This is a genomic window from Roseibium sp., assembly GCF_048260565.1.
GTDB lineage: Bacteria > Pseudomonadota > Alphaproteobacteria > Rhizobiales > Stappiaceae > Roseibium.
In genome coordinates this window covers 1-230686 of record NZ_JBLXGP010000001.1, presented here as the reverse complement: position 1 = coordinate 230686, position 230686 = coordinate 1, and the positions used below count along the sequence as shown (strand labels likewise).

General features: G+C 61.3%; 211 protein-coding genes and 1 tRNA gene (1 of these 212 cut by a window edge). 110 read left to right on the top strand and 102 right to left on the bottom strand.

Features of this window, described 5'->3' with window-relative positions; translation table 11 throughout:
• The 5 genes from ACN0SO_RS01060 to pobA form a co-directional block, all read left to right on the top strand.
• Positions 1-520, top strand: the 3' portion of a protein-coding gene (locus tag ACN0SO_RS01060) for a CoA transferase subunit A (protein WP_417673623.1). 338 nt of this gene lie to the left of the window's left edge; 520 of the gene's 858 nt are visible here — the last part of the coding sequence; its start codon lies beyond the left edge, outside the window; it ends in the stop codon at positions 518-520.
• Positions 521-531: 11 nt separating this feature from the next.
• Positions 532-1302, top strand: a complete 771-nt coding sequence (locus ACN0SO_RS01055) for a CoA-transferase subunit beta (RefSeq protein WP_417673621.1) — start codon at positions 532-534, stop codon at positions 1300-1302.
• 1 nt (position 1303) lies between these two features.
• Positions 1304-2509: a 3-oxoadipyl-CoA thiolase gene (gene pcaF / locus ACN0SO_RS01050; protein ID WP_417673619.1), complete on the top strand. Its 1206-nt coding sequence runs from the start codon at positions 1304-1306 to the stop codon at positions 2507-2509.
• 155 nt (positions 2510-2664) lie between these two features.
• Positions 2665-3309, top strand: a complete 645-nt coding sequence (locus tag ACN0SO_RS01045; RefSeq protein WP_417673616.1) for a cytochrome c oxidase assembly factor Coa1 family protein — start codon at positions 2665-2667, stop codon at positions 3307-3309.
• Between the two features lie 251 nt (positions 3310-3560).
• Positions 3561-4733, top strand: coding sequence for a 4-hydroxybenzoate 3-monooxygenase (pobA, locus tag ACN0SO_RS01040; RefSeq protein WP_417673614.1), 1173 nt, complete (start codon positions 3561-3563; stop codon positions 4731-4733).
• A gap of 44 nt (positions 4734-4777) precedes the next feature.
• On the opposite strand, the gene ACN0SO_RS01035 is transcribed toward pobA, so the two are convergent.
• The 4 genes from ACN0SO_RS01035 to puuE all read right to left on the bottom strand — a co-directional run bounded on the left by ACN0SO_RS01035 (position 4778) and on the right by puuE (position 7631).
• Complete coding sequence (locus ACN0SO_RS01035) at positions 4778-5020, bottom strand: hypothetical protein (protein ID WP_417673612.1); 243 nt, start codon at positions 5018-5020, stop codon at positions 4778-4780.
• 224 nt (positions 5021-5244) lie between these two features.
• Complete coding sequence (locus tag ACN0SO_RS01030) at positions 5245-5487, bottom strand: hypothetical protein (RefSeq protein WP_417673610.1); 243 nt, start codon at positions 5485-5487, stop codon at positions 5245-5247.
• A 254-nt stretch (positions 5488-5741) separates the two neighbouring features.
• Positions 5742-6611: a helix-turn-helix domain-containing protein gene (locus ACN0SO_RS01025; protein ID WP_417673608.1), complete on the bottom strand. Its 870-nt coding sequence runs from the start codon at positions 6609-6611 to the stop codon at positions 5742-5744.
• Between the two features lie 102 nt (positions 6612-6713).
• On the bottom strand, positions 6714-7631 hold the full coding sequence (gene puuE / locus ACN0SO_RS01020) for an allantoinase PuuE (RefSeq protein ID WP_417673606.1): 918 nt from the start codon (positions 7629-7631) through the stop codon (positions 6714-6716).
• Between the two features lie 185 nt (positions 7632-7816).
• On the opposite strand from puuE, the gene ACN0SO_RS01015 reads away from it, so the two are divergent.
• The gene (locus tag ACN0SO_RS01015) at positions 7817-7969 is read left to right on the top strand and encodes a hypothetical protein (protein WP_417673604.1); all 153 of its coding nucleotides are present in this window, start codon (positions 7817-7819) and stop codon (positions 7967-7969) included.
• A gap of 21 nt (positions 7970-7990) precedes the next feature.
• Here ACN0SO_RS01015 and ACN0SO_RS01010 read toward each other — a convergent pair whose 3' ends face one another.
• Complete coding sequence (locus ACN0SO_RS01010; protein WP_417673602.1) at positions 7991-8368, bottom strand: hypothetical protein; 378 nt, start codon at positions 8366-8368, stop codon at positions 7991-7993.
• A 284-nt stretch (positions 8369-8652) separates the two neighbouring features.
• On the opposite strand from ACN0SO_RS01010, the gene ACN0SO_RS01005 reads away from it, so the two are divergent.
• The 4 genes from ACN0SO_RS01005 to ACN0SO_RS00990 all read left to right on the top strand — a co-directional run bounded on the left by ACN0SO_RS01005 (position 8653) and on the right by ACN0SO_RS00990 (position 15054).
• Positions 8653-9210, top strand: a complete 558-nt coding sequence (locus tag ACN0SO_RS01005) for a helix-turn-helix transcriptional regulator (RefSeq protein WP_417673600.1) — start codon at positions 8653-8655, stop codon at positions 9208-9210.
• Between the two features lie 22 nt (positions 9211-9232).
• Complete coding sequence (locus tag ACN0SO_RS01000; RefSeq protein ID WP_417673598.1) at positions 9233-10336, top strand: efflux RND transporter periplasmic adaptor subunit; 1104 nt, start codon at positions 9233-9235, stop codon at positions 10334-10336.
• Positions 10333-13965, top strand: a complete 3633-nt coding sequence (locus tag ACN0SO_RS00995) for an efflux RND transporter permease subunit (RefSeq protein ID WP_417673596.1) — start codon at positions 10333-10335, stop codon at positions 13963-13965. The genes ACN0SO_RS01000 and ACN0SO_RS00995 overlap by 4 nt, the downstream gene beginning before the upstream one ends.
• A gap of 123 nt (positions 13966-14088) precedes the next feature.
• A complete protein-coding gene (locus tag ACN0SO_RS00990; protein ID WP_417673594.1) occupies positions 14089-15054 on the top strand; it encodes a GNAT family N-acetyltransferase in 966 nt (321 codons plus the stop codon).
• 137 nt (positions 15055-15191) lie between these two features.
• Here ACN0SO_RS00990 and ACN0SO_RS00985 read toward each other — a convergent pair whose 3' ends face one another.
• From ACN0SO_RS00985 to ACN0SO_RS00975, 3 genes are all read right to left on the bottom strand, one after another.
• The gene (locus tag ACN0SO_RS00985; RefSeq protein ID WP_417675011.1) at positions 15192-16004 is read right to left on the bottom strand and encodes a CDP-alcohol phosphatidyltransferase family protein; all 813 of its coding nucleotides are present in this window, start codon (positions 16002-16004) and stop codon (positions 15192-15194) included.
• A gap of 82 nt (positions 16005-16086) precedes the next feature.
• Complete coding sequence (locus ACN0SO_RS00980; protein ID WP_417673592.1) at positions 16087-16791, bottom strand: phosphatidylserine decarboxylase; 705 nt, start codon at positions 16789-16791, stop codon at positions 16087-16089.
• A gap of 188 nt (positions 16792-16979) precedes the next feature.
• A complete protein-coding gene (locus ACN0SO_RS00975) occupies positions 16980-17888 on the bottom strand; it encodes a LysR family transcriptional regulator (protein ID WP_417673590.1) in 909 nt (302 codons plus the stop codon).
• Between the two features lie 93 nt (positions 17889-17981).
• Here ACN0SO_RS00975 and ACN0SO_RS00970 point away from each other — a divergent pair, with 93 nt between their 5' ends.
• Positions 17982-18146 (top strand): hypothetical protein, encoded by a 165-nt coding sequence (locus ACN0SO_RS00970; protein ID WP_417673588.1) that lies wholly within the window; start codon positions 17982-17984, stop codon positions 18144-18146.
• A gap of 21 nt (positions 18147-18167) precedes the next feature.
• Here the strand turns inward: ACN0SO_RS00970 and ACN0SO_RS00965 are convergent, their stop codons facing one another.
• The 3 genes from ACN0SO_RS00965 to ACN0SO_RS00955 all read right to left on the bottom strand — a co-directional run bounded on the left by ACN0SO_RS00965 (position 18168) and on the right by ACN0SO_RS00955 (position 22297).
• Positions 18168-20123, bottom strand: coding sequence for an ABCB family ABC transporter ATP-binding protein/permease (locus tag ACN0SO_RS00965; RefSeq protein WP_417673586.1), 1956 nt, complete (start codon positions 20121-20123; stop codon positions 18168-18170).
• Entirely contained in the window at positions 20095-20532 is a 438-nt protein-coding gene (locus tag ACN0SO_RS00960; protein WP_417673584.1) for an ArsR/SmtB family transcription factor, read from the bottom strand. Before ACN0SO_RS00960 ends, ACN0SO_RS00965 begins: the two co-directional genes overlap by 29 nt.
• 229 nt (positions 20533-20761) lie before the next feature.
• Positions 20762-22297, bottom strand: coding sequence for an Ig-like domain-containing protein (locus ACN0SO_RS00955; RefSeq protein WP_417673582.1), 1536 nt, complete (start codon positions 22295-22297; stop codon positions 20762-20764).
• Positions 22298-22546: 249 nt separating this feature from the next.
• Between ACN0SO_RS00955 and ACN0SO_RS00950 the strand changes: the two genes are divergently transcribed.
• Positions 22547-23152: a TIGR00730 family Rossman fold protein gene (locus ACN0SO_RS00950; RefSeq protein WP_417673580.1), complete on the top strand. Its 606-nt coding sequence runs from the start codon at positions 22547-22549 to the stop codon at positions 23150-23152.
• Between the two features lie 31 nt (positions 23153-23183).
• On the opposite strand, the gene rarD is transcribed toward ACN0SO_RS00950, so the two are convergent.
• From rarD to cysS, 4 genes are all read right to left on the bottom strand, one after another.
• Positions 23184-24119, bottom strand: a complete 936-nt coding sequence (gene rarD, locus ACN0SO_RS00945) for an EamA family transporter RarD (protein ID WP_417673578.1) — start codon at positions 24117-24119, stop codon at positions 23184-23186.
• A gap of 67 nt (positions 24120-24186) precedes the next feature.
• A complete protein-coding gene (gene cimA / locus ACN0SO_RS00940; RefSeq protein ID WP_417673576.1) occupies positions 24187-25782 on the bottom strand; it encodes a citramalate synthase in 1596 nt (531 codons plus the stop codon).
• A gap of 4 nt (positions 25783-25786) precedes the next feature.
• Complete coding sequence (locus tag ACN0SO_RS00935) at positions 25787-26284, bottom strand: GFA family protein (protein WP_417673574.1); 498 nt, start codon at positions 26282-26284, stop codon at positions 25787-25789.
• The gene (cysS, locus tag ACN0SO_RS00930) at positions 26281-27702 is read right to left on the bottom strand and encodes a cysteine--tRNA ligase (RefSeq protein ID WP_417673572.1); all 1422 of its coding nucleotides are present in this window, start codon (positions 27700-27702) and stop codon (positions 26281-26283) included. The genes ACN0SO_RS00935 and cysS overlap by 4 nt, the downstream gene beginning before the upstream one ends.
• Positions 27703-28042: 340 nt before the next feature.
• Between cysS and ACN0SO_RS00925 the strand changes: the two genes are divergently transcribed.
• Positions 28043-29701 (top strand): L,D-transpeptidase family protein, encoded by a 1659-nt coding sequence (locus ACN0SO_RS00925; protein WP_417673570.1) that lies wholly within the window; start codon positions 28043-28045, stop codon positions 29699-29701.
• Positions 29702-30055: 354 nt separating this feature from the next.
• Positions 30056-30436 carry an ArsR/SmtB family transcription factor gene (locus ACN0SO_RS00920; protein ID WP_417673568.1) on the top strand — a complete coding sequence of 127 codons (381 nt, stop codon included), beginning with the start codon at positions 30056-30058 and terminating at the stop codon, positions 30434-30436.
• A gap of 129 nt (positions 30437-30565) precedes the next feature.
• On the opposite strand, the gene ACN0SO_RS00915 is transcribed toward ACN0SO_RS00920, so the two are convergent.
• Positions 30566-31075 (bottom strand): CreA family protein, encoded by a 510-nt coding sequence (locus ACN0SO_RS00915; RefSeq protein WP_417673566.1) that lies wholly within the window; start codon positions 31073-31075, stop codon positions 30566-30568.
• A gap of 105 nt (positions 31076-31180) precedes the next feature.
• Entirely contained in the window at positions 31181-32323 is a 1143-nt protein-coding gene (locus ACN0SO_RS00910) for an MBL fold metallo-hydrolase (protein ID WP_417673564.1), read from the bottom strand.
• Between the two features lie 483 nt (positions 32324-32806).
• Between ACN0SO_RS00910 and ACN0SO_RS00905 the strand changes: the two genes are divergently transcribed.
• Together ACN0SO_RS00905 and ACN0SO_RS00900 are read left to right on the top strand one after the other, a co-directional pair.
• Positions 32807-33307, top strand: coding sequence for a MarR family winged helix-turn-helix transcriptional regulator (locus ACN0SO_RS00905; protein WP_417673562.1), 501 nt, complete (start codon positions 32807-32809; stop codon positions 33305-33307).
• 138 nt (positions 33308-33445) lie between these two features.
• Positions 33446-34828 carry a DUF2865 domain-containing protein gene (locus ACN0SO_RS00900; protein ID WP_417673560.1) on the top strand — a complete coding sequence of 461 codons (1383 nt, stop codon included), beginning with the start codon at positions 33446-33448 and terminating at the stop codon, positions 34826-34828.
• Here the strand turns inward: ACN0SO_RS00900 and gltX are convergent.
• The 5 genes from gltX to ACN0SO_RS00875 form a co-directional block, all read right to left on the bottom strand.
• Entirely contained in the window at positions 34791-36152 is a 1362-nt protein-coding gene (gene gltX, locus ACN0SO_RS00895; protein WP_417673558.1) for a glutamate--tRNA ligase, read from the bottom strand. The genes ACN0SO_RS00900 and gltX overlap by 38 nt on opposite strands.
• A gap of 49 nt (positions 36153-36201) precedes the next feature.
• Positions 36202-37428, bottom strand: a complete 1227-nt coding sequence (locus tag ACN0SO_RS00890; RefSeq protein WP_417673556.1) for an MFS transporter — start codon at positions 37426-37428, stop codon at positions 36202-36204.
• A 95-nt stretch (positions 37429-37523) separates the two neighbouring features.
• The gene (locus tag ACN0SO_RS00885; protein ID WP_417673554.1) at positions 37524-39212 is read right to left on the bottom strand and encodes an NAD+ synthase; all 1689 of its coding nucleotides are present in this window, start codon (positions 39210-39212) and stop codon (positions 37524-37526) included.
• 48 nt (positions 39213-39260) lie between these two features.
• Positions 39261-39803, bottom strand: a complete 543-nt coding sequence (locus ACN0SO_RS00880) for a response regulator (protein WP_417673552.1) — start codon at positions 39801-39803, stop codon at positions 39261-39263.
• Between the two features lie 154 nt (positions 39804-39957).
• Positions 39958-41340, bottom strand: coding sequence for a class II 3-deoxy-7-phosphoheptulonate synthase (locus ACN0SO_RS00875; RefSeq protein WP_417673550.1), 1383 nt, complete (start codon positions 41338-41340; stop codon positions 39958-39960).
• Positions 41341-41536: 196 nt separating this feature from the next.
• Between ACN0SO_RS00875 and ACN0SO_RS00870 the strand changes: the two genes are divergently transcribed.
• Together ACN0SO_RS00870 and ACN0SO_RS00865 are read left to right on the top strand one after the other, a co-directional pair.
• Positions 41537-42259: a VIT1/CCC1 transporter family protein gene (locus ACN0SO_RS00870; protein WP_417673548.1), complete on the top strand. Its 723-nt coding sequence runs from the start codon at positions 41537-41539 to the stop codon at positions 42257-42259.
• 38 nt (positions 42260-42297) lie between these two features.
• Entirely contained in the window at positions 42298-43464 is a 1167-nt protein-coding gene (locus ACN0SO_RS00865) for a carboxylate-amine ligase (RefSeq protein ID WP_417673546.1), read from the top strand.
• A gap of 3 nt (positions 43465-43467) precedes the next feature.
• Here the strand turns inward: ACN0SO_RS00865 and ACN0SO_RS00860 are convergent, their stop codons facing one another.
• Positions 43468-44061, bottom strand: a complete 594-nt coding sequence (locus tag ACN0SO_RS00860) for a gamma-glutamylcyclotransferase family protein (RefSeq protein WP_417673544.1) — start codon at positions 44059-44061, stop codon at positions 43468-43470.
• 68 nt (positions 44062-44129) lie between these two features.
• On the opposite strand from ACN0SO_RS00860, the gene ACN0SO_RS00855 reads away from it, so the two are divergent.
• From ACN0SO_RS00855 to ACN0SO_RS00840, 4 genes are all read left to right on the top strand, one after another.
• Positions 44130-45317: an aminotransferase class V-fold PLP-dependent enzyme gene (locus ACN0SO_RS00855; protein WP_417673542.1), complete on the top strand. Its 1188-nt coding sequence runs from the start codon at positions 44130-44132 to the stop codon at positions 45315-45317.
• A 164-nt stretch (positions 45318-45481) separates the two neighbouring features.
• Complete coding sequence (locus ACN0SO_RS00850) at positions 45482-47002, top strand: diguanylate cyclase domain-containing protein (protein WP_417673540.1); 1521 nt, start codon at positions 45482-45484, stop codon at positions 47000-47002.
• A 61-nt stretch (positions 47003-47063) separates the two neighbouring features.
• A complete protein-coding gene (locus ACN0SO_RS00845) occupies positions 47064-48344 on the top strand; it encodes a flavin monoamine oxidase family protein (protein WP_417675009.1) in 1281 nt (426 codons plus the stop codon).
• A gap of 268 nt (positions 48345-48612) precedes the next feature.
• On the top strand, positions 48613-50127 hold the full coding sequence (locus ACN0SO_RS00840) for a diguanylate cyclase domain-containing protein (protein ID WP_417675007.1): 1515 nt from the start codon (positions 48613-48615) through the stop codon (positions 50125-50127).
• 45 nt (positions 50128-50172) lie between these two features.
• On the opposite strand, the gene gor is transcribed toward ACN0SO_RS00840, so the two are convergent.
• The 3 genes from gor to rpiA form a co-directional block, all read right to left on the bottom strand.
• The gene (gene gor / locus ACN0SO_RS00835) at positions 50173-51549 is read right to left on the bottom strand and encodes a glutathione-disulfide reductase (protein ID WP_417673538.1); all 1377 of its coding nucleotides are present in this window, start codon (positions 51547-51549) and stop codon (positions 50173-50175) included.
• Positions 51550-51713: 164 nt separating this feature from the next.
• On the bottom strand, positions 51714-52274 hold the full coding sequence (locus ACN0SO_RS00830) for a DUF2059 domain-containing protein (RefSeq protein ID WP_417673536.1): 561 nt from the start codon (positions 52272-52274) through the stop codon (positions 51714-51716).
• Between the two features lie 60 nt (positions 52275-52334).
• Entirely contained in the window at positions 52335-53030 is a 696-nt protein-coding gene (gene rpiA, locus ACN0SO_RS00825) for a ribose-5-phosphate isomerase RpiA (RefSeq protein ID WP_417673534.1), read from the bottom strand.
• A 258-nt stretch (positions 53031-53288) separates the two neighbouring features.
• Here rpiA and ACN0SO_RS00820 point away from each other — a divergent pair, with 258 nt between their 5' ends.
• The 5 genes from ACN0SO_RS00820 (at position 53289) to ACN0SO_RS00800 (ending at position 58688) form a co-directional block, all read left to right on the top strand.
• A complete protein-coding gene (locus ACN0SO_RS00820) occupies positions 53289-55055 on the top strand; it encodes a methyl-accepting chemotaxis protein (RefSeq protein ID WP_417673532.1) in 1767 nt (588 codons plus the stop codon).
• A 90-nt stretch (positions 55056-55145) separates the two neighbouring features.
• Positions 55146-55814: an HAD-IA family hydrolase gene (locus ACN0SO_RS00815; RefSeq protein ID WP_417673530.1), complete on the top strand. Its 669-nt coding sequence runs from the start codon at positions 55146-55148 to the stop codon at positions 55812-55814.
• 130 nt (positions 55815-55944) lie between these two features.
• Positions 55945-56019, top strand: a tRNA-Val gene (locus ACN0SO_RS00810).
• Positions 56020-56212: 193 nt separating this feature from the next.
• Complete coding sequence (locus tag ACN0SO_RS00805; protein WP_417673528.1) at positions 56213-56680, top strand: TspO/MBR family protein; 468 nt, start codon at positions 56213-56215, stop codon at positions 56678-56680.
• 139 nt (positions 56681-56819) lie between these two features.
• A complete protein-coding gene (locus ACN0SO_RS00800; RefSeq protein WP_417673526.1) occupies positions 56820-58688 on the top strand; it encodes a tetratricopeptide repeat protein in 1869 nt (622 codons plus the stop codon).
• Between the two features lie 9 nt (positions 58689-58697).
• Here the strand turns inward: ACN0SO_RS00800 and ACN0SO_RS00795 are convergent, their stop codons facing one another.
• On the bottom strand, positions 58698-59573 hold the full coding sequence (locus tag ACN0SO_RS00795) for a class I SAM-dependent methyltransferase (protein WP_417673524.1): 876 nt from the start codon (positions 59571-59573) through the stop codon (positions 58698-58700).
• 222 nt (positions 59574-59795) lie between these two features.
• Complete coding sequence (locus ACN0SO_RS00790) at positions 59796-60608, bottom strand: ferredoxin--NADP reductase (RefSeq protein ID WP_417673522.1); 813 nt, start codon at positions 60606-60608, stop codon at positions 59796-59798.
• Between the two features lie 330 nt (positions 60609-60938).
• Here ACN0SO_RS00790 and ACN0SO_RS00785 point away from each other — a divergent pair, with 330 nt between their 5' ends.
• Positions 60939-61973, top strand: coding sequence for a GlxA family transcriptional regulator (locus tag ACN0SO_RS00785; RefSeq protein WP_417673520.1), 1035 nt, complete (start codon positions 60939-60941; stop codon positions 61971-61973).
• Between the two features lie 31 nt (positions 61974-62004).
• Here the strand turns inward: ACN0SO_RS00785 and ACN0SO_RS00780 are convergent, their stop codons facing one another.
• Positions 62005-62751, bottom strand: coding sequence for a sulfite exporter TauE/SafE family protein (locus ACN0SO_RS00780; RefSeq protein ID WP_417673518.1), 747 nt, complete (start codon positions 62749-62751; stop codon positions 62005-62007).
• A 132-nt stretch (positions 62752-62883) separates the two neighbouring features.
• On the opposite strand from ACN0SO_RS00780, the gene ACN0SO_RS00775 reads away from it, so the two are divergent.
• Together ACN0SO_RS00775 and ACN0SO_RS00770 are read left to right on the top strand one after the other, a co-directional pair.
• Positions 62884-64107, top strand: a complete 1224-nt coding sequence (locus ACN0SO_RS00775) for a winged helix-turn-helix domain-containing protein (protein ID WP_417673516.1) — start codon at positions 62884-62886, stop codon at positions 64105-64107.
• 108 nt (positions 64108-64215) lie between these two features.
• Positions 64216-64419: a DUF2892 domain-containing protein gene (locus tag ACN0SO_RS00770; RefSeq protein ID WP_346912686.1), complete on the top strand. Its 204-nt coding sequence runs from the start codon at positions 64216-64218 to the stop codon at positions 64417-64419.
• A gap of 134 nt (positions 64420-64553) precedes the next feature.
• On the opposite strand, the gene ACN0SO_RS00765 is transcribed toward ACN0SO_RS00770, so the two are convergent.
• The 5 genes from ACN0SO_RS00765 to ACN0SO_RS00745 form a co-directional block, all read right to left on the bottom strand.
• On the bottom strand, positions 64554-64868 hold the full coding sequence (locus ACN0SO_RS00765) for a hypothetical protein (RefSeq protein WP_417673514.1): 315 nt from the start codon (positions 64866-64868) through the stop codon (positions 64554-64556).
• A gap of 170 nt (positions 64869-65038) precedes the next feature.
• Positions 65039-65362 (bottom strand): YciI family protein, encoded by a 324-nt coding sequence (locus ACN0SO_RS00760; RefSeq protein WP_417673512.1) that lies wholly within the window; start codon positions 65360-65362, stop codon positions 65039-65041.
• A gap of 11 nt (positions 65363-65373) precedes the next feature.
• Positions 65374-66216 (bottom strand): class III extradiol dioxygenase family protein, encoded by an 843-nt coding sequence (locus ACN0SO_RS00755; protein WP_417673510.1) that lies wholly within the window; start codon positions 66214-66216, stop codon positions 65374-65376.
• Positions 66209-66565, bottom strand: a complete 357-nt coding sequence (locus ACN0SO_RS00750) for an extradiol ring-cleavage dioxygenase (RefSeq protein WP_417673508.1) — start codon at positions 66563-66565, stop codon at positions 66209-66211. The genes ACN0SO_RS00755 and ACN0SO_RS00750 overlap by 8 nt, the downstream gene beginning before the upstream one ends.
• On the bottom strand, positions 66558-67271 hold the full coding sequence (locus tag ACN0SO_RS00745) for an alpha/beta fold hydrolase (RefSeq protein ID WP_417673506.1): 714 nt from the start codon (positions 67269-67271) through the stop codon (positions 66558-66560). Before ACN0SO_RS00745 ends, ACN0SO_RS00750 begins: the two co-directional genes overlap by 8 nt.
• Positions 67272-67650: 379 nt before the next feature.
• On the opposite strand from ACN0SO_RS00745, the gene ACN0SO_RS00740 reads away from it, so the two are divergent.
• Entirely contained in the window at positions 67651-69321 is a 1671-nt protein-coding gene (locus ACN0SO_RS00740) for a formate--tetrahydrofolate ligase (protein ID WP_417673504.1), read from the top strand.
• A gap of 272 nt (positions 69322-69593) precedes the next feature.
• Here the strand turns inward: ACN0SO_RS00740 and ACN0SO_RS00735 are convergent, their stop codons facing one another.
• Positions 69594-69944, bottom strand: coding sequence for a hypothetical protein (locus ACN0SO_RS00735; protein WP_417673502.1), 351 nt, complete (start codon positions 69942-69944; stop codon positions 69594-69596).
• Between the two features lie 180 nt (positions 69945-70124).
• Here ACN0SO_RS00735 and ACN0SO_RS00730 point away from each other — a divergent pair, with 180 nt between their 5' ends.
• The 5 genes from ACN0SO_RS00730 to ACN0SO_RS00710 all read left to right on the top strand — a co-directional run bounded on the left by ACN0SO_RS00730 (position 70125) and on the right by ACN0SO_RS00710 (position 75181).
• Entirely contained in the window at positions 70125-70826 is a 702-nt protein-coding gene (locus ACN0SO_RS00730) for a corrinoid protein (RefSeq protein WP_417673500.1), read from the top strand.
• Positions 70827-70848: 22 nt separating this feature from the next.
• A complete protein-coding gene (locus ACN0SO_RS00725; RefSeq protein ID WP_417673498.1) occupies positions 70849-71496 on the top strand; it encodes a DUF1638 domain-containing protein in 648 nt (215 codons plus the stop codon).
• A 345-nt stretch (positions 71497-71841) separates the two neighbouring features.
• Positions 71842-72162: a virulence factor gene (locus ACN0SO_RS00720; protein WP_417673496.1), complete on the top strand. Its 321-nt coding sequence runs from the start codon at positions 71842-71844 to the stop codon at positions 72160-72162.
• 16 nt (positions 72163-72178) lie between these two features.
• Entirely contained in the window at positions 72179-73135 is a 957-nt protein-coding gene (locus ACN0SO_RS00715; RefSeq protein WP_417673494.1) for a methyltetrahydrofolate cobalamin methyltransferase, read from the top strand.
• A gap of 18 nt (positions 73136-73153) precedes the next feature.
• Positions 73154-75181, top strand: a complete 2028-nt coding sequence (locus ACN0SO_RS00710) for an ASKHA domain-containing protein (protein WP_417673492.1) — start codon at positions 73154-73156, stop codon at positions 75179-75181.
• 9 nt (positions 75182-75190) lie between these two features.
• Here ACN0SO_RS00710 and ACN0SO_RS00705 read toward each other — a convergent pair whose 3' ends face one another.
• From ACN0SO_RS00705 to ACN0SO_RS00695, 3 genes are read right to left on the bottom strand one after another with little or no spacing between them, the layout of a single operon-like run.
• Entirely contained in the window at positions 75191-76423 is a 1233-nt protein-coding gene (locus ACN0SO_RS00705; RefSeq protein WP_417673490.1) for an APC family permease, read from the bottom strand.
• Positions 76424-76465: 42 nt separating this feature from the next.
• Positions 76466-77293, bottom strand: a complete 828-nt coding sequence (locus ACN0SO_RS00700; protein WP_417673488.1) for a DUF1194 domain-containing protein — start codon at positions 77291-77293, stop codon at positions 76466-76468.
• 32 nt (positions 77294-77325) lie between these two features.
• Positions 77326-77766 carry a hypothetical protein gene (locus ACN0SO_RS00695; protein ID WP_417673486.1) on the bottom strand — a complete coding sequence of 147 codons (441 nt, stop codon included), beginning with the start codon at positions 77764-77766 and terminating at the stop codon, positions 77326-77328.
• Between the two features lie 379 nt (positions 77767-78145).
• Between ACN0SO_RS00695 and ACN0SO_RS00690 the strand changes: the two genes are divergently transcribed.
• The 4 genes from ACN0SO_RS00690 (at position 78146) to ACN0SO_RS00675 (ending at position 79482) form a co-directional block, all read left to right on the top strand.
• On the top strand, positions 78146-78292 hold the full coding sequence (locus ACN0SO_RS00690) for a hypothetical protein (RefSeq protein WP_417673484.1): 147 nt from the start codon (positions 78146-78148) through the stop codon (positions 78290-78292).
• A 137-nt stretch (positions 78293-78429) separates the two neighbouring features.
• Positions 78430-78594, top strand: a complete 165-nt coding sequence (locus ACN0SO_RS00685) for a DUF3309 family protein (protein ID WP_417673482.1) — start codon at positions 78430-78432, stop codon at positions 78592-78594.
• A gap of 122 nt (positions 78595-78716) precedes the next feature.
• Positions 78717-78863: a DUF389 domain-containing protein gene (locus ACN0SO_RS00680; RefSeq protein ID WP_417675005.1), complete on the top strand. Its 147-nt coding sequence runs from the start codon at positions 78717-78719 to the stop codon at positions 78861-78863.
• Between the two features lie 148 nt (positions 78864-79011).
• Entirely contained in the window at positions 79012-79482 is a 471-nt protein-coding gene (locus ACN0SO_RS00675) for a DUF2147 domain-containing protein (RefSeq protein ID WP_417673480.1), read from the top strand.
• A 259-nt stretch (positions 79483-79741) separates the two neighbouring features.
• Here the strand turns inward: ACN0SO_RS00675 and bmt are convergent, their stop codons facing one another.
• Both bmt and ACN0SO_RS00665 read right to left on the bottom strand, forming a co-directional pair.
• Complete coding sequence (bmt, locus tag ACN0SO_RS00670; protein ID WP_417673478.1) at positions 79742-80770, bottom strand: betaine--homocysteine S-methyltransferase; 1029 nt, start codon at positions 80768-80770, stop codon at positions 79742-79744.
• A gap of 262 nt (positions 80771-81032) precedes the next feature.
• Complete coding sequence (locus tag ACN0SO_RS00665) at positions 81033-83594, bottom strand: GcvT family protein (RefSeq protein WP_417673476.1); 2562 nt, start codon at positions 83592-83594, stop codon at positions 81033-81035.
• 332 nt (positions 83595-83926) lie between these two features.
• Here ACN0SO_RS00665 and ACN0SO_RS00660 point away from each other — a divergent pair, with 332 nt between their 5' ends.
• From ACN0SO_RS00660 to ACN0SO_RS00650, 3 genes are all read left to right on the top strand, one after another.
• A complete protein-coding gene (locus ACN0SO_RS00660; protein WP_417673474.1) occupies positions 83927-85468 on the top strand; it encodes a trimethylamine methyltransferase family protein in 1542 nt (513 codons plus the stop codon).
• A gap of 304 nt (positions 85469-85772) precedes the next feature.
• Positions 85773-93365, top strand: coding sequence for an SDR family NAD(P)-dependent oxidoreductase (locus ACN0SO_RS00655; protein WP_417673472.1), 7593 nt, complete (start codon positions 85773-85775; stop codon positions 93363-93365).
• Positions 93362-94735, top strand: coding sequence for an aminotransferase class I/II-fold pyridoxal phosphate-dependent enzyme (locus ACN0SO_RS00650; protein ID WP_417673470.1), 1374 nt, complete (start codon positions 93362-93364; stop codon positions 94733-94735). Before ACN0SO_RS00655 ends, ACN0SO_RS00650 begins: the two co-directional genes overlap by 4 nt.
• Before the next feature lies 1 nt (position 94736).
• Here the strand turns inward: ACN0SO_RS00650 and ACN0SO_RS00645 are convergent, their stop codons facing one another.
• The 5 genes from ACN0SO_RS00645 to ACN0SO_RS00625 all read right to left on the bottom strand — a co-directional run bounded on the left by ACN0SO_RS00645 (position 94737) and on the right by ACN0SO_RS00625 (position 101093).
• A complete protein-coding gene (locus tag ACN0SO_RS00645; RefSeq protein ID WP_417673468.1) occupies positions 94737-95552 on the bottom strand; it encodes an SDR family NAD(P)-dependent oxidoreductase in 816 nt (271 codons plus the stop codon).
• A gap of 60 nt (positions 95553-95612) precedes the next feature.
• A complete protein-coding gene (locus tag ACN0SO_RS00640) occupies positions 95613-97313 on the bottom strand; it encodes a hypothetical protein (protein WP_417675004.1) in 1701 nt (566 codons plus the stop codon).
• Positions 97314-97315: 2 nt separating this feature from the next.
• Positions 97316-98620: a capsule biosynthesis protein gene (locus ACN0SO_RS00635; RefSeq protein ID WP_417673466.1), complete on the bottom strand. Its 1305-nt coding sequence runs from the start codon at positions 98618-98620 to the stop codon at positions 97316-97318.
• Positions 98604-99962 carry a capsule biosynthesis protein gene (locus tag ACN0SO_RS00630; RefSeq protein WP_417673464.1) on the bottom strand — a complete coding sequence of 453 codons (1359 nt, stop codon included), beginning with the start codon at positions 99960-99962 and terminating at the stop codon, positions 98604-98606. The genes ACN0SO_RS00635 and ACN0SO_RS00630 overlap by 17 nt, the downstream gene beginning before the upstream one ends.
• 69 nt (positions 99963-100031) lie before the next feature.
• Positions 100032-101093 (bottom strand): polysaccharide biosynthesis/export family protein, encoded by a 1062-nt coding sequence (locus ACN0SO_RS00625; protein WP_417673461.1) that lies wholly within the window; start codon positions 101091-101093, stop codon positions 100032-100034.
• A 355-nt stretch (positions 101094-101448) separates the two neighbouring features.
• Here ACN0SO_RS00625 and ACN0SO_RS00620 point away from each other — a divergent pair, with 355 nt between their 5' ends.
• The 3 genes from ACN0SO_RS00620 to ACN0SO_RS00610 all read left to right on the top strand — a co-directional run bounded on the left by ACN0SO_RS00620 (position 101449) and on the right by ACN0SO_RS00610 (position 104263).
• The gene (locus ACN0SO_RS00620) at positions 101449-102630 is read left to right on the top strand and encodes an AGE family epimerase/isomerase (RefSeq protein WP_417673459.1); all 1182 of its coding nucleotides are present in this window, start codon (positions 101449-101451) and stop codon (positions 102628-102630) included.
• Between the two features lie 165 nt (positions 102631-102795).
• Entirely contained in the window at positions 102796-103707 is a 912-nt protein-coding gene (gene folD, locus ACN0SO_RS00615; RefSeq protein WP_417673457.1) for a bifunctional methylenetetrahydrofolate dehydrogenase/methenyltetrahydrofolate cyclohydrolase FolD, read from the top strand.
• A gap of 160 nt (positions 103708-103867) precedes the next feature.
• Positions 103868-104263, top strand: a complete 396-nt coding sequence (locus ACN0SO_RS00610) for a helix-turn-helix domain-containing protein (RefSeq protein WP_417673455.1) — start codon at positions 103868-103870, stop codon at positions 104261-104263.
• Here ACN0SO_RS00610 and ACN0SO_RS00605 read toward each other — a convergent pair.
• Positions 104256-105275, bottom strand: coding sequence for an Ldh family oxidoreductase (locus tag ACN0SO_RS00605; protein WP_417673453.1), 1020 nt, complete (start codon positions 105273-105275; stop codon positions 104256-104258). The two genes, ACN0SO_RS00610 and ACN0SO_RS00605, sit on opposite strands and share 8 nt — an antisense overlap.
• Before the next feature lie 255 nt (positions 105276-105530).
• Between ACN0SO_RS00605 and ACN0SO_RS00600 the strand changes: the two genes are divergently transcribed.
• Positions 105531-106988, top strand: a complete 1458-nt coding sequence (locus ACN0SO_RS00600; protein WP_417673451.1) for an NAD-dependent succinate-semialdehyde dehydrogenase — start codon at positions 105531-105533, stop codon at positions 106986-106988.
• 80 nt (positions 106989-107068) lie between these two features.
• Here the strand turns inward: ACN0SO_RS00600 and ACN0SO_RS00595 are convergent, their stop codons facing one another.
• The 3 genes from ACN0SO_RS00595 to ACN0SO_RS00585 form a co-directional block, all read right to left on the bottom strand.
• Positions 107069-109882 carry an EAL domain-containing protein gene (locus ACN0SO_RS00595; RefSeq protein ID WP_417673449.1) on the bottom strand — a complete coding sequence of 938 codons (2814 nt, stop codon included), beginning with the start codon at positions 109880-109882 and terminating at the stop codon, positions 107069-107071.
• Positions 109883-109888: 6 nt separating this feature from the next.
• The gene (locus ACN0SO_RS00590) at positions 109889-110962 is read right to left on the bottom strand and encodes a FecR family protein (RefSeq protein WP_417673447.1); all 1074 of its coding nucleotides are present in this window, start codon (positions 110960-110962) and stop codon (positions 109889-109891) included.
• A 248-nt stretch (positions 110963-111210) separates the two neighbouring features.
• Complete coding sequence (locus ACN0SO_RS00585; protein WP_417673445.1) at positions 111211-111933, bottom strand: glycerophosphodiester phosphodiesterase; 723 nt, start codon at positions 111931-111933, stop codon at positions 111211-111213.
• Between the two features lie 380 nt (positions 111934-112313).
• On the opposite strand from ACN0SO_RS00585, the gene ACN0SO_RS00580 reads away from it, so the two are divergent.
• From ACN0SO_RS00580 to ACN0SO_RS00565, 4 genes are all read left to right on the top strand, one after another.
• Positions 112314-112898 carry a YceI family protein gene (locus ACN0SO_RS00580; RefSeq protein WP_417673443.1) on the top strand — a complete coding sequence of 195 codons (585 nt, stop codon included), beginning with the start codon at positions 112314-112316 and terminating at the stop codon, positions 112896-112898.
• Positions 112899-112979: 81 nt separating this feature from the next.
• The gene (locus tag ACN0SO_RS00575) at positions 112980-113564 is read left to right on the top strand and encodes a cytochrome b (RefSeq protein ID WP_417673441.1); all 585 of its coding nucleotides are present in this window, start codon (positions 112980-112982) and stop codon (positions 113562-113564) included.
• A gap of 21 nt (positions 113565-113585) precedes the next feature.
• Positions 113586-114143: a YceI family protein gene (locus ACN0SO_RS00570; RefSeq protein ID WP_417673439.1), complete on the top strand. Its 558-nt coding sequence runs from the start codon at positions 113586-113588 to the stop codon at positions 114141-114143.
• A gap of 142 nt (positions 114144-114285) precedes the next feature.
• Entirely contained in the window at positions 114286-115923 is a 1638-nt protein-coding gene (locus ACN0SO_RS00565) for a fumarate hydratase (protein WP_417673437.1), read from the top strand.
• A gap of 102 nt (positions 115924-116025) precedes the next feature.
• Here the strand turns inward: ACN0SO_RS00565 and ACN0SO_RS00560 are convergent, their stop codons facing one another.
• Entirely contained in the window at positions 116026-116979 is a 954-nt protein-coding gene (locus ACN0SO_RS00560; RefSeq protein WP_417673435.1) for a DUF3616 domain-containing protein, read from the bottom strand.
• Between the two features lie 336 nt (positions 116980-117315).
• Here ACN0SO_RS00560 and ACN0SO_RS00555 point away from each other — a divergent pair, with 336 nt between their 5' ends.
• A complete protein-coding gene (locus ACN0SO_RS00555) occupies positions 117316-117912 on the top strand; it encodes a L,D-transpeptidase (protein WP_417673433.1) in 597 nt (198 codons plus the stop codon).
• 126 nt (positions 117913-118038) lie between these two features.
• Entirely contained in the window at positions 118039-118485 is a 447-nt protein-coding gene (locus ACN0SO_RS00550) for a hypothetical protein (RefSeq protein ID WP_417673431.1), read from the top strand.
• Here the strand turns inward: ACN0SO_RS00550 and ACN0SO_RS00545 are convergent.
• Together ACN0SO_RS00545 and ACN0SO_RS00540 are read right to left on the bottom strand one after the other, a co-directional pair.
• Positions 118482-118850: a gamma-butyrobetaine hydroxylase-like domain-containing protein gene (locus ACN0SO_RS00545; protein WP_417673429.1), complete on the bottom strand. Its 369-nt coding sequence runs from the start codon at positions 118848-118850 to the stop codon at positions 118482-118484. The two genes, ACN0SO_RS00550 and ACN0SO_RS00545, sit on opposite strands and share 4 nt — an antisense overlap.
• A gap of 49 nt (positions 118851-118899) precedes the next feature.
• The gene (locus tag ACN0SO_RS00540) at positions 118900-120324 is read right to left on the bottom strand and encodes a cryptochrome/photolyase family protein (protein ID WP_417673427.1); all 1425 of its coding nucleotides are present in this window, start codon (positions 120322-120324) and stop codon (positions 118900-118902) included.
• Between the two features lie 367 nt (positions 120325-120691).
• On the opposite strand from ACN0SO_RS00540, the gene moaA reads away from it, so the two are divergent.
• Both moaA and ACN0SO_RS00530 read left to right on the top strand, forming a co-directional pair.
• On the top strand, positions 120692-121681 hold the full coding sequence (moaA, locus tag ACN0SO_RS00535) for a GTP 3',8-cyclase MoaA (protein ID WP_417675002.1): 990 nt from the start codon (positions 120692-120694) through the stop codon (positions 121679-121681).
• A gap of 4 nt (positions 121682-121685) precedes the next feature.
• Positions 121686-122009: a hypothetical protein gene (locus ACN0SO_RS00530; protein WP_417673425.1), complete on the top strand. Its 324-nt coding sequence runs from the start codon at positions 121686-121688 to the stop codon at positions 122007-122009.
• A 30-nt stretch (positions 122010-122039) separates the two neighbouring features.
• Here the strand turns inward: ACN0SO_RS00530 and ACN0SO_RS00525 are convergent, their stop codons facing one another.
• Complete coding sequence (locus tag ACN0SO_RS00525; protein WP_417673423.1) at positions 122040-122732, bottom strand: DUF3306 domain-containing protein; 693 nt, start codon at positions 122730-122732, stop codon at positions 122040-122042.
• The gene (locus tag ACN0SO_RS00520) at positions 122729-123262 is read right to left on the bottom strand and encodes a DUF3305 domain-containing protein (protein ID WP_417673421.1); all 534 of its coding nucleotides are present in this window, start codon (positions 123260-123262) and stop codon (positions 122729-122731) included. Before ACN0SO_RS00520 ends, ACN0SO_RS00525 begins: the two co-directional genes overlap by 4 nt.
• Positions 123263-123452: 190 nt before the next feature.
• Between ACN0SO_RS00520 and ACN0SO_RS00515 the strand changes: the two genes are divergently transcribed.
• Positions 123453-125504, top strand: a complete 2052-nt coding sequence (locus tag ACN0SO_RS00515) for a 4Fe-4S dicluster domain-containing protein (protein WP_417673419.1) — start codon at positions 123453-123455, stop codon at positions 125502-125504.
• Positions 125505-125527: 23 nt separating this feature from the next.
• Here the strand turns inward: ACN0SO_RS00515 and ACN0SO_RS00510 are convergent, their stop codons facing one another.
• Together ACN0SO_RS00510 and ACN0SO_RS00505 are read right to left on the bottom strand one after the other, a co-directional pair.
• A complete protein-coding gene (locus ACN0SO_RS00510) occupies positions 125528-126712 on the bottom strand; it encodes a multidrug effflux MFS transporter (protein ID WP_417673417.1) in 1185 nt (394 codons plus the stop codon).
• Between the two features lie 149 nt (positions 126713-126861).
• Complete coding sequence (locus ACN0SO_RS00505; protein WP_417673415.1) at positions 126862-127746, bottom strand: DMT family transporter; 885 nt, start codon at positions 127744-127746, stop codon at positions 126862-126864.
• Positions 127747-128434: 688 nt separating this feature from the next.
• On the opposite strand from ACN0SO_RS00505, the gene ACN0SO_RS00500 reads away from it, so the two are divergent.
• Positions 128435-128893 (top strand): hypothetical protein, encoded by a 459-nt coding sequence (locus ACN0SO_RS00500; protein ID WP_417673413.1) that lies wholly within the window; start codon positions 128435-128437, stop codon positions 128891-128893.
• A 19-nt stretch (positions 128894-128912) separates the two neighbouring features.
• On the opposite strand, the gene ACN0SO_RS00495 is transcribed toward ACN0SO_RS00500, so the two are convergent.
• Positions 128913-130385 (bottom strand): methyl-accepting chemotaxis protein, encoded by a 1473-nt coding sequence (locus tag ACN0SO_RS00495; RefSeq protein WP_417673411.1) that lies wholly within the window; start codon positions 130383-130385, stop codon positions 128913-128915.
• A gap of 710 nt (positions 130386-131095) precedes the next feature.
• Between ACN0SO_RS00495 and ACN0SO_RS00490 the strand changes: the two genes are divergently transcribed.
• Together ACN0SO_RS00490 and ACN0SO_RS00485 are read left to right on the top strand one after the other, a co-directional pair.
• Positions 131096-131596 carry a DUF4279 domain-containing protein gene (locus ACN0SO_RS00490; protein ID WP_417673409.1) on the top strand — a complete coding sequence of 167 codons (501 nt, stop codon included), beginning with the start codon at positions 131096-131098 and terminating at the stop codon, positions 131594-131596.
• 99 nt (positions 131597-131695) lie between these two features.
• Complete coding sequence (locus tag ACN0SO_RS00485; protein WP_417673407.1) at positions 131696-132061, top strand: hypothetical protein; 366 nt, start codon at positions 131696-131698, stop codon at positions 132059-132061.
• Positions 132062-132129: 68 nt separating this feature from the next.
• Here the strand turns inward: ACN0SO_RS00485 and ACN0SO_RS00480 are convergent, their stop codons facing one another.
• From ACN0SO_RS00480 to apbC, 13 genes are all read right to left on the bottom strand, one after another.
• Positions 132130-133143, bottom strand: coding sequence for a DUF6352 family protein (locus ACN0SO_RS00480; protein ID WP_417673405.1), 1014 nt, complete (start codon positions 133141-133143; stop codon positions 132130-132132).
• The gene (locus ACN0SO_RS00475) at positions 133143-133637 is read right to left on the bottom strand and encodes a DUF6505 family protein (RefSeq protein WP_417673403.1); all 495 of its coding nucleotides are present in this window, start codon (positions 133635-133637) and stop codon (positions 133143-133145) included. The genes ACN0SO_RS00480 and ACN0SO_RS00475 overlap by 1 nt, the downstream gene beginning before the upstream one ends.
• Position 133638: 1 nt before the next feature.
• Positions 133639-134424, bottom strand: coding sequence for a biotin/lipoate--protein ligase family protein (locus tag ACN0SO_RS00470; protein ID WP_417673401.1), 786 nt, complete (start codon positions 134422-134424; stop codon positions 133639-133641).
• A 21-nt stretch (positions 134425-134445) separates the two neighbouring features.
• On the bottom strand, positions 134446-134637 hold the full coding sequence (locus ACN0SO_RS00465) for a DUF6494 family protein (RefSeq protein WP_417673399.1): 192 nt from the start codon (positions 134635-134637) through the stop codon (positions 134446-134448).
• Between the two features lie 134 nt (positions 134638-134771).
• Complete coding sequence (locus ACN0SO_RS00460; protein ID WP_417673397.1) at positions 134772-134939, bottom strand: hypothetical protein; 168 nt, start codon at positions 134937-134939, stop codon at positions 134772-134774.
• Entirely contained in the window at positions 134936-136321 is a 1386-nt protein-coding gene (locus ACN0SO_RS00455; RefSeq protein ID WP_417673395.1) for a c-type cytochrome, read from the bottom strand. The genes ACN0SO_RS00460 and ACN0SO_RS00455 overlap by 4 nt, the downstream gene beginning before the upstream one ends.
• 9 nt (positions 136322-136330) lie before the next feature.
• Positions 136331-137476 (bottom strand): formate dehydrogenase subunit gamma, encoded by a 1146-nt coding sequence (locus tag ACN0SO_RS00450; protein WP_417673393.1) that lies wholly within the window; start codon positions 137474-137476, stop codon positions 136331-136333.
• Between the two features lie 78 nt (positions 137477-137554).
• Positions 137555-137761 (bottom strand): hypothetical protein, encoded by a 207-nt coding sequence (locus ACN0SO_RS00445; RefSeq protein WP_417673391.1) that lies wholly within the window; start codon positions 137759-137761, stop codon positions 137555-137557.
• Positions 137762-137876: 115 nt separating this feature from the next.
• Positions 137877-138476, bottom strand: a complete 600-nt coding sequence (gene fdh3B / locus ACN0SO_RS00440) for a formate dehydrogenase FDH3 subunit beta (protein ID WP_417673389.1) — start codon at positions 138474-138476, stop codon at positions 137877-137879.
• A 14-nt stretch (positions 138477-138490) separates the two neighbouring features.
• Positions 138491-141388 carry a formate dehydrogenase subunit alpha gene (locus ACN0SO_RS00435; RefSeq protein WP_417673387.1) on the bottom strand — a complete coding sequence of 966 codons (2898 nt, stop codon included), beginning with the start codon at positions 141386-141388 and terminating at the stop codon, positions 138491-138493.
• A gap of 89 nt (positions 141389-141477) precedes the next feature.
• On the bottom strand, positions 141478-141669 hold the full coding sequence (locus tag ACN0SO_RS00430; protein WP_417673385.1) for a twin-arginine translocation signal domain-containing protein: 192 nt from the start codon (positions 141667-141669) through the stop codon (positions 141478-141480).
• Between the two features lie 89 nt (positions 141670-141758).
• Positions 141759-142367 carry a TorD/DmsD family molecular chaperone gene (locus tag ACN0SO_RS00425; RefSeq protein ID WP_417673383.1) on the bottom strand — a complete coding sequence of 203 codons (609 nt, stop codon included), beginning with the start codon at positions 142365-142367 and terminating at the stop codon, positions 141759-141761.
• Positions 142368-142955: 588 nt separating this feature from the next.
• Positions 142956-144137, bottom strand: a complete 1182-nt coding sequence (gene apbC, locus ACN0SO_RS00420; RefSeq protein ID WP_417673381.1) for an iron-sulfur cluster carrier protein ApbC — start codon at positions 144135-144137, stop codon at positions 142956-142958.
• Between the two features lie 211 nt (positions 144138-144348).
• On the opposite strand from apbC, the gene ACN0SO_RS00415 reads away from it, so the two are divergent.
• The 7 genes from ACN0SO_RS00415 (at position 144349) to glp (ending at position 150411) form a co-directional block, all read left to right on the top strand.
• Complete coding sequence (locus ACN0SO_RS00415; RefSeq protein WP_417673379.1) at positions 144349-145029, top strand: SDR family NAD(P)-dependent oxidoreductase; 681 nt, start codon at positions 144349-144351, stop codon at positions 145027-145029.
• A 206-nt stretch (positions 145030-145235) separates the two neighbouring features.
• On the top strand, positions 145236-145694 hold the full coding sequence (locus tag ACN0SO_RS00410; protein ID WP_417673377.1) for a BLUF domain-containing protein: 459 nt from the start codon (positions 145236-145238) through the stop codon (positions 145692-145694).
• A gap of 180 nt (positions 145695-145874) precedes the next feature.
• Positions 145875-147047: a benzoate/H(+) symporter BenE family transporter gene (locus tag ACN0SO_RS00405; RefSeq protein WP_417673375.1), complete on the top strand. Its 1173-nt coding sequence runs from the start codon at positions 145875-145877 to the stop codon at positions 147045-147047.
• 41 nt (positions 147048-147088) lie between these two features.
• Positions 147089-147985: a formate dehydrogenase accessory sulfurtransferase FdhD gene (fdhD, locus tag ACN0SO_RS00400; RefSeq protein WP_417673373.1), complete on the top strand. Its 897-nt coding sequence runs from the start codon at positions 147089-147091 to the stop codon at positions 147983-147985.
• Positions 147982-148635: a molybdenum cofactor guanylyltransferase MobA gene (mobA, locus tag ACN0SO_RS00395; protein ID WP_417673371.1), complete on the top strand. Its 654-nt coding sequence runs from the start codon at positions 147982-147984 to the stop codon at positions 148633-148635. The genes fdhD and mobA overlap by 4 nt, the downstream gene beginning before the upstream one ends.
• Entirely contained in the window at positions 148632-149159 is a 528-nt protein-coding gene (gene mobB / locus ACN0SO_RS00390) for a molybdopterin-guanine dinucleotide biosynthesis protein B (RefSeq protein WP_417673369.1), read from the top strand. Before mobA ends, mobB begins: the two co-directional genes overlap by 4 nt.
• Positions 149149-150411: a gephyrin-like molybdotransferase Glp gene (gene glp, locus ACN0SO_RS00385; RefSeq protein ID WP_417673367.1), complete on the top strand. Its 1263-nt coding sequence runs from the start codon at positions 149149-149151 to the stop codon at positions 150409-150411. The genes mobB and glp overlap by 11 nt, the downstream gene beginning before the upstream one ends.
• A gap of 36 nt (positions 150412-150447) precedes the next feature.
• Here the strand turns inward: glp and ACN0SO_RS00380 are convergent, their stop codons facing one another.
• Complete coding sequence (locus tag ACN0SO_RS00380) at positions 150448-151095, bottom strand: glutathione S-transferase family protein (RefSeq protein ID WP_417673365.1); 648 nt, start codon at positions 151093-151095, stop codon at positions 150448-150450.
• A 264-nt stretch (positions 151096-151359) separates the two neighbouring features.
• Between ACN0SO_RS00380 and ACN0SO_RS00375 the strand changes: the two genes are divergently transcribed.
• The 3 genes from ACN0SO_RS00375 (at position 151360) to ACN0SO_RS00365 (ending at position 153780) form a co-directional block, all read left to right on the top strand.
• Positions 151360-152136 (top strand): ABC transporter substrate-binding protein, encoded by a 777-nt coding sequence (locus tag ACN0SO_RS00375; RefSeq protein WP_417673363.1) that lies wholly within the window; start codon positions 151360-151362, stop codon positions 152134-152136.
• 97 nt (positions 152137-152233) lie between these two features.
• On the top strand, positions 152234-152947 hold the full coding sequence (locus ACN0SO_RS00370; RefSeq protein ID WP_417673361.1) for an ABC transporter permease: 714 nt from the start codon (positions 152234-152236) through the stop codon (positions 152945-152947).
• On the top strand, positions 152947-153780 hold the full coding sequence (locus ACN0SO_RS00365) for an ABC transporter permease (RefSeq protein ID WP_417673359.1): 834 nt from the start codon (positions 152947-152949) through the stop codon (positions 153778-153780). Before ACN0SO_RS00370 ends, ACN0SO_RS00365 begins: the two co-directional genes overlap by 1 nt.
• Before the next feature lie 10 nt (positions 153781-153790).
• Here ACN0SO_RS00365 and ACN0SO_RS00360 read toward each other — a convergent pair whose 3' ends face one another.
• Entirely contained in the window at positions 153791-154687 is an 897-nt protein-coding gene (locus tag ACN0SO_RS00360; protein WP_417673357.1) for a LysR family transcriptional regulator, read from the bottom strand.
• 625 nt (positions 154688-155312) lie between these two features.
• Here ACN0SO_RS00360 and ACN0SO_RS00355 point away from each other — a divergent pair.
• Positions 155313-156194 carry an NAD(P)-dependent oxidoreductase gene (locus ACN0SO_RS00355; RefSeq protein WP_417673355.1) on the top strand — a complete coding sequence of 294 codons (882 nt, stop codon included), beginning with the start codon at positions 155313-155315 and terminating at the stop codon, positions 156192-156194.
• A gap of 10 nt (positions 156195-156204) precedes the next feature.
• Complete coding sequence (locus ACN0SO_RS00350; protein ID WP_417673353.1) at positions 156205-156939, top strand: DNA alkylation repair protein; 735 nt, start codon at positions 156205-156207, stop codon at positions 156937-156939.
• Positions 156940-157023: 84 nt separating this feature from the next.
• On the opposite strand, the gene ACN0SO_RS00345 is transcribed toward ACN0SO_RS00350, so the two are convergent.
• Positions 157024-157515: a DUF302 domain-containing protein gene (locus ACN0SO_RS00345; RefSeq protein WP_417673351.1), complete on the bottom strand. Its 492-nt coding sequence runs from the start codon at positions 157513-157515 to the stop codon at positions 157024-157026.
• A gap of 150 nt (positions 157516-157665) precedes the next feature.
• Positions 157666-158148, bottom strand: coding sequence for an Lrp/AsnC family transcriptional regulator (locus ACN0SO_RS00340; protein WP_417675000.1), 483 nt, complete (start codon positions 158146-158148; stop codon positions 157666-157668).
• A gap of 247 nt (positions 158149-158395) precedes the next feature.
• Here ACN0SO_RS00340 and ACN0SO_RS00335 point away from each other — a divergent pair, with 247 nt between their 5' ends.
• Positions 158396-159358, top strand: a complete 963-nt coding sequence (locus ACN0SO_RS00335) for a sulfurtransferase (RefSeq protein WP_417673349.1) — start codon at positions 158396-158398, stop codon at positions 159356-159358.
• Positions 159359-159392: 34 nt separating this feature from the next.
• On the opposite strand, the gene ACN0SO_RS00330 is transcribed toward ACN0SO_RS00335, so the two are convergent.
• Complete coding sequence (locus ACN0SO_RS00330; protein WP_417673347.1) at positions 159393-160010, bottom strand: uracil-DNA glycosylase family protein; 618 nt, start codon at positions 160008-160010, stop codon at positions 159393-159395.
• 148 nt (positions 160011-160158) lie between these two features.
• On the opposite strand from ACN0SO_RS00330, the gene ACN0SO_RS00325 reads away from it, so the two are divergent.
• Entirely contained in the window at positions 160159-161727 is a 1569-nt protein-coding gene (locus ACN0SO_RS00325; RefSeq protein ID WP_417673345.1) for a sensor histidine kinase, read from the top strand.
• Positions 161728-161768: 41 nt separating this feature from the next.
• On the opposite strand, the gene cobT is transcribed toward ACN0SO_RS00325, so the two are convergent.
• Positions 161769-162797, bottom strand: coding sequence for a nicotinate-nucleotide--dimethylbenzimidazole phosphoribosyltransferase (cobT, locus tag ACN0SO_RS00320; RefSeq protein WP_417673343.1), 1029 nt, complete (start codon positions 162795-162797; stop codon positions 161769-161771).
• A gap of 179 nt (positions 162798-162976) precedes the next feature.
• On the opposite strand from cobT, the gene cobS reads away from it, so the two are divergent.
• The 4 genes from cobS (at position 162977) to ACN0SO_RS00300 (ending at position 166009) form a co-directional block, all read left to right on the top strand.
• Positions 162977-163768, top strand: coding sequence for an adenosylcobinamide-GDP ribazoletransferase (gene cobS / locus ACN0SO_RS00315; protein ID WP_417673341.1), 792 nt, complete (start codon positions 162977-162979; stop codon positions 163766-163768).
• Between the two features lie 87 nt (positions 163769-163855).
• A complete protein-coding gene (locus ACN0SO_RS00310) occupies positions 163856-165055 on the top strand; it encodes an alpha/beta hydrolase (protein WP_417673339.1) in 1200 nt (399 codons plus the stop codon).
• Positions 165056-165125: 70 nt separating this feature from the next.
• Complete coding sequence (locus ACN0SO_RS00305; RefSeq protein WP_417673337.1) at positions 165126-165296, top strand: DUF1289 domain-containing protein; 171 nt, start codon at positions 165126-165128, stop codon at positions 165294-165296.
• Positions 165297-165298: 2 nt separating this feature from the next.
• The gene (locus tag ACN0SO_RS00300) at positions 165299-166009 is read left to right on the top strand and encodes a retropepsin-like aspartic protease family protein (protein ID WP_417673335.1); all 711 of its coding nucleotides are present in this window, start codon (positions 165299-165301) and stop codon (positions 166007-166009) included.
• 11 nt (positions 166010-166020) lie between these two features.
• Here the strand turns inward: ACN0SO_RS00300 and ACN0SO_RS00295 are convergent, their stop codons facing one another.
• The 4 genes from ACN0SO_RS00295 to ACN0SO_RS00280 all read right to left on the bottom strand — a co-directional run bounded on the left by ACN0SO_RS00295 (position 166021) and on the right by ACN0SO_RS00280 (position 170827).
• Positions 166021-166854, bottom strand: coding sequence for a sulfite exporter TauE/SafE family protein (locus ACN0SO_RS00295; protein WP_417673333.1), 834 nt, complete (start codon positions 166852-166854; stop codon positions 166021-166023).
• A 43-nt stretch (positions 166855-166897) separates the two neighbouring features.
• Positions 166898-167917 carry a tRNA dihydrouridine(20/20a) synthase DusA gene (dusA, locus tag ACN0SO_RS00290; protein ID WP_417673331.1) on the bottom strand — a complete coding sequence of 340 codons (1020 nt, stop codon included), beginning with the start codon at positions 167915-167917 and terminating at the stop codon, positions 166898-166900.
• Positions 167918-168206: 289 nt separating this feature from the next.
• Positions 168207-168347, bottom strand: a complete 141-nt coding sequence (locus ACN0SO_RS00285; protein ID WP_417673329.1) for a hypothetical protein — start codon at positions 168345-168347, stop codon at positions 168207-168209.
• Positions 168348-168433: 86 nt separating this feature from the next.
• A complete protein-coding gene (locus ACN0SO_RS00280; protein WP_417674998.1) occupies positions 168434-170827 on the bottom strand; it encodes a transketolase in 2394 nt (797 codons plus the stop codon).
• Between the two features lie 95 nt (positions 170828-170922).
• Between ACN0SO_RS00280 and ACN0SO_RS00275 the strand changes: the two genes are divergently transcribed.
• The 12 genes from ACN0SO_RS00275 (at position 170923) to ACN0SO_RS00220 (ending at position 182815) form a co-directional block, all read left to right on the top strand.
• On the top strand, positions 170923-171057 hold the full coding sequence (locus tag ACN0SO_RS00275) for a hypothetical protein (protein WP_417673327.1): 135 nt from the start codon (positions 170923-170925) through the stop codon (positions 171055-171057).
• Positions 171058-171236: 179 nt separating this feature from the next.
• Positions 171237-172070: a universal stress protein gene (locus ACN0SO_RS00270; protein ID WP_417673325.1), complete on the top strand. Its 834-nt coding sequence runs from the start codon at positions 171237-171239 to the stop codon at positions 172068-172070.
• Positions 172071-172137: 67 nt separating this feature from the next.
• Positions 172138-174858, top strand: a complete 2721-nt coding sequence (locus ACN0SO_RS00265) for a cation-transporting P-type ATPase (RefSeq protein WP_417673323.1) — start codon at positions 172138-172140, stop codon at positions 174856-174858.
• Positions 174859-175020: 162 nt separating this feature from the next.
• On the top strand, positions 175021-175659 hold the full coding sequence (locus tag ACN0SO_RS00260) for a response regulator (RefSeq protein WP_417673321.1): 639 nt from the start codon (positions 175021-175023) through the stop codon (positions 175657-175659).
• Positions 175656-176981 carry an ATP-binding protein gene (locus ACN0SO_RS00255; RefSeq protein ID WP_417673319.1) on the top strand — a complete coding sequence of 442 codons (1326 nt, stop codon included), beginning with the start codon at positions 175656-175658 and terminating at the stop codon, positions 176979-176981. The genes ACN0SO_RS00260 and ACN0SO_RS00255 overlap by 4 nt, the downstream gene beginning before the upstream one ends.
• An 87-nt stretch (positions 176982-177068) precedes the next feature.
• Positions 177069-178019: an AAA family ATPase gene (locus tag ACN0SO_RS00250; RefSeq protein ID WP_417673317.1), complete on the top strand. Its 951-nt coding sequence runs from the start codon at positions 177069-177071 to the stop codon at positions 178017-178019.
• Positions 178013-178855: a DUF58 domain-containing protein gene (locus ACN0SO_RS00245; protein WP_417673315.1), complete on the top strand. Its 843-nt coding sequence runs from the start codon at positions 178013-178015 to the stop codon at positions 178853-178855. The genes ACN0SO_RS00250 and ACN0SO_RS00245 overlap by 7 nt, the downstream gene beginning before the upstream one ends.
• Positions 178842-179198, top strand: a complete 357-nt coding sequence (locus ACN0SO_RS00240) for a hypothetical protein (RefSeq protein ID WP_417673313.1) — start codon at positions 178842-178844, stop codon at positions 179196-179198. The genes ACN0SO_RS00245 and ACN0SO_RS00240 overlap by 14 nt, the downstream gene beginning before the upstream one ends.
• On the top strand, positions 179195-180136 hold the full coding sequence (locus tag ACN0SO_RS00235) for a VWA domain-containing protein (RefSeq protein WP_417673311.1): 942 nt from the start codon (positions 179195-179197) through the stop codon (positions 180134-180136). The genes ACN0SO_RS00240 and ACN0SO_RS00235 overlap by 4 nt, the downstream gene beginning before the upstream one ends.
• Entirely contained in the window at positions 180133-181026 is an 894-nt protein-coding gene (locus ACN0SO_RS00230; RefSeq protein ID WP_417673309.1) for a VWA domain-containing protein, read from the top strand. The genes ACN0SO_RS00235 and ACN0SO_RS00230 overlap by 4 nt, the downstream gene beginning before the upstream one ends.
• Positions 181023-181640: a hypothetical protein gene (locus ACN0SO_RS00225; RefSeq protein ID WP_417673307.1), complete on the top strand. Its 618-nt coding sequence runs from the start codon at positions 181023-181025 to the stop codon at positions 181638-181640. Before ACN0SO_RS00230 ends, ACN0SO_RS00225 begins: the two co-directional genes overlap by 4 nt.
• The gene (locus ACN0SO_RS00220) at positions 181634-182815 is read left to right on the top strand and encodes a hypothetical protein (RefSeq protein WP_417673305.1); all 1182 of its coding nucleotides are present in this window, start codon (positions 181634-181636) and stop codon (positions 182813-182815) included. Before ACN0SO_RS00225 ends, ACN0SO_RS00220 begins: the two co-directional genes overlap by 7 nt.
• Before the next feature lie 235 nt (positions 182816-183050).
• On the opposite strand, the gene ACN0SO_RS00215 is transcribed toward ACN0SO_RS00220, so the two are convergent.
• Positions 183051-183263, bottom strand: a complete 213-nt coding sequence (locus tag ACN0SO_RS00215) for a hypothetical protein (protein WP_417673303.1) — start codon at positions 183261-183263, stop codon at positions 183051-183053.
• A 220-nt stretch (positions 183264-183483) separates the two neighbouring features.
• On the opposite strand from ACN0SO_RS00215, the gene ACN0SO_RS00210 reads away from it, so the two are divergent.
• Both ACN0SO_RS00210 and ACN0SO_RS00205 read left to right on the top strand, forming a co-directional pair.
• On the top strand, positions 183484-183945 hold the full coding sequence (locus tag ACN0SO_RS00210) for an Hsp20 family protein (RefSeq protein WP_417673301.1): 462 nt from the start codon (positions 183484-183486) through the stop codon (positions 183943-183945).
• A 98-nt stretch (positions 183946-184043) separates the two neighbouring features.
• The gene (locus ACN0SO_RS00205) at positions 184044-184553 is read left to right on the top strand and encodes an Hsp20/alpha crystallin family protein (protein WP_417673299.1); all 510 of its coding nucleotides are present in this window, start codon (positions 184044-184046) and stop codon (positions 184551-184553) included.
• Between the two features lie 237 nt (positions 184554-184790).
• Here the strand turns inward: ACN0SO_RS00205 and ACN0SO_RS00200 are convergent, their stop codons facing one another.
• Genes ACN0SO_RS00200 through ACN0SO_RS00185 form a run of 4 tightly spaced genes read right to left on the bottom strand, consistent with a single transcriptional unit; the run spans position 184791 to position 192234 of the window.
• On the bottom strand, positions 184791-186500 hold the full coding sequence (locus ACN0SO_RS00200) for a hydantoinase B/oxoprolinase family protein (protein ID WP_417673297.1): 1710 nt from the start codon (positions 186498-186500) through the stop codon (positions 184791-184793).
• Positions 186497-188593: a hydantoinase/oxoprolinase family protein gene (locus tag ACN0SO_RS00195; RefSeq protein ID WP_417673295.1), complete on the bottom strand. Its 2097-nt coding sequence runs from the start codon at positions 188591-188593 to the stop codon at positions 186497-186499. Before ACN0SO_RS00195 ends, ACN0SO_RS00200 begins: the two co-directional genes overlap by 4 nt.
• Positions 188594-188650: 57 nt before the next feature.
• The gene (locus ACN0SO_RS00190; protein ID WP_417673293.1) at positions 188651-191389 is read right to left on the bottom strand and encodes a molybdopterin-dependent oxidoreductase; all 2739 of its coding nucleotides are present in this window, start codon (positions 191387-191389) and stop codon (positions 188651-188653) included.
• 2 nt (positions 191390-191391) lie between these two features.
• A complete protein-coding gene (locus tag ACN0SO_RS00185) occupies positions 191392-192234 on the bottom strand; it encodes an FAD binding domain-containing protein (RefSeq protein WP_417673291.1) in 843 nt (280 codons plus the stop codon).
• 197 nt (positions 192235-192431) lie between these two features.
• Here ACN0SO_RS00185 and ACN0SO_RS00180 point away from each other — a divergent pair, with 197 nt between their 5' ends.
• The 13 genes from ACN0SO_RS00180 to ACN0SO_RS00120 all read left to right on the top strand — a co-directional run bounded on the left by ACN0SO_RS00180 (position 192432) and on the right by ACN0SO_RS00120 (position 205650).
• Positions 192432-193265: a ferredoxin--NADP reductase gene (locus ACN0SO_RS00180; protein ID WP_417673289.1), complete on the top strand. Its 834-nt coding sequence runs from the start codon at positions 192432-192434 to the stop codon at positions 193263-193265.
• 187 nt (positions 193266-193452) lie between these two features.
• On the top strand, positions 193453-194910 hold the full coding sequence (locus ACN0SO_RS00175) for a 6-hydroxynicotinate reductase (protein ID WP_417674996.1): 1458 nt from the start codon (positions 193453-193455) through the stop codon (positions 194908-194910).
• Positions 194907-195809 carry a UPF0280 family protein gene (locus tag ACN0SO_RS00170; protein WP_417673287.1) on the top strand — a complete coding sequence of 301 codons (903 nt, stop codon included), beginning with the start codon at positions 194907-194909 and terminating at the stop codon, positions 195807-195809. Before ACN0SO_RS00175 ends, ACN0SO_RS00170 begins: the two co-directional genes overlap by 4 nt.
• Positions 195802-196386 (top strand): amino acid synthesis family protein, encoded by a 585-nt coding sequence (locus ACN0SO_RS00165; protein WP_417673285.1) that lies wholly within the window; start codon positions 195802-195804, stop codon positions 196384-196386. The genes ACN0SO_RS00170 and ACN0SO_RS00165 overlap by 8 nt, the downstream gene beginning before the upstream one ends.
• Entirely contained in the window at positions 196383-196967 is a 585-nt protein-coding gene (locus ACN0SO_RS00160; RefSeq protein ID WP_417673283.1) for an amino acid synthesis family protein, read from the top strand. Before ACN0SO_RS00165 ends, ACN0SO_RS00160 begins: the two co-directional genes overlap by 4 nt.
• A 24-nt stretch (positions 196968-196991) precedes the next feature.
• A complete protein-coding gene (locus tag ACN0SO_RS00155; RefSeq protein WP_417673281.1) occupies positions 196992-198059 on the top strand; it encodes a Rieske 2Fe-2S domain-containing protein in 1068 nt (355 codons plus the stop codon).
• Between the two features lie 101 nt (positions 198060-198160).
• Positions 198161-199363: an ABC transporter substrate-binding protein gene (locus tag ACN0SO_RS00150; protein WP_417673279.1), complete on the top strand. Its 1203-nt coding sequence runs from the start codon at positions 198161-198163 to the stop codon at positions 199361-199363.
• Between the two features lie 101 nt (positions 199364-199464).
• Positions 199465-201327, top strand: coding sequence for an ABC transporter permease (locus ACN0SO_RS00145; protein ID WP_417673277.1), 1863 nt, complete (start codon positions 199465-199467; stop codon positions 201325-201327).
• A complete protein-coding gene (locus tag ACN0SO_RS00140; protein ID WP_417673275.1) occupies positions 201324-202097 on the top strand; it encodes an ABC transporter ATP-binding protein in 774 nt (257 codons plus the stop codon). Before ACN0SO_RS00145 ends, ACN0SO_RS00140 begins: the two co-directional genes overlap by 4 nt.
• Complete coding sequence (locus ACN0SO_RS00135; protein WP_417673273.1) at positions 202090-202791, top strand: ABC transporter ATP-binding protein; 702 nt, start codon at positions 202090-202092, stop codon at positions 202789-202791. The genes ACN0SO_RS00140 and ACN0SO_RS00135 overlap by 8 nt, the downstream gene beginning before the upstream one ends.
• 25 nt (positions 202792-202816) lie before the next feature.
• The gene (locus tag ACN0SO_RS00130) at positions 202817-203308 is read left to right on the top strand and encodes a MarR family winged helix-turn-helix transcriptional regulator (RefSeq protein ID WP_417673271.1); all 492 of its coding nucleotides are present in this window, start codon (positions 202817-202819) and stop codon (positions 203306-203308) included.
• Positions 203309-203437: 129 nt separating this feature from the next.
• A complete protein-coding gene (locus tag ACN0SO_RS00125) occupies positions 203438-204328 on the top strand; it encodes a MurR/RpiR family transcriptional regulator (RefSeq protein ID WP_417674994.1) in 891 nt (296 codons plus the stop codon).
• The gene (locus ACN0SO_RS00120; protein WP_417673269.1) at positions 204325-205650 is read left to right on the top strand and encodes an aspartate aminotransferase family protein; all 1326 of its coding nucleotides are present in this window, start codon (positions 204325-204327) and stop codon (positions 205648-205650) included. The genes ACN0SO_RS00125 and ACN0SO_RS00120 overlap by 4 nt, the downstream gene beginning before the upstream one ends.
• Before the next feature lie 27 nt (positions 205651-205677).
• Here the strand turns inward: ACN0SO_RS00120 and ACN0SO_RS00115 are convergent, their stop codons facing one another.
• Positions 205678-206646 carry an AraC family transcriptional regulator gene (locus ACN0SO_RS00115; RefSeq protein ID WP_417673267.1) on the bottom strand — a complete coding sequence of 323 codons (969 nt, stop codon included), beginning with the start codon at positions 206644-206646 and terminating at the stop codon, positions 205678-205680.
• 115 nt (positions 206647-206761) lie between these two features.
• On the opposite strand from ACN0SO_RS00115, the gene dctP reads away from it, so the two are divergent.
• Genes dctP through ACN0SO_RS00095 form a run of 4 tightly spaced genes read left to right on the top strand, consistent with a single transcriptional unit; the run spans position 206762 to position 211884 of the window.
• Complete coding sequence (gene dctP / locus ACN0SO_RS00110) at positions 206762-207769, top strand: TRAP transporter substrate-binding protein DctP (protein WP_417673265.1); 1008 nt, start codon at positions 206762-206764, stop codon at positions 207767-207769.
• The gene (locus tag ACN0SO_RS00105; RefSeq protein ID WP_417673263.1) at positions 207769-209787 is read left to right on the top strand and encodes a TRAP transporter large permease subunit; all 2019 of its coding nucleotides are present in this window, start codon (positions 207769-207771) and stop codon (positions 209785-209787) included. The genes dctP and ACN0SO_RS00105 overlap by 1 nt, the downstream gene beginning before the upstream one ends.
• Complete coding sequence (locus ACN0SO_RS00100; RefSeq protein ID WP_417673262.1) at positions 209784-210953, top strand: serine hydrolase domain-containing protein; 1170 nt, start codon at positions 209784-209786, stop codon at positions 210951-210953. Before ACN0SO_RS00105 ends, ACN0SO_RS00100 begins: the two co-directional genes overlap by 4 nt.
• Positions 210954-210957: 4 nt before the next feature.
• On the top strand, positions 210958-211884 hold the full coding sequence (locus ACN0SO_RS00095) for a 3-hydroxyacyl-CoA dehydrogenase family protein (protein ID WP_417673261.1): 927 nt from the start codon (positions 210958-210960) through the stop codon (positions 211882-211884).
• A 4-nt stretch (positions 211885-211888) separates the two neighbouring features.
• On the opposite strand, the gene ACN0SO_RS00090 is transcribed toward ACN0SO_RS00095, so the two are convergent.
• The 8 genes from ACN0SO_RS00090 to ACN0SO_RS00055 all read right to left on the bottom strand — a co-directional run bounded on the left by ACN0SO_RS00090 (position 211889) and on the right by ACN0SO_RS00055 (position 219501).
• Positions 211889-212857, bottom strand: coding sequence for a PDR/VanB family oxidoreductase (locus ACN0SO_RS00090; RefSeq protein WP_417673259.1), 969 nt, complete (start codon positions 212855-212857; stop codon positions 211889-211891).
• 24 nt (positions 212858-212881) lie between these two features.
• The gene (locus tag ACN0SO_RS00085) at positions 212882-213928 is read right to left on the bottom strand and encodes a Rieske 2Fe-2S domain-containing protein (RefSeq protein ID WP_417673257.1); all 1047 of its coding nucleotides are present in this window, start codon (positions 213926-213928) and stop codon (positions 212882-212884) included.
• 315 nt (positions 213929-214243) lie between these two features.
• Entirely contained in the window at positions 214244-215548 is a 1305-nt protein-coding gene (locus ACN0SO_RS00080; protein ID WP_417673255.1) for a TRAP transporter large permease, read from the bottom strand.
• Positions 215545-216039 (bottom strand): TRAP transporter small permease, encoded by a 495-nt coding sequence (locus ACN0SO_RS00075; RefSeq protein ID WP_417673253.1) that lies wholly within the window; start codon positions 216037-216039, stop codon positions 215545-215547. Before ACN0SO_RS00075 ends, ACN0SO_RS00080 begins: the two co-directional genes overlap by 4 nt.
• 87 nt (positions 216040-216126) lie before the next feature.
• On the bottom strand, positions 216127-217248 hold the full coding sequence (locus ACN0SO_RS00070) for a C4-dicarboxylate TRAP transporter substrate-binding protein (RefSeq protein ID WP_417673251.1): 1122 nt from the start codon (positions 217246-217248) through the stop codon (positions 216127-216129).
• A 71-nt stretch (positions 217249-217319) separates the two neighbouring features.
• Positions 217320-218195: an amidohydrolase family protein gene (locus tag ACN0SO_RS00065; protein WP_417673249.1), complete on the bottom strand. Its 876-nt coding sequence runs from the start codon at positions 218193-218195 to the stop codon at positions 217320-217322.
• Positions 218192-218704 carry a MarR family winged helix-turn-helix transcriptional regulator gene (locus ACN0SO_RS00060; protein ID WP_417674992.1) on the bottom strand — a complete coding sequence of 171 codons (513 nt, stop codon included), beginning with the start codon at positions 218702-218704 and terminating at the stop codon, positions 218192-218194. Before ACN0SO_RS00060 ends, ACN0SO_RS00065 begins: the two co-directional genes overlap by 4 nt.
• A gap of 20 nt (positions 218705-218724) precedes the next feature.
• Positions 218725-219501, bottom strand: a complete 777-nt coding sequence (locus tag ACN0SO_RS00055) for a crotonase/enoyl-CoA hydratase family protein (RefSeq protein WP_417673247.1) — start codon at positions 219499-219501, stop codon at positions 218725-218727.
• A gap of 155 nt (positions 219502-219656) precedes the next feature.
• Between ACN0SO_RS00055 and ACN0SO_RS00050 the strand changes: the two genes are divergently transcribed.
• Both ACN0SO_RS00050 and ACN0SO_RS00045 read left to right on the top strand, forming a co-directional pair.
• Positions 219657-221516 (top strand): feruloyl-CoA synthase, encoded by a 1860-nt coding sequence (locus ACN0SO_RS00050; protein ID WP_417673245.1) that lies wholly within the window; start codon positions 219657-219659, stop codon positions 221514-221516.
• A 27-nt stretch (positions 221517-221543) separates the two neighbouring features.
• Complete coding sequence (locus ACN0SO_RS00045; RefSeq protein ID WP_417673243.1) at positions 221544-222305, top strand: 3-hydroxyacyl-CoA dehydrogenase; 762 nt, start codon at positions 221544-221546, stop codon at positions 222303-222305.
• Positions 222306-222371: 66 nt separating this feature from the next.
• Here the strand turns inward: ACN0SO_RS00045 and ACN0SO_RS00040 are convergent, their stop codons facing one another.
• The 8 genes from ACN0SO_RS00040 to ACN0SO_RS00005 form a co-directional block, all read right to left on the bottom strand.
• Positions 222372-222749: a hypothetical protein gene (locus ACN0SO_RS00040; protein ID WP_417673241.1), complete on the bottom strand. Its 378-nt coding sequence runs from the start codon at positions 222747-222749 to the stop codon at positions 222372-222374.
• A gap of 86 nt (positions 222750-222835) precedes the next feature.
• Positions 222836-224539, bottom strand: a complete 1704-nt coding sequence (locus ACN0SO_RS00035; protein WP_417673239.1) for an acyl-CoA dehydrogenase family protein — start codon at positions 224537-224539, stop codon at positions 222836-222838.
• Between the two features lie 385 nt (positions 224540-224924).
• The gene (locus tag ACN0SO_RS00030) at positions 224925-226190 is read right to left on the bottom strand and encodes a LysR substrate-binding domain-containing protein (RefSeq protein WP_417673237.1); all 1266 of its coding nucleotides are present in this window, start codon (positions 226188-226190) and stop codon (positions 224925-224927) included.
• Between the two features lie 36 nt (positions 226191-226226).
• On the bottom strand, positions 226227-227084 hold the full coding sequence (locus ACN0SO_RS00025; protein WP_417673235.1) for a methylenetetrahydrofolate reductase: 858 nt from the start codon (positions 227082-227084) through the stop codon (positions 226227-226229).
• 462 nt (positions 227085-227546) lie between these two features.
• The gene (locus ACN0SO_RS00020) at positions 227547-228419 is read right to left on the bottom strand and encodes a DUF1932 domain-containing protein (protein ID WP_417673233.1); all 873 of its coding nucleotides are present in this window, start codon (positions 228417-228419) and stop codon (positions 227547-227549) included.
• The gene (gene purU, locus ACN0SO_RS00015) at positions 228419-229261 is read right to left on the bottom strand and encodes a formyltetrahydrofolate deformylase (RefSeq protein WP_417673231.1); all 843 of its coding nucleotides are present in this window, start codon (positions 229259-229261) and stop codon (positions 228419-228421) included. Before purU ends, ACN0SO_RS00020 begins: the two co-directional genes overlap by 1 nt.
• 43 nt (positions 229262-229304) lie before the next feature.
• Positions 229305-230360: a 4-oxalomesaconate tautomerase gene (locus tag ACN0SO_RS00010; protein ID WP_417674990.1), complete on the bottom strand. Its 1056-nt coding sequence runs from the start codon at positions 230358-230360 to the stop codon at positions 229305-229307.
• Between the two features lie 4 nt (positions 230361-230364).
• The coding region (locus ACN0SO_RS00005; protein ID WP_417673229.1) for a 4-carboxy-4-hydroxy-2-oxoadipate aldolase/oxaloacetate decarboxylase at positions 230365-230686 on the bottom strand (322 nt) is incomplete at its 5' end.

Sequence of the window (230686 nt, the reverse complement as noted above, 5' to 3'; positions counted from 1 at the left end):
CGGCGCCGCCGGCTTGCCCTGCGCCGTCTTTCGCGGCTACCGCGGTGCAGAGCTGACCCGGGTCAACCCGAACATCAAGTTCATCAAGTGCCCCTTCACGGGGGAGGAGCTCGCCGCCGTCCCTTCGCTTCGGCCCGATGTCGCCGTCATCCACGCGCAAAAGGCAAATGCCAAGGGAGATGTGTTCATGGAAGGCATCACCGGTGTTCAGAAGGAAGCGGTGCTGGCAGCCAAACGGTCGATCGTGACCGTGGAGGAAGTGGTCGACGACTTCGGCGCCATTTCGCCGAATGCGACCGTGCTGCCGTCGTGGACCGTCACCTCGGTGGTGAAAGTTCCTGGCGGCGCGCATCCGTCCTACACGCAGAGCTACTATGGCCGCGACAACGCAGCCTATATCGAGTGGGACAAAGTCTCCTCGGACCGCGACAGCTTTACCGCCTGGATGGAGGAAAACGTCCTGAAACAGGGCCCGGAGGTCTTTGCAACCCGCGTCGCCCACCTGAAAAACGCAGGCTGAGGAAAGCGGACATGACAGATTTTACGCCAAGCGAAATGATGACCGTAGCCGCGGCCCGCGCCCTCAAGAACGACGATGTGTGTTTCGTCGGCATCGGCGCACCGTCGGCGGCCTGCAACCTGGCACGCCTCACTCATGCACCGGATATCACCCTCATCTATGAAAGCGGAACAATCGGCACCGCGCCGGACGTGTTGCCGCTTTCCATCGGCGACGGCGAATTGTGCAAGACGGCACTGACCACCGTCTCCGTGCCGGAGATGTTCCGCTACTGGCTTCAGGGCGGGCGGATTACCGTCGGATTTCTCGGCGGCGCCCAGCTCGACCGGTTCGGCAATATCAACACCACGGTGGTCGGCGACTACGACAAACCGAAGGTCCGACTGCCCGGCGGCGGCGGAGCTCCCGAAATCGCCATTTCCTGCGGTGAAATCTTCATCACCATGAAGCAGTCACTGCGGGGCTTCGTTGAAAAGCTTGACTTTGTCACCTCCCTCGGCCACGGCAAGGGCGGCAACGACCGCGCGGCCCATGGTGTCACCACCAAGGGCCCGACCCGACTGATTACGGATCTGGCAATGTGGGAGCCGGATCCGGAAACGAAGGAGTTCACGGTTACGTCCCTGCATCCGGGCGTGACACGCGACCGGATTCGGGAAACCGTCGGTTGGAAAGCCAAATTCGCCGAAGACGTCGGGGAAACCCCTGCGCCTGACGCTTTAGAACTGGAGGTTCTCCGGGACCTCCATGCCCGTACCAAGGCAGCCCACGAAGGAAAATAGAATGCAACGCGCCTTTATCTGCGATTATGTCCGCACCCCGATCGGCCGCTATGGCGGCGCCCTGTCCGGCGTTCGCGCCGACGATCTCGGCGCCATCCCGATCGAAGCCCTGATGGAACGCAACGCCGATGTGGACTGGGCCGCAGTCGACGATGTCTATTACGGCTGCGCCAACCAGGCCGGCGAGGACAACCGCAACGTCGCCCGCATGTCCGCTCTGCTCGCCGGCCTTCCCGACGCCGTGCCGGGTGCGACCATCAACCGGCTGTGCGGTTCCGGCATGGATGCGATCATCACCGCGGCGCGCGCCATTGCCGCCGGCCAGGCGGACCTCATCATTGCCGGTGGCGTGGAAAGCATGTCCCGCGCGCCTTTCGTCATGCCGAAGGCGGAAACCGCGTTCAGCCGCTCCAATGCGGTCTATGACACGACCATCGGCTGGCGCTTCGTCAATCCGCTGATGAAGAAGCAGTACGGCATCGATTCCATGCCGGAAACGGCGGAAAACGTCGCCGAGGATTTCAAGATCTCGCGCGAGGACCAGGACGCCTTTGCCGTGCGCAGCCAGCAGCGCGCCGCCAGGGCGCAGGCCGAAGGCCGGTTTGCCAAGGAGATCGTGCCGGTCACGATCCCTCAGCGGAAAGGCGACCCGATCATTGTCGATCAGGATGAACACATCCGCGACGATACCACGATCGAAGCGCTCGCGAAGCTCCGGGCGCCGTTCCGCGAAGGCGGGTCGGTGACAGCCGGCAACGCGTCGGGTGTCAACGACGGCTCCGCCGCCCTGATCATTGCCTCCGAGGCGGCCATCGAGAAATACGGCCTCAACCCGATTGCCCGGGTTATCGGCGGCGCGACCGCCGGTGTCGCTCCGCGCATCATGGGCATGGGCCCGGCTCCTGCGACCCGCAAGCTGTGTGCCCGCCTCGGGATCGCGCCGAAGGATTTCGACGTCATCGAACTCAACGAAGCCTTTGCCGCCCAGGGCCTTGCGGTTCTGCGCGATCTCGGCCTTGCCGATGACGGCGAACACGTCAACCCGAACGGCGGCGCGATTGCGCTCGGCCATCCGCTTGGCGCATCGGGCGCCCGGATTGCCGGCACCGCGGCCATGGAAATGAAGATGCGCGGCGGCAAGCTTGCGCTTGCGACCATGTGCATCGGCGTCGGCCAGGGCATCGCGATCGCCCTGGAAGCCGTCTGACCGATAGCCATCGTCCTTCTCGACGGCGGGCTTGACCCGCCGTCGATACTGCCCCTGCCCCGGCAGATAGAACTACCCGTCCGCGCCAGCACTTGCCGGGCCGGCAATTAGAGCCCAAGCTGCGCTCTTTCCATCAGAAGCAGCGGACCCATTGCATGACCAGCCAGCCTCTCAACCAGCCGCCCGAGATCCCGCCGGAGCTGGACCGGTGGAACTGGGGCGCGTTTCTGCTCAACTGGATCTGGGGAATCGGCAACAGCGTCTTCATCGCGCTGCTGATGTTTATCCCGCTGGTCAACCTGGCGATGATTTTCGTCCTCGGCGCTCGCGGAAGCCGCTGGGCCTGGCGAAACCGCGCCTGGCGGGACTCGGAGCATTTCCGCAGCACCCAGAGAAAATGGGCGATTGCCGGCGTGATCATTTGGATCGCCACGATCGGACTCGGCGGCGGTATAGTCGCAGGTCTTCCCGCGATCATGAAAAGCAGCGACGCCTATGCAATGACAATGGCGGCCGTCCGCAACGATTCTGCGGTCGAAGGCGCGCTTGGCAGCGATATCGAATCCGGCTTCTGGATTAACGGCAACGTCAACGTACAGAGCGGCGGAACCGGATCGGCCTACCTCAACTTTTCACTTACCGGCAGCAAGGGGTCCGGGCGGGCCATCTCCCATTCCAAGCGCATCAACGGCATCTGGGATCTGCGTGTGCTCGTGGTCTATCCGGAAGGAACGACCGTTCCCATTGTCCTGGAAAACAAGGACCATGTCTCGATCCCCGGCGCGCCGGAGGATCTGTAACTTCCCTCCTGATAAACCGGAGTCGGATCAAGGGTCTGGGCCACATTCCTGAGATCCTGATTCCGCAGCTTCAGAAACTGATTCAAGACGCACAGCGCAATCGGAGCGCCATACCTCCGGGACAAACGGCAATAGGCCCGTGATGAAAATGTCCAAGCATTCGTTCGGATCGTCCATTTCGTTGCTCTTCGTCATGCGTAGAATCCGCGGCAATCAAAATAGGCTGATGATGTACTTAAGGAGGGAACATCATGCGCACCCAGGTTGCCATTATCGGAGCCGGTCCGTCCGGGCTGCTTCTGTCCCAGCTTCTTCACCTTGCCGGCATCGATTGCGTCGTCCTCGAACAGCGTTCGGCGGACTACGTCCTGTCGCGGATTCGCGCGGGCGTGCTGGAACAGGGCATGGTCGACATGCTCGACAAGGCCGGCGTTTCGGAACGCATGTTCAAGGAAGGCCTGCCCCACGACGGGGTCAACATGTCGGTCGGCGACACCCGGCTGCGCATCGACCTGAAAGGCCTGACCGGTGGCAAGACCGTGATGGTCTATGGCCAGACGGAAGTCACCAAGGACCTGATGGACGCCCATACGGCCCGCGATGCCAAGGTGATCTACGAGGCCGAGGACGTCACCCCGATCGACTTCGATACCGACACGCCGCGCGTCACCTACGAGAAGGATGGCGTCACCCGCGAAATCGCTTGCGATTTCATCTGCGGCTGCGACGGCTATCACGGTATCTCCCGCGCCTCCGTGCCCCGGGACGCCATCACGGAATTCGAAAAGGTCTATCCGATCGGCTGGCTCGGCATCCTGTCCTACGTCAAGCCGGTGAACCACGAGCTCATCTACGCCAACCATGACAACGGCTTTGCGCTCGCCTCCATGCGTTCGCACACCCTGAGCCGTTATTACATCCAGGTGCCCGTCGACACGGACATCAACGCCTGGCCCGACGATGCGATCTGGGACGAACTGAAAATCCGGCTCGGCGAAGAGGCCGCCGCCAACATGGAAACCGGGCCGTCCATCGAAAAGAGCATCGCGCCCTTGCGCAGCTTCGTCGCCGAACCGCTGCGCTTCGGCCGGCTGATGCTGGCGGGCGACGCAGGCCACATCGTGCCGCCCACCGGTGCCAAGGGTCTCAACCTGGCAGCTTCCGACATCTACTACCTGTCGAATGCACTGATCGAATTCTACGGCGAGAAGTCCATGGCCGGCGTGGACGACTACTCTCAGAAGGCGCTGGCGCGCATCTGGAAGGCGGAGCGCTTCTCCTGGTGGATGACCATGCTCCTGCACAAGTTCCCGGATCTGGGCGCGTTCAACGCGAAGATGCAGCAGACCGACATGGATTACCTGGCAAGCTCCCACGCCGCCCAGGTGAGCCTGGCGGAAAACTACGTCGGCCTGCCCTTCTGACCTTTAGGAAACAAACTTCCCGGCTGCCGCACACCGGCAGCCGGCTAGTCGCCCAGCTCCGGCCGGCCTGCCAGACCGCAGTAGCCGTGATGCTCGAATGCCTCGTCCCCGCCCTTTACATGGGAATAGATGAAAGGACGCCAGGCCATGCATTTCGACCCGATGCAATGCTGGTAGAGATGTTCCGCGTCAAAACCCGATGATTTGGTATTGAACAGACGGTTGTTGCCCTCAACCCGTACGAACGGGCACCACATCTTTTTCGCTTCTTCTTCCGTAACCCGCATGTCCGCTCCTTGTGCTGCAGACCTCCGCGGGTCTGCGCCAATAGGCCAGAGTTCAAGCGGAATAATTGACGGCAATTATATAATTTTTCTTTGCTTCATATCCGCGCAAGGTCAATAAAGAAGCTGTCTCTATTTCTCATCGGTATTATTGCCAATGTTTACGACCAACATCGAGTAATCCTTGCCGTTCAACGGTTCGAATACAGATTGGACGAAACGCGACATCAGGCCCGCGGCGCTTCCGATGCGTTTGTTCTTGCCGGCGCGGACGGCTCTTCCTGCACACGAACGTGCCGGTCCCGTCTTTTCCTGGCGTTTTCCATAGCGTCACTGACTTTTTCCAGGAGTGTGGTCGGCAGACGGACCGACTTCACGAACAGGTCGACCGTTTCATCGGCCATCGTCCGAAGGCGGGAGTTGTGCACGTAGTCTTCCAAGGCCTCATTTACCGCAACCAGATCGCGCACAGCAGGCCGGAGCTTCCTTTCGAACGCCACGGGGTCATTGGCGACAGAAACTGCGAAACCTATAAAAAAGGCCGCAAATACATAGACATGAAAATAAGCCCCTGGAAACCGCATCGCTCTTCACCTCAACCCTTAACAGGAAGTTAACATATCTGAGGTTGTATTTTCAGCAGCAGGCGGACTCAACCCTAAATAGCCAATTCAATTAAATTCCCTGATAGTAACGTTAATTGCGCGCCCTGCTCGGGACCACCTCAGGTCTTTTGCCGGTTACGGAATTCCTGAGGACTTTCGCCGGCTTCCTTGCGAAATACCCGCGAGAAATAGGCCGGGTCATCGAAACCCAGATCATAGGCGATCTCGGAAACCGGCAGGGATGAGAATGCGAGCTGGCGCTTGGCCTCGAGAACGATCCGGTCCCTGATCGACTGGGCGGCGGTGCGGTCGGTAAACAGGCGGCAATACCGGTTCAAGCGAGCCACCGGCATACCCATTTCCGATGCGTAGAATTCCGGCGTCCGTTCGCTGCGGAAATGAGCGTCGACCAGGGCTCTGAAGCGGAATAGCGAAAAGCCGGGCGCCGCATCAATCTCGCCACCTTCCGCGATGCCGGCAAACATGCGCGCCAGCATCAGGGTCATCAGCGGTCGGAAAACCAGGCGCCGGCGTTTCCCGCTTTCGAATTCTTCCGCCATTTCCCGCAGATAGCTGCAGATTTTCAGGCGATCTTCACCCGACGGCACGACCAGATGATTGCTTTCGCCCTGGCCGGCCAGAAGCCGGTCGAGATCGCGGCCGTCGTCGGACCCTGTCAGATAATCGTGGGTAAAGGACACCACGTAGCCCTGGGTGTCGGGCGTGAATTCCCAGCCATGCACCACGCCAGGCGGCGTAAAGACGATCGTGTCCGGTGCGATGCGACGCTCTCCCGCTTCATCGGTCAACCGTCCTTCGCCGGAGGTGATCATCAGACACTGGAACAGATGGATGTGACTGTGGGCATCGAGCGACCAGCCAAGCGGGGCCGAACGAGCCCGGATCGTCTCGATGTGAAAGAAATCGAAGTCGTCGGCCTGGTCGTTTTCACCGTAGAGGTGATAACGCGGAACGGGTGCTGTCTGCATATGTCATTGTCGCAAACAGCACCCTGTCAAGGCAACTGTCTGCCGCTCCTTTCGGGGCCGCATTTGCCGGATTTCGACAAGTCGCGGGTCCAAAACCGTCCCTTATCCGCGTGCGTGATGGGCGTGCCAATGCCAGGCGATGTCGATCCGCCGTGGGAGCCAGACCTTGTCATGGGAGGTGACATAGTCGAGGAACCGCGCCAGCGCGGCCGCCCTGCCCGGCCGGCCGACCAGACGACAATGCAGGCCGATGTTCAGCATCTTCGGGGTCCCGGCCTCTCCTTCCGCATAAAGCACGTCAAAGGCATCCTTGAGATAGGCGAAGAACTGGTCGCCGGAATTGAAGCCCTGTGCGGCAGCAAAGCGCATGTCGTTCGAATCGAGCGTATAGGGAATGACCAGATGATCGCCTTCCGGGCCATCCACCCAATAGGGGAGATCATCGGCGTAGCTGTCGGAATCATAGAGGAAGCCGCCCTCCTCCATCACAAGCTTCTGGGTCTGCATCGAGCAGCGACCCGTATACCAGCCAAGCGGACGCGACCCGGTCACTTCCTCATGGATGCGGATCGCCTCGCGCATATGTTCGCGCTCAAGCTCTTCCGGCAGATCGGCATATTCGATCCATTTCAGGCCGTGGGAGGCGATTTCCCAGTCGGCTTCCTTCATCGCCGCCACGGCTTCGGGATTTCGTGCAAGGGCGGTCGCGACCCCATAGACAGTGACCGGGATGGAGCGGCCGGTGAACATACGCCAAAGCCGCCAGAAACCGGCGCGTGAGCCGTATTCGTAGATGGATTCCATGTTCCAGTGGCGTTTGCCGGGCCACGGCTGGGCGCCGACGATTTCCGAGAGAAAAGCCTCGGAGGCGGCGTCTCCGTGGAGAATGTTGTTCTCCCCCCCTTCTTCGTAGTTGATCACGAACTGAACCGCGACATTCGCGCCACCGGGCCATTTCGGGTCCGGCGTGGTGCGCCCGTAGCCGATCATGTCGCGCGGATAGGAGGAGGAGGAGGTCATATCCTTGAAATCCCTATTGAAACCTTCTGCGCACCAAACCTCAAGCGATACGCCCGTGCAAGAGGGAGATTTAAAATCCTCGTGATTCCTGCCGATAGCTCAAATTTTACCTGTCCGGTTTGCCTCGGTTTAGAACCTTGACTGGTAAGTCGGCGACCGAAGTACAGATATCGAGGATTTTACGTATGCAGCTCGCTTCCGCCGGTTTTCTCTGCCTGTTCGCGGCAGCGGCCATGACGCTGTTGATCAATCAGAAAGTCATCGATGCGGAAGCCGCCGAAGGGCATTTCGCAAAACCTGTTGTGGAATATCCCGTCCAGCCGGAACGGGCCGGCTGACCACCCGGTCTTCGCCCCCGGTTAACGGTTCGGCCGGACCGGAACGGAAACAGGGGTCAGGTTTTCGCGCGGAGCCAACAACGCGCTGACGGCCTTGAACTTCGGCCCCTTCCGATTGCGGTCGTCATCCTGCGGTTTCAGCATCATGACCGCCGAGCCCATGACCACCGAACACAAGGTAATGATCAGGCCGCATGCCAGCATGACGATCGGAAGAACCGGGTTGTCCGAAGCCATGACCAGGGTTCGCAGGTTTCCGATGTTCGCCCAGAACAGGCCCGCCAGCACCAGGGCGGAGATGCCCAGCCCGATCACGCCATTGATCGCAAGCAGGCGAAACAGCGGGTTTTCCGGCAGATAACCGGACAGGATCGAACCCCGGGTTTTCTTGCTGGCCATCGACGCGCCTCCTCTACAGGACCTGCCGGGCAGTTTCCGGCGGTAATTCGCTTGATCCGGGCATCAAAAACCAGTTTCCATTCCCAGTAAAGCTGACAAGTTTTCGCACCCACCATATTTTTCCTGTCAAAAGCTTGCCATATATCCGCCCAATATATAGATCCGATATATATCGGGCTTGAATAAGCGTTTTTGCGTCCCATGTTCAGGCCATCGGCAATTCTCTCAAGTTAGACCGCGCGTTTCAGCCGGCGTCTTCGGAAGACAGGAAGGACCAGTTCACCATGAGCGTTCGCAGCCTTTGCCTTGCGATCCTCAGTTTCGGCGATGCGACCGGCTATGAAATCCGCAAGGAAGCCACGGAAGGCCGGTTCTGCTATTTCGACGATGCGAGTTTCGGTTCCATCTATCCGGCCCTGGCGAAACTGACCAGTGACGGCATGGTAACCGTGCAGGAGGAAACCCAGCCCGGCAAACCCGCCCGCAAGGTTTATTCGATCACCGACGCCGGCCGCGAGGAATTCATCACTTCCTTGTGCGAACCCCAGGCCGCGGACACATTCAAGTCTCCTTTCCTGCTGGTGGCCCTTTATGCCGAACAGGTCGGACCCGACGTCATCCGTCGCGCGATCGAACGGCGCAAGGAACAGGTTCGCGCGGAGCTCAAGCATCTGACCGAACACAACGACACCTGCCCGCATAAGGGGTCCAACTGGGCACAATCCTACGGCATCGCTTGTATGAGCTTCACCCTCAACTACCTAGAGACCCATGGCGACGAGCTGATCCGAATTGCAGAAGGCGGAGCCGCATTGCCCCCCTCCCGGGCCGCGGCCGAATAGACATCGATTTTGGAGCAATCCTATGCGTTTGAAATTTTCATATGTGCTTGCCGCCGGTCTTGCCGCCGGAATTGGCCTATGGATGTATTCCGGCACCTACGTCATCGGCGGACGCGGAGACAGTGCGGATGCCACACCGCCTCCTTCCGAACGGCAGGAAAAGTCCGGAGATGCCCCGTTCCGCGTGCAGGTCGCAACGCTGACCGCCACGGAGCGCCAGCCGGTTCTGGAAATCCGCGGACGAACGGAGGCCGAAGCCAAGGTGGAGGTCCGTGCCGAAACCGCGGCGCGTGTCATCGAACGCCCGGCGGTCGAAGGCAACCCTGTCTCGAAGGGCGATGTCCTTTGCGTACTGGACAAGGGAACCCGCGAAGCCAAGGTGCTTGAAGCCAAGGCAGGCCTCGCCCAGGCCAGGCTCGATCATTCGGCGGCCACTCAACTCAGTTCCAAAGGCTTCACGGCAGAGACCCGGGTCGCAGCCCTGCAAGCCGCACTCGACGCCGCTCAGGCCCGAGTGGAAGAAGCGAATATGGAGCTCGACCGCACGGTCATTCATTCGCCGATCGACGGCATCATCCAGAGCCCGATGGCGAATGTCGGCGCGCGCCTCAATGTCGGTGATGTCTGCGCCACCGTCGTCGAAACCGATCCCATGATCGCCATCGGCCAGGTCTCGGAAGCGGATATCGGCCTGATTTCGAAAGGCATGGACGCGGAAGTCCGGCTGATTTCCGGTCAATCGATGTCCGGCACCGTGCGCTACATCTCGCCTGCGGCCGACCCCGAAACGCGAACCTTCCGGATCGAAGTCGAACTGCCGAACAAGAAAGGGATCGCCCGGGATGGAACCACGGCGCTGACCCGGCTCAAACTGCCGACCCAAAGAGCCCACATGATCTCGCCGGCAATCCTGACACTGAACGATGACGGCGAGCTCGGCCTGCGGGGCGTGAACGACGATCAAATCACCGTCTTCTACCCGGTGAAGGTTCTGGGTGGCGGCGATGACGGCATCTGGGTCGGCGGGCTTCCGGATTCCGTCCGCATCATCACCGTCGGCCAGGACTACGTTACCGACGGCCAGAAAGTGGAACCTGTCCTCAAAACGGCCGAGGTTAGCCAATGATCGATGCTCTTGAAGCCATCCTGAGGCGGCCCAAAACCGTTTTCGTCCTGATGCTGGCGCTGATCGTTGCCGGCACCTACACGTACATGACAATCCCCAAGGAAGACAGTCCGGACATCGATGTGCCGGTCTTCTACGTCTCCATTGCCCAACAGGGCATCTCCCCGGAAGACGCGGACAGATTGCTGGTCCGCCCGATGGAGACGGAACTGCGCGGTCTCGACGGGCTGAAGGAAATCACCGCGATCGCTGCCGAAGGTCACGCGTCCATCGTGCTGGAATTCGACATTTCCTTCGACAAGGACGAAGCGCTCGCGGATGTGCGCGACAAGGTCGATCAGGCAAAGGGCGAGCTCCCGGCAGAGGCCGAGGAGCCGACCATCCACGAGACCAACTTCGCGCTCCTGCCGACCATAACCGTTGCCCTCTCCGGCAATGTGCCCGAGCGAACGCTCTACAATCTGGCTCGGCGGCTGAAGGACCAGATCGAGGCGATCGATACGGTGCGCTCGGCGGATCTCACCGGGCACCGGGAAGAGCTTCTGGAAGTCGTGATCGACAGCCAGAAACTGGAAGCCTATTCGGTCACCCAGCAGGAACTGCTCAACACGCTGACACTGAACAACCAGCTTGTCCCGGCCGGTTTCATCGACGGCGGCAACGGCCGGTTCAACGTCAAGGTTCCCGGCTTGATCGAGACGGCGGACGATGTCTATTCGCTGCCGATCAAGCAGAACGGCGAGGCCGTGGTGACGCTGGCCGACGTTGCGGATATCCGGCGGACTTTCAAGGATGCCACGTCCTACACCCGGGTGAACGGCAAACCCGCGATCGCTCTTGAGGTCACCAAACGGATCGGGACAAACCTGATTGAGAACAACGCCGCGGTCAGGGCCGTTGTCGAGGCAGCCTCAAAGGACTGGCCGGAAACGGTCAAGGTGAACCTGCTGCTCGACCAGTCTTCAAAAACCTTCGAGGTCCTCGGCTCGCTGCAATCGTCGATCCTCACGGCGATTTTCCTCGTGATGATCCTGGTTGTGGCGGCACTCGGCCTTCGGTCCGCGCTGCTCGTCGGCCTGGCGATCCCGACCTCCTTCATGATCGGGTTCCTGATCCTGGGCGGCATGGGCTACACGGTGTCCAACATGGTGATGTTCGGCCTCGTGCTGACGGTCGGCATGCTGGTCGACGGCGCCATCGTCATGACCGAATATGCCGACCGCAAGATCTCCGAAGGCATGGAGGACAAGGAAGCCTATATCCGCGCCGCGCGGCTGATGTTCTGGCCGATCGTGTCGTCCACGGCGACCACGCTCGCCGCTTTCCTGCCCATGCTGATGTGGCCGGGCGTCGCCGGCGAGTTCATGAGCTACCTGCCGATCATGGTGATCATCGTTCTGTCGGCATCCCTGCTGACGGCCATGGTGTTCATCCCCGTGACCGGCGCCATCTTTGCGCAAGTGTCCCATTTCATGGGCCGGCATGCGAACGGGCTTCTGTCGCTGACATCGGCAGTTGTCGTTTATTTTCTGCTTTCACAGTCCAGAGCTGCGTTCGTGCCGGAATCCGTGCCCTATCCGCATGGTTTCGAATTCCTGGGCCTGTTGAAGTTCTTTTTGTCCGCATCGGTTTTCGTCATCAATGGCGCCGATGGTTCGACGGTATTTTCTCTTGATGTCATTGCCTTGGTATTGGCAGTCGCCAGCTTTTTCCTGCTGCGGTCCGCTTTCCGTCCGTTCGTTCGCTGGTCCAAGGCCCGGGCGGAACGGATCCAGGCGGCGGAACGCGCTGAGGCTGAAGCGGTTTCAGGCTCCACCGTCTTCGACGTCAACAAGGTCGGCGGCATGGCGGGTGTCTATGTCCGCTTCCTGAAGCTTCTGGCGGGCAACCCGATCGGCAACATCGTCATGTTGGTCGTGATGATCGGCGGCAGCGTCATGATCTTCGGCGCCTTCGCCGGCAATCCGACCGGTGTGGAATTCTTCGTCGACGAAGAGCCCGACCAGGCGGTCGTCCTCGTTTCCGGGCGCGGCAACCTGTCCGCACGGGAATCGCTGCAACTGGTCGAGGCGGTCGAGCGCGAAGTGTTGCAGATCCCGGGCATCAAGAATGTCGTGACCTCGGCCAAGGCGCCAGGAGGTTCCGGCGGAGGCCAGGTTCTCGGCGGTGTCCAGGACAAGCCGGCTGACGTGATCGGCGAACTCCAGCTCGAGTTGGCCGACTTCTGCTGCCGGCGGGAGGCGAAACAGATCTTCGCCGAAATCCGCGAACGGACGGCCCCACTTCCGGGCATCAAGGTGGAAACCCGCAAGATCGAAGGCGGCCCGCCGACGGGCAAGGACCTTCAACTGGAGATCAAGTCCACCGAATACGACACGTTGGTTGAAAACGTCGCCAGAGTCCGCGCCCATGTGGACCAGATGGAAGGCCTGCTCGACCAGGAAGACGACCGGCCGCTGCCGGGCATCGAATGGGAAATGTCCATCGACCGGGAACAGGCCGGTCGCTACAAGGCCGACATTGCCTCGGTAGGATCGATGGTCCAGCTGGTCACCAACGGCGTGCTGGTCGGCAAGTACCGTCCGTCCGACAGCGAGGACGAGGTCGATATCCGCGTCCGCCTGCCGGAAGACCAGCGCACGCTCGACCGGTTCGACCAGTTGCGCCTGCAAACGCAGCTTGGACTGGTTCCCCTGTCGAACTTCGTGACCCGGTCGGCCTCGCCCAAGGTGTCGTCGATCACCCGGCGTGACGGGCTCTATTCGATGATGGTGAAAGCCACCGTCGACCCGGCCTCCGGCGCGTTGCCCGACGACAAGGTGCGCGAACTCGATCAGTGGCTGAAGACCCAGACCTGGCCGGACAACATCTATCTGAAGTTCCGCGGAGCTGACGAGGATCAGAAGGAATCGGGCGAGTTCCTGATGAAGGCGATGGTCGCATCGCTGTTCCTGATGTTCATCATCCTGCTCACCCAGTTCAATTCCTTCTACCAGACGGCCCTCACCCTCTCCACGGTGATCATGTCGGTGGTCGGCGTGCTTCTGGGGCTGATCATAACGGGTCAGAAGTTCTCGATCATCATGACCGGGACGGGCGTCGTGGCGCTAGCCGGGATCGTGGTCAACAACGCCATCGTGCTGATCGACACCTATAACCGCTTCCGGGACGACGGGATGGAGCCGCTCGATGCGATTCTGAAGACGTCGGTACAGCGGATCAGGCCGATCCTGCTGACCACGATCACTACGATCGCCGGGCTGATCCCGATGGCAACCGCGATCAATCTGGATTTCTTAAACCAGGTGACCGCCTATGGCGGCATCACCGCCGTGTGGTGGGTGCAGCTTTCGACAGCGGTGATTTCCGGGCTTGCCTTCTCCACTCTGCTGACGCTGATCATGATCCCCGTGATGATTGCGTTGCCGAGCGTGTGGATGCAGTCCGGGCAGCGCGCCGCCGCCTGGTGGCGTGGCCAACCGGCAGCGGCAGTCGCTGTTTCAGGACCGGATACTTCCGCCGAACCGGAAGAACCGGCCGAGCCGGCACCCCCTGCCCGCGTCATTCGGATGGAGAAACCGAAACCGCCGAAAGAACCGCCACAGGATCTTCCCAACGCCGCCGAATAGGCACCCTGCCAATGCGAAACCGCCGGGATCCCGTCCCGGCGGTTTTTGTTTGTCCGGCGGCTTGCCAAATCCTGACAAGCGAAGCATATTAGTTGCATTATACAACTACATCACCGAAACAAGATGCAAACGATCTCAGCTGAAGTGATCTCGACAATCCGGAGCGCCGCCCGGGTGCTGGTCCGCGAGCATGGCTATATGGAACGCACGCTTGCGGGTACGGACCTGTCCCCCTCCGCAGTCCACACCATCGTCGAGCTCGGCGAGAGCGGCAGCCTGACATCGAAAGACCTCGCGGATCGCCTGAACCTGGAGAAATCCACGATCAGCCGGTTGGTGCAGGCGCTCGAAAAACGAGGGGAGATTACCAGCGAACGGCTGGAGACGGACGGCCGCTCCTTCCGTATCACTTTGACCGAACAGGGCCGCAAGACACTGGCCGTCCTGGCCGCCTATGGCGAGAACAAGGTGTCCGGCGCCCTTCCCCATATGGGCGGACAGTCGTCACCGGAAGGTGTCGCCCGCGCGCTCGATGCCTTTGCGACCGCTCTGACGGTTTCAAGGACCGGCAACGGCACTCACGCCGCTCCCGCGGCGCCGGAGATCGTCGAAGGCTATCAGACCGGCATGATCGGCGATCTATCGGGCCTGCACGGCCGCACGCACGGGCCGATTGTCGGCTTCGGACCGGCCTTTGAAAGCGTGGTTGCCGCCGCCATGGCCGAATTCATGCCGAGGCTTTCAAATCCGGTAAACAACTCCTGGAGTGTTGTCGAAAACGGCCGGGTCGTGGCCTCCATCACCATCGACGGCGAGGACCTTGGCAACAACATCGCCCACCTGCGCTGGTTCATTATGGAAGAGCACCTGAGAGGTCTCGGCCTCGGCCGCAGGCTTCTGGAGAAGGCCCTCGACCACTGCGAACGCCACGGCTTCGTCGAGATCCACCTGTGGACCCTGAAAGGCCTGGACGCCGCCCGCGCGCTCTATGAACGCAACGGGTTTGAGCTGGCGGACGAATACCAGGGCGACCAATGGGGCAAGATGGTCATGGAACAGAAATTCGTGCGCAGACGGGCTGCCGGGTAGCGCGCGCCAGTCCGTCATGCCATGGCTCGACCATCGCATCCATGCCGTGACATCTCGCCTTGAAACCGCTTTGCCGTATGGCAACGGATCGGAATGAATGCCCGGATCAAGCCAGGCAGGTCCGCAGAGACTGCGGGCTAACTCGCGTCGCCCTTGTGCTTGTCCCCGAGGTGGTCGAGGTCCGTGTCCTCGCAATCGCCGTCGTCATCGGATGCAAGGTTCCTGTCGGCCAGCAGCAACTTGCGATGGGACTGCCAGGCAAACGGAATCGAGACGAGGTAGAGCGCGGAGACCAGTGCCACGACCTGGAACGGATAACTCACCGTCAGGGCGACGAGCAGCACCGCGACCACGAACAGCGGCAACACGTAGTCGCGGCGGATCCGCGTGCCGACGGTCTTGCCGGAATAGGTCGGCAGGCGGCTGATCATCAGGAAGGCGATACCGATGGTGAAAAGGGCAACGCCGGGCGCGAACTCCGGCCATTGCGGCAGAACGCCCAGAAAGCCCCAGTAGATCGGGATCAGCACCGTCAATGCGCCCGCGGGTGCGGGAACCCCAGTAAAGAACTGCACCGCCCAGGCGGGCTTGTCCGGATCATCGAGGGCCACATTGAAGCGGGCCAGGCGCAGAGCAGCGGAGATGGCGAAGGCAAGAGCTGCGATCCAGCCGATGGAACCGGCTTCCTTCAGGATCCAGAGATAGAGCATCAGGGCCGGGGTGACCCCGAAATTGACGAAATCGGCGAGCGAATCCAGCTCCGCCCCGAATCTGGACGTTCCCTTCAAAAGTCGGGCGACCCGGCCATCGAGCGCATCGAGCACGGCAGCGATCAGGACCGCGCCGACCGCGAATTCCCAACGGCCTTCATAGGCCATGCGAACCGCCGTCAGGCCCGAGCACAAGGCAAGCAGGGTCACCATATTGGGCAGGATCAGCCGCAGGGGCACGCGGCGGAATCTGGGCTGGCGGCTTTGTCGGGCGTCTTGTCTGGCAGACGATTTGTCGTGTTCGGTCGTCACTATTCTGCCTCTAGCTGACCCGGGTCAGCGGCTGCGCGGTGGGGTTGGTTTCACGCAGATCCGCCAGGACGGTTTCGCCGGCAATCATGGTCTGGCCCAGGGCGACCTTCGGCACCGTTCCTTCGGGGAAATAGACATCGAGGCGCGAACCGAAGCGGATCAGTCCGAAGCGTTCGCCGCCTGCAACCGTCTCGCCTTCACGCACGAAACAGACGATACGCCGCGCAACCAGGCCGGCGATCTGAACGACGCCGATACGGGTATCGCCGTTCTCGATGACCAGACCGTTGCGTTCATTGTCCTCGCTCGCCTTGTCCAATTCCGCATTCAGGAACTTGCCCGCGCGATAGGCGACACGGGTGACCTTGCCGCTCATTGGCGCGCGGTTCACATGGCAATTGAACACGTTCATGAAGATGGAAACGCGCAGAAGCGGCTCGCCGCCAAGCTCCAGTTCCGCCGGCGGACGTGCCGGACCCACATGGCTGACGACGCCGTCGGCCGGGGATATCACGAGCCCCTCGGTGACCGGGGTGACACGTGGCGGATCACGGAAAAAGTAGCAGACCCAGGCGGTCACGATGAGGCCGATCCAGAACAACGGATCCGCGAACCAGCCGATCACCAGCGTTGCAACCAGGCTGATGGCTATGAACGGCCAGCCTTCGCGATGGATGGGAACAAAGGCCTTGGTTACGGAATCGACAAGTGACATGCGGGTTCCTGCCCTTCGGGACGTTCTGCCTATTGGCACGGCAACGCATCTCCTCGCCGTGGCCTTGCAGAAATCTTGTTTAGCGCACCACCCGACGTCCAGTCACGGCAGCACATGGAATTTGGCCTCTTCTAAACCCATTCGATCCGCAATTGAACCGGAAAACCACTTCCGAAGATGCCGAGTGTTCAGGCCGTGCGGTAGTCCGTCTCCCAGTATGGCGGACGGCCGTATTTCGATAGCAGGAAATCGACAAAGACGGTGACCTTGGGCGGAGTGAACTTGCCCGGAGGATAGACTGCCCAGATGGCCCCTTCCCGAACCACCGGATAATCCTGCATCACCTCCACGAGCCGGCCATCTCTCAGATCCTCCCAGATATGAGCGATGGACTTGAGGCTGACGCCAAGACCGCACATCGCGGCGTCGTAGGAAAAATCGCTGGTATCGCCGGTGATGAAGGCTGCGACCTGATGGGTGATCTCCCCGTCCGGTCCGTTGAAATACCACACCGGCATCGAGGAAATGCCGATACAGTCGTGATTGACGAGATCAGACGGGCAGCTGGGGGCGCCTCTACGGTCAATATAGTCTGGAGACGCGCACAGAACCCGCTTGTTGCTACCGAGCTTTCGGGCCTTGAGCGTGGAATCGGCAAGCGGCGCACCACGGATGGCCATGTCGTAGCCTTCGGCAACGATGTCGACCAGCCGGTCGGTGAAGTCCATATCGATGCGAATGTCCGGATAGAGTGCCCGAAATTCCACCAGGTAAGGCAGCACGTGCTTACGGCCGAAGTACATATTTGTCGAGATTTTCAGCTTGCCGCGTGGCGCTTCGTTGCTGGCTTCCAATTGGTCCAGCGCCGCGTCCATTTCACGAAGGGCTGCCACGGCATGGTCCAGCAGGATCTGGCCGGCTTCCGTCAGGGTCAAGCGCCTTGTGGTGCGGGCGAATAATTGCGCCCCCACCTCCCGTTCCAGCGCCGTCAAACGGCTGCTTGCTGCCGAAGGCGACAGGCCGAACTCCCGGCCGGCCGCAGACAGGTTCCCCAGTGCGGCAACGCGGGAAAAGAAACGCAGATCATCCAGACGCATTATTCGAAAACTTCGAAAAGAGTTACAAAAACAAGCCTGATTATATCATTACATTGAAAATGAGACAGTCCCTACAGCAGAAAGGAGACTGCCATGATACATACCGGCGATCACTACGAGCATCTCGCACGCATGCATCGCGCCTGCGAAATCCGGCGGGTCTTCCGGAACCTGTTTCAGCTTCCTGCCCGTCTTGTTTACCCGCCCAAAGCCGCGCATTGCCTTTCGCCGTCCGATAACGGCTTCCGGCCTGCCTGACCCGGCAGCCCGAACGATCCGCTATTCGACGGTTTCGCCTGCGCGCGGCCCTCGAAGAACGATGCCCAAATCATCTTCTTCCCGGGCTGCCCGCAGGCGTTCCTCCGCCTCGCTCGCTTCGCGCTGACGCGCCCACATGGAGGCATAGAGCCCGTTCTTCGCCAGAAGGTCCGCGTGCGTGCCGCGCTCGACGATCCGGCCGGCCTCGAGCACGAGGATCTGGTCGGCACCGACCACCGTCGACAGCCGGTGGGCGATGACAAGCGTGGTGCGGTTTTTCGAGACCTGATCGAGGGCTGCCTGGATTTCCTGTTCCGTATGGGTATCGAGGGCGGAAGTCGCCTCGTCGAGGATCAGGATCGGCGGGGATTTCAGGATGGTCCGGGCGATAGCCACGCGCTGCTTTTCACCGCCTGACAGCTTCAGACCGCGCTCACCGACCTCGGATGCATAGCCCTTCGGCAGGCGTTCGATGAAGTCGTGGATCTGCGCCATCCGGGCCGCTTCCCGGACTTCCTCATCCGTTGCATCCGGACGGCCATAGCGGATGTTGTAGGCGATCGTATCGTTGAAGAGCACCGTGTCCTGCGGCACCATGCCGATGGCATGGCGCACGCTTTCCTGGGTCACGTCACGCACGTCCTGACCGTCGATCAGAATCCGTCCGTCGGTCACGTCGTAAAAACGGAACAGAAGCCGGGAAATGGTCGATTTGCCCGCGCCGGACGGTCCGACGATGGCAACTGTCTTTCCAGCCGGCACATCGAAATCGATGCCCTTGAGGATCGGCCTGTCCGCATCGTAGTGGAAATGCACGTTCTCGAAGGCAATCGTGCCTTCTACGGCCTTCAACGGCTCCGCGCCCGGCTTGTCGGTGATCTCTTCCGGCACACCGAGCAGATCGAACATGGATTCGATATCCGCCAGCCCCTGCCGGATTTCCCGGTAGATGAAGCCGATGAAATTGAGCGGAATGGAGATCTGCATCAAAAGCGCGTTGATCAGCACGAAATCGCCGATGGTCTGCTCGCCCGCCATGACGGCCTGGGCGGACAGCACCATACATGCGGCCATTCCGATGCCGAGAATGACCGTCTGTCCGAGGTTCAGCCAGGCGAGCGACGTCCAGGTCTTGGTCGCCGCCTTTTCGTATTTGGCCATAGAGACGTCGAAGCGCTCGGACTCCATCCGTTCATTGCCGAAATACTTGACCGTCTCGAAATTCAACAGGCTGTCGATCGCCTTTGAATTGGCGTCCGTGTCGCTGTCGTTCATTTCGCGGCGGATGGAAATCCGCCAATTCGACGCCTTGATGGTGAACCAGACGTAGGCGACGATCATAACCGCGACGATAGCCAGGTAGCTCATGCCGAACTGGTAGGAAATCACCGCCGCCATGATGGCGAATTCCAGGATCGTCGGGATCCCGTTCAGGATCGTGAAGCGGACGATCGCCTCGATGCCCTTCACGCCGCGTTCGATCACACGGCTGAGGCCGCCGGTACGCCGCGCCAGATGGAAACGCAGGGAAAGCTGGTGAAGGTGGCGGAAGGTGAGATTGGCAAGCTGGCGCACCGCGTGCTGGCCCACCCGGGCAAAGAGCGCGTCGCGTAGCTGGTTGAAGGCCACGGCCAGGACGCGCGCGGCATTATACGCAAGCACCAACATCACCGGCGCAATCAGAAATGCCGGCAGATTGTTCGTCTCGCCGGTCAGGGCGTCGGACGCCCAGGCAAAGAAATAAGGCGAGAGGACGGTTACGCCTTTGGCAATCACCAGGGCGACAATGGCCAGCAACACCCGTGCCTTCAGGTCCGGACGATGGGCCGGCCAGATATACGGCCAGAGGTTGATCAGGGTGTTGAGGGTTGAGCCTTCATCCGCACTGACTGCCGCCTGCTTGTGTGCGCTCTCGGTCCCCTTGTCAGCCGCATTCTTTACAGCCCGATTACTCAACGGCCTTCTCCCTGGGGTCATTCCCGGTTTTTGTGTTTTTTTGGTCTTCATCGGCGCACCCGCCCACCTTCAGGCAGGCGCTGTGTTGCTCGGAGACCCGATTGAAAAAGGTCCCGGAAGCCACCGCGGCCCTGGACAGCATCTCGGTGTTCAGGAAATACCGGCAGTTCCGGCCCATCGTTTCACAGGTCAGAAGACCGGTTTCCTTGAGCACCTGCAGATGCTGGGAGACCGTGGATTGCGCCAGGGGCATGCAATCGACGATTTCGCCGCAACAGGCGGCGTTCCGCTTTGCCAGCGTTTCAATGATTGCCAGGCGTGCCGGATGGCCGAGGGCCCGATAGACCTTCGCAAGTTCGCATTGCTCGACCGGCGCGCAGGCAGCGTCCGATCCGCCGTCCGACCGGAAGCCTGCAGATTTCTCTGCCATATGGATGGCTCTCCCTCGCGAATTTCAAAACGGGCGGTCGGTCCGCGGTCGACGCCCGGCCTTTCATCGTAGATATGCGATGAATCACCGAAATAACAAGCCGCGCGCGCACTTGCCGCACCATTTCAGGCACTCAAGCCGTCGATGTTCGGCATTTTCCGCGATGAACACGAGCAAACGGCGCGGAACGAGCCGCGCCGTCGATGCCGGCCAGTTCGAGCCGGCGAACTCAGTTCGATTCAGTCTTCCAGTTCAGATCGCCTTCCGGCGTCAGAAAGACCTGCCCGGGATAGATCAGGTCCGGATTGCGGATCTGTCCCTTGTTGGCCTGATAGATCGTCGTGTACCGCGTGCCCTCGCCATAGAGACGCCGGGAGATGGTCCAAAGGTTGTCGCCCTTGCGGATGATCACATTCGGCAACGGTTTGGTCACAGAGGCCCCTGCCCCGCCGGCATCTGTTGCGGTTTCACCGGAAGCGATCACCTTGGTCAGGACGATCTGTTCGGCCGCCTTTTCAAATTCCACGGCAGCGCGAGCGACAACCGTGCCCTTGGCGTCGCCGATCATGTCGGCGCGGACTTCCACGGTTCCAGGTTGAAGGGTCTTGCCGCCCTGCAGCAGCCAGCGCCCGTTGGCACCAACCGTGGCTTCACCGACGAATTCTCCCCCAACATAAACGCGCACTTTCAGGCCCGGCTCGCCGGTCCCAGCCACGTAAAGCTTGCCGCCTTCCGCTTCGACGGCTTCGACCGTCGTTTTCAAGGCGCTTCCGGCAACCGGCTCTCCTGCGGGAGAGGAGACTGTGCGGGTCGTTGGTGCCGTTTCGGCCTGATCGGTTGCATTCCCCCCGGTCGCCACAGCGGTGACTTCGACCGCAGGCGCGGTTTCCTTGGCCTTGGGCGCCTCTGCATCCGACGCAGGCGCTTCGGATGAAGCGGGGGTTTCAGACGAGGCCTTCGCGGCTTCGGTTGTCTTTTCCGGCTCGGCCGTTGCAGGGGTCTCGGTCATTTCCGGCTTTGCCGTTTCGCCGGCCGGCGTTTCAGGCTCGGCTACCGACGGCTCACCGGACGACGTTGTTTCCGGTTCAGGCTTGGTTTCCACGACCGGTTCGGCCGGTTCCTCATCCTGGGCGGACGCAACGACGGTTTCCTTGGCCGGCTCGTCCTGCCCAGCGGTTTCAACCGGCTCGGGTTTCTGCAGAATATCGGACGGGCCTTCCGGCTTGTTCAGCACCACCAGCGGCTGGCTCTTGCGGTCTTCGGGAACAGACACGGCAAGGCGTTCGGTCGATTCATGGGTGACGTTGCCGGCATCATCCGTGATCTGAAGGCCGACGTCGTAATCGCCCGCCTCAAGCGGCTTTTCCAGAATGATGGTCCATTCACCCTTTTCGTTGGCAACGCCCTTGCCGACGACTTTTCCGTTCGCGGTCAGTGCGACGATGGAGCCGGGGTCCGATCGGCCAGCAACGACGGTTTCGCCCGTCGGCTCCACACCGACCGCATCAAACGTGAGCTTGTCCGCCTTGGCGCTCACATCGGGCCCGCTTTCCTTTTGCGATCCCGCATCGGCGGCTTCCGGCTGCGATGCACTTGGCTCCGCCGTTCCGGAATTGGAGGCAACCTCGGTGGTTACTTCCGTGGAGGAAGCGGGTGCTTCTGCGCTTTTCTCCTGCCGATCCATATAGATGATACCGGTCGTCAGCGCTGCACCGCCCACGACGACGGCGGCTATCAGGCTCCAGATCACGCTCAGCTTCGTCATTGCCATCCCATCCGGGTTCTTCCCGGGCCAATTACCCGGCTTAGATCCGTCAATCTCCCGACCATTCAAATGTTCCGTCCGAGGACTGCCTGCGGCAGATCCTGCAAGGCTCACATCCTGTCGGCCAACCCCTGTCTAAAGCCATGAATATACGTCTTTTTAGGTGTCGGCAAGAAAACCGCCAGAATCTCCGCTGCCATGCACAATCGAGTGCTTGACCGGTTCGGCCGGGAATGCCACACATTCCCCATGACAATATTTTCCAGCGTCTGCGTCTACTGTGGCTCCAGCTTCGGCACCGATCCGGTCTATGAAGCAGCGGCGACACGCACCGGTCAGTTGATCGCCGAAAACGGCCTGCGCCTCGTCTATGGCGGCGGTTCGGTCGGCCTCATGGGTACGACCGCCAAGGCGGCCCTCGATGCGGGCGGCCTGGTTACCGGGATTATCCCGCATTTCCTGGAAAAACGCGAGGCGATGCTCACGTCCCTCGATGAACTGATCGTGACCAAGGACATGCATGAGCGCAAACAGCTCATGTTCCAGAAATCCGACGCTTTCATCGCACTGCCGGGAGGCATCGGTACGCTGGAAGAAGCGGTTGAAATGATGACCTGGGCACAGCTCGGCCAGCACAGGAAGCCGGTCGTACTGGTCAACATCAACGGCTTCTGGTCGCCCTTGCTCAAGCTTCTCGACCATATGCGGCATCAGGGCTTCATCCGCCCGGATACGGAAGTTCCCTATCTGGTGGCCCGGAGCGCAGAAGATGCGTTGCCGATGATCCAGGATGTTCTTTCCGACAAGGAAGTTGACGGCGACGCCTCCGGTTACGCACCGATCGAGAACCTTTAAGAGACAAGACCACCGGCAACCGCCGCGTCACCTACCCGGCAATTGCTGCATTTTTCCGGGCATTTGCCTTCCAGCGCCGCCAGGAATCGAAGCTGAACACGCCGAGCGCGAGCCAGATGAACCCGAAGGTTGTCAGGGTCGCGGGATGAAGCGGTTCGTGCCAGATGAACACGGCCGTGACGAAATGCAGGGACGGCGCGATATATTGCATCAGGCCGATCAGGACCATCGGCAAGCGCCGGGCGGCGGCCGAAAACAGGATCAGCGGCAGAGCCGTCACGATACCCAGCCCGGCGAGCGCCACGAATACGCTCGGCGTACCGAGCCTCAGAACATCGACGCCCGACATGCCCTGCAGCAGCAGATAGCCTCCGGCGAGCGGCAGCAAAAGCACCGTCTCCATCCATAACCCCGGCGTGGCCCGCACCGGCGTGATCTTGCGGAAATAGCCGTATCCGGCAAAGCTGAAGGCAAGCAAGAGCGACACCCACGGCAACCCGCCCAGAAGAACCGCCTGCAAGGCGACGCCGGCGGCCGCCAGACCCACTGCAACGCCTTGCAGTGGCGACAGTTTTTCGCGCAGGACAACGAGCCCGACCAGAATGCTGACCAGCGGATTGATGAAATAGCCGAGACTGACGTCGAGCACCTTTTCATGCTCGACGGCCCAGACGAAGACGAGCCAGTTCACGGCGATCAAGCCGGCGGAAATACAAAGAAGGCCGACGAGACGCGGTTCGCGGGCAATTTCACCGATCTCACGGGTCCGGCGCATCAGCATCAGGAACAAGCCCACGAAAAGCACGGACCAGACGATGCGCTGGGCAACCACGGTCTCGGGCGCGACCGCATCGATCAGCTTGAAATAACCGGGTAGAATGCCCCAGAGCCCGTAGGCGCCGAGGGCGAACAAAATCCCGGTGCGGGTTTCGTCCGGCGCCGTTCCGGCCGGTGCCGCCTGTGTCATGGACTTGTACCAATCATGTTTGATTGCGCTTCGCGTAAAGGCACAGCCTGTTCGCCGAAGTGGCGGATCAGGCCGCTTCGGCTTTCAGAAGCGCATAGGTAATGGAATCGACCAGAGCCTGGAACGATGCATCTACAATATTGCTGGATACGCCGATTGTGAACCAGCGCCGATGACGTCCGGTATCGTGGCTTTCGATCAGCACACGCGTGACCGCCCCGGTGCCGCCGTTCAGGATGCGGACCTTGTAATCGACCAGCTCCAGCCCCTCGATCGCCGACTGGTATTTGCCCAGGTCCTTGCGCAGGGCCTTGTCGAGCGCGTTGACCGGACCGTTGCCTTCGGCGACCGACATGCGGCTCTCACCGTCGATGTCGAGCTTCACCACAGCCTCCGACACGGAGACCAGATTGCCGATCGCGTTGTGGCGACGTTCCACCATGACCCGGAAGGAATTCACGTCGAAGAACCGCGGCACCTCGCCGAGTGCCCGCCGTGCCAGCAGTTCGAAGGAGGCATCGGCCGCCTCATAGGCGTAGCCTTCCGCTTCCTTCTGCTTTACCTCGGCAAGCAGCCGGTCGAGACGTGGATCGGACTTGGCGACCTTGATGCCGAGCCGGTCGAGCTCGCCCAACAGGTTGCTTTTGCCGGCCTGATCGGACACCAGAACACGGCGCCGGTTGCCGACGGCTTCCGGCGGGACGTGTTCGTAGGTCTGAGGGTCCTTCAGGATCGCAGAGGCGTGAATGCCGGCCTTGGTGGCAAAGGCGGTTTCACCGACGTAAGGCGCATGCCGGTCCGGCGAGCGGTTCAGCATCTCGTCGAAGGCATGAGAAATGGAGGTGATCTCGGCCAGCTGGTCGTTGGTGACCCCGAGCTCGTATTTCTCCGCGTAGGCCTGCTTCAGTTTCAGTGTCGGGATCAGGGTGATCAGATTGGCATTGCCGCAGCGCTCGCCGATACCGTTGAGCGTCCCCTGGATCTGGCGCACACCGGCATCGACAGCGGCCAGAGTGTTGGCAACCGCGTGGCCGGTGTCGTCGTGGGTATGGATGCCCAGATGATCGCCGGGGACGACCGCCCTCACCTTTCCGATGATCTCCTTCACCTCGTCCGGCAGCGTACCGCCGTTGGTGTCGCACAGCACCACCCAACGCGCACCGGCCTCGAAAGCCGTCTTCGCACAGGCAAGCGCATAGTCCGGATTGGCCTTGTAACCGTCAAAGAAATGCTCGCAGTCGATCATCGCCTCCCGGCCGGAGGCGACGGCCGCCTTCACCGTATCGGCAATGGACTCCAGGTTTTCCTCGTTGGTGCAGCCAAGCGCCACATCGACATGATAGTCCCAGCTCTTGGCGACGAAGCAGCAGGCGTCGGCCTTGGCCGCCAGGATTTCCTGCAGGCCCGGGTCGTTGGACACCGACCGGCCGGCGCGCTTGGTCATGCCGAAGGCGGTGAACGTCGCCCTGTTCGTCCTCTTTTCGGAAAAGAACTCGCTATCGGTCGGATTGGCGCCCGGATAGCCGCCCTCCACATAATCCACCCCCAGACGGTCGAGCAGCTCGGCAATCGCGATCTTTTCGGTCACGGAAAAATCGATGCCGCTGGTCTGCGCGCCGTCGCGGAGCGTGGTGTCGAAAAGGTAGAGGCGTTCCCTTGTCATTTTTCTAATTCCTGTCGCCAGCGTCTTGGGCCGGCCAGTTTTCCGTGTCGTGGTCCGGGTGTTGATAGGTCACCATGGTGGCGAGAAATGGCAGCGCGATCTCGTCTTGTTCGGTTCGGGTCGCCGGCAAGCCGGGCAGTTTATCCGCATAAGGCAGCTTGCCTTCCACGCCGTACTGAACCGTCGGCGCGATCTCTTCGGGATGATCGAAGGCGCCGATGGCCAAGCCCAGGTCATCGGGAGCCTCGTATGTCAGGGGCGTGCCGCAGTCCCGGCAAAAGCCCCGACGGACGTGGTTCGAACTCTGGAAGCGGGCGGGCTCGCCCCGGGTCCAGGTCAGTTCCGCCCCCTTTTTTAGGCCGACCAGCGGCGCATAAAAGGACCCGAAGGCCTTCTGGCACATGCGGCAATGACAGATCGAGGCCTTTCCGAGCGGCCCATCGACCCGAAACCGCACCGCCCCGCACTGGCAGCCGCCGGAGTGGGAATGAGACTGTGTCACCGCTTAACCTCCCAGGTGGTGATGCGCTGGCCGGTTTCGGAGTCTTTTGAATCCTTTAGCAGAATTCCTTCAGAGGCCAGTTCATCGCGGATCCGGTCTGCATCCGCCCAGTTTTTCGCTTCGATAAAGGCAAGGCGTTCGGCGACACGGGCATCGATGGCCGCGTTGTCGAGGTTGCCGGTTTCCGCCTTGACCGGCGCGAGACCCAACAGGGCCGCAGACGCTGAATACTCCGCCAGCCTTGCGGGATCCTTTTGCGCCTCCGACGCGAGCGCATGCAATGCCTGAATGGCCGCGACGGTGTTCAGGTCGTCGTCGAGCGCGTCGAGGACTTCGCGTGCGGGCATTTCCGCCCCTTCAACGAGATCCGGCCACTTGGACAGCAGCCGTTCCGCCTCTTCCAGCTTGCGGACGGAAAAGTCGATCGGTTCCCGGTAGTGGGTCATCAGCATGGCGAGACGCAGGACCTCGCCCGGCCACTTGCGGCCGCCGAAGGCTTCCGTGTGCAGAAGGTCATGGATGGTGACGAAATTGCCCTCCGACTTGGACATCTTCCTGCCTTCCACCTGCACGAAGCCGTTGTGGAGCCAGTAGTTGGCCATACGGTCGTTGCCGTGGGCGCAGCAGGACTGGGCGATCTCGTTTTCGTGGTGGGGAAAGATCAGGTCGAGCCCGCCGCCGTGGATGTCGAACACCTCGCCCAGATGCGCCTCGCTCATGACCGAGCATTCGATGTGCCAGCCGGGCCGTCCCCGGCCCCAGGGGCTGTCCCAGCCCGGCTCCTCGGCGGATGACTGCTTCCAGAGAACGAAATCACCCGGGTGCTTCTTGTGGCTTTCGACCGCGATGCGCGCGCCGGCCTTCTGTTCGTCGAGATTGCGCTTGGACAAGGCTCCATACGTCGGCATGGAGGCCGTATCGAACAGCACCTCCCCATCCGCCGCGTAGGCATGGCCGCGAGCGATCAGGGTCTCGATCATATTAATCATGCCGGGAATATGTTCCGTCGCCCGCGGTTCCACGGTCGGATCGAGGCAACCCAGTGCCCGCACATCGTCATGATACTGATCGGCGGTTTTTTCCGTCACCTTGCGGATGGCGTCGTTAAGGCTCATGCGGCCGGCCTCGATCTCGGAGCCGAAATCGCGAAGGGCCCGCGCGTTGATCTTGTCGTCGACGTCGGTGATGTTGCGGACGTAGGTGACGTGATCCGCGCCATAGAGGTGGCGCAGCAGACGGAACAGGACGTCGAAGACGATCACCGGTCGCGCATTACCGATATGAGCAAAATCATAGACAGTCGGGCCGCAGACATACATGCGCACGTTCGCCGGATCGATCGGGACGAAGTCCTCTTTCGATCGGATCATCGTGTTGGTGAGCTTCAGTCCCTTGGAAGCGGACGTTGCTTCGCTCATGGCAATCGGTCTCCTGGCCGGCTGGCCGGGCGGTCCGTCTTAAGGAGCAATTTGCCAAGAGGGAACGGCCACAGCCAGCGGTGTCGCTAGCTGCAAATAATGGTGATCGAAATGATGTTCCGTGCGGCCGTCATCATGGCCGCTGTTATGGCCCGCTTTCCGTCCGCCGGTCAAGGCGCAATTCAACCTGCGGATTTGCCACCCTTAATCGTCATTCATCCGGAACCCGCCAAAGGTCCGAGGCGGCATGGGAACGCCGACGGCTTTCTTTAACTGGACTGTCCCGGGAACTAGGCTACGCTTGGTAAGGTCGTGGCGAATCAAGACGAGACTTTTCCCTATGCGCATGATGTTCTTTAAGTCGATCCTCTGTGCCGGGCTTGTTCTGGCCGCACCGCACTTTTTCAGGCTTGAGCTTGTCGGTTCCGCCCTGGCCCAGTCGGCCGCGCCGGAAGCGGCGATCACGGCACCGGCCCCCTATCCGGAACCGAATACACCGCTTGCCGAAGGTATCCGTGACGCCATCATCGAACTGGATGACACCGAGGTTACCGAGTTCTACGCCAAGCGCGGATTTGCCACGATCTGGCTCAACAAGAACGGCTTCAACGAACGGGCGCATCTGACGATTGCCGCCTTCGCGGACGCCAATGCCCATGCGCTCAATCCGGAGAATTACGGGCCGCTGAAATTCATCAACAGGAGCGAGAACGCGCAATCGCTTCAGGACTGGGCTTCCATCGAGCGGGATCTCACCCACCAGTTCCTGCGTTACGCCACGCACATGTCCTCCGGCCGCGTTCAGCCGAATGACGTCAACAAGGCGCTGAATATCTTCCCGCACCGGCCGGAACCGTCCGTCCTCCTGGAAAATGTAGTGGGCGCAAGCGACTACGCGGCGTTTCTGGAAACGCTCGCCCCCGACACGCCGCAATATGCCCGTCTTCAGCTGCGCCTCGCGGAATACCGTCAAAAGGCCGCCGAAGGTGGCTTCACGGTCGTTCCCGAAGGAGAGGTCCTGAAACCAGGCATGACCGACGGCCGGCTTGGGGTGCTGCGCCAACGTCTGATCGAGGAAGACTATTTGAATCCGACCATCCAGACCGGCGACACTTACGAGGGGGCGCTCGTCGACGCAGTCAAGGAATTCCAGTCCTATCATGGCCTCGAAGTCGACGGTGTCATTGGCGCCGATACGCTGACGGAAATGAATGTGCCGATCGAACAACGGCTGATCCAGATGGAACTCAATATGGAGCGCCGCCGCTGGATGCCGAACGACCTCGGCGAGACCTATGTCTTCGTCAATCTCGCGGATCAGGTTCTGAAGGTGGTCAAGAAGGACAAGACCTGGCTGGCGACAAAGGTCGTCGTCGGCAAGCCCTATCACGCCACACCGGTCTTTACCGACGAAATGACCTACGTCGAAATCAACCCCTACTGGAACGTGCCCTATTCGATCGCAACCAAGGAATACCTGCCGAAGTTGCGCAAGAATCCGGGCGTGCTGTCCTCCCAGAACATTCGTCTCTTCGAAGGCGGGACCGAGATATCGCCGTCGCAGATTGCCTGGAGCTCCTATTCCCCCGCGAACTTCCCCTTCAAACTGCGGCAGGATCCGGGCAACAAGAACGCTCTGGGCCGAATCAAGTTCATGTTTCCGAACAAGTTCAATATCTATATCCACGACACGCCGGCCAAGTCGCTGTTCAACAAGGCCCAGCGTTCCTTCAGCCACGGCTGCATCCGCGTATCCGACCCGTTTACGCTCGGCGACACGTTGCTCGCCGATCAGGGCTACGACAAGGCTCGCCTGGAAGCCATTCGGGACAAAGGCGAACGCATGATCGTCAATCTGCAAAAACCGATACCGGTGCATATCACCTATCTGACGGCCTGGATGAACAAGGACGGGTCGACCCACTTCCGGAAGGACATCTACAATCGCGATGCGGTTTTGCTGAAAGCCTTGGCGCGCGCCATGACGGAAAACCTTTAACGGCGACAAATCAAAGACTTGCATCTCGTTAAGCTATTTGAACGCTGGCTGAACGAGCCACTCAGCACCGGTTCAAGGGCGCTCTCCTATGGTCTGGCCGTATTCGAAGGGTCGGAACCAGTTCAGGAGTATCGAGATGTTCGCCCGTATGTTCGCGTTTGCCTTTTTGGCCGTTTTGCTGATTGGACCTTTGGCCGCACTTGCAAGTTTTGTCGGCTACCCGCACACTTCCAATGCTGCGACGCAGCAGAAAAGCATGTGCCTGGCGACAGGGATCGGTTGCGGCTCAGGCCACGTCCTGCTTCCGGCAATCGGGCGCATGTAATCATTCGTAACCGTGAAACCTGAGTTTGCTTGCAGGTTTTCCCATTTTTTGGCATTGTCCGAGCCATGGATTACAAAGCTCTTGAAAATAAAGCGGAAGATGCCGCAGGCTTTCTGAAGATGCTCGCATCCGGCCCTCGGCTGCTGCTGATGTGCCAGATGTGGGACAAGGAATGCAGCGTCGGCGATCTTGCCGAGAAGACGGGTATGCGCATGCCGACCGTCTCGCAGCAGCTATCGCTTCTGCGTGCGCAGGGTCTTGTCGAAACCCGCCGGGATGGCACAACCATCTATTACAAACTGGTGAGCAAGGCAGCCCAGGAAATCATGGGCATCCTCTATGCGCATTTCTGTCAACCTGATCTTCCGGGAAAGGTTTCCCAGGTACTCGAGACAGAGCACGCCGACTAGACGGCCCTGGATAGCGCAGACACACAAAAGGCAGCCCTGGCGGGGCTGCCTTTTTCATTCCAGCGCTGATGTCCGGGCCCAGCGATAAGATCCGGGCCCGACAGTTCAGAAAATCGCCGCAGAGCAGCATCACTCTTTCATATAATCGCCGCAGCGCGGCGCAGGGGCATCACCCCATGGCATGATCGGCACGGTCGATGTGGAGTTCTTTGGGCTGCCTTCGATCAGCTTGTCCGAATAGACCAGATAGACCAGGACGTTCCGCTTGGCGTCGCAGCCGCGGACGATGCGCATCTTCTTGAAAAGAAACGACCGCCGCTGACGGAACATCTCCTCCCCCTGTTCGAATTTCTCCTTGAACGCGACCGGCCCAACCTGCCGGCAGGCCAGAGAAACGTCGGAAACTTCCTCAGCGACGCCAATCCATCCGGAAATGCCGCCCTTCTCGGGAACCGTGAAATGGCAGGCGACGCCTTCGACAATCGGATCATCGATGGCGTAGGTGGCCAGCTTGTGATCCGGCGTCAGGAATTTCCAGACCGTGGACTTCTTGAAAATGAGATCGGGTTCATCGGCTGCAAAGACCGAGCTCACGCTCAGTATCAATGCGAGAGCCGCTGCCACTAGAGCGCGTTGCATGGAACAGTCCTTCGGAGACAGTGTCAGATCAACCCGATGTGGGAACCCCACGGCGTCATGTCCAGTCCGGCGGCCCGCAACGGATCCGACGGACCGGACATCAGTTCACGCGCCGGCCGGTTCGAGGTTTCGCTCGGACGTCTTTTCTCCGTTCGCTTCGGCCGTCGGTTTTTCGGCCGCCTCGGCATCGCGGGCGACATCATCCTGCGAGAGATCGAGAACGTCGGCGTCTGCAAAAGCGTCCTCAGGGGCGCTGCTCTTATTTGCCGCCTCGGCTTCTGCTTGCCCCGTCACACCACGCAGGGCATCAGCCAGATCCTGATCCCTTTCCGGGGTCCAGATCTGGGGAATATCGAGCCCCTGCGCTTCATCATAGGCGCGGGCGACGTTGAACGGCAGGTTGCGCTCGTAGTCCGCATACTCGGCATAGGCCGGATCCATGGCGGCCTTCACCGCCGCATAGGCCCCTTTCAGCCCCTTGCCTTCCTGAACACAGGAAAACACGGTGTCGCGGAGGAGATCCAGAAATCCGGCGGTTGCAGAAACAGCCTGATCGATTCGCTCCGCTCCGACCAACGCCCTGCCGCGGCCCGGCATCAGCGCATTTGGCCGGAAAGCCACGATACGGCCGAGCGCCCTGGGCCAGTCGGTCAGATGGGCGTCGCCGCAATAGGAGGCAACCTGATTGGCGACGAGATCACCGGCGAACAGCACACCCGCATCGGGAACCCAGACGACCACGTCGCCCATGGTATGGCCGCGACCCAGGTGCATCAGCCGCACGTCCTTGCGCCCCAGATTGATCGACATGGAGGACGCGAAGTTCATCGTCGGCCGGATTTGCGCCGGCAACCGCTTCGCTCCGCCGAAAAGCTCCGGCGTGCGGGACAGGGCCGCCGAACGATCAGCCTGGCCGCGCTCCTCGATCATCCGCCTGGTCAGGTCGGAGACAATGATTTCACCAGGCTCGAAAGCTGCTGCGCCAAGGCTGCTGTCCGCATGGTAGTGGGTCAGGACCACATGCTTGACGGGTTTGTCGGTAATCTTGGTGATTTCCGCCAGCACGGCTTCCGCGCCGTTCGCCGTTGGCTGGGCATCCACGACAAGAACCGAGTTCTCCCCGACAATTACACCGGTGTTCGAGCCTCCGTCTACGCAGAAGGCATAACAGTCCCTTCCGATTTCCCGGAATGAGACTTTCTTATCCTGCTTGCCGGCGTCGTTTTTGGCAGTAACGTTCTTGTTCATGGCCGTCTCTCGTTTTTTTCTGCGCGGTCGGCGAGTGCCGTCGAGCGAACCAATCCCTGTGCAAAGGCTCCCAATACCTCTGGCCTGGAACACGGTCTCAGGATAACGGACCGATTCGCAAATACTTGCCGTCTAATCTTTTCCAAAGCGCAGCCTTTTCAACAGATAGATCACATCTTGCAGACATCCACTAGATATAGAAGGGTTTCTACTACCTGTACCAACCCGTTTCCTTACCTCGGCTGCCAAATCATTTATGCGGCGCCTATGCCCCGCATGAACTTTGCTAACCGGGAACAATGGCAGTATCTGGACAAGCGAATTCGGATTACCAATCATGGTTGACTGCGGTCTAACCGGCAAATCGGGCGGTCCAGAGCGCCCTCTTGTCTGCCGATCCCTGCAAATGCGTGATCAGGCCGGCTAGAATCGGTCGTGACTGATATACGGAATGAGCCTTGTGTGAGGTTGGATAGGCGGGAAATGGCTGACGTGAAAAGATCTGATCCGGCGGCTCAGGAAGGCGAGAAGGATGAAGTCCTGGCGCTGGAAGAATTCCTGCCCTATCGCCTGGTGGTTCTGGCCGAGGAAGTCAGCCGTTCCTTTTCCCAGATCTATGCCACGGAATTCGGCATCGGCGTACCCGAGTGGCGGGTTGTCGCCATTATCGGGCAATGCCATCAGGTCACGGCCAAGGTCGTCGGCGAACGCAGCACCATGCACAAGACAAAGGTCAGCCGAGCTGTCGCCAATCTGGAAAAATGCGGCCTCGTGACCCGTGCTCCCAATCCGGACGACATGCGCGAAAATTTCCTGACACTTACACCGAAGGGTCAGAAAATGTACGCGGACCTGGTTCCCAAAGCCCTTGCCTTCTCCAAGATGCTGATGCAGGCCCTGGATCCGGAGCAACGCAGGGCTCTGGAAGAGATTATTGCACAGTTGACCCGGGCCTCGAGCGCCTTCCGCACCCCCGAGAAATAGTTTTTCCGCCCCGGGCAAACATCCCCTATCCGCATTAACTTCAATTCAGAGCTTTGGTTGCTATCCTTGCCGTTCCTGCCAATAGTGACGATAGGGAAGGCGTAGCGATTTTGCGCCTGTAGGGTCTGGGTAATAGGTATGACGGTAACTCGACCGGCAGCGTTCGGCGTTTGGGTCAGGGTGTTCGCCCTGAGCGTTGCCTTGACGGCCGGATTCCCGCCCTCTTCCGCTTCGGCGGCAAGCTGCGATCGTCTGAAGGTCGAGTTGAACCGTCTGGAAAGGCAGGGTGGCGCCTCTCCGAACGTCGCCAAATGGCAGGGACAGGCGCGCCTCCAGCAAAAAGCAATCACGGCGGCGGAGCGCGACGCGCGCTACTTTCAATGTGCCACATTGACCACCGTCCCGAAATGCCGCCAGCTCAACGCGAAAATTGCGAAAATGCAGGCCAATCTCAGAGCCATCGAGAAGCAGGCCGCCCGCGCCGAGCGCAAATCACCAAACAGCGCGAGCCGGATCCGGCAGATCCGGGCCTCGCTGGAACGACAAAACTGCCTCGCACCGGCACAGGCTTCTTATTCCGGCCAAGAAGCAGAAATCACTGCAAGAAGCGGCGGCAATACATCGGGTGCCACTTTCTTCCAGCGCCTTTTCGGACGATCCCGGCATGTCGCGGTCAGTGATAGCGACGGCGATATGGAAGTGCTGACATCGCGCAGACGTCTGGTCTCTTCGAACAGTGAGGACGGCGTACATTTTCCGGCCGGCGGCACCTATCGGACCATGTGTGTGCGCACCTGTGACGGCTATTACTTCCCCGTCAGTTTCGCGACCGGACGCGACCAGTTCGTCAATGATGCAGCCCGCTGCGGCGAGATCTGTCCGGCCACGGAAACCGAACTGTTCGTGTACCGGAACCCGGGCGAGACCCAGGAAAACATGACCTCCCTGACCGGCATTGCCTATGGTGACCTGGAGAATGCCAACCGGTTCAAGAGCGAATACGTGACCGGCTGCAGTTGCCGGAATCCGGCCCGCCAGGACACGGCCGGCAGGCTGGCGCCGGTTACCCAGAGCGACGGCGACCTGTTCACCGTCAACGGGGCGAAGGTTTCTGTCCTGGTCCGGGGTCAGGCGAAGGGAATCCGCTCAACGCTGGCCGTCGATGGCAGCGAACCGGGCTCAACCGCATTCAATCTGTCCCGCGAGCCGGTCCGGCCCGACCATCTGCCAGCCTATCTGGATCCGGATACCAGGCTCAATCTCGAAGAGGGCTTCAACCTTCTGGCCGCGCTCAGGACGACACCGTCCGGCGATGAGGCCCCTGCTTCCGAAGCTGCGCAAGAGGAAACGCCCGGCAGCCTGCCGGTGCTTGCGTCAGAAAAACCCGCGTCCAAATCGGACATTCCGCCGGTCGCGCCGGTCTTTTCAGAAAACGCCAATGGCCCGGCGCAAGCAGCCGAGGATGTTTCTCCCAAAACCCCTGTCAGGGTAGTCGGTCCAGAATATTTTGTCGCCCAATAAGCGGCAGCATTTCCTTCATGTCCGGACCATGATCGAGACCGGTCAGAACCCGGCGCAGCGGCATGAAAAGCCCCCGGCCCTTGCGCCCGGTTTCCGCTTTCAACGCTTGCGTCCAGGCGCTCCAGGTCTCGGCGGTCACATCGCCATCGGGCAGAAGATCGCGGGCCTTTGCGACATAGTCCCGGTCTTCGTCCTCGATCCGGCTTTCCACCGGCCCTTCGACGATCTGCCAGTAGAGCTTCGCATCCTCGACCTTCTCGCAATTACCGCGAACGGCCATCCAGAAGGCTTCGCCGCCGGCAATGCCGAGTGCCGTCAGACGCTCCGAGGCGGCCGCATAGGGCATGTCGTGAACCAGCCGGGCATTCAGCACCAGAAGCTCCGCCGGATCGAACTTGGCAGCAGACCGGGACACGCTCGCCAGGTCGAACTTGTCCACCAGGGTGTCCATGTCGGGAACGGCTTCGACTGCATGGCTTGTGCCGGTGAGCACCGCCAGGGACGTCACCGCCATGGGCTCGATGCCGTCTTCGCGCAAGGAGCCGATGGAAAGCGCGCCTTTGCGCTTGGAGAGCCCCTCACCATCCACCGTCGTCAGCAGGTTGTGGTGGGCAAAGACCGGCGCCTCGGCTCCGAGCGCTCGGAAAATGGCGATCTGGACGGCGGTGTTGGCGACGTGATCCTCGCCACGGATGATATGCGTGACGCCCATATCGATGTCATCGACGATGGAACACAGCGTGTATAGATAAGTGCCGTCCTCGCGGATCAGAACCGGATCCGACATGGAAGCAAGATCGATAGACTGGTCGCCGCGGCACAGATCGTTCCAGGAAATGTCCGTCCGGCGGGTCTGGAAAGGATCGCCGTCATGGTTCGGCAGGAGGAAACGCCAATGCGGTTTGCGGCCTTCCGCTTCCAGTTTCGCCTTTTCCTCGTCCGTCAGCTTCAGACCGGCGCGGTCGTAGACCGGCGGCCGGCCGAGCGCACGGGCCCGCGAGCGGCGGCGTTCCAGTTCGTCCGGCGTTTCGTAACAGGCATAAAGCAGCCCGGCCGCTCTCAGCTTGTCGGCGGCCGCGTCGTAGCTGGCAAACCGGTCCGACTGGCGTTCGATCCGGTCGGGGTCGATGCCCAGCCAGCGCAGGTCCCGCTCGATGGACTCGGCATATTCGGTCTTGGAGCGCTCCAGATCGGTATCGTCGAAGCGCAGGATGAACTTCCCGCCGTTCTTTTTGGCGAAAAGCCAGTTGAAGAGGGCCGGACGGCTGTTGCCGATATGGATATGGCCCGTCGGGGACGGGGCGAAGCGTGTGATGACTGTCATGGGTTTCAGGTAGCGGGAGGAATGCGAAGACGCAAGCGGGATCTTGGCTTTATCCGGCGCCCTGCAGTTCCATCCGTCGGTGCACGCGCCGGGCTATGAACGTCAGGCTGCCGGACATGACCAGGCAGTAAGCCGCCATGCCGACCATCTGGTAGTCGAAGGACACCTTGAGGTCGATCAGCCAGCCGACCAATCCGGGCCCCAGGGCCGACGACAGCACCATCAGGGCGAAAACCACGGATCGAACCGCTCCGAGATAACGGGTTCCGTAGACTTCCGGCCAGAGCGCGCCGATCAGTGTCGCCACGAAACCGTTGCTGATGCCGAGCAGTGCCATGAACAGGAAGGCGGCGTACGTGTCATGGATCAATCCCAGGACCAGGCACGCAGCGGTCAGCGGCAGCAGCATGAACGGCAGCAGCGCACGGGCGGAATAGCGGTCGATCAGGGCGCCGAGGATCAGCGACGATACCACGGCGAACATCGACATGACGGCAAAGGCGCTCGCGAACAGTTCGAGCGTCCAGCCGCGCAGCTCGACCAGATAGACCTGATGAAACAGGACCGCGGTGGCGATGAACGGCGGCGCAAGCACACCGGCGGACATGACCCAGAACACCGGATCGCGCAGCACTTCCGCCCGGGTCCAATGGCGGATCGGTCTGGGTGTCTCCCCTTCCGCCATGTTTTGCGGCGTCCGTTCCTTGCGCAGCAAAGCCAGGATCACCGGCAAGGCGACAAGAACCAGAGCGGCGGCGGCCATCAGCCAGGTCACGCGCCAGCCGAAGGCGGAACTCAGCGCCACGAAACTGATCGGCAGGGTCGCCTCGGCGGCCGGAAAACCAAGGCCGGCGATGGAGACCGCCCTGCCCCGCTGCGCATCGAACCAGCGGCCGACGGCGGTCATGGACGTGTTGGACATCATCCCCTGGCCGAACAGGCGCAGACCATAAATGGCGAAGAACAGCATGATGACGGAAGACACGCCCGCCATGGCGACGCAAAAGGCTGCCAGAAGCACCATGACCACGGCGGCCACACGCGGGATCGAATACCGGTCGAGGCTGCGTCCGACCCAGGGCAGGCTCATCGCGCTGGCAAGCGTTGCAGCCATGTAGAGCGTCCCGAACTCGCCGTTGGACAGTTCGAATTCCTTGCGCACGTAGCCCGCGGACAGGCCGATGAAGAAGGTCTGTCCGAACCCGGAAAAGGCCGTCATCAGAAACCCGGCCAGCAGCCAGCGAAAATTGGCGCGCACGAATGCGAAAAATGCCACGGCGGAACCCCGCATACCGCCTCGCCCGCCATGGCCCTCAGCAGGCGCAACGCGAGCGAAGCGTTTGACGTTTTCAGGAGGTTCCGCTGCCTGTGTCAGCTGCGGTCGCGGAACCGGTTGGTAATCGGATAGCGGCGGTCGCGGCCAAAATTGCGGGCCGTGATCTTCACGCCGGGAGGCGCCTGCCGCCGCTTGTACTCGGCAATGTAGAGCAGATGCTCGATCCTGTGAATGAGCTCGCGGTCATGGCCCCGCTTCTCGATATCGCGAACCGCCATCTCCTGCTCGACAAGGCAGGAAAGAATATCATCGAGCTGATCGTAGGGCGGCAGGGAATCCTGGTCCGTCTGGTTTTCCCTGAGCTCCGCGGACGGCACCTTGGTGATGATGTTGTTCGGTACAACCTCGCCTTCAGGCCCCATCAGGCAATCGGAACGGTTCTTGTTGCGCCAGTCCGCCAGATCGTAGACCTGTGTCTTGTAGAGATCCTTGATCGGATTGTAGCCGCCGTTCATGTCGCCATAGAGCGTGGCGTAACCGACGGACATTTCCGACTTGTTGCCGGTGGTGACGACCATGTAGCCGAACTTGTTGGAGATCGCCATCAGGATCACGCCACGGGACCGCGCCTGCAGGTTCTCCTCCGTCGTGTCCGCGGCACGGCCGGAAAAGACCGGCGCCAGAACCTTCGTGAAGGCTTCGACCGGCTCGGCGATCGGAATGGTGTCGAAGCGGATGCCGAGTGCGGCGGCACAGTCGGCAGCGTCCTTGATGCTCTCCTCGGACGTATAGCGGTAGGGCATCATGATGGCATGGACCTTGTCGGCTCCAAGCGCGTCGACGGCCATGGCCGCGACCACAGCGGAATCAATTCCGCCGGAAAGCCCGAGTGTGACGCCGGGAAAGCCGTTCTTCAACACATAGTCGCGCAGACCGACGACACAGGCGTTCCAGTTGGCCTCGTCCAGGTCGGGCAGGACGGTCACCGGACCGCATTCGCAAACCCAGGTTTCGTCATTCAGCACCCAGTCGGTATAGGCGAGACCGGTCTCGAACTGAGGCATCTGGAAGGCCAGCGTCCGATCCGCCTGAAGCCCGAAGGAGCCGCCGTCGAAGACCAGTTCATCCTGGCCGCCGAACTGGTTGCAGAAGACAAGCGGCAAGCCGCTTTCCACGACCCGGGCGACCGCGACCTGCAGCCGTTCCTCGGCCTTGTTTTCCCAATAGGGCGAGCCGTTCGGAACCAGGAGAATTTCGGCACCGGTTTCGGCAAGGCACTCGCAGACCTCGTCGTTCCAGATGTCCTCGCAGATCGGCACGCCGATGCGGACGCCCCGGAAGTCGACAGGCCCCGGCAGCGGCCCCGCGGCAAACACTCGCTTTTCGTCGAAAACCCCGTAGTTGGGCAGATCGGTCTTGTAGCGGACCGCCTGGATCTTCCCGCCATCGATCAGTATGGCCGCGTTATAGAGCTTGCCATCGAAAAGCCAGGGAGCGCCGATGATCATTCCCGGTCCGCCGTCAGCGGTTTCTTTGGCCAGCTCCTCGACCGCTTCCATGCACTGGTCCACGAAGGCCGGCTTCAGCACCAGGTCTTCCGGCGGGTAGCCGGAAACGGCCAGCTCCGGGCACAGCACCAGATGGGCGCCGTTTTGTTCTGCTTCGGCCCTGCTCCGACGGATCAGCTCCGAGTTGCCTGCGATATCGCCGACGATCGGATTGAGCTGGGCAATGCCGAGGCGAAGTTGACCATTAATGGCTGAAGGTTTCGGAGCGCTTGTCATTCTTCGTGATTAGCCTGACCGCGAAAGAGTTGCAATCGCTGCGAAAGCCTAAATCAGCGCCATATCGATCGCTATCGTTGTCTCACTTGCCGGAGCAGCAGCGACCGAAGGCTGGTCGTCGATCCTGTTGCGGTTTCGCCTGTCCGTGCTCGCTGAATTGAACAAGATGCCCTTGGTCCGCCCATGGAGGGCCTGCTTGTGCAGGGTGTCGGCGATATGCCGGTAAAGTACGGCCGGTGAGACAGGCTTGGCGATGAAACCATGAATACCGAGATTGACCGCTTCAAGAACCGTCGATTTATGGGAATGGGCGCTGACGACAACCACAGGAAGGGTGCTCAGGCGCCTGTCCTTCTCGGCCCGAAGGGTGCGGATGAACTCCGACCCGCTCAACGGCTTCATGACCCAATCGCAAAGAATGAAATCCGGGCTGCGATCCAGAACGATCTCAAGTCCGTCCGCCCCGTCAGATGCCTCAAAAATATGGCGTGCGCCAAACCCGCCCAGAACGGATCTCAAAATGCTGCGCATATGCATATTGTCGTCAATTACAAGAAACGAGACCGTGGACAGGTCCCAATGCATCGTCATTTTATGAAAATCCCCTACCTCAAATCCCGCCCGATGTATGGGCGTCTTACCTTAAGTAATCCTTGCTAAATTTATCGATAATCAGCCTTGCCGCGCCATAAATGAAAAGAGCGGCAAAATGCCGCTCTTTTATCCGTAATTCTGACAATGCGCGTCAGGCATTCACAGCCAGCGGTTCCGACCGGCGGCCGTCTTTTTCCTTCTTGAGATTTTCAGCGATCAGGAAGGCCAGTTCCAGTGCCTGATCCGCATTCAGTCGCGGATCGCAATGGGTGTGGTAGCGATCGCCGAGCTGATCCGCGGTCAGCGCGTGGGCGCCCCCGGTGCACTCGGTCACGTTGCGGCCGGTCATTTCCACATGAACGCCGCCGGCATGGGTGCCTTCTGCCCGATGAACGGCGAAAAAGGCTTCCACTTCTTTCAGAATCCGGTCGAACGGGCGGGTCTTGTAGCCGCCGGCGGTAACCGTGTTGCCATGCATCGGATCGCAGGACCAGACCACGACCTTGCCTTCGCGTTCCACGGCACGAACGAGCTGCGGCAGGTGATCGAAGACCTTGTCGGCGCCGAAGCGCGCGATCAGGGTCAACCGGCCCGGCTCGTTATCCGGGTTCAGGATATCGATCAGTTCCAGCAGGCCGTCCGGGCTCAGCGACGGGCCGCATTTCAGACCGATCGGATTCTTGATACCGCGGAAGAACTCCACATGTGCGTGGTCGGGCTGGCGGGTCCGGTCGCCGATCCACAGCATATGGCCGGAGGTGGCGTACCAGTCGCCGGAGGTGCTGTCCACGCGAGTGAATGCCTGCTCATACCCCAGAAGCAGGGCTTCGTGGCTGGTGAAGAAATCGGTCGAGCGCAATTGCGGTACGCTGCCGGAATTCACACCGCAGGCGCGCATGAATGCAAGCGACTCGGTGATGCGGTCGGCCAGTTCCTTGTAGCGGTGGCCCTGGGGACTGTCGGAAATGAAGCCGAGCATCCACTGGTGCACCTGGTCGAGATTGGCGAAACCGCCCTGAGCAAACGCGCGCAGAAGATTCAGCGTCGCCGCAGACTGACGGTAGGCCATGCTCATCCGGTTCGGATCGGGGATCCGGCTTTCCGGCGTGAACGCGATGTCGTTGATGATGTCGCCCCGGTAGCTCGGCAGTTCGACATCGCCCTTTTTCTCGAAATTGGACGAACGCGGTTTCGCGAACTGACCGGCGATACGGCCGACTTTCACCACCGGCTGACTGGCCGCATAGGTGAGCACGACGGCCATCTGCAGGAAGACACGGAAAAAGTCACGGATGTGGTCCGGGTGATGCTCGGCGAAGCTTTCCGCACAATCGCCACCTTGAAGCAGAAAACCCTTTCCGGCCGCGACATCGGCAAGCTGGCGCTTCAGATCCCGCGCCTCACCTGCAAAAACCAGCGGCGGATAGGTCGACAGACGGCCTTCAACCTCTGCCACGGCCTCTTTATCGGGATAATCCGGCACCTGAACGATCGGCTTCGATCTCCAGCTGTCCGGTGTCCACTTCTCCGCCATTGTTTCAACTCCTGCACTCGGTGCCGGGCGCACCAAAATCTCTTGAATTGTTTTGCCCGGATCAGTCCGATTGTTCTCTCGCGCTGCACCTCATGAGCAAACGTGCGCGGGTTATACACGGGTCTTTTCTCCAAGACCACAGGTAGTAGAGTGAATCTGCCAGTTCACGCCAGCAGGTCAGACAAGGATACCGCAGATGAGCCTCGAACACAGCCATGCGCCGGATGACATTGCCGACAGGCTGCAGGACGGGCCGGTCATCAGCTATCTGCGGGACTGGGTCTATGGCGGGATCGACGGCGCGGTGACCACTTTTGCCGTCGTCGCCGGAGCCGTGGGTGCGAACCTGTCGACGCCGATCATCCTGATCCTGGGCCTCGCCAACCTTTTGGCCGACGGTTTCTCAATGGCAGCGGCCAACTACTCGGGAACCAAGACGGAAGAAGACGACTACCGGCGCCTCAAGCTGGTGGAGGAAAAACATATTCAACTGGACCCGGAGGGCGAACGCGAGGAAATCCGCCAGATTTACAGCGCAAAAGGCTACCATGGCGAAGAGCTGGAAACCCTGGTCGGCATCATCACGTCTCGGCGCCGAACCTGGATCGAGACCATGATGCAGGAGGAGTACGGCCTGTCCGCCGCCCAGCGCTCGCCGTTCAAGGCAGCCCTGACGACCTTCGTCGCCTTCGTGGTTTGCGGCAGCCTGCCGTTGGTCCCGTTCGTTTTCGGACTTCCTGCGTCCGCCGAGATAACGACATTTCTGACGGCAAGCGCGTTTTTCGGGATCGGCTCGATCAAGTCGCGCTGGTCGACCCAGCGCTGGTTCTGGTCCGGACTGGAAACCACAGTGATCGGAATGGCCGCGGCAGCCATTGCCTGGATTGTCGGCTATCTGTTGCAGGGATTGATGGGCTAGAGGCATCCGGACCGGCCCAAGTCCGGGAACAACCTGACTTGACCGGACTTGCCGGCAAAGCCGAAGCTTCCCTGATGATCGAGCCTCAATTCACACTCGGCATTGAAGAGGAATATCTTCTTGTCGACCGCACAACCCGTGATCTGGCGAGCGCCCCGCCTCCGGAGCTTTTTGCCGATTGCGAGGCCGCCCTTAAAGGCCGGGTCAGTCCGGAATTCCTCAGATGCCAAATCGAGGTCGGCACACCGGTCTGTACGTCGCTGGACGACGCCCGGCAGGAGTTGCGGTTCCTGCGGCGGACCATTGCGGAAAAGGCACAAGGCTACGGTCTGGCGCCGATTGCCGCCTCCACACATCCGTTTGCGGAATGGATGCGCCAACCGCACACGGACAAGGAACGCTACAACGACATCGCCAAGGCGATGCAGGTCGTCGCCGACCGGCTGCTGATTTGCGGCATGCATGTTCATGTCGGCATAGAGGACGAGGAACTCAGGATCGACCTCTTCAACCAGCTCGCCTATTTCCTGCCTCATCTTCTGGCGCTGAGCACGTCGTCACCGTTCTGGCGCGGACGCGACACCGGACTGAAATCCTATCGGATGGCCGTTTTCAACGAATTGCCGCGGACCGGGCTGCCGGAGGCTTTCGAGAGCTATTCCGACTATCAGCGCACCATTAACGTCCTGATCAAGGCCGGCGTAATCGAGGACGGAACCAGGATCTGGTGGGATCTGCGCCCGTCCGCCCGGTTTCCCACGCTGGAAATGCGGATCACCGACCTGTGCACCCGGCTGGAGGACGCGATCGCGATCGCGGCGCTGTTCCGCTGCCTGTGCCGCATGCTCTACCGCCTCCGGCGTTCCAACATGCGCTGGCGAACCTATTCCCGCTTTCTCATTGCGGAAAACCGGTGGCTGGCGGAACGCCATGGCATTGGCGCAAACCTGATCGACTACGGCCGCGGTACGCTGATGCCCTATGGCGAGTTGATCGAGGAAATGATCGACCTCGTTCAGGAGGACATCGCCTTCTTCGGCTGCGAAGCGGAAATCGCCCGGATACGCAAGATCGTCGCGGAAGGCACCTCCGCCGACCGGCAGATCAGCCTTTACGAGACAATGATCGCCGGGGGTTCATCCACGGATGAAGCGCTGAAAGGCGTTGTCGACCAGTTGATCGCGGAAACGGTGGAGGACTGCTGAAACTCAGGCCGGCGTCAGATAGCGGACTTTCAGGCCCGCAAGATGATCGTCGATCATTTCCGTCATGACCGCATCAAGGCGGATCGCACGCGGGTAAACCGGCTCGCCGCGGTCTGCCAGGATCGGCACGTGCCAGCCCCGGGTCGTCTCCAGGAAGTGGACGATCCCCTCCTCGCCCCAGAGCGCATGAAAGCCGGCAAGAACGCAGTCGAGATAGCTTTGCAGGATGGGGTGATCCGCATCGCCCCAATCGTTGTGTTCCGGTTTCGAGCGGAACAGGAACATGTCGTCGGGGCCCGGCAAATTCTCCAGATCGCAGCGGAACGCGCCTCCGACCCCGTCGATGCGGTCGTATTTCCATTCCCGCAGTTCCAGCTTTGCCAGGCCATGTTTCGGCTCGGTTGCGAGCACGCCCCGGATTTTCGCGTCCTCTTCCGGAGCGACGCTCAGGGAACAGACGCCCCGGCCGGTCTGGTTGGAGCCGCGGATCCGCCATTCCCGCACCCAGCCATCCAGCCGGCCGGGCGTTACCTGCGCGGTCTCGGGCAGAGTGGCAGAATTGACGAGGGAGCCGTAGCCGAAATAACTAATGGTCATATTCTCGATGTAGGGACGAACCGCCGTCTCGTAAAGACACCGCCGTGATCAGGAGCATGGAATTCCACATGAGCAACCGCCTCAACGATCAGGACATCCTGCTTTTGCGCCGCGATACGCCCGGCTGCGAAAACGTCATACATTTCAACAATGCCGGAACGGGTCTTGCGCTCAAACCCGTGCTTGATGCGGTCAAGGATCATCTCGATCTGGAGGCGGGGATCGGCGGTTACGAGGCCGCGGCTAAGCAAGCCGAAGCAGCCGATGCGTTTTACGCCAACATGGCGGCCCTCTTGAATGCAGACAGCTCCGAAATCGCCTTTATCGAGAACGCCACACGCGCCTGGGACATGGCCTTTTACGGCATCGATTTCCGGCCGGGAGACCGGGTGATCACCGGCCGGTCGGAATATGTCTCGAATTTCGTCGCGCTCCTGCAAATGAAAAAACGGGCCGGGATCGAGATCGACCTGATCGAAGACGACGCCCACGGCCAGATCGACCTCAAGGCGCTGGAAGCCGCGATCACGCCGAAAACGCGCCTGATCGCCCTGACCCACATCTCCACATTCGGCGGACTGATCAATCCGGCCGCGGAGGTTGGCCGGATCGCGAACAAGCACAACCTTCTTTACCTGCTCGATGCCTGCCAGTCTGCCGGCCAGGTGCCGCTGGACGTTCGCGAAATCGGCTGCCACCTGCTGTCTGGCACGGGACGGAAATATCTGCGCGGGCCCCGTGGGACCGGGTTCCTTTATGTCAGCGACAGTATCCTCGACCAGATCGAGCCGCCGTTCGTGGATCTCGAGGCAACGACCTGGACCGGGCCTGACCGTTATGTCCTTAAACCGAACGCCCGACGTTTTGAAAACTGGGAACGGTATGTTGCCGGACAGATCGGCCTGGGCGTAGCCGCAGGCTATGCGCTTCGTTTCGGGATGGAAGGCCTTTCCGGGCGCATTATCGAACTCGGTGCATTGCTGCGCAGCGAACTGTCCAGATGTGACGGCATCAGCCTCCACGACAAGGGACTGCGCAAGGGCGGCATCGTCACCTTCCTCAGGGACGGAGAAGATCCGGCGCAGACCAAGGCGCGGCTTGCCGGACAGCAGATCAACGTCTCCGTATCGGCCGCCACATCGGCCCAGATCGACATGCCCGCACGAGGGCTCGATGCGCTGGTGCGGGCATCGGTTCACGCCTTCAATACGGAAACTGAGATCGAGGCTTTCGTGAGCGCGGTCCATTCCGGATGAAACGCGCCGATCCGTAAAGATCTTGTTTGCCATAGTTGACCATTAGATTTTAACGCTCATCGGCTATTCTGACAATGAATTCAGCGGCACTGATCTGCTGCCGGGGCCTTTTCCAGCCCGGCACGGATAGGGAACGCTGGTTATTCAGGGTGGGCAGGCAGAAAGTGAATTCGGAAACCTTCTCGATAGATGCGGGCGATCAGAAGCCGGCAGGCAGAATTGCGGTCCGCGTTTACGGACTTGCGGCCATGCTGATCCTGCTAGCCAGCATTTCTCTGCTGGTGGTCGGCTACGTCGCCTCCAGGTCTGCAGACCAGCAAGCGCTGGAAAACGAAACCCTGATCTTCGATAATGCGCTTTCCGACCGGCAGCTGCTGATCGCCCGCGACCAGCTCAGCGTCGCCCGCTGGGACCGGTCGGTTAAAAACATCGTGCATGATTTCGACAAGGATTTCGTTCGCGACGAGTTCATCGATTCCCTCTGGCATGACTTCAATCTGCATCGGTCCTACCTGATCGGCCCCGACGACCGGATCCTGGCCCGGTCCGTGGAACATCAGGTGGACTTTACGCCGGTGACACTGAAGCCCGGAGATCCACTCAAGACCCTCGCCGACCGCACCCGCGCGACGTTCGAACGCAACAGGATCGATCTGGGTAGCGGCTACGGCCAGAAAAAGATTTCGACGGCTCAGGTGGCCGATGTCACCGAATTCGCCTTTTCCCGGATCGACGGACAGGCGGTGCTGTTGAGCGCCATGGCGGTTGTCCCGGATGACGGCACCGTTGCTTTGGCCGAGGAACCTCCGGTCATCCTGATTTCGGCGCGGCACATCGACGATGCCTTCGTCAAGGCACTCAACGCGCCGCTGTCCCTGAAGGACATCTCCTTCCTGGATGACGCGGCGCCTCAGGGAAAATCCGCGCGCCGGGCCCTCATAGGTCTGCAAGGCGAAAAAGTCGGCCATTTCGTCTGGACACGCAACATGCCCGGCCGGGAGATCTGGGCGCTCGTCGTACCCGTAACCCTGGCTCTCGCAGCCCTGCTTTCCCTGGCGGCACTGGTCGTTTCCAGGAAGATCGGGAAATTGTCGGCGTCGCTGGAACAGAGCGAGCTCCGCAACCGCTATTTCGCCCAGCACGACCCACTGACCGGCCTTGCCAACCGGTTGCAGTTTTCCGATCTCCTGTCTCATTCCATCGACCGATTGCCGGAACAACCCTTTGCGCTTGCTGCCTGCGATCTGGACCGTTTCAAGGCCGTGAACGACAGTTTCGGCCATTCCGCGGGCGATGCCGTGCTCCGCACGGTCGCCGACCGGTTGCGGGCGGTGGTCGGAAATGACGGGACCGTCGGACGGATCGGCGGCGATGAGTTCGTCATCCTGATCGACTCCTACGCGGACCGGCAAGGCCTCAAGTCCCTTGCGGACAATATTCTGGCAAACGTCTGTCGGCCGATCATCCTCGATGAGCACATTGAAACGAGCGTGGGCATCAGCCTCGGCTTTGCGGTCGCACCCCATTGCGGTCTGCTTGAAACGGAAATCTTCTCGGCCGCCGATGACGCGCTTTACCGGGCGAAGGAAGATGGCCGGAACCGGGCCGTCTTCAACATGGAGGCAGTCGTTTCTCCAACCGCTCGGCAAGAGCGCAAATCATCGGCCTCTTTCGATGCCGCATGACCTCACGCGCAGGCGCCTACTGAAGGCCTGCGGACTGGGAACGCTTGCCTCCTCCCTGCCAATGCCCCTTCTGGCAAAAGTGCCCCCGAAAACCGCTCTGGTCATAGGAGCCGGAATATCCGGGCTTGCGGCGGCAAGAACCCTGAAGGACGCAAGCTGGGATGTCCTGGTTCTGGAAGCGCGCAACCGCATTGGCGGACGGATCGATACCGTTCGATCCCTTGGCGAGGTTTTGGAACGGGGGGCCAACTGGATCCACGGGACGGACGACAATCCGCTGATGCATCTGGCCCGCGAGGCCGGCGCAGTTCCCGTCGAAACAGACTATGAGGATGTTCTCGCTTTCGGACCGGACGGCGCCCTGCTCTCCAACGACGTACTGGAAAAGGCCGAAACCAGATATGACACGCTTCTGAAACGGATCGATGCGCGTGTGGACAAGAGCGAAGATCGTCCGCTCCTATCCGCTCTCCGTTCCGAAATGCCGCAATTCCTCGCCGACCCATTACTTTGCGCCCTGGGCGCGGACACGGAATCCGATACCGGCGGGCGGCTTGAAGACCTGTCCGCCTATTATTTCGATGAGGACGACGTGTTTGACGGCCCCGATGTGATCCTTGGCGGGGGCTACGACCGTATTTGCGATCTGCTGGCGCGTGATGTCGCGATCAAGCTCAATGAGACCGTCCTCCGCATTCAACACGGCTCCAACCATGCGACCGTGGAGACAAACGCTGGAACATACCAGGCGGATCACGTCATTTGCACCGTACCGCTCGGGGTTTTGAAAACCGGCGCAATCCGGATCGATCCGCCCCTTCCCGTCCGCCAGGCGAGGGCGATCGACCGGATCGGGTTCGGACACATGGCGAAACTCGCACTCACCTTCGATGCGGTGGCGTGGCCGGAAGATCCGCATTTCTTTTTCCATGCAAGCGCGACCCGCGGCAGGTGGCCCAGCATTTTCAACCTGCGGGCCGTGACCGGCCAGAACACGCTCATGCTGATTTGCGCCGGCGAGGCCGCGCTCAAGGCGGACGAGCTGTCGGATGCCGCGATCGTGACCGACGCCATGACGACGCTGCGCAGACTTTTCGGTCCCCGGCTTGCCGAACCGACCGGCTTCATGCGTTCGACGTGGTCAAAAGACCCCTTCGCCCGCGGCGTTTATTCCTTTGTCGCCGTCGGCAGCACACCTTCGGATTTCGATGTCCTTGCACAGTCGTCTGGCCCGGCGCTCCGGCTTGCCGGGGAGCATACGACGTCACGATATCGGGGAACGGTGCATGGCGCCTACCTGAGCGGCCTGCAGGCGGCAAACGGCCTGCTGGACCAGCCGTAATGGAAACAACCGCCAATACAACAGCTATGGGCGCGTTAACAGGCATCCGACAAGCTTTGAAAGAGCCGGGTGCAAGCGCTAGCAAGCAAACCCAAGATTGAAAAACATCCGTAATATTATCAAGTTAACGGATTTTCATCGTTCAATTCCACTCCATATTAACTCATCGATGGTAACGTTGGGGCAGATGACTTCAGATATCCGGACCACTCATGAATTTCATAACGTCGATCTTTGCTTGTGAACGAGGTTCCAACGCGTGACGAAGATGGACCGGCGATACAACGACCGGGAGGGCTCGCCCCCCCGGCAGCATATTTCCAAGCTGGCATTCCTGCTGGCGGGGATCCTGATCGCCGTGACTTCCGCATCCTTGCTGTTCGTGGGATATGTGGCGTCACAGGCATCTGACAGGCAGGCGATCGCCAACGAGAAGCGCCTGTTTCAGCACACGCTGGAAAACCAGAAAAATCAGATGATCCGCGAGCAATTGAAGGTCTCGCACTCCGATCAGTCGGTGCGCCACATCATTCAGACATTCGACTATGATTTCGTTCGCGATCAAATCCGGGGGCTATGGAAAGACTACAGTTACAACAAGGTTCTCATCATCGCCTCCGGGAACCAGGTCCTCGCCGAGTCTTTCGAGGACTATACCCACATCATCAACCGGCCCTTGCACGAAACGCCCGGATACCTGCCCCTCGTGGACAAGGCACGCGCGCTGTTCATGTCCAACCGGGTCCGGATTCCGGGCGGCTACAGCCATCGGTCCCTACAAGGGCTGAAACCGCTACAATACGCAGCCATCGGCTTTATCGTGATCGATGACAAGCCGGCGCTCGCGACCGCAATGCCGATCGTGCCGGACCAGGACACAGTAACGCTACCGGCCGGACAGCCGGTCATCCTGGTTGCGGCCAAATTCATCAATGACGACATGCTGGCCGGCCTGAATACCCAACTTTCCTTCACCGATCTCACCTTCCTGCGGGATGTGATTGCGGCACCGGACAGCCCGGCTCACTTTGTCCGTGACGCCAATGGCAACCCCTTGGGGAGTTTCTCCTGGGAAAGCCGGGCACTGGGCAGCTCGATCTGGCCGACCGTTATCCCTATCGTACTGACCCTCAGCCTTCTTCTCGCGGTGCTCGCCTTCGGGATCGCCTGGCGTATCGGGAGGCTGACAAAGTCCCTGCAGGCAAGCGAACGTCAAAACCGCCACCTTGCGCTGCACGATACGCTGTCCGGCCTGGCCAACCGGTTGCAGTTCAATCGCGTTTTGAAGAGCGCCACCGCAAACTTGCCCGCGTCCCCTTTCGCCATCATCCACTGCGATCTGGACAAATTCAAATCCGTCAATGACACCCATGGCCACGCGGCCGGCGATACCGTGATCAAGGCCGTTGCCCAGCGCATGACGGAGATTGTGGGCAAAGGCGGACTGGTCGCACGCCTTGGCGGAGATGAATTCGTCATCCTGTACCGCGCATTCACGGACCACGGGCGCCTGACGCTGCTTTCAGGCCAGCTTATGGGTGCCGTCGAAGTGCCGATTCCATTGGAAAACGGAGAGACTGCGGAAATCGGGCTGAGCATCGGTATCGTCACGGCGCCGGAATGCGGATCAACCCCTGAAGGGCTCATGGCCGCGGCCGACGATGCGCTCTATTATTCCAAGGAAAACGGCAGAGGCCAGGCAGCCTTTGCCGGCAACATCAAGCGCCTGTTCGCCATGTCGCTCAGCGGGTCGGATGACGATCACTCAAGTGACGCCGCATAATTCACCTGAAAAGGCGCCGAGCCAGTCAGCTCCCGTTTGAAACCATCAGCCGCGCAGGCGCTCTGTCGGTTCGCGCATGGTGACAAGTTCCTCGGCCGCGGTCGGATGCACGGCAATCGTCCGGTCGAAATCGGCCTTGGTGGCGCCCATGGCCAGCGTGATGCCGAGAACCTGGGCCAGCTCGCCCGCATCCGGGCCGAGGATGTGAACTCCGAGCACCTTGTCCGTGTCCGCGTCGACGATCAGCTTCATCAGCATTTTCTCGTCACGGCCGGAGAGCGTGTGTTTCATCGGCCGGAAGCTCGACTTGTAGATGTCGAGATTGGGCGTCTTCTCAAGCGCCTGCTCCTCGGTCAGGCCGACCGTGCCCATCTCCGGCTGGGAGAAGACGGCGGTCGGGATCAGGCTGTGATCGACCGTCCAGGGCTTGTTGCCGAATACCGTATCGGCGAAGGCGTGGCCTTCGCGAATGGCGACCGGCGTGAGATTGGCCCGGTTGGTGACATCGCCGACCGCATAGATGGAGGGGACGGATGTCTGCGACTGATCGTCGACCTTGATCGCGCCGATCCGGTCAAGTTCGACCCCGGCCTTTTCAAGGCCCAGGTCGCTGGTATGCGGTGACCGGCCGATGGCGAACATGATCTGGCCTGCGGTCAGGGTCTCGCCGTTTTTGGTCTTGCCGGTCAGCAGACCGGAGGCATCCTTCTCGATGGCGGTAAAGACATCGCCGCAAACGACGCGGATACCCTTTTTCTCCATTTCCTCATGAACGGCCTTACGCATGTCCAAGTCGAAACCGCGCAGGATTTCCTCGCCACGATAAAGAAGCGTCGTCTCAACGCCGAGGCCGTTGAATATCCCGGCAAATTCGACCGCAATATAGCCGCCGCCGGTGACGACGATCTTTTCGGGAAGATCGGTCATGTGGAAGGCCTCGTTGGAGGTAATGACATGCTCACCGCCCGGCAGGTCCGCGTCCACATTCGGCGAAGCCCCGACGGCGATCAGGATGTATTTGGCCGTCACCGTCTGGCCGGTCGCCAGCAGGCGGATCGAATTGGGGCCTTCCACGACGGCACGGCTGTCATGCAGTTCCACATCGCTGCGTTCCAGATTGCGCCGGTAAATGCCTTCGAGCCGGGTGATTTCCTGGTCCTTCGCCGTCACCAGCTTTTCCCAGGAAAAGGACCTTTCCCCGACGGTCCAGCCGAAACCCTCGGCATCCTCGAATTCCTCGGAAAATTTCGAGGCATAGACAAACAGTTTCTTCGGCACGCATCCGCGGATCACGCAGGTGCCGCCGTAGCGATATTCCTCAGCGATTCCGACCTTGGCACCATGGGTCGCGGCAATCCTTGCGGCCCGCACACCGCCAGATCCACCGCCGATCACAAACAGGTCGTAGTCAAAATCGCTCATCGTTACCTCGTCATCCTGCCGAAACCCTGCCCGGTCGTTTCATATCCCCTGGCGGCAGTGCCCACACTCTGTCCGCCCCGCAATGTCGGTTTCCCAACGGCAAAAACAAGGCCGCTCAGGCGGCCTTGAATTTTCATACAGTCACATTTGGGTGTTCGGGACCCTTACTCGATCGGCTTTTTCGCCGGAGCTTCCGCGCCGTCGCCCTTTGCCTGGTCCCGTTTCTGCATTTCTTCGCGCACAAGGCTGACCATCTCGGTTGAGATCTGGTCCTGCCACTGGCGGGCCGCGCCGATCGAGAGCGCGGTAATGCTCGGCGTTTCCGTGGCAAGTTTCTGTCCCAGCGGAGAATTATAGAATTCCGCGAGTTGCTGAAGCTCTTCCACGGTAAAGCGGCGAGCCCAGATATTGTAGATCATCTCGTTCAGATCTTTGCGCTTGGACGCCAGTTTCAGCGCGACATCATTCGTCACCTCCGAAACCTCATCGGATTTGAACGGGTCGGCCTGAATGAAGATCGTCCGGGTCTGTTCGGCCATGAGCGGCAGAATTTCGTCAAAAGCGCTCAACGCCTTGTTCGCGACGACAACCTGACGCGCGGCCTCGAGCTGAGCTTCCGAGACCTGATCGTCCTGGGCATTCGCCATGACCGGAAGCAGGGTGGCGGCCACAAGCGCTGCGGCGGCGATCCGGGTTCCGGCCTTCAGGCAGTTTTTAAGAACCATAATCAAACTCCAACATCGGCCCCAAACAAATGTTCTTCTAAGGGCCTCAATTCACATTTTCTAGCGGCTAGCGACAATGGTCCGCACGCCGTCTGCTCCAGCGACATAGGCTTTGACAGCAAGACCGATGAACAAACCATGCTCGACGACCCCGGGAATCGCAACCAGCTTTTCAGCCAAAGCGTCGGCGTCCGGTATCCGTCCAAGTTCAGCGTCCAGGATGAAATGCCCGCCATCTGTGACGAAAGGATGTTCGTCCCCGCCCCTGACGGTCAAGGACCCGGACAATCCCAGGCCGGAAAGGCAATCTCTCACCGCAAGAGTGGTCGCGCCCAGGCCGAAAGGCACCACCTCGATCGGCAGCGGAAAGCGGCCGAGTACATCGACGAGCTTGCTGTCATCGGCGATGACGATCATTGCTTTTGAGGCAGCCGCAACGATCTTCTCCCGCAGCAATGCGCCGCCACCGCCCTTGATCAGTCTCATTTGCGGGTCGATTTCATCGGCGCCGTCGACAGTGAGATCAAGTTCCGGCATCTCATCCAGCGTGGAAAGGCGAATCCCCTCTTCCGTCGCAAGCTGATGCGTTCTTTCCGACGTGGGCACGCCGATGACGTCCAGACCTTCCCGAACGCGCGCGCCGAGAGCCCTGACAAAATGCTCCGCCGTCGACCCGGTTCCGATACCGAGCTTCATGCCCGGCCGGACGTCTTCCACCGCCTTTTCGGCTGCCAGGCGTTTCCAAGCGTCACTCATCGCCTCTCCAAGACCTTCCAAGATTTCGCGCTCAGTAGCATGGCAGGCGATACAGGGTCTAGGGCACGGCCCCATAAAACAGACTGAAATGGTGTCGCAATGTCAAAGAGGCGCGAGGACAGGCGTCAAAAGCGCGTGCGCGTAGAAAGCTCGCGCACCGATATAATTCATTAACTATAATTTTAGCGAATATAAATAGAGTTCCTGCCCATAGGGGAATTCAGAGAAACTTGCCCGAGAGAACCCGGGAGGACGGCAATGTTCTTTAATAGAAAAAATCATAACAACAACAATGCACTTACTGTGGAAATTCACTCAGACGATCTTGATGGGCAACTCGATTTTTCGGCCGAATCCGATTCCGACGACATGGACAACATGCTCGCCTATGCATTGGATGCGATCGAGGACGATCTTCAGGTTTCCGCGAAATCCATCAGCGGCTCGATGCAGAAGGTCCAGAGCCGGATCACCGAGCAGCTCGGCCTGCTGGATTCGATCCGCACCGACAGCAAGGCATTGCGCGAGCAAAGCGGCCTGGCGCACAAGAACGCTACCGATCTTGCAGACTCCATCAGCGAGCTGGCCACGTCCAGCAACGAGATCGGCCAGCAGGTCGTCAAGTCGAACCAACTGGCCGAACAGGCCCGCGAGGTCGCCGACGAAGCCAATGCCGGCGTCATGGAGCTGAATTCGGCTATCGAGGACATTACCAATGTCGTGCGGCTGATTTCCGATGTGGCCAAGCAGACCAATCTCCTGGCACTCAACGCGACCATCGAAGCGGCCCGGGCGGGCGAGGCCGGCAAGGGATTTGCGGTCGTCGCGAGCGAAGTGAAGTCGCTTTCGGTCGAGACCCAGAACGCGACCGATGAGATCGTCGCCAATATCGAACGGCTCCAGGCATCGGCGGAAGTCAGCATCGCCTCGGTCAACCGTATTATCGACGTGATCGGCCAGATCCGACCGAGTTTTGCCGCCGTGGAAAATGCCGTCCATGAACAGGTCAGCACGACGACGGCCATCCGCGAACATGCCGACGATACGGCGAACTTCGTGGAGGAAGTCGCCCGGCGGGTCGAAACCATCGATACCTCCGCGGCGCGGGCCGAAGAAGGCGGCCAGGCGGCCAATCTGGCGGGAACCGAGATGGGCGCGGCCATTCAGGCCCTGGGCAGCCGGTTCACCATGATGATCCGGCAGAACGAACTGGGCGACCGGCGCAAGTTCGACCGGTTGCCGATCAAGCTGAACGGGCACGTCACCGCGAACGGCCGGAAGGCCTCCGTCCAGACACTCGACATCTCCTTCGGCGGCGCTCTTCTGAAATGCGACGAAGACGGCATCCTCGTTCCAGATCAAAGCGCCGAACTTGAGATCGACGGTATCGGAACCGTGTCGATCCGTGTCGTGGGTCACTCGGCGAACGGCTACCACTGCACCTTTGCGGAGACGGACGACGGCTTCAAGCAAGCGCTCGATCGGCAGATCTCCGCATTCCAGGCAGAGCATGCATCTTATGTGGAGCTGGCCCAGTCGGGAGCTTCGCGCATCTCAGAACAACTGACCCGCCTTGTCGAGGACGGCAAGCTCTCCTTAAGCGATCTGTTCGATACCGATTACCAGCCGATCCCGGGAACCAATCCGCTCCAGGTCAGCACCCGCTTTGTCGACAGGTTCGAAGAAGTGCTGCCGCCGATCCAGGAAGAGATCCTGGCCGGAGCCCAGTCCATGGCCTTCTGCGCCGCCGTCGACCGCAACGGCTACCTGCCGGTCCACAACAAGATCTATTCCAAGCCGCAGCGGCCGGACGATCCGGAATGGAACGCGGCCAACAGCCGCAACAAGCGGATGTTCGACGACCGGGCCGGCCTGTGCGCGGCCAGAAACACCCGCCCCGTCCTGATCCAGACCTACGCCCGCGACATGGGCAACGGCAATATCGTGTGGATGAAGGAGGTGGACGCCCCGATCTTCATCGATGGACGGCACTGGGGCGGCTTCCGGACCGCCTACAAGCTTTAGACCATCCGGGTTCGGGCATGCTTGAGGAATGCGGGCGGACTGGCTAGGTTGCCGGTCCGGCCTCACCTCCCCGCCCGAAAGGAAACCTGCATGTCCGTTCTCGTCTTCGATCTCGACGGCACCCTGGTCTCGTCGATGGAAGACCTTGCCGCAACGCTGAACATGGTGCTGACGGGCGCCGGTCATGAAGCGGTTCCTCCGGAAAGCTTTCGCAGCATCGTCGGCCACGGCGCCAAGTTCATGCTGCAGCGGGGCCTGGAGGCCAACGGGATCGCCTGGGACGAGGACATGATCGAGCCGTTGTTCCGGCAGTTCCTGGAAATTTACGAGGAGAACCTCACCGTTCACACCCGCCCCTTTCCGGGCGTCATCAACGCCCTGGAACGGTTCCGCTCTGAGGGCTGGCGGCTTGCGGTGTGCACCAACAAGATGGAACGGCTGACCCTGCCGCTGCTCGACCAGCTCGACATGACCAGGCATTTCGATGCCATCGTCGGCGGGGACACCTTCAAAGTCGCCAAGCCGCAGGCGGAGCCGATCCTGGGCGCCATCGAGCGCGCCGGAGGTCAGAAATCCGGCTCCGTCATGATCGGGGACTCCGTCACCGATATCGATGCCGCCCGCGCAGCCGGTATCCCGGTGGTCGCGGTCGATTTCGGTTATACTCAGGTCCCCGTGACCGAGCTTGATCCGGACCGGGTGATTTCCCACTTCGACGAGTTGCACGACGCTATTGCGGCGCTGAAGGCTGTTGCGTAACAAGCCCTGATTTCCGCGATTACGGCACCGGAAACAGGTCAGAGAAGAAATACGCGCTTTGCTCTTGCCTGAAACCGCATTTTGAATTACCTAGCGCCCACCAGCCAATATGGCTGCCCGTCAAGGGTTAGGGCGATTAGCTCAGCGGGAGAGCGTTCCGTTCACACCGGAAAGGTCACTGGTTCAATCCCAGTATCGCCCACCATCTTCCCATTCAAGTCATTACCTAAATACCTCGCAGGCTCAATTCGGTAGCACGATGGGACCGCCGCTGTCACACCTCAGGCTCCGCGCGCGCTGAAGACCGATGCCGATAACGGGGCTCGTCATGGGACAAGCTGTTCACTTCCGTTAGAAAGTCCGGACACTGAATGAAAATGCATTAGTCTCTATAAATCATGCAAAACATTCGCTCCCTTGCCTTCTTTCTCCTCCTGGTCGTTGGCGGCGGCATTGCCATCGGGATCGTGACCGCGCCCGGCGCCTGGTATGCGGGCCTGATCAAACCGCCTTTCAATCCACCGAACTGGATATTCGGGCCCGTCTGGACGGTGCTTTATATCTGCATTGCGATTGCCGGCTGGCGTATATGGTTGCGCCAGCCGAGCGGCCAGGCCATGATGCTATGGGCCGCGCAGATGGCTTTAAACTTCATCTGGTCGCCTGTGTTCTTTTCCGCCCATCGGATGGACATCGCTCTCGGCGTTATCATCCTGATGCTGATCACCATCATCACATTCATCATCAAGGCCTGGTCCAAAGACAATGTCGCGGCGCTGCTGTTCCTGCCCTACGCCGCCTGGGTCGTCTTTGCGGCGATACTCAATGGCTCGCTGCTGTATCTGAACACACCAGTAAGTGGGTGACATTCGGCCATTGCCAGATGAAAAAACCGCCGAATTTCCCCGCCGATCCCCAGCAAATTGACGCCTCCCCCTTAGAACGGAGCGCCTCCTGTAGAATAATCGCCGGTGATTCCCTGAGGCCTGCCGAACCGGAGACGTCATGGCGACCAAAGTCGAGCCGAAGCCAAATCTCCTGCTAGAGAAAATGAAGAAGGCCCTTGCCCTTCAGCAGGCGGGAGAGGTGGAAAAGGCGCAGAGGATCTACAAGCTGGTGGTGAAAAAGGCGCCGAATTCACCGGACGCCAACCATCTGCTCGGGGTCAGTTACCGGCAGCTCGGCGACCCCGTGCGGGCGTTCGAATATATTCAGAAGGCCATCGAACTCGCGCCGGACCGTGCGCCCTATTATGCCAATCTGGCGCGCACCATGTCCGACCTGGCCGGCACGGAACCCGAGAGCATCCTGGCAGTCGCGGACAAGGCCCTGTCTCTCGATCCGAACCTGGTGGAAGCCCTCAACCTCAAGGCCATCTCGCTGAGCCGGTTGGACCGCAAGCTGGAAGCGGAGGAGATCTTCCAGTTCCTGATCGTCAAGTGCCCCGATTTTCCCGACCCCTACCGGAACTACGGCATCCTGCTCAGGGACAACAAGGTCTACGACAAGGCCATCGCCTTCTTCAACAAGGCCGCCCTGCTCGATCCGGGCAACCCGGAGAACTACGTCGAGCGGGCACGCGCCCGGCTGGCGTGCGACGACTTTAAAACCTCCGAACCCGAGCTGGCCGACGCGCTGGAACGCTTTCCGGACAACGGCAACATCAAGCACGAGGTTGCGCGGCTCCTGTTCAAGATGGGCGAGACCGGCGAAGGATTGAAATATGCGATCGCGGCGGCCGAAGACGCGCCACTGGACTACCACCGCCTCGTCACCCTGGGCGTCCACTATCTGATGCTCGACCAGCCCGAAAAGGCATACGAGCAATTCAAGAAAGCGCGCGAACTGGCGCCGAAGAGCTACATCGGCCTGGACTGGAACCTGTCTCTGGCCTCGCTGGCGCTCGGCGACCTGGAAACCGGCTGGCGGCTGCACCCGTCCCGTTTCGACGACCCGGCCTCCCAGGTCATCCGCCGGACATTCGACGTGCCTGCCTGGGAAGGCGAGGACATTTCCGACAAGACCGTTCTGGTGTGGGCCGATCAGGGGCTTGGCGACGCCCTCAAGGCGGGCACCATGCTGCCCGACCTGATGGAGCGGGCCGGCAAGGTCATCATCGAACTGTCGAAGAAAGCAACGCCCTGGTACCAGAAGAGCTTTCCCGAAGCGCTTTGTCGTCCGGCGGCCTTCGACAGTGAGTTCAAGGCCCTCAAATCGGACTACGACGTCCACGCCAACATCACCGACCTGGCACGATTCTTCCGCAACGACTTCGCGGATTTCGAAAATGCCAAGCGGCCGGCCTATGCGTTCGACCAGGAACAGGCCCAGGGTTACCTGAAACGCCTGAAGGAACGCGGCAGCGACAAGCCGATCGTCGGGGTCGGCTGGCGGTCCATGAACCTGGCCGTGTCCCGAGCCCGTCTCTATCTGTCGGCACCGCAATTCGCGCCGATCTTGGATTTCGAAGACGTTACCTTCGTCAATCTGCAATATGCGGCGGTGAAGCGGGAACTCGATTTCCTGAAAGCGAAGACCAACGGTGCGTTCGTCAGTCTCGACGACGTGGATCTGCTGGACGACCTGTTGGCCGCCGCGGCCCTGACGGCATGCTGCGACCTCGTCGTCACGGCCAACACCAGCGTTGCCGAAACTGCCGGCGTGCTCGATGTGCCGAGCTTCCGCTTCGGCCAGAACGAGCCGCCACTGCTGCTCGGACAGAAAAACCCGCCCTGGCACCCGTCCCAGCGCTATTTCCTGCTCACGAGTGAAATGCCCGCCACCGCGGTCGTGCCGGATCTTCGGGCCGCCATATCGGACTGGCTGGAGACATTCTCGCCGGAACGGCGGGACAAGAGGCTTGGCCTGGCATAAGCCTGCGCGCTATTTCTGAGCGACCGCAATCAAGGTGTCGGTGGCATCGATCCGGTCCAGGGCGGCTTCATAGGCCGCCGTCAATTCAGGCGTGTCGATGGCGGCGAATTTCGATTTGTGCCCTCCCGGGCGGCCGCTGGCCATCCACAGCATGTGGTTGGACAACGGATACCGTTGCGTGCCGGTGACGACGACGTTCCGGTAGCCGGCATGCTCCAGCATCCGCTTGAGGCTGTCGCGTGTGTGCAGGACCAGATGCTGGCTCCACAGGGTGAATTTCCGAAACGGTTCGCTCTCGACGTAATCGAGCAGGAAATCGCGCGCGTGCGGCACCTCGAAGATCGCATGTCCGCCCTGCTTCAGCTTCGGCTTCAGGCGCCCGAGGATTTCCAGAGGGTCCGGCAGGTGTTCCAGCACATGAAAACTGAAAAGCGCATCCAGCGAACCGTCGTCCAGCGCTTCGATGGAGGTCTCGCACGCTACGCCCGCCCCTCTCAATGCGTCGACGGCGTCCTGTTGCAGCTCGATACCGACGCAGGCGGCGGTCTCCGGTTTCACCAGGCGCAGGAAGTCGCCCAACCCGCAGCCGAAATCGGCGATCGTCTTGCCCGCATAGTAGCTTCGAAAGGCTTCCGCGCGGCGGGTCGCATCCGCCTGCTGCTCGTAGCTCGGCTCCCCCGCACGCCGGACGGTTTCCTGGCGGTAGTCGCCCTTCTTGTAGGTGTCGTCGCCGGTGTAATAGCCGTCGATGTAGATGACGCCCGAGACGCTGTCCCGGCACACCCGGAGCGGCTTCACGTCGCGTGTTTCGGAGGCGTAGTCCTCCTGGGTGTCCAGGCTGGCAACCCCGAGGAGTTTCAGGGTTTCAAAGATGCTTTTTGTCATTTGTGTCTCTGGCGGCTTATGTCCGATCAAGGATGGCCAGCCCGATGGGCGCCTACCTGATCGGCCTCTGCCTGATTGGCATTCGGCAGTATAAACCGCGCCCGTCGATTCGGCTCCATTGGGAAATATTCGCCCCCGAAGCGCATGCGCATAAAAGAAAAACCCGAAACCGGGCCGGCTTCGGGGTTCTCAACGTCAAAGTGCAATGCGTGTCGGCAAATGTCAGCCGACGAAAGCGCGCTCGACCACGAATTCGGCGGGTTTGTTGTTCGCGCCCTCGGTCAGGCCGGCCTTTTCAAGAAGCGCCTTGGTGTCCTTGATCATGTCCATGGAGCCACAGATCATGCCGCGGTCGACAGACGGATCAAGCGGAGGAACGCCGAGATCGGTGAACAGCTTGCCACTTTCGATCAGGTCGGTGATCCGGCCGGTTCGGGGAAAATCTTCGCGGGTCACGGAGGTGTAATGCACCAGCTTGTCCTTGGCGTATTCGCCGATCAGCGGATCGTTGATGGTCTCATTGACCAAGTCCTCGCCGTATTTCAGCTCCGCCACTTCGCGGCAGGTGTGGGTCAGGATCACCTGGTCGAACTTCTCGTAGGTGTCCGGATCCCGGATCAGGCTGGCAAACGGCGCAATGCCGGTGCCGGTGGAGAACATGTAGACCCGCTTGCCGGGCAGAAGCGCGTCATTGACCAGCGTGCCGGTCGGCTTCTTCTTCATCAGGACGGCATCGCCGGGCTGGATCTTCTGCAGCACGGAGGTCAGCGGACCGTCCGGCACCTTGATGGAGAAGAACTCCAGCTCCTCGTCCCATGCCGGGCTCGCGATGGAATAGGCGCGGTAGAGCGGCTTGCCGTCGATCATCAGTCCGATCATGACGAATTCGCCGGAGCGGAAACGGAAGCTTGCCGGGCGGGTCATGCGGAACCTGAACAGCCGGTCCGTATAGTGCTGGACCGTGGTGACTTCCTGGACAAAGACGCCGGCCGGGGCCGCAGCTTCCAGTTCGGCGGGTTTGGCAAGAACATTCATGTGTCGTGCATCTTCCGTTAAGTGATGTAAGAAACGTATCGATTGGCACCGTTTAGCATCGGTCCTGCATTGACTTGAAGCAATCTGCAACCACGAAACCGCAAAATAACAAAAAATTCGTTCGAATCTTCCCTCTGCGCCGGTCGCCGGGCTGCTCCTTGCGCCAGGTCAGATGCACGAGCCGCCCTCCAGCGCCGTTAATGGGCATTTTATGACATTTCAACGAATACACGCCCCCAGACGCTTTCTATTTGACAGGCTTACGAAAAAAACCGACCTTACTATAAAATTACAGCGCTTCCTCCAGAGGCTTCATATAGGGCAAAGTAAATGTCCGATACGGTTAAAGAAGAAAATGGCCAAACCGTAGCATTGGTGATCCTTGACCGGTTTTCCATGAACGCATTCTCATCGGTCGTGGAGCCGCTGAGACTGGCCAATCGCGTGCTCGGCCGCGACTATTATCAATGGAAAACTTATTCGCTGGATGGCAATTCCGTCGCGGCAAGCAACGGCTGCGAGATCAAGGCGGATTTTTCTGTCAAAGATCTGCACGATGCGGACATAACACTTTTATGCACCGGCCTCGATGTGGAACGTCTGCCGCTCGATGCGGACCTGGGCAACCGCTTGCGCCGCCTGAACGCCATGGGCCGGACCTTCGGCGCTGTCTGTACCGGTTCCTATCTGCTGGCCCGCTATCACCTCCTGGACGGGCGCCGCTGTACCATCCACTGGGAAAACCTGCGCTCCCTGCGCGAGGAATATCCGCATCTGGACGTCACCGGAGACATCTTCACCATCGACCGCAACTGCATGACCTGTGCAGGCGGCATGGCGGCGATGGACATGATGCTGCGCCTGGTCGCGATCCAGCACGGCGCCTATATCGCCCATGAGGTCGCCGAGGTCGCGCTCTACCAGAACACGCGCGCCGGCGAATCCGCCCAGCGCCACGACATCGAGGCCCGTACCGGCATTTCCAACGAGAAGATCCTCGATTCCATCCGGATCATGGACCTCCACATTGAGGACCCGCTGAGCTGCCAGCAGCTCGCCATGACGGTCAACCTGTCGCCGCGCCAGCTGGAGCGCCTGTTCCGCCGGCATTTCAACTGCACGCCGGGGCAGTATTACCTGCGCCTGCGCCTGGAAACCGCGCGGGACCTGCTGCGTCGGACCAGCCGGCCCGTGCTGGACGTGGCGCTTGCCTGCGGTTTCGCGTCCACGTCGCATTTCACCAAATGCTACCGGGAACGGTTCCTGTGCACGCCGACGGAAGAGCGGCAGGCGTATCAGTGGGCGAACCGGCCGGGAGGAGGCAAGGCCTCGGGAACCAAGTCCGTGAGGCTGGTCTCGAAATAGCCTGCCCTGAGCGAGCGACCTCCCCGCTTTCCTAGAAGAGCAGAGCCTTGACGGCGATGAAGGCGCCCAGGACCAGCAACGCCACGTAGAAGAGCGTCCGGAACAAGGTTTCGGACAGCTGCTTGCGGATGTGCTGGCCGGCATAGAAGCCGATAATGGCCGGCACGACGGCCATCACCGAGGCGATACCCATATCCATGGTCATCAGGTTCGTGCCGGACAGGGTCACGCCCAGCGCGATCGTGGTGCAGAGGAACAGCATGCCCATGGCCTGCACGAACTGGTCGCGCGGCAATTCCAGACTTTGCAGGTACATCACACCGGGAACGGCATAGGACCCGACCATCCCGCTGAGGACACCGTTCACGGCGCCGGTCACCATGCCGATGCTACGTTCGCGCTCGGGCCGGGTGGTCATGCGGAGGCCGAAAAAGCCCGTCAGCGCATAAGCCACCAGTACCACGCCCAGAAAGGCGGCCATGAGGGACAGGTCCGCTTCCTTGAGCACCAGCCCGCCCGGCCAGACCAGCACGGTGGCGAAGAAGAGAAACGGCCAGATCCGGCGCAGCAGCACCATCGTATAGCCGCCTGTCGTCGCCTGAAGCACATTGGTGACGAAGGTCGGCGCGAGCATGAGCGTCATGGCCGTCGGCAGATCCATGATGGCCGTCATCAGGCCGAGGCTGACCGTGGGCAGGCCAAGGCCGATGACACCCTTCACCGCTCCAGCCAGAAAAAACACCAATGTCGTCGCCAGAACGATGATCGGATCCGTCATTCAAGTAGCTGTAAAGGGATTCCCGCGGTTGAGAAAGCCATTCCCCTCGATCCGCGATCATGCTTTTGTTCGGGTTCGAATCTGTTTTCGGATTGTCTCGTCATTCGATTTTCATGAAGATCCTTTCCCGCCATGACTTCACGCGCCCTCCCCCTTCTGAGCAACCACGATGCCCGGGCCCTCTTCCTGGAGCGTCACGGCCTTGGCGAAATACCGAAGGGACCGGCGAAGGGCGATGACCTGAACGCCGTCATCGACAAGCTCGGCTTCGTCCAGGTCGACAGCATCAATACGGTTGCCCGCGCCCATCACATGATCCTGGCGGCCCGGCGGCCGGCCTATCGGGAAAAGAACCTGAAACCGCTTCTGGAGAAGCAGCGGTCGCTGTTCGAGCACTGGACCCACGACGCCTCGATCATTCCAACCGAGTTCTTTCCCCATTGGCAGCTCAAGTTCCGGCGGGACCGGGAGCGGCTGATTTCCCGCTGGCGCAACTGGCGCCGGGACGGCTTTGAGGAAAAATTCGAGGCGGTCCGGAAGCAGATCAGCGATCACGGCCCCGTCACCTCCGGCGATGTCGGTGGCGATGAGGAACGCAAGAGCGGCGGCTGGTGGGACTGGCACCCGTCCAAAACCGCGCTGGAATTCCTATGGCGCTCCGGCGAGCTGTCGGTATCGGGACGAAACGGTTTTCAGAAGGTCTACGACCTGACCGAGCGGGTGATCCCCGAGCCGCACCGACTTCACTTGCCCGATCCCGAAGAAACCATCGACTGGGCCTGCCGGTCGGCACTGGCACGGCTGGGCTTCGGCACGTCGGGCGAGATCGCCGCCTTCTGGGACCTGATCACCCCGGAAGAAGCAAAACAGTGGTGCAGCCGGGCGCTGGCGTCCGGAGACATTCAGGAAGTGGAGGTTGCCTGCGCCGACGGCAGGACCCTCCGCAAGGTCTTCGTCTTTCCCGAGACGCTGGCGGAGATCCCGGACCTGCCGGCCGCGCCGGCGCGGGTTCGAATCCTGTCACCCTTCGACCCGATGTTGCGCGACCGCAAGCGCGCTGAACGCCTGTTCGGCTTCCATTACCGGATCGAGGTCTTCGTGCCCGAGCCCAAACGTCAATACGGCTATTATGTCTTTCCGGTTCTGGAGGGCGACCGCCTGGTCGGACGCATCGACATGAAGGCGTTCCGCGACGAGGACCGGCTGCACGTACGGGCCTTCTGGCCGGAACAGGGCGTCAGGCCATCCAAAGGCCGTCTGCAGAAGCTCGCCTCGGAGTTGGACCGGATCGCACGGTTTTCCGGGTGTTCGACCGTCACATACGAGCAGGACTGGTTACGGGAACCGGTGGCTTAGAGCATCGGGTGCTCTAAACGTCTTCGCAGATCCGCAAATATTCGTATTGAAATAAACGGCCCGCCTCCTTATTTTCAATTTAATGAATATAAAGGACGGACGGACACTATGGCCCTGGAACGCATTTTTACCCTGATCGTCGGCTGCATGATCCTGGCAAGCCTTGCGCTTGCCATCTATCACAACATCAACTGGCTCTGGTTCACCGCCTTCATCGGCGCAAACCTGATCCAGTTCTCCTTCACCGGCTTCTGCCCGCTGACGATCATCCTGAAGAAAGTCGGCTTCAAGACCCGCGGCTCGATCGCCTGATCCGCCGCTAAATCCCGGATTGCCGCTGAAAAGCCGTTCCTCCCTCTCCCCGGAGTTTGCCCCAAGGCTCCGGTCAGGCTTTTCGGCGGAGCTTTCCGGACGTATCGCGGCCGAAGCACCCGCTTCGGCCGCGATTACTTGTCCGACTTGATGGCAGACCGGCCGATACCGCCCTGTTTTGTCGGGCCGGTTTGTTCCGTATCGATCTCGGCGCCCAATTTCTTCAGACCGAGAATGATGTCCGCCAGGAGCTGATCGTTCCCGCCCGGCATGCCTTCTTCCGCAGCGACGCTGGCATCTGCCGCGTCGTATTCCCACCGCCTCAGGATCTCGATGCGATCGGATGGAGCGAAGCGTTCGTCCGTGACCACATCCGACGGGCTGTCGTAGTGGGCTCCCGGATCAAGGAGGATTCGGTCGAAGTCCGGGCTTTTCTTTTCGGAAGTCATGGATTTTGTCCTTTCCGCACCTGTGTCCCGGTTTCCGCCAATTCGCGGATAACCACAGAATGGCAAACCCTCAAGGGTTTACCAAGTGCAGGAAAGAACGGCGTTCGAATGACAAGAGGCGTGAAAAGAACCATTCGAACCGGATTACGGCCTTTGAAACGGTGTCCGGATCACGTCCCCGGCTTCGTCATCGGTTCGGAAATCCGGTGCGCCTGGAAGGTATCGGGCAGTGGCGTGATCTCGATTTCCGCAACAATGCCGACCTTGTTATACGGATCGCCTTCGGCAAAGGCCCGGGCCGATGCCTCGTCCTTTGCTTCCAGAACCCCGAAATTGCCGTTTGCCTTGCCGTCCGCGCCAACCGTGGCGGAGCCGATCAGAACACTTGCCGCGCCCTCGCCGCCCGACACCACCCATTGCTTGTGCTCGTCGCGCACGGAGCTGCGTTTTTCGTCCACACCGTCGTGATGACGGCAAACCATCAGAAAATACATACCGATCCCGTTCAGGCCGCGTTTTCCAGGAGCACCATGCCAGCGCCTGTCATGGACGCCGGCGCATAATAGTGCTTGTGGAGGAGGTTCACGTGCGGGTTCATCGCCGCGCGCATCACCAGCCACATGATCAGTTCCGCTCCTTCGGAGCCGAACTGCTCGACGTAGTCCTCACGGGTCATATTACGATAGGTTTCCGGGTCATTGGCAATACCGTCGAGCCAGGCGAGGTCCGCTTCCCGGTTGATGAAGCCGGCGCGCGTCCCCTGAAGCTGGTGGGACAGGCCGCCTGTGCCCAGGATCACGACGCGCTCGTCACCCGACCAGCTTTCAATGGCCTCGCGCAGCACCTTGCCCATTTCCCAGCAGCGCTGCGGGGTCGGGATCGGGTACTGGACCGTGTTGACCCAGATCGGCACGATCTTGACCGGCCAATGCTCCGGGCGGCCGAACATCAGTTCCATCGGCACCTGCAGGCCGTGGTCAACGTCGATCTCGCGGCAGACGAGCGGATCGAAATGGCGCTCGACCAGCTTGTCGACGAAGTGCCAGGAGAAATCCACGGCGCCTTCGAAATCGGGAATATCGCGGCGGCCCCAGCCTTCATCGACCGGCTTGTAGCTTTCCGCAACCCCAACCGCAAAGGTCGGCACCCGGTCCAGGAAGAAGCTGTTGCCGTGATCGTTGAAGATCACCACGGCCACATCGGGCTTCGCCTGCCGCATCCAGTCCTTGGCGGCGTCATAGCCGTCGAAGAACGGTTTCCAGTCGGGCGTTTCGGTCAGACCGCGGTCGAGTGCGACGCCGATCGAGGGCACGTGGGACGTGCCGATACCACCAATGATCTCAGCCATGGTTCACCTTCTTTCCAAGCCGTTCGGTCAGGAACTGCTCATGGGGCATGCCGGCCTGTGCGGCGCCGATCTGGGTGATCGGCACCGGGTCGACCGCGGAGATTTTCAAAATGAAGAACAGGTTGCCGCCGAGGCGGACCATCTCGTGCCAGTCGCGCGCCTTGACCGCGGCCTTTTCTTCCGCCGACAGGCCGAAGCGGTCGAGGAAGGTGTCTTCGTCGGCCTTGAAGGCTTCGCGGTTGGCCGGGTCGCCGAGCGCATTGGCCATCTTGTTGAGCTTGTAGCCCTTGAGCGCGCGCGCCCGATCGAAAAGCGGCGTTTCGGGAATGTTATCCAGTTGATCAGCCATTGCACTTGTCTCCAAAGGTCCTGCCGAGCCAGTCCGTCACAACTGTCACCACATCTTCCGGGCGCTCGACCGGCGCGAAATGGCCGGCATCCTCGATGACGACCAGTTCGGAATTCTTCGTATCCGCCTTGATTTCCTCATGCTGCGCAATCGGACTCCAGCGGTCCTGACGGCCGACCAGAAGCAGGATCGGACAGTCGATATCCTTCAGGTAGGCTGTCGCATTCGGCCGACCGACCAGCGCGCGGATATGACCCTCATGGATTTCGGCGTTGGCGCGCAGAACCATGGCGCGCAGCCTGGCCATTAGATCCGCGTCACCGACGCGGCGTTCGTCGACCATCGGCGGCAGCCACCGGTCGGCGAGGTTTTCCATGCTCTCGCAGCCCAAATCGATCATGGACTGGCGCTTGACTTCCTCGCCTTCGCGCTTGGGCCCATGGCCGGTATTGGCGAGCACCAGACCCTTTATCCGCTCCGGCGCGATATGGGCCATTTCCATGGCGACACGACCGCCCATGGAATGGCCGACGACGATCAGGTCGCCCGGAACCTTGTCCAGAAGGCCGCGGGCCATGCCGGAGATCGAGTTGCCGCCGCTCAGATCCGCCTGGTACACGGGCATCCTGCCCGCGACCGCATCCGCGAGCGGCTGCCATACGATGTCATCCGAGAGCAGCCCCGGAACGAGTACCAGCGTTGTCATCCACATGCCCTGTCGTGTGTCATTTCAATGGGGAACCTGGCAGGAACCGGCACGTTTCATTCGCCTTGGAACAGCATCGTGCATACATTTCCCCTCCCAAGCGACCTCTTGCGCTAATTTAAGCACGATTTTGTATACATATAGTCACAAAAAGTCAAGCAACAGGCGCTTCGGTGAATGCTGCAAAGCGCCAAAGAGCCCGGACAACCCCAGGGGATGCGCGGCCCGCAGCTTTCGTCGCATCCAATCGGCCACAGGTCGTATTTGCGCTTTATGTATACGCGCTTTCTCGCCTAGCCTGTCGAAAACACAATTGCCAGGCCTGATTCCTTAACCAGGAAGACCGGCCGAGCCGAAAAACAAGAGGGAGCGCCAGGGAATGAGCAGCGATATCGAGATTGCACGCAAGGCGAAGATGAAGCCGATTTCGGAAATCGGCGCGCGGCTGGATATCCCTGAGGACGCCCTGATCCCTTTCGGCAGAACCAAGGCAAAGATATCCGGAGACTACCTCGCAGGGCTCAACGGCCGGCCCAACGGCAAGCTGATCCTGGTCACCGCCATCAATCCGACACCGGCCGGCGAAGGCAAGACGACCACCACCGTCGGGCTCGGCGACGGGCTGAACCGGATCGGCAAGAAGGCCATGATCTGCCTGCGCGAGCCCTCGCTCGGCCCCTGTTTCGGCATGAAGGGGGGTGCGGCCGGCGGCGGCTATGCCCAGGTGGTACCCATGGAGGACATCAATCTCCATTTTACCGGCGATTTCCACGCCATCACCTCGGCCAACAATCTGCTCTCCGCCCTGATCGACAATCACATCTACTGGGGCAACAAGCTTGAGATCGATCCGCGCCGGATCGCCTGGAAACGGGTGATGGACATGAACGACCGGGCGCTCCGCGAAATCGTCTGCTCGCTGGGCGGTGTGGCCAACGGGTTTCCCCGCGAAGGCGGTTTCGACATCACGGTCGCCTCCGAGATCATGGCGATCCTCTGCCTGGCCACAAGCCTTGAGGATCTGCAGCACCGGCTCGGCAATATCATCGTCGGCTACCGGCGCGACCGCACCGCCGTCACCGCCCGCGAGCTGGAAGCCGACGGCGCCATGACCGTGCTCCTGAAGGAAGCGATCCAGCCGAACCTGGTGCAGACCCTGGAAAACAATCCGGCATTCATCCACGGCGGCCCCTTCGCCAACATCGCCCATGGCTGCAATTCGGTCATGGCGACGAAAGCGGCGCTGAAGCTTGCGGACTATGTGGTCACCGAGGCCGGGTTCGGCGCGGATCTGGGCGCGGAAAAATTCTTCGACATCAAGTGCCGCAAAGCGGGTCTTTCCCCCGACGCGGCCGTCATCGTCGCCACCGTCCGGGCGCTGAAGATGAACGGTGGCGTCGCCAAGGAAGATCTGGGGACGGAAAACGTCGCGGCCGTCACCAAGGGCTGTGCCAACCTCGGGCGCCATATCGAAAACATCAAGCAGTTCGGTGTGCCGGCGGTGGTCGCCATCAACCATTTCACCGCAGATACCGACGCCGAGATCGAGGCGGTCAAGGCCTTTTGCCAGGAGCACGGTGTCGACGCGGTCCTTGCCTCCCATTGGGCGAACGGTTCGGCCGGCACGGAAGAGCTTGCCACCCATGTCGCCCGGATCGCAGACAGTGGACAGGCCCAGTTCGCACCGCTTTACGACGACGACATGCCCCTGTTCGACAAGATCGAGGCCGTTGCCCGGCGGATTTACCGGGCCGACGAGGTCCTGGCCGACAAGAGCGTCCGCGAGCAGCTGAAGCGCTGGGAGGCGGACGGCTTCGGCAATCTGCCGGTCTGCATGGCCAAGACGCAATACTCCTTCACCACCGATCCGGCCCGGCGCGGCGCCCCGACCGGACACAGCGTGCCCGTCCGCGAGGTGCGCCTGTCGGCAGGTGCCGGCTTCATCGTGGTGATCTGCGGGGAAATCATGACCATGCCCGGCCTGCCGAGCGTGCCCTCGGCCAATCACATCGGGCTGGATGCAAACGGGCAGATCGAGGGGCTGTTTTAGAGTTCCGTCTAATTAAAACCCTGACACCGTCATCCCAGACAAGTGAGGCGCAGCCGAACGCCGATCTGGGATCCATCTGACAGGACGAGCGCAGCGGGTTCCGCTTTCAAAACAGAATGAGACGCGCCTCCGGCGCGGCTGATGTCTGGATCCCAGATCGGCACGCAGCTTCGCCGCGCTTGTCTGGGATGACCATGGGGAATCGTCCGACACAGGAGACGGCTGTCGAAAGTACGAACTTCGCCGGCCACACAAAAGAGCCTGCGTCTCAATTAACCCGGCACCGCCGGCACCTCCCGGCGCAGGTCGGGTTCATCATGGATGAAGGTCACGTTCAGGGTCAGACCGACTTCCTCGTCCCCGCTGCGTTCCCCCGCGCCCAGATCGTTCAGTTTCGTGGCGCTGTCGTCGTCGAGCGCAATGCCCGTGTCCCGGACGGCTTCGCGGAAAAGACCCAGGGCCGAAACCGGCAGGACGAGCCGGAAGGTGGTCGCGATGTTCGAAAACAGGGAATGGCCCTCGACCCAGCCGCCGGCCTTCAGGATCGCATCGTTCAGGTCGCGCATGACCGCGTGCCGGTTTTGGCGGGTGACGCCGGACAGCATGACGATGCGAGGCCTCATGGTTCCAGCTCCTTTGCGGACGGCGCAGGCGTTTGCGCCTCTCTCTAACCGGTGGGAATATTTACCCGATTCCCGCCCCTGTCGCAGGTGCGACTTGGGATGTCGTTTTGGAGATATTGCAGATAGCCACTCGGATTCATTGTCAATCGATTACATTGCCGCAGCCGTTTGGGAGTTGCCATGTCCGACGATGATATCGACCTCGCCAGCCTTTCCGACGACGAACTCGTCGAGCAGATGCATGACGACCTTTACGACGGCCTCAAGGAGGAAATCCAGGACGCGGTCAACATCCTGCTGGAGCGCGGCTGGGCGCCCTATGACATCCTGACCAAGGCGCTTGTCGAAGGCATGCGCATCGTCGGCGTCGACTTCAGGGACGGCATCCTGTTCGTGCCGGAAGTGCTCCTGTCGGCCAATGCCATGAAGGCCGGAATGGGCATCCTGCGGCCGCTGCTGGCCGAAACCGGCGCCCCCAAGGTCGGCAAGATGGTCATCGGCACGGTCAAGGGCGACATCCACGACATCGGCAAGAACCTCGTCTCCATGATGATGGAAGGCGCCGGCTTCGAGGTGATCGACCTCGGCATCAACAACCCGGTCGAAAACTATCTCGCGGCCATCGAGGAACATCAGCCGGACATCGTCGGCATGTCGGCGCTGCTCACCACCACCATGCCCTACATGAAGGTCGTCATCGACACCATGACCGAAAAGGGCCTGCGCGATGATTACATCGTCCTTGTGGGCGGCGCGCCGCTTAACGAGGAATTCGCGGATGCCATCGGCGCCGACGGCTATTGCCGGGATGCGGCCGTGGCGGTGGAAATGGCCAAGGACCTGATCGCCCGCAGGCACAACATGCTTGCCGGAAAAGCCTGACAGCAGACAGGGAGGCGACGGAATGGCCTCCAGCGCACCGCTTTTTCCTTTCGAGCCGGAGCCGGCACCGCTCCGGAAGATCGGGCGCGTCCTGGTGATCGCCTGCGGCGCCCTTGCCCGCGAGATCAAGGCGATCCGGGAGCTGAACGGGTTCGACCATATCGACCTGACCTGCCTGCCCGCCCAGCTGCACAACACGCCGCAGAAGATCCCCGACGCCGTGCGCTCGGCGATCCTTCAAAAACGCGACCTCTATGACGAGATCCTGGTCGCCTATGCCGATTGCGGCACCGGCGGACTGCTGGACAAGGTTTTGGAAGAAACCGGCGCGAAGCGCATCGGCGGCGCCCATTGCTACGCCTTCTTTACCGGCCTGGATGCCTTCGACGCCCTGGAGGAAGACCAGCTCGGTACCTTCTACCTGACCGACTTCCTGGCCCGGCATTTCGAGACCATGGTCATGGCTCCGCTCGGCCTGAACTGGCACCCCCACCTGCGCGACCTCTACTTCGCCCATTACACCCGCGTGCTTTACCTCGCCCAGACCGACGACCCGAAGCTCGAAGCCGCCGCCCGCAAGGCCGCCGAGCGTCTGGGTCTGGCGTTTGAAATGCAGAAGACGGGGTATGGGATGCTGGAGACGTTTTTGGGGGAGCGGACCGTGGGCTGAGGCGGAAAATACGGGGCGGGACAGATATTGCCCCATCCGACCACCTAACCACACGACTGATGCGAGTGGATTGCCCGGACTTCGCCGGGCAATGACGCGGAGAGAGTGGCAAGGCTCCCGCCGCAGATACGGCGTCATCACACGGCGAAGTCCGGGTGATCCAATCCACCTCGCCGCTGGTGGGGAGGGCATGAAAAGGGTGCGAAGCGGCCGAACTGCCCCAGAAAGCAGTCCTATCCAAACCCTCCGAAATCCCGCGTCGCATTTCCGCCTAGCGGTGCCGCTTTCCCGCGTCTTGAAACCCTGCTCTTCCGGCAATCATGAGCATCGAAAGGACGCTCTCTTATGGCGCAGAAGATCATCGTTTACTGGCGGGATATCCCGGCGCAGGTGCTGGTAAAGCAGGGCCGCAAGGCCGCGCGCAGGGAACTGCCGGCCGTCTTCATGGAAACGGTCGATGCCTGCGCGATGCGGGTCGGGGCGAAGGACACGGACGCCTATCTGGCCGAGTGGCGGCGGAGCGATCCCGTCGATGTCTCCGACGACCTGGAAAGCGAAGCGGATGCGGCGGTCGATGCGCTCGTTGCCGCCTATCCGAAAGACAGACTGAAAGACCTCGTCGCACATGAAGGCTTTGAGCCTTCTTCTGCGGATATTTCCTCCTGAGCCCCAAGGGACAGCCATGACACGCACCGTCGTTGCCTCTGCCACCAGAGAAATCATCATCGGCTTCGACCAGCCGTTTTGTGTCATCGGAGAACGGATCAATCCGACCGGACGCAAGAAGCTGGCCGCCGAAATGATCGCCGGCAATTTCGACACGGTCGAGGCCGATGCGCTCGCCCAGGTCGCGGCCGGCGCCACCATGCTCGACGTCAACGCGGGCGTGACGGCGGTCAATCCGAACGAGACCGAGCCGCCGCTTCTGGTCAAGACTCTCGAGATTGTTCAAGGACTTGTGGACGTTCCCTTGTCCATCGATTCATCCGTGACAGCGGCGATCGAGGCCGGGCTGAAGGTCGCCAAGGGCCGTCCGCTGGTGAACTCGGTGACCGGCGAAGAAGAAAAGCTGGAAGCGATCCTGCCGCTCTGCAAGAAATACGACGTGCCGGTGGTTGCCATCTCCAATGACGAGACCGGGATTTCCGAAGATCCGGACGTACGCTTTGCGGTTGCCAAGAAGATCGTGCAGCGGGCCGCCGACTACGGCATTCCGGCACACGACATCGTGGTCGATCCGCTGGTGATGCCGATCGGCGCCATGGGCACGGCCGGCCAACAGGTGTTCGCCCTGCTCCGCCGCCTGCGCGAGGAGCTGAAGGTCAACACCACCTGCGGCCTGTCCAACATCTCCTTCGGCCTGCCCCATCGCCACGGCATCAATGCCGCCTTCATCCCCATGGTGGTTGCCTCGGGCATGACCAGCGCGATCATGAACCCCTGCCGTCCACAGGAAATGGAAGCGGTGCGCGCGGCCAACGTGCTTGCCGGCCACGATCCCAACTGCGGCGAATGGATCATGAAATACCGCGACTACACCCCGGCTGCAGCCGGCGCCCCCGCACCGGCGGAAACGGCATCGGCCGGCGGACGTCGCCGTGGCGGCCGCGAAGGCCGGCGCAGGACCGTAAGCGTCTAACAGATCTGAAAGTGCGGAATGACTGAAACGAAGGATCTGGCGAAAGTCGTCTTCCAGCCGAGCGGCCGGCGGGGCATGTTCCCGCTCGGCACGCCGCTGCTCGATGCTGCCCGCTCCCTCGGGGTCTATGTGGAATCCGTCTGTGGCGGGCGCGGCATTTGCGGCCGCTGCCAGATTTCCGTGTCTGAGGGCAACTTCGCCAAGGAAGGCCTGACCAGTGCGGCGGACCACCTTGCCGGCGAAACCGAGGCGGAAGCGCGATACCGGGGCTTGCGGAACCTTGCCGCCGACCGGCGCCTCTCCTGTCAGGCGAAGATCCAGGGCGACCTCATCGTCGATATCCCGACCGATGCCCAGACCAACCGGCAGGTGGTGCGCAAACGTGCCGAGGTGCGGGCGATCGAGCCGAAGTCCTCCATCTCCCTCGTCACGGTCACCATTGCCGAACCGGACATGGACCTGCCGCGCGGCGATGCCGACCGGTTGCGGGATGCGCTGACCGAAAAGGCAGGCCTTTCCGGCCTCACCCTGGACCCTGCCCTGCTCGCCTCGGTTCAGGCCATCTTGCGTGCTGGTCACTGGACGGTGACGGCTGCGATCCACCAGGACAGTACTTCGGCTCCAACGGTCACCGCGCTCTGGCCTGGAGAAAAGACGACCGTCTACGGGCTTGCGGTCGATATCGGCTCCACGACGATTGCGGCCCACCTCTGCGACCTGAAGACCGGCCGCACGGTCTCTTCCGCCGGGACCTCCAATCCGCAGATCCGGTTCGGCGAAGATCTGATGTCGCGGGTGTCCTACATCCAGATGAACCCGGAGAAACTGCCGGACCTTACAAAGGTCGTGCGCGATGCGATCAACGCGCTGGTCGGCAAGCTGGTCGGTGATGTCGGCGCCAAACGTACGGACGTGCTGGATGCCACCTTCGTCGGCAATCCGGTGATGCATCACCTGTTCTTGGGAGTCAGCCCTGTGGAACTCGGCGGGGCGCCGTTCGCGCTCGCGGTCTCCGACGCCTTCACCCTGCCCGCCCGCGATCTCGACCTGGATCTCAATCGCGGCGCGCGGGTCTACATACTGCCCTGCATCGCCGGGCATGTCGGCGCCGATGCGGCGGCCGCGACCCTGTCCGAAGCGCCTTATAAAAGAGTCGATATCACCCTGCTGGTGGATGTCGGCACCAACGCGGAAATCGTGCTCGGCAACCGGGACCGGCTGCTGGCGGCCAGTTCCCCGACCGGCCCCGCCTTCGAGGGAGCTGAAATTTCCTCCGGCCAGCGGGCCGCCCCCGGCGCCATCGAGCGCCTCAGGATCGACCGGGACACCCTGGAGCCGCGCTTCAAGGTGATCGGCCTCGACGAATGGTCCGATGAGCCGGGTTTTGCGGAGAAGATCGACCAGGTGGGCGTCACCGGCATCTGCGGTTCCGGCATCATCGAGGCGGTGGCGGAAATGTATCTGTGCGGCCTGATCACCGAGGACGGCGTCATCGACGGTGCCATGGGGTCGCGGACCTCCCGTATCGTTCCGAAAGGCCGGACGTTTGCCTATGTGATTGCAACGGACGGCATCGAGATCTCCATTCTCCAGACCGATATCCGCGCGATCCAGCTTGCCAAGGCCGCCCTTTATGCGGGCGTCAAGCTTTTGCAGGACAAGCTCGGCACCAGCCGGATCGACCGGATCCGGCTTGCGGGCGCCTTCGGCAGTTACATCGACCCGACCTACGCCATGGTGCTGGGCCTTATCCCGGACTGCCCGATCGACGGCGTTGCAGGCGTCGGCAACGCGGCCGGGACCGGCGCGCGCATGGCGCTGCTCAACACCGATTACCGTCGCGAGATCGAGCAGACCGTGCGCGAGATTGAAAAAATCGAGACTGCGCTGGAGCCGAAATTCCAGGAGCATTTCGTCAACGCCATGGCACTGCCGAACAAGGTCGACCCGTTTCCGAACCTGCGGGAAGCCGTGGCTCTGCCGGAGCGCAAGATGCAGGCCGGCGGAGATGCGGCCGGCGGGCGCAGGCGCCGCAGGCGCGGCTGATATCGATACTCAGTGCCCGCCCAGCGCGCCGGTGGCGATCTGGAAACCGGCAATGACGACGCAGATCGCCGCGCCGGCAAGCCCCCACCAGCGGAATCGCTGGAGCGTCCTGTCGTCGAGACGGCCGCCGAGGCGGAACAACGACAGGTTGACCAGGGCAAAGACCGCCAGCGTCACCAGGCTTGTCGCTTCGGCCAGCCGTACCAGCGGAAAGGAAACCGCAAGCGCCAGGACAGCGATGGTCACCACCAGTGTTGCCCGACCGGGCGTACGCCGTTTCGGATCGACCCAGGCAAACCACTTCGGCGCAATGCCGTCATTCGCCATGCCGTAGAGCACCCGGCTCACCATGACGATCTGCACCAGAATGCCGTTGATCATGGCAATGGCCGCCGCCGCCGCGACCGGTTTGCCGGAGAAGCCTGTGATCTGCTCGAAGAGGACCGCCATCGGCGCGGAAGACCCGGCAACGGCGTCCCTGTCTGGTGCCATCACGGCGATGATGGAAAGCAGAACGTAAAGGACGACCGTGATCCCCAGCGTCCAGAAGATGGCACGTGGCGTGGTCCGTTCCGGATTAACGGTCTCTTCGGCCATGTTCTCGATGTCTTCGAAGCCGACAAAGGCGAAAAAGGCGATCACCCCGCCTGATAGAATCCCGGCGAGCAGGGTTCCGTCCAGGGGCGGGACGAAGGAAGGCGCCCATTCCGGAACATCGGCGATGAGCGGCCCTCCGAATACGATGACGAGAATGAGTGTCCCGACCTCGATAAGCGTTATCAGGCCCGCGAAGAGTACGCTCTCGCGCACGCCGAGCCAGGCGATTGCGGCCAGCCCGCCGACGACGGCAACGAGCAGAACACCCTGCGGCAGCGGCACCAGGGCCTGCATGTATCCGGCAAAGGCAAGAGCGACCACCGCGCTTGAAATCGTGCCAGTCGCGCAGACGCCGTAGCCGACAAGCTTTCCCGGAAACGATCCGAGCCCGCGATGGACAAAGACCGCCTCTCCGCCCGCTTTCGGAAACCGGCTGACCAGAAGCGCATAGGAAACCCCGGTGACACCGGCAATGAGACCGGCCAGCAAGAAGGACAGGGGCGCATGGCTGCCGGCCAGAGACAGGATCTCGCCGATCAGCGCAAAAATACCGGCGCCGACGGTGACGCCGACGCCGTAAAAGACCAGCCACGGCAGGGTCAGGGCCCGCCTCAGGGTTGCCGGTTTTGATTCTGGCTCGCTCATGGGGCCATTAATGCAGACGCGACCGGAAGAAGTCGATCAGGATCAGCGGTCGAAATCGTCGAACTGCCACATCCGCTGCTGCCAGATCTTTTCGCCGATCAGGCAATCGTAGGGCTCTTCCCTGAAGAGCTGAGCCGGGATCACCCGCGGTTCCGGCTGTTCCACACCACCGATCTCCAGCACCAGCTTGCGCCGGACGGCCTCGGGAAATTCCTTCCATTCGGTCACAGGGATGACGAAACTGCCCGGACCGCCGGTCACGCAGCGGTGGTAGTAGATATCCAGATCCGGGATGTTGAAAGCGGACCCTACGCCGCTCGAGGTCATCAAAGGCAGGCCATTGATGATGATGCCCTTGGCCACGGCCTTATCCCGCTCCATCGTCACCGGGACGCCTTGGTTGTTGGGGCCGTCGCCGGAGATGTCGATCACGAGCCGCTCCGCCGAAAAGGGCACCGCCTCAAGCCGCTTCACGCCCGCACGTATTGCACCCGACAAAGACGTGCGCCGCGCGCCCATGCTGTTTTCCGACAGAAGCACGGCCGCGATCGCCTCGGCGTCCGCCTGATCCTCGATCAGCGTCCAGCCGACAATCTCGTGGACATAACTGTCGGCGGCCCATTCATAGAGGGTCACCGCGATACGGCCGTAGACGCCGTCCTGGATCGCGCGGACGACTTCGGGACTGGTTATTGCCGCGGCGTAGCCTTTCCGCTGAATCCTCAGTTCTTCGTAGGACATGGAGCGGGAGACGTCGACGGCGATCACCAGCGCGACATCGACGCGGTCCTGCGCCCGCGCGGACGGCAGGAAACTGAGGAAAAGCAGCAAAGCGCCGGCAAGCGGCCTGACATATCCCGGAATACGCATGCCTTAGCGTAAATCAGACCGGCATATTCCGACTAGAGACAATCTTTCCGGCGCCCGATAACGCCTTCGTTATCATGGATTTTGGCGGCTCGTCCGTCGCGCGATCGGTCGATCGCCTGATATTGTCCCCTTTTTGCCGACCGATGCACACCGGCAAGTCGGACAGCCGGATAGCCGGACAGCCGAAGGGCCGATGAGCAGTTTGGCCGGCGAGCGCCCGGCCGAAGCCAATACATGAAAAAGGCCACCGCACACACTCTTGGCGGCCGAGCGTTGGAAATATTTATGAGGTGCCTTCTTCGGTCCATGGACGGCAGGCGCATCGACCGAGCGTCCGCCGCTCCTGATGACTTGGAGATGCAGTTGATCACCCTGAGATCTTCGACGCGTGGCCTGCCTGGGATGTCTGTGGGAAGAAGCTGCCTGAATTTCGCGAACAGTTCGTCGCTCAGCCAGAAATAGTCCCGTTCCATCAGTGACCTCCTTCTGGAGACCGTAAATCCTGTTCCCGCGATCAGCGAAACCGCTTTGAGGCTCCAGGCCCAGGAGGTAATCTTAGATCGGCTTGCTGCGGGCATAACGAAGCCCTCTCTCACCGTATCATCTGATGCGTATTTGCTCCGACGTTGGTAGTCTGAGCGATTCCCGATCACCAAACGGCATCTGGCCATTGGGCTTGATTTCCATCAATGAAGTTTGCTTGGATCAATCAATGAATATCAAGGGTTGAAAAGAAATGCATCGAAGCGCTGCAGCGAAAGGGCGGAACGAGGACGGCGAAATGCCCGAACGGATGGCAGTTTCGTCTGAAAGAAGCGTGTATCTGCGAACCGAAACGGGAGCTTTCAGAATATGAAACGCAACGTTCTCTACCTCATTATCGGCGCGCTCGTCATCGCCACCTTGGTCTTAAGCTATTATTTTTACCAGGAACGCCAAAAGACGAGTAGCATTGAGATAAATGTTGGAAAGTCCGGCATTTCCGTCGAAACCAAGTAGGCTGGAACATCCCGGCTGGTTTGCCCTCTTATGAAGCTGACCGGAAAATGAAAGCGCAGGATTCGACCCCGTAGATTCGGAAATGGACTACCCGGTTTACTGGCGCCGGGACATCGCCAGACCTTGGAGGCAAGACTATGTCGCTTGGAACAATACTTGTCATTCTGCTGATCATCTTCCTGCTTGGCGGTTTCAGCGGTCGCTTCGGCGGCTATGGTTATGGTTTCGGTCATGGCGGCATCGGCGTCATTGGCGTCATCCTGATCGTCGTTCTCATCCTGCTGTTAACAGGCCGGCTCTGATCTGATGGGCGAACGAGTGGACGTCGTGGCCTGAGGAAACATCACTTACCGCTGCCTCGACCAAAAGTCGCGTTTTTGCCCGGAATTACGTTCGGCGACGTGCTGCCACTTCGGCAGGAGTACTGGCTGCGTTTATCGGCGTCATAGTCGCGGTGGCGTTTTTGCCGACGCTCGTGACGTCCTGTCTGCAGTTCCGCGTCGAACACCCCGCCATGGCCATAGGTGCTTTCCTCACGTTCCAGGTGAACCTGGCCGGCGGGACAACATGATGGGTGTCAGGCATTAAACCAACGAGATGGTTGGAGAGGGATCGAACGTTGAAAGCCACCCGCATTGCGATTGCCCAGTCGGTGGCCCTGTTGACGGCGCCGGTCGGCATGATCGTACTGGCGCGAAAGGGTTAGAATGATCAGGGCAATGGCGATGAAACTGCAACGGACCTGCGGATATATGTCGGGTTGCCTGTGTGTTGTTCTGCTATTCTCGCTGCTGGCCGAAACTTCGATCGCGGCAGAATCCAAGACGCCGATCGGCGTCTGGCTGCACGCAAACAAGCGTATCCGGGTCCAGATTTTTCCTTGCGGCGACCGATTGTGCGGGAAAATCGTCTGGTTCAGATGGCCTAACGATGCACAAGGGCTGCCGCTGGTCGACTTTAAGAACGGAAATCCGGCGCTGCGCTCACGGCCGCTCTTGGGACTTACCGTCCTCAGGAACCTTCGCCACACCGGCAAGAACACATGGACGGGCGGTCGCATCTACAACCCGGACGATGGCATGGACTACAAGGCTAAGATGTCAATACAGGGCAACAGCACGTTGCGCGTGCGCGCCTACATTCTCCTACCAGCATTGGGAAAAACGCTGATTTGGACCCGCGTCCGTTGACTGGAGCATCGGGCGATAACTTTGGCTCATTTGACCGAGGCTATATTGCACGCTGGCAAGGTGGCTCGCCCAGCGTTGGAAGCAATCATCATTCGCCCGACCTGTCATGGGTGTCCGGGGGAAGTCGCCGTCGGCAGATTTGCGAGTTTTACGCCGCTTAGCCAGAAAAACCCGTTTTATCAATGATATCCTTCCGGGGATCGCAAATCCGCATCGTGTGACAAGTGAAAACTCCCTACGGGTCCCAGCCTTACATCTCTCAGTCCCGGCGGCGGCCTCTGCGGCGACCGGAATTGCCGTCTCCTCTATCGGCTCGTGCCACATCGGCATCCTTGTTCGGTGGAGACACCAGCGGCCCGATCGTGCCGAGAACCTCCTCAAGCGAAGGACGATCCCCTCTCGAGTGACTGTCCATCGCCTGCCGCATGGCAGCGATATGGCCGGCGGAGGTTCCGCAGCAGCCTCCAATGATCCGGGCTCCGGCGTCCATCGCCAAGCGGGTGTAGTCGGCCATCAGCTCCGGCGTTCCGGTATAGACGACCTCATCGCCCCTGATCCGGGGAATGCCGCAGTTTCCCTTGGCAACGACAATGGCCTCCGGATCGGCTTCGGTGATCTCCAGGATCGCGGCCAGGAGATCGGACGCCCCGACCCCGCAATTGGAGCCGATGGCGACCGGCGTGCAGGCGAATTCGGACTTCAGCGCGCCGAGGCCTTTCGGCGGCAGGCCCATCATGGTCCGGCCCGCGGTGTCGAAGCTGGCGGTAATCACCAGAGGAAGTCCGCTGCCGTGGGCTGCTTCGGCCGCCGCCTTCATTTCTTCCGCTGCCGACATGGTTTCGACCCAGAGGATATCCGCCCCGCCTTCGACAAGCCCTTCGATCTGTTCGCGGAAGGCTTCGACCGCGTCTTCGTGGCTCAGGGCGCCGAGCGGCTGGAACAACTCGCCGGTCGGACCGATGGAGCCCGCGACCAGGACGTCGCGATCCCCCTCTTCGATCACTTCGCGTGCCAGGCGAACGGCGGCGGCGTTCAGCTCCTTCACCCGGCCTTCCGCCCCGTGCAGCTTCAGCCGGTGCCGGTTGGCGCCGAAGGTGTTGGTCAGGATGATATCGGACCCTGCCTCGACGAAGCCGCGATGCAGCGCCCGGATCCTGTCCGGCTGATCGACGTTCCACAGTTCCGGTGCATCACCGGAGACAAGCCCCATGTCAAACAGCGTCGTGCCCGTCGCCCCATCGGCCAGGAGCGCCCCTTTTTCAGCCAGAAGTTTTTCGAGTTTGGACATGTGGCTGGTCTTTCCTGACTTGCCAGTTGTGTAAATGGTTCCGCTTGCTCCCGTCTCCCCCCTTGAGTGGGAGATGTCGGCGAATGCCGACAGAGGGGGGTGAACCGGTACCGCATATTCCGAAACGCCGTGTTTGCCGAGAGGCTGATACCCCCCTCTGTCTCCTGCCGGAGACATCTCCCCCTCTAGGGGGGAGATGGGAGTTCGTGGAAAATCAGAATGCTATTCAAGCACTCCGAATTTCCCGAAAGAGCCTTCCTGATCAGCTTCGCGGCTTCAGGTTTTCAGGATCATAGAGCGGCGTATAGCCGACTGCGACCACTTCGACCGGATAGGTTTCGCAGAAATACTCGACGTTCAGCTTGCGGCCGACCTGGCAGTATTCCTGCGGCAGGTAGGCTAGCGCGATGTTCTTGCCGATGGTCGGGCCGTAGGCGACGGAGGTGGTGTAGGACAGGCGGCCCAGTTCATCGACCAGCGTCTTGCCGGTTTCCGGATCCATGACCGGCATGGCGCCGACCGGATAGCGCTTCACGCCGCCGGCATCGGTGTTTTCCGTCATGACCAGTGTGCACAGCATGGCCGGCTGGTGTTCGCGCGCCTTGTATTCCACGTGCTTTGCCTTGCCGCGGAAGTCGGCCTCCTTGACCTTCGGACGCGCCAGATCGCTTTCGATCAGGTTGTACTGGGTCAGGAGATCGGCGTTCTGCAGGCGCAAGCTCTTTTCCATGCGGCGCGAGTTGGCATAGGTTTCGACACCCACCGCCATGACGCCGATGGCCCGCAGCGCATCCCAGACGGCAAGGCCGTCCTCATACTTCATGTGCAGTTCCCAGCCCTGCTCCCCGACATAGGAGATGCGGAAGGCGGACACGGTCTTGCCGGCAATCTCGATCTGCCTGATCGCTGCAAAGGGGAAGTTCTCCGGATCCAGTCCGGCCGGATCAGACACGACCTTCTTCAGGTTTTCCCGGGCGTTCGGACCCCAGATGCCGATGGTCGTATACTCTTCGCTCACATCGGTCACGGTGACGTCGAAGCCCTTGTCCTCGGCGATCCGCTTCACGTAGTGATAGTCGCGCGGACCGGCATCGGCGCCGTCGACGACGCGGCAGCGGTCGGCCATGCGGATCACCGTCAGGTCGGCGCGCACCATGCCTTCGTCGTCGAGGAAATGGGTGTAGATGCCCTTGCCGATGTTGTTGTCGCCGCCGATCTTGGCCGCACACAGCCATTCCATCAGCGCCACATGGTCCGGGCCTTCCACATCGAACATATAAAAGTGCGACAGGTTGATGATGCCGCAGTCCTCGCTCAGAGCCAGGTGTTCGGCATTGGAGACGCGCCAGAAATGGCGGCTATCCCATTCGTTTTCGCGCACCGGAACCCTGTCGCCGTATTTTTCCAGCAGATGCTCGTTGGCGGCGTAGCCGTGGGCGCGCTCCCAGCCGCCGAGTTCCATGAAATACCCGCCGAGTTCGACTTCGCGCTCATAAAAGGGTGAGCGCTTGATGTTGCGGCCGGTCGCATAGGGTTCGCGCGGGTGGATCGCCGGGAAGTAGATCTTCTGTGCGGCCTCGTAGCAGCGGCCCTCGATGAACTTCTCTTCCAACTGGTGATGATAAAACCGCGCATAATCGATCGGCGCGTGGTCGATTTCCGTGCGGCCGTCGGTGATCCAGTCAGCGATCAGCTTGCCGTAGCCCGGGCCGTCCTTGACCCAGATGGCGACGCAGTACCAGAGGCCGCGCACCTTCTGGCTTTCGCCGCAGGACGGGCCGCCGCCGGCCGACACCTGCAGCAGGCCGTTGAAGGAATGGCCTTCGTTGTAACCGAGCTCGCCCAGGATCGGCGTCAGCTCCATGGCGCGTTCGAGCGGCTCGATCACCTGCTCCATTTCCAGGTCGCGCTGGGACGGCGACAGGCGCGCCACGTCCTTTTCCAGAAGATCGCGCGGGTGGCACATGCGCGGATTGTCGGCCTCGTAATAGCCCCACTCGATCTGCCCGCCCTCGGTCGTCTTCGGGTCGCCGGTATCGCGCATGTAGGCGGAGTTGCCCTGGTCGCGCATGAGCGGGAAGCCGATTTCCTTGCCCGTGCCAGCGAACTCGTTGTAGGGGCCAAAGAAGGTGAGCGGGTGGTCGACCGGCATGACCGGCAGATCCTCGCCGACCATCTCCGCGATCAGCCGGCCCCAGAGCCCGGCGCAGACGATGACATGGTCGGCCAGGATCGTGCCGCGATGGGTGACGACACCCTTGATGCGACCGTCCTCGACAAGGAGCGACCTGGCGGGCGTGTTGGCAAAGACTTTCAGCTTGCCGCTCGCCTCCCCGGCATCGACCAGCTTGCCGGCAACGGTCTGCGAGCGCGGGACCACGAGGCCGGCGTCGGGATCGAACATGCCGCCCTGGACCATGTCCTCCTCGATCAGCGGGAATTTCTCCTTGATCTCGGCCGGAGTGACGAGATGAACGCGCGTGCCGAAGGCCTTGCCCGAGGTCACCTTGCGCTTGATCTCTTCCATCCAGGCGTCATCGCCGGTGCGTGCCACTTCCAATCCGCCAATCCGGGCGTAGTGGCCCATCTTCTCGAAGAAATCGATGGAGTACTGGGTGGTCCAGACCGAGAGATAATCGTGGCTGGTGGTGTAGCAGAAGTCGGAGGCGTGCGCCGTCGACCCGATGTCGGTGGGAATGCCGGACATGTCGATGCCGACGATATCAGTCCAGCCGCGCTCGATAAGGTGATGCGCCACCGAAGCGCCGACGATGCCGCCCAGACCGACGATGACGACTTGTGCCTTGTCAGGAAATGCTGACATGTCTCATTCCTCTTCAACAGACCGGCACCGAAGCGCCCTGCACACTGCCTTTAAGCCCAGTAACAGGAGCGCTAGGTTTCACCCTCCGGCCACCGCAAATCCGGGCGGCATCGCCTGCCGGCCATTCCCGTTTTGCAGGCAGCCTAGGTCGGGTTTCCAAAGACCAGATGCGGCAAGCCGACATGCTCTGTCGTCAAGACGCCATCGTTCCCAAAGCGCGTTGGCCTGGTGACGTTTTTAGGAAAGGCTGAGACGTATACGGACAGAGGTGTTACACCAGTCTCGCGCACACTCGCAGTCCCTCATTCGAGTAGCCAGATGGAGGCTCAATCATGTCCGATGCCGCAGTATCCGCGGGACGCCGCGGGAGATCGGCCCGCCGAGAACGCCGCATATCCGGATCAGGCGGTGTCGGCGCTCCCTACATCTCACGGAACATCCCGTTCTACGATGTCCTGAGCGATGAAGGCGCTGAGAAGATCGAAGCCAGCACCGACCGGATTCTGGCGGAAATCGGCCTGGAGTTCCGCGAGGATCCGGAGGTTCTGGACATCTGGAAGGCAGCCGGCGCCGAGGTCGACGGGGAGCGGGTCCGTTTTCCGAAGGGCATGCTTCAGGAACTCGTCAAGACGGCGCCCGCCCAGTTCACCCAACACGCCCGCAATCCGGCCCGTAGCGTGGAAATCGGCGGCAACAACCTTGTGTTCGCCCCGGTTTACGGCCCGCCCTTCGTGACGGACCTCGACAATGGCCGGCGCTACGGCACGATCGAGGATTTCCGCAATTTCGTGAAGCTGGCCTACATGTCGCCGTGGATGCACCACTCCGGCGGTACCGTTTGCGAACCGGTGGACCTGCCGGTGAACAAGCGCCATTTCGACATGGTCTATTCCCATATCAAATATTCCGACAAACCGTTCATGGGCTCCGTGACCGCGCCGGAACGGGCGGAAGATTCGGTGAAGATGGCGCAGATCGTGTTCGGCGAGGAATTCGTCGATCAGAACTGCGTGATGATCCAGCTCATCAACGCCAATTCGCCACTGGTCTTCGACGCCACCATGCTCGGTGCGCTCAAGGTCTATGCCCGTGCCAACCAGGCCTGCATCGTCTCGCCGTTCATCCTTGCCGGCGCAATGAGCCCGGTCACCGTTGCCGGCACCCTGGCGCAGGTCCTGGCCGAGGCTTTGGCCGGATGCGCGCTGACCCAGCTCCTGCGGCCGGGTGCGCCGGTCGTCTTCGGCGCTTTCGTCAGTTCCATTTCCATGCAATCGGGTGCGCCGACCTTCGGCAGCCCGGAAGGCACGCTGCTTTTGAACGGCGCGTCCAAACTTGCCCGCAGGCTCAATCTTCCGTTCCGTTCCGGAGGCTCCTTCACGGCCTCCAAGGTGCCGGATGCCCAATCCGCCCAGGAATCGGCCCAAACAATAACCGCCACCGTTCAGTCCGGTGTGAACTTTGCCCTTCATGCGGCCGGCTGGCTCGAAGGCGGACTGTGCTCGTCTTATGAAAAATTCATCCTGGACGCCGACCAGCTCGGCATGATGCATGTCCTGGCCAGGGGAATCGATCTTTCCGACGAAGCAATGGCCATGGACGCGCTTCAGGAAGTCGGACCGGGCGGTCACTTCCTCGGAGCCGCGCATACCCAGCGCAATTTCGAAAGCGCATTCTATCGCTCGTCGATCGCCGACAACAATTCCTACGAACAATGGCTGGCGGACGGCGAACTGGATGCTGCCAAGCGGGCCAACCGAATCTGGAAGGAACAACTGGCGGCTTACGGCGGTCCCGAGCTCGATCCGGCCATCGATGAGGCCCTGCAGGATTTCATGACCAATCGAAAAGCATCCTTCCCGGACAGCAACGTTTAGACGTCCTTTCAGAATACTTTGGAGCGGTTGCCTGGACACCGGACGGTTCCAGGCAGCCCCCGTCCTCCACAATGGCGCCTTCTCGGCAGTGGAAACTCTTGCAAGTCTCCGCTAGGCTTATTAAACACCGCCGGTATGCCTGCGGTGCAGCATTGGCCGTGAGCCATTAATCGAGAGGCGAGTGCCCTTAGGGCAACTCATGGAGGGTGGTTAATAAAAATGCATAGCGCGCACCGCGTTCCACTGACCTTATTCGTATCCCCATCGATCGCTCGTTACGGCGAAATACGCTGAAGGTTGCTCAGTGGCTTCTTTACATTCAAATATTGATATCGTCGGTTATGCGAGCCGGTTGCCGGGCGCAAACTCTTCGGAAGATTTCTGGGCGCTTCTGCGCGATGGAAGATGCGCCGTAACATCGGTTTCCAACGACAGATGGCCGCTGGCCCGCTTCGGGCATCCCGACAAATCCTCCTCCGGCAAGAGCTACACCTGGGCGGCCGGCCAGCTGGACGATGTCTGGGGCTTCGATCCTTCCTTTTTCGGGATTTCTCCGCGCGAAGCGCTGCAGATAGATCCGCAGCAGCGCCTTCTGCTTCAGCTGGTCTGGGAAGCGCTCGAACACGCCAACATCCCGCCAAGCGAACTGGCCGGAACCACGACCGGCGTTTATGTCGGTGCCTCCTCGCTCGACTATCACCACAGGTTCATCGGCGATCCGGCGACCGCCGACATGCAGTTCATGACCGGCAACACGCTGTCGATCGTTTCGAACCGCATTTCCTACATCTATGATCTGCGCGGCCCGAGTTTCACGGTCGACACCGCCTGCTCCTCTTCCCTGGTCGCGTTGCATGAAGCGATTTCCGCGATCGAGAGCGGTCAGATCGACACGGCCATCGTTTGCGGCGTCAGCCTGCTTTTGAGCCCCTTCGCCTTCATAGGCTTCTCGCGGGCGACCATGCTGTCGCCGACCGGACTTTGTCAGGCCTTCGACGCCAACGGCGACGGTTACGTGCGTTCCGAAGGCGGCGTTGCAATCGTACTGCGCTCGAAGCGGGCAAAAGTGCTCAACGGCGCGCGAAGTCATGCGAAAATTCTGGCTTCCGGCATCAATGCCGACGGTCGCACAGTCGGTCTGTCGCTGCCGTCTCCCTATGCCCAGGCGGACCTGCTTCGCGAAATGTACGAGGGCCTTGGGATCGACCCGAACGCGCTCGCCTTCGTCGAAGCCCACGGCACCGGAACCCGCGTCGGCGATCCGGCGGAAGCCGACGCTCTGGGCAAGGTCATCGGCCAGAAGCGCTCCGAGGTCCTGCCGATCGGTTCGGTCAAGACCAACGTCGGACACCTGGAACCGGTGTCCGGCCTCGTCGGACTGGTCAAGTCGCTTCTGGCGCTGAAACATGACACGCTGCCGAAGTCGCTGCATTTCAACACGCCCAATCCGGACATCCCGTTCGAAGAGCTGAACCTCAAGGTCGCAAGCGAACAGATCGCGCTTGTCCGTTCCGACAAACCGCGCCTTGCCGGCATCAACTCCTTCGGCTTTGGCGGCACCAACGCCCATACGGTGATCGCGGACGGCGATCCCGAACCGGTTGCGAATGAAACCGTTTCACCAGCCGCGCCGCTGGTTATCTCCGCCCGGTCCAAGGATGCGCTGAAGGAACTGGCCGCGCGCTATCGCGATCGGCTGAAGGATGCGGATGGTGAAGACGCGGCACGCGTGACGGTTTCCGCCGCCCATGCGCGCGAACTCCTCGCGCAGCGTCTTGTCGTTTCCGGCGACACACCGGAAAGCCGGTTGGCATCCCTGGAGGCCTTTCTTGCCGAAGAGGATGCGCCCGAGGCGATCGCCGGCGAGGCCCTCAAGGCGAAGGAGAAGATCGGCTTTGTCTTCTCAGGCAACGGTTCCCAATGGGCCGGCATGGGCCAGGAAGCCTACCAGAAAGACGAGACCTTCCGGATCGCTTTCGAGCGGGTCGACAAGATTTTCATGGGCATCGGCGGCTGGTCGCTTCTGACCACCCTTTTCGCCGAAGACCTGGAAAATGACATCGAACGCGCGGAAATCTCTCAGCCGCTGCTGTTTGCGATTCAGGTTGCCCTCGTCGAGGCGTTGAGAAGCCGCGGCATCCAAGCCGAAGGCGCCTGCGGCCACAGCGTCGGCGAAGTCGCCGCCGCGTGGTGTTGCGGAGCTCTGACCCTCGAACAGGCGGTCAAGGTCATTCACGCCCGGTCCAGCGAACAGGAAGTGGTCCGCGATCTCGGTTCCATGGCCGCCCTTCTGCTGCCGGCCGAAGCCGCCCTCGCCGCAATGGAAGAAAGCGGCCTGCCACGGCTTGAACTGGCCGCGATCAACAGCCCGCGCAGCGTTACCATTTCCGGCGACACCGATAGCCTGGATGCTTTCGCGAAATTCGCCCGCAAAAAGAAGTGGGCTTTGCGCCGCTTGAACCTGGCCTATCCGTTCCACAGCGCTCTGGTGGACCCGATCCGGGAACCGCTGCTGACCGCGCTGACCGGCATTACGCCGCAAGAACCGACCCTGCCCTTCTACTCGACCGTCGAGCCGGAGACGCAGGACCTGGCGCTGGACAGCGATTACTGGTGGCGTAACGTCCGCCAGCCGGTGAAATTCGCCGACGCGATCTCGAAGATGAGCGAAGACGGTTTCGGCGTGCTGGTGGAAATCGGCCCGAAGGCCGTGCTAGGCACCTATATGAACGACGTCCTTCGCAGCGACGGTAAGAAGGCGACGGTGCTTGCGAGCCTCGAACAGCCGGGCAAGAACAACACACCGGTGCAGAACCCCGTCGCCAAGGTAGCGAGTGCCGTCGTTGCCCACGGCGGCAAGGTGGATCTCTCCCGCTTCGTCGCCCCGCGGCCGGATGCGTTGACCGCACTTCCCGGATATCCCTGGCAGAATTCGCCCTACATGCCCGATCCCACGTCGGAACGGGTGGACTTCATGTTCGGCCGGACCTGGCCCCTGCTCGGCTATCGCCTGCGGCAGGACGTGGCGGAATGGTTCAACCACGTGGATGCCGTTGCCATTCCCTGGCTGGCGGACCACAAGGTGGAGGAATCGGTCGTTTTCCCCGCCGCCGGCTATACGGAAATGGTGCTGCGCGCAGCCCTGAACTGGACCAAGAGCGATACGGTCGAGATACGGGATCTGGATATCCTGCGCCCGCTGGTCATCGACAGTGGCGAAACCTGGGAAACGGAAGTCCGGATTTCGCCTGACGACCGGGTCGTGGAAATCTATTCAAGACCGCGCCTGCAGGACAGCGACTGGTCGCTGAACGCCCGCGGTCATTTCGTGACACCGTCGGAGACCGGCCTTACGCCCTGGCTGCCGGCAGGCGAACAGGAAACCTCCCGGCTGGATCACGACGACCTTTACACGATCACCCGGTCCTTTGGCCTGGAGTACGGCCCGGTTTTCCGGCGGGCGGACCATGTCATAACCCATGACGAACGCTCCGCGACCGTCTACCTGCGCCCGCAGGACGACTGCCTTGCGCAGACCGAGTTGTCCCTTTGCCCGACGCTGGTGGATTCCGGCTTCCACGGCCTTTTCGCCCTACTCCAGTCGGTTCCAGGCGTTCCGGAAAAGACCAGCTTCCTGCCGATCCGTATCGGCAGCCTCCGGCTGCTACAGCCGGAAGCAAAACCCGCGGCGGTCCGCATCAAGGTGACGAAGGCCTCGCCCCGCTCCATCGAGGCGACATTCGAATATCTCGATGCCAATGGCGAGGTTATCGCCCGCTTTGCGCGGACCCGGTTCCGCGCCGTCAAGCTCGGTCGGGAAACGCGTCCGAACGAGCTCATCTACAAGCAACTGGCCACCCTGTTGCCGGACGCCGACCGCAAAGCCCCGGCAGAAACGGTTCTGCCGAATGGATTTGCGGCCTTTGCCGCTGAAATCGGTATTACGGCCGACGAAGCGCCGGAACTTGAAGATTCTGTTCTTCTCGTCGAAGCTCTGGGGCGGACGATTGCCCACGAAACGCTCTGGCAATTCTGCGAGAATGGCAGGTTCGACCTGACCGCCCTGATCGGCACGGACAAGATCCATGAGACGGCGCGGCCGCTCGTGCATTCCCTGCTGGGATGGCTTGAGGAAAGCGAGCTTGCCGGTGAAGCAGAAGGCGGTTGGCAATTGTCCGACCCCGCAGATGGGCCGGCTACGTCCCTGCTGATGCAGACAATTGCGCTGGAGGGCGCGCGCCATATCGCCGAAGCCTCACTTCTTGCGCGTCTCTACACCGGCCTTGTCGATGTTTTGCGGGATGGCCTGCCCGCATCGGCCGGTGATCTCTATGCGAGCGGACTCTATGATGCCTATCTGACCGCGTCCCCGGCGGCGACAGCCATTTCCGGCGCCCTGAAGGCCACGGTTCTTGGACTGATCGGCAACTGGCCGGAAGACCGGGCCCTGCGCTGCCTCGTCGTTGGAGCGTCCGCCCACGACGTGATTCAATCGCTCGATCGCCAGATCGATCCGCGCCGGATGTCCGTTGCAGTCACGGATCCCTCGGACAACCAGCTTGGCCGTGCAGCGCGCCTTTGGACCGGAAGCACATCGACCCAGTTCCATGAGTTCGAGGACGATACGCTTGCGAAGAAGGCTCCATTCGATCTCATTGTCTTCGCAGAATCGATTGCCGAACTGCGGGAAGGCCAACTTTCGAAGATCGCCGACATGGCGGTTGAAGACGCCCTGCTTGTGGCCGCCGAACACCTTGCCGCCCCGCTCACCGACCTGATCCGGGGCATCGGGCAGGACTGGTGGCAGGATGATGACAGCGACATCGCTCTGTCTCGACTGAACGAGGATTGGAGCGAGATCCTTTCCCAGGCCGGCTTCGGGCACATCGAAACCGCAACGTTGAACAGCACCGTTGCCGAAGGTGATCTGATTTCAGCCCGTGCCAGCGCCAAAGCGGTACAAACGGCCGAAGACGCGGAAGAGGAAGCCGCTCCTGAAGCGGCCGAAGCCCGCCATTTCCTTCTGTTCACGGATGAGGAAGGGCCCGCCCGTAAACTGGCCGATGGCCTCTCGGTCTGTCTTAACCGGGACGGTGTCGCGACCACCCTCCTGATCGCCGGCGCGGAAACGACAGAGGTTTCCGAAGGCATCTGGATGATCGATGTCGATGGCGACAGCGATGTCCTCAAGCAGCTGCTTGCCAAGGCCCGCGGGCGGCTGGTTCATCTACAGGGCGGATATGCCGACAACGCGGATGCCCTCAACGTCGTCGACAAGCGCACATGGTCGCTGACGCGGATCCTGAATACGCTTGGTGCCGATGACGGTGAGATCGTCATCGTCGCCCCCGGTGGCGCGCAGGACCTCGCAGGCGGCATCGCCCATTGCCCGGAGCAGGCCGGGGCCTGGGCTTATGGCCGCGTGGCGATGAACGAGTTCCCCCAGGCGAATATCCGCCTGATCGATCTTTCCCCGACACTGGAGCCGGGCATTGCTGCATCACGGCTTGCCGAGGAACTGCTGCGTGACGGCGAAGAGCGGGAAGTCGTTCTGGACGGCCGGAACCGGTCGGGCCTCAGAATCCTTCAGGGTGGCGTGCTTCCCGAACAGACGGTTTCCGGCGGCGCACGCCCCGGAATGCGGCTGGATATCCTGCGCCAGGGCGCGCTGGACCAGTTGTCGTGGCAGGCGGTCGACCGCTCAGAGCCGGATGGCTCGGACGTGGAAATCGCCGTGGAGGCCAGCGGCCTGAATTTCCGCGATGTCATGTGGGCCCTCGGTCTGTTGCCCGAAGAGGCACTGGAAGACGGCTTTGCCGGTCCCACGCTCGGCATGGAATGCTGCGGCACCGTCGTTGCCTGCGGTCCGGGCGTGACGCGCTTCCGCCCCGGCGACCGGGTGATCACCTTCGCACCGGCCTGTTTTGCAAGTCATGTCACCGTGGACGAGAGCGGCTGTGCGCCGATGCCCTCCACGGTCTCCCCGGAGGAAGCCGCAACCATCCCGGTGACCTTCCTCACCGCCTATTACGCCCTGGTGCATCTCGCGAGACTGTCAGAGGGTGAAACGGTCCTGATCCACGGCGGCGCAGGCGGTGTCGGTCTTGCCGCGCTCCAGATCGCCAAGTGGCGCGGGGCGCGGATCATCACCACCGCCGGCTCTCCGGAAAAGCGGAACGTGCTGAAGTTGCTTGGCGCGGATGTCGTCCTCGACTCGCGCAGCCTGTCCTTCGTCGACGCGGTGATGAAGGAAACCGACGGTGAAGGCGTCGATGTGGTCCTGAACTCGCTGTTCGGCGAGGCCATGGAACGCAGCATCGAAGTGCTGAAGCCGTTCGGCCGGTTCCTGGAACTGGGCAAACGCGACTATTACGGCAACACCCGGATCGGGCTTCGTCCGTTCCGCCAGAACCTGACCTATTTCGGCATTGACGCCGATCAGCTTCTGACCCGCCAGCCGCAGCTCGCTGTAGAGCTGTTCACCAAACTGGTTGAGCTGTTTGAAGACCGGACGCTGTCGCCCCTGCCCTACCGTGTGTTCGAAGCCGATCAGGTGGTCGACGCCTTCCGGCTGATGCAGCAGGCGGGTCATATCGGCAAGATCGTGCTGCGCCCGCCGGAAGTGCCCGAAAATCTTCCCGAAACGCAGCATCTCGCCTTCAAGGACGATGCGGTCTACGTGATTGCGGGCGGCTTCGGCGGCTTCGGGGTGGAACTGCTCAACCGCCTCGCCGACAAGGGCGCGAAACACCTTGCGGTGCTGAGCCGCCGCGGCGGCGATTCCGACGATGCCCGCCAGGCCATCGAGAGCCTTGAGAAGCGCGGTGTTTCGGTGTCCGCCCATGCCTGCGATATCACCGATGAATCTGCCGTCAAATTGGCGCTGGAATCGATCCGCTCCGCCGGACGCCCGATCTGCGGCGTGTTCCATACGGCAATGGTTCTGAACGACGTCCTGATCGCCAATCTGGAGCATGACGGGCTGACCCGCGTGCTGGCGCCGAAGGTGCGTGGAGCCGAACTGCTGGATCGGCTAACCCGGGACGATCCGCTCGATCACTTCGTGCTTTATTCCTCTGCGACCACTCTGGTCGGCAACCCGGGCCAAGCCAATTATGTGGCCGCCAACGGATACCTGGAAGCGCTTGCCCGCAAGCGTCGCGCGGAAGGCCGCCCTGCCCTCACGGTTGCCTGGGGCGCGATCTCCGATGCGGGCTACCTTGCCCGCAACGAAGACGTCAACGAAATGCTCTCGCGCAAGCTCGGCCGCCACGCCCTGACCGCGAAAGAAGCCCTCGACGGCCTGATGTCGCTGATGGCCCTGCCCCAGCAGGACCTGGAAACCGCAGCGGTCGGCTATGCCCGGATCGACTGGCAGTCGGCCCGCAAGGACCTGGCTCTGTTGGGCACGCCGCTGATCCAGCTTCTGGGTTTTGGCGAAGGCGATGACGGCAGTGGCGCAGAAGGCGCCATCGATCTGCATGCGCTGCTCGACGGCATGGACAAGGCCACCGCGGCCCAGACCGTTGCCAAGCTGCTTGCGGCGGAAATCGGCAAGATCCTGCGGATCTCGCCGGACGAGATCGATGCCCACAAGCCGCTGTCCGAAATCGGCATGGATTCGCTTATGGCGCTGGAACTGCGCATGAGCGCGGAACGCCAACTGGGGATCGACATTCCGCTGATGTCGCTCGCCAACGGCGCCACACTGATCGACCTGTCGAGCCGCGTGGCACATCGCGTTCTGGGCGAGGACAGCGAGGACCGCTATTCTGCGGAATCTCAAACGCTTGCCAGCCAGCACGTGACCGACAACGAACGTACGGAAACGGAAGACCTCACGGACGTCGCGGCGCAACTGGAAAACAAGAGCCGCGAACTGGGATCATTCCTATGACGGATACCAAGGGCCTGGGTGCCGACGAACGCGCCAAACTGATGGATAGCGTCCGTGCAGGGCGCCGCTCGGCACGTGACAAGCGGCCCGCCTCGGCTTCGGCAAAAACCGAAACGCCGAAAAGAAAAGCCTTCGACTTCAAGACCCTACCGCAGATCAAACAATTGCAGATGCAGCGCGCGGCGGCCGACATGATGGGGATCGAAAACCCTTTCTTCCGGCCGCATGACGGACTGGCAACCGGAACGACGGAAATCGACGGCAAGACGCACGACAATTTCGCCTCCTACAACTATCTGGGCCTCAACGGTCATCCGGAAGTCAGCCAGGCAGCCAAGGACGCGATCGACACTTTCGGAACCAGCGTTTCCGCCAGCCGGATCGTTGCCGGGGAACGCCCCCTTCATGGCGAACTGGAACAGGCGCTTGCGCGCGTGCACGGCGTGGAATCCTCCATCGTCATGGTGAGCGGTCATGCGACCAATGTGACCACAATCGGCCACCTGATGCGCAAGGGCGATCTCATCCTGACGGATTCCCTGGTGCATAATTCGATTGCCGAAGGGGCCCGCCTCTCGGGCGCCACGCGGATCAACTTTCCGCACGATAATCTCGATGCGCTGGAAAAGCTGCTCATCGAGAACCGGCACAAGTTCGACAACGTGCTGATCATCGTCGAAGGCCTCTATTCCATGGACGGGGACTTTCCGGACCTGAAGCGACTTGTCGCCCTCAAGCAGTCCTATGATGCCTGGCTGATGGTCGACGAAGCCCATTCCATCGGTGTGCTCGGCACAACCGGTCACGGCATTGCCGAACACTACGGTGTAGACCCCAGAGAGGTCGAGATGTGGATGGGGACGCTCTCGAAGACGTTCTCCTCCTGCGGCGGCTATATCGCCGGCTCCAAGGCGCTGTGCGACTACCTCAAGGTCTCCGCACCGGGCTTCGTTTTTTCCGTCGGCCTTTCGCCCGCTCTGACCGCGTCGGCAATCGCCTCCGTTCAGGTCATGGAACGTGAGCCGGAACGGGTTCGGAAGTTGCAGGAAAACGGGCAGTATTTCCTGAAGAAGGCAAAGGACGCAGGTCTCGATACCGGACCGAGCGCCGGTTATTCGGTGGTTCCGGTCATCGTCGGGGATTCCGTCGGCGCCGCGATCCTGTCGAACCGGCTTCTGGAACGGGGCATCAACGCGCTTCCGATCATCTTTCCGGCGGTTCCGGAAAAATCGGCCCGGATCCGCTTCTTCATTACCAGCGAGCACACCCGGGAACAGATCGATCGTGCAATCGAGACCACCGTTGAGGAGCTTGCCAAGCTGAAGAGCGACGGTTCGGCGGTCGACCGGCTGATCAAGGCGACGCGCTAATTCAGCCGCCTTCCTTGTCCCTGCCGGAGTATCTCGGGTCCTCCTCGATATCGGCGGCGAAGCCCCCCATGAAGAGATCGGAAATCCGGGCCGGCAACAGGTTCTGCAGCCTGATGCCTGTCGCCAGGATGAAGGGAAAGGCATAAAAGGCCTTCCGCTTTTCGATCGCCCGGCGCATTTTCACCGCCGCCTTTTCCGCCGGCATCTCGAAAGGTTTGGAGCCTTTATGCCGGGCCGACATGGGTGACGTGACGAACCCCGGACAGATGATCGTCACATCGACACCGAACGGCGCGAGCCAGCCCCGCAGGGAATGACCGTAGGCAATCACGGCCGCTTTCGTCGCACTGTAGCTCGGCATGTCGGGCAAGGCGCGCATGCCGGCAAGCGAGGCGACAAGGACGATCTGCCCGCGTCCGCGCAGGCGCATCGGTTCCACGACGCCGGTCACCGTATTGACCGCACCGCGGTAATTGATGTCGATCTGCCGATCGGCCTCATGATCGGCCTCCCGGCTGCGGCCCGGTCCCAGTCCCGCCGTAACGCCGGCGTTGGCAATGACGAGGTCGACCGGATGACGCCGGTCCAGATCTTCCAGAAACGCATGAAGGGCATCCCGGTCGCGGATATCGAGCGCGGCGGTTTCCGCCTCTGCCCCCTGCCCCCGAACTTCTTCGGCAAGCGCTTCAAGCTTTTCCCTGTCCCGTGCGATCAGTGCCAATCGGCGCCCCGGACCCGCCAGTTCCCGGGCAAGGGCCGTTCCGATGCCTCCGCTCGCACCGGTCAGGACAATCACTTCGGGATCTCGCGCAGCCATGATGGTCTATTCTTTCAAAACTCGTGCGGGTGCTCCGGATAAAACACCGGATCGCAGGAACTACAAGCCCAGTTTGCGGCCAAGCCAGGATATCGGATTCAGATTTCGCGGACGGGCGGCCCGGTGCATCTCCTGTTGCCCGGCGACAGCCCTGTCGATCAGGACGTCCGGCGGACACGGCAACAGGCTCACCGGATCGGTGCAGCGGGCGTAAACGACCAGCGTCAGGTAGACGAGTTCGGCGAGCGTTCTTCGGGTCGTGCGCCTCGGAAAAACCGATAGATCCTCGGTCAGGCCCCAACCGGCGTAAAACGGCAGGCCATGGACGGTGACAGGCACACCCAGCAAAAGCGCGGCAAATCCCGTCGGCGCCGAAAATGTCTCCACCGCATCACACTGCGCGACCAGATCCGAGATATCGGCCTTTTTTTCCACGAGATCGGCGTAACGGCGCGCTTCCCGGATTGAGGCCCGGTCTGCTTCCAGGTCGGCATGCGGCTTGAAGATGATAAAGGCATCCGGGTTTCTTTCCCGAGTTCGCCGCAACAAAAGCAGATTGCGTTCCGAGGCGGCGGCCTCTTCAACCCGTCCGGCCTCGCCGGGCACCAATACTATTTTCCGGCCTTTCGGGACTGCGATCGTCCGTGATTTGTCCGGATCGTCTTTCAAATCGTGGATCCGGGCGAGCCGGTCGAGAAGAGCAATCCCGCGGCTCATTTCCTCGGCGCTCAGTTCATAATTCTGAAGCAGTGCCTCCAATCGGCTCGGACCAGCCGCATCGTCATGCGGCCCCAGATCATCGGCCGTGAGCATGGCAGCCGGTGGGAGCACGGCCTCAAGACCGGCAAAGCGCAGGAAGTCGTCATCCATGTGCAGCAAGTCGACACCTCTGTCGCGGCAGGCTTGCTCCAGTGAGCCCGCGCCCAGCCCGCCGGCAGACAGGATAACGCCACCCTGCCCGGCCGCGGCGGCCAGAGCTTCGGCATCGTTGTCGTGCCAGGTCACCGGTCCACCGTCTCCGGCAAATGCAGCGGAGATAATGGGACGGCCGCCTGGTGCCACCCCGAAACAATGGACAGGCCGGTTGTTTTCCGCCCTGCGCGTTTCAATGAGGCGCAGGATGTCCAAGGCGCCAGGCGCATCGATCACACCCTGGTGGTAAGGCTCGAACCAGGCTGTATCTTTTTGCAAGAGCGGTCCGATCACGCGATCAAGCTCCAGTTGGGATCCGGCGCAGGCATCGGCCAGTATACGCCAGAAGCCATCCGGCTCGGCATCGGGAAGCCCACCGGTCTCCAGGAGGATCTGCAGCGCCCGGTTTTCCGGGTCGGCGTCCTGCCGCCTCGCGCTGCCTTCATCCGCAGGCGGCAGACCACGCCACAGTTCGAGGATCGATGTGTCAACCTTGCGCCCGGCCTGCAGAGCGCCGGCAAGCAATGCCCGGATCGCCGCTTCGCCGGCGTGCTCGTAGCGTGACAGGATCGTCGCCTTGAGCATGACATAGGAAAATGAGGACGGTGACGCCTTGGAGTGCAACGGCAACGGGCCCGGTATGACCAGGCAGAGCGACTTCCCGTTGGCCAGCGCCGCGCGCCGCGCCGTATCGAAGGTTTCCTGATTAAGGTCGCAGATCACGAAATCAGCCGCCTCGGCTGTCTCTGCCAGCGATACGCCCAGCCCCCCGGCAATCCTGCTTTCGAAACCCGGCTGTCCTCCGGAAACGATCAGGCCGCTCAGCGCCGTGTCCGCGGCCGCCGGCACGCTCAAAGCGGAACTCCGAGCGCTCTCGCCCGCTCAAGGCGCGGCGGTGGATCGACGTAGGCGTCCGGCTCGTTGAGGCTGCGATCCAGGATCCGCTTGGCGATGTTTTTTGCAGCCACCGGCACGCCCTGCCGATTGTGGATCGAACCGCGGACCTGGATCGTCCCCGCGAGCGCCCGCAGGAAAGCATCAAGCAGCTCGGGGTCCGGCCTTTCCGGTTTCGTCCAGAACGTTTCCAGCGGAGCACGCGATGTCAGACCGGCGATATCGTAATGCGCGGGAACCAGCGTCTTTACCGGCAAGCCCGCCTGCAACGCTTCAAGACCCGCTGTGGAATTCAAGGTCACCATGCCGGTTGCGTGTTTGAACAAGGCGCCGAGGTTGCCGCCATCGAAGAAATGAACCCGGCCTTCAAGCCCATGGCGCACCACGGTCTCGCCAATCACCTTCGGCCAGTTTTCATAGCCCACGTCCAATGGATGGCTCTTCAGAACCAGATGCGCGGCCTCCGGCGCCGCTTGTGCGAAAGAGCTCAGCACCAGATCGATGACGTCCGCAAAGCTGTCATAGGGCGAATGGCGCCGCAGCTGGAAATCGCCTTCCAGCTGGAGCGGCAGGACGAAGAACGGAGAGCCGTTCTCCACCAGCCCGGCCAAGGCCGTATCCGCTTCCCGATTGCGCCGCGTCTCGCCCAGCAGCCGGTTTGCCCCGCGCAGGTATTCCGGGACCGGGTGGTAGATCGTATGGCGCTGATAACTTGGATAAAGTGGCTTCAAGATGACATTCGCCAGGTTGTAGATCACGTCGGGAACGGTCTGCAGATAGAAGGAGCCGGGAAACATTGGCGTGAAATCGACATCGCCAACCTCATCCGCGATCCGCCGGACACGGACCGGATCGTCAGGGAAATGGCTAAGTGTCGACAAACCGTTCTTCTCCAGGGTCATCCAGCCGGGACGCAGATAACCGAGTTCGGTCACGGCGATCTGAATGCCCTGTTGTTTGGCGCAGTTTATGGCGAGACGATGGTAGAGGCGCTGATCCCCGTGGAGAACCAGATCGGTGATGCGGTTATCGGCCAGAAAACGGCCTATGAAGTCCGGCCAGTCCGACAGCCGTCCGCGAAAGGATGTACAGTCCGGGCCGTGCCAGTGCAGCCAGTCCCCGGCACACAGGTTGATACGGAAAACGTCATGGCCGGCTTCGCGGATGCAGTCTCCGATCTGGCGGAAGAGCGGCGATAACGGCCCCTGCAGGAACAGAACCCTGCGGCGGCCCGGCGCTGTCGGGTCATTCCCGCCAGGCATGGGACCACAATTCGGTCTTCGAGCGGCTGGCCATCTGCTCGGCAAAGGTGGTGGCTATCCCCATCTGCCTGGCCTTTTCAAGACGCGGCGGGACCTCGCAGAGAGCGCCGGGGAGATTGACGGACCCTTCCGCCAGCTTGCGCGCCATGTCCCTCGCCCCGGCCCGCCGCCCCTGGTCGGTATAAAAGCAGCCCTTGACCTGAATGGTCCTGGCCAACAGACGCTCGAGATCCTCAACCAGGTTGTTGTCGGGACGCGTCCCGTCCTTCCAGAACTCATCCAGCGGTTTCTGGCAGGTGAGCCCGGCTATGTCGTAGAGCGCGATGCCCAGAACCTTGGTCGGACATTTGGCGCGCAGGGCATGAATGCCGGTGGTGCTGTTGATGGTCAGCGCGCCTGCCGCGTTGCGCAACAGGCGATCCAGATTGCCGCCGTCGATGACATAGACACGCTTCTTGACGCCGTACTTCCGCGCAAGCTTGCGCAGGATCTTCCGCCAGGGCTCAATGCCGTTATCGAGGGGATGCAGCTTGAACACCAGATGGGCCGCGACGGGCGCCACCTTTGCAAAGGAACGGATAACCTCCTCCGCGGCATCGGCGATATGATCGTACGGAGAATTGTAGCGCAGCTGGTAATCGCTCTGCAGCTGAAGCGGAAACACGAAATAGGGGCAGCCGGCTGCGATCACGTCATCGATCAGGTGGGCCGCATTCCGGTTGCGCCGCTTTGCGAGGAGAAGTCGGGGAATGTTGCTGAGATAATCCGGCAGCGGGTGGTACAGCTTGTCGCGGATGAACTTCGGAAAAAACAGCTTGAACAGGACGTTCGACATATTGAACGTCACCTCGTTCACCGCTTCGGCGTAAAACGGATAGGTATAGAGCCTGCGCCGGTCGGGCTCCGGAAGACCTTCCGCCGCAGCCCTGATCCGGTCGGGGTCGTTCGGAAACCGCGAGTGCGCGGACATGCCGTTTCTCTCAAGCGTAATCCAGTCCGGCCGCAGATAACCGAATTCATAGGCGGTACATGTCAGGCCGAGTTCTGCCCCGACCTCGGCCGCTGCCACGTGATATGGCATCCGGTCTGCGTAGTAGACGATGTCGGTGACGCTGTTGTCGAGGCAGAAGGTCTTCAGCCAGCTCTGCCAGTCTCCCAGCGAGCCACGGTAGGACGTACAGCGGCGGTCGTGCCAGAAAAGCCAGTCGCCTGGGCACAGATTGATGCGCAACGTCCGGCAGCCGAGAAGGTCCAGCTCGTCTGCAACGGTCCGGGCGAAGATGCCAGGTGGCCCCTGCAGGAACAGGAATACCTTTGAAGCCGGCTGTCCGTTCGCTACCACCTTGCACCTGTTACCCGAATTGCCGTCCCCTCTCTTGTCGAAGCGTTCGCGGCTCTGCCTTAAACGTCGTTACTGAAAGTTGTTGCTGATACCCTGGACGGTCGAGACGTTGCTGATCAGCGGAGCGATGATCTGCAGGAACTTGCCGAACTCGGCAGTCGGGTGGTTCGCGACATACAGAATATCCTTGTCCCGCATCTCGAAGAAGCGCGCCAGGAAGAAACCTTTCGCATCCAGCAGGCTCAGCCTGTAGACGACCGGCACACTTTTCTCGTTCCCCAGCTTGTTCGCGATATCAGGACGCAATTCGCGAACGAGATCCGTGTCTTCAAACCGGAACAGGAAGATGCCGGCGGCATCGGCACGATAGTCGTTCAGACCGCCAACGGTTGCAAGCGCTTCGGCAAGAGTCACACTCTTGGTTTTGAACGGAACAAGCTGATTGGCCTTCACCGCACCGAAAGCAGAGAATGTCCGCGGCCGGTGCGACAACAGGATGGTGTCGTTCGGCGCGATCAGAACGTTGTTTTCCGGATAGTCGATCAGATGTTCCATCCGGGTCGTCCCGGCACGATTGCCCCGCTTCAGGGTAACGACGGTTTCATAGGTCGCCTCACGGGAACCGCCGGCCGTGGCCACAAGATCCAGAAGGTGAGTGTTTCGCAACGGCAACGGATAGACGCCTGGCGCTCCGACGTCGCCGACCACCACAGCAGTCGCACTGAGCTTGTCTTTCAGGCTGACCAGAACCTGAGGTTCGACCGCCTTGCCGACAAGGTTTTTCTGGATCGACAGGCGCAGTCCCTCGACGCTCAGGCCGGCTGCGCGGATCCGTCCCGCATAGGGGATGAAAATGTAGCCGGACTCGTCGATAACGACCGGAATGCTGCTGTTCCCGCTTTCGCCTCCGGCAAAAAGGCCGTCCTTGGACGCCTCCCAGATGCCGACTTCAAGCGTGTCGCCAACGCCGAGCAAATAGCTCTTGTTACCCTGACCGACGCCATGGAATTCATTAGCGAACGCCAAAGGGCGATAACGCTTGATAATATCAATATTCGACGGACCGACCGGGATGATCGAATAGGCACCTTCCTGCGAATTGGCCTCGATATCCTGCGACGATATGTTCATCGAACCAGGACCTTCAGACGGAAGTGCCCCGCACCCCGCCAGAGCCGCTCCCAAAATTAAAACTGCGGAAAATCTCATACTAATTCTATTCCACCCGATCCGTTAGCGGTGTCGTAGCATGTGGAGTGTTCGCCTGTCCAAGATTGCTCGCCTAAAGTCCCCTGAGGAATTCCTTCTGTTGTTCTTCGGCAACAGTGAACCCCGTATTCCTTAATGTTTTGAGTCACTTCGTTTTTTTTGATTGCCGCGCAACCTGTTCCAGAACGACATTTCGCCGATTCTAAGTTAAGAATCACTCATTTTTCGCATTAGCAGATAGCAACCGCAGCCATTTGATTTCCGGAGCCATTGAATCATGCCGCCAAACCGCCAAGCACTTGAAAATGAAATTGCCGCCGCGTCCCAACGGCTTTCCGGCTGGCTGGTCGACTCGGCCTTCGGGAAATGGCATGCAAACGGCCACGATTCGGAACGCGGCACTTTTTTCGAAACTATCGATATCACAACGGGAGAAGCGACGGATACGCCTATCCGCACCCGTGTGCCGGCTCGGCAGATCTATTGTTTCTCGCAAGCAGGCAAACTCGGCTGGAACGGACCTTACCGGGAAATCGTCGCGCACGGCCTGAACTGGTACCTGGAGCATTGCAGAAATGCCGATACAAGCTTTGTTGCCGAGGTCGCCACAGACGGCAACCATGTCGATTCCGATTTCGATCTCTACAATCAGGCGTTCGCCCTTTTGGCATTTGCCCATGCCGGCCATGTCCTTGCCGAACGGCGGACCGATCTGTTCGCAGACGCCGCCGGCCTGCTAACCCTTCTGCGCGCGTCTTACGGACATCCGGCCTCCGGATTCCGGGAGGCCAATCCGGACCGTCTGCCGCTTCGTTCCAATCCCCACATGCACATGCTGGAGGCGGCACTTGCGCTGGAAGATGTCGGCGCAGGCAATATCTGGCGCGATCTCGCCGACGAGATCGCCCGCCTCGCCATGGACAAGTTCATTGACCCCATCTCGGGCGGGTTGCGGGAGTTCTTCAATTTCGACTGGACGCCTTTTGACGGTGAGCAGGGCCGCATCATGGAACCCGGCCACCAGTTCGAATGGAGCTGGCTACTGGTTCACTGGGGAAAATCCCGCAACTGTTTCGAAGCCCTTGCCAAAGCCCGTCGCCTCTATCAGATCGGCCGAACCTATGGCGTTGACCCGAAACGCCAGGTCGCAATCATGACACTTCATGATGACTTTTCCGTCTTTAATCCTCTTGCACGCCTGTGGGGGCAGACCGAATGGCTCAAGGCAGCCATCGCGCTTGCGGAAATCTCCATAGGCTGCGAACGGGACGCCTATCTGGCTGACATCCTTCTCGCCACGAAGGCTCTTGAACGCTACTTCGAGGATGTCCCGACCGGGCTATGGAAGGACAAACTCGATGAAATGTATACATTCAAGGACGAGCCTGCGCCCGCAAGCTCACTTTATCACATCGTCTGCGCAATTCTGGAGTTGTCGCACTTCTGTGAAAACTCTTGACCCGTCCTGACTTTTCCCTCCATACAGAAACACGGTCGCCCAGAGATATGGCTTTTAATGCCAATAACTCATGTATACACTCTTCCATGAGCGCCAAATTCTTTCTATAGAGTTGGCCACGTGGTTCACGAAATGACCGGTCCGGTCTCCCTGGGAGGAAAGAGCATGTCTCCGGCACGCATCATCGACGGCAAGGCCGTTGCCGAATCAGTACGCGAGGAAATCACCCGTCGCGCTGCAAACCTCGTGGAGGCCAAGGGCATCCGCCCCGGCCTTGCGGTCGTTCTCGTCGGCGAGGATCCGGCAAGTCAGGTTTATGTCCGCAACAAGGACAAAACGGCCGAAGCCTGCGGTTTTCATTCCGTGAAACATACGCTTGCCGCCGACACGCCGGAGGCAGACGTTCTTGCCCTCGTCGAGACACTGAACGAGGATCCGGCAATCCACGGTATCCTTGTTCAGCTTCCGCTTCCCGGACATATTGACGAGAGCAAGGTGCTGCGCCTGATCAGGCCGGAAAAAGACGTCGACGGCTTTCATCCCATCAACGTCGGTCTGCTGACGACGGGCGAGCGCGAGCATGCCCTGGTGCCGTGCACGCCGGCGGGCTGCCTGGTGCTGCTCAAGCGCACGTTGGGCGGTAACCTTTCCGGCCTGTCCGCAGTCGTCATAGGCAGGTCGAATATCGTCGGCAAACCGATGGCCAATCTTCTTTTGCAGGAAAGTTGCACGGTAACGATTGCGCACAGCCGGACGAAAGATCTGCCGGCTGTCGTCAAGGGCGCAGATATCGTCGTGGCCGCCGTCGGCCGGCCGGAGATGGTGCGCGGGGACTGGATCAAGGCAGGCGCTGCGGTCATCGACGTCGGGATCAACCGTATTCCCGCGCCGGAACGCGGAGAAGGCAAGACCCGGCTCGTTGGCGATGTCGCATTCGAAGAGGCCCTTCCCCATGCCGGAGCGATCACGCCGGTTCCTGGCGGTGTCGGACCGATGACAATTGCCATGCTGATGGCCAACACGCTCACCGCGGCTCGCCGGCAACTCGGCCTGCCCGAGGAAGAGCCGCTGTTCTAAACACCAGCGGAACATGTGACCGAACACCGGTTTCCCGGCACAAACCCGTCGGGAACCGTCATAGGTGCGACATTGTTCCGGCTGCTGTTGCAGAAGACATACAGGACATGTCAGGTTTAGGCTCTCATCCAAGGATATAATAAAACTCAGGGAGCCGAAGATGGCATTCGGATCAATTTCGCAGCAAGGTACAGACGGGTCGGACCCCAGCACCGACTACACGCTGGGTGAACGGATCTGCAAGGCACGCGATGCCGTCGGCCTGTCGACAGCGCAGCTTGCCAGAAGGCTCGGCATCAAGACATCCACCCTGCAGGGCTGGGAAAGCGACCGGTCCGAACCGCGTTCCAACAAACTTGTGCTGCTTGCGGGCATCCTGAACGTCAGCCCGACCTGGCTTCTGGTCGGACGGGGCGCAGCTCCGATCCATGAAGACGAGGACGGCGCCAGTCTGGAAACCGTACGGATCGCACTCGACCGAATTCACAACCAGGCTCAGGCGCTTGTGGAGGAAATCGAGCGGTTGAGGCGACGGATCGACGGAGACGTCAGCTAGCCGATACGCCTGCCAGCTTGCGCACCTCTTCCAGGATGCGGCAGGGAACTTCCATACCCGCACGCTCTGCTTTCGCACGGGCCTCGATGCGCCGGCTTCCTGGAAGGCGCGCGCCTTCAGCCGCTGCCATGGCGGTCATCAGCGCCGCGATACGCTCGCCATAGGCCCCGTTCGATGAAAGACCGGGATCGATCGCAATGATCGTCTGGCCGAGGTCGGGTGGATCCCCTTCTCCGGAAAAAAGTCCCGAAGCCTCAAAGCCGAAACTGGAGCCGACAAGAGCCGCTGCCATCACTTCCACCATCATTGCCAGTGCCGCACCCTTGGCGTCTCCGATCGGCAGCATCGTTCCGACCATTGCAGCGGACGCATCGGTGGTCGGATTGCCGTCCTTGTCCAGAGCCCACCCCTCGGGGATCGGCCGGCCCGCCTTTTCCGCGGCCATGATCTTGCCCTTGGCAACCCTCGAGACAGCCAGATCGATCACCAGGGAAGGCGCGCCCGGAACCGGGGCAGCAAAGGCGATCGGATTGGTTCCGAACAGGGGCTCCTTCGCTCCCCACGGAGCGATCGATTTCGGCGCATTCCCGAAAACAAGAGCCACAAACCCTTGATCGGAAAGGCGTTCGCAATGCAGCCCGCCCTGTCCGAAATGATGGGAGCGCCGGACCGCTGCCATGGCGATCCCGTTCCGGCGGGCCATGTCCGGCAGGGCGTCGAGCGCAAGATCCAGCGCCGGATAGGCAAAGCCGAACGCGCCATCGACCCGAACCAGTGATCCGGTGACCTGTTCCAGCGCCGGCCGGGCGAAACCGTCCACCTTTCCCGACTGCGCCTGTGCCGAATAGGACGGGACACGCGACAGACCATGCCCCGGCTGGCCGGCGGCTTCGGAAGCGACTAGCGCGCCAGCGACCCTTGCGGCTGTGTCGGGCGCGGTTCTGTTGGCAATCAGGACCGCTGTTGCAAGTTCCTGTGCGGCATCAATCGAAATCAGTTCTGTCTCGGCCATGGGATCCCGATATCTGCAGAGGGATGGGTGAAGGGATTTTCGCTCTATCACGACTTGAACCCGCCTGCGACGGCTTTAGAGCAAGCCGCGGTCAAATGGTTCAATTTAACCGCGGCTTGCACTAGGTGTACCGCTGGCCGCGAATCCGGCTTGCATGGCGAAGGCGCCTCCCTCTATCAAGTTGCCACCGGGGTCCTGCAGACGCATGACCCTTCATCAGCAAAAAAGGCGCGACCGCGCCGAAGGGAGCAAGGGATGAGTTTTGATCCGTCCTTGAAAAAGGAAGCTGTGTTCATTGCCGGCGAATGGGTAGGCGCCGATAACGGAGAGACGATCGAGGTCACCAATCCGGCGACCGGAGAGGTAATCGGCACCGTTCCGAATTGCGGCCGCGCCGAAACCGCCCGCGCCATCGAAGCCGCACATCAGGCCTTCGGCTCCTGGAAAAAATTGACTGCGGAAGCCCGCTCCGGACTGATGCAGAAGCTCTGCGACGAGATCATGGCCAACATCGACGATCTCGCCGAACTGCTTACCACCGAAATGGGCAAGCCGCTCGCCGAAGCCAAAGGCGAGATCGCCGGCGGCGTGAAATACATTCGCTTCTTCGCAGAGGAAGCCAAGCGCGTTTACGGCGATGTCGTCCCCTCGCCATGGGGCGACCGGCGTATTCTGGTAACCAGGGAACCGGTCGGGGTCGCCGGGGCGATTACGCCATGGAACTTCCCGAATTCGATGATCGCACGCAAGCTGGGCGCGGCCCTTGCCGCCGGCTGCACAATCGTGATCAAGCCGTCGGAGTTCACCCCCTACTCCGCACTCATCTACGGCATAATGGCCGAAAAGGCCGGCATTCCGGCCGGCGTGATTAACATCCTGACCGGCGATGCCGCCGAAATCGGCGCGGAGATGTGTGAAAACCCGCACCTGCGCAAGATCACCTTCACCGGCTCCACTCGCGTCGGCAAGCTGCTGGCCTCCAACGCCGGCAAGCATATGAAGAAAATCTCCATGGAACTGGGCGGCAACGCGCCTTTCATTGTCTTCGACGATGCCGATCTCGACCGGGCGGTTGCCGGCGCCATCGCCTGCAAGTTCCGCAATTCCGGCCAGACATGCGTTTGCGCCAACCGTCTCTATGTCCAGGCAGGCGTCTACGATGCCTTCGCCGCCAAGCTGAAGGCAGCCATCGAGGCAGAGCTGAAGCCCGGTAACGGTCTGGAAGCAGGGATCACACAGGGTCCGCTCATCAACGAGGCCGCGATTGCCAAGGTCGACGCCCATCTGAGCGACGCGGTCGCCAAGGGCGGCACGGTCGTCACCGGCGGCAAGCGCTTCGGCAATGTCGGGACGTTCTTCGAGCCGACCATGGTGACCGGCGCTACGGCCGATATGAAGGTCGCTCGCGAAGAAACCTTCGGCCCACTTGCAGTTCTGTTCAAGTTCGACACGGAAGAAGAGGCGATCGAACGGGCCAACGACACCGAATACGGCCTGGCCTGCTATTTCTACAGCCAGGATCTCGGGCGTGTCTTCCGGGTCATGGAAGGGCTTGAATACGGCCTCGTCGGCGTCAATGAAGGGGTGATCACCACCGAGGTGGCGCCCTTCGGCGGCGTCAAGGAAAGCGGTATTGGCAATGAAGGCTCCAAATACGGCCTCGACGACTATCTGAATGTCAAATATTCCTGCATCGGCGGCCTCGGCCTCTGAAGCAAGGCGTACGGATCTCAAAAGGCCGGGCAGTTCGCTCGGCCTTTTGTTCATTCGGCCATGGAATTCGGCCTGACCGATTACGCTGCCATCTTAAGCAGGTTTTCGATTTCCGAAGCGGGCACCGGACGGCTGTAATAATAGCCCTGACCGACGGTGCAGCCGAGGTCGAGCAGCATTTTCCGGTGTTCGATCGTTTCGATGCCTTCGGCAACGACGGTCATGCCGAAGGCCTCTGCCATGTCCACCACCGCCTTCACGATCGCTATATTCGCCGGATCCTTTTCCATATTCGCGACGAAGCTGCGGTCGATCTTGATCTTGGCAAACGGGAACCTGAGGATATAGCCGAGACCGGAATATCCTGTTCCAAAGTCATCCATCGCCAGTGAGCAGCCGAGCTTACGTAGCTTTGAAATGGTTTTTTTCAGGTCGGTGCTCTCGTCGATGAACAGAGACTCAGTGACTTCCAGGTCCAGCCGGTTCGCTGCAAATCCTGTTTTATCAAGCGCCGCTTTCACAGCTCCGGGCAGATCGCTGCGGGTCAATTGAACGGCGGAAACGTTGACGGCGAGCCGCAACGGGCGCCTCCACATGCAAGCATCGCGCATCGCCTGTTCCAACACCCAGGCGCCCAGTTCGATAATACGGCCGCTTTCCTCTGCAATGCTGATGAATTCCAGCGGCGAAATCATGCCAAGTTCGCGGTGTTTCCAGCGGATTAGAGCTTCGACGCCTATCACTTCTCCGGTCGCAATATCGACCTGCGGCTGGTAAAGCAGCCGCATTTCATCGCGCTCCAGCGCTCTGGCAAGCTCGACTTCCAGCTTCTGGCGGCGGTTGACCCCCTCTTCCATGGTCTTGTCGAAACCCACGATTTCTCTCGCCAGCCCTGTCTGTGCCCGCGACAGGGCATTTCGCGCCTGACGCAGCAATGTGTCCGGGTCCTTGATTTCGCCGTAGGCGATCGTGTAGCCGACGTTGACGGTTACTGGGATCCTGTTGCCGCCGATATCGTATTCTGTTGCGATGGCATCGCGCAGACGGAGCGCAAAGTCGCCCGGCGCGGCGGACGTGTCGTCGATCCAAGCCAGGCAAGCGAAACTGTCATCGCCAATCGATGCCGCAAGATCGTTTGCTTCGAGAAAGCCGGTCAATTGACGGGCAATTTTTTTCCGAAGTTTGTCCGTATAGGAAAACCCGAGGGACGCAGTGATCCGGTCCAGGTCTCTCACGGAAAAAATCGCAAGGATACAAGGTTTTTGCTGCAGGTTCATCGGCAGAAGATGTTGGGCAATCCCGCCAACGAAACTGTTTCTGTTCAACAGGCCGGTCAAGGGTTCGACTTTTGCCAGATAGGCAAGTTTTTCGTTCGCCAGCCGTTCCTCCGTGACATCCCTGCAGGTGAGAGAGGCCAGAGAAACCGCTGAATGCTCCTTGACCCCCTCGTCCGAGATGTCGAGGTGCGAAGATCCCGTCGCGATGAATTCGATTATCTTCTGCTCACCGGACCTGTCGTTCAGCTTCACGGTTTTCATTTTCGGCTTGGCCGCAGCCGGGGCGGATTCATCGAGCACCGACGCGGCGGCTGCAACCATTTCGGCAGGCAGATAATCAGACGCCTTCACGCCGGGCTTCAAACCGGCGGGAAACATGCCCATGGCGGTTCGGCTGGCCGCAACGATTTTCCGTTCGGAATTGATCACGACAATGGCGTCGAAACTGTCGTCAAAGACCTGTCCGAGCATCCGCCGGCTGTTTTGGGTCTGGGCGCGGGCAATGCGCAGGAGAAACTGGTGGAATCCGATCTGCTTCAGCACCAGGTGCAGTCCGGCGAGCAGAAGCGCCAGCTGAGCCGGGCCGGTCTGCAGAATGAAAGGATAGCGGGACTGGATCATCAAGCCCACCAGCTCCAGGCCGACGGAGATAGCAGCGAGAGCGGCGAGACGCTTTTTCCAGTTGGTGTCGATTGCAAGGATCAATGGAAATGCAAGAACAAGCGCAAGGGCGAGAAGCAGGTCGCCATTCGTTCTGGAAAGCGCCCTGTTCTGGAGGATGGATTCGCCGGCAATGGCCTGGATAACGCTTCCCGGAAGCATGCCGTAGACAGGGACCGGAAAAATGTCCCTCAGTTCCTGTGCACTCGCACCAACAACAACCTTCTTTCCCTGGAAGGTGCCTTCGGGAAAGGACCCTTTGAGGACGTCCGTAAACGAAACCTTCGTCAATCGCGACGGGTCGATGCTGTAGTCGATCCAGAACATGTCAGCCGAAGGGCCGGATGCATCTCCGAGCAGGGCAGAGAGGGAGAGTTCCGAAACACCATCGATCACCTCCCCGAAATAGCTGCGCCAGACTCTGCTGTCGGCTTCGATCGGGACACTGACGACAACCGGCCATGACACATCCAGGAAACGGTCAATCGGGCGGTTGACCATCATGTCTCCGCTATTGGCATCGGTGTGGCCTGACTTTTGAGAGAACATCGCAAGGCTGACGATACCGTTTGCCCGCTCCATTGCTGAGGCGAAAGCCGCATCGTCTTCCGCAGTACTGACAGCGCTGAAATCAATATCGAAGGCGATCTGTTCCGCCCCACCTTCAACAAGCCTGTCGATCAGGTCTCCATACAAACGGCGAGGCCACGGCCAGATGCCGGCATCAGAAAGGCTTTGAGCATCGATATCGACGATGACGATTTTGCCGGTCGGTTCGCGTTGTAGCAATTCAAAGCGAAACTCTGTCAAAAACCGGGTCATCCCCGAGGTTACGCCAACGAAGTTACATAGGAGGACCGTCAGTGCGATGCCGCACAAAACAGCGACGGCTGGCGCTAGCGAGCCCCGTCGACGACCGGATGCCAGGGATGAAACGGACGCGTAAAATGACCTCACCCCCGATCATCTCCCATTGCCATTGCCGTTACCGTTCGCATTGCCGTTGGCATTGCCGTTGCTGTTACCGGTGCTGCGGCTGATACCGCCGTTCCCGTTGCCGCTATTGCCGTTGCCGTTCCCGTTTCCGTTTCCGTTGCCGTTTCCGTTCCCGTTGCCGTTCCCGTTGCCGTTGCCGTTTCCGTTCCCGTTGCCGTTCCCGTTGCCGTTTCCGTTCCCGTTGCCGTTCCCGTTGCCGTTTCCGTTCCCGTTGCCGTTGCCGTTCGCATTGCCGCTATTGCCGTTTGCGTTGCCGCTATTGCCTTTGCTGCTTGCGTTTCCGCGGCTTGCGGCATTCGCCGCAGCGGCGGCTGCCGCATTGGCCGGCACGTTCTTCATCGCAGGCGTCACGAACGCCGGAGCCCGTACCGGACCGGCTCGCACGGACGGCGCAGGACTGCCGGACACCGACAGACCAACCTTGTTTCCAGGCGCTGTCGACGCGGCCTGACCTGGCCCCACCTGGGCGACATCGCCACTTGCAAAATCATCTACCTCGACCAAGCCCCGTTCGACTTCGACACTTGCTGAATTGGCCCCGACATTGACGCCGAACTTTGTCCCCTTCACCACCGCGGCAAGAAAAGGCGTTTCGACCGAAAAATGTGGGTGCGCCCTCTTGTCCACATCGATCACCAGGCTGCCGGTCTTCTGCAGCAAGGTCGTCCAGCCGGCATTGCTGCGGTATTTTGAAAGGGCAAACGTGGTTTTCGGCCCGACCTGAATGGTCTCCCTGCCGCGTGTGAGCATTGCCCGTGAGCCACTCTTCGTGGCGATGGTGTAGCCAGGATTGAGTACCATGCCTTTTTGGGCGCGCGTCGCCTTCACGCCCGGAGCGACGACATAAACGCTTCCGGAAACCCGCGCCAAAACCCAATCGGCTGCAAAAACCGGCAATGGCATCGACAAGAGCAAAGTCAAAGAAATTACAGCTGCCAATACATAGCGGTACCGAGCAGCAGAGGAACGACAGATTTTGCAACTGTCTGAAAGTTCCGCATTTTTTACTATAGAATTAGAAATTACGAACACAGCAGCCACACCTTTTACAGGCTTTAATTGGCAGAAACTCTAATGTTCACCGCTTAACACGAGATGAAAATATTTCGCTAAAATTTTCCGGAAACGGGTACTTCCGTCGCGTTCCTTCAAGGAACCACTCGCAATAGTTTTATCTATTATGAAATACCCGCAGATGAATTCGCTGTTAAGTTTACCCCCCAAGAAAATGCCATGGCGCGAATTCGCCCTTTACTTCCGCCTGACAACGTATTCATCAGATATGGATTTCACGCGACCGCCGACCTCAGTTCCGTTTCAACTTCTCGAAAAAGCTCCACCTCGTTGATGTTCATTTGCTCTACGCCGCAATGGATCGCGTTTGCAAAAACGGCAGGGTCATTGCCGTCATAGAAAAACTGCGTGCGGATCCCACAGGATCTGGCTGCAGCGACCCGTTCCGCTGTCAGGTTTTCGACATGAAATTCCAGAATATGCGCGTCCAGCGCGATCGCTCTTTCGACAGAACCAACATGGGAAAACAGCACCATTCTGCGGAAGTCGGGAACCTTCGCGCGGGTCTCCGCCCGGATCGATTGCTCGAATGAGAATGTCCAGGCCGTCTGCAGCATGCCCCGGGCCGCGAGCATGTCCCGAACCCGTGCCGGATCCGCCATCTTGATCTCCGCATAGGTGGCGATCCGCCCGGCGCAGGCATCCAGAAAATCCGTCAGACGTGGTACCTTCTGACCCGCGAACTCGGCAGAAAACCAGCTGCCGGCGTCCAGCTGGTCGATCTGAAAGGACGTCAGGTCGGCAATCCGCCCCGTCCCGTCAGTCGTCCGGTCAACGGTTTCGTCGTGGATCACATAGAGCACATCGTCCTTGCTGGTGCGGATGTCGAACTCGACGACATCCGCACCCAATTCTATCGCCCCGTTCAGGGCGGCAATTGTGTTTTCCGGCGCCTTCAGACAGGCGCCCCGATGGCAAACGATGACGGCTTTATTCACGTTGTGATCTCCTGTCCCCGCACCGGTCGCTCAAGGCTTGAATGAAGGGGCTGTTATTGGCACAGCATCCGGAACGTGCTGATTGAATCGCTGAAAAGAAGATAGATCTGAGTGCCTGATTTTCTTGATGAATTAATGACAGGCAACCGCAAGGCACGGAATTTTGCCGGAACATTCCCCATTTCCAAGCTCCCGCCCCAACCTGTCGGGGACCTCACCCAAGGCGGAAACAGGGACTTCCTCCCCGGACCAAAGCAGACCGCCCATCGTTTCCATTCAGTGAACAGACAGTAAAATTGTTTCTATCGAAGAACGTCTTAATTAGCGGGTGAACGCCCTCCTCCCCGGGCGTCATCGTCATCAGAACCAGAGGTTTGAACATGATCCGCCCTGCTAGCATTTTCATCGCACTCGTCGCTCTGACAGGTGCCGCGGCCGCCGAGCCGACCGAATACGTCTTCGACAAGTCCCACGCCAACCTGTCCTTTTCCTACAATCACCTGGGCTTCTCCACGACCGAAGGCCGTTTCGGCGAGTGGGACGGCAAGCTGATTATCGATCAGGAAAACCCGTCGGACTCCTCCGTCGAATTCGTTATCGACGTCGCCAGCATGGACACGTTCTTCCCGGACCGCGACAAGCATTTCCTCAGCGCGGATTTCTTCGATGTCGAGAAATTCCCGCAGGCCACCTTCAAGAGCACCAAGGTGGAAAAAACCGGCGACAACACGCTGAAAGTCACCGGCGACCTGACCATCAAGGACATCACAAAGCCGGTGATCCTCGATGTCAACGTCACCACGCTGGGCGAACATCCGATGGCGAAGAAGCCGGCCGCCGGCTTTGCGGTAACCGGGATCGTGAAGCGCTCCGACTACGGCATGGATATGTACGTGCCTTACGTTGGCGACGACGTCACCGTGGTCTTCCACGGGGAAAGCCTCAAGGCCGCGGCAACCAATTAACCGCGCTGCAAGCCGGCCCCGATCTCCCGCGGGGCTGGCCTTTTTCATCAAAGGCCAGTCTTTTCACTCATGGAGTCCGCAATGATCCGCAATACGCCTGGCGGCTACGGTCGTGTGGCCATCGCCTTTCACTGGTCCATGGCCACCCTGATCGTCTTCATGCTGGCTCTCGGGCTTTACATGCACGAGTTGCCGCAAACGGATCCGGCGACTTTCCGCCTGTATCAATTGCACAAGTCGATCGGTTTCGTCGTCCTGGCGCTTTCGGTTCTCCGGCTTGTGTGGCGGCTCATGAACCCGACACCGAAGCTGCCCGACACGATGAAGCCCTGGGAACGTCTCGCTGCCCATGCCGGGCACATCGGACTTTACGCCCTCATGTTCGCCTTGCCTCTTTCGGGCTGGCTGATGGTGTCCGCGTCACCATGGAACATTCCGACGATCCTGTTCGATGTCCTGCCGGTGCCGCACCTGCCCGTCCCGGAAGCGCTCGGCAAGAAGGCAGAGGTCGAGGCCACGCTCAAGACCGTGCACACACTGGCCGCCTACGCTTTGATCGGCCTGCTCGTCGCCCATATCGGCGCGGCCCTGAAACATCACTTCATCGCGCGCGATGAAACCCTGCGCCGGATGGTCTCCACCGGCCCGGCAAAAAGCGCCGCGTGATCTCACCCAAGGACCACCCAGATGCATTTGAAACATCACGCGATTGCCGCAATTGCCATTGTTGTCACCGCCTTCACGTCTCCCGCATTCGCGGACAGCTGGACCGTCGACAAGGACAAGAGCAGCCTTTCCTTTGAAGTGATCCAGGGCGAAGGGACCGTGACCGGTACGTTTTCCTCCTGGGACGCCGCAATCGACTTCGATCCGGCCAGCCCCGAACAGGCCAGTATCACGGCCACCATCGAAACCGGCAGTGCCAGCACCGGCAGCGCCCAGTTCGACGGGATGTTGCCGGGGCCGGACTTCTTCGATGCGGCAGGTTTTCCGGAAGCCGTGTTTCAATCCGACAAGGTCACAGCGCTGGGCGGCGATGCCTATCGCGCGGAAGGCACGCTGACCATCCGCGACATCAGTCAGCCGGTCACGCTGGATTTCACCCTGACCATCACCGGCGACACCGCGGTTGCCGACGGAACGGCAACGGTCAGCCGCACGGCGCACAAGGTCGGCGCCAGCGTTGCGACCAGCACGCTCGCCGATGCGGTCAAGGTGAAGCTGGACCTGACGGCTAACCGCTGACACCTTCCGATGTTTCGACCAAGGTTGACGACCGGAGCGCTTGGCGTTTCCGGTCGTTTTGCGTAAAAGACCTCGACACTGATCCAGCCCCGGTCGACGCTTCCCTGCGCCGGACGCCAGAGCCAGAAAGACCTTGAGACCCATGAATGCTCCCCTGACGCCTCCCGACTACAAGCACAGCAGCCTGTTTCCGCTTTCTGAGGACACCACGCCCTACCGCAAGCTGACTTCGGATTACGTGAAGACGGCCGAGTTCAACGGCGAAGAAGTGCTCGTGGTGGAGCGCGAGGGCATGCGTCTTCTGGCGGAGGAAGCCTTCAAGGATATCAACCACTACCTGCGTCCCGGCCACCTGGAACAGCTCAAGAAGATCCTGGACGATCCGGAAGCAACCGAAAACGACAAGTTCGTCGCCTTCGACCTTTTGAAGAACGCCAGCATTTCGTCCGCAGGCGTCCTGCCCATGTGCCAGGACACCGGCACGGCCATCGTCATGGGCAAGAAGGGCCGCCGGGTCTGGACCGACGGCTCCGATGAAGCCGCCCTCGGCGAAGGCGCGCGCGATGCCTATTTCAAGAAGAACCTGCGCTATTCGCAGCTCGCGCCGCTGTCGATGTTTGAGGAAAAGAACACCGCCAACAACATGCCGGCGCAGATCGAGCTCTATTCGGAAGGCGAGGACGCCTACAAGTTCCTGTTCATGGCCAAGGGCGGCGGATCGGCCAACAAGACCTTCCTGTTCCAGGGCACGCCGTCCCTTCTGACCCACGACCGTCTGATCGAGTTCCTGAAGGAGAAGATCCTGACGCTCGGCACGGCCGCCTGCCCGCCCTATCACCTGGCGATCGTCATCGGCGGCACCTCCGCCGAAATGAACCTGAAGACCGTGAAGCTCGCCTCCGCGCGCTATCTCGACAACCTGCCGACGGCGGGCTCGGAATTGGGCCATGCCTTCCGCGATCTCGCCATGGAAGAGGAAATCCACAAGCTGACCCAGGCGACCGGTGTCGGCGCCCAGTTCGGCGGCAAGTATTTCTGTCACGACGTCCGCGTCATCCGCCTGCCGCGCCACGGCGCGTCCCTGCCGATCGGCATCGGCGTGTCCTGTTCCGCCGACCGCCAGGCGGTGGGCAAGATCACCAAGGACGGCATTTTCCTGGAGCAGCTCGAGATGCACCCGGAAAAATACATGCCCGAAGTGACCGACGAGCATCTGTCCGACAAGGTCGTCAAGATCGACCTGACCAAGCCGATGCCGGAGATCCTCGCGGAGCTCACCAAACATCCGATCAAGACCCGCCTGTCGCTGACCGGCCCGCTGATCGTGGCGCGCGACCTCGCCCACTCCAAGCTGCGCGAACGGCTCGAAGCCGGCGAGCCGCTGCCGGATTACATCAAGAACCACCCGGTCTACTACGCCGGTCCGGCGAAAACCCCGGAAGGCATGCCGTCCGGCTCCTTCGGACCGACGACCGCTGGACGTATGGACTCCTTCGTCGACCAGTTCCAGGCGGCCGGTGGCTCCATGGTGATGCTCGCCAAGGGCAACCGCTCGCCCCAGGTGCGCCGCGCCTGCCAGGCCCATGGCGGCTTCTATCTCGGCTCCATCGGCGGCCCCGCCGCGCGTCTTGCCCAGGATTGCATCAAGTCGGTGGAATGCGTCGAATATCCCGAACTCGGCATGGAAGCGATCTGGAAGATCGAAGTCGAGGATTTCCCCGCCTTCATCGTCGTCGACGACAAGGGCAACGACTTCTTCAAGGAACTGAACCTAGGCTAAGTCCGCTAAAAATCTCACTTGCTGTCAAGACCGCCGGCAGACCCTGCCGGCGGTCTTTCTTTGTAATCCGGGCCGAACATCGCCACCGCCGGGAACACGTACCTACCGGGAATAAGACAAACGGTATTCGCGCGGCCCGCCGTCGGCGATGCCGTCATACATGACCAGAACATCATAGCTGTCGTCCTGTTGCCCGAGCACCAGAAGGGTCTCCGCCTTTACGTCAGGATCCGGCATCGCCAGATCCTGCAGCTTTTGCGGCGGATTTTTCAGATCCCAGAAAAGGATCGAATAGGCCCCCTTCTTCTGCACCGGCCCGGAGAGGATCAGCATGCCGCCGGAAACGGCCGCCAGATCCCGGATGCCGATGTTCTTGCCGAGTTCCAACGTGAAGATAACCGGCGCGAGGTCCCCATCGCCAAACAGGCGATCCACGTCGACCGACAGGATGTAGGCACGCCCTTTGGATGATGGCCCGCGGAAGCCGACATACAGGCGCTTGCCAATGACCGTGAGGCCTTCCAGATTGGCGCCTCCGGCCTTTTTGCCAAGCGGCTTTTCGGCATAGTCTCCGATCACTCCCGGAGATTTCCTGATCACCTTGCGAAGCCTGTCCGAACGGGCGATTTCGGGAGCAACCGTGTCGGCAGAGATGTCGAAGGCCGGCTTGCCTATGCTCTCGTCGACCGGAAAACGGAACACCAGAAAACTCGACGGATGAAACTTGTCCTTCTTGCGGCTGAGCCCATGTGAGCCGAGCAAATAGAAGAAACCGTCTGCATAGGCGGCCCCTTCCGTATCGGGATCGCCATTTCCGCTGTCTTCTACAATCGCCATGACCGGACCGGGTTTCAGCGTCCGGTCGGAGAAGGTGAAGAACTGGGTGCGGTTCTTCTCATCCAGAGCGGCGATGCACGCCGGCGGTACGACCGGCGCGCAGGCCGCGCCACTGATGCTCTTGCGCAGCTTTTTCTTGCCGGTGAAATGCGGTCCCTCTTTCCAGGCTGTTCCAAGGCCGGAATTCTGGGCCGCCGTACCCGAAACCGCCGCCCCCATCAGCAAGGCACATGGGACCAAAGCAAAAAGGAATCGCCATTGTCGTTGAAAAAGTCGCATAGCCGCCTTCCCTGCCTGCTCCGTCCCGCCCAAGCCCATCGAAACGCCGGCAGATATCGTCAATTGTTACGTAGCGTAAAATTCAATTTCAACCATGGGATGAAATTCGTTGCCCTGCGGCAACACATCGCTTCTATGAAACCTCCGGAATGGTCAGCAAGCCTTGTTTTTGGTATGCTTTCGCCATCATTGTTAATAACCCGGCAAGGATAGATTTGTAGCCTTGCCTGCAGTTTTCAGAGTGATTCCTCATCTTCGGGATTTCGGGGGTAATTTATGCGCAAGCTGGTACTGGCAGTCCTCGGACTGTGTTTCGCAATTGTAAGCGGTCAGGCGCTCGCCTTTGGTGGCGGCACCTATTTCGACCTGCAGAAAAGAGAATGGGTCACCTACGGCCCGGGCGGCTATGGCGGCAAGTCGCCGGTCAACCGCAAGCGTGTCCGTTACAACGGCCCTGAAAAGCCGGGCACGATTGTCATCGACACCAAGGAACGCCGCCTCTATCACGTGATGGAAAACGGCCGGGCGATGAAATACGGCATCGGCGTCGGTCGGGACGGCTTCCAGTGGTCGGGTACCCACCGCATTACCCGCAAGGCGGAATGGCCGGGCTGGACCCCGCCGCCGGAAATGCGTGCCCGCGAACGTCGCCAGGGCCGTATCCTGCCGGCTCACATGCCCGGCGGACCGCAGAACCCGCTCGGGGCACGCGCGCTCTATATCGGCAACACGCTTTACCGCATCCATGGCACCAATCAGCCCTGGACCATCGGCAGCGCCGTTTCCTCCGGCTGCATCCGGCTCGCCAACGAAGATGTGATCCATCTCTACAAGACGGTTGATGTCGGCGCGAAGGTCATCGTCAAGCGCTGACACCCGCTTCCAGCAAAGTCAGGAAAAGCCGGCCTCGCGCCGGCTTTTCTTTTACCCTTACGTCATCACCTCTGGCCACAGGCGCTCCTCCTGTCTTAAAATGATAAAAAACAAAAGGAGAGCCCGATGCCCGCGAGGAGGACGCGGCGACGTCAGTCATCCGGCCTGAGCCCGGTTCTGGCCCTTGCCTTTGCCGGCGGCATCGTCGTGTGCTCATCGCCCGCCGATGCGGCGGAAACAGCCGTGACGCAGAAGGGGCTGGAACTTTCAAAACAGCATTGCGCCCGCTGCCACATCGTCAGCGAAAAGGATCGCTTCAGCGGCATCTCCTCGACCCCGTCCTTCAAGATCATGATCGAGGTTCTGAAAGATTGGGAGGATCGCTTCCAGACCTTCATGGCACGCAACCCGCACCCCGCCCATATCCGGCTGGAGACGGATGGTCCCAGGCCTGAAAATCTGCCGGTCACGACCCATGAGGTCATTTTGAGCCTCGACGATATCGAGGCCATCCTCGCCTATGTGGAGGACATGGCAGCCCAAATGGGCAAGGCGGGCAACCAGGGGAACTAACGCTCCCTGCGAAGGCCTTTTTCTTCCAGTTCCCTCATATAGCCGCCCCAGTGTTTCTCGCGCTCGTTGGCGAGTTCCAGGAAATACTCCCAGGTGAAGATGCCCGTGTTGTGCAGGTCGTCGAAATGGATGCGGACCGCGTAGTTGCCGACCGGTTCGATCTTCATGATGCCGACATCGATCTTGCCCGGAACCGTCTTTTTCTGGGATGGTCCGTGGCCCTGGACTTCGGCGGAGGGCGAACAGACCCTGAGATATTCGGCGCTGTAGTCGTGCACCTCGCCGTTGTTGAAGGAGATCACCAGTGTCTTCTTGTCATCCTTCAACCGGATTTCGGTCGGCCAGGCTTTCGTTTCATTGGTCACGTGGATTCTCCCGCATTTGCCGCGGACGATAGGCCAGTTTGGAGAAAGATCAAGCGCCGCTGTCGCTCGCCTGTTTGACCTGTTCATACCCTTCAAGCGCTGCCTTGCGCGCGGCCGGGTGATCGACGATCGGATGCGGATAGGTTTGCCCGAGCTTCACCCCTGCCCGGTCCAGCTCCTCTTGGGGCGCGAGAAAGGGAGCATGGATATGTTCCGTTGCCAGCCGCTTCAATTCCGGACACCATTTGCGAACGTAGGCTCCGTCAGGATCGAATTTCGCCCCCTGGCTCATGGGATTGAAGACCCGGAAATACGGGGCCGCATCGGCGCCGCTGCCGGCGACCCACTGCCAGCCGGCCGAATTGTTGGCGAGATCCGCATCGACCAGCGTATCGCGGAACCAGGCTTCGCCGTGATGCCAGTGGAGGCGCAGATGCTTGACCAGGAAACTCGCCGCGATCATGCGCACCCGATTGTGCATGTAGCCCGTGTGCCAAAGCTCGCGCATGCCGGCATCGACGATCGGATACCCGGTTTTCCCCCGTTGCCAGGCCTCCAGATCCTGCGGGCTGTCCCGCCAGGGATAGGCGTCGAAATCCGGCTTCCAGTTCTTCGATGGCATCTTTGGGAAATGATAGAGAAGATGGTAGGCAAACTCCCGCCAGGCGATCTCGCTCAGGAATTTTCCGGTGTCGGAGGAATACCGGTCCAACTGCTTCGTTTTATGCCAGATCTGGCGCGGCGAGATCTCGCCGAAATGCAGATGCGGAGACAGACGCGACACGTTCGGCAAATCCGGCCGGTCACGCAAAGACCCATAATTTTCAAGGCCCTCCTGAAGAAAGCTCTCAAGGCGATTCATCGCGCCGCGTTCACCGGGCTGCCAGACATCCTCAAACCCTCGCGCCCAGTTCGGCCTGGACGGCAGCAAACCCCAATCGGCGATGTCTTCCCCGGCAGGCCCGCTCGCCAGCTCAAGCCGCTCCGGCGCGCCAAGCGGGTCCGGCACGGTTTTTTCCTGCAAGGCCCGCCAGAAAGGGGAATAGACCTTGAACGGTCCTCCCGCCCTGGTCTCGACCTCCCACGGTTCGAACAGGAGGGAGGCATTGAAGCTGCGGACATCGACCCCGTCCGCCTTGATGTCCGCCTTGATCGTGCTGTCGCGTTCGATCGCATGGGGTTCGTAACACCGGTTCCAGTAGACGGCCTTTGCTCCGGTTTCCCGGACCAGAGCCGGCAGGACGACCCGCGCATCGCCGCGCAGGCAGGTCAGGCCGCCGAGGTTATTCCGCAGAGCCTCGAGACTGTGATGAAGCCACCAGCGGCTGGCCCCGCCCAGCGGATGGGTGTCGCCGATACGGTCTGCATCTTCCTGGATGAAGACGGGAAGCACCTTCCCTTCGCGTGCGGCTTCATGGAGCGCGGGATTGTCGGCGATGCGAAGATCCTGGCGGAACCAGACGATTGCGGTCATTCGGATATCTGCGGGCTTTCGTGCACTTCAACGTTCAATGGTATTTTCCGGGCCAAAACCGACCGGGTTCGAACCTGTATCGCACCCCTGACGCTTTCGATCCGTTTCGACGTATTTATAGGGCTCGTTTTCGAACCGGAAACGTCTGCCGGCAAAATCCGTTCCCAATCCCGCCAATCCATCAATATTCTTTGTCCTCACGGGATATTGCGTCGACCGGAAATTACACTAGGTTAGATGGAAAATATCCGGTCGCTGAGCCGGACATGCGAGGGAGACCTGAATGACGAGCGGAACGACGGACAAGCCGCTGTCCTCAAACACATCGCTCACGGAAGATCTGACGTCGGGCCAGGGAACGGCGCCGATGATCGACCCCTTTGGCCGCGCTGTCACCTATCTGCGCGTCTCCGTGACCGACCGCTGCGATTTCCGCTGCGTCTACTGCATGGCGGAGAACATGACGTTCCTGCCCAAGCGCGAAGTCCTGACGCTGGAAGAACTCGATCGCCTCTGCACCGCTTTCATCGGCAAGGGCGTGAAGAAACTGCGCCTGACCGGTGGCGAGCCGCTGGTGCGCAAGAACATCATGGGCCTGATCCACTCTCTTTCCCGGCACCTGGAAACAGGTGCTCTGGAGGAACTGACGGTGACCACCAACGGCTCGCAGCTGACCAAGTTGTCCTCCGAACTCCATGACTGCGGCGTCCGCCGCCTCAATGTGTCTCTTGATACGCTCGACGCGGATCGCTTCAAGGCGATCACCCGCTGGGGCGATCTCGACAAGGTTCTGGAAGGCATTCGGACGGCCACCGACGCAGGGCTGAAGGTCAAGATCAACATGGTCGCGCTCAAGGGCGTGAACGAGCACGAGATCATTCCGATGATGGAATGGGCCCATGCCCATGGTCACGACATGACCCTGATCGAGACCATGCCGCTGGGCGAGATCGACGGCGACCGCACCGACCAGTACCTGCCGCTGTCGCTCGTCCGCAGCCGGATCGGGGAACAGTTTTCAATGGAAGACATTCCCTACAAGACCGGCGGCCCGGCGCGTTATGTGGAAATCAAGGAGACCGGCGGCCGGCTCGGCTTCATCACTCCGATGACCCATAATTTCTGCGAGAGCTGCAACCGGGTCCGCATCACCTGTACCGGCCAGCTTTACATGTGCCTCGGCCAGGATGACATGGCAGACCTCAGAGCTCCCTTGCGTGCCTCCGAAGGCAACGACCTGCTGAATGCGGCGATTGACGAAGCCATCGGGCGCAAGCCGAAAGGCCACGACTTCGTTATCGACCGGCGCACCCGGCAACCGGCCGTCTCGCGTCATATGAGCGTTACCGGCGGATAAGGCCATGAGCGGGGGCAACCGGTCATCGTCACTGGATTCGCCCATCGCACGGGTCGCGGCTCTTGGCATTGCCCTGTGCGCGCTTGCCCTGATGGTCTGGCTCGGCCGCAATGACGTCCCCGTCATTCGCGGCTTGATGACCGGCAATTCGGAGACGGAAGTCCAACAGGAAAGCTCGGGCAACCCCGAACTGGATGCGTGTCTGAAAGACCGGGGCGGCGCGGTCGAAAAGATGCGTGAGGAAGGCGTCATCAACGCCGCCCAGTACAACGAATTCCACCAGCGCGCTGTCGACTATTGCGAGGCGCAGTTTCCGAGAGTTCAGTAGCCTCTTGGGCCTTCGGACTGACTAAGCCGGCTACTCCCCGACATCGAATGCCATTCGGCGGCGGTGCGGCGCCTTTTTGGCGCCAGCCGTTTCATCGGCCACAGCGTCGCTTTCCTGTTCCCCGGCTTCGGCCTCTGCCTGAGCGGATTCGCCTTCTTGCGGATCAACGGGAGTGTCGTCTCCGTCCAGTACATCGGACTGGGCCCCTCCGGCCTCCTCCATTTCGGCGGCCTGCAACTCTTCAGCGGCACTGGCCGATCGGCTCTCCATTTCGGCTGCCACCTCTTCGGCCTTGTCGGCATAGCCGCGGCCGACCTTCCAGGCAGACTTGAAACCGTCCATTGCCGTCTCGGCGGTGCGGAAGTCCGTATCATAGTCGTTCAGGCCGTCGAGCACCGCCAGATCCGGATTGCTGCGCCAGAGTTTTCTGAGTGCGGCATTCTTCAGGGCCTCCGGCACGCCCCGCTTCATGAACACGGTGAAATCGGATTCGTAGGTGAGGCTTTCCAGGTCGACCGCCTCGGCGGCCTCGCGATTGGCAACAAGCTCGGGATATTCGGCAGGGCTCTCCTGCCCTTCGGACAGGGTGCCTTCCTGCTGCTCAACCGCCTCCTCCGCGATCAGGCCGGCTTCTTCGCCTTGTTCATCCGCCGGATGACTTTCCCGCTTGCGCCGCGACCAGCGGCTCAGGAAGCCTTCGCCGTCCTGCTGTTTTCCGCTCATTGTCCCTGCCCTTCGGGCCGGTTCCGCTGATCGAAGATGGGCTCCTTGCCGAATTGCGGCTCATCCACCGTGGCGGCGGTGCGCTTGCGTTTCCGGAATTTCTCCGGTTCCGGCATCTGTTTCAAGTAGCCGGCCATCCAGCGTACCAGTTCAGCGGGCATCGGGACCCGTTCCACCAGCCCCTCGCCGGAATCGAGCACGCCCATGGCTTCGTAAGGGTCGGCGGTCACGCCGCGGACCTTATAGGGCACGGGGTCGGTGTCCGCGTCATCGAGCAGGATCCACAAGGACGGCGCCTCGGTTTCCACATTGGCGTCATAAGCCTCGCCCAGCTTGCGATGAAGGGTCACCGGCACGGGCGCATAGTGGTACCTGACAAAGCCGTCGCCCTGCTGCAACAACTGCCAGCCATCCGTCGGCGGGGCGTCGGGAACCACGGCCGGGGCCGTCCAGACATGGTCGATCCATGGGCTGGCGCTCTCCCGCCGCTCAACGATGATGCCGACCGATGTGGTGATTTCCCGTTCCACCTTGCGTCCTCCCTGACTTTGGCATCCATTCTAGGCCATCGCACCGTTCAGGAAAACAGCAGAAAACGTAAGGTCGGGACTGCTTCCGGACAACACCTTTGCCTGTCGCTACGCTTGAAAAGCGTCCCGCAAACGATAGACTTCAAATAATTATAATAACCGGGGACCATTCCCCGCCCGGAGGAACTCGATGTCAGCCAGCCGCATCCTGCTCTGCAATTGCTACAAGACCATGGAGCTTGAAAAAGCGGCCCAAGGCGTGTCCGACCGGCTCCAGGCGCCGGTGTGTACGGAGCTTTGCCGGGGCGAACTTTCCGTCTTCGAGGACGCGGTCAATTCGGGCGAACCGATGCTGGTCGCCTGCACCCAGGAAGCCCCGCTGTTTCAGGAAATCGCCGAGGAAGCGGACGCCGCCGACCTTGTTCACTTTACCAACATCCGTGAGACGGCGGGCTGGACGAAAAAAGGCACGGCCGCCACCGCGAAGATCCTGGCCCTGCTGGAAGACGCCGGCCTTCAGGAGCAGTCCCAGCCCACGCCGGTCAAGCCGATCGAATCCGATGGCCTGTGCCTCGTCTATGGCGCGGGTCAGGCAGCCCTCGATGCGGCCCTGCAACTTGAGGAAACTCTGTCGGTGACCCTGGTGTTGAGTTCCGCTGACGATGTGGTTCTTCCCTCGGTCCTGCCGTTTCCGATCTTTCGGGGAAAGCTGAAGACGCTTGGAGGCTCGCTCGGCGCCTTCCAGGTCACCCTGGACAATTACGCGCCGATGCTGCCGTCTTCCCGCGCCAAGCCGGAATTCCTCATGCCGCGGGACGGGGCGCGGTCCACCTGCAGCCTGGTCGTCGATCTGAGCGGAGAAACCCCGCCACTGACCGCGCCGCATCGGCGTGACGGCTATTTCCGAGCGGAGCCCTCCGACCCGGCCCGGATCGCGGCGGTGCTGCACGAAGCCTCCGAAATGGTCGGCGAATTCGAGAAGCCGCTTTACGTATCCTACCGGGAGGACATCTGCGCTCATGGCCATGCGGGCAAGACCGGCTGTTCGAAATGCCTCGACGCCTGCCCGGCGGGCGCGATCACATCCACCGGCGAAAAAGTCGCCATCGATGCGGGCATCTGCGGCGGCTGCGGCAGTTGCGCCGCCACTTGCCCGACCGGTGCGATCAGCTACCAGTTTCCCTACCGCGCCGATCTTCTGAACCGGATCCAGTCGCTGCTCGGCACTTATGGCGCAGCCGGCGGCAAATCGCCCGTCCTGCTGGTGCATTCTACAGATCACGGCGGCGCGGTGATCAACGCGCTTGCCCGCTTCGGCGGCGGCCTGCCAGCCCATGTCCTGCCGCTGTCGCTGCATGCGGTCACCACCCTTGGGCATGACGCCATGGTGACGGCTTTCAATGCCGGCGCGCTGCGCATCGTCATTCTGAGCGACCCGGAACACCGGGACGAACTGGCGCCGCTCGAAGCGGAAGCAGAGCTTACCCGGGCTCTGCTTTCAGGCATGGGACACGCCAGCGCCGACCGCATCGAGATCCTCACCGACAGCGATCCGGATGCGCTGGCCGCCGCGGTCGGTGCCACACCCGGCCCGCAGATCGTGTCCGAAGTCCACCGTTTCTCGCCGGTGGGCGGCAAACGCGACGTGGCGCGCATGGCGATATCCGCCCTCCATGCGGCCAGCCCCGGTGCGCCTGAGATCGTTCCGCTTCCGGAAAATGCGCCTTACGGCCGCATCACCGTCGCCAGCGACGGCTGCACCCTGTGCCTGTCGTGTGTCTCCGCCTGCCCGGCCGGCGCGCTCAGCGACAATCCGGACCGACCGCAGGTCAGCTTCATCGAAACGGCCTGCGTCCAGTGCGGCCTGTGCCAGACCACCTGTCCGGAAAAGGTGATTTCGCTGGAGCCCCGCTTCAACACGGCGGCAACCGCGATGAAGCCGGTCATCCTGCACGAGGAGGAACCGGCGAATTGCATCTCCTGCGGCAAGCCGTTCGGGACGCGTTCGACCATCGAGCGGATCAAGTCGAAGCTGGGCGGGCAGCACCACATGTTCCGCTCGGAAGCACAGATCCGGTTGATCGAAATGTGCGACGACTGCCGCATCGACGCCCAATGGAACATGGACGACAGCCTGCTGAGAAGTGGTAGCCGCCCCCGCATCCGCATCCGCACGACCGAAGACTACATCAGTGCCGACAAGCGAGGGCTTTCGGTGGATGACTTCCTGAAGGAAGACTAGCAGCGGTAAAGCTCTGCGCCCGTTCAGGCGCTCTCGCTGCCGCTGTCGAACGCCTTGATGGCGGCGACGCTCATCAGGGAAGCGATGACGCAGATGATCATGGTGCCCACCATCGGCCACGCGGTCGTGGGCCACATGGTGTCGGACAGCATCCAGGCGACGAGCGCACTGGCGACTGCGCCGGAGCCGATCTGTATAGAGCCGGCAAGACCGGACGCGGCGCCCGCCAGTTCCGCCTTCGCGCTGACGGCGCCTGCGACGGCGCTCGGCAGACAGATACCGTTGCCAAGCCCGACGAAGAACATCGGCACGAACAGCGCAAGGGGATGGCCGATATCCAGGATCAGGACCCCGCTGACGGCGGCAACCGCGATGGCCGGCAGGATGGAGCCGAAAACGATCATCCGCAAGACGCCGACCCGTTCCGCGATCCGCCCGGATATGAAGTTTCCGATGATATAGCCCCCGGCAATGAACATGAAAAAGAAGCCCATTTCGCCGGGCGGCATACCGAGAATATTGCCGGCGACGAAGGGCGCGCCGCCGAGGAAGGCGAAGTAGACGCATGAGGTGAAGCCGACGACCATGGAAAAGGCCCAGAACAGCGGCTCGCGCATCACCGTGCACATGTTTTGCCAGAGGACACCGAGCCCGCCGCCCGAGGACCGCTTGAAATTGGTCTCATGCAGATTGAACCAGGCGACCGCGAGCACGGCGACGCCAAGAATTGGCATGGTGTAGAAACCGCCCCGCCAGCCGTAGAACTGGTCCAGCAGACCGCCGACCACCGGGGCCAGCATCGGTCCGATCGCCAGCCCCATGGTGACGTAGCCGATCATGCTGGCGGCCTTGTCGCGCTCGTAAAGGTCGCGAACGATCGCGCGGCTCAGAACGATGCCGGTGCAGCCTCCAAGTGCCTGGAGGATACGGGCGGCGATCAAGGCTTCGATTGTCGGGGCCAGCAGGCACAGGACGCTGGCGAGCACATAGAGCGCCAGGCCCCACAGAACCACGGGACGACGTCCGAACCGGTCGGACATTGGTCCGAGAAGGATTGTCGACACGGCGATCGACACCAGGAACAGGGACATGGTGAGCTGGACCATACCGGCCGTGGTCTCGAAGGCGGTCACCATGCCCGCCATCGACGGCAGATAAATGTTCATGGACAGGGGGCTGATCGTGGAAATGGCGATCAGAATCCACAAGGACGGCGCCTTTGCGGGTCCCGTCCGTGCGGGGGAAGAAGCCTCGGTTTGGAATTCAGCGGTCATTAAAACTCAAATGGTCCGTTTCGTGTTCAGTTTCCGGAGGCCGGCGGAGTATACTGCCGGGACAACCGTAAATCGAAAGTTTTTCAACTGCGCGTCACAGGCATGCGGCTGAGCCGCTGTTCCCGGAAGAACGTGTAAATGCCCGTCGAGATGATGATCAGGATCCCGATTACCGTCAGAAGGTCCGGCAGATCGCCCCAGATCAGATATCCCAGAAGCAGAGCCCACAGGACCGCCGCATAGCGGAACGGCGCGACGACGGAAATCTCGCCGATGCGCATGGACATGATCAGGGACACATAGCCGACCACAATCAGTGTCGCGGCACCGGCCAGGTAAACGTAAACCTTCGGCTCCATCGGATGCCAGCCTTCGCTGACATTGAAACCGATCCCAAGGATCGTAACCGCCGCGATCGACGCCAGGGCGACCCCGAAGGTGGAGACCTCCCTTGGCATCCGCTGGGTCGCGAGATCCCGAACCGCCATGCAGATGACGCCGGCAAGAGCGCTCAGGGACCAGATGTTGAACCCGGCCAGTCCGGGCTTGACGATCAGCAGCACACCGATAAAGCCAATGCCGATGGCCGTCCAGCGGCGCCAGCCGACCGGCGCCTTGAAGAAGATCGCCGCACCGGCGGTGACCAGCAGCGGCATGGCCTGAAGGATCGCCGTCGAGTTGCCGATGGGCATGTGGAACAGCGCCGTCAGGTAAAACAGCGTCGCCATGGTTTCGGCAAGCGTACGGATGGCGACGGCCGGATGCAGCAGGCTGCGGATATGCCGATGCCCGCCGGTCGCAATGAACGCCGCGAGCATCAGGACGATGCTGAAGCCGCCCCGCACGATCAGGATCTGGCCGAACGGAAGATCGTCCGCGGACAGTTTGACCAGCGAGTCGTTCAAAATGAAACCGGCCGTAGACAGCGTCATTGCTGCGATCGCGCGGCCATTGTCGCGAAAGTCCAAGCTCATCTCCAGGGGAAGCGGTCGCCGAGATTTAATTAGTTCGCTTTCCTTATCATATGAAGCGTTCCGCGTGAAAGGCCGGATTGTGATGCGGTGCGATGGGATTGCGTTTCGTTGCAAACTCCAGACAGAATGCCCAAGTAGTATCTCTCGTATGGCCGCTACCGTGGAGAGCAACAGTCACGCCATGCGTGCGGGAGGGCGTATTGTCGAGAACGGAATATTCTTATCGATTTAGAGAGAAGGCCCCTCTTCTTAATGAAGAAGAGTGGCGGAAAGTCGAGAAGTTAATTGAGAAAGATTGGCGGTCCAATCTCAGGCGAATTAGGATAAACAAGTATCTCGCCAGACTTACAGGCTTTCGCCTACCTCGGCGCTACAAAGCCCTCGACCTTTACGGGAAAATGACGGGTTTCCCGCTTTATAATCCAAACGCCATTCACTGCGTCCGGATGGCGAACTACGGGTCCTTGTGCCCGAACTGCCAGAAGCCGTTCAGAACGCCGCGCGCAAAAATGTGTGCCGAGTGCGGCTATACCTTGCCGGAAGGAACGCTTGCCGGACCGCTTCTTGAACGGGACGATTGAACAACTCGTCCAAGTGACCGATCATCTTCCCATGTCCGGTAGATTCGCCCGGGTGCAGCGCCCGGTTTCCGGATCTTTCGGAGATCTCATGGGAGCGCGGCATGAAGCACGTTACCAGGTACGCCGAAGACACGTTGAACCGGATGTTTTCCCTGCCCGCCACCGGAGGAGAACAGGACTGGAATGTCGAGATCGGTGACGAAAACCGGGTCGAGGAATTTATTGCGCGGTATCCGGAGATCAGGCACGACGATGAACTGGCCTTCGGTCTGGCCTGGCTGATCGCTACCTCGTTCGATTTTCGAATATGGGACCGGATGTCGGAGATCGAACTGGACTTCTACGACATCATCGAAAACTGCCGCTTCGACGTGACGAAGGCCTACACGCACGAAGAACTCCTGCTATGGGAGGAGATTTCCGCCATCCTGATCGACAGGAAAGGCTTTTTCAAAGAGATCATCGAATATTTTTCGATCAATCACATCGAAAGGACAGCCTTCCCGAGCAGTCTGTTGTTCGGACACACCTTCCATTGGCAACTGGCCGATGAAAGGTGACATCCTCCGCCGGCAACCGTCAGGCAATGGAGCGTGAGGCGTCCCGTACCTTTTCTGTCGCGGCGTCTATCTGGGTCGTCGCGGTGGAAATGAACCGGATATTGTTGGTCACGACTTCCACACCCTGGGAAGCGCTTTGCATGTTGGAGGAGATCTCCCGGGTGACGACCGATTGCTCTTCCACGGCCGAGGAAATGCTCGTCGAAATGTCGCTGATCTGATTGATGACGTCCAGAATAGCCGAAATGGCGGCGACCGCATGTTCGGTCGTCCCCTGCATCGATTCAATCTGGCTGGAGATATCCTCAGTCGCCTTGCTGGTCTGGGAGGCCAGTTCCTTCACTTCCGAGGCAACAACGGCAAATCCCTTGCCGGCCTCACCGGCTCTGGCCGCCTCGATCGTTGCGTTCAGGGCCAGAAGGTTGGTCTGATTGGCGATATTGTCAATCAGTTCGACCACATGGCCGATTGTCTTGGCATCGTCTGACAATCCAACCATGATTTGATTGGACTGGGTCGCCTCTCCGACCGCCTTCTGGGCAACTTCCGATGCGGTTTGCACCTGCCGGCCGATTTCATGAATCGACGCCACCAGTTCCTCGGCGGCCGCGGCGACGGTCTGAACACTGGATGCGGTCTGGGTCGACGCCGTCGCGGATTCCGTCGCCTGCCCCATCACATCCGAGATCGCCTGCGCGATCTCTCCCAACTGGACGTCGATATCCTTTTGCACAGTTTCACGGCGCTGACGTTCCAGGATCTGATCGGTGATGTCGGTTGAGAACTTTACCACCTTGTAAGGACGCCCGGAGGAATCGAAAATAGGATTATAGGTCGCCTGAATCCAGACTTCCTTACCATCCTTGCCTATCCGTTTGAACTCGTCCGACTGGAATTTCCCCTCTGCGAGTTGGTCCCAGAATTCACGATAGGCTTCGCTTTCGCGGTAGCCCTGCTCGACAAACATGCTGTGATGCTTGCCGGCGATCTCGTCGAGGCGATAGCCCAACGCCTCCAGGAAATTGTCATTCGCATCCAGGATCGTGCCGTCCATTTTAAACTCGATCACGGCCTGGGATCTGCCGAGGGCTTCCAGCTTCGCGCGAAATTCCAGATTATCAAGCCGTTCCGCCGCATCGGCCCACTCGACGACGGTTCCAATACGCTTACCGCCCTTCCGGAGATGATTTGCGACCAGATCGAAGGACCGCTGCCCGATCGTGATGGTCGCGCGGTGGGTGGATGTCAGGCTGTCCAACAAGCCTCTTTGGTGCGCCGGATTCTTGTGAAAGATGTCGATCGACTTTCCCAGGAGCTGATCGGCACGGAAGTCCGGAAACATCTCACGGATGTCGTCTTCGGCTTCCTTCAGAAGCCCCAGAACCGCCTCATTCATATAGGTGATGTTGTAGTCTGCATCCGCTATCATCACATTCGCGGACAACTGATCCGCAGCCAATGAAACCAGCTTCGTCTTCGAACTTCCAAACATCACGCCCTCTTTTGCCAATCAGGATAAGCAATAAGACAGATGTATAATACTGTTCCTTAAATTTAGGTAACGTATAGGAAGTTTTTGGTACGGAGTAATACATATAAATATATGGTTGCATTTTTTACCGATACACCGAATATTGAATTATCGTTTTACTAGAACTCTTCCTTGACGCACAATCCGGTTTCCTCTGGTTCCGGATATCCGTTTACGAGATTGAAGCTCCCGAGTTGGCAACCGCTTTGCCCCCTTCGACAACCGGGTTTCGGTTGGGTTTATGCCAAGTCCACCGACCGGGTACATCGGGCGCAAACGTTTCACTTTGAGTAGCATGGCGAATGCATTTCGGTGGGACTGCCGGGGCTTCTGCTCGATCAGAATCTTGCCGAACGGAATATAATCCGCGGACCGTTTGACCAGTGGGTCGTTCTGAATGAATTCGGCCGTATTCTACGCCAGTGCCTCAACAACGCGGCCATTGTTGCGACAGTTCACGCTCATCTTTAAGGCAAGCGCCCGCCAAGATTATTTGGTTCGCTTTCCCGTCACATAATGCAATCGGATTGGAATGTGGTGTGGTGCGATAGCGTTGCACAACAGGGTCAAATCCGAACATTATTTCTATGTTGCAGCGCTCGCTGAGAGCGCTAACGTGGAGACTGACAGCCGTCTCCCAGACGGTAGATACATCAGCCGAGAAGCACGAATTGGCATCCGCATCGCATGATAAAAACAGTCAACCGCCAGCCTCTTCGCTGATGGTACCTTATAATGACAGCTACCAGACGTGTGAGCGGACAGTAGCCCAATTGCGGCTCTACTCGGGTGAAATAAGGCCTGCAGAAGTGACGGGATTGCTAGGGATCGAGCCGACGGAGTCGACGGAAGCCGGAGGATTGATCATTTCGAAGGAAACCGGAAGGCCTCGCCTCACAAAATACAATGCATGGTTCTTGTCTTCCGAAAATATCGTGAATTCGAAAGACTTGCGCAGACACCTGGACTGGCTCCTGGATCGCCTGGAAGCCTGCAGCGAAGCGCTGCACGAACTGCAAACCCGAGACGGCGTACAGATGCAGATTTCCTGCATATGGTGGACGGCCCATGGCGGCGGCGGACCCGTTCTGTGGCCGTCACAGATGGAAAGAATGGCCCATCTCAATCTGGAATGCGGATTTGAGTTTGCCGACTACAGCGGAGATGAATAGTCCTCATCATCTGAGTAGAAGCTGACTTCCAGGAAAGACCCCTACCCTCAACTCGCCGAAGCCAGCGGCTGATTGTTCAGCCTGATCATGGAGAAATAATTGGACAATCTACCGATTCAATTCGTAGAGGAAGCCAAGGCGATAAACCCCAGGGAAACGCTCAATACACCGGCCAGTGAGATAATGTTATTTGGGGGCATGTTCGCCGATAAGTTGCTGAAGAACCGCTATTTCAATGTCGTCGTCAAGAGTTCAGACGGCCAGTATTTTTCAATCCCTTTTTCTGAGGTGACGGACTCCGAAATTCCCATCAAACACCTGGAACACGCGGGCAAACCCCTCGCCCAGCTAGTCGATTCAATGACATTGGAAAATGGCATCGTGTGTCTATTCTACTGGGAAGGCTTTGTTTCGAGATTTGATAGTCAAAACATGAACTTCCTCGAGCAGGAATATACCAAGTGATTTGTTTCGAAATAATGCGTGATTCCTAAATCAACCTGCACCCGAACCGAACTAATTCGCCTTCCCCCTCAGCTCTCCGAAGCCAGCGGCAGGTTGACCAGCAGGTTCTGCGGTTTCATGCGGATTTTGTAGTCTTGTGACATGGCGAGGCCGAGCCAGACGGGTTTGCCGCGCAAGTCGGCGCGCATGTCGGTGCGGTTTTCGAAGTCAAGGCGGAAGAGGCCGAGGATGCGCATGTTATCGGCCTCCGACAGCGGTTCCTCGTTGAAGAGCGCGTTCAGGATCGCGGTTGCATCGGCATCCAGGCCGATGTGCCAGGACCAGTGTTCGTCGCGGATGCCACGGACCGGCTGGATGCGGACCTGCACCTGATGGAAATGGCGGATCCAGGCTTCGAGAACCCGGGCAAAGGCATCCGGGCCGGGCTGGGTGAAGCGGAAATCGAGGGCTGTGTCGAACCGGTCGGAACGGTCCCAGTAGATCTCCGCGTTTTCCTCGCTCAAGACGTCAAGTGCGACCTCTCGCATCGGCGTACCGGATTCCATCAACAGCGCGCCGAGGCCGCCGAGGCCACCGGTTTCCGACATCATCTCGACGATCTCCGCATCCGCGATGGTGACGGTTCCCTCATTCAGGGTGACCACCTGTTCGCGGAAGAACAGTTCGGCCGCGCGCAGGCGCAGCGGCTCCTGGCAATTGCGCAGGATGTTGCGCAGGATCAGGTGAACCAGCTGATCGAGAAAGACCGGGGGAACCGAGATGGTGCCTTCGCGGAACAGGGCCGAATAGGCGCCTTCCACCGTCTTGTTCTTTACCAGGTGATCGCGGAAGGCCAGCACGACGCTGTAGTTGTCCGCCGTGTCCCGATCCTGGATTTCCTGCAGCTCGCCCTCGCCCACCGCAGCGAAGGGATCGTCCATCAGGCGTTCGAACAGACGGTGCTCAACGGCACAGGATTCCTCGACCGGATGGATTTCGGGCCGGGTGAGATAGGCGCGCAGAAGGTCCGGCGTCACGAGCAGCCAGCCGTTCTTTTCGCGTTCGACCAGATGATAACCGGCGGATTTCCAGAAAGGGGGCATCAAGGCTCCTCTACCACATCCCAGATCCGCGCGTGCGGCTTTTCTCCAGGCGGCGTCACGATATGAAAACTTTCGCGGATCCGGCCGTCTTCGCCGATCTCGCGTTTCAGGGCGAGCAATGTATTCAACTCAAGCCCATCCGCCAACTCACGGCCAAAGGCAATTTCCTCTTGCGCTGCCTCGCGGGCGGCCACTTCGGACGGAGCTCCGTAATGGTCCAGAAGATGGCCGGTCAGCAGGCCGGTGCAGGCGTCGACATCTTCGTCCCGGGCGTCGGCCACGCTGACGAGCGTCGAAAAGCCGAAAGACCCGAGTGCCAGAAAGCCGCTGACGAAGGCCTGCCGCTCCTTGCCCGTCAGGTCCGCCGGATCGCCGAACTGGCCGTGGGCGAAGACGAAGCTGCCGGGAATAGCCCAGTCGTTCTCGGCCGCAGCACGGGGAAAGACATGGCTGTCCGACTGGTCGAAGCGGATGGCTCGCAGGAATCGCGGCACGTCAGATCTCCGTGACCGAGGCGAGCGGCCGGGCGGTCCGATCATCGTCCAGATGATCGGCGACGTTCAGGATCCGGACAGGTGCCCCCTCCCCGTCTTCCTTGAGGAGCAGGTTGCCGCTCTCGTCCAGCCCGGTGAAGGTTCCCTGCAAGGCGCAGTCGTTCGTCAGAACAGCGACCTCCTCCCGGTAGCCGTCGCAGCGGAACAGCCAGGCCTCATGCACCGGTTTGAATCCGTCCACCTCCCAGCGATGGACCCAGGTCAGAAAATGGCGGGAGAGCGACTCCAGCCCGGCAAGGGCATCCAGCTCCACGGCGCCCTCGTCCCACAGGGTCGTGCGATCCGGGGTCCGGCCGGGCTCGTTCCTGTCCCTCGGCGTCAGCGCCAGCCGAAGCGCGACCGCCATCCAAAGGGGCGCCCCCTCCGCGTCCTCTTCGTCGCAGACAACCATGCGGGCCTCGCCCAGACGGGCACCATTGGCATAGACGGCATGGGGCCAGCGCCAGGTGATCGCCAGCTCCGGCGGGCACAGCGCGCCTATAGCATCGGCCATGGCGGTCATGGCGACGAACAACATCTCCTGCACCCGCGCCCGTTCCACATCCGGCTCCAGAAGGACCGCACAGGAGATTTGCGTTGTGTCGCAGGACCAGAACAGATCGCCGGCCTCCCCCGCACCGCGCTGCGCCGCTTCCACTGCGGCATCCAGCGGGTCGATCGGCGGCACCACCGGGCGGCTTGTCAGCAGCGGCGGAAAGGAAGGATCGAAACTCAGGGCTACGGTCATGAGGTGATCGGTATCCTTGGCCTAGTCCAGATCGATGCGTCCCTTGACCTCGTGGACGACACCTCCCCCCTCGATGGTCAGGGTCATTTTCGTATCGAGATGACCGCCCTTAAGACCCGTCTTGCGGACATGCTCCTCGATAGCCTGTTGCGAAGTCACGCCGACCTGCTTGAGGAACTTGCGCATGGACATGTTGAAATTGTCATTGATCATTTTACGATTCCTTCCCGTATCCAACCCGTCCTTTCTGCGAAAGTGATTCAGGTTGTTGAGAGGCTGATTCAACCACCTTCGGAGCTGATTCACAAAGGCGCTGCAAGAGATTGATTATGTAACGTTTTTTCGGCTCACTCGTGTTCGCCGGGCCGTTCGCCCATACCGGGATCGAGACGGACCGCATCGTTGCCGGTCGTGTAGACGGCCATGGAGGAATAATCGAGTTCCCTTGTCAAAACGAACCAGGCGGCCACGCCGATCACGGCCATGGCACAGATCCCTGAGATGAAGGCTTTCATTGGGCGGTTCCTCCGGATTGGGTTTGCGGGCCGTTCGGATCGGTGGCCCGTTTCAGGAAGGCGACGAGTGCGTCGCGATCCTCGACAGTCTTCAGCCGCTGCAGCGGCATCTTCGATCCGGGTGTCACCACATCCGGACCGTGATCGAAAAGATCGGAAATCGTTTTTTCGTTCCAGACGAAGTCGGCATCCAGTAGCGCTTTCGAATAAGGGTAGCCCGGAAGCGTGCCGACCTTGCGTCCGAAGACGCCGTAGAGCGTCGGCCCGGCCCGGTTGCCGCCGTCAGGCGTCAGGGTGTGGCAGACGGAACATTTGCGGGCGAATTGAAGCTCGCCCGGATCGTCCGTGTTGGTGACCTGGAACCGTCGGGGGAAATCCACATCGACCGGCTCGAACGGTTTGCGCGGCGAGATCTGCCAGACATGGATCTGGTCGTCGAGGCCGACGTGGAACAGCTTCTTGCCGTCAGCGGAAAAATCCAGCCCCCAGACCGGACCGTACGGGTTTTCAAATTCCTCGAGCAGTTCGAAGCTTGGCAGATCGAACACACGGATCACGCCATCGCCACCGCCGCTTGCCGCCCGTTTACCGTCGTGGGAAATCGCCAGGGACAGCACGGGCCGCAGGTGGGGCGGCAGCACCTTCACCTCTTCGCCGGTCGCAATGTCCAGAACGCCGACCTTGCCGTCGGTTACGCCGAACAGCAGCGTCTTGCCGTCGGGCAGCGCCTTCAGTGTGTTCACGCCCCAGCCGAAGTTATAAAGTTCGCGCTCAAGAGCTCCGGATTTCAGATCGAACTGGCGGATGCCGCCGTCGTAGGAGCCGGTAAAGAGCTTGTCTCCATCGCGCGAAAAAGCGACGGCGTTGACGTTGCCGCGATGGCCGGTCAGGGTCGAGGCCTGACGCGGCGGATCGGCGGCGATGTCGTAGACCCGCGCCTCGTTCTCCCAGGAGGCGACGGCGACATAGCGTTCGTCGGGCGACACGTCGAGGCTCAGGACCTTTTCGCCTTTTCCCGAAAAACGGGACAGGACCGCCCCGGTCTTGAGATCCCAGAGGATCAGGTCGCTGTCGTCGGACACGGTCACGGCCCGATCACGGCCAAGAAAGCGGCCGTCGTTGACGGCTGCGTTGTGGCCGATCAAGCGTTCAGGCGTCGGCTCCCCTTCCCCGCCGGGCAAGGTCCACACGATCGCCGAATAATCGAAGGAGGTCGACAGCAGGCGGTTTCCCGAGCGATCCAGGCTGACGGATTTGACCGGACCGCCATGGCCTGCCAATCGCTCCGGCCAGCCGGCCAAAGCTTCGTAGGCAGGCACCACCGGCGCCGCCAGGGTCGCAATGATCATCGCAGCGGGCCAGAGCCGTGGCGCCTTTGCCATGACACAGTCCTATTCAGCCGGTTGCGGCGCGCCCCCGGACCCGGAGGCCTTGTGGATGTCGGCCTGATGCTCCTCCACCCAGATGGAGTGATGTTCCTTCGCCCAGTTGAGATCGACCTCACCGGAGCCCATGGCATCGAACGCGCCTTCCATCCCGATGGAGCCGATGTAGATATGGGCCAGGATAACGCAGACCATGAAGACGGCCATGATCGAATGCCAGAGCGTGTTGAGTTGCTGCTCCTGCAGTGCCGTCAGCGCCGTCGGAAGTTCCGTACCGAAAATCAGGTTCACCTTTTCAAAGGTGTCTGCAAAGAAATGGGTGCTGAACGGGAACAGCAGGGCCCAGCCCGACAGGGACAGGGACACGCCGCCGATGATCACAAGCCAGAAGATCACCTTCTGGCCGGCATTGAACTTCTTCGCGGGCGGATGCAGCTTCTTTGAAAAGATGCCGCCGCCCTGGATGATCCACTTGATGTCGGTTCGGTCCGGCAGGTTGTGGCGCACCCACATGACAAAGATCATCGCAAGGCCCGCCATGAAGGCGAAGGCGAGATAGTTATGCAGGTACTTCCCCATCTGGGTGATAAAGCCGAAGGCGCCGTCGCCGATCACCGGTTTCAGGACGTATCGGCCATAGAGGATGTTCAGCCCCGTCAGGCCGAGGATGATGAAGGAGACGGCGAGCATCCAGTGGCCGAAGCGTTCCACCGCCTTGAAGCGGGTGATGGTCTGGTCCGACTTTCCGTGCTCGATGCGTATGCGGCCGCGAATGGCGTAGAACAGACCGAGGAGAACGATGGTGCCGAGCAGCGCCCAGCTGGCATAGAGCGTCAGCGGTCCGTTGCGGAACGAGCGCCAGGCCTCGCCTTCCGACTGGACCAGGGTCCCCGCCTTCTTGTCGGGAATGGAGACATTGCCCTGCAGGCCGTGGCGCACCGCGCGCCAGTAGTCGGAATCGGACGTCGTGCCCAGCGTGTCGCCGGGAACCATGCCGCCGGACGGGCTTGCCTCCGGGGCCGTATTCGGTGCGAGCGAATTCTGTGCCGCGGCCGGATTTCCGGCGAGCGCCAAGACGATCATTGCAAAGGCCAGAAGCGGCACCAGACCGCGCGAGCCGAAGTGTTTCATGTTTTTCCGGTTACAGATCATCTGGTCCTCCTGATGCCTCCTCCGCGTCCGGGTTTCCGTCCTCCGGTTGCGCATGGGGCTCGCAAGCCTGTTCGCCGATCAGAACTTCTGCTGTTCGCCACGGAAGCGTAATTCGCGGCGCTGCTCGTCGCTCAACCCGGTATCCGTCTTGCCTTCATATTGGCCTTTTTCCAGCTTGATCGGCCTATTTTCTTCCTGTTCGCGGCATCCGGCAAGTCCGGTCAGGGCGAACAGCGCACCGACCAGGACCAAGCGCCCCGCCGTTTTGATGGATTTGGAAATCATCGACCCGAATTCCCGACTTCTGTCTGCGGTTCCGTTGCTGTCAAGGCAGAGAACGGAGACGACTGGTCAGCCGCCTCCGTCCTTTATCGTTCAAGCTATCCGCCAAGGGATGCTTTTAGAAGTTGCCTGCCTTCTGGCTGTAGGCCGTACCCCATCCCCAGGCGCCGGAACCGAAGCCACGGGCGACCACGCGCTCGCGATAAATCGCGGAGACCACGTCGCCATCACCGGCAAGCAGGGCCTTGGTGGAGCACATTTCGGCGCACAGCGGCAACTTGCCTTCCGCAAGACGGTTACGGCCGTACTTCTGGAACTCGGCCGCGGAGTTGTCTTCTTCCGGACCGCCGTTACAGAAGGTGCACTTGTCCATCTTGCCGCGCGAGCCGAAGTTGCCGGCCTGCGGATATTGCGGCGCGCCGAAGGGGCATGCGTAGAAGCAATAACCGCAACCGATGCACAGGTCCTTGGAATGCAGCACCACACCTTCGTCGGTCTGGTAGAAGCAATCCACAGGGCAGACGGCCGTACACGGCGCGTCGGAACAGTGCATACAGGCCACCGAGATGGACCGTTCGCCCGGCTTGCCGTCGTTGATGGTCACCACCCGGCGGCGGTTGATGCCCCAGGGCACCTCGTTTTCGTTCTTACAGGCCGTGACACAGGCGTTGCACTCGATGCAGCGTTCGGCGTCACAGAGGAATTTCATTCGTGCCATGAGTTCTCCCTCCCTTAAGCCGCGCGCTCAATGCGGCACAATGTTGCTTTTGTTTCCTGCATCTGGGTGACGCTGTCGTATCCATAGGTCTGGGCCGTGTTGGATGCTTCACCCAGGACGTAGGGGTCTGCCCCGGTCGGGTACTTGCTCCGCAAGTCCTCGCCCTGGTAGTGACCGCCGAAGTGGAACGGCATGAAGGCCACGCCCTTGCCGACCCGCTCGGTCACCATGGCCATTACCTTGACCTTGCCGCCTTCCGGTCCGTGAACCCAGACCATCTCCCCGTCGCGAATGCCAAGATTGTTGGCATCGGTCGTGTTGATTTCCACGAACATGTCCTGCTGAAGCTCGGCCAGCCACGGGTTGGACCGGGTTTCGTCGCCGCCGCCTTCGTATTCGACGAGGCGCCCGGAGGTCAGGATCATCGGGAAGTCCTTGGAGAAGTCGTTTTCCTGGATCGACTTATACATGGTCGGGACGCGCCAGAAGGTCTTGTCTTCATAGGTCGCGTATTTGTCCAGGAGATCCCGGCGGTTTGTGTAGAGCGGCTCGCGGTGCAGCGGCACCGGATCCGGGAAGGTCCAGACCACCGCACGGGCCTTGGCGTTGCCGAACGGCGCACAGCCGTGCTTGATCGCCACCCGCTGGATACCGCCGGACAGGTCGGTCTTCCAGTTGGTCTTGTCTCCGGCCACGGCTTCGATGGACGCGCGTTCTTCGTCGGTCAGATCGCCGTCCCAGCCGAGGCTTTTCAGCATCGCCATGGTGAATTCCGGATAGCCGTCCTTGATTTCCGAGCCTTCCGGCCAGGAGCCCTCGGCCAGAAGGTTGTCGCCGTTTCGTTCCACCCCGAAGCGGGCGCGGAAACACAGGCCGCCTTCGGCAACCGGGATCGACGGATCGTAGAGGTTCGCCGTTCCCGGATGGCCCATTTCCGCAGTTCCCCAACACGGCCAGGGCATGCCGTAGAAATCGCCATCGCACGGACCGCCGTTCGCCCGCAGGCTGGTGCGGTCGAAGGTGTGCTGGTTCGCCATGTGCAGCTTCAGCCGCTCCGGCGACTGGCCGGTGTAGCCGATGGTCCACATGCCCCGGTTGAACTCGCGGGTCACGTCCTCGACCAGCGGCTCCTCGCCATTGACCTCGATGTTCTTGAACATCTCGTCCGCGAAGCCGAGCTTCTTGGCGAGCTTGTACATGATCACGTGGTCCGGCAGGGATTCGAACAGCGGCTCGACCACCTTCTCGCGCCACTGGAGGGAGCGGTTGGAGGCCGTCACCGATCCGGAGGTCTCGAACTGTGTCGAGGCCGGAAGCAGATAGACGCCGTCCTTGCGGTCGGACAGGATCGCGGACATGGTCGGATAGGGATCAATCACGACGAGCGTGTCGAGCTTCTCCATCGCCACCTTCATATCCGGCAGACGGGTCTGCGAGTTCGGCGCATGCCCCCAGAACACCATCACCTTGGTGTTGTGCGGCTGCTGCAGCTTGTCCTCATCCTCAAGCACGCCGTCGATCCAGCGGGACACCGGAATGCCCTTCTCGTTGATCATGGCGACGTCCTTGCCGTCCGCACCCTTCATGGTGGCGAAGCGGCCGCGGATGTACTCGACATCCACGTCCCAGACACGCGCCCAGTGGGCCCAGGATCCGTCGGCAAGGCCGTAGTAGCCCGGCAGGGTATCTGCCAGAACGCCGAGGTCGGTCGCGCCCTGAACGTTGTCGTGACCGCGGAAGATGTTGGTGCCGCCGCCGGCCTTGCCCATGTTGCCGAGCGCCAGTTGCAGGATGCAGTAGGCGCGGGTGTTGTTGTTGCCGTTGGTGTGCTGGGTGCCGCCCATGCACCAGATCACGGTGCCCGGACGGTTGTTGGCCAGCGTCCTGGCAACGCGCTTGAGCTGCGAGCCCGGCACGCCGGTGACACGCTCGGTTTCTTCCGGCGTCCACTTGGCGACTTCGGTCTTGACCTCATCCATGCCCCAGACGCGCTGGCGGATGAATTCCTTGTCTTCCCAGCCGTTGTCGAAGATGTGCCACAGAATGCCCCAGACGAGGGCGACGTCCGATCCGGGACGGAAGCGGACATATTCGGAGGCGTGGGCCGCCGTGCGCGTGAAACGCGGATCGCAAACGATCAGCGGCGCATTGTTTTCTTCCTTCGCCTTCAGCACATGCAGCAGTGATACCGGATGCGCCTCGGCCGGATTGCCGCCGATGATGAAGATGGCGCGCGAATTATGGATGTCGTTGTAGGAGTTGGTCATCGCGCCGTAGCCCCAGGTGTTGGCAACACCTGCGACCGTGGTCGAGTGACAGATACGTGCCTGGTGGTCGACGTTGTTCGTGCCGAAGAAGGCTGCGAACTTGCGCACCAGATAGGCCTGCTCGTTGCTGTGCTTGGCCGATCCCAGCCAGTAGACACTGTCCGGACCATCCTTCTCGCGCACATCCAGGATCTTGTCGCCGAGTTCCTCGATCGCCTGATCCCAGGAGATGCGCTCCCACTTGCCGTTGACCAGCTTGGTCGGATACTTCAGCCGGCGCTCGCCATGGGCGTGCTCACGCACCGAAGCGCCCTTGGCACAATGGGAGCCGAGATTGAACGGGCTGTCGAAACCGGGTTCCTGACCGATCCACACCCCATCCTTGACCTCGGCCAGTACCGTGCAGCCGACGGAGCAATGGGTGCAGACGGACTTCTTGATATCGACCTTGCCGGCGGTCGCCGCCTGGGCCTGGGCCTTCTGCACCATGCCCCCCGATGCCGCCGAAAGGGCGGCCAGGCTGCCGGCAGCAACACCGGACCGGCGGAGGAACGTCCGACGATCCATTGTGGTCGCGCCAAAGTCAGCCAGGGCAGATGAAAGCCGGCCGCGCCGCGCCACACCGCTTGTCTTTTTTCTGAGCATTCTTGTCTCTCCCTCGATCGGAACCGTGAAGGACAGCCGTCCAGCCAATTCCCCGAACCGATCCACCGCGTCGCAGACCGGTTAATTGTTCAGAACCGTGCGGTTTCGTAAGCTTTCTTTACGTGATCGGTTTCCCGATATCCGCTTCCGCCCTGCTCGACCGCTTCAGCCGCCTCAGCGGAACCGGTCACGACCGTCGCACCGCTTGCCAGAGCGCCAAGACCGGCGAGTTTCAAAAAGTTCCGCCGTCCGCCGGCGTCCTGCTCTTTCCTGTCCTTCATTCTCTCTCTCCAACTCTATTCTTACTCGTTGCCGCCTCAGGTCCGACCGACCAATGGTACGGCTGTTTCTTGTCCTGCCGTTCAGCGGCCTATCGGGCCATGCCGAAGGCCTCATCCTCGACAGAAATCAGAATCCCGCCGAGCACCCCGACGGCGGCGTAAAACGCATTTGTCTGCGAGGCAGCCAGATCCTTGAAGAAATGCCCCGCCCACGAACCGATATGTTTCTGGAAGAACGCCTTCTGCTCCGAAAGCGTTGCCGGTTCTCCGAACTCGCCGACAATCATGCCTTCCATCATCTGCATCAATGCAGCGATATGGTCCTCCGGCTCGCTCACGCCTTCGGCGCGTTCAATGCCAAGCCCGGCCATGCTCGTCCTGAGGTCGGCGAGCGGCTTCTCGTGAAGGAAACCGGTCAGATAATAGGATGCATAGGGTACGAACTCGCCGCGCCCGAGACCGATGAAAAGATCCTGATAGGCGCGCTTGAGACTGCTGGCGTCCTCGGTCCGGGCAGCGGCAGCCAAACGACCGATCGCATCCCCGACCGGCGTATCGTCGACAGTCAGCGCGCGGATGGACGCAATTTCCTCTTCGGACGGCGCTGCCTGCATCAGCCTGCCCAAGAATCCATAAAGGACGGCCCGGTCGCTGTCCTCCGGCGCGATCGATAGTTCCTGAGACGTCATTTGCGACATCTATGCGTTCTCCCTCAGGGTAAGATCATCGCTCTGATCCTGACGGCCCGCAAATGAAATCAATACTGCGCCGCAATATTAAACCGCTTTAAGTCACTTTTCATTTCTGTTCTTCATTTTTTCGAAAATAAAACTACAAAATGACACTAAAAGTGAAATCATACCGCATCGCATCAGAACGCGCGCGGATCCCAGTCGGGTGCCGAAATGCCGATCCGGCCGGAATCCGGAGTGGAATCGTCGGTTCAGAACTGACTGGATTCAGTTTTGCTCAGCTATAATACATTCATTATTCTGAATTTAATCCAGCGCATAACTATATTTTTCCCTTATATATCATATGCTTACGGAATTTTTAGCGGCAAATCCAGGCTTTCGCTGGGAGTTGACGAAAACTACACTACGGACATTTTCAGAGCGCTCGAACAGCCGCTCAACCCACATCATGCTGCGCTGCAAAATAACAATTTGAAAAAGACCTTTTCGCCCAGAAAAAAACTGCTCCCGAGCCTCAACTTAAAAGAGCCGCCTCAGAGGAAGGCGGCTCTTTACGCAGAGATAGAAAGTCCGGGCAGGATCCGGACCGTATTATTCGATGACGATCTTCGGGGTTGCCCGCTGCTCATCCCCCGTGTAACGGGCGATTTCGGCCATGACCTTCGCCGCAATCTCCCGGTAGACCTTCGCATGGGGACCGTCGGGATCGGAAACAACGACCGGCGTTCCGGCATCCGACGTTTCGCGGATCTGCATGTCGAGCGGCACTTCGCCAAGGAACGGCACGCCGAGCTTTTCCGCTTCGGCCCGTGCGCCGCCGTGACCGAAAATATCATGCCGGCCGCCGCAATCGGGGCACAGGAAATAGCTCATGTTTTCAATGATACCCAGGACGGGAACATCAACGCGTCGGAACATGTTGAGCCCCTTGCGCGCATCGATCAGCGCCAGATCCTGTGGCGTGGAGACAATCACTGCGCCGGCAAGCGGCACCTGCTGGGCCATGGTCAGCTGCGCGTCGCCGGTTCCGGGCGGCATATCGACCACCAGAACATCGAGGTCACCCCAGGCGACCTCGCGCAGCATCTGGGTCAGCGCCGAAATGACCATCGGGCCGCGCCAGATCATCGGCGTGTCTTCCTCGACCATGAAGCCCATGGACATGACTTTCACACCATAACCTTCCAGCGGCTTCAGGATCCGTCCCGAAACCGGCTCAGGCCGCCCGGTCACCCGGAAAAGACGGGGAACGGACGGGCCGTAAATGTCGGCGTCGAGCACCCCGACCTTGAGGCCATTGGCCTGCAGCGCCAAGGCGAGATTGGCCGTGGTTGTCGATTTGCCGACACCACCCTTGCCCGATGCGACGGCGATGATGTGTTTGACGCCGGGGACACCCGGCTTCTGAACCGGCTGCTCCGGTGCCTGCTGTTGGGCGCGCGCCTGCATGGGTGGCGGTACGCTGCCCACCTGCGCCTTGGATGGCGCAGGGCGCACCGGCGCTGCGCCGGAGCTGCCCGCCGCCTTTTCCGCCGTCAGAGCGACCATGGCGGTCTCGACGCCCGGAATTTCCTTCACAACCTTTTCCGCGGCCTGACGTAAAGGTTCCAGCGCCTGGGCACGGTCGGCCGGCACGGTGATGGAAAAGGCAACCCGGCCATCGGAAACGAAAATTTCCGACAGAAGGCCCAATGAGACCAGATCTCCTTCCAGATCCGGCCCCTTGACCTTGGACAGCCGCTCCAGCACTGCCTTCTTGATTTCTTCGCTCATTCCGTTGCCCCGGTTCGCGTCTCAATTCCGATGGCCGCTACTCGGCCTTCACATGTGCGCATAACGTAGTCACCCATATTGGGGCGTCAATGGAAACCGGAAAGGCTTTGCCGGTGCATGGGCAAATCACCTCGTCACGGGTAGCCTCCATCGGAGAATCGCAGCATGACTTTCCAAGCAAGGCCTTCCCTTCCCGAGCGAGACACTTTCCATGACCACGATCCTCATCACCGGCGCCAATCGCGGTATCGGCTTCGCGCTTGCCAAGGCAGCGATCGAAAAAGGCTGGACCGTCTACGGTTCGGCCCGCACGCAGACCCAGGCGAATGACACAGCAGCGAAGCTCGGGGCGACTTTTCACCCCCTCGCCTTCAACGTCACCGACCATGATGCCATCCGACGGGCCTCGGACAGTATCGAAGAGCCTATCGATATCCTGATCAACAACGCCGGTATTATCGGGCCTGACAGGCAGTCCACGCTGGACATGGATTTTTCGGGCTTTGCGGAGACCCTCGCCATCAACACGCTGGCCCCGCTCGCCGTCGCGCAGGCGTTTTTGCCGCAGATTCGCAAGGCAAAGCACGGCCGGATCCTGACCGTCTCCAGCCAGATGGCCTGGATGGGCTACGGGAAGTCGGACCGGATCGCCTACCGGGCCTCCAAAGCAGCCGTCAACAAGGTGATGCAGGGGCTTGCCACCGACCTGGAAGCGGACCAGATCGCGGTCGCGTTGATCGATCCGGGCTGGGTTCGCACCGACATGGGCGGAGCGGCAGCCGATCACGAGGCAACCGATGTCGCAGAAGGCATCGTCCGGATCGCCGACCGCCTGTCCATGGACGATACCGGAAAATTCTTCAAATGGTCGGGTGAAGAGCGTCCGTTCTAGCTACCGATCCAGCACCACAACCGAGGCAATCAAACTTTCGAACAGGCAAGCATTCGGGGAAATCCGTAACGATCCGGCAATGCCGCCGTAAGGTTAGAAAGTTATAATGACTTTCCTTGCGTGGAATTCAGTCGAATTTTCATAAAATTTGAACGAATTGAGGCGCAGGCTCGAAACATCGGGACGTCGATGGGAAGAGACGAGCCATGCATTTATATCGTGTTTGTTACCGGTGCCGGATCGATTGGGGAGTTCTGTCGCGGTCGCTTTCGGCAGAAATCGAGAGAAGCCTGTCGCGTATCCGTCGCATCAACCGCCGATCCGGTGTGACCGGCGCCCTGTTCCTTGCCGACCAGCACATCGTTCAGGTTCTCGAAGGCGATCCGGGGCCCGTGCTCGACACGGTCTATTGCGTCCTGACCGATCCGCGCCTGAACACGCTGGAAGCCATCTTCCAGGAACCGGCCGAAGACCGGCTTTTTCCCAATTGCCTGATGTTTTTCCGCGATCTGACCGATGGTGTCGACGCGGCGCTCAATCCGGCCCTGAAGCCGCTCCTGGAAAACACCTCGGAGCTCACGCGTGAATCGGCCCTGGAAGCCGTCGAGCACTATTCGTTGGAGTTGCTTGAAGGTCGACTGACCAACACAATGCTGATGATCTGAGACCCGCGGTTTCGTTCGGCTTGTGAACGCCGGATCGTCAATCCTGTTCGGGCCTGCCCGGGTCCGGCTTCGCGCATCCCGTTTTTAAGATTTTTTTAGCGTGGCTTTCGCGACCGCGTCGGTTAAGGATGGCTCTTCTCTCTCCTCAGCCCCGTTCCCACATCCTTTCCGTTTTTCATCATGACGCTTTCGCCTCCGTCGCTGCAAACCTTTTCCGCGGGTCTTCTGGCCTCCATCGTCGGCACCGCCAGTTCCTTTGCTGTGGTCGTCCAGGGCCTGCTTGCCGTCGGCGCCAGCTCGGATCAAGCGGCGAGCGGCCTGATGGCATTGTCCATCGCCATGGGCGCTTGTGCGATCGTGGCGGCCCTTACCACGCGCATGCCGATCAGCATCGCGTGGTCGACACCGGGGGCTGCCCTGCTTGCGACCGGCGGCGCGGTCGAAGGCGGCTTTCCGGCGGCCGTAGGCGCTTTCATTCTGTGCGCGCTCCTGATCATTGCAGCCGGCCTGTTCCGGCCTCTGGGACGGGCCGTGGCCGCGATCCCCATGCCGCTTGCCAATGCCATGCTGGCAGGTGTGCTGTTCGGCCTGTGCCTGGCGCCGGCCCGCGCCATCGGCGAGTTTCCGGCCGAAGCCCTGACCATTATCGTCGTCTGGGCACTCGCCTTCCGCTTCCGGCGGCTCTACGCCGTCCCGCTCGCCGTGCTGACGACTGCCATCCTGATCTATGTCACCAGTGATCCGGCCCAGTTCGGAGGCCTGAGCGTCCTGACACACCCGGTTTTCGTCATGCCGGACTTCACTGTGGGTGCAGCGATCGGGATCGGCCTGCCCTTGTTCATCGTCACCATGGCGTCGCAGAACATTCCCGGAATGGCCGTGCTTTCGGTCAACAACTACTTCCCTGACGGTGGCCGGCTGTTCAGCCTGACCGGCGTCTTCAGTCTGCTGGCGGCCCCCTTCGGCGGGCACGCGGTCAATCTGGCCGCCATCACGGCCGCCATGTGCGCCGGAGAGGATGCCGACCCGGATCCCAAACGCCGTTACTGGGCCGCCGTGTTCAGCGGGTTTTTCTACATCCTGTTCGGCCTCGTCGCGGCCGCCGCCACCACATTCATCGCAGCCGCACCGCCGGTCCTGATCGAGGCAGTGGCCGGCCTTGCCCTGATCGGCGCCTTTGCCAATTCGCTCATGGCCGCGACTAAGGAAGCGGAAACGCGGGAAGCCGCCATCCTCACCTTTCTCATAACAGCTTCGGGGTTAAGTTTTTTCGGCGTGTCCGGGGCATTCTGGGGGCTGATTGCCGGCGGGGCCTTCATGGCGCTGATGCGGTTCAGGCGCAGCGCGCCGTAATCATCTTGCCCAAGACGGACACACTGCCTACTCTTTCCAGAATGAGCGACGAACCTTCTTCAACAGACAGCTATCTCCTGCGCCCCGACCCGACGGATTCGCGCCTGTCGACGACGGTCAGCGGGATCGATCAGGACGGCCGGCCGATCGACACCCAGGTGGTGACGGAGAAAGCCCTGACGCTTTATCTGAATTCCCAGGAAGTGGTCACCATGATGACCATCGGCGACCATCCGGACCTGCTCGCGGTCGGTTACCTGAAAAACCAGAACATGCTGCGCGCCGACGACGTCATTACCGGCATCGACTACGATGACGACCTGGAAGTGGTCGTTGTGCGCACCGAGCGGGAAACGAATTACGAGGAGAAGCTTAAGAAGAAGGTGCGCACCTCCGGCTGTGCGCAGGGTACCGTCTTCGGCGATGTCATGGAAAGTTTCGATGAAGCGCGGCTCACCTCGGACGCCCGGCTGAAAACGTCCTGGCTCTACAATCTCACAAAGACGATCAACACCACGCCGTCGCTCTATCTGGAGGCCGGCGCGATCCATGGCTGCGTCCTGTGCCGGGAAGACAAGGCGCTGGTCTATATGGAAGATGTCGGACGGCACAATGCGGTCGACAAGATCGCCGGCTGGATGACCCTCAACAATGTGCCGGCGCAGGACAAGATCTTCTACACCACCGGTCGGCTGACTTCGGAAATGGTGATCAAGACCGTCATGATGGGCATTCCGATCCTGGTCTCCCGGTCCGGTTTCACCGCCTGGGGCGTCGACCTTGCCCGTCGGGCCGGGCTGACACTGATCGGCCGGGCACGGGGCAAGCGGTTAATCGCTCTAGCCGGCGAGGACCGGATCGACTTCGACATGGAACCGTCCTCCGCCGAGGACGAACCGGACAAGATCCGGCGCAAGGGGAGCCTTGCCGCGGAATGATCAAAGCTCACACGCGACACCCGAACGAAACCAGCCTTGTTGCCTGCATCCTGGCCGGCGGCCAGTCCCGGCGCATGGGCGGCGGCGACAAGACGCTGATCGAATTGGGCGGCAAGTCGATGCTGGCACATATCATCGACAGGCTGTCCCCCCAGACCGAACACATCATCCTGAACGCCAATGGCGATCCGGCGCGTTTTGCCGATTTCGGATTTCCCGTGGTCGCCGACCCGGTGGGTGACTATGCCGGCCCCCTCGCAGGCATTCTCGCCGGGGTGACTTACGCCCGCGATCACGCTCCCGGTGTACGCTACGTGGTATCGGTCGCCGGCGACACGCCGTTCTTTCCCAAGACCCTCGTATCCCGATTGCTGAGCGCCGTTCCCACCGACCGGCCGGTGATTGCGCTGTCAAGCTCCCATGACCGCCTTCATCCGGTATTCGGACTGTGGCCCGTCGCTCTTGCCAGCGACCTCCACGACTGGCTCTCAAGCGGTCAAAACGGCAAGGTGCTTGCCTTCGTTGACCGGCACGAGAGCGTCGAAGTGGCCTTCGAGGATGACGAGACCGGCATGGATCCGTTTTTCAATGCCAACCGGCCGGAGGATCTCGAAGCCGCCCGCCGTGCAATGGGTCTGATATCGGGATGACTGAACAACGCGTTTTCGGAGTTACCGGATGGAAAAATTCCGGCAAGACCCGCCTTGTGACCCGGCTTGTCGCGGAATTCACCCGGCGCGGGTTCAAGGTGTCGACCGTGAAGCACGCCCACCACAACTTCGACATCGACAAGAAAGATACCGACAGCTACCGGCACCGGGAGGCCGGAGCCGTCGAGGTCGCGCTTGTGTCAGGCAACCGCTGGGCGCTGATGCACGAGCTCCGGGATGAGGATGAACCGGGCCTGGACGCCATCCTCGCACGGATCGCGCCCTGCGACCTGGTGCTGATCGAAGGCTACAAGCGCGAGGGCCATCCGAAGATCGAGGCCAGGCGCACGGAATCAAGGAATTCCGAACCGCTGGCGCCGACCGATCCCGCCATTATCGCGATTGCGGCGGATCATCCGGTTGCAGACACGGACCTGCCGGTGTTCGACCTGGACAACGTCGGCGCGATGGCAGACTTTATCGCCGCCACGGTGCAACTGAAGGAGCCGAACCGTGTCGGCTAAGCCCCTGCTCGACGACTGCTTCCTGCATGACAAGGACCGGCTGCGGCACGCCGAGGCGCTGGCGATCCTGAAAGAACGGATGCATTGCGTCACCGAGCCGGAAGAGGTTCCGCTGGAACAGGCCTGGGGCCGTATTCTGGCGGAAGAGATCACGGCCCCGCGCGACGTTCCCCAGTCGGACAATTCCGCGGTCGACGGCTATGCGTTCCGCTTCGAGGATCATGAAGAGGCCGGGGGTTTTTTCCGCCTGGAACAACGGATCGCGGCCGGGCACCCGAGCGACAAACCACTTGCCCCCTGGGGCGCGGCGCGGATCTTTACCGGGGCCATCATGCCGCCGGGCGCCGATACGGTCGCCATGCAAGAGGATTGCGAGACCCACGAGCAGGACGGCCAGTCCTTCGTGATCGTTCCGGCCGGCCTCAAGATAGGCGCGAACCGGCGCAGGGCCGGCGAGGATCTCGCCAGGGGCACGGTGCTGCTGTCGCCCGGCCAACGGCTTCGCCCTCAGGACCTTGCCGCCATTGCCTCGACCGGCCGGGCCAACATCAGGGTCCATCGGAAGGTCCGGGTCGCGCTCATGTCCACCGGCGACGAGATCCGCCGGCCGGGACCGGAGCTACAGCCCGGCGAAGTCTACGATTCCAATCACTTCCTGCTGCGTGCGCTTTGCCAGAACCTGGATGTGGAGATCGAGGACCTTGGGGTTCTGAAGGATCGCGCCGACACGATCGGCGACACGATGCAGGCGGCGGCGGAGCGTTCGGATGTTCTGCTGACCACCGGAGGCGCCAGCCGCGGCGAAGAGGATCACGTGCTTTCCAGCCTCGACAGGCTCGGCAAGCGCCACATGTGGCAACTGGCGATCAAGCCGGGTCGGCCAATGATGTTCGGCCAGATCGGCTCATGCGTCTTTCTCGGTCTTCCGGGCAATCCGGTCGCGGCGATGGTGTGTTTTCTGCTTTACGCGCGCCCGGTCCTGTCCGTGCTGGGCGGCGGTCCTTTCCTCGAGCCGCGCCGTTTCCAGGTCCCGGCCGATTTCGAGGTGGCCAAGAAGAAACCGGATCGGCGGGAATTCTACCGGGGCATTCTCAACAAGGACGCGGCCGGACGGACAGTCGTGCGCAAGTTCGACCGGGACGGGTCGGGCCTGATCACCGGATTGCGCGAAGCGGACGGCCTGATCGAAATCCCCGAAGACGCCACCTCGGTTCCCCGCGGCAGCCTTGTCGACTTCATTCCGTTCTTTTAGAACGCGCCGTCTTCAGTTGCCCTTTGGACGTCTGTCTCAGACTTCCTCTTCCTCGACCACCCAAGGCTCCTTGACCGCGGCTTCCTGCCATTCGATCCAGGCGGGTAACGACGTCATCGCAGAGCTATAGGTCGAAACCGTCGCGTCGTCGGACAAAAGATAGGTTGCGAACCGGCTGACGACCGGCGCGTACATGGCATCCGCGATCGTAAAGCCACCGAAGAGGAACGGTCCGCCGGAACGGTCGAGGCACTCCCGCCAGATGTCGATGATCCGGTCGATGTCCGCTCGCACCTTGCCATCGATGGCGATCCGGCCCGGTTTCCGGTGCATGTTCATCGGACAGGCGGAGCGAAGCGCGCCGAAACCTGCGTGCATCTCGGCGGAGATCGCGCGGGCCTGCGCGCGCAAGCCGACATCGCCCGGCCAAAGGCTCGCGTCCGGAAAGACATCCGCCGCATATTCCAGGATCGCGAGCGATTCCCAGACCGTCAGAGATCCGTCCTTCAGAATCGGCACCTTCATGGTCGGCGAGAACGGCCGGAAGTCCGGATTGCCGTTCTTGAAATCAAACGGCACCAGTTCCTCGTTGAAGGGAATACCGGCCTGCTTCAATCCGATCCACGGGCGGAGCGACCAGGACGAATAGTTCTTGTTACCGATGAACAGCTGAAAATCCGGCAAGTTCTTGCTCCGTCTTTCCCGGAATCGACCGATTTCAAATGGGCATTTTCATCCGCTATACCAGCTTCTTTGGAAAAATCTGCCCGACTGAACCGGTGAGAAGAGGAAAACGCTACGGCAATAACCCGCATTCCTACAAAACCCTGCCTTACACCGCGGGATTAACGGTTGAATTTTACGAAAAAATGATGGGAATATTGACATTCGGCGAGACTGGCACATCCAAGCTGCTCCGCTCAACAAGTTATTTAGGGGACCGAAATTATGTACATCAAGCGTTTGGCCGCCGCCGCCGCTATCGTTCTTGCCGCAGTCGGCGGCGTGCAGGCAAAGGACTGGTCGAAGGTCAGGATCGGCAGCGAAGGCGCCTATCCTCCCTTCAACTCCCTGACCGCAGACGGTCAGCTGGTCGGCTTCGACATCGATATCGCAAACGCGCTTTGCGAAGAGATGAAGGTCGAATGCGAATTCGTCACCCAGGACTGGGATGGCATGATTCCGGCCCTGCAGGCCGGTAAATTCGACGCGGTGATTGCCTCCATGTCGATCACCGAAGAGCGCAAGCTGAAGGTCGACTTCACCAACAAGTACTACAACACCCCGCCGGCAATCGCCGTACCGAAGGATTCCAAACTCACCGGCACCACTGACGCCGATCTGAAGGGCGTGATGCTCGGTGCGCAGTCTTCCACGACGCACTCGAACTATGCGGAAGAAAAGCTGCCGTCGGCAGACCTGAAGCTGTACCCGACGCCGGACGAGTACAAACTCGATGTTGCCAACGGCCGTATCGACGCCGTGATCGACGATGTTGTGGTGCTTTCTGATTGGCTCAAGTCCGACGATGGTGCCTGCTGTAAGCTCCTCGGCACGCTGACCCCGGATCCCGTGATCAACGGCCAAGGCGCCGGTATCGCAATCCGCAAGGAAGACGGTGACCTGAAGGAAATGTTCAACAAGGCTATCGCCGCGATCCTGGCAAACGGGAAATACAAGGAAATCAACGACAAGTACTTTGAATTCGACGTCTATGGCGGCTAGTCAGAAACTGTAGACCGCAAGACATGAGAGCGCGGCGACAGTCGATACGCCGCGCTCTTTCCATGAGGGGGAACAGCATGAAGGCGGCGCCAAGCGCATGAACGAGGCACTGACGCTTTTATCCTTCGGGGACATCGGCTGGGGCGATGAAATCGCGCACGGTGTTCTGATCACCGTCGCGCTCGCTGTTGCCACGCTTCCATTCGGGTTGACGCTCGGTTTTTTCCTGGCGCTTGCGAAGAAAAGTCACGAACCCTCCCTTCGCCTGGCTGCCAATATCTACACGACGTTATTCCGGGGCCTGCCGGAACTGCTGACGCTCTTTCTCGTCTATTACGGTCTTCAGATCGCGATCCTGAAAGCTTTGAAATTCATCGGGGTGAACACCTACATCGAAGTCAACTCCTTCGCCGCGGGCATGGTTGCCCTGGCCCTGGTGTTTTCGTCCTATTCATCGGAAGCCTTCCTGTCCGCATTTCGAGGCATCCCGCAGGGCCAGTATGAAGGCGGATACTCGCTCGGCCTGTCGCCCGGCAAGACAATGCGGCTTGTCATCCTGCCCCAGCTCATCCGGCTTGCCCTGCCCGCCCTCGGGAATCTCTGGCTTGTCCTGCTCAAGGAAACGGCTCTGGTTTCGGTGATCGGGCTTACGGATATTATGCTGAGCTCATACCGGGCTGCCCGCATTACCAAAGAACCATTTTTGTTTTTCGGTCTCGCCTGCCTGATTTACCTGGCACTCGCCCTGATATCGTCCATGGGGCTTAACCGAATCGAGACCTGGTCGAAACGCGGGGAGACGGAACGGTAATGTCCACTCCCTCATCGAACAGCAAATCCGCCCTCCTTCCGCCTCCACCGGGCGCCCGCACCTGGGGAAAAACGCGGATCCTCGGGCATGTGCTGATGGTACTTTGGGCAATCGCGGGCGCCAGCCTGCTCTACTATCTGAGCATCAATGTCGCGAGCCCGTTCTTCCAGAAATACTGGCCCAAGTATATCGACGGTTTTCTTGTAACGCTTGAAATCGTCGGCTTGTCCATTCTGATCGGCGGGGTCATATCCGTTCCGATCGCAGCAGCGCGTTCATCCAAGTTCGCCCTCCTTCGCAAACTTGCATACGGCTATGTCTACTTCTTTCGCGGCACTCCGCTGCTCGCGCAAACCTACCTTTTTTATTACGGCATGGGGTCGTTCAGCGAGCAACTGGAAACCGTCGGGGTATGGTGGTTCTTCCGTGACGCCTTTTATTGCGTCGTCTTCACTTTCTCCCTGAACACATCAGCCTACCAGGCAGAAATCCTGCGCGGAGCAATCGAGAATGTGCCGAAGGGGCAATGGGAGGGCGCCGAGGCACTTGGCCTGTCAAAGCCGGTTATCTTCTTCAAGATCATTCTGCCTCAGGCGATGATGGTGGCGCTCAGGCCCTATGGCAACGAGATCATCCTCCTGCTCAAAGGCTCCGCAATTGCCGCCATCATCACCATCTTTGACATCATGGGCGAAACACGTCGCGCCTATTCCCGTTCTTACGATTTTCAGGCCTATATCTGGGCAGCGGTCCTGTATCTGTTCCTGGTGGAAATGTTGCGCCGGCTCTGGGATAAGTTCGAAACTCGCCTCACTCGCCACCTGATCCGCTGAGCCAAACGTCTCAGGCGCTGCGGGCGGTGGCGTCGGCCGCGCGCGCCTTGAGCCAGGAAATGAATGCTTTCAGCGGAGGACGCTGCACACCGGGCCTGGTCACCAGATGGTAGCCCGATGACGCAGGTTTGATGTCCTCGTACAGAATCTTGAGGGTACCCGCCTCGATATCCGATTCCACGAAAACCTTGGCGGTCGCCGAAATCCCGTCACCCCGGCGCAGACCTTCCAGCACCATGAAGCCCGGCAGATGGGTGATGTTCAGCTTCGATCTCGGAACCACGCCCTGACCCTCCAGCCAGAGCGACAATTCGTTGGTCCCCAGTTCCTGAAGCCATGGATAGTCCTGGATCTCCGCCGGATCGCACATGGATCGATCGCCAACCAGGCTTGCCGCGCCGACGATCACGTAGTTGGAAGGCAGCAACAGTTCCGACTCCAGCCCCGGCCAGTTGCCGTTGCCGAAGCGGATGGCAAGGTCGATACCGCCGGGAGCGAATTCGACGACATCCCCGGTCGGATTCAGCATCAATTCGATCTCCGGATGAAGATGCTTGAAATCGGATATCCGAGGCATCAGCCAGCTGACGGCGAACGCAGGCGTCATGGTCACGTTGAGAGCGCGAGACTGATCCGTCTGAAGCAGACGATCCACGCTCTCCTGCAGGATCGCAAAGCCCTCCCGCAGCCCTTCCGCCAATAGCAGCCCCTCCGGCGTCAGCGCAACGCCCCGCCCTTCCCGAACCACGAGTTGCGTGCCCAGCCGGTCCTCCAGCGACCGGACCTGCTGGCTGACGGCCGCATGGGAGACGTTCAAGTCCCTGCCGGCTGCGGAAAAACTCTTTTTCTCGGTCACGGCGACAAACGCCCGAAGACTGCTGAGGGAAGGCAGGCTGCGCCACTCCATATGTAATCCTAACTTACATTATAGAATTTTAGATGATTAGCCACTACCTCAGTTTTCCTTCATTGTCCAACCATAGAAGACGCAATGGAGTGTTAGACAATGTTCGATATCTTTGCACAAGCATACATGACCGCCGCCCGGTTCACCCCCTACACCCGTCCGCAACCGTCCACCGAGCAAAAGCTTGCAAAACAGCCGCGGACGTCCTCCACTGAAGACAAGACGGGATACCGTCCGAGGTTCTGGGTCTGACGCCTTTGGAGCGTCGGTCGATAACCTTGAACCATTTGATGGCAGAAAGCGGTTCATTCGGCCAGGGACGTTGGGCGGCGCGATGCGGTGCATCGAGCAAGCGGCGCAACACAGCCGATGGGCCGCTTTCCGCCGCCCGAAGGGCCGGACTCTTTTGCCCGCTGACTGCGTTGGCTCGCACTTGTGGTGGGAAACACCACCGCGTGCAATCCGCCTTGTCAGCAGACAAAAGAACGACGGTCAAATGTTTCAAGGTTATCGACCGATGCGCTGGCCTGACAGTTGGCCGCGAATGCGCTAGAACCCGAGAACCAATTTGACAGGCCCGGCGAACCGCCGGGCCTTTCGTTGCGACTTGAGGAGGAACCGGAAAATGGCAAAGGTTGCATTCATCGGGCTGGGCGTCATGGGCTACCCTATGGCGGGCTTTTTGAAGACCAAGGGCGGGCATGACGTGACCGTCTACAACCGGACCACGGCAAAAGCCGAGAAATGGGCGGCCGAATACGGCGGACATTTCGCCCAAACTCCGGAGCAGGCGGCCGAAGGCTGCGATTTCGTTCTTGCCTGTGTCGGCAACGATAACGACCTGCGCTCGGTTACCACCGGGGAAAACGGCGCCTTTCACGGATTGAAGTCCGGGGCGATCTTCATCGATCACACGACCGCTTCCGCCGAAGTCGCCCGAGAGCTTTACGCCGCCGCCAAGGCCAAGGGCTGCGGCTTTGTCGACGCACCGGTGTCCGGCGGCCAGGCAGGTGCTGAAAACGGTGTCCTGACCGTCATGTGCGGCGGCGACCAGGCGGATTTCGACAAGGCAAAGCCGGTCATCGATTGCTTTGCAAAGTTCGCCGGCCTGATGGGCGAAGCCGGCGCCGGCCAGCTGACCAAGATGGTCAACCAGATCTGTATCGCCGGCCTGGTCCAGGGTCTTTCCGAAGCGATCCATTTCGCCAAGAAGGCCGAGCTCGACGTGCCCAAGGTGATTGCCGCGATCAAGGGTGGCGCCGCGCAGTCCTGGCAAATGGAAAACCGCTGGGAAACGATGAACAATGGCAAATTCGACTATGGCTTCGCGGTCGACTGGATGCGCAAGGATCTCGGCATCTGCCTGAAGACCGCCAACGACACCGGCGCCCGGCTTCCGGTCACCGCGCTGGTGGATCAGTTCTATGCGGAAGTCCAGGCCATGGGCGGTAACCGCTGGGATACGTCCAGCCTGATCGCCCGGCTGGAAAACGCCGACAAGAAATAGGCGCAACGCCTTGGCCGCCGCCTCCAGCTGGACCGTCGAGGCGGTTCTGGCGGAGCTCAGACAAGCCGGCTCGGAAGAAAACCGGGCCGGCATGAAACGGTTCGGCATTCAGGTGGACAGAGCCTTCGGCGTGCCGATGGCGGTCACCCGGCCGCTGGCGAAGAAAATCGGCAAGGACCCCGCCCTGTCGGCCGCGCTCTGGGAAACCGGCTGGCACGAGGCACGTATCCTTGCCGGCCTGATTGCCGATCCAAAACAGATTACCCCGGCGCAAATGGATACCTGGGTGAGTGACTTCAATTCCTGGGACCTGTGCGACCAGGTCTGCGCCATCTTCGCCAGGACCGCCGATGCCACGGAAAAGATTTCCGCCTACGTGACCGATGAGCGCGAATTCGTCCGGCGCGCGGGCTTCGCCATGATTGCCTGGCGCGCGGTCCACGCGAAGAAAGCGCCCGACACAGAATTTCACGGCTATTTCTGCCTGATCGCCGACAAGGCAACCGATCCGCGCAACTATGTTTTCAAAGCCGTCAGTTGGGCCTTGCGCCAGATCGGCAAACGGTCATTGCCCCTTCACAAGCCGGCGCTTGCGCTTGCACAGCGTCTGGCAGCCTCCAGCGACAAGACCGAACGGCGTATAGGCAAGGAAGCGTCTCGCGAACTGACTGCGGAAAAGACCCTCCTCCGGCTGCAGCAGAAGGCAGGCCAACACCCGTTATCGGGCTTCAAAACGGTCAAATGAAAATGCCCCTCCCGGAACTTTAAGGGAGAGGCAGTTGGCACACTCCGGGGAGATCATCTCCCCGAAGTCACTGCGGAGGAACTGTTACTCGGCCGCTTCCTTGACGATGTCGTCCAGCAGCGTGTTCACATCGGCGATCGCCTTCTTGGAAGCCTCGTCGCCGGTTTCGGTCAGATTGCGGTAGCCGACAACAATTGCACCCGGCTTATCCGGGGTTTCGTAAACGAACACGCCATAAGGGCAGAAAGCGATATTGGCCGGATCAGCTTCCATGGCCGCGCGCGACAGCACCGCAGAGCAAAACAACATCGATTGTGCCTTGACGTAGATGTCCTTCTTGGCGCCGACGTCAGCACCGGTGCGCGCCAGCATGTCCCCGATATGGGAAACATAATCAATGACCAAGCCGCGGTTGACGATGGCGTTTTCCAAGGCGAACCGGACATCCTCGAATTCGCCTTCGACCGTGTAGGTCGTTGCGACTTCGCCCGGCGCCATGTCGGCTGCCGCAGCCGCTCCGCTCAGGGTCGCCACCATTCCGGCGGCGAGCAACATTTTTCCGAAGAAACCAGACATGCTATCCTCCCTATTGGACCAATTTATCTATTCTACGCGGACCGGGCGTTCTTCCGTTTGATACATCTCAAATTCTGAATACATTTGTGCAAGCCGAACCGCCAATCACGCTATTGTCATCGGCACCCCGGCTCGACTTCCCCCAGGATCTCACTCCGGTTTCGGCTTTTCCGTCACCACATAGCCCAGCGGCAGCTGGGTTGTGCTCTTGATCTGCTCCATCGCGAAGGTGGTCGAGACGTCCGAAATGTCGATCTTGGCGATCAGCCTTTTGTAAAAGGCATCATAGGCCTCGATGTCCGGCACGGCCACACGCAGAAGATAATCCACCTGCCCCGCCATGCGGTAAAATTCGACGACCTCCGGAAACTCGGAGATCACATCTGCGAATTTCTTCAACCAGTCTTCGGTGTGCTGACTGGTGGTGATCGCGACGAAGGCCGTAACCTTCACATTGACCTTCCCCGGATCGAGCAGAGCGACGCGGCCGGTAATGACGCCGTCCTCCTCCATCTTCTGGATGCGCCGCCAGCACGGCGTCGTGGACAGGCCCACACGCCTGCCGATTTCGGCAACAGGAACGGTGCAGTCCTCCTGCAGAATGGAAAGAATCCGGCGGTCGATACGGTCAATCATGCTGGGTTCCGCATTGGCAGTGGGCACGACAAACGCCAATGGCGCCTGACGGCCTGGATTTATGTTTCAAGGGAGACGGCGTGGAATAGAACGGATTTCTAATCCCGACCACCTATGCGCAAATTTAGATTTTTCTTCTAAGAATATCGCCCATATTCCTTGCCAACTTTACTTCAGAATGTCAATTCCATTGTTAATTGAGAATAATTTTCTCATTCAACACTTAACACTTCCGGAGTTTGCCATGCTTGGCTCCCTGCATTCCTCACTGATCAAAACGGCCGGTGCCGTCGCGGTTCTGGTCGCCGGTTTCGCCTTGCCGGCCGCGGCCGAAACCCCTGACCTGACGCCGCTGGTTTCGACCCAGTGGTTGCAGGACAATCTTCAAAACGACCGGATCCTCATTCTGGACACCCGATCGCCGATCTCGAAGTCCGGCAAGGACGATTATCTGAAAGGTCATATCCCCGGCGCGATCTGGAGCGAGTATCCGGGCTACTGGCGCACCGATCGTGACGGTGTCGAAGGCGTCCTGCCGTCGATCGACAAGATGGAGGCCGTACTCTCCGAGCTGGGTGTATCGGACGAAAAAGCCGTGGTGATCGTCCCCGACGGCAAATCCAGCCTCGAATTCGGCGCCGCCACCCGGATCTATTGGACGTTCAAGTACCTCGGCCACGAGAATGTCGCCATTCTCGACGGCGGCCAGGCGGCCTGGGTGGCGGAAAAGCGCCCGCTGGAGACCGGCAACGTTGTTCCGGAGGGCGATCTTTTCGTCGCTGAACCCAATGACGCGCTTCTCGTTTCAACCGATGACGTGGCCGGCGGTCTCGGAAGCAATGCGGTTTTCCTCGACGCGCGCCCGGAAAAACAGTTTGCCGGCGCGGAAAAGCACAAGGCGGCAACCCGTTTCGGTCATATCCCGGGCGCGGTAAACTTCGATCAGGACACCTTCTACGACCACAAGACGAACCGGCTGAAGTCTCCAGCAGAACTGACCGCCCTGGAGCCGGCCGCCGTGAAGGACACCGACGCACCGGTGATCTCCTACTGCAACACCGGTCACTGGGCCGCCACCAACTGGTTCGTGCTCAGCGAGTTGCTCGGCCGCAAGAATGTGACCGTCTATGATGCGAGCATGGTCGGCTGGAGCCGGCAGAAGGACCTGCCGATTTCCGGTCCCGAAAAGAATGTCGCCTCCAACTGACGAAGTTAATGCTGCTGACGAAACACCGCCCGGTTCATATGAGCCGGGCGATTTCCTTTTTCAGAACCGGCAACAGTTCGGCTTCGAACCACGGGTGCTTCCTCAGCCAGGCGTTGTTGCGCCAGGAGGGATGCGGCAGAGGCAGGACAGCGGGTTTGCCTATCACCCGCGGGGCTTCGAAATACGCTCTCCAGGAGGCAACCGTCTCCGTCAGGCTGTTCTTGCGCGCAGGCCCCAGGTGGTAGCTCTGCGCATACTGACCGATCACCAGAACCAGTTCGATCTGGGGCATGGCTTCAAACAACCTGTCATGCCAGGTTGCCCGGCATTCCGGCCGGGGCGGCAGATCCCCGCCCTTGCGGTCCAGCCCCGGAAAACAAAAGCCCATCGGAATGATGGCCAGCTTGTCCGGGTCATAGAAAATCTCCGGCCCGATCCCCATCCAGTCGCGCAGCCGGTCCCCTGACGGGTCGGTAAAGGGTCGCCCGCTCTGGTGGACACGGGTTCCGGGCGCCTGTCCGCAGACACAGATTTTCGCTGTTTGCGACACCTGCAGAACCGGACGCGGCTCGTGCGGCAGCGGCTCCTTCAAGGGGCTTTCGACGCAGAGGCGGCAGTTGGCGATCTCCGCTCGAAGGTCTTCGAGTTTCATGTTCCTCCCCGAAATTTGCCGACCAATTGATTGAACTCGCACATGAATTGTTAACCACGCCTTTGAGCGTGATCTTAAGAAATGGTGAGTCAAAACATAAGATCCAAACCTAACACGGAAAGTTTTTGCAAACCGGTACGCGAGGACCATGGACCCCGACACGCCCCAGATCGGCGACAGACGAATGACCGGCGACCGAAGAACGGCCTTCAACCGGAGACGGGCGATGCGCCGGCGTGAGCTTGCGCGGACCATCCGTGATTTCCGCGGCGCCATGGGGACCAAGGAAAGCCTGCAAAACAAATTCGAGGGGGAACGGCGTCACCTGTTCGCCGATACCCGGCTGAGCGCGGCCTTTGCCGTGCCGATGCTTGCCCTGATCGTGACAGCGATCTCCACCATGTGGCTGAACAAGGGGCTCGTGACGATCTGGTTCGTGTTCACGCTGTGCATGCATCTTCTGATCGTCCTGACCTGCCAGGCTTATGAGAAAACGTCGTCGGAAGAACGCGCCAAGACGCATTGGCTACGGCGCTTCACATTCGGCGACTTTCTGTATGGTATTTGCTGGTGCGTGTTCTTCGTGCTTCCACAAAAGCCCGACAGCGGAGCCGGGTTTCTGGAATTCCAGTTCGCCACCCTGCTGATCGTGGTGGCGATGAACACGATGCAGTCGGCGACCCTGCCCCGAGCCCTTGTTGCCGGCACGCTGCCGATCACCCTGACGGTCGCGATCAATTTCCTGCTTGCCGCCGATTCCATCCACTACACGCTTGCGGCCATGGCCGTCGGAGCGCAAGGCTTCTTTCTGATCCTCGCCAACCAGTTGATCAAGAATGCCAATACCATGCTGGAATATCGGGCGGAAAAGGACTACCTGATCGCCGAACTGGAAACGGCAAAAGCCCTTTCCGACGAATCCCGCCGGCGGGCAGAGGCGGCAAACCTTGCGAAATCCCGGTTCCTGGCGACCATGAGCCACGAACTGCGCACGCCGCTCAATGCCATTCTCGGCTTCTCCGAAATCATGAAGGACGAAGTCCTCGGCCCGATGGGCAATGCCAATTACAAAGGTTACGCTGCGGATATCCACGGATCCGGTCAGCACCTCCTTCACCTCATCAACGAAATCCTCGACCTGTCGCGGATCGAAGCGGGCCGGCACGAGTTGCAGGAAGAAGCGCTCCACCTCACCGATATCGTCGAAGAATGCAGCACGATGATGCAGATCCGCGCCAAGGCGAAGGATATCACCTTGCATGTAAGGCACGATCCGCACCTGCCCCAGGTCTGGGCCGATGAACGCGCCTTGCGGCAGGTCATCCTCAATCTGCTGTCGAATACGGTGAAGTTCACGCCGACGAACGGGGAGATCCGGATATCGGTCGGCAGAGCCGTTGAAGGGGGTCAGTTCGTCTCCATAGCCGATACCGGGCCAGGGATCCCGGAAGAAGAGATCCCGATCGTGCTGGAAGCTTTCGGCCAGGGTTCGGTGGCGATCAAGAGCGCGGAGCCGGGGACCGGTCTCGGCCTGTCAATCGTACAGGCCCTGGTGAAAATGCATGGCGGCAAGTTCGAACTGAAATCGAAACTGAGACAGGGAACGGAAGTGATCGTTACTCTTCCCAGAACCCGGACCATGAATTTCGCTAAGGACACCACGCAGACCGAACGGGAACAGGCCAAAAATCAAGGCAGCCGCCGCAGGAGCGCCTGATCCGTTCAGAACCGCTATTCAGACCCCTTAGGTGTCCTGCGTCAGTCGGCGCCTTTTTCCGCGACCCCCGCGTCCGCGAAGGTTGCCATGCCGGAATGCATTTCGGCGGCGGCCTTGACGATACCGGCCGCGAGCGCGGCGCCGGAGCCTTCGCCCAGGCGCATGCCAAAGTCCAGCAACGGCTCCTTGTTCATGGTTTCCAAGGCACGCCGGTGGCCGGCTTCCGCAGAGACATGGGCAAACAGGCAATGGTCCAGGCCCGCAGGATCCATTGCGTAGACCACTGCCGCCGCGGCCGTGGTCACGAACCCGTCGACAATCACCGGAACGCGCTGCAGGCGGGCGGCGATGATGAGGCCGGCCATTGCCGCGATTTCACGGCCGCCGACCTTGCGCAGGACTTCCAGCGGATCCTTCTCGCCGTTGAGGCGGGCGACGGCTGCGGCAACCGCATCGCGCTTGCGGGCAAGCCCTTCGTCATCGACGCCGGTGCCCCGACCGATCCAGTCTTCCGCCGAACCGCCGAACAGGCCGTTCAAGACCGCGGCCGCGATCGTGGTGTTGCCGATCCCCATCTCGCCCAGACAGACGAGATCGATACCGCCGGCGAGCGCCTCCATGCCGTAGGCCATGGTGGCGGCGCAATTGGCCTCGTCGAGCGCGTCTTCGTCGGTGATCGACGGGGTCGGCATGTCGACGGCCAGATCGAATACCTTGAGACCGAGATCGTTCGCCCGGCATATCTGATTGATCGCGGCACCACCGGAGGCGAAATTGTCAACCATCTGGCGATTGACCGCGCTCGGAAACGCCGAGACACCCTTGTCGGCAACCCCATGGGCGGTGGCGAAGATGGCGACCAGCGGCCGCGTGATTTTCGGCGGCGCCTTGCCGGACCAGGCCGCCAGCCATTCGGCAATCTGTTCGAGCTTTCCGAGCGAGCCGGCCGGCTTGGTCAGTTGCGCGTCCCGCGTCCGGGTCGTCTGAAGCGCCTCCTCGTCCGGCCCGGGCATCGACTTCGCCAGGTTGCGGATATCATCGAACGGAAGCGCGGTTTCAGACAGGGGCATCGGCAAGGGACTCCAGTTTCAGCGGCTCGTCGACAGACCGGACTTGGTCTGCTCGTGTGGCCGATCTATAACGGCGGACCGTCAAAACACAAGCATGAGACCGACCGGATGGATCAGCATTGCGACAGGACGATCCAAATGCGGGGCCGAACGCTCGCCCCAACGCGGAGACGACCGTGGTGACCGACCCTGCCCGGTTTCTCGCCGATCTGGCCGCCTGCACACGCTTTTTTTCCCGTCTGCCCCTTCCAAAGCTCGGCCCCGCGGACGATCCGGATACACCTCCCGATTTCAGGCGCATACCCCGGGCCGCGCCCCTTGCCGGCATTCTGATCGCCCTGCCCGCCGCGTTGATCGGCCTGATTCTCGGATGGACGGCCCTGCCGGAACTGGCAACCGCCATTTTCATCGTCGGAACCCTCGCCGCGACGACCGGCGCGTTGCATGAAGACGGCCTGGCGGATGTCGCAGACGGCTTTTTCGGCGGCACGACCGCAGACCGGCGGCTGGAGATCATGAAGGACAGCCGGATCGGTACCTTCGGCGCCCTTGCGCTGGTTGTGTCCGTAGGATTGCGTTCCGTCCTTCTGGCGACGTTGCTTGAGCGCTTCGGCGCCGGCGAAGCCATGATCCTGTTCCTGGGTGCGGAAGCCCTGAGCCGGACATTGATGGTCTGGCAGTGGTCGCAACTGCCAAGCGCCCGGCCGGACGGTCTCGGCAACCGCTTCGGCACGCCCGATAGGCGCGCCGCAGGTCAGGCTGCGGTCTTCGGCGCCTTGTGCCTGTTGCCGTCAGCGGTCGCCCTGTCGGTGCCGGCGCTGTCCCTCGGGCTGATCCTGGCCGGCCTTGCCGCGCATGGTATCGGCCGGCTTGCGCGTGCCAAGATCGGCGGCTTTACCGGGGATGTGCTGGGGGCAGTCCAGCAGGTCAGCGCAATCGCGTTTCTGCTCGGCCTTGCGATGATCCCATGAGGAAAGCCGAACAAACGTTACGATTCCGGTTGTGCTTTTGCACCTGTGAGGGTTGAGTGTCAGCAGTGTGATCAGAGAATGTGTCGAATGCCCCGCAGAACTTGGTCCGAAGTCAACGTGACGATCCGGTTCGCCGCCCTGTGCGCCGGACTGCTGATCGTACTTGCCGGCTGCGCGTCACGTCCGGATGCGGGAGCACTCGCCGTCAGCACCCTGCAGGCGCCCGGGGCGACGACCCATGACATTCTGGTCGTCTCGACACGTGAACGCGACGACCGGCCGAACACCTACTTCAACGGCGAACGGGCGAGAAAAACCGATTTCGCCGAGGCCACGATTTCCGTTCCGCCGAACCACAAACCGGGCACCATCGAATGGCCCTCTATCCTGCCGGGCGATCCGAAAAAGGATTTCGTTCCAAGACAGGCCGGGTACATCGACGGATCGACGGCGTTCACGTCCAGGCTCAACCAGCGGCTTTCTGCGCTGCCGCGCGGCCAACGGACGGTGTTTCTGTTCATCCACGGCTACAACACGCGGTTTCCCGAAAGCCTCTACCGGTTCACCCAACTTGTTCACGACGCGGACTTTAAAGGCGTCCCGATACTCTTCAGCTGGGCCTCGCGCGGAAAGCTTCAGGACTATGTCTATGACCTGAACAGTGCCGCGATTGCGCGCGACGGTCTGGAAAAGACACTGCGCCTGATCGACAGCAGCAAAGCGGAAAGGATCGTCATCCTCGCCCATTCCATGGGCAACTGGCTTATGATGGAAACGGCCCGCCAGATCCCGCCCGCTGAGCGAAAAAAACTATCGCGCAAGGTCGAGCGTGTCTTCCTCGCCGCTCCTGACATCGACATCGATGTCTTCAAATCCCAGTTGAAACGCATCGGACGACAGAGCAAACCGTATGTCATCCTTGTGTCCCGCGACGATCGGGCCTTGCGTCTGTCGAAGACGATTGCCGGCGGCAAGGAAAGGGTCGGCGCCTATCAGGACGACGAGGAACTTGCCCAACTCGGCGCGATCGTCATCGACCTGACGGATCTGAAAGCAACGGACTCCGCTCACCACGCGAAATTCACCCAGCTCGCGGAGTTCAGTCCGCAAGTCCAGAAGATCTTGTCGCAACCGGGCGTAATGGCAGGGGCAGCCGGACAGGAAACCCAGCTGGATGCCGCCGGCAACGATCTGGGATCCTTCATCTCCAGCACCGCCCGGGTTGTCGTAACATTGCCCGTTGCCGTGGTCACCGCGCCGATCAAACTGGCGACCGGCAATCCGTAAGGAAGCCATACCCTGTTTGTGAAGGCAGCCGGCCCTTCTCAAGCCATAATCGGATTTCTATATCAGGCCCATGAAATCGCCATGCACCAAAGTCTGCCAGATCGACCAATACACGAAGCTGTGCCTCGGCTGTTACCGCACGCTCGATGAAATCGCGACCTGGGGCAGCATGACGTCCAAGGACCGCGAACGGATCTTGGCCGATCTGGACTTCCGCCGTCCTGACCGGGAGGCCGGATAAACATGGGCGGAAGCCGTTTTCGAGGACTGGCGCTGGCGATCATCGTGCTGATCATGTTCGGCGCGGTGTTTTATTCCATTTTCGAGTTTCCGTCCTCACCGGAAGAGGTTGATCTCGACACCACCGGACCCCGGATCGTCGCCCTGTCGATCCTCGCTTTCGTCTTCATGGCTAGCCTTGTCTTCGGCCAACCGAAAGTCCGCGACATTTTCCGGGGCGTTTTCTTCTGGGGCGGTCTTCTGGGCGTGCTTGTCGTCGGCTATACGTTCCGGGGCGACCTGGTCGCAGGCGGCTACAGGGTGCTTGGCGCGCTTGCTCCGGGACTGGCCGTCAATCAGGATGACGGAACCATCCTGGTCGTGCGCGATACGACGGGGCACTTCCATATCAATGCGACGGTCAACGGCAGACCGGTGACGTTTCTGCTCGATACCGGGGCCAGCGCGGTCGTACTGACCTATGAAGATGCACAGACTGGCGGCTTTTCGAACAGCGATCTGAATTTCAGCACGCCGGTCTCCACCGCGAACGGCCGGGCCGTCGTCGCACCGGTGAAGATTTCAAACATCCGGATCGGCGATGCCAGCTTTCGGGATGTCCGCGCCTTCGTTGCCCAGCCGAATGCCCTGGAGACAAGCCTGTTCGGCATGTCCGCGCTCGACCGCCTCAAGGGCTGGAGTATCGAGGGCGACAAGCTGGTTCTGACGCCTTAACGGGAAACCATTCACATTCCATAAAGGCTGAACGCGAACCGGACGGCGACCAGCAGAAGAAAGACGCCGAAAAAGAGTTCCATAGTCCGATGCGGCAGCAGATGGGCGACCTTTACGCCGAAAGGCGCGGCAAAGGTCGTCACCGGTATGATCAGCGCGACGCCGAGCAGGTTCACATAACCGGCGGAAAACGGCGGCAGGGACGGGTCACCCCACCCTGCCCACATCAGCCCGATGGTGCCGGGAATGGCGATCAGGGTGCCCGTGCCGGACGAGGTCGCGACCGCCTGATGGATCGGCCGGCCGTAAAGCGTCATGAAGGTGTTGTTCATCACCCCGCCGCCGATGCCCATCAGCGTGGAGAAGAACCCGATCAGGGCCCCGCAGATCGGCCGGATCGGAAAGCCCGGGATGTCGGACCCGATCCGCCAGTGCTGCTTGTTGAACAGCATGCGCAGACCGATGACGAAGGCGATGACCGCGAAAATGCCCTTCAAAGCATCACCGGACACGTAAGCGGCGACCAGAGAGGCGCAGACCACACCGAGCGGCACCGGAATGATCCAGGATTTCAGCAATTCCAGATCCGCTGCCCCGCGCTTCTTGTGGGCCATGAACGAGCGAACCGAGGTCGGCACGATGATGCCGAGCGATGTCGCCACGGAAACGTGCATGCGGACGCTTTCATCGACCCCGACGGCCGTCAGAAACTGGTAAAGCACCGGCACCAGGATGGCACCGCCGCCGATGCCGAACATGCCGGCCAGAAATCCGGCGACCAGTCCGGAGGCCAGAAGCGCCAGACCCAGCCCGAGGGTTTCGCCGGCAAAAAACGAGACGTCCAAGTTGTGAAATCCGTGTTAGAGCGTGTTGAACCTGTTATCCGTTTCAGGCGGCATGGTCTGCCTGACGGCTGGAAAGGCCCTCACATTCGTCCACGGGACTGACGGCCGCAAGGGCCTTTTCGACGATTTCCGTTCCCGCGCCCGGTTTGGTTACCTCAACGGTCAGAATCCGTCGCCAGGACCGCGCGCCCGGGCGACCGTGAAACAGGCCGAGCATGTGCCGGGTCATGTGCGCAAGGCGCACGTCCTTTGAAAGCTGGTCCTCGATATAGGGAAGATAGGCCCTCACCGCCTGCCACGGAGAGACATCCTCCGTCTCTTCGCCATAGATGCGCCGGTCCACCTCGCCCAGGATCTGAGGCGTGTGGTAGGCGGCGCGGCCGAACATGACACCGTCGAGATCCTCAAGATGAATCTCGGCGTCGTCGAGGGTTTGCAATCCGCCGTTCAATCCGATGAAAAGATCGGGATACCTCTCTTTAAGCCGCTTCACCCGATCGTAGTCCAGGGGCGGTATGTCGCGGTTTTCCTTGGGGCTCAGCCCTTGCAGCCAGGCCTTGCGCGCGTGGACCCAAAGCGCATCCACACCGGCGGCCACAACCGCGTCCGCCATGGCGTCGAGCGCCGGTTCCGGGTCCTGCTCGTCGACACCGATGCGGCATTTGACGGTCACCGGAATGTCGACGGCATCCTTCATGGCCCGGACACAATCCGCGACGAGTTCCGGGTCCTGCATCAGGCAGGCGCCGAAACTTCCCGACTGCACCCGGTCGGACGGGCAACCGACGTTGATGTTGACTTCGTCGTAGCCGTAGTCCGCAACGATCTTCGCCGACTGTGCCATGGCCGCGGGATCCGACCCGCCGAGCTGGCAGGCAACAGGATGTTCGAAATCGGAAAAGCCGAGCAGATGCTCCCGGTCACCATGGATCACGGCGCCGGTGGTCACCATTTCCGTATAAAGCAGCGCGCGCCTGCTCAAGTGCCGGTGAAACGCCCGGCAATGGCGGTCGGTCCAGTCCATCATCGGCGCGACGGAGAATATTTTAATTTTTTCAGTCATTTAAAGTCAGTTTCCAAACCGCATGGAGATTGGACGGATGGTCATTGCCGACACACGTGAGTTGTTCAGGTTTCCTCTGATTTTCCGGAGTTTAACGTAGCAAGCCACCCTTCGCCACATTCCCTCGAGACCTATTCCAATGGCCCAGCAAATCATTCTGAATCCAGGACCCATGTGCGCCGATAGTACCGGCCTGTTGAAACTGGCGTACCCGGCATTCAAAGGCTGCACCCGAGGCCATATCCTTGCGTCGCGATCTCCGTTGCGGGTGGCTTGGATCACGGCCAGTTCAAACCCAGCCCTGCCAGACCCGTGCCGGGTGCATGCGGTTTTCGGCATCCTTCGAGCGAACCGCGATCTCCCCCAATTCCGTTTCCGTGGCCGTGGCCGTGGGGTGCGCGAGCCAGTTGTAGCCTCCGCGCGATATCAACGAGAGACCTTCGACTGGGCAACGACAGGCGTTCGTTTGTTTCGGTAATTCCCGCGCCGCGTTCCCGGTCGGTATCACGCCTGAATTCAGGAGTTCATCACCCCCATCGGATGAGACTTGATGGGTTTCCCGGCGGTGAGTTCGCTGATAGAGGCGGCAAGCGCGTGCCGGTCGATACCGAAATGGCGATACAGATCGCCGATCGTGCCTGTCTGGCCGAAATGTTCCACGCCATGCGGGATCGTCTTGTGTCCTGCGACCGACCCGAGCCAGGCAAGTGTGGCCGGATGGCCGTCGATGACGGTCACGATTGCGCAGTCGCGCGGCAGTGGATCGAGCAGCGTTTCGACATGGCTTTTCGCTTTGCTGTTGCCCCGGGCCCGCTCGCGCTGTGCAGCGGTCCAGCCCGCGTTCAGCCGGTCGGCCGAAGTGACCGCAAGCACGCCGATATCGCGGCGCGCTTCACCGACCTGTCCGGCAGCAGCGATCGCCTCGTCGGCGACGGCGCCCTGGTAGGCAATCACGACCGAACAGTTCGGCCCGGGCGGTCGAAGCCAATAGGCGCCGTCTATGGCCCCCTGCCGGAAGGCGTCGTCGCGCCGCTTGCCGGGTTGCTCCAGCGGTTTAGTGGTCAGGCGGAGATAAACAGAGCCGCCGGTCTCGTCTCGAAGCCATGTGCGCTCATCCGGATCACCCTCGCCGTCGCGCTGGATGTAGTCGAAGGTCCATTCCATGATCACGGCGAGCTCATCTGCGAAGGCGGGCTCGAACGCGGCAAGACCATCCTGCGACATGCCAATCAGGGGGCTGCCGATTGACTGGTGGGCGCCGCCCTCGGGAGCCAAAGTCACGCCTGACGGCGTTCCGACGATCAGGAAGCGCGCATCCTGGTAGCAGGCGTAGTTCAAGGCATCGAGACCGCGCGCCACGAAGGGGTCGTAGACAGTGCCGATCGGAACGATCCGTTTTCCGAACAGCGAGTGGCTCAGCCCCGCGGCGCCAAGCAGAAGGAAGAGGTTCATCTCGGCAATGCCGAGTTCGATGTGCTGGCCTTGCGGCGTGAATTCCCATTTCGCGGTGGACGGAATGCGGTGCTCGATGAAGGCGTCCGACATTTCCCGGCGAGCGAACAGTTTGCGGCGATTGACCCAGGGGCCAAGATTGGTGGTGCCGGTCACGTCGGGCGAGGTTGTCATGATCCGTTCGGCAAAGGTACTGCCTCCCTTGGCGACGTCGTCAAGGATCTTTCCGAATGCGGCCTGGGTCGAGATCTCGCGCGTCGTGTCCAGTTCGATGGCCGGAACCGCAAGCCGGTCGTCGCGGAGCCGCCGATGGCTTTTGGCGAAGAACGGTACCGTCTTGAGGAAATTTCTGAGCGCGGCGGGATCCCCGACCCCCGCGAAGCGCTCCCACTCCTCTCCCTCGGGAACGCCCATCCGCTTTTGCCAGTCCGCGAACTGTTTGGCGGTCATGAGGCCGCCATGATTGTCCTTGTGGCCGGCAATCGGCGTTCCCCACCCCTTGATGGTGTAGGCCAGGAAGCAGGTCGGACGGTCGTGGTCTATGGACGTGAAGGCATTGGCCATTGTCTCCACGCAATTGCCGCCGAGGTTTTCCATCAACTCGGCGAGTTCTGCGTCGCTACGGCTATCAATGAGCGCAGACACTTCACCCTGATCGCCCAGATCCTCCATCAACCGCTGTCGCCAGACCGCTCCGCCCATGTAAGTCAACGCGGAATATTCCTGGTTCGGACACCGATCGATCCAGGTCCGGAGGCGGTCGCCGCCGGGCTCCTCGAAGGCGGCGCGCTGAAGCGCACCGTATTTCACCCGGATGACATCCCAGCCGAAGGCGTCGAACACCTTTTCCATGCGCTCGAACAGGCCTTCGCGGACGATGCCGTCCAGGGATTGTCTGTTGTAGTCGATGATCCACCAGCAATTGCGAAGGTCGTTCTTCCACCCCTCCTGGAGCACCTCGTAGACGTTGCCCTCGTCCAGTTCGGCATCCCCCAGCAGCGCGATCATCCGGCCCGGTACGATCTCCGCGCCCCAACTCTTTGCGCTGATGAAATCCTGGACGATAGATGCGAGCGGGGTGATGCCGACGCCAAGACCGACCGAACCGGTCGAGAAATCCACGTCATCGATATCCTTCGTCCGGCTCGGGTAGCTTTGCGCCCCACCGTAACCCCTGAAGTTTTCGAGTTTCTCGCGCGTCTGCCGGCCCATCATGTACTGGATCGCATGGAATACCGGCGCGGCATGGGGCTTGACCGCCACCCGGTCCTCGGGTCGAAGCGCGGAAAAATACAACGCTGTCATGATCGACACCATCGAGGCCGAGCTGGCCTGATGGCCGCCGACCTTGATGCCATCGACCTTGGGACGGATATGGTTGGCGTTGTGGATCATCCAATGCGACAGCCACAGAAGGCGGCGCTCCAGGATCTTCAGATTTTGCGCATCGACAGGCATGAAGGTTTCCGGTTCGCATTCGTGTGTTGAGGGACGTCCCGCCATTTTCAGCCTTCTCTGTAATAGTAGCTGCGGTAGCGACTATGGCGCAGGAGATGCCCGCTGTGACAGCCGAAGAGCGCATACGCACCTGCGACCTGATTGCGCTCGCCGTTCCCCTGTGCAAATACAGCGCGCTTCGCCCCGGTTTTCTGGCTGACCGGCCGGGCAGGCCTACCCAGCTCGATTGATTTGACGCATTGGTTCCACGGAATTCGCCTTCAAAAGCCGATCGCTTCATATTTCATTTGACTTTCGCCTGCATATTTCCATTTGGCAAATCGCTCAGCTGCGTGCTTGAACCAGATCAAGGTGGCCCGATATTAGGTATGTTGAGCTGAAATTCGAAATCAACAGCCGGAGGTGGATAATGGGTTACGAGGATATCCTGGTGAATGTTCCGTTGGTCGGAAACAGCCATCAGGTTGATTTGGCACTCAACATTGCCAAGAAGTTTAACGCCCACGCAACCGGCATCTGCGTCTTGCCGGAGGCTGCAATCCTGCGGGATGCAGTTCAAAGCCCGTTCATTCTCATGAACGAGGAAGAAGCCTCGGAAACGATCCGGCGCGAATACGAAAAAGTGGCCGATCTCGAAAAACAATTCAGCGCCGCCGCCGAGCAGGCCGGCGTTTCCCATAACTGGCGGTCAGGAGAAGGCGATCCCGCGGAAGTGCTGCTTCTCGCCACCCGCCTGCATGACCTGGTCATCGTCGGGCAATCCGGGAACGAACAAGATCTGTTGTGGGGTGCGGCAACGCAACTGGCGCTGTCCGGCACCCCTACACTGATCCTGCCTGCCGGGTGGTCCCGCACCGAGTTGCCGCAACGCGTTCTCCTGGCCTGGAACGGTAGCGCGCAGGCTGCGGCCGCGGCGCGCAATGCGTTGCCGCTGCTGAAGACGGCCTCCACCGTAACTCTCCTGATCGGGCAGAACCGCGAAGCGCCGCCGGAACGGGCGCGGCTCACTCCCGTCAGCATCGAAAAATACCTGTCCAGACACGGCGTGAATGTCGAGATCGCCGATCTGGCGGGACGGGATTCGGATGCCGGAGCCGGAATCTTGGGGTATACGGAGACCTTGAAGCCGGACATGATCGTGATGGGCGCCTATGGACGGTCACGATTCAGGGAATGGGTGCTTGGCGGTGCGACCAGGCAAGTTCTCGAAGATATGAAGGTCCCCGTCTTCATGGCGCATTAGCAGCTGTGACCAGTCTCCAGCTCAGCCAGCAAGGCCGCTTCAAGCGGAAACCGACACGTGTGCAAGGATGACCGGACCCGTAGCCAACGCCCATTCGTCCGAGATAGAAGCGTGTCTGGAGGCATCCGGCACGACAGCAGGGGGACTGTCCTCCCCCGAGGCGGCCGTACGGTTTGAGACGCACGGCCCGAACCGGTTGCCCGAACCGCCCGGACGCAATTCGGTTCTGCGGTTCCTGAGCCATTTCCACGACATCCTGATCTACGTGCTGCTCGGCTCCGCCGTGATCACGGCGGCCATGCAGCACTACGTCGACACGGCCGTCATTCTGGCCGTGGTGATCGCCAACGCGGTGATCGGCTTCATCCAGGAAGGCCGTGCCGAAAAGGCGATGGACTCCATCCGCAAGATGCTGGCGCCTCAAGCCGCCGTGCTGCGCGACGGCGAGCGTCACAGCATCGGCGGCGACAGGCTGGTTCCCGGCGATATCGTCCTCCTGGAGGCGGGCGACAAGGTTCCCGCCGACCTGCGGCTGATCCGGACCTCCGGACTGAATATCCAGGAAGCGATCCTGACGGGCGAATCCGTGCCGGCGGAAAAATCCACGGCGCCGGTGGCAAGCGATGCCGCGCTCGGCGATCGCTCCTGCATGGCCTACAGCGGCACGATGGTGACCAGCGGACAAGGACGGGGTCTGGTCGTCGCGACAGGTGCGACGACCGAGATCGGTCGGATCAGCGGTCTTCTGGCCGATGTCGAAGTGCTGACGACACCACTCGTGCGCCAGATGAACGTCTTCGCCAAATGGCTCACCTTGCTGATCCTGCTGATTGCCGCGATCCTGCTGGTCTTCGGCTATTTCGTCGAGCATCACGATTTCACCGAGATGTTCATGGCGGTGGTCGGGCTCTCCGTTGCCGCGATCCCCGAGGGGCTTCCCGCCGTCCTGACGATCACGCTGGCCGTCGGCGTTCAGGCGATGGCGCGGCGCAACGCCATCGTGCGCCGACTTCCGGCGATCGAGACACTCGGCTCGGTGTCGGTGATCTGCACCGACAAGACCGGCACGCTGACGCGCAACGAGATGATGGTGGCCTCGGTCGCGCTGTCCGGCCACCGGTTTTCCTTTGCCGGCGACGGCTACGAACCGGACGGGGCGATCTATCTCGCCGAAACCCGCGTGAACGGGCTGGACCATCTCCATCTGGCCGAACTGGCCCGCGCGGCGGCCTCCTGCAACGATGCCTCGCTGCATCGCCGCGAAGGTTTCTGGGCGGTGGAAGGCGACCCGATGGAAGGCGCGCTGCTGGCGTTTTCCGGAAAGGTGGGTGTCGATGTCAGCAAGGAGCTATCGGCGCGCACGCGCACGGACGAGATCCCCTTCGATTCCCGCCACAAGTTCATGGCGACGCTTCATCACGACCATGCCACCCACGCCGATATCTTCGTCAAGGGCGCGCCGGAACAGGTTCTGGCAATGTGCGCGCTGCAGCGCGCCCCTTCAGGCGAAAGCGAGCCGCTTGACGAAGCCTACTGGATGAGCTGCGCCGAGGACATGGCCGCCCAAGGCCAGCGCGTGCTGGCAATCGCCACCCGGGAAGTCGGCCATGCGCAAACCAGGCTCAGCTTCGCCGATGTCGAAGGCGGCCTCGTGCTTGTCGGCCTCGTCGGGCTGATCGATCCGCCGCGCCCGGAAGCGATCGAGGCGATCGCCGAATGCCGCAAGGCGGGGATCCGGGTGAAGATGATCACCGGCGACCATGCGGGAACGGCCGTGGCGATCGGCCGGCAGATCGGTCTGGAAAATCCCGACAGAGTGCTGACCGGCAGAGACCTGGACACTATGGACGATACGGCGCTGGCCGCCGCCGTCGGCGACGTGGACATCTTCGCCCGCACCAATCCGGAGCACAAGCTGCGCCTCGTCATGGCCCTGCAATCGCAGGGCATCACCGCGGCGATGACCGGCGACGGGGTCAATGACGCACCGGCCCTAAAACGAGCCGACGCCGGCATTGCGATGGGCCGCAAGGGCAGCGAAGCAGCCAAGGAGGCCGCGGAACTGGTGCTCGCGGACGACAATTTCGCCTCCATCGTCGCCGCCGTCCGCGAGGGACGAACGGTTTACGACAACATCAAGAAGGTCATCAGCTGGACCCTGCCGACCAATGCCGGCGAGGCCATGACGATCATCGTCGCCCTGTTGTTCGGTCTGACGCTACCGGTCACGCCGATCCAGATCCTGTGGGTCAACCTCATCACCGCAGTCACCCTGGGCATTGCGCTTGCCTTCGAGCCGACCGAAGACAACACCATGCGGCGGCCGCCGCGCCCGCGAAACGAGGCCCTGCTGACCGGAGGGCTCGTGTGGCACATCGTGCTGGTTTCGCTGCTGTTTCTCGGCGGCGTGTTCGGCATCTACGCCTATGCGATCGATCGTGGCTACTCTCTTGAGCTGGCCCGGACGATGGCGGTCAATACGCTGGTGGTGATGGAGATCTTCCACCTGTTCTTCATCCGCAACATCTACGGGACATCGCTCACCTGGAAGGCCGTCCGCGCCACCCCCGTCATCTGGGCCACGGTGCTCACGGTGACGATCGCCCAATTCGCAATTACCTACCTTCCACCGCTGCAGCGCATCTTCGCAACGGAGGGCGTGCCGCTGTTCGACGGCCTGCTGATCGTCGCAATCGGCGTGACGTTGTTTGCGATCATCGAGATCGAGAAACAATTGCGCCTCAGCATGAAGGGCCTGGCATTCCGGAGGCCTGCCAACAAGCGTTAGAGTGTAGCCTGCTTGATCGTCGTATATCCGGAACTCCCGGGTTTGACCCGGATTTGAGGTCTTTAAGCGATCGCCATTCGCTTTTTCGGCAAAGCAATCCCGAACAATTCTACCCCATAAGGATGCATTGAGCGGCCCGCTTGGGAAGCGGTAAGATGAGCCATGGAAACGATCCGTATTCTTATGGTCGACGACCACCCGATCGTGCGGGAGGGGTATCTTCGTTTGCTCGAACGGCAGCCGGAACTTTCGGTGGTCGCCGAGGCAAGTAGCGGAGAGGCGGCGCTGGCCGCTTTTGCCACCCATACACCCGACATCGTTCTGATGGATCTGTCCATGCCCGGAGCCGGCGGACTGGCCGCGGTCGAGGCCATTCTGGCGCGCGATCCGCACGCCCGCATCATCGTGGTGTCGATGCATCAGGGCGCGATCTTTGCGCAAAAAGCCATGGCTGCCGGTGCGCGCGGGTTCGTCTCCAAGAGCAGTCCGCCGGAAGAACTGGTCAGCGCCATCGCAAAAGTCATGTCCGGGCGCAAGGCACTCTCGACCGACATGGCGCAGGAAGTCGCCCAGACGTCGCTCGGGCGAGACGACATCGCGGCGCTGACCCGACGCGAACTTGAAATCCTGCAGCTTCTGGCAAGGGGCATGAGCGGGAGGACAATCGCAAAGAACCTCGGGCTCTCGGCCAAGACGATCCAGAACAACCTGTCCCAGGTCCGGGCCAAGCTCGACGCCACCGGCGATGCCGACCTTGTGCTGAAGGCGCAGCGCGCCGGCCTGACGCCTTCCGGACAATGAGCGGGCTCTTGCCTCAACTGGTGCTGCGCGTGCTCGCGGCAGGGCTGGTAACCGTCCTGCTCGGGTCCGCATGGGTGCTGTGGGCAACAACGGATGCCGCGCGCGAGGATGCGCGTATCACCGCCGAGCGTGTCGCCCAGGCAATCGCGGCGCGTCCGGACTTCATGGGCCTTGCCTTTGGCGGCGTGGCGCCGGTGCCGGCCTTCCTCGACTGGCAGGCATTTCCGCGGTGGACCCTGATCGCGCCCGGCATCTGTGTCGAGTTCGGTGCGGACGAACGGCCCGACCATCGCCGCTGCGGTTCCTATGTTGCGGCCGATACGCCCCCGCCGAAGTGGTTCAGCGAACTCGCGGAAACCATCGGACTGGTTCCGGACCCGATCACACGGCCGGTGCGGACGCGCTACGTGACCAATGCCCGCGTCACCGCCTTTGCCGATCCGAAAGTCATCATCGCCCGCGCCTGGGACCGCACCGGCGATCTGATGCGACTGGCCCTCGGCATGGCGATCGGCGGTGCCCTTCTGACCGGTCTTCTGGTCGCCCGGCTGCTGTCGCCCTTCGGCACAATCCTGCGCGGGATCGAAAGGCTTCAAAGCGGCGATTTTTCCACGCGTCAGCCACGCCAGCGGGTCGCCGAATTCGATCGGCTGAGCCTTGCGCTCAACGAGACGGCAAGCGCCCTTGAAGAAGCCCGCGAGACCCGGACCGAATTGACCCGGCGGCTGTTCACGGTTCAGGAAAGCGAACGCCGGGCCCTGGCGCGCGAGCTGCACGACGAATTCGGCCAATGCCTGACTGCGACCCGTGCCCTGGGCACGGCCGTTGCGCAATCGGGAGAAACCACGGCGCGGGACGGGGCGCGGATCGCCGAAATTTCCGGCCAGATGATGCAGAGCCTGCGCGGCGAACTTTCCCGCCTGCGCCCGCCGGACCTCGACGAACTCGGACTTGAGGCAGCGTTGCAGCGTCTCGTTGCCGGATGGCGCGGCCGGTTGTCGAATGTGCGCTTTGTCCTGGACCTTGAAGGCGATCTAGACGCGATCCCCGACGATCTGGCCCTCAGTCTTTATCGCATCACCCAGGAATGCCTGACCAATGCGATCCGCCACGGGTCGCCCGGAACCGTGACCGTCAGGCTGGAGGCTGCCGGAAAAATTGCCCTCACCGTCTCGGACGACGGCGGCATGCGCGAATCCGCACCCGCAGGCGACGGCTACGGTCTGCTCGGCATTCGCGAGCGCGTCAATGCGCTGGGAGGAAGCTTCACGCTGGAGCCTGCTGAAAACGGTATGCTTGCCAGCGTGGAATTGACACCCTGATCCGGGAAATCTTCCCGGTTTCTACGGGAAGACGTCTCTGGCGCGGCGACGCCACCTGGCCCATCCTTCCTGAAGAGGAGGAAGCTTATGGATGATCTCAGTCATCCGATCACCCGTCTGGAGTCGCAAGTCTCAGCCGGGTTGATCGGGCATCAGGACATGATCGAGCGCCTGCTGATCGCCTTGCTGGTCGGCGGTCATGTGCTGATCGAAGGCCCGCCCGGCGTCGCCAAGACCCGCACGGTCAAGCTTCTGGCGGCTCAATTGCCCGGCAGCCACGGCCGCATCCAGTGTACGCCGGATCTTTTGCCCGCCGACCTGACCGGAACGCAGGTCTACCATCCGGAAACCGGGAGTTTCGACTTCAATCCGGGCCCCCTGTTTCACTCCTTGGTGCTGGTCGACGAGATCAACCGCGCACCACCCAAGGTACAATCGGCCCTGCTGGAGGCCATGGCCGAGCGCCAGGTGACGACGTCGGGCGTGACCCGCCCTCTGCCCGATCCCTTCATGGTCGTGGCTACGCAAAATCCGATCGAACACGAGGGGACCTTCCCCCTGCCCGAGGCGCAGATGGACCGGTTTCTCCTGCATCTGTCGCTCGGAATGCCGGAAGCGGAACAGGAACGCGCGATCCTGGACCTTGTGGAGGCGGAGGACATTGCCGAACAGATCTCCCCTGCCCGGCCGATGTCCGGCGAGGAGCTCCACACCGCGAAAGCGGAGGTCGCCCGGGTGCATCTCGCTCCGGCGCTGAAGGATTTCATCGTGCGTCTGGTCATGGCATCACGCTCCGGCGGCGCCGTTGCCGAGTGGGTCGAGCACCCGGTCTCGCCACGCGGCACGCTGGCCCTGGCCGCATCCGTAAGGGCGCGGGCCTGGCTGAAGGGCCGCGACTACGGCCTGCCGGAGGATGCGCAGATGCTTGCCCCCGACGTGCTCGCCCACCGGCTGATCCCGAGCTGGGCTGCCGTCAGCGAAGGGCGCACCGGCCGCAGTCTCGTTGCCGACGTGTTGCGCATGGTCGAACCATGGTGAGCGCCGCCCTCGACCATCCCGGCATCCGGCTCACGGCACAGGAACTGCTGGCCCTGCGCGACAGCCAACATCCGGCGAACGGGCACCGCCCGGCAACACGCAGGCCCGGCGCGGTTCCGGCAAGACTTCCGGGGGCCGGCATGGATCTTCGCGAAATCCGAGCCTTTGCGGAAGGCGACGATACCCGGCGGATCGACCCGGCCGCGACGGCGCGAACCGGACTGCCGCATGTTCGCAGCTTCCATGAGGACCGGGACGACACCACACTGCTGATCGCCGACTTCAGACCGGCAATGCTCTGGGGAACGGGACCTGCCCTGCGCTCGGTCCGGGCCGCCAGGTGTCTCGCAAGGCAGGGCTGGGATGCGGTTGCGCGCGGCGCCTCCGTTGCCGGGATGACCATCACCTCCGCCGGCCTTTCGGTGCTTCCCGCCCGCACCGGCGTACAGCAGTTGAGCGCAATCGCGCAGATGTTCGCCCACGAGCACGACCGGGCACTGGAGCAACCGGACAGCGGCCCGTCGTCCCTTGCAACGGCTCTGGTCCGTGCTGCAAGGCTCGCTCCCGCCGGCGCCCAGGTCTGGCTGGCGACCGATACCCAAGGTGTTGCGTCCGAGGATGAACCCGCCCTTGGCCGTCTGGCGCGCAGACGCCGGGTGACGTTGCTTTGTCCTCTTGATCCGATCGAAGAGGCCCCACCCTCAAGGGCGCTCCCGATCCGCTCCGGCACGTCCAGCCGTCTGGCGCGGCTGCGGCCCTTCGATCCCGCGCCTCTGAATGCGCGGATGCGGGCCTTGAATGTTTCTTTTGAGGTCGTCAGCGATGACCCGAGCTGATCTGATTGCCGCCTTGCCGGACGGCCGTCTGCCGCCGGAGCTGACGGCACTCGGTGCCACCGATCTGCTTTTGCTGTTCGGAGTGGGGCTCGTGCTTTCAGCCCTACTGTCCGCGCTGGCCGCGCCGTTTCTGGCACGCCGCCCCTCGCGCAGGGCCCTGATCCGGGCGACCCGCTCCCTACCGCCCGAGGAGCGCCTGCTCGCGATTGCCCGTATTCTCGGACATTTGCCGAAAAGGCTACGGCCCGCCGCCTATGGACGCGAGGCGCCGCCGCCCAGCGAAACCATCGAGCGCATTGCGCTGAATGCAAAGGCGCCGAAAACCGGGAAAGCGGATCGATGAGCCTTGCCTTTCCCTTCGCACTTCTGCTTCTGCCGCTGCCCTTCCTGGTTCATAGGTACCTGACACGGGCCGGAGCCGTCCGGGCCGCATTACAGGTGCCCGGAAGCCTCTTCGACACGGCCGCCCCCGCTGCGGACCGGGGCGATCGGACCGGCAAAGCCTTGCTGGTCCTGGCCTGGATCGCCCTGGTCGTGGCGCTCTCGGGCCCGCGCCTGTCGCAGACAACCGATCTTCTGCCGTTTTCCGGCCGGGAAATCATCCTGGCGCTCGATCTGTCGGGCAGCATGGTCAAGGAGGATTTCGTTCTGGACGGCAAGCCGCTGTCGCGGCTCGACGCGGTCAAGCGGGTTGCCTCTGCCTTCGTCGCGGCCCGCCGGGGAGACCGGATCGGCCTCGTGGTCTTTGGCGAACGTCCCTATGTCGCCCAACCGCCGACCTTCGACGTCGCCTCGGTCGCCCATTCCATCGAAACGGCGCAGATCGGCATCTCGGGCCGGGGAACGGCGATTGCGGACGGTCTTGGCCTGGCTGTCAGAAGACTGGAAAAGAGCAAGGCGGCCACCCGGATCATCGTGCTCCTGTCGGACGGCGTCGACACGTCGGGCAAGGTGCGCGCCGACGATGTCGCGCGGCTGGCGGCGCGCCACGGCATCAAGGTGCATACCATCGCGCTCGGCCCGGAAGATCTCGAAACCCAGCCCCGCGCCCGGGATGCGGTCGATGCGGCTGCCCTGAAAGCCATAGCCGAAATCGGCGGCGGCACCGGCTTCCGCGTTCGCACCATGGCCGATCTGCAGTCCATGGCCGCCACCCTGGACCGGCTGGAACCGAGCCCCATGCGCCGCCCACCCTTGCACTATTGGCGTCCGCTCTGGATCTGGCCCGGCGGGGCGGCCTTCGCCCTTCTCGTCGTGATTGCCTTAAGGAGGCAGGCATGAGCGAGTTTGCCTTGCTGCGTCCGTGGTGGCTGGCGGCGGTACCGCTGCTTGCCGCGCTTGCGCTGTGGACATGGCGGCGCGGGCCGGACGCGGGCGGCTGGGAGCAGATCATGCCGGCGCCGATGCTGCTGGCGATGCGCCGGTTCGGCCATTTGAGCGGTGACACCGGCCGCGTCGGGCTGTTCCCCTTCCTGGCAGCCGGGCTGCTAGCGCTCGGCCTTGCCGGTCCGGCCGTACCGCGCACGGATGCACCCGTTCTCGCCGGAAGCGGCGCGATCCTGATTGCCATCGACATGTCACCCTCCGTCGCCACGAGCCCGGCGCTGGCCGACGCCCAGGCCGCCGCCGCGCAGATCCTGCGTGCCGCCAACGGGCGGGCCGTCGGGCTGATCCTTTACGCGGGCGACGCCTATGACGTTGCCGCCCCGACCGAAGACCCTGCGACACTGGAAACCCAGATCGCCGTGCTCGGCCCCGACACCATGCCGGGAAAAGGCAGCCGCCCCGCCGCCGCGCTCGCGCTTGCCCGGCAAAGGCTGTCGGAGGTTCCCGACGCCGATCTGGTGCTGATCTCGGACGGCGGCGGGATCGATGCGACCGCGGCCGCCGAAGCCGAACGCCTGACAGGCACGGGCGCCCGGCTGCTGCTGCTGACCCTTTCTGGATCTGCGAACGGCCCCGCCGATCCGGAGGGCGCCTTTGCAAGGCTTGCCGGGATCTCCGCATCGGCCCCGGCCCGCGCGCCCGGGCCGGTGCTGCGCCGGATCTCGGCAAACGGGTCTTTCCGACGGGATCGGGCAACGACCGCTCTGCGTTTTCGCGATCTCGGGCCTTACCTCGCCGCCCTGGCGCTGCTTCCCCTGCTCGGCCTGTTCCGGAGGCCGGAATGAAGCGCGCCGCATTCGTTTTTCTGGCCGGGCTCGCCTGTATCGTTCTTGCTGGTCCGGCAGCCTGGGGCCGGCTCGCTCTCTGGACCGGGATGCCGGGCTCCGCAGCAGCACTCATGAGCGACCCGGCCGCGCGGGGCCTCGCGCTTTACCGGGCCGGCGCCTATGACGCCGCCGACGCGTCTTTTGCCCAAGCGGGACGCGGCCAGACCTTCAACCGCGCCCTGACGCTGGCGGCAACCGACAATTATGCCCTTTCGGTCGCCTATTTCGACGCCGTCCTGTTCGCCAATCCGGCCGATGCGGAAGCCCGCCGCCTGCGCGCCCTGGTCGACACGATGGTTTCGAAAACGCGCGGCGACAGTGTCGCGCCGGGTCGCCTGCCGGGGCATGGCGGCCTCGTCGGCGGGAAGGAGAAAAGCCCCTGGGGCTGGCCCGACACGCCCGACCCCGAAAGGCAGCGCAAGGTAACGGCACGGGGCTTTGCAGCCTCCGAGGAATGGCTCGACACGATCTCGGACGATCCGGGCGAGTTCCTGCGGCTGCGCCTTGCCAAGGAATATGAACGCCGGGCAGGTCTCGGCCTGATACGACCCGATGAGGGCGACCCATGGTGATCCGTCTCGCGCTCCTCCTGATCCTGATCGCCGGCGGCGCCCGCGCCGAAAGCCTGCGCCTCCTGATCCCCGGCGCACATCCCGTCGTCGGGGAAATGATCCCGATCACCATCCGAGGCGAATACAGCCGCCGGATCACACTGGAAACACTCACCTTTCCCGATTCCGGCGACTACGACTGGATGCAGCTTGCCCGCGACAGCTGGCGAGACGAACGGGTGGACGGCCGTTCGGTCAAGGTCCTCGAACGCCGGATCGCGCTTTTCCCCCGCCATGCCGGGCCGCTGACGGTCGGACCGCTCATCCATCACCTCACGGTGGTGGGCCAATCGGGGGGCCGCGAGGCATTGGATGTCCGGGCGGACCCGCTCACGATCCAGGTGGCGCCCTTTCCTGCGAAAAGCCCGCCGCTTTCCGCCAGCGCGCTTACCGTAGAGGACGTGCTTTCGACCTCTCCCGGCAAGCTGCGCGACGGCGAAACCCTCATCCGCAGGGTGACGCTTCGTGCCGACGACACGCTGCCGCATCTCCTGCCGCCGCGCCCGGCGATCCGGGCGCCCTGGCTGATCAGCTTCACCGCACCGGAAGTCCGCAAGGTCAAGCCGACACCGAACGGCCCGGAGACGACCGTCATCTGGGAATGGCACCTGCGGCCGAAAACAGGCGAACCAGGCGTGTTGCCGCCGATCGAGATTCCCTGGTTCGATACCGAAGCACGGCAAATGCAAACAGCTGAAATCCCGGCCATTCCGTTCGGCTATGCCAGTTTCACGGCAAACCGTACCGGCACCGACCGGCTTCCCCCGCATCAGGTCGCAATGGCCTGCGGATTGTTGGCTGCAGGTCTTTTGACCGGCCTCGTTCTCGCCTTTGCGGGGCTCTCCCGGCGCAAGGGGATGCACGTTCTCACGGTTCTGAAACGGTGCTCTCCCTTCGACCCCACTCGAAAAGCACTGAAGGCGGCGGCGGAGAACAAGGATCCGCTCGCGCTCCGGGCAGCCGTCGAACGCTATCTGGCAAGACGCCGGGCACTCGGCCTGCCGGAGCTGGACGGGGCTACAAGGGATCTGGACCGCGAGATCTTTGCAGAGCGGTCAGACCCGTCCGGCTTCGATCCGGACCGCTTCCGGCGGGAGCTGTTGCGCCGGAAAAACAAAGTACGGGGATCAGGATAAGGCGTGGCCGAACCGTTCCCTTCGCGGCAGTCGATCCAGATTAAACTACAAGATTTTTCGAATTCCGGTCGTGCGAACCGGAAAGCTCGATACGCGCCTTATGCATGACCCAACATCGCCCGGCTGACCGGTCAGGGCTTCACCCGGTAGCCGGGAACACATTCATCCGACGAAAGCCAGCCCGGAAGACGCCCGTCCAGCGGAGAATGAAGCCGTTGCCGAGCGTCCGGGTTTATCAGAACTCCTCGTCGTCAGGTTCCAGGATCTCCATCAGCGTCGCGACGTTTGATCCGGGCAATGGCCTGCCGCTGTTCATCAGGGCTTCTTCGCCGTTCAACCACATCCATGCTTCCCGGAGTTCCTCGGCCGATGCGCCCGTCGCATTGAGTTCAGCCATCAATGCGTTATCGGCGGGGCCAATAATGGAAACGATTTCATCGCGTGTCATTGGCTTTGCCATCGTTTTACCTCCGCAGTTACTACGCACTCCTATTCGCATCGATTGCGCACAATCGTCTCATTCGAACATGGGTGCATTCCCCTCTTGAAACAAGGAAACCGGCTTCCCAGATTCTCGGCTGTCGGTTGCCTACACCGGAACCGACCTGCCCAGACCAAGGGTCTGCGGCCAGTCTTGTATCCATGTTGCTCAAACGGAGGATATGGCTATGAGCACAACAATCGACTTCTCCCCACTGTTCAGGTCGAGCATCGGCTTCGACCGGATGCTGAACGCGCTTGAAACGGCGAGCCGGATCGAGGCGTTCGACAATTGGCCTCCCTACGACATCGCGAAAACCGGCGAGGACGACTACCGGCTCACACTCGCGGTTGCCGGTTTCGGAATGGACGAACTGACGATTACGCAGGAGCGGAACATGCTTCTGATTGCCGGCCATAAAGACGGCCAGGATCAAGCAGAGTATCTGCACCGCGGAATCGCAAGCCGTGCATTCCAGCGCCGTTTCGACCTCGCCGATCATATGCGTGTCGAAAAGGCGAACCTCGCCGACGGTCTGCTGACCATCGATCTCAAGCGCGAGCTTCCGGAAGAGATGCGACCGCGCCGGATCGAGATCGCAACCGGCGAGGCGCTGCCCAAGGTCGAGACCGGAAAGCAGGCAGCCTGAACGGTCCTCCTCTTTGCGCATTTCGCGAACGGCGTCGGGCACCGCCCGGCGCCGACGGAAAAGGACTGCCAATCGGACAAATGGAAAGGAGAGAAACAATGAGTGTTGGAGATCTCATTCCCTGGAGACGAAACAACAGCGAACAGCTTCCGAGCGTGTTCCGCGATGGCGAACGTGATCCGTTCCTGTCACTGCATCGCGAAATGAACCGGCTGTTCGACGATGTCTTCCGCGGCTTCGGTTCGAGCCTGCCATCCCCTGATGGCCTCTCTGCTTTCACCAGCCGCTGGCCGAGTATCGAAATCTCGGACGGAGATAAAGAGATCAAGGTAACGGCCGAAGTGCCCGGCCTTGAGGAAAAGGATATCGAAGTCCTGCTCAAGGACGGCGCGCTGACGTTGAAAGGCGAGAAACGCTCTGAAACGGAGGATGAAGACAATCAATTCTCCGAGCGTTTCTATGGCCGTTTCGAGCGCCGGATTCCTCTGGGCTACGAGGTCAAGGAAGACCAGGTCGATGCGCGCTTCAAAAACGGTCTGCTGACCGTGACCCTGCCCAAAAGCGAGAAGGCACAGTCGCAGGTCAAGCGGATCGCCATCAAACACTGATCGTTCCGAAACCGGACCCGATGGCGGACTTCGTCCGCCATCGGGCCATCCTTCGCCGATTTCGCGACGGAAGAGAAAAGGAAACCAGGGCGCAATTCACACAAGTTGCGGCTTCGGCGCATCTTTTGGCGCTACAATGCAATGACAACCGTCCCCTGCCGTTGCCAAGGGGCTTCCCCCATTCCAGATCTCATTCTCGCATGCGCAGAAATCCGCGGTTTGACCTGGATTCTATCGTCAGGCGGGCGCCTTTTGCGTGTCTGCCTGCGCCGTCCCGAATAACTCCCTCGCCTCTCCCGCCGTGTAGCGCCCCAGGCGGACGTCCTCGGCGACGAGGGCCGGATCGCGGTCCTCCGGGTTTCCGTAACCGCCGCCGCCGGGCGTGCCGACGCGGACGCGGTCGCCCGGTTGCAAGGGGATGTCCTGTGCCTTGGACAGATGCTCGGGCACCATGGGTTTGCCGTCCTGCCAGACGGTGACGGAGTTCGGCTTGCCGTCCTTGCCGCCCAGCGCGCCCTGGGGCCCGAACCGGCCGTGGTCCATGACGAAGCTGGCGGTCGCGTAGCCGCGCAGAAGCTCGATCTCGTAATCGAGGCCGAAGCCGCCGCGGTGCCTGCCCGCGCCGCCGGAGCCTTCGCGCAGCGCATAGCGGTGATAGAGCACGGGGAACTGCTGCTCCATGATCTCCACCGGCGGGGCCTTGGAGATGCCGATGGTGGAACAGCCGTTGGAGAGGCCATCGTGGTCGGAGTTGCCGCCGTAGCCGCCGCCGGAAATCTGGTACATGACGAAGCCGCGCTTGTGGGACGGGTCGTAACCGCCGAGCGCGAAATTACCGGAACTGCCGGCGGGGGCCGCCGTGACACGATCGGGTAGCGCCTCGACCAGGGCGGCAAAGACCGCCTCGGCGATGCGCTGGCTGACTTCCGCCGCGCAGCCGGAAACGGGGCGCGGATATTGGGCGTCGAGGAAGGTGCCCTCAGGCCGGATCACCTTCAGCGGCTCGAAGGCGCCGGCGCTGATCGGCACGTCCGGGAAGATATGGCGCATGGCCAGATAAACGGAGGACAGTGTGGTCGCGAGCACCGAGTTCATCGGCCCCCGGCAAGGAGCGGAGGAGCCGGCGAAATCGAAGGTGAGTTCGCCGTCCTTTGCCGTGATCGCCAGGTTGATTTCCAGCGGCTCGTTGACCACGCCGTCTGAGTCCACATAGGCCGTGGACCGGTAGATGCCATCCGGGATGAGGCGGACATTGGCGCGCATTTGGTCGGCGGCGCGCTGGCGGAGTTCGGCGATCGCTTCCCTGACCACGTCGTCGCCGTAGCGGTCGAGTATGCGGCCGAGCCGTTCCGCGCCGACCAGAAGGGCGGCCGCCTGCGCCTTCACATCGCCGATGCGCTGTTCAGCGACCCGGATATTGGAGCAAATGATGGAATAGATCTCGTTGTCCATCTTGCCCTGCTTGAACAGCCGCACCGGCGGCAGCCGCAGGCCTTCCTGTTCCACCGACGTGGCGGAGGCGGAGAAGCCGCCGGGAACGGCGCCGCCGGTATCCGGCCAGTGGCCGGTGTTGGAGAGCCAGCAGAAGATCTCGCCGTCCCGGTAGAAGGGCATGGCGAAGCGCACGTCCATCAGATGGGTGCCGCCGAGATAGGGATCGTTGACGATGTAGATGTCGCCTGGCACCGGGGCCGCGACCCGGCCATCCCTGATCATCTCGATCAGGGTGCGGGTGGAATACTGCATGGTGCCGACGAAGACCGGCAGGCCGCCTGCCCCTTGGGAAATCAGGGAACCGTCAACGGCGGAATAGATGCCGTCGGAGCGGTCGTTGGCCTCGGCGATGACCGGAGAAAAGGCCGCGCGGGAGAAGCTCAGGTCCATCTCGTCGCAAACCTGCTGCAGGCCCGACTGGATGACGCTCAGTGTGATCGGATCGATGGTCATGCGCCGGCTCCCAGTTCGATAATGATGTTGCCGTCCGCGTCCTGAACCGCCTTGTCGCCCGGATCGATGACGATGGTGGTGTCCATCTGCTCCACGATAGCGGGGCCATGAATTTCGGCGGAAAGCGGCAGGTGATCGCGCCAGTAGATCGGGGTTTCGACCGGACCGTCGAACCAGACCTGGCGCGAACCGGTGAGCGCGTCCTCGAGCTTGTCCTTGCGGCCGGCCGGATCAATCAGCAGCGACAGGTCGATTTCGGAGCGGCGGCCGATGACGGAGCAGTTCACATTGACAAGGCTCGCCTTGATCTCCGGCAGTTCGACGTGGAAGCGGTTGAAATAGGCCTGCTCGAACAGGCTCTGCAGTTCGTCCAGAGTCGGACGCGGACCGGGAAGCGGCACGCGCAGGAGGTGGGTCTGGCCGATGAACTGCATGTCGACGGACCAGATCTCGCGCAGTTCCTCGATTTTCACGTTTTCCTTTGCAATCAGCCCCCGGCCTTCCGCCTGCTGCTGGTCGAACAGCGCATGCACCGTGTCGATGTCCAGTTCGGCAAGCGGCCTGTTCACGGTGTTGACGAAGTCATGGCGCAGGTCGGCCACGACGCAGCCCAGCGCGTTGGTGATGCCCGGGCGGGAGGGAACCAGCACGCGGGGTACGCCCAGTTCGCGGGCAATGGCGGTCGCATGCAGGGGACCGGCGCCGCCGAAGGCAAAGAGCGCGTAGTCGCGCGGGTCCTCGCCGAGACTGACGGAAACCATGCGCACCGCATCGGCCATGCGGGTGTTGGCAATGCGCAGCACGGCGGCTGCCGCTTCCTTGGCGCCGACACCCAGGGGCTTGCCGAGCTTTTCGGCAAAGATCGCCTCGATATCGGCGAGCGACACGGTCGAGGAAACCGAGTTGAGCTTTTCCGGGTTCATGCGGCCGAGCAGCAGATTGGCGTCGGAGATGGTCGGCGCCTCGCCTCCCCGGCCATAGCAGATCGGGCCCGGCGTGGAGCCCGCACTTTCCGGACCGACCTGGAGGAGACCCGCCTCGGTGATCCGGGCGATGGAACCGCCGCCGGCGCCCACCGTGCGCACATCTACCATGGGCACATGGATCGGCATGGCGTATTCGATCTCAATTTCATTCGATACCGCCGGTTCCGCATTGCGGATCAGGGCGACGTCGGTGGAGGTTCCGCCCATGTCGTAGGTCAGGAGATTCGGAATATTGGCGCGCCGGCCGGTATAGGCGGCGGCCATGACGCCGGACGCCGGCCCGGACATGACGGTCTTGGCTGCCTCGATCGCCACGCGCCGGGCCGACACCATGCCGCCGTTGCCGTTCATGACAAGGACGTCGTGACGGTAGCCCTTTTCGGCCAACTGATCGGCGAGCCGTTCCACGTAGCGGCGCAGCAGCGGCTGGACAGAAGCGTTGATCGCCGCCGTCACGCCGCGTTCGAACTCGCGGCTTTCCGACAGGAGCGAATGGCCGAGGGTGATATTTTCGTTCGGCCAGATTTCCGCGGCGATCTCGCCGGCACGCAGTTCATGGGCCGGATTCGCGTAGGAATGCAGGAAATGGATCACCAGCGCCTCGCAGCCCTTGTCGAGAAGCTCCTTCAGCGCCGCGCGGAAGGCATCCTCGTCCAGGTCCTTGTAGACGGTGCCGTCCGCATAGAGGCGTTCGGGCACTTCCAGGCGCAGGTCGCGCGGGATCACCGGGCGGAACTCGCCCTTCATGCCGTAGGCGTGGGGCCGGGTGCGGCGGCCGAGTTCCAGGATATCCCGGAAGCCTTCCGTGGTGATCAGGCCGGTCTTGCACAGGGTCCGTTCCAGCACCGCGTTGGTGGTGGTGGTCGTGCCGTGAACGATCAGGTCGAGCGCAGACAGGTCCGCCTCGGCAATCTCCAGCGCCTTCAGAACGCCAAAGGCCTGGTTGTCCAGGGTCGTCGGGGTCTTCGCCAGCCGGACCGTCTTCGCCTGGGCGTCATAGAGGACGAGGTCCGTGTAGGTGCCGCCCACATCGATGCCGGCGACATTCGATGTTTCTGGCGTTTTCGACGCTTCGTCGGCACTGGCGATGGACGGGGACACGTTCATGGTAAAATCAACCCGATAGCAGAATGACAGGGAGTGACGGGCAAACCCGCTTCGTTTTTATGTGTTCTGTGTGGCCCTGATCGCCGCCAGGACCTTGTCCGGCGTCGCCGGCATATGGGCGACCCGGGCGCCGCAGGCATCCTTGATCGCGTTCAGTATCGCGGGCGCAGTCGGGATCAGGCAGTGTTCGCCCAGACCCTTTGCGCCATAGGGACCATGCTCGTCGCCGGTTTCCAGGATCAGGGTCTCGATCGGCGGCACATCGCCGATGGTCGGGATCAGATAGTCATGCAGGTTTTCGGTACGGCCGGGCAGGAATTCCTCCATCAGCGCCAGACCGATGCCTTGCGCGACGCCGCCCTGAACCTGGCCTTCCACCAGCAGCGGATTGATCGCCTTGCCGACGTCATGGGCGGCGGTGATTTTCAGGAGCTTCACCGTGCCGAGCGCCAGGTCCACCTCAAGCTCCGCCATCTGGGCCGTCGTGCCGAACACCGCATAGGGAGAGCCCTGACCGTTCTCATCGAGCGGCAACGTGGGCGGGTCGTAGGATTCCACGGCCTCCAGCACATAGGCCTCGCCGTCGGCTTCGAGCGATGAAAGCGCGATCCGGTGGTCGCCGGTGGCGTCCGCGATCCGGATCTCGCCCGCGCCGAAGTCCAGTTCAGCCGCTTCGGAGACGTTGGCGAGCCGCAGGATCCGCGCACGCAGGGCATCGCCGCAAAGCCGGGCGGCATTGCCGGTGATGAAGGTCTGGCGGCTGGCGGAGGTCTTGCCCGCATCCGGCGTCAGATCCGTATCGGGACCGATCAGCTCGATCTGCGTGACCGGCACGCCCAGCGCCGTGGCGAAGATCTGGGTGATCACCGTGTTGGAGCCCTGACCGATGTCGGTTGCGCCCTGATGCAGCACGATGCGGCCGTCCAGGGTGACGCCTGCGCGAATGGTGGACGGGTTGGACATGGAGGTGTTGCCGCAGCCGTACCAGCCGCCGGCAATCCCGACCCCGCGGCGGATTTGCCCGCCCCTGGCGTTGAAGGCTTCTGCGTCCGCCAGCGCCCGTTTCCAGTGGGTTTCCAGCGCATCGAAACAGTCGGCGATGCCCATGCCGTTTTCAAAGACCTGACCGGTCACCGTCGGATCGCCGTTGCGCAAGGCGTTCTTGCGGCGAAATTCCAGCCGGTCCATGCCAAGCGCATTGGCGAGATCGTCGTAGAGCGGCTCCTGGGCGAGCGCCGATTGCGGCACGCCGAAGCCCCGGAAGGCACCAGACGGCGCGGTGTTGGTGTGGATACCGGCGCTGCGGGCGACATAATTCGGCGTCTTGTAGGGGCCGGATGCATGGATCGGCACCCGGTTGGCGACCGTCGGACCCCAGCTCGCATAAGCACCTGTATTGAAGGTGCCGTCGAACTCCGCGGCAACGATGTTGCCCTCCGCGTCCGCCCCGATCCGCATGGTGATTTCGGACGGGTGGCGCTTGGTCGAGGTGGCGATGGATTCCGTTCGCGTGTAGGTGATGCGCACCGGCCGGTTGAGAAGCCAGGCGGCGAGCGCCACGTAAGGCTGGGCGGTCAGATCGAGCTTGGAGCCGAACCCGCCGCCAACGGCTGTCGGGACGATGCGGATGGCGTCCTTCGGCATTCCGAGCAGGACCGCCAGACCTTCCTTGTTCATGACCGGGGCCTGGGTACAGCAATGCACCTCGATGCGATCGCCGACGCGCCGTGCGAAGGCTGCCTCCGGCTCGATATAGCCGTGTTCGATGAAGCCGGTGGAGAACGATCCTTCCGCGACCACGGCGGCTTTAGCCATTGCGGCCTCGGCTTCACCGCGCTTGACGAAGCCACGGCACATGACGTTTTGTGCGCGGCCCTGATGCAGATCCGAAATCCCGGTCGCCTCTTCCGGCAGGAGCGCATGGGGCAGCGGCTCGAACGTCACCGGAAATTCCGCCAGATCGAGGCCATTGACCAGATCCGCCGGACCGACGATGGCGGCGACCGCCTCTCCCTTGAAGAGGGTTTCTCCCTCGGCGAACATCGGTTGATCCTCGAAGCCCGGGATCACGCCGAAGCAGTTCTTGCCCGGCACATCCTTCGCCGTCAGGACGAGGTCGAGGCCGTTTGCAGCCTTGTAGGCGTCGAGATCGCCCAGTTTGAAAGACGCATGATGATGGGGAGAGCGCACGACGCGCAGGGTCAGTGCATCCTCGGACGCAACGTCGTCGCCGAAGCGTTCGGTTCCGGAGACCTTGGGCAAACCGTCGATGCGGGCCATCGGAATGCCGACACCGCCGACGGGCCCTTCGGCGCGGGTATCGACGTCCATGACCGCGTCGATGATCTTGCGATAGCCGGTGCAGCGGCACAAAACACCGCCGAGGGCGTCCATGACCGCTTCTTCGTTCGGGCTTTCCTGCTTGCGGAGCAATCCGACGGCGGAAACCATCATGCCCGGCGTGCAAATTCCGCACTGGGCCGCCTGATGGCGCTGAAAGGAGGCGGCAAGGGCCTTGCCGATCTCATCATCCTTTGCGAGTCCTGCCTGGGTTTCGACCACCGCCCCTTCCACCTGGCCGAGCGCGGTGGTGCAGGCGCAGACCGGATTGCCGTCGATCAGAACGGTGCAGGCGCCACAGTCGCCCGCATCGCAGCCGACCTTGACGTCCTTCGCCCCGGCCCGCTCGCGCAGGGCATAGGAGAGACGTTCGGCCGGAGGCCCGTCCACCCGGACCGCTTGTCCATTCAGGCGAAAGGTTACGCCCTGCATATCGTCCATATCAGCGAGAGCCATGGTCAGTTCCCCTCCTGCGCTGCCATCAGGACCGCACGCGCGATCAGTTCGCGGGCCGCCGCCAGCCGGTAGTCTGCCGATGCCCGCACATCGTCGATGGGCGCCAGCGGCGACAGGTCCGCATTTTCAAGACAGGCCCTGATCGCGTCCGGCTCCGCCTTGATCCCGTTCAAGGCCTGTTCAACGGCGGTCAGCCGCCGGGCGACCGCAGAGCAGGAACCGACGGAGACAGCGGCATAGGTTATGTCACCATCATCCGCGCATTCCAGGACGACAGCCACCATGGCAATCGAAATAACGAGATACCGCCGGGCACCGAGCTTCAGGAAAGCGGAGTGGCATGCCGGCCAGTCGGGCACCAGAACAGCGGTGACCATTTCGCCCGGCTGAAGCGCCGTCTGGCGAACACCGGTGATGAAATGATCGAGCGGCAGAACCCGGGTTCCAGCCGGACCGGCGATTTCCACCTCGGCATCGAGTGCCAGAAGCGGCGGCACGCCATCGGCCGCAGGCGATGCGTTGCAGAGATTGCCCGCGATCGTGCCGGCATTCTGGATCTGGATGGAGCCCACTTCCCTTGCTGCCTGTTGCAGAGCGAGGAATTGCGCGGGCAGATCCGCGTCCCGGATTTCAGACCATGTCGTCGTCGCGCCGAAGCGCCAGACACCGCCACTTTTCGAAATGCCGCTGAGGCCTTCGATCCTGCTGAGGTCGATCACCGGATCCGTCGCCGTCCGCCCTCCGAGAGCCGGAAAGAAATCGGTTCCTCCGGCCAGGATCCTGACAGGCTGCCCGGCCATCAGATGCAAGGCGGCCTCTACTGTTTCGGGTCTGTGGAATTGCATCGGCGTCCTCAATGCATTTCGTTTGCATACTAACGAATTAGAACCACATCTGAAAAAACTGTCAAGCAGCACCTCCCGGAATTCGAGCCTAAATTTTGCGCATGCATTTTTCGGTTGCTTTCTCCATAATATTCATTTGTATACTAACGAATATATCGCCGAAGCGGCTGCACCGCCGACAGACAGGAGAAGCGCTCATGTCCGAAACCCTCGAAATCGAAACGCCCATTCTGGCAGGAAAACCCTCGCCTTTTCCGGTTCCGGCCGGCTGCTACACCCTGACGGTTCAGGAGGTGCAGCACTACACCGACAACCTGTTCCGATTCAGGGTAACACGGCCGATGCAGTTCCGCTTCCGCTCGGGCGAATTCGTCATGATCGGCCTGCCGAATGCGGAAAAGCCGGTCTTCCGGGCCTATTCGGTTGCAAGCCCCTCCTGGGACGAGGAACTGGAGTTCTTCTCCATCAAGGTGCCCGACGGGCCGCTGACCGAACACCTGCAGAAAATTCAGCCGGGCGACACGGTCCTGATGCGCAAGAAGGCGACCGGGACCCTGGTGAATGACGCGCTCCTGCCCGGCAAACGGGTCTGGATGTTTTCCACCGGCACCGGGATCGCCCCCTTCGCCAGCCTGATCCGCGACCCGGAGACCTACGACAAGTTCGATCAGGTCATTCTGACCCACGGCTGCCGCACGGTTCCCGAACTGAAATACGGCGAGGATCTGGTGGCAAGCCTGCGGGATGACCCGCTGGTCGGCGATCTCGTGCGCGACAAGCTGATCCACTACACGACCGTGACCCGGGAAGACTTCGTCCGCCAGGGACGGCTTACCGATCTGATCGTTTCGGGTAAACTCTTCGACGATCTCGGTCTGCCGCGCATGGGGCCGGAAGAAGACCGGGCCATGATCTGCGGGTCCATGGCCATGCTGAAAGACACGAAGGAGCTGTGCCTCAGCCACGGACTGGAGGAAGGCGCGAACAACAAGCCGGCACAATTTGTCGTGGAACGCGCCTTCGTGGACTGACGATCTGATGCGATTTGCAGCAAGGCTGCCCAGCAAATCAGCGCAAGCCGGATGCAAACCGCATTGACACCATTTTTGAAAACATGTTTGCATACTAACGAAATGCAGGCATGGCATTTGAGGAGTCACGACGTTGACTGCAGCCGAGGGCAAACCAGAAAAGATCCGCTGCGATGCTTGTCCGGTCATGTGCTACATCGCCGACGGCCGTTCCGGCGCCTGCGATCGCTATGCCAATGACAACGGGCAGCTTGTCCGCCTCGATCCGCTGACGATTCTGGAAAAGACCGAAGCCGCCGGCGGCGACATCGTCCCCTTCCTGGAAAAGGAATGGGACGGCGACATCCTGCCTCCGACCGACGGGTTCGTGACCGCCATCGGCGCCGGCACCACCTATCCCGACTACAAGCCTGCCCCCTTCATCGTCTCTTCCGAAGTCGACGGTGTGGACATGATCACCGTGGTGACCGAAGGCATCTTCAGCTACTGCGGCGTCAAACTGAAGATCGACACCGACCGGCACCTGGGGGTGGAATGCTCCCCCGTTCGGGCCGAGGGCGAAGTCATCGGTCACGTGACAACTTCCGAATACGGCAGCCAGATGCTCTCGCTCGGCGGCGTGCATCACCTCACCGGCGGTTCCAAGAAGGAAGGCCGCGTCACCTGCTCCGCCATGCTGGCGCTGTGCAACGGCGAGGAAGTCGACCTTACGATCGACAATGGCGTTGAGCTCAAGGTCCAGGCCGGACAACCGCCAGTGATCAACGGCGAGCTCGAAGAACGCATGCGCGTCGGCTGCGGCTCGGCGACCGTCGGCATGTTCGCCGCCCAGTGGAAAGGCCTTGTCGACGAAGTGGTGGTGGTCGACGATCACATCACCGGCGTCATGTCCGAGCACCAGGCCGGCAAGGTCATCGGCTGGGAGCCGACCGGCATCAAGATCAATGGCCGCCGCTCCACGCCCGGCCGCTATTTCCAGGTTGCCGAACCCGGCACCGGCTGGGGCGGAACCAACCTGCAGGACCCGCTCGCCATCATCGGCAAGTTCAATCCGAAGGAAGCCAGGCCGGGACTGTCGATCCTGATGGTGTCGACCACAGGCGAGCACTCCGCCTATTACGAACTGAACGAAGACCTCGTGCCGGTTCAACAGGAGATGCCGGAGCGGCTCCAGCCCTCGGTCAAACGGATCGAAGAAAACTGCGAACCGGCGCTGACATCTGTCCTGTTCATGGCCGGTGCCGGCGGTTCCCTGCGCTCCGGGGTGACGGAACATCCCGTCGGGCTGACCCGCTCGGTCCAGAACTCGCTGACTTACGTGAGCTGCGGCGGCGCGCCGGTCTATATCTGGCCGGGCGGCGGCATCACCTTCATGGCCGATGTCACCCGTATGCCAAAGAACGCGTTCGGCTATGTGCCCACCCCTGCCCTCGTCGCCCCGATCGAATTCACCATGCGGGCGGACGACTACCGGGCGCTCGGCGGACACATGGACTATGTCATGCCGCTGGCGGAAGCCCTCACCGGCAAGACCGGGCGGCAGAACGACCACATTCTGAAAGGCCGCCGCGGCGTGTCGTCTCCGGGCGACAATCCCTGGCCGACCGGCTCCGGCAACTATCCCTGGAAAAAGGGTGCCAGATGACGAAGCGGGCCTGGTCAGAAACCGTATCGGCAAAACTGCTTCCGGACGGACGCCGGCTGCACCTGCAGCACGGCCCGATCGATCTGATCCTCGAGGCCTGTGGAGAAGACCGCGAAGTCGCCAAGGCCTATGACCAGGCTCTTGCTGCCTTTGAAACGGTCCTGACGGATCTGGTCAGCGAACTGCCCCGCCTGCGCTCTGCAAGCGGACCGGTGCCGCAGGGCGAGATCGCCCGGGCCATGTGGGCGGCGACCTCCGCCTTTGCTCCGGAATTCATCACCCCGATGGCGGCTGTCGCCGGCAGCGTCGCCGACCACGTCCTGAAGCGGATGATCGCGGGACGCAATCTCACGCGCGCCTACGTCAACAACGGCGGCGACATTGCGCTTCATCTGGCGGAAGGTACGTTCCGGATCGGCATTTGCGACGACCCGGTCACCGGTACGGCCGGTGGCTTCGTTCAGCTCAGACCGGAAGACGGGATCGGCGGCATCGCCACGAGCGGATGGCGGGGACGGTCCCATTCCCTCGGCATTGCGGACGCGGTGACGGTGCTGGCGGAAACGGCTGCCCGAGCCGATGCCACGGCGACCATGATCGCCAACAGGATCGATCTGCCCGGTTCCGCGAAGATCACCCGGGAAGCGGCCTCCGACCTGTCTCCGGACACGGATCTCGGCGACCGGCCGGTGACCACGGGCGTCGGCGACCTCTCGATGATCGAAATCCATACCGCACTGGCAAGCGGCGAACAGGCTGCGCAGGCCTATCTTTCGAACGGGCTGTTCAAGGCCGCCTATCTGGGGCTTGTCGGCGAACGACGGATCGTTGCCGCTGCCAGCACCGAACATCTCAATAAACACGCAATACGAAACATCAGGGAGGCCGCCTGTGCCTGAACCAGTCGTGCGCAAGACAGCGCTCATCGTCGAGGAAATCTTTCACGAAGGCGGCCCGGTGGCCGAAAAGCCCCTGCGCCGCGCGGCCATGCTCTGCGTCATCAAGAACCCCTTTGCCGGTTCTTACGTGGAAGACATCGCCGGCTTCATGGACGACCTGAAGCCGCTCGGCGTCGACATGGCCCGCAAGCTGGTCGACGCGCTCGGCGGTGACGCGAGCGTCGTCGAGGGCTACGGCAAGGGCGCGATCATCGGTACCGCCGGCGAACTGGAACACGGGGCGCTCTGGCATGTGCCCGGCGGCTATTCCATGCGGGAAATCCTGCCATCCTCCAACGCCATCGTTCCGTCCACCAAGAAGATCGGCGGACCGGGAACCCGGCTGGACGTACCCGTCACCCACTGCAATGCGTCTTATGTGCGCTCCCATTTCGACGCCATGGAAGTCGGCCTCGCCGACGGGCCGAAGGCGGACGAGATGATGGTCGTCCTGGTCATGACCACCGGTCCCCGCATCCATGCGCGCGTCGGCGGCCTGAAAGCCTCCGAAATCAAGGGGGAAGACGGCCTGCGATGACCGCCCGGATCCGCAAACTCGTGACCATCATGGAAGCTGTCGAGCGGGAGGCCGGCCAGGCCGTCTCGCCGCCGGCTGTCCGGGTTTGCTGTGCCGCCGTCATCGCCAATCCGTTTGCAGGCCGTTACGTTGAGGATCTGTCCGAGCTGATCGATATCGGCGCGGAAATGGGATCCCTTCTGGCCCGGCGCTGCCTCGATCTGAGCGGGCTCAGGCCGGACTCCATCCAGAGTTTCGGCAAGGCGGCCATGGTTGGCGAAGCCGGAGAGATCGAACACGCGGCCGCCCTTCTGCACCCGGCGCTCGGGGCGCCGCTCAGAGAGGTTCTGGGCGGCGGGAAAGCGCTGGTGCCGTCGTCGAAAAAGATGGGCGGGCCCGGAGACACGCTGGATGTGCCGCTCGGCCACAAGGACGCGGCCTATGTGCGCTCCCATTTCGACGGCATGCCGATCCGGATATCCGACGGTCCGCGCGCCAATGAAATTCTGATTGCGATTGCCCTTGCCCCCACGGGCCGCCCGTTGCCCCGGGTTGGCGGGCTGACGCATGATGAAGTCACCGGAAAAGATGGGCTGAGATAGCAACCGCCAGGAGGGAGAAGGACCATGGAATTCGTTCGAAACGCTTGGTACGTAGCCGGCTGGTCTTCCGAGATCGACCAGGAACTGCGCCGCTTCACGATCCTCAATGAGCATATCGTGATGTACCGCAAGTCGGACGGCTCCGTGGCGGCCCTTGAAGACCGTTGCCCGCACCGCCTGCTGCCGCTCTCGCAGGGCAAGCGAATCGGCGACGACATCCAGTGCGGTTATCACGGCATGACCTTCGACTGCGACGGCAAATGCGTGCGCATTCCCGGCCAGAGCAATCTACCCCCCTCCGCTTACGTGGATGCCTACCCGGTCCATGAACGCCATGACATCGTCTGGATCTGGATGGGCGACAAGGAGAAAGCCAATCCGGACGATATCTTCGACATGCCGGAATTCGACGACCCGGCCTGGGCCGCGCATCAGGGCGATGCTTTGCATCTGAAATCGAACTATCTCAATGTGGCGGAAAACCTGGTCGACCCGGCCCATGTCAGCTTCGTCCACCCGACCACGCTCGGGAACTCGGCATCGGAAAATGTTCCGGTTCACGTCTCGACCGAGGGCAAGGCCATCGTCGCCTGGCGCTGGATCCGGGACGCGGAGCCGATCGGCTTCTTCAAGAAATTCGGCGGGTTCGCCGAGAACGTCGACCGCTGGCACTACTACTATCTCTATACGCCGTGCACGGCTATGATCGACTTCGGCAGCGCGCCGACCCGCGACAATCTCGCGGAAGAGGACCGTGACAAGGGCAACCGCATCTTCGCCCTGCATTTCATGACACCGGTCACGGAGAGCTATACCATCGACCGCTGGATGCACATTCGCAACACGGCGATCGACGACGAGACGGCCTCTGAGAGCATGGATGCCATGTTCCGGGTCGCCTTTCAGGAGGACAAGGCGATTCTCGAATCCATTCAGTTGGAGGAGGATCGTCCCGCCAAACGCCGCCCCATCCGCATCGCCATAGACAAGGGACCGATGGTCTACCGTAAACGCATCAGTGAACTGATCGAGCAGGAACGGACACAGGACGTTGCGTCCAATCCGACACCGGCCTACGTCTATCACGACTGACCCGGACAAGAGCCGGATCAACCGGCCCCGGCCCCAACCGAACAACAGATAAAGAGCGGCCGAAAAGGCCGCCGTCATCACCGACCAGAATGAGGGAAAACATGAAGCATTTGAAAACACTGGTGGCAGCGGCCACCGCTCTCCTGACCGTTGCGGGTTCGGCGCATGCCGCAGACCCGATCAAGATCGGCGAGATCAACCACTACAAGCGCCTTGCCGCCTTCGCCGAGCCCTACAAAAAGGGCATCGAACTGGCGCTTGACGAAGTCAACGGTGCCGGCGGCGTCCTGGGTCGTCCGCTGGAATTCATCTTCCGCGACGACAACGGCAAGCCGGGCGATGCGGTAAAGATCGCCGAAGAACTCATGACCCGCGATGGCGCCGTCATGCTGACCGGCACCATCCTGTCCAACGTCGGCCTGGCGATCTCCTCGTTGGCCGCCGAGAAGGGCTACATCTACCTGGCCGCCGAACCGCTGGCCGATGCCATTGTCTGGGAGTCGGGCAACCCCTACACCTTCCGTCTGCGCACTTCCACCTACGTGCAGGCCGCCATGCTGGCAGAGGAAGCCGCCAAGACGGATGCGGTCCGCTACGCCACCATCGCGCCGAACTATGCCTACGGCACCGCAGCCGTGGCCGCCTTCAAGGAAAGCCTGAAGAAGCTGAAGCCGGAAGTCGAGTTCGTCACCGAACAATGGCCGGCCCTGTTCAAGATCGATGCGGGCGCGGAAGTCCAGGCCATCGAGGCTGCCAAGCCCGATGCGATCTACAACGTGACCTTCGGCACCGACCTGCAGAAGTTCGTCCGTGAAGGCAACACCCGCGGTCTGTTCGACGGCCGTAAGGTCTACGGCCTGCTCACCGGCGAGCCGGAATACCTCGACCCGCTCGGCGACGAGGCACCGGAAGGCTGGTTCGTGACCGGCTATCCCTGGTACGGCGTGACGGACGGTCCGGCAAAGACTTTCGTCGATGCCTATATCGCCGCCTATCCGGACGAAACCCCGAAGATCGGCTCCCTCGTCGGCTACATGACCGTCCAGAGCATCGCCGCTGCCCTGGAGAAAGCCGGTTCCACCGACACCAAGGCCCTGCTGGCCGCCTTCAAGGACCTGAAGGTCGACACGCCGATGGGTGAGATCACCTATCGCGGCCTCGACCATCAGTCCACCATGGGCGCCTACGTCGGCACCACCGCCGTCAAGGACGGCAAGGGCGTGATGGTCGACTGGGAATACAAGAGCCCGGTTCCGTACATGCCGAGCGACGAGGAAATCAAGAAGATGCGCCCGGCCGAGTAAGCCGGACGCAGGATCCTCTCTTCGCATAACGTCCGCCGCGCGTGATCCATCTGTGCGCGGCGGACACGGGCTCCCCTTTGGTTTCGGATAGATAGATCGTCATGGGTCTTTTTGTGGCACAGCTCCTGACCGGGCTTGCAAATGCGGCAGCATTGTTTCTCGTCGCCTCCGGACTTTCGCTGATTTTCGGCGTCACCCGGATCGTGAATTTCGCGCACGGATCGCTCTACATGCTGGGCGCCTATTTCGGCGTGACGCTGATGAACATGCTGCCCGGCGCCTTCGGCTTCTGGGGATCGATCCTGATGTCGGGGCTTATTGTCGGCCTGATCGGCATCGTCATCGAGATTTGCGTTCTGCGGCCCGTCTATCGCGCGCCGGAACTGTTCCAGCTCGTGGCCACCTTCGGCGTGATCCTGGTGATCCAGGACCTGACCCTGATGATCTGGGGCGCGGAGGACCAGCTCGGTCCGCGCGCGCCCGGCCTGAAGTCCGTCGTCCGCATCCTGGGCGAACCGGTGCCGCAATACGACCTGGCACTCATCGCGGTCACGCCCTTTATCCTGCTGGCGCTGTGGTGGCTGATCGCCAAGACACGCGTGGGCATTCTCGTTCGCGCCGCCACCCAGGATCGGGAAATGGTCGGCGCGCTCGGCGTCAACCAGTCCTGGCTCTTTACCGGCGTCTTCTTCCTCGGCTCCGCGCTTGCCGGTCTCGGCGGCGCGATCCAGCTGCCAAAGGGCGGCGCGGATCTGCTGATGGACCTGAACATCATATCCGCCGTCTTCGTCGTGGTCGTCATCGGCGGCATGGGGTCCATTCCCGGCGCCTTCGTGGCCTCCGTCCTCATTTCCGTTCTCAACGTGTTCGGCGTGTCCTATCTGCCGCAGAGCACACTGGTGCTTATGTATGTGGTCATGGCCGTCGTCCTGCTGGTCCGCCCCTACGGCCTGTTCGGCCGTGAGGAAAAGGCCGGCGAGCACGGACAGGTGGGCGAACCGGAGCGGCCGATCCGCCCGGCAAGCGCGCGCGGGCGGCTTCTTGTCGCCGCCCTGCTCGCGGTGCTGGCGCTGGTTCCGGTGTTCGGCGGCAACTTCACCCAGGTGCTGATCACCGACATCGTCATCTTCTGCCTGTTCGCCGCCTCCCTGCAATTCATGCTCAGCACCGGCGGCCTGGTCAGCTTCGGCCATGCCGCCTATTTCGGCGGCGGCGCCTATGCCGCAGCTCTTCTGGTCACCTATGCGGGCAGTCCGATGGAACTCGCGTTCCTGCTCGCTCCGCTCGCCGCCGGCCTGCTTGCCATCATTTTCGGATGGTTCTGCATCCGCCTCAGCGGTGTCTATTTCGCCATGCTGACGCTCGCCTTCAGCCAGCTCATCTGGTCGCTGGTGTTCCAGTGGTACGACGTCACCGGCGGGGACGACGGACTGGTCAATATCTGGCCGGCCGAATGGCTGTCGGGTACCACGACCTATTACTATTTCACCCTGATCGTCGGCGTCGGCGGCATCATCCTCTTGCGCCACCTGACGCATGCCCCTCTCGGCTACACGCTGCGCGCGACCCGGGACAGCGCCCGTCAGGCGGAGGCGACCGGTATCAACGTCAAGCGCGTCCAGTGGGTGGCCTTCGCCACCGCCGGCGCCATGGCGGGTCTTGCGGGCGGGCTGTTCGTGTTCTCCAAGGGCTCGATCTTTCCCAACGAACTGGAGATCGGCAAAAGCTTCGATGCGCTGATCGTGGTGTTCCTGGGCGGTGTGAAGACCCTGTCCGGCGGCGTGGTCGGCGCGGCCTTCATGGAAAGCGCGAAAGACTGGCTGACGCGTCTGGAATACTGGCGCCTGGTGCTCGGTCTCGTGATCATCGGCGTTGTCATCATCGCGCCCGACGGCATCGTGGGCACCGTTCGCAAGGTCAGCGAACGCATCGGCTTGCGCCGCAGCGAGGAGTTCATGAAATGACGGCTGTTCTCAAGGTCGAAAATCTCGTGCGGACCTTCGGCGGCGTCAAGGCGGTCAACGGCGTCAGCTTCGAAGTCGCCCCCGGCGAACTGAAGGCCCTGATCGGGCCCAACGGCGCGGGCAAGTCCACCTGCTTCAACATGCTGATGGGACAGCTGAAGCCCACTTCCGGCAAGGTCTTTCTCAACGGAGAGAACATCACCGGCCGACCGCCGCGGGACATCTGGCGGCGTGGCGTCGGCCGCACGTTCCAGATCACCGGTACCTATCAGAGCATGACGGTGGCGGAAAACGTTCAGATGGCGCTTATGTCCCATCACCGCAAACTGTTCGCGGTCCGACCCTACGCCTACAGGCTTTACCGGGACGAGGCGCTCGGCCTGCTCGACGTGGTCGGCATGGCGGACCAGGCCGACCGCGCCTGCGCCATTCTGGCCTATGGCGATCTGAAACGGCTGGAGCTCGCCATCGCGCTTGCCAATGAGCCGACCCTGCTGCTCATGGACGAACCCACTGCCGGCATGGCGCCGAAGGAGCGGATTAACCTGATGCAGCTGACCGCCGATATCGTCCGGGACCGGGGCGTCAGCGTTCTGTTCACCGAACACGACATGGACGTGGTCTTTGCCCATGCCCACCACATCATGGTGCTCAACCGCGGCGAGCTGATCGCCGACGGAACGGTGGCAGAAGTACGCAACAACGAGAAGGTTCAGGAAGTCTATCTTGGCGGCGGAACCCTCTTCGAACAGGAGAAGGCCGATGCTTGAGATCTCCGGTCTGAACAGTTTCTACGGCAAGGCCCATATCCTGAACGATCTCGGCTTTTCCGTTTCGCGCGGCGAAGTGGTCGCCCTGCTCGGACGCAACGGCGCGGGCAAGACCACCACGATGAAATCCATCATGCAGCTCGTGCGGCCGAAATCCGGCAAGGTGCAGTTTGACGGCAAGGACATCACCGCCATGCCCTCACACAAGGTCGCGCGCTTCGGCCTCGGCTATGTGCCCGAAGAACGGCGGATCTTCACCGACCTGACCATTCTGGAAAACCTGGAAGTCGGTCGTCAGGGCACTCGGTCCGACGCCCCCGCCTGGACGGTCGACGCCTTGTTCGAGCTGTTCCCGAACCTGTTGGAACGGCGCTACAACCGGGGCAAGGCGCTGTCCGGCGGCGAACAGCAGATGCTCACCATCGCCCGCACCCTGATGGGCAATCCCAAGCTGCTGCTGCTGGATGAACCGTCGGAAGGCATCGCGCCGGTGATCGTGGAACAGATGGCCAAGACCATTCTCCGCTTCAAGCAGGAAGGTCTGACGGTCATCATCTCCGAGCAGAATCTGCATTTTGCCCGGATCGTCGCCGACCGGGCGATCATAATCGAGAGCGGCGAGAAGAAGTTCGACGGTACATTTTCCGACCTTGAAAAACAGCCGGAGATCCGCGATGCATACCTGTCCGTGTAGCCGTCGCGGCGATTGAGGAAAAAGCGTGACCGACCCAGCCGAAGAAACTTTGGAACCGGCCTCCGGAGAAAATCTGGAAACCCGACCGGCACCGGATCATGGCCCGGATCATGGCTATGTTCTGGACGAGCAGATCGGCTATCTTCTGCGCAAGGCGTACCAGCGCAACGCGGTCATCTTTTCCGAGAAAATTCACGACCTGACGCCCACCCAGTTCGCCGTCATGGCGCGCCTGACGGAACTGGGTTCGGTCTCCCAGAACCAGCTCGGTCGCACCGTCGGCCTCGACGTGGCGACCACCAAGGGCGTGGTCGACCGGCTCAGTGCGCGCGGTTTCGTAACGTCCAAGAAAGATCCGAACGACCGGCGCCGGCAGCTGATTTCCCTCACCCCGGAGGGCTGGCGGCATTTCCTCTCCAATGCTTCGCTTGGCCTTGAGGTTTCCGCGGAAACCATCGTGCCGCTGACCCAGTCTGAACAACGCACGCTCCTGCGCCTCCTGAAAAAGATGCAATAGGCCGGGGTCCCGCGGGTCGGTCCTGCTGCGACTTTATTATCTGCATCCGAAAATGATCCATCCGGATCATTATTACTACATATGATTCATATGTTGCAGTCATCCGTGAAGCAGGATAATATCCGCTCCATGGACCACGCTCCCCTGAACACCGAAATTCTTGCCAGGTTCGACACCATGTCGGCGCAGCTTCAGACTGCGGCGCGGTTCGTGCTTGACCGGCCGCGCGACGTGGCGCTCCTGTCCATGCGCGAGCAGGCCCGGCAGGCCGGCGTCCAGCCGGCGACGATGACGCGACTTGCCAAACATCTGGGCCTGAACGGCTACGAGGATATCCGCGAGCGTTACGCGGAGGCAGTGCGCGGCGGCGGGCTCGGCTTCTCCGGCAAGGTAACCGCCCAGCAGGCCAGCCAGAAACTGAAAGGCGACGAGGCTCTTGCCGCCGATATGCTTGGCGCGATCGGCGGACAGATCCAGAGCCTGACTAATCCGGAGTTTCTCAGCCATGTCGTGGCTGCGGCCGACTCCCTCTCCCGCGCCCGGCGCATTTACTGCCTCGGTCTCAGGGCAAGCCATGCCATTGCCTGGCATCTTCATTACGTCCTGACCCTGACCGGGCGGCAGTCCGTTCAGGTCGACGGCATTGCCGCGACCGGCCCCGACTGCCTCGCTCATGCGGGGCCGGACGACGTGCTGTTCGCGGTCAGCATCGCCCCCTATACGAAGCTGACCCTCGAGCTTGCCGACTATGCGGTTCAAAACGGCATTCCCGTCGTCGCCCTGACCGACAGCGCGGTCGCGCCGCTCGCCCAGATCGCAAAGCACACGGTTCTGGTGCCGACCGGCAGCCCGTCGTTCTTTCACACCATGTCCCCCGGCTTCATCGTCGCTGAAATTCTCGGCGCGATCGTCGCCGGGCGCAGCGGCGAGGACGCCCTTGCCGCCCTCACCCACGTCGATGCGCTGCATGCCACACTCGGCAGCCACGTCCAGTCTCTCTCAGCCAAGAGGTCATCATGACCCATCTTCTGCATCGCAATGCCAACGCCACCATGCCGGTTGCCGTCAGCGGCAAGGGCGTCGAGCTCTACGACAATACCGGCAAGGCCTATATCGACGCCTCGGGCGGGGCCGCCGTGTCCTGCCTCGGCCACAGCCATCCGGACGTTCTGGCGGCCCTTCACAAGCAGCTGGACCAGCTCGCCTATGCGCATACCGGCTTCTTCACGACGGAGGTCGCCGAAAAGCTCGCCGACAATCTTGTCGCGCATGCGCCCGACGGCCTGGACCACGTCTATCTGGTGAGTGGCGGCTCGGAAGCGGTCGAGGCAGCCCTGAAGATGGCCCGGCAGTATTTCGTCGAAAAGGGCGAGCCGCAGCGCCGGCACATCATTGCGCGCCGGCAGAGCTATCACGGCAACACGCTCGGCGCGCTCGCCACGGGCGGCAACGAATGGCGGCGGAGCCAGTTCAAGCCGCTTCTCGTCGAGACGCACCACATCGATCCATGCTTCGCCTACCGGTTCCAGCAGGAAGGCGAAAGCGATGCGGAGTACGCGGCACGCGCAGCGCAGGCGCTGGAGGACAAGATCCTGGAACTCGGCGCTAATGAGGTGATTGCCTTTGTCGCCGAAACCGTGGTCGGGGCGACAGCCGGCGCCGTGCCGCCGGTCGGGGACTATTTCAAGCGAATCCGCGAAATCTGCGACCGCTACGGCGTCCTGCTGATCCTCGACGAGGTGATGTGCGGCATGGGCCGGACCGGGACGCTGCATGCCTGCGAACAGGATGGCGTCTCACCGGACCTGATGACCATCGCCAAGGGGCTTGGCGGCGGCTACCAGCCGGTCGGCGCGGTCCTGCTGCAGGCCAAGATCTTCGAGGCCTTTTCCAAGGGCTCCGGCTTCTTCCAGCACGGACATACCTACATGGGCCACCCGATGGCGGCAGCGGCGGGTCTTGCCGTGCAGGAGGTCATCCAGCGCGACAACCTGCTCGCCAATGTGAAGGCCATGGGCGGTCTGCTGGAAAGCCGGCTCACCGAGCGCTTCGGCAATCACCATCATGTCGGCGATATTCGAGGCCGGGGCCTGTTTCAGGCGATCGAGCTCGTCGAGGATCGGTCGAAGAAAAACCCGTTCGATCCTGCGCTCAAATTGAACGCCAGGATCAAGCGTGAAGCGATGGCCCGGGGGCTGATGGTCTATCCGATGGGCGGGACCATCGACGGGCTGACCGGCGACCACGTGCTGATCGCCCCGCCGTTCATTTCCGAGCCAGGCCACATCGACGCCATTGTCGAACGGCTGGGCGATGCGGTGGACGCGGCCCTGGTGGCTTAGGGCCAGATCCTTTCGGCAAATGGCGCGTCAGAGTTTGCTGGGCGGGACGCCGAAAGTGCTTTTGAACTGTTTGGAAAACTCGCTGGAACTGCTGAAACCGCAAGCATAGGCGATTTGCGTCAGGGACCGGTTCGCCGCGTTGTTCTCGATCATCCCGCGCGCTGCACTCAGGCGGCGGCGCTTCAGGCGCTCCATGACGGTCTCGCCGTCCGAGAATGCCTTGTAGAGGTAGCTGCGCGAAATTCCGCAGCCGGCGGCGATTTTCTCCGGGGTCAGGGACATGTCCCGGTAATGCGCGTCCAGAAAGGCGACCACGCGGGCGCGGATGGACTGGATTGCCAGGCTGTCCTCCGACGAGGCGCCGCCGGATACCAAAAAGAAGGCAACGGTATCGAGCATCTGGTTGGTCATGAACTCGACGGAGCGCTCGTCGAGACTGTCCGCGTTTTTCAGAAGTTCTACGATCAGCCTTTGCATCATATGGAAAATCGCGTCCGGCTGGACGATTTCCCGTGACAGGATGTCCGTTTTCCGGCCCACGCGATGCTCGAGTGCGGACAGGGGGATCTTGATGTTGAAGGTCGAATATTCCTCGGCGACCTTGAGCTTCGCGGCCAGGCCGTTGTTCAGCAGATAGGCGTTCTGGGGCACGAGATGCGCGGAAGCATCCGCGATCTGGATGTCGGCGGACCCGGTTTCGGGAAAAGACAGGGAGTAAAACGGCTCCACGTCATTGCCCCGAGAGGGACGCGCCCGCTCGAATTGCTGATTGCCGAAGGCGATCCGGCTGAAGGTGAGCGCGCCGACCTTGCGGCTGTAGAGACTGCCGGTCACCTCCCCTTCCCTTATGGCGCGCAGGTTCACCGCTCCCCAAAGCTGTCCGAATACGGTCCGCCAGTGATCGGCCCTGTGTCTGTCGCTGACGGCGTCCGTGCGCCCGACAAGCGGCAGCAGCCTTGTCCGGGGATCCGGATCCAACTCCGCCAATTCCGTCATGTGTCCTCCCACAGACCTTCGAGTGGACGCTAGCACAAAAGACAGTGTGCTCCAACGCAAGCCCGGCGGAGATGCGGGTCCTAAAGTCGACGATGAGAAAATTCGGGAGGATTGCATGAAACATTCCATTACCTTCGCATTCGCCGCCGGCGTCATCGCCCTGTCGAGCCCGACACACGCGCAGACGACCGAGTGGACGCTGGCCTATCTTCCGGTCAAGGGGACGATCTACGAGGAAGTCGCCCTCGCCATCCCCGAGCGGATCGAGAAGGTCACAGACGGCCGTTTGAAAATCACCGCGAACTCGTCCCTGATGAAGGGCAACCGCTTTTTGGAAGGCGTCCGTGAGGGCCTGGTGGCCATGACCCTGCCGCTGCCGGGCTACTACAGTGGCACGCAACCCCTGTTCACCGTCCCGAGCCTGCCGGGGATCTCGGAAAGCTACGACGATCTGAAAGCGCTCATGGCGTCCGACTACGGCGACAAGGTGCGCGCCATCTATCACGACACCTACAATGCCACCCAACTCATGGGCACCGCCTTCTGTCCGCAGACGCTGTTCTCCACAAAGCCGATCACGACGGTCAAAGACTGGTCCGGCAAGAAGCTGCGCGTGAACAACAGGGGAACCGGTCTGGTTGCGGCCGAACTCGGCGCGATCAGTGTTTCGCTGTCCGCCGGCGAAGTTCTGCCCGCCCTGGAGCGCGGCGTCATTGACGGCGTCATCACCGACAGTTGCTGGGCTTATGGCGCCGGCTTCAGCACGGTGATCTCCAACGCGGCCGACTGGCCGATGGGCAGCGTGGTGCCGACGCCGGTGCTGGTGAACAACGATGCCTGGGCCGCCCTTCCGGAAGACCTCCGGGAAACCGTGGCCGCCGAGTTCCGGAAGATCGAAGCGGAATTCGAAACCCGGTGGCGCGAGCGCGTGGCCGAGATGCCCGCCCTGTGGCGCGAGGCCGGTGTCGACTACATCAATGTCCCCGACGCGGAGATGGCCAAGGTCTATTCCGAAGAGGTTCAGGCGCCGGTGCTGGCCGCGTGGCGCGAGGACATGGCGCGCGCGGACCTTGACGCCGACGCGGTGCTGTCGAGCGCGAAAGCCGCTGTCGGGAGCCGGTGATGGCACTTGCTGAAGGCAAAGTGTCGGGGGCGCATACGCCCCCGACGGTCTCCGGCCTCGTGACCGCCACCTCCCGCGTCCTGGCGCTCTTGGCGGTCTTCGCGATGCTGGCGAGCGTGAACTTCGAGGTGATCGGCCGGAGTTTCTTCGGCCATGCAACGATCTGGGTGACGGAAGTCTCCACCTATCTGGTCGTCGTCATCACCTTCGCCGGCGCAGCATTCGTCGCGGGCCGGGACGCCAATGTGCGGGTTGACCTGCTGCTCAACCGTCTGTCGCCCACCCTTCAGGAAACCGTCTCGAAAGCGCTTGCCTGGATCTCGGTTTTCATCGCACTCGTGGTTCTCTGGAAAGTCACCGGATTCTGGGCCGAAAACTACGAAAGCGGCACCCGAAGCTGGAGCCTTCTCAACACACCTCTCTGGATTCCTCAGCTTTCGGCGGTCGTCGGTCTGACCGGGCTGGTTGTGACCCTCGCCCTGTCTTCGGCTTCCCGTTCCGGTGCCTGGGGCTATGTTCCGGTCGCCGGCGCCTTGCTGTACGTTCTTCTCGACGGGGCCGGCATCATTTCCGGCGGTCTGTCCCCGCACCGATCCGTTCTGCTGCTTGGCGGCCTGACGGTTTTTGCCGCCGCTCTCAGTTCCGGCGTTCGCGCGGCCGCAGCCGCCGCCTTGCTGGCCGCCCCGGCGGTGATCGTGTTCCTGGCGACGAAGGACATGACGCTCGCTTCGAAATCAGCCGGCATGGTCCTTGTCCTGTTCTTCCTTCTGTTTGCCGGTCTGCCGGTGGTCTTCAGCCTGTTTGCAATCGGAATTTTCGCCATGCTGTTCTGGCTTCCGCCGGTCAGCCTCAATTACATCGGCGAGCGGGCATGGGAGGCCGTGAACACCTTTGAACTGGCGGCCATTCCCATGTTCGTCATGATGGGAAGCGTGCTGGTGCGCAGCAACGCCTCCGGCGAAATGTTCGCGGCAACCCGCCTGGGCATGGGCCGCGTCCGGGGCGGGCTCGCCTACGCCTCCATTCTGGCCTCCGGGATATTCGCGGCGGTTTCGGGGTCGAGCCTTGCCACGGCCGCCACGATGGGGCGGGTCGCCGGACCGGAGATGATGTCGGAAGGATACCGCGCGGAACTGGCCTATGGCGTTCTCGCCGCGGGGGGCACGCTGGGCATCCTGATCCCGCCGAGCATTGCCATGATCGTCTATGGTCCGCTGGCCGGCGTGCCGGTGACCGAACTGTTCATGGCAGGCATCGTCCCGGGCCTTTTGATGATCGCAGCCTTCGCCCTGGTTGTGCTGGTCTGGACCATGGTCGACGGCACGGCCGCACCTGCGGGGCAAGGCTATACGGTCCGCCAGAAGCTTGCCGCCTTCAAAGGGGTCATGCCCTTTCTCGTCCTGATGATCCTGGTGCTCGGCTCCCTCTACGCCGGGGTCGCGACCCCGACGGAAGCCGGAGCGGTCGGCGTCCTGGGTGCTTTGGGCATCAGCTTCGTGCGCGGCACCCTGACCTTGCGCGCGTTCATCGGCTCTCTGGAGGAAGCGGCCCTGGCCACATCCTTCCTGCTGATGATTGCTGTCGGATCGTCGGTGATGGGGTTCGCCGTCGACTTTCTGTCCATGCCTCAGGAACTGGTGACCGTCGTCAAGCAGATGAACCTGTCGGATATCGGTCTCTTTGCGGCAATCGTCATTCTGTTCCTGGTGCTCGGCATGTTCGTCGAGCCGATCAGCATGGTGCTGATGACCCTGCCGATCCTCCTGCCGGTGATCACGGCGGCGGGATGGGATCCTCTTTGGTTCGGGATCGTTCTGGTCATGCTTGTCGAGATCGGCCTGATCACGCCTCCCGTCGGCATGATCCTCTATGTCCTGGCCGGCGTGTCGGAGCAGAAGGTCTCTCTGGGCAGGATTTCGATTGGAACCCTGCCGTTTGTCGGAGCGTTTCTGGCCATGGTCTTCCTGTTCTTTGCCGTGCCGGAGTTAATCACCTTCCTGCCGGAGATGCTTAAATGACCGATCGGACAAAGACGCTCTTCGACCGCCGGCCGGTCGAAGACTGGCTGGAGAGCGAGCAGGCGGCCGGCCGGTTGAGCGGCGGTGTCATGGAAATCCGTCAGGCCGGCTCGACCGTTTTCTTCCAAACCTTCGGCACAAAGGACCCCGAAGGAACACCGGTCGCCGCCGACACCGCCTACTGGATCGCCTCCATGACCAAGCCGATCGTTTCGGTGGCGGCGATGAGGCTCGTCGAGCAGGGCCGCCTTCGCTTAAGCGATCCGGTGCGGAGTTTCATTCCGGGCTTCGGCGAAAACGGCGTCCTGAGTGACGACGGCGCGCTTGTCGATGCGGTCAGGCCGCCGCTGATCCAGGATCTCATGACCCACCTTTCCGGCGTCACCTACGGCCAGTTCGGCAATGAAGACATTCATGCCCGCTACATGGAGGCACGGGTCTACGACTTCTTTTCGGACAATGCTCGAATGGCGGCGCGTTTGTCCGAGTTGCCCCTGCTCCATCAACCGGGCACGGTGTTCGAATACGGCATGTCGACGGACCTTCTCGGGCGTGTGATCGAAGTTGTGACCGGTACGGCGCTCGACAGCGCCCTGCGGGATCTCGTGCTCGACCCGCTCGGCATGAACGATACGAGGTTCCTTCCCGACCCGGACAGGATCGCGGCCATTCCTCCCTCCCCGACGCAACGCGCCCTTGCCCCGCCTCTCACGCCCGAGCAGACATGGTTTTCGGGCGGCGGCGGCCTGTGTTCCACGGTGCCCGATTACATGCGTTTTGCCGAGATGCTCCGGCAAGGCGGCGCCCTGGAGGGTGTGCGCCTCCTGCGCTCCGAAACGTTGACCTCCATGCTGCGGGACTACCTTCCAGCGGATGTCGGCTACGGCTCTTATACCGGAGGCCTCGGCATCACCGCGCCCACGCCTGAAAACGGCCTCGGGTTCGGGCTTGGGTTTGCCGTCAGAACCGAGCGACGCAATTATCTCCCCGGCGGTCTGGCCGGCGGTCTGGGAGAATTCCTGTGGCCGGGGGTATCCGGCGCCAATTTCTGGGTGGACCCGGAAAACGATCTGATCGCAGTGTTTCTGACCCATGCCCCGGAACACCGGGGACAACACCGGATCGGCTTCAGAAACGCCGTTTATGCCGGACTGAAACAGGACTGACATGATGCTCTTTAAAAACACCGCCGTTCTGGGAGCCGGCACGATCGGAATGAGCTGGGCCGCGCTCTTCGCGGCGACCGGCCGAGAGGTTGCCGTTTTCGATCCGTCTCCGGACACCGAAGCCCGCGTCCGGTCGCTGATCGAGACTGTTGCGGAAACGCTCGACGCCCTGGGCTTCGATCATCCGGGAGAGACCGGCAAGGTCCGCTTCACCGTCGACGCGGCCGATGCCGTCAAGGGCGCGGACTTTATCCAGGAGAACGTTCCCGAACGGCTGGAGATCAAACACCGGCTCTTTCGCCAGATCGAACCTGCACTGGACGAAAAAGCCATCATCGGCAGTTCGACTTCCGGGCTCAGGCTATCCGAAATGCAGGACGGGTTTGCCGATCCCGGCCGCTTCATTCTCGCCCACCCGTTCAACCCGCCTCACCTCATCCCCCTGGTGGAACTGATGGGGAACGAGCGGACAGCGCCCGGTGTTCTGGACTTGGCCCAGGACTTTTATGAAAGCATGGGAAAGGTCTGCGTCCGCCTCCGCAAGGAGGTTCCCGGACATATCGCCAACCGGCTGCAGGCGGCAATCTGGCGCGAGGCGATCCATCTGGCCGTCGAGGGAGTGGCCAGTGTCGAAGACATCGACAAGGCCGTCGCCTCCGGACCTGGCCTTCGCTGGTCCGCCATGGGACCGAACAGCCTGTTCCATCTGGGGGGCGGCCCCGGCGGCATCCGGGCCTTCTGCGACCACCTCGGCGGGCCAATTCAAGGCTGGTGGGAGGATCTCGGCAAACCGCAACTCACACCGGACGTCATCGACGCCCTGGAAAAGGGTGTCGATGACATGATGCAAGGCACGTCTCTTCAGGATCTCGCGGCCCGGCGAGATCGTCTGATCCTGAATTATCTCCTGGCGAGCGCCCGATCATCGTGACCGATCAGGCGCGGTAGCCGATATCGATAACCGCGCGGCCTTCGGTAAGGCGCGAGACACAGCTGCACATCTTGCGGCTCTCGCGCTTTTCCTCTTCGGAAAAGAAGACGTCGCGATGATCCACATCGGCATCGGCTTCGACAATATCGACGGCGCAGAGGCCGCACTCGCCGCGCTGGCAGTCGTAGATCATCTCGACCCCGGCATCCGTCAGGGCGGCCAGCAGGGTCTTGTCCGGCGGCACGGTCACCGTGATGTTCTTGTTGAGGACGTCGACCTGGAAGGTGTTTTCCGCAAACTTGCCGTTGTCGCCGAAGACCTCGTAGCGCAGACGGCTGACCGGCCGGCCTGAAGCAGCCCAGGCCGCCTTGACGGCTTCGAGCATGCCCAGAGGTCCGCAGACATAAAGCTCGCCGTCTGCAGGAAGTGTGGCGATTTCCCGTTCCAGGTCGACGTGCTGGCCGTCATCGGACCAATAAAGGGACAGGTTGTCTCCCAGGACATCGGACAACTCGTCAACGAAAGGCATCGCCGCACGATTTTTGGCTGCGTAATGCATCGCCACCTTCGCACCCTGCTTCGCCAGCGCCTTCGCCATGCCGTAGATCGGCGTCACGCCGATTCCGCCGGCAAGAAGCAGATATTCGCTTGCCCGCCAGGACAGTTCGAACCGGTTTTCAGGAACCGTGATTTCGACGCCCATACCGGGTTCGAGGGTGAAGATGTACTTCGACCCGCCCCGGCTTTGTTCGTGCAGCTTGACGGCAATCGAAAGCTGGCCCGGACCGGCCGGAAGACAGGTGTAGGTTCTGATCGCCGGCTTGCCGCCGATCGTGACCTTGATGTTGGTGTGCGAGCCCGCGTCGAAGGCAGGCAGACCGCCCTCAATGTCGAAAACCAGCCGGCGCACGTCGCTCGCCACTTTCGTGACCGATGCGACCCTGGCCTTGCGCCATTCAACGAGATTCTTCATTGCTAATCCCTCGTATCCCGCGCCTTACTCGGCTGCGATCCGGACCGCCTGCTCTTCGTCGATCATCCGGTCGATCAGCCTGCGGGCCCACATGGAGCCGGAGTCGATGTTGAGATTGTAGAAGATGTGATCGGGGTTCTCCTCGATCGCCTTCTGCTGGGCTTCCAGCACCGCCTCATCCTCGCGGAACACGCCCGATACGCCTTCGCGAAGCTGATGGGTGCGGGCCTGGTTCTTCAGGTCGTAGTTGCGCGCAAATGCCCAGAAGTAGTGGCAGGTGGTGTCGGTTTCCGGCGTCATGGTGTTGAGCACCCTGCCCTCCACGCCCTTGGACCGGTCGCCTTCCGGCGCTCCGGTGCCGGTCGGCGCGATGCCGACCTCGATGACGATCGTGCTCGGCGCTTCGAAATTGATGATCTGCCAGCGGTCGACATGATCCTTCTGCCCCAGCTGGGAGGCCCAGAACGGGGGCGCCTCGATGTCGACCATCCAGCGGGTCACCTTGGCCGTGCGATCGGTATGGGTGGTCTCGAACGGCGCTTCGGCGACGGCCCGGTTGCCGATGGACGATCCGTGGACGAAGGTTTCGTGGGTCAGGTCCATCAGGTTGTCGACGACGAGGCGGTAGTCGCACTTGGCATGAATGTGCTTGCCGTCGGCCGCCCACTCCGGATCGTCGTTCCAGTGCAGGTCCGGAACCTTGGCCGGATCTGCCAGCGCCGGATTGCCCGGCCAGATCCAGATGAAGCGATGCTTTTCGACGATCGGATAGCTTTTCACGCAGGCCGACGGATTGATGGTTTCCTGGGACGGCATGTATACACAGCGGCCACTGTCGTCATATTCAAGCCCATGATAGGGGCAGATGACATTGTCGCCGTTCAGCTCGCCACCAGACAACGGGACAAGCCTGTGCCAGCAAGCATCGGCAAGAGCAACGGCTTCACCGTTTTCTTTTCTGTATAAAACCAGAGGCTTGTTGCAGATTTTGCGTGAAAGAAGCGAGCGCCCGACTTCGACGTCATAAGCGGCCGCGTACCAGGCATTCAGAGGAAAAGTTTGTCCGGTCATGTCTCACCCTCCTTGCGCAACTCCTCAGCTACGCCTTCATGTATACATTTGGCATCGTGTATACATTTTCACTTAAATGAAATCCAGAGGTTTCCGCTGTTTTTTGTGAGTTTTTCGTCTCATTATGAATACAAATCTCGAGGTCTCGGTTGGACATTCGAACATAAAACAAGCGAAGGCGCGGATCGAACCGATCCGCGCCCTAAAAATTTCCACTTATATTATTGTTATTTCTGGACTTTCCGTTTCAAGCCCACTCCAAGAGACAAGGCAAGACACGCTGCTGCCGTGTATGCATTCTCCTCTAACTCTGCCTCAGTTCATCAGCGACGGCAGGTAGAGGACGAGACCGGGGAACGCGATCACGATGGCCACGACCACCAGATCCATGATCAGGAACGGAATCACGCCCTTGAAGATCTGCATCACCGTGACATACCGGGCCGCAACGTTCTTGATGACGAACACGTTCATCCCGACCGGCGGGGTGATCATTCCGACCTCGAGCAGCTTGACCACCAGGACGCCGAACCAGACAAGGCTGATCGATTCCGCCTTCAGGATCGGCAGAAGCACCGGCAGGGTCACCAGCATGGCACCGAAGGGCTCCATGAACATGCCCAGGATGAAGTAGAGCACAACAATGAGAAGCATCAGCTCCACATAGCTGAGATCCGCTCCGTTCACGGCGGCGGCCAGAAAGCCTGTCAGTCCGGTCAGCCCGAGAAAGCGGGTGAACATGGCCGCGCCGACACCGATGATGAACAGTGATGATGAGGTCATCAGGGTTTCGATCATCGAGGTCTTGAAGAGAGCGAACGTCAGGCGTTTGGTCAGGATCGAGATCAGGATCGATCCAAGCGCGCCGACCGCCCCGGCTTCCGTCGCCGTAAACGTGCCGGAAAACAGGCCGCCGAATACGACCAGCATCAGCACCAGCACGGGCCAGATCTCGAGAACCGCCTTGCGCGTGTCGATGTCGTGGGCATCGAGCGGCCGGGGTGGCGCGATATCCGGCCTCAGCCAGCAGGTCAGCAGCACGACGGCGGAATAGGCGATCGCGGTCAGGATGCCGATGGTGATGCCGCCGACGAAGACCTGGGTCACTGACGTTTCGGCAAAAACGCCATAGACGATCATCAGGATCGACGGCGGGATCAGGGCGCCGATGGTGCCGCCGGCGGCAATGGAGCCGCTGGCGAAACTGGCCGAATAGCCCGACTTGATCATTTCGGGGATCGCGATCCGCCCCATGGCGGCGGCCGTGGCAAGCGACGAGCCGCAGACGGCGGCAAAGCCGGAACAGGCAAAGATCGACGAGATCGCCAGAGCGCCCGGGATCCGGCGCAACACTGCCTTCGCGGCATCGAACAGGCCGCCGGTCAGGCCCGTGTGGAAAGCGATGAAACCCATCAGCAGGAACATCGGCACCGCCGACAGCGTCCAGTTGGACACGAAGGAAAACGGGGTCGAGGACAGGATGCCGATTGCCGGCGTGATGCCCAGCAGCCAGGCAATGCCGCCCACTGGAACGGCGATCAGGGCAAGCGCGACGGGAACCCGGAGCGCGAGCAATACGAACAGGACCAGGACGCCTGCAAAACCGGTTGCGACGCTCATGACCGGCGCTCCTGCTTGGGTACGAATGTTCGGATGGCCGTGGCCAGGGTTGCAAGACCGAAACCGAGCGGCACGAGGAAATAGGCCGGCCACGTGGGAACGCGTACGCTCTGCGCCAGGACGAACGTGCCCGTGTCGAAATTTCTGAGCGCGACCAGCCAGGTCACCCAGGCGAGCGCCCCATAGATGACGGTCGAGATCACGTCGACTGCCCGGTCGGACCAGTAGAGCCCGCGCGGACCCAGGAAGGACTCGATGACCTCGACCTGCACCATGCCGCCACCCCGTTCGACCCAGGCAAGCGGAATGAAAGCAGCCGCAATCATGTAGTAGTGGGTCACGATCTCATAGGTTGCCGGGATTGGCGCGTTGACGGTGTTGCGCAACACGACGTCAGCCACGACATGCAGCATCAGCGTGATGATGGCGAGTGCACCGATCAGTGCAAGCACCGTCAGAAGGCCGTCCTGCACGCGTAAAAGCAGGCGCATCGAGTGATCCTCAGTTACCGGTAAATTTGTCATCCAGACACAGAATACCGGGGACGCATGGTCCCCGGTATCCGACAAGTCTAACGATCAGCCACCGTAGGTGCTGTAATCGATCTTGGACCAGACCTCGTCATAGACGCGCTTGGCCATGGCCTGCGGATCGCTGTTTTCCTCTTCGGCGATGGCCGTCCACTTGTCGACCAGCTTCAGGAAGACCTGGATCTGTTCCGGAGCATCCTGAATACCGAACTCCTTCTGGGAGTATTCGCCGGCTGTCTTGATGTCTGCCTGGATGAAGTCCTTGATCTGCTGAACGAACTCCGGATCCGCTTCGATCAGGTTGATGCCCTTCTTCTTGGCGGCCTCTTCGGCGATCTTGGGCAGTTCGGAACCCCAACGATTGGTGAAGTCGGCGTTCGCCCGGTTGGCCGCACGGGTCATGGCTGCCCGCTCATCGGCCGACAGGCTGTCCCAGGTTGCCTTGGAAACGGTGAAGTTGGAGGTCGACATATACATGCCGATCGGCGCGAAAGTCACGTCCTTGACCACTTCGACCAGACGGAAGGCCAGCATGTCGCCGATGGACGCCATGGTGCCATCGATCGCACCGGCGCTGATGGCCTCGAACTGGTCGAACACGGACATCTGAACCGGGGTCGCACCGAAATGTTCGGCAAGACGGGCCCAGGGTGCCCCGCCGGAGCGCAGACGCAGACCCTTGAGGTCTTCGGCATTGTGGATCGGCTTGGTGGTCAGGAATTCATAGCCGTCCGATGCGCCGGAGCCGAGATAGACCATGCCCAGCTTTTTCATCTCGTCCTGGCACGGCGCGCAGTTGACGATGAATTCGGTCATCGCGGCACCCATGGCCTGCGAATTGGTACCGATCAGGGACAGCTGCCCGGTCACCGACATCATCGGCAGATCCGCCGGGAAATAGAGCGGCAACAGGTTGCCGACCTCGACGACCTGGCTCTGGATGGCGTCCTTCATCTGGAGAAGGTTCACCACTTCCGGACCGATCATCGTGCCGGTCAGGCCGCCGCCGGATTCCTCGGGCAGGTATTTGATAAAGTTTTCGTACATCACGCCATTGGCCGGGTGGGCCGGCGGCGCGGCGGGTGCGACGCGCAATTCGCGGGCATCGGCGATACCGGCGGTCATCGCCAGTGCCGATACAAGCGCGAGGGCTTTCAAAGTCGATTTCATGGCATTCCTCCCAGCAGCTCTCCTCGAGCTGCACCAGTTAAAGATCACAGCCGCTTCACACGGTCTTCTTCCTACATATTCAACAGCCTGCGGGCATTCTCCTTCAGAATGAGAGGACGAACCTCAGGCTTGATTTCCAGTTGTTCGAAGTCCGACAGCCAACGGTCCGGCGTGATCGCCGGCCAGTCCGATCCGAAAAGCATCTTCTTCTTCAGAATCGAGTTGGCGTATTGAACCAGAATCTTCGGGAAATATTTCGGCGACCAGCCGGACAAGTCGATATAGACGTTCGGCTTGTGGGTCGCGACCGACAGTGCCTCCTCCTGCCAGGGGAAGGACGGATGAGCCAGGATGATCGGCATGTCCGGGAAATCCGCGGCGACGTCATCCAGATACATCGGGTTGGAATATTTCAGGCGCATGCCCATCCCGCCGGGCATGCCTGCCCCCACACCGGTCTGGCCGGTATGAAACAACGTGATCGCACCTTCCTCGGCAATCGCCTCGTAGAGCACATAGGCGCTGCGGTCGTTGGGATAGAACCCCTGCATCGTCGGATGGAACTTGAAGCCGCGCACGCCGAATTCACGCACGAGGCGCCGGGCTTCACGCGCGCCAGCCTTGCCTTTTGCCGGATCGATCGAGGCGAACGGGATCATGATGTCGCTGTTTTCAGCGGCGATCTCGGCCACTTCCTCGTTCTTGTAGCGGCGGAAGCCGGTTTCACGCTCCGCATCCACGGGAAAGATCACACAGCCGATCTTGCGCTCGCGGTAATAGGCGGCGGTTTCGGGAACCGTCGGCAGCATGCCCTGTGCGCCGGCCGGGTTCTTGAAATACTTCGCCATGCCGGCCTGGAATTCGTCATACCCGTCGTCGCGCGGGCCGCAGCAGGGCTCCTCGGCGTGGGTGTGAATATCGATGGCTACCAGTTCGTCCAAGTTCATTTTTCTGCGGCCTCCCCTGCCGCGTCGGCCTGCGGCCAGCCGGCCACTTTTCTAAGCAGCCCCAGAAGCTGCGCATGTTCTTCGTCCGAAAGCATCGAAACAGCCTTCCGGTCGGTTTCGCGCATCAGCGGCCCAACCTCCTCGATCAACCTGTGCCCTTTTTCGGTGACGTAGAGTTCCACCGAGCGACGGTCGTTCGGCGGAATTCTCCGCCCGATCAGCTCCATGTCCTCAAGGGAACGCACGAGCTTTGTCATGTTCGACCACTTGATTTTCAGGAAGTCGGCAAGCACGCCCTGGCGCACCCCCGGGTTTTCCGCGATGCCGACGAGAGCGCAGTATTCGGAAATCTTGATGCCCTCGACCGGAAACAGTGCGAAGAAACGTTCGAAAGCGGTCAACTGAGCAATGCGCAACACGAAACCGGCCGCCTGCTCCTGTTCACCAAAGCGCAACGTATCAGGCCCCGCTTCGGCGGCAAGATCGTCCTGGTCGGTTGTCTCAAGCATGCTCACGGCACTTGCCTCTCTTACTCGGCCGCCGGAATATCCAGACGCTTGGCCCGCTTCTCGAGGAAAGCCCTCAAGCGCTCCTGCGCTTCCGGAGTCGTTTGCGTCATCGATGCGACCATGGATTCAAAGAACAGGCCTTCATCGTAACCGCTGTCATGAATGCGCTGAAGGGCGTTGACCACCAGATAATTGGTCAACGGCGCGTTGGTGGCGATTCTTTGGGCCAGTTCCAGCGCCTTGTCGAAGGCCTTGCCGGGCTCGGCGATATAGTTGACAACCGAACAGCGCTCGGCTTCCTCCACGGACAGAACCCGCCCGGTCAGCATCAGGTCCATCATGCGGGACACGCCCATCAGACGGGTGATATTCACCGATCCGCTGCCGCCGACGAATATGCCGCGCTGGCCTTCGGGCAGGGCGAAATAGGTTTCCGGATCGGCTACGCGGATGTGGGTATTGGAGGCAAGCTCGAGGCCGCCACCGACCACGGCGCCGTGCAGAGCCGATACGAACGGGATCTGGCCGTGCTGAATGCGGGAAAACACCGCATGCCAGGCCCGAGATCCCGCAACGCCTTCCATGACGGTTTTTTCGGAGTGCTCCGCCAGATCGAGGCCGGCGCAAAAGTGCTTGCCATTTCCACAGATCACCGCAGACTTGGCTTCGCTGTTGGCGCGGTCCACAGCCACCGCAAGGTCAGCCACCATGGCATCGCTCATGGCGTTGCGCTTGTCCGGACGGTTGAGCCGCAGAATCGCGACATCGCCTTGCAGCTCGTATTCCACAAACGCCATTCGTCTGGCTCCTCCCGGCAAATGTTTATTTTGTTTCGTTTGACACTGTTTATTTTTGAACTATTAGATACTGAACAGATTGGAGCGCTGCCCGTCAAGTGAAAAATGACGGACAGATCCAAACGAAAAGGCAGGCTGGAACCGGGAGGAGAGCCATGCAGAATTCAGGCGTCGAAGCCAAGCGAACGTCAAACGCGCCCATGCGCCCGATCAAGGTGTGGAACCCAGAGCTGGACATCCGGGTCACCGATGACGGGGTGATGTATATCGAGCAGACGAAGCCGCTTCCCCCCTATCCGGACAGGATTACCGAGCCTCTGCTTGCCTATGCCGAACGTCATCCGGAAAAAACGCTCTTCGCCCAGCGCGACGAGGACGATAACTGGCGCCACATGACCTACGCGGATGCGGTTGCAAAGATCCGGGCGCTCGGCCAGTTTCTCCTCGATGCCGGCCTTTCGGCGGAACGGCCTCTTGCGATCCTGTCGGGCAACGATATCGAACATGCCCTGCTGACGCTCGCCGCCATTCACGTCGGTATTCCGTCTGCCGCCATTTCCCCCGCCTATTCGCTGGTTTCCCAGGATTTTGCCCGGCTGAAGGAGGTTTTCGCCACCATCAATCCGGGCATGATCTATGCCGCGGACGAACAGCCGTTCGCCAAGGCGATCGCGGCCGTCGTCACGGCGGATACAAGGACGATCTTCGGCAAGAACGCCCCCTCCGAAGCGCAGGATTTCGCGACGGCTCTTGAAACCGAACCGACGGCAGCCGTCGATGCGGCCTTTGCAAAGGTCACGCCGGAGACGGTCGCGAAATTCCTGTTCACGTCCGGATCCACCGGCAGCCCGAAAGCCGTGATCAACACGCACCGCATGATCTGCTCCAACCAGATCATGGCGCGGGAAGCTTTCGCCTATTTCAAGGACGAACCGCCGATTCTCCTGTCCTGGGCGCCTTGGCACCACACGGCCGCCGGCAACAAGGAATTCTTCATTCCCATTTTCAACGGCGGCACCTTCTATATCGACGACGGCAATCCGACCCCGAAGGGCATCGAAAAGACCGTCCGGAACCTCAAGGACGTGTCGACGACCTGGTACTTCAACGTGCCGAAGGGCTACGAAGCGCTGATCCCTCACCTGGAAAGGGACGAGCAGCTTCGCAACACCTTCTTCAAGGACCTGAAGATGCTGTGGTACGCAGGCGCCGCCATGGCCCAGCATACCTGGGACGATCTGGAACGGCTTTCCGCGCAGACCCTCGGTCAGAAGGTCCTGCTCGCGACCGGCCTCGGCGCCACCGAGACCGCACCGGGCTGCCTGTTTTGTACCTGGCCGGTCACGACAGCCGGCAACGTCGGCCTGCCCTGTTACGGCGTCCAGCTCAAGCTGGTTCCGCTCGACGGCAAGCTGGATGCGCGGGTCAAGGGCCCGAACATCACGCCGGGCTACTGGAATGCACCGGAGCTGACGGAGAAAGCCTTTGACGAGGAAGGCTATTATTGCTTCGGAGACGCCCTGCGCCTTGCCGACCCGGACGATGTCAGCGCAGGTTTCTTCTTCGACGGCCGGACCGCGGAGAATTTCAAGCTGGACACCGGCACGTGGGTGTCGACCGGCGCGCTGCGCACCGGCTTCATCAATCACTTCGGCCCGCTCATCAAGGACATTGCCATTGCCGGCGCGGACCAGCCCTATCTCTCCGCGCTGGTGTTTCCGAATTTCGAGGAACTGCATCGCATCAGCGGTCTGGGATCGGACGCCCTGCCCCATGTCCTGTTCACCCATCCGGCGGTGGTCGCCGAATTCCAGGAGAAGCTGAGATCGCTGGCCAAGACGGCCACCGGTTCGTCGACGCTGATCCGCAAAATCGTGCTGATGTATCCGCCGCTGTCGCTCGACGCAGGCGAAGTTACGGACAAGGGCTCGGTGAACCAGCGCAAGGTTCTGCAACTGCGCGCGAACACCGTCGAGGCCATCTATAACGACACCGCCGAAACGATCTCGATCTGAACGAGCGCCCTCAAAAGGACAGTCATCATGAAAATCGAAAACGCAGTCGCCGTCGTCACCGGCGGCGGGTCCGGCCTCGGTGCTGCAACCGCCCGTGAACTTGCGAAAAAGGGTGCCCGTGTTGCCCTGCTCGACATCGGCATCGACCAGGCCAGGCAGGTCGCGGACGAAATCGGCGGCATTGCCGTGAAGTGCGACGTTACCAGCGAGGCGGATGTTACCGCCGCTCTCGATGCCGTCGAGAACGCCCTAGGCGTGCCGCGTATCCTGGTCAACTGCGCCGGTATCGGCGGCGCCCGCCGGGTGGTCTCCAAGGACGGTCCCCATCCGCTGGACATGTTCAAGAAGATCATCGAGGTCAACCTGATCGGCACCTTCAACGTCACCCGGTTGGTCGCCGACCGGACCCAGAAGCTGGAACCGCTGGAAGGTGACGAACGCGGGATCGTGATCAACACCGCGTCCTGCGCCGCTTTCGAAGGTCAGATCGGCCAGTGTGCCTATTCGGCCTCCAAGGGCGGCATCGCAGCCATGACCCTGCCGATCGCCCGCGACCTGTCGCGTGCCGGTATCCGGGTAATGACCATCGCGCCGGGCATCTTCTACACGCCGATGCTGGGCGAGCTGCCGGAAGAAACCCGCACCTCGCTCGGTGCGCAGGTGCCCTTCCCGTCACGGCTTGGCGATCCCGCCGAATACGCCTCGCTTGCCTGCCACATCGTGGAAAACCAGTTCCTCAACGGCGAAACCATCCGCCTCGACGGCGCCATCCGCATGGCGCCGCGGTAAACGGTTCACTCTTCCTCCCGGAAGACTGCACGACAACCGCCCGGAGCCCGCTCCGGGCGGTTGTTTTTATGTGAGCGAAGCCTCTTCGACATCCTCAGAGAAGCGACCGCGCCTCAGGAAGACCTGCAAAGCCTCACCGGCGTATCTTTCCAGTGCCTGCCATTCGGCAGACGCCTTGAAAATGTCAACGTCGAAGAAATCGTCCGGCGTTGCTTTGCTGACCTGGTCCAACAGGCACCTAAACCGACTAACGGCACCTCGCTCCGCTTCACTAAAGACATCCGGACAATCGTCGAAATTGCTCGGCACTAAAAAGTCGGTCGTATTAATGATCCAGAATGCACCGTGTTTCGCCACGTCCTCGAGGCAGGAATCCATTTCCAATGTCTCGATGACACGGTTTCGAATGCGTTGGAATAATAACTGCCGGCTGATCTGTTCCATGGAAGCGAGGATACAAGCGCCGCCCGTTCCAAGGAAGACTATCCACCATGGTAACCGCCTTCGACGCAAGCACGGGATCAGATACCTCAGATTTCCTCGCGGAACGCCTCGAAGCAATCGGCCGGGATCCGGGTCCGGGCAATGGATTCGCTGATGGCGATATCGGCTTCGCGGATCCGCAGCCGGCCGGCCGCGGCCAGTTGGGCATTGTCATCGGCAACGGTGATCAGGCGCAGGCCCATCCAGGCCGAAATGACCGACCACGCGGCATTCAGGAAGGCATCGGCGCCGTATTCGGCCTTTACCCGCTCCCCCTGCTGATTTGCGAGATCTTCCGCGAGCTCCAGGAAGCGTTTCAGAACACCTTCCGTCTGAGCGGCGTAGTCGCCATGGGCAGCTTCAGCACCGGCGATATCGGCACGCATGCGCCCGGCCAGGATCTGCAGGCCCTTGCCTTGGTCTTTCCACAGACGCCTGTAGAGCAGATCCAGCGCCTGCATGCCGGTGGTGCCTTCGTAGATGGTCAGGATGCGGGCATCGCGCAGATGCTGCTCGACCGGCCATTCGCGGGTATAGCCCGCGCCACCGAAGATCTGGATCGCCCGGCTTGCGGCGTCGAAGCCGGTAAAACCGCCGAAATTCTTGGCAATCGGCAGCAGGAAGGCCGCCAGATCGGCATTTTCGGCACGCACGGCGGCATCCGGATGCTTGGCCGACAGATCGAGGACGGCCCCCAGTTCCAAGAGGAAGGCCTGCAGGCAATAGCTGCGGCTTGCCATTTCGGCGAGCTGGCGCTGGACATCGGCATGTCGGTTGATCGGCACCGGCGGCTCGGCAGGCGCCCCGCCCTGCTTGCGCTCGGCCGCATAGCCAAGAGCCAGATCGAGCGAGGCCAGCGCAAGCCCCGCCCCCTGGCACCCGGTCAGGATCCGCATACGCTCGATCATGGCAAAGAGCTGCGGCAGGCCGTTGTTCGGCTTGCCGATCAGGATGGCTTCGGCCTCTTCGAAGCGCATGACGCAGGTCGGCGAGCCGTGCAGGCCGAGCTTTTCCTCAAGCCGTTCCGCGGTGACGCCGTTGGGCGCGCCGTCATCGGTCGTGTTCGGGACGAGGAACAGGCTCAGGCCCCGCGTGCCGCTCGCCGCATCGCCGGTACGCGCAAGGAGCATGTGGCCGATGCGCGGGGTCATGTCGTGATCGCCGTAGGAGATCCAGCACTTGTTGCCCGTGACCCGCCACGCCCCGTCCGCACCCTGCTCCGCCCTGGTACGGACGCGGCCCAGATCCGAACCGGCATCGGGTTCGGAAATGCAGATGGTCGCCGACCATTCGCCCGTGAGCAGCTTTTCCGACCACAGGCTGCGATGGGGTTCTTCCGCATGCGCATCGAGAACGAAGACGGCCGACCGGGTCGCTCCGCCAAGCATGCCAAACCCGATGGCAGCCCGGTCGAAGAGCATCTGGCAGGCCGCCTGCAGGGCGAGCGGCAGGCCCTGGCCGCCGAGGTCTTCCGGCGCGTCGATGCCAAGCCAGCCGTCGCCGGTAAAGCCCGCCCACGCCGCATGATAGGCTTCGGGGACCTTGACCCGTCCGTTTTCGATACGACACCCGGCCGCATCGGCCGGTCCATTCAGCGGCAGGAGGAGATTTTCCGAGATGTCGGCAGCGGCCAGAACCACCTGACGGGACAGATCTTCGTCCAGACCCTCGGCCAGTTCGCAGACCCGATGCCAGGTCGGACTTGCATCCAGAAGGCGAAGGCTCAGGTTGACCTGTTCAGAAAATCCCATTTCAATCCTCATTCGTACGGACGAACGGCGTCACCGCCGTCATCAACCCGCTTTCTCAAGCGTCTGCTATCCGGTTTTGGCTGAATTATTCCACGTGGTCGGCAACCGGACCTCTACGGCCGGAAATGCCAACGCTCCGTCGCAGGTGGAATTGCGGCTCCCGATCCGCAGTCCTCCCCCGCATGCCTCACCAACGCTCCATCCCGGGGCTTCATTTTTCATTCAAAATGATACTGTTTATTTTTGAACTATTTTATAATGAACAGATTGACCGGCGTTGCGTCAAGTGGAAATTCAAACACCATTGCGAGAGTTGCACAGCACCGATGCCGGGCCGTTCCTGTCCGGCTGAATTCTGCATATCGCCAAACGACGAAAGGGCTTGTCAGGCCTTGCCGGCCTTCAGGGAGAGTACCTTCCGGGAGGCATCCGGGGACAGGTCCGGGTCGCCGGTCGCGGCCGCCTGGTGCAGTTCGCGAATGAACTCGCTCTGCAGCATGGTCGGAAGCCAGTGCTTCCGGGTGGTGATACCGATCATGTGGCCAGAATCGCCCGTATCGAAATCCAGAATACCCAGAATACCAGCCCGGATTTCATAAGCCGCCTGATGATCCGAAAGCAGGGCAAGGTGATCGGTATTCATCAGAATACCCCGTGCCGCGACCAGGGAACCGGTCTCGACGCTGCAGACAACCGGCTTGTCCTCGGGGAACCGGGCCGCGAGCTTCTGAAACAGGGCGCGCGACGGTGTTTCCCGGCGGGCGGCGATCCAGGGGTAATCCGCCAGATCGCTCAGGGTGAGGTTTCGCTTTCCGGCAAGCGGATGGCCCGCTCTGGCGACGACCGACAACCGGTATGTAAAGAGTTCGTTCTGGACCAGGCTCGCGGAGGTAAAATCCCTGCGCATGGCTCCGACAAGGATGTCGAGACGGCCCATTTCCAGATCGTGCAGCATGTCGTCATAGGGCCCCTCAGCGATGGAAAACCGGGCCTTGGGATGACGGGCGGCGATTTGGGTAATCGCGTCGGGAACCAGGCTGGTACGGGAGAACGGCAGCGCGCCGATCAGGACCTCGCCCTCGTAGCTGCCGCGCAGCTCGCGCACGTCGGCGGCGGCACTTTCGAATTCGTTCAGCGCAAGACGTGCCCATCGCGCCACCGCCATGCCGGTATTCGACAGATGAATGCTGCGACCGGCGCCTTCGAACAGCGACTGCTGCAAGCTCGCCTCGATGCTGCGCGCCATCTTGTGCACGGCGGGTTGGGACTGTTGCAGCACGCGGGCTGCGGAACTGAAACTGCCACCTTCCGCGAAGGCCGAAATCGCCCTGAGCTGGGGAGTGCTGAGCAGGTTTTCTGTGCCCGCTTCGGCACTGCCGGCACTCGGATGACGAAGCCGTGCGCACCCGCCCCGGATCAGGTCGAGGGCGCGTTGGGTCCGTGCAGCCACGATCCGCCCCGCTTCCGTTGCGGTCGGCCGGCCGTCCGTCATGTCGAACAGTGCCGCGCCGAATATATCTTCCAGCCGCGCAAGCGCCTGGGAGGCAGCGGGCTGGGAAACGCCGATCATTTCGGCGGCCCGCGTTACCGATCCGAGTGAAAGACAGGCGCAAAAGAGCCGCGCATGCCTGAGGTTTGGATAGGTCTTCACCTCAGCGACGCTCCGCGCCTTCCTTCAACGCCACCTTCAGGCGGCGCCGGCCTGGCGCATGCTTTCGTTCTGCCTGTCTGCCCATTCAACACAAGCCTTGATCCCGCCAAGCGGGAAGAGATGAACCTGTTGAATTGTGGTGTCCGGCGTCGCGGCCACATGGGACGCAATCGCGGACACGACGTCTGTCGGTTCATATGGCATCAAAAGCTTGGTGACGTCCATGGCCCGCTTCTTGAGGACCTTGATCGACGGACCGACACCACAGGCAATCGCGTATTTGATGAGCGTTTGCAATTTGGCCGGCCCGGAAATTCCGACGTGAATGGGCAGATCAACGCCCATCTTCTTCAGCCGTTCAGACCATTCGAAAACCGGCTTCGCATCGAAGAAGAACTGGGTCGCGATCGCCATCTCGGCATCGGTCCGATCGGAGAACGACTGCTTCCACAAAAGCGCTTCGTCCACGCGCCGGCTTGTGCCGTCCTTGTCGATATCCGGATTGCCCTCCGGGTGACCGGCGATGTGGATCCGCTTGAAACCGTATTTGTCGAACAGGCCGGTCTCGAGCATCTGCATGGTGTTGTCGTAAGCGCCCACGGGACGGGTGACGCCGCCGCCAATCAGAAGGGCCTGGTCAACACCGGCCTCGTCGCGATAACGAGCCAGGGAGGTCTCGAATTCGGCGGCATCCTTGATCAGGCGCGCCGGGAAATGCGGCATGACGTCGAAGCCCTCGCCGCGAATCCGGCGGGCCGTCTGGATCATGTCCTCAAAGTCCGTGCCTTCGACGTTCGCGATATAGACGCGCGTCCCAACCGGCAGCAGCGCCTTGAAACTTTCGATTTTCGCAGCCGTGCGCGGAAGCACCTCCAGGGAGTAGCCCTGAAGCATCCCTCCAACCGTTGCTCCGTTCGCTCTCAAAAACGCGCTACGACCCATAACGTTTTGACCATCCATGACAGACATCCATGCTACCTCTCTCCGACAAAATGTATACACGAGTCTAACGCAGATAAAAAGCTATTTTGCCACAACAGGGTAATTCGGCACTTTTTCGATAATTCGCGACTCTGGATAATATTTAATGAATACATTTTCGATCTCGGCGGGCATATTGGAACCGTTCCGACAGCTTGGAGGAAACGACGTCTCTCTCCCCTCGCAAGATCGCCTTGAAGTCTGACGCGTTCAGGACGGCCTGACTGGCTCCAAAACGTCAAAAATTATCGGAAAATGTTCATGTGCCCGGTCAAGCCGCCGTTCGGCAGGCGTTCGAGAAGCCGTCAGCTATCCGGACACCACCGGCTTCGGACCGGCCCGGAGGCCGTTCAGAAAAACGGGGCGTCGCACAGCTCAGGATTTCAGCCGAGCAGCGAGAGCGCGGTCAACGAGCTCTTCCACGGAGTCCCTGTTCAGATCGCTTAGATCGATCCCGCCCATGAGATCCTGGGTCTCAGCGATCTGGTCGACCAGATCGCCATTCAGGCCAAGCGCCCTGACGGTCGCAGCGCTTTCGCGCATTTCCGCCGCCCGCCGCTTGCCATGCTGCATGGTCCGCTCGAACTCGTATGCGGCGAACTCCGGCCACCCAAGGCCGGAAAAGCTCTTTGCCAGAGAAGTCGAAATCTCTTCGAAACACCCCGAAGCCCTGGCCGCAAGCAGGGCCTCGACGGTAATCGCCTCAAGACCCTTGACGAAGACGGAGCGCACCATCTTGATTGCGGTTGCCTGCCCCGGCTCGTCTCCCATATTGCGGAAATCGAATTCAAGGCGTTCCAGCACCGGAATAACCTTTTCCACGATACTGCCGGCAATCAGCACCGGCGTCCGATGTCCCCGCGGATGGACCGGCGCCATCACGGCCATGTCCAGATAGGCAGCTTCACGGGCCTCGACGAGCGAAGCGCTTTCGCGCTTGCGGCCCGGCGAGACCGAATTGATATCGATGACCACCTGTCCCTGGACGATATGATCCTGAATGCCGCGCAATGCGAGGAAGCTCTGGTCCGCCGTCACAGCGCTGACGATCCAGTCGGCTTCGCTGAAGCCCGCCGGTTCGGCAATGGTAACGCCGCGCGTTTCCATTGCCGTTTTCATATCCTGTGCAGTCGTTGGATCCTGGAGTTTGATATCCCATGCCATGAAGCGCAGATTAGGATCCTGAACGACCAGGGTCTCCTGAAACGCGCGGGCGGCTTCGCCAAACCCCAGAAATCCAATCAACATCAGGCAAATACCACCGTTTTGGTACCGTTCAGCATGACCCGGTCCTGCAGATGCAGGCTGACCGCATGTGCCAGCACCGAGCGTTCGACATCGCGCCCCTTGCGGACCATGTCTTCCGGCGTGTCGCGATGGGTCACGTGCTCCACGCCCTGGGCAATAATGGGCCCCTCGTCGAGATCCTTGGTGACGTAATGGGCCGTGGCTCCGATCATCTTCACACCGCGCTCATGCGCCTGGTGATAAGGCTTTGCTCCCTTGAAGCCCGGCAGGAACGAGTGGTGAATGTTGATGCAGCGGCCTTCCAGGAAAGCGGAGAAATCATTGGACAGGATCTGCATGTAGCGCGCCAGCACGATCAGTTCCGCGCCGGTTTCATCGATGATTGCCTTGATCCGCGCTTCCTGCTGCGGCTTGGTATCCTTGGTAATCGGCAGATGATGGAAGGGCAGGCCTTCGTGCAGGGTCAGGTTCAGCGCATCGCTCGGATGGTTGGACACCACCCCGACGCACTCCATGTTGATTTCGCCGATACGCATCCGGTAAAGCAGATCGCCCAGGCAGTGATCGAATTTCGAGACCAGGATCAGAACCTTCCGCTTCTGGTCCGCCGGCCTCAAAGTCCACTCGAAGCCGAATTTGCCGACATGCCTGGAAAAGGAATCCATGAAGCCGTCGATCGGCTTTTCCATCGCAAATGCGATACGCATGAAAAACATACCGGTCTGCGGGTCGTCGAACTGCTGTGCTTCGGTGATGTCGCCACCGCTATTGGTCAGCTCCGTTGCCACGGCTGCCACGATTCCGGGCCGGTTCTTGCACTTGACCGTCAAAATCCAATTCATGTCGGTTACTTCCATGTTCAAGGAATTTCAAATTCAGCGAATTTCAGAAAACCTGTCCGTCAAACAGCTTCCGTGCCGTTCTGAGAACGCCAGCTTTTTGAACGGAACCGTCGTCGCCGACCGTTGCCAGCACGGTGAACTCACCCGTCGGATGTTCGATCGAAAGCGCTCGCTCCTTACCCGCGCCCTTTTCGGCGATTTCCGCGGCCGGTCCCTTTGACAGCAGGCACGCGGTCGCCACGCTGACGGCACCGAGCACGCCAATGGCCTTGTGACAGCGATGGGGTATGAACGTGCGCGTCGAAATCGCACCTCCGTGTCTTGCCGGGCTGACCATCGTCATCTTGGGAACGGACTTTTCCGTCACATCGCCCAGGTTCATCATCGGCCCCACCTTCAGGCGGATCGCCTCGAGGCGTTTTTTCAACTCGCCATCGGCTTCGAGATCTTCCGGGCTCTCTTCGCCGGAGATGCCCATATCGGCCGCCCTGAGGACCACGCAGGGCATGCCGTTGTCGATCAGGGTCACCTCGACGCCTTCGACGACGTCGACTTCATTGCCGGTCGGCAAAAGCGCGCCGCAACTGGAGCCGGCGGTGTCTTCAAACACGGTCGGGACCGGTGCGGAGGTTCCAGGCACGCCGTCAATGCGAGCCTCGCCCAGATAGGTCACCTTGCCGCCCGGCGTCTCGACCGTCGCCGTTGCGATCTGGCCGGTGTTTTCCATGAAAATGCGGACGTCGGTCTGCCCGTCCTTCGCGGCAACCAGGCCGCGTTCGATCGCGAAGGGACCGACACCGGCCAGGATGTTGCCGCAGTTCTGGCCGTCGGTGACGATCGCCTGGTCGACGAACACCTGCAGGAACAGATAGTCGACATCGACGCCGGGACGCTCCGACTTCCGAACAACCGCCACCTTGGAGGTCAGCGGGTCGGCGCCACCCATGCCATCGATCTGGCGCGGGTCCGGAGATCCCATGACATGCAGGAGAACCGCGTCGCGGGAAGCTTCCTCGGCAGGCAGGTCGTCGGCGAGGAAATAGCCCCCCTTCGATGTGCCGCCGCGCATCCACATGCACCGGACGCCTTCAGTACAAATCGGCTCAGACATACTTCAACCCTTTGTCAGTGAGGCGGCCGCGCATGTTGTAGATGTCGAGGCCGAGTTCGCCGGCGGCGAGCCGCTTGCGCTTGTCCTCTTCCGCCGCCTCGCGGGCGCGGGCCTTTTCCAGCACGGCTTCGGCCTCCTCGCGGCGGACCACGCAGACCCCGTCATCGTCGGCGATGACGATGTCGCCCGGGTTCACCAGCTGGTTGGCGCAGACCACCGGCACGTTCACCGAGCCGAGCGTCTCCTTCACCGTGCCTTGCGCGAACACCGCCTTCGACCACACCGGAAAGCCCATCTCCGTCAGGTCGCGCACA

Coding starts and splice junctions, on each gene's coding strand:
- ACN0SO_RS01055 (WP_417673621.1), top strand. CDS start 532: ATGACAGATTTTACGCCAAGCGAAATGATGACCGTAGCCGCGGCCCGC.
- pcaF (WP_417673619.1), top strand. CDS start 1,304: ATGCAACGCGCCTTTATCTGCGATTATGTCCGCACCCCGATCGGCCGC.
- ACN0SO_RS01045 (WP_417673616.1), top strand. CDS start 2,665: ATGACCAGCCAGCCTCTCAACCAGCCGCCCGAGATCCCGCCGGAGCTG.
- pobA (WP_417673614.1), top strand. CDS start 3,561: ATGCGCACCCAGGTTGCCATTATCGGAGCCGGTCCGTCCGGGCTGCTT.
- ACN0SO_RS01035 (WP_417673612.1), bottom strand. CDS start 5,020: ATGCGGGTTACGGAAGAAGAAGCGAAAAAGATGTGGTGCCCGTTCGTA.
- ACN0SO_RS01025 (WP_417673608.1), bottom strand. CDS start 6,611: ATGCAGACAGCACCCGTTCCGCGTTATCACCTCTACGGTGAAAACGAC.
- puuE (WP_417673606.1), bottom strand. CDS start 7,631: ATGACCTCCTCCTCCTCCTATCCGCGCGACATGATCGGCTACGGGCGC.
- ACN0SO_RS01015 (WP_417673604.1), top strand. CDS start 7,817: ATGCAGCTCGCTTCCGCCGGTTTTCTCTGCCTGTTCGCGGCAGCGGCC.
- ACN0SO_RS01010 (WP_417673602.1), bottom strand. CDS start 8,368: ATGGCCAGCAAGAAAACCCGGGGTTCGATCCTGTCCGGTTATCTGCCG.
- ACN0SO_RS01005 (WP_417673600.1), top strand. CDS start 8,653: ATGAGCGTTCGCAGCCTTTGCCTTGCGATCCTCAGTTTCGGCGATGCG.
- ACN0SO_RS01000 (WP_417673598.1), top strand. CDS start 9,233: ATGCGTTTGAAATTTTCATATGTGCTTGCCGCCGGTCTTGCCGCCGGA.
- ACN0SO_RS00995 (WP_417673596.1), top strand. CDS start 10,333: ATGATCGATGCTCTTGAAGCCATCCTGAGGCGGCCCAAAACCGTTTTC.
- ACN0SO_RS00990 (WP_417673594.1), top strand. CDS start 14,089: ATGCAAACGATCTCAGCTGAAGTGATCTCGACAATCCGGAGCGCCGCC.
- ACN0SO_RS00980 (WP_417673592.1), bottom strand. CDS start 16,791: ATGTCACTTGTCGATTCCGTAACCAAGGCCTTTGTTCCCATCCATCGC.
- ACN0SO_RS00975 (WP_417673590.1), bottom strand. CDS start 17,888: ATGCGTCTGGATGATCTGCGTTTCTTTTCCCGCGTTGCCGCACTGGGG.
- ACN0SO_RS00970 (WP_417673588.1), top strand. CDS start 17,982: ATGATACATACCGGCGATCACTACGAGCATCTCGCACGCATGCATCGC.
- ACN0SO_RS00965 (WP_417673586.1), bottom strand. CDS start 20,123: ATGACCCCAGGGAGAAGGCCGTTGAGTAATCGGGCTGTAAAGAATGCG.
- ACN0SO_RS00960 (WP_417673584.1), bottom strand. CDS start 20,532: ATGGCAGAGAAATCTGCAGGCTTCCGGTCGGACGGCGGATCGGACGCT.
- ACN0SO_RS00955 (WP_417673582.1), bottom strand. CDS start 22,297: ATGACGAAGCTGAGCGTGATCTGGAGCCTGATAGCCGCCGTCGTCGTG.
- ACN0SO_RS00950 (WP_417673580.1), top strand. CDS start 22,547: ATGACAATATTTTCCAGCGTCTGCGTCTACTGTGGCTCCAGCTTCGGC.
- rarD (WP_417673578.1), bottom strand. CDS start 24,119: ATGACACAGGCGGCACCGGCCGGAACGGCGCCGGACGAAACCCGCACC.
- cimA (WP_417673576.1), bottom strand. CDS start 25,782: ATGACAAGGGAACGCCTCTACCTTTTCGACACCACGCTCCGCGACGGC.
- cysS (WP_417673572.1), bottom strand. CDS start 27,702: ATGAGCGAAGCAACGTCCGCTTCCAAGGGACTGAAGCTCACCAACACG.
- ACN0SO_RS00925 (WP_417673570.1), top strand. CDS start 28,043: ATGCGCATGATGTTCTTTAAGTCGATCCTCTGTGCCGGGCTTGTTCTG.
- ACN0SO_RS00915 (WP_417673566.1), bottom strand. CDS start 31,075: ATGCAACGCGCTCTAGTGGCAGCGGCTCTCGCATTGATACTGAGCGTG.
- ACN0SO_RS00910 (WP_417673564.1), bottom strand. CDS start 32,323: ATGAACAAGAACGTTACTGCCAAAAACGACGCCGGCAAGCAGGATAAG.
- ACN0SO_RS00905 (WP_417673562.1), top strand. CDS start 32,807: ATGGCTGACGTGAAAAGATCTGATCCGGCGGCTCAGGAAGGCGAGAAG.
- ACN0SO_RS00900 (WP_417673560.1), top strand. CDS start 33,446: ATGACGGTAACTCGACCGGCAGCGTTCGGCGTTTGGGTCAGGGTGTTC.
- gltX (WP_417673558.1), bottom strand. CDS start 36,152: ATGACAGTCATCACACGCTTCGCCCCGTCCCCGACGGGCCATATCCAT.
- ACN0SO_RS00885 (WP_417673554.1), bottom strand. CDS start 39,212: ATGACAAGCGCTCCGAAACCTTCAGCCATTAATGGTCAACTTCGCCTC.
- ACN0SO_RS00880 (WP_417673552.1), bottom strand. CDS start 39,803: ATGACGATGCATTGGGACCTGTCCACGGTCTCGTTTCTTGTAATTGAC.
- ACN0SO_RS00875 (WP_417673550.1), bottom strand. CDS start 41,340: ATGGCGGAGAAGTGGACACCGGACAGCTGGAGATCGAAGCCGATCGTT.
- ACN0SO_RS00870 (WP_417673548.1), top strand. CDS start 41,537: ATGAGCCTCGAACACAGCCATGCGCCGGATGACATTGCCGACAGGCTG.
- ACN0SO_RS00860 (WP_417673544.1), bottom strand. CDS start 44,061: ATGACCATTAGTTATTTCGGCTACGGCTCCCTCGTCAATTCTGCCACT.
- ACN0SO_RS00855 (WP_417673542.1), top strand. CDS start 44,130: ATGAGCAACCGCCTCAACGATCAGGACATCCTGCTTTTGCGCCGCGAT.
- ACN0SO_RS00845 (WP_417675009.1), top strand. CDS start 47,064: ATGCCCCTTCTGGCAAAAGTGCCCCCGAAAACCGCTCTGGTCATAGGA.
- ACN0SO_RS00840 (WP_417675007.1), top strand. CDS start 48,613: ATGGACCGGCGATACAACGACCGGGAGGGCTCGCCCCCCCGGCAGCAT.
- gor (WP_417673538.1), bottom strand. CDS start 51,549: ATGAGCGATTTTGACTACGACCTGTTTGTGATCGGCGGTGGATCTGGC.
- ACN0SO_RS00830 (WP_417673536.1), bottom strand. CDS start 52,274: ATGGTTCTTAAAAACTGCCTGAAGGCCGGAACCCGGATCGCCGCCGCA.
- rpiA (WP_417673534.1), bottom strand. CDS start 53,030: ATGAGTGACGCTTGGAAACGCCTGGCAGCCGAAAAGGCGGTGGAAGAC.
- ACN0SO_RS00820 (WP_417673532.1), top strand. CDS start 53,289: ATGTTCTTTAATAGAAAAAATCATAACAACAACAATGCACTTACTGTG.
- ACN0SO_RS00815 (WP_417673530.1), top strand. CDS start 55,146: ATGTCCGTTCTCGTCTTCGATCTCGACGGCACCCTGGTCTCGTCGATG.
- ACN0SO_RS00805 (WP_417673528.1), top strand. CDS start 56,213: ATGCAAAACATTCGCTCCCTTGCCTTCTTTCTCCTCCTGGTCGTTGGC.
- ACN0SO_RS00800 (WP_417673526.1), top strand. CDS start 56,820: ATGGCGACCAAAGTCGAGCCGAAGCCAAATCTCCTGCTAGAGAAAATG.
- ACN0SO_RS00795 (WP_417673524.1), bottom strand. CDS start 59,573: ATGACAAAAAGCATCTTTGAAACCCTGAAACTCCTCGGGGTTGCCAGC.
- ACN0SO_RS00790 (WP_417673522.1), bottom strand. CDS start 60,608: ATGAATGTTCTTGCCAAACCCGCCGAACTGGAAGCTGCGGCCCCGGCC.
- ACN0SO_RS00785 (WP_417673520.1), top strand. CDS start 60,939: ATGTCCGATACGGTTAAAGAAGAAAATGGCCAAACCGTAGCATTGGTG.
- ACN0SO_RS00780 (WP_417673518.1), bottom strand. CDS start 62,751: ATGACGGATCCGATCATCGTTCTGGCGACGACATTGGTGTTTTTTCTG.
- ACN0SO_RS00775 (WP_417673516.1), top strand. CDS start 62,884: ATGACTTCACGCGCCCTCCCCCTTCTGAGCAACCACGATGCCCGGGCC.
- ACN0SO_RS00770 (WP_346912686.1), top strand. CDS start 64,216: ATGGCCCTGGAACGCATTTTTACCCTGATCGTCGGCTGCATGATCCTG.
- ACN0SO_RS00765 (WP_417673514.1), bottom strand. CDS start 64,868: ATGACTTCCGAAAAGAAAAGCCCGGACTTCGACCGAATCCTCCTTGAT.
- ACN0SO_RS00760 (WP_417673512.1), bottom strand. CDS start 65,362: ATGTATTTTCTGATGGTTTGCCGTCATCACGACGGTGTGGACGAAAAA.
- ACN0SO_RS00755 (WP_417673510.1), bottom strand. CDS start 66,216: ATGGCTGAGATCATTGGTGGTATCGGCACGTCCCACGTGCCCTCGATC.
- ACN0SO_RS00750 (WP_417673508.1), bottom strand. CDS start 66,565: ATGGCTGATCAACTGGATAACATTCCCGAAACGCCGCTTTTCGATCGG.
- ACN0SO_RS00745 (WP_417673506.1), bottom strand. CDS start 67,271: ATGACAACGCTGGTACTCGTTCCGGGGCTGCTCTCGGATGACATCGTA.
- ACN0SO_RS00740 (WP_417673504.1), top strand. CDS start 67,651: ATGAGCAGCGATATCGAGATTGCACGCAAGGCGAAGATGAAGCCGATT.
- ACN0SO_RS00735 (WP_417673502.1), bottom strand. CDS start 69,944: ATGAGGCCTCGCATCGTCATGCTGTCCGGCGTCACCCGCCAAAACCGG.
- ACN0SO_RS00730 (WP_417673500.1), top strand. CDS start 70,125: ATGTCCGACGATGATATCGACCTCGCCAGCCTTTCCGACGACGAACTC.
- ACN0SO_RS00725 (WP_417673498.1), top strand. CDS start 70,849: ATGGCCTCCAGCGCACCGCTTTTTCCTTTCGAGCCGGAGCCGGCACCG.
- ACN0SO_RS00720 (WP_417673496.1), top strand. CDS start 71,842: ATGGCGCAGAAGATCATCGTTTACTGGCGGGATATCCCGGCGCAGGTG.
- ACN0SO_RS00715 (WP_417673494.1), top strand. CDS start 72,179: ATGACACGCACCGTCGTTGCCTCTGCCACCAGAGAAATCATCATCGGC.
- ACN0SO_RS00710 (WP_417673492.1), top strand. CDS start 73,154: ATGACTGAAACGAAGGATCTGGCGAAAGTCGTCTTCCAGCCGAGCGGC.
- ACN0SO_RS00705 (WP_417673490.1), bottom strand. CDS start 76,423: ATGAGCGAGCCAGAATCAAAACCGGCAACCCTGAGGCGGGCCCTGACC.
- ACN0SO_RS00700 (WP_417673488.1), bottom strand. CDS start 77,293: ATGCGTATTCCGGGATATGTCAGGCCGCTTGCCGGCGCTTTGCTGCTT.
- ACN0SO_RS00695 (WP_417673486.1), bottom strand. CDS start 77,766: ATGGAACGGGACTATTTCTGGCTGAGCGACGAACTGTTCGCGAAATTC.
- ACN0SO_RS00690 (WP_417673484.1), top strand. CDS start 78,146: ATGAAACGCAACGTTCTCTACCTCATTATCGGCGCGCTCGTCATCGCC.
- ACN0SO_RS00685 (WP_417673482.1), top strand. CDS start 78,430: ATGTCGCTTGGAACAATACTTGTCATTCTGCTGATCATCTTCCTGCTT.
- ACN0SO_RS00675 (WP_417673480.1), top strand. CDS start 79,012: ATGGCGATGAAACTGCAACGGACCTGCGGATATATGTCGGGTTGCCTG.
- bmt (WP_417673478.1), bottom strand. CDS start 80,770: ATGTCCAAACTCGAAAAACTTCTGGCTGAAAAAGGGGCGCTCCTGGCC.
- ACN0SO_RS00665 (WP_417673476.1), bottom strand. CDS start 83,594: ATGTCAGCATTTCCTGACAAGGCACAAGTCGTCATCGTCGGTCTGGGC.
- ACN0SO_RS00660 (WP_417673474.1), top strand. CDS start 83,927: ATGTCCGATGCCGCAGTATCCGCGGGACGCCGCGGGAGATCGGCCCGC.
- ACN0SO_RS00650 (WP_417673470.1), top strand. CDS start 93,362: ATGACGGATACCAAGGGCCTGGGTGCCGACGAACGCGCCAAACTGATG.
- ACN0SO_RS00645 (WP_417673468.1), bottom strand. CDS start 95,552: ATGGCTGCGCGAGATCCCGAAGTGATTGTCCTGACCGGTGCGAGCGGA.
- ACN0SO_RS00635 (WP_417673466.1), bottom strand. CDS start 98,620: ATGCCTGGCGGGAATGACCCGACAGCGCCGGGCCGCCGCAGGGTTCTG.
- ACN0SO_RS00625 (WP_417673461.1), bottom strand. CDS start 101,093: ATGAACATATCGTCGCAGGATATCGAGGCCAATTCGCAGGAAGGTGCC.
- ACN0SO_RS00620 (WP_417673459.1), top strand. CDS start 101,449: ATGCCGCCAAACCGCCAAGCACTTGAAAATGAAATTGCCGCCGCGTCC.
- folD (WP_417673457.1), top strand. CDS start 102,796: ATGTCTCCGGCACGCATCATCGACGGCAAGGCCGTTGCCGAATCAGTA.
- ACN0SO_RS00610 (WP_417673455.1), top strand. CDS start 103,868: ATGGCATTCGGATCAATTTCGCAGCAAGGTACAGACGGGTCGGACCCC.
- ACN0SO_RS00605 (WP_417673453.1), bottom strand. CDS start 105,275: ATGGCCGAGACAGAACTGATTTCGATTGATGCCGCACAGGAACTTGCA.
- ACN0SO_RS00600 (WP_417673451.1), top strand. CDS start 105,531: ATGAGTTTTGATCCGTCCTTGAAAAAGGAAGCTGTGTTCATTGCCGGC.
- ACN0SO_RS00580 (WP_417673443.1), top strand. CDS start 112,314: ATGATCCGCCCTGCTAGCATTTTCATCGCACTCGTCGCTCTGACAGGT.
- ACN0SO_RS00575 (WP_417673441.1), top strand. CDS start 112,980: ATGATCCGCAATACGCCTGGCGGCTACGGTCGTGTGGCCATCGCCTTT.
- ACN0SO_RS00570 (WP_417673439.1), top strand. CDS start 113,586: ATGCATTTGAAACATCACGCGATTGCCGCAATTGCCATTGTTGTCACC.
- ACN0SO_RS00565 (WP_417673437.1), top strand. CDS start 114,286: ATGAATGCTCCCCTGACGCCTCCCGACTACAAGCACAGCAGCCTGTTT.
- ACN0SO_RS00560 (WP_417673435.1), bottom strand. CDS start 116,979: ATGGGGGCGGCGGTTTCGGGTACGGCGGCCCAGAATTCCGGCCTTGGA.
- ACN0SO_RS00555 (WP_417673433.1), top strand. CDS start 117,316: ATGCGCAAGCTGGTACTGGCAGTCCTCGGACTGTGTTTCGCAATTGTA.
- ACN0SO_RS00550 (WP_417673431.1), top strand. CDS start 118,039: ATGCCCGCGAGGAGGACGCGGCGACGTCAGTCATCCGGCCTGAGCCCG.
- ACN0SO_RS00540 (WP_417673427.1), bottom strand. CDS start 120,324: ATGACCGCAATCGTCTGGTTCCGCCAGGATCTTCGCATCGCCGACAAT.
- moaA (WP_417675002.1), top strand. CDS start 120,692: ATGATCGACCCCTTTGGCCGCGCTGTCACCTATCTGCGCGTCTCCGTG.
- ACN0SO_RS00530 (WP_417673425.1), top strand. CDS start 121,686: ATGAGCGGGGGCAACCGGTCATCGTCACTGGATTCGCCCATCGCACGG.
- ACN0SO_RS00525 (WP_417673423.1), bottom strand. CDS start 122,732: ATGAGCGGAAAACAGCAGGACGGCGAAGGCTTCCTGAGCCGCTGGTCG.
- ACN0SO_RS00515 (WP_417673419.1), top strand. CDS start 123,453: ATGTCAGCCAGCCGCATCCTGCTCTGCAATTGCTACAAGACCATGGAG.
- ACN0SO_RS00500 (WP_417673413.1), top strand. CDS start 128,435: ATGAAGCACGTTACCAGGTACGCCGAAGACACGTTGAACCGGATGTTT.
- ACN0SO_RS00495 (WP_417673411.1), bottom strand. CDS start 130,385: ATGTTTGGAAGTTCGAAGACGAAGCTGGTTTCATTGGCTGCGGATCAG.
- ACN0SO_RS00480 (WP_417673405.1), bottom strand. CDS start 133,143: ATGCCCCCTTTCTGGAAATCCGCCGGTTATCATCTGGTCGAACGCGAA.
- ACN0SO_RS00470 (WP_417673401.1), bottom strand. CDS start 134,424: ATGACCGTAGCCCTGAGTTTCGATCCTTCCTTTCCGCCGCTGCTGACA.
- ACN0SO_RS00465 (WP_417673399.1), bottom strand. CDS start 134,637: ATGATCAATGACAATTTCAACATGTCCATGCGCAAGTTCCTCAAGCAG.
- ACN0SO_RS00460 (WP_417673397.1), bottom strand. CDS start 134,939: ATGAAAGCCTTCATCTCAGGGATCTGTGCCATGGCCGTGATCGGCGTG.
- ACN0SO_RS00455 (WP_417673395.1), bottom strand. CDS start 136,321: ATGGCAAAGGCGCCACGGCTCTGGCCCGCTGCGATGATCATTGCGACC.
- ACN0SO_RS00450 (WP_417673393.1), bottom strand. CDS start 137,476: ATGATCTGTAACCGGAAAAACATGAAACACTTCGGCTCGCGCGGTCTG.
- ACN0SO_RS00445 (WP_417673391.1), bottom strand. CDS start 137,761: ATGATTTCCAAATCCATCAAAACGGCGGGGCGCTTGGTCCTGGTCGGT.
- fdh3B (WP_417673389.1), bottom strand. CDS start 138,476: ATGGCACGAATGAAATTCCTCTGTGACGCCGAACGCTGCATCGAGTGC.
- ACN0SO_RS00435 (WP_417673387.1), bottom strand. CDS start 141,388: ATGCTCAGAAAAAAGACAAGCGGTGTGGCGCGGCGCGGCCGGCTTTCA.
- ACN0SO_RS00430 (WP_417673385.1), bottom strand. CDS start 141,669: ATGAAGGACAGGAAAGAGCAGGACGCCGGCGGACGGCGGAACTTTTTG.
- ACN0SO_RS00425 (WP_417673383.1), bottom strand. CDS start 142,367: ATGTCGCAAATGACGTCTCAGGAACTATCGATCGCGCCGGAGGACAGC.
- apbC (WP_417673381.1), bottom strand. CDS start 144,137: ATGAGCGAAGAAATCAAGAAGGCAGTGCTGGAGCGGCTGTCCAAGGTC.
- ACN0SO_RS00415 (WP_417673379.1), top strand. CDS start 144,349: ATGACCACGATCCTCATCACCGGCGCCAATCGCGGTATCGGCTTCGCG.
- ACN0SO_RS00410 (WP_417673377.1), top strand. CDS start 145,236: ATGCATTTATATCGTGTTTGTTACCGGTGCCGGATCGATTGGGGAGTT.
- ACN0SO_RS00405 (WP_417673375.1), top strand. CDS start 145,875: ATGACGCTTTCGCCTCCGTCGCTGCAAACCTTTTCCGCGGGTCTTCTG.
- fdhD (WP_417673373.1), top strand. CDS start 147,089: ATGAGCGACGAACCTTCTTCAACAGACAGCTATCTCCTGCGCCCCGAC.
- mobA (WP_417673371.1), top strand. CDS start 147,982: ATGATCAAAGCTCACACGCGACACCCGAACGAAACCAGCCTTGTTGCC.
- mobB (WP_417673369.1), top strand. CDS start 148,632: ATGACTGAACAACGCGTTTTCGGAGTTACCGGATGGAAAAATTCCGGC.
- ACN0SO_RS00375 (WP_417673363.1), top strand. CDS start 151,360: ATGTACATCAAGCGTTTGGCCGCCGCCGCCGCTATCGTTCTTGCCGCA.
- ACN0SO_RS00370 (WP_417673361.1), top strand. CDS start 152,234: ATGAACGAGGCACTGACGCTTTTATCCTTCGGGGACATCGGCTGGGGC.
- ACN0SO_RS00365 (WP_417673359.1), top strand. CDS start 152,947: ATGTCCACTCCCTCATCGAACAGCAAATCCGCCCTCCTTCCGCCTCCA.
- ACN0SO_RS00360 (WP_417673357.1), bottom strand. CDS start 154,687: ATGGAGTGGCGCAGCCTGCCTTCCCTCAGCAGTCTTCGGGCGTTTGTC.
- ACN0SO_RS00355 (WP_417673355.1), top strand. CDS start 155,313: ATGGCAAAGGTTGCATTCATCGGGCTGGGCGTCATGGGCTACCCTATG.
- ACN0SO_RS00345 (WP_417673351.1), bottom strand. CDS start 157,515: ATGTCTGGTTTCTTCGGAAAAATGTTGCTCGCCGCCGGAATGGTGGCG.
- ACN0SO_RS00335 (WP_417673349.1), top strand. CDS start 158,396: ATGCTTGGCTCCCTGCATTCCTCACTGATCAAAACGGCCGGTGCCGTC.
- ACN0SO_RS00330 (WP_417673347.1), bottom strand. CDS start 160,010: ATGAAACTCGAAGACCTTCGAGCGGAGATCGCCAACTGCCGCCTCTGC.
- ACN0SO_RS00325 (WP_417673345.1), top strand. CDS start 160,159: ATGGACCCCGACACGCCCCAGATCGGCGACAGACGAATGACCGGCGAC.
- cobT (WP_417673343.1), bottom strand. CDS start 162,797: ATGCCCCTGTCTGAAACCGCGCTTCCGTTCGATGATATCCGCAACCTG.
- ACN0SO_RS00310 (WP_417673339.1), top strand. CDS start 163,856: ATGCCCCGCAGAACTTGGTCCGAAGTCAACGTGACGATCCGGTTCGCC.
- ACN0SO_RS00305 (WP_417673337.1), top strand. CDS start 165,126: ATGAAATCGCCATGCACCAAAGTCTGCCAGATCGACCAATACACGAAG.
- ACN0SO_RS00300 (WP_417673335.1), top strand. CDS start 165,299: ATGGGCGGAAGCCGTTTTCGAGGACTGGCGCTGGCGATCATCGTGCTG.
- dusA (WP_417673331.1), bottom strand. CDS start 167,917: ATGACTGAAAAAATTAAAATATTCTCCGTCGCGCCGATGATGGACTGG.
- ACN0SO_RS00280 (WP_417674998.1), bottom strand. CDS start 170,827: ATGCCTGTCGATGCGCAAAATCTGAAGATCCTGGAGCGCCGCCTTCTG.
- ACN0SO_RS00275 (WP_417673327.1), top strand. CDS start 170,923: ATGCCCGCTGTGACAGCCGAAGAGCGCATACGCACCTGCGACCTGATT.
- ACN0SO_RS00270 (WP_417673325.1), top strand. CDS start 171,237: ATGGGTTACGAGGATATCCTGGTGAATGTTCCGTTGGTCGGAAACAGC.
- ACN0SO_RS00265 (WP_417673323.1), top strand. CDS start 172,138: ATGACCGGACCCGTAGCCAACGCCCATTCGTCCGAGATAGAAGCGTGT.
- ACN0SO_RS00260 (WP_417673321.1), top strand. CDS start 175,021: ATGGAAACGATCCGTATTCTTATGGTCGACGACCACCCGATCGTGCGG.
- ACN0SO_RS00255 (WP_417673319.1), top strand. CDS start 175,656: ATGAGCGGGCTCTTGCCTCAACTGGTGCTGCGCGTGCTCGCGGCAGGG.
- ACN0SO_RS00250 (WP_417673317.1), top strand. CDS start 177,069: ATGGATGATCTCAGTCATCCGATCACCCGTCTGGAGTCGCAAGTCTCA.
- ACN0SO_RS00245 (WP_417673315.1), top strand. CDS start 178,013: ATGGTGAGCGCCGCCCTCGACCATCCCGGCATCCGGCTCACGGCACAG.
- ACN0SO_RS00240 (WP_417673313.1), top strand. CDS start 178,842: ATGACCCGAGCTGATCTGATTGCCGCCTTGCCGGACGGCCGTCTGCCG.
- ACN0SO_RS00235 (WP_417673311.1), top strand. CDS start 179,195: ATGAGCCTTGCCTTTCCCTTCGCACTTCTGCTTCTGCCGCTGCCCTTC.
- ACN0SO_RS00230 (WP_417673309.1), top strand. CDS start 180,133: ATGAGCGAGTTTGCCTTGCTGCGTCCGTGGTGGCTGGCGGCGGTACCG.
- ACN0SO_RS00225 (WP_417673307.1), top strand. CDS start 181,023: ATGAAGCGCGCCGCATTCGTTTTTCTGGCCGGGCTCGCCTGTATCGTT.
- ACN0SO_RS00220 (WP_417673305.1), top strand. CDS start 181,634: ATGGTGATCCGTCTCGCGCTCCTCCTGATCCTGATCGCCGGCGGCGCC.
- ACN0SO_RS00215 (WP_417673303.1), bottom strand. CDS start 183,263: ATGACACGCGATGAAATCGTTTCCATTATTGGCCCCGCCGATAACGCA.
- ACN0SO_RS00210 (WP_417673301.1), top strand. CDS start 183,484: ATGAGCACAACAATCGACTTCTCCCCACTGTTCAGGTCGAGCATCGGC.
- ACN0SO_RS00205 (WP_417673299.1), top strand. CDS start 184,044: ATGAGTGTTGGAGATCTCATTCCCTGGAGACGAAACAACAGCGAACAG.
- ACN0SO_RS00200 (WP_417673297.1), bottom strand. CDS start 186,500: ATGACCATCGATCCGATCACACTGAGCGTCATCCAGTCGGGCCTGCAG.
- ACN0SO_RS00195 (WP_417673295.1), bottom strand. CDS start 188,593: ATGAACGTGTCCCCGTCCATCGCCAGTGCCGACGAAGCGTCGAAAACG.
- ACN0SO_RS00190 (WP_417673293.1), bottom strand. CDS start 191,389: ATGGCTCTCGCTGATATGGACGATATGCAGGGCGTAACCTTTCGCCTG.
- ACN0SO_RS00185 (WP_417673291.1), bottom strand. CDS start 192,234: ATGCAATTCCACAGACCCGAAACAGTAGAGGCCGCCTTGCATCTGATG.
- ACN0SO_RS00180 (WP_417673289.1), top strand. CDS start 192,432: ATGTCCGAAACCCTCGAAATCGAAACGCCCATTCTGGCAGGAAAACCC.
- ACN0SO_RS00175 (WP_417674996.1), top strand. CDS start 193,453: ATGTGCTACATCGCCGACGGCCGTTCCGGCGCCTGCGATCGCTATGCC.
- ACN0SO_RS00170 (WP_417673287.1), top strand. CDS start 194,907: ATGACGAAGCGGGCCTGGTCAGAAACCGTATCGGCAAAACTGCTTCCG.
- ACN0SO_RS00160 (WP_417673283.1), top strand. CDS start 196,383: ATGACCGCCCGGATCCGCAAACTCGTGACCATCATGGAAGCTGTCGAG.
- ACN0SO_RS00155 (WP_417673281.1), top strand. CDS start 196,992: ATGGAATTCGTTCGAAACGCTTGGTACGTAGCCGGCTGGTCTTCCGAG.
- ACN0SO_RS00150 (WP_417673279.1), top strand. CDS start 198,161: ATGAAGCATTTGAAAACACTGGTGGCAGCGGCCACCGCTCTCCTGACC.
- ACN0SO_RS00145 (WP_417673277.1), top strand. CDS start 199,465: ATGGGTCTTTTTGTGGCACAGCTCCTGACCGGGCTTGCAAATGCGGCA.
- ACN0SO_RS00140 (WP_417673275.1), top strand. CDS start 201,324: ATGACGGCTGTTCTCAAGGTCGAAAATCTCGTGCGGACCTTCGGCGGC.
- ACN0SO_RS00135 (WP_417673273.1), top strand. CDS start 202,090: ATGCTTGAGATCTCCGGTCTGAACAGTTTCTACGGCAAGGCCCATATC.
- ACN0SO_RS00125 (WP_417674994.1), top strand. CDS start 203,438: ATGGACCACGCTCCCCTGAACACCGAAATTCTTGCCAGGTTCGACACC.
- ACN0SO_RS00120 (WP_417673269.1), top strand. CDS start 204,325: ATGACCCATCTTCTGCATCGCAATGCCAACGCCACCATGCCGGTTGCC.
- ACN0SO_RS00115 (WP_417673267.1), bottom strand. CDS start 206,646: ATGACGGAATTGGCGGAGTTGGATCCGGATCCCCGGACAAGGCTGCTG.
- dctP (WP_417673265.1), top strand. CDS start 206,762: ATGAAACATTCCATTACCTTCGCATTCGCCGCCGGCGTCATCGCCCTG.
- ACN0SO_RS00105 (WP_417673263.1), top strand. CDS start 207,769: ATGGCACTTGCTGAAGGCAAAGTGTCGGGGGCGCATACGCCCCCGACG.
- ACN0SO_RS00100 (WP_417673262.1), top strand. CDS start 209,784: ATGACCGATCGGACAAAGACGCTCTTCGACCGCCGGCCGGTCGAAGAC.
- ACN0SO_RS00095 (WP_417673261.1), top strand. CDS start 210,958: ATGCTCTTTAAAAACACCGCCGTTCTGGGAGCCGGCACGATCGGAATG.
- ACN0SO_RS00090 (WP_417673259.1), bottom strand. CDS start 212,857: ATGAAGAATCTCGTTGAATGGCGCAAGGCCAGGGTCGCATCGGTCACG.
- ACN0SO_RS00085 (WP_417673257.1), bottom strand. CDS start 213,928: ATGACCGGACAAACTTTTCCTCTGAATGCCTGGTACGCGGCCGCTTAT.
- ACN0SO_RS00080 (WP_417673255.1), bottom strand. CDS start 215,548: ATGAGCGTCGCAACCGGTTTTGCAGGCGTCCTGGTCCTGTTCGTATTG.
- ACN0SO_RS00075 (WP_417673253.1), bottom strand. CDS start 216,039: ATGCGCCTGCTTTTACGCGTGCAGGACGGCCTTCTGACGGTGCTTGCA.
- ACN0SO_RS00070 (WP_417673251.1), bottom strand. CDS start 217,248: ATGAAATCGACTTTGAAAGCCCTCGCGCTTGTATCGGCACTGGCGATG.
- ACN0SO_RS00065 (WP_417673249.1), bottom strand. CDS start 218,195: ATGAACTTGGACGAACTGGTAGCCATCGATATTCACACCCACGCCGAG.
- ACN0SO_RS00060 (WP_417674992.1), bottom strand. CDS start 218,704: ATGCTTGAGACAACCGACCAGGACGATCTTGCCGCCGAAGCGGGGCCT.
- ACN0SO_RS00055 (WP_417673247.1), bottom strand. CDS start 219,501: ATGGCGTTTGTGGAATACGAGCTGCAAGGCGATGTCGCGATTCTGCGG.
- ACN0SO_RS00050 (WP_417673245.1), top strand. CDS start 219,657: ATGCAGAATTCAGGCGTCGAAGCCAAGCGAACGTCAAACGCGCCCATG.
- ACN0SO_RS00045 (WP_417673243.1), top strand. CDS start 221,544: ATGAAAATCGAAAACGCAGTCGCCGTCGTCACCGGCGGCGGGTCCGGC.
- ACN0SO_RS00040 (WP_417673241.1), bottom strand. CDS start 222,749: ATGGAACAGATCAGCCGGCAGTTATTATTCCAACGCATTCGAAACCGT.
- ACN0SO_RS00035 (WP_417673239.1), bottom strand. CDS start 224,539: ATGGGATTTTCTGAACAGGTCAACCTGAGCCTTCGCCTTCTGGATGCA.
- ACN0SO_RS00025 (WP_417673235.1), bottom strand. CDS start 227,084: ATGCTTCAGGGCTACTCCCTGGAGGTGCTTCCGCGCACGGCTGCGAAA.
- ACN0SO_RS00020 (WP_417673233.1), bottom strand. CDS start 228,419: ATGTTGATTGGATTTCTGGGGTTTGGCGAAGCCGCCCGCGCGTTTCAG.
- purU (WP_417673231.1), bottom strand. CDS start 229,261: ATGAATTGGATTTTGACGGTCAAGTGCAAGAACCGGCCCGGAATCGTG.